We start from the raw sequence: 229,217 nt of genomic DNA on the forward strand, positions 1-229,217 counted from the left end.
CCTTCTCCTGCACCGACAGGCCGGCGCTGATCACCTCCGGCCTCGGCCGGCTCGGCCCGTCACCGACCATGCCCCGGGCAGCATCGCCCAGCCGGTCGAACAGACCCTTTCCGTCGTCCTGGGCGCTCGCGCTGCCCTCTGGTCTCTGGTCGGACAGGACAGTCGTCCCGCCCACGGTGGCGGCCAGGGCCACCACCAGGGCCGCGATCAGCGGCCCTCTCAGGTTCCTTCTCACCCGTCACCCTCCGTCAAGGGCTGATACGTCGGGTAGAAGCTAGGAGAACGACATACACGCGCAGCTATCGTCCGGCTATCGCGGCGCGATAGCGCGGGCGCGGACCGGGCGCCGCAACCGCATGGCGACGAAAACGGGGCCGCCCCGCTCGGGATGAGCGGGACGGCCCCGGGTGAGGATGGCGAGCGTCAGTAGCGGTTGAGGTTCGCGTACGGGCTGATCACGATGCGCGGCGACAGCGCCGGGTTGAGCCAGCGCAGGATTGCCACCAGGTTGGTGTGCGAGACGGCCACGCACCCGGCGGTGGCGTTGCCGCTGCTGGTGCTGAACTCGTGCAGGAAGATCCCGCTGCCCGCGTTCGGCACCGGCGTCGCCACGTTCGGCGCCATGTTGTACGTGATCACGGCGAAGTGCGTGTAAGCAGGCACCTCCTGCCACAGCGCCTCGCTGTATCCGCCGGGATTGGTGGTGCTGTGCTGGAAGGAGTTGTAGAGCGAGGACGTCGGGTTCTCGTTCCACCAGTCGCCGCTGACCAGCCGGTGGTAGGGGTACCGGACTCCGGGGTTGGCGGCGTTGCCGTACATGGTGGGCCCGATCGAGTAGACCCCGGTCGGCGTGGTGGGCACGCCCTCCGTGTGGTTGTCGCTGAATCCCTTCGACCCGATGCGAGCCGGCAACGGCGCAGAGACCGGCCACCAGCGGCCCCGCTCCTTCGCGTACGTCTCGAGGGTCGCGTAGTTGTTGGAGTAGCTGTCCCCGCCGACGATGATGACCTGTTGGGTCTGCGGCGGCAGGGTCTTCAGCTGCGCGGCCCTGTTGCCGGGCGTCACGTCTCCCCGCTTGATCGTCGGGGACGCCACGCCGGTCGCCGTCCACCAGGTGCTCTCCCGGGTCCCCGCGGCGGCTGCGGCTGTCGAACCGACGAGGGCTGGAGCCGCCACGCCAGCGGCGGCGCCGAGCACGAATGTTCTCCGCTTCATGCCGAACATACTGACATATGACGAATATTCGTGATGTCCCCTTGAGCCTGACTTCTGTCCGGCAGAGGCCCAGGACCGCCGCGCGGGTCAGAGCCGGGTCCGCAACTACCCGGCCCTGACCCAACCGTCCGATGTGGTAGCGGACATCGCCGTGGTGTGAAGGCGTGGACGTGGCACGTCGTCCACACCGGGCCACCCCGACGAGCCGGCCCGCATGCACTCAGCTCCATGTGCCCAGCACCGGACTTCGTACGCCCGCGGCTCACCCCGAAGGGCCGCGAACATCGGCTCAGGTTAGGCAGCTGCCGATGGCCGGACAAGGCACGCCGGAGCCATTGGTGGAGTGATTGATCTCAACGTCAAAAAGTGGCATGTCGACGTAACACGGCTGCCGCCGTCAGCGCTGTTCCGGTTCTAGGCGACCCGTCCGCTCCGATGCGGCTCGGTTGGCGGCGAGTGCGCCGAGCAGCGCCGCGAGCGCCACGAGGTGCAGTAGTCGCACACCGGTCGGCGCCGGTTCACGCGCGGCCGGAAACAGTGGCAGCAACGCCACCCCGACCACGGCGACGGTGGCGGCCACCCGTCGGAACACCACCGGTCGGGCGGGCGTCGCGCCGTAGGTGTCACGTCGGCCCGGCCGGTCCACGTTGGCGGGCCGACGCGCGAACCGGCGTGCCAGGATCACCACTGCCACCGCGCCGAGCAGGCTGCTGCTCAGGTCGGAGACCGTCCACCAGTGCAGCCCGGTGACCGCGTACCAGTCCACGCCGAGGGCGTGGAGCCAGCCGTCGGTGTGCGTGAGCCAGTCCCAGCCGAGGTGGCTCACGGCACCGAGCAGCGCCGAGCCGACGGTGATCCACCAGCGATGCCGCCGTACGCGCAGCTCGGCGGCCCAGCGGTATCCGGCCGGGAGGTACGGCGCGACGGTGGCCGCGCAGTGACGAACCAGCCAGGCGTAGCCGAGCGCCACCGGCAGGCACCACCAGAGCAGCGCGGCCACCGTGTGCGTGCCGGTGACCTGCACCCCGGTGCCCGTGGTCAGGTATGCCACGTCCGGCGCGACCGTACCGGTGGCCAGCGCGACACCGTCGAACCAGCGAGGTCGCCACAGCTTGAGCGGCAGCACCGGAGCCAGGTGCGAGGGGAATGACAGCGGCACCCACGGATCATCTCGCATCGATGCGGGAGCTGACACCCCCGGCGCGGGCCGAGCGCTGGGTCAGAAGTGCCGGAGCAGATCGGGGAAGGCGGCCAGGCGCAGGATGCCGCGGTCGGTCGGGTCCAACTCCTCGTCCTCCAGCACCCAGGTGTTCTCGTTCGGAATGAAGACCGCGTTCAGGCCGGCGGCCCGGGCCGGAAGGATGTCCGAGCGCGGCGAGTTGCCGATCATCCACGCGACGGCCGGGTCGAAGCCGTGCTCACCGGCCAGCCACCGGTACGTCTCGACGTCCTTCTCGCGCACGATGTGCGCGGCTCGGAAGTGGTGCAGCAGCCCGGACGCGTCGAGCTTGCGCTGCTGCTCCGCCCGGTCCCCCTTGGTCAGCAGCAGCAGCTCGTGCCGGCCGGCCAGCTCGTCGAGCGCCTCGGCCACCCCGGGCATCAGCTCGACCTTGTGCTCCACCAGCGCCGCGGCCAGCCGGTCGATCTCGCGTCGCTCGAGTTCCGTGGCCGGCCGCTCGCGCAGCCGTTCCAGGCACTCCGCCAGGCTGCGCAGGAAGACCTTGCTGCCGTAGCCGTGTGCCACCGTGTTGGCCCGCTCGATGTCGTCGAGGATGGCCCTGAGCTCGGCCCGGTTGAAGGTGGGGTGGTCGAGCCAGGCGAGGAAGTCGTCGATCACCCGCTCGAAGACGAGGTTGTTCTCCCAGAGCGTGTCGTCCGCGTCGAACACCAGCACCTGTGCCTGCCGGCGTACCGCCTGGTCCCCCGCCATGCCGTCCCCCTCATGATCGCCGTCCTGCCTCGGCGGACCTTAGGGCATGGTGTGCGGTGGGCCCAACGGATTTCCGTCCGCCGCCTGCCACGGCGGCGGCGGTGAACCGGCAGGACCGTGATCGGTGAAACCTATGGTCAGCGGCGCAGGGTCAGGATCAGGTCGGCGACCAGTGCCGTCCAACCCGTCTGATGCCACGCGCCGAGCCCCGCGCCGTTGTCGCCGTGGAAGTACTCCGGAAAGCAGAGCAGGTCCCGCCAGTCCGGATGGGTCTGGAAGAGCTGCGCCGCACCGTAGATCGGCCGGCGACCCCAGCTGTCCCGGGTGAAGAGCGAGATCAGCCGGGCGGAGAGGTCGTCGGCGATCTCGTTCAGCGTCCGCTTCACCCCGGACCGGGTCGGGTACTCGATCTGCAGGTCGTCGCCGTAGAAGGCCGCGTAGTCGCGCAGCGCGCTGACGAGCAGGAAGTTGGTCGGCATCCAGATCGGGCCGCGCCAGTTGGAGTTGCCGCCGAAGAGGCCGCTGGTGGACTCGGCCGGCTCGTAGCCGACCCGGAACTCCTGGCCGCCGAGGGCCACCGAGAAGGGCTCCGCCAGGTGCGCCCGGGAGAGCGTACGCAGGCCGTACTCGGAGAGGAACTCGTCGGTGTCCAGCATCCGGGCCAGCAGCCGGACGAGCTGCTCCGGGCCGACCATGGAGAGCAGTCGCTGCTGCCGCCCGTCCGGGCCCAGCCGGCGGGCACCGATCACACCTGCGTACTCCGGCCGGTGGACGAGCAGCCAGCGCAGCCGCGCGCCGAGCTCCGGCAGGCGGTGCAGCGTACGGGCGGTGAGCCGGGTGACGGCGGCCAGCGGAAGCAGCCCGACGACGGACCGGACCTTCAACGGCACCTTGGTGCCGTCGGCCAGCCTCAGCACGTCGTAGAAGAAGGCGTCCTCGTCGTCCCAGAGCCCCTGCTCGTACGCGGCGGCGGCGATGTAGGCGAAGTGCTCGAAGAACTTCGTGGCGGTGTCCACCCAGGTCCGGTCGTGCTCGGCGAGGATGATCGCGATGTCGAGCAGGTTGAGCGCGTACATCGCCATCCAGCCGGTGCCGTCGGACTGCTCGAGCACGCCGGCCACCGGCAGCGCGGCCGAGCGGTCGAACGGCCCGACGTTGTCCAGCCCGAGGAAACCACCCTCGAAGACGTTGTTGCCGCCCACGTCCTTGCGGTTGACCCACCAGGTGAAGTTCAGCAGCAGCTTGTGCATCACCCGGGCCAGGAACTCGTGGTCCCGGCTGCCGTCGATCTCGAACACCTTCAACGCGGCCCAGGCGTGCACCGGCGGGTTGACGTCGCCGAACGCCCACTCGTACGCCGGGATCTGCCCGTTCGGGTGCAGGTACCACTCCCGCAGCAGGAGCAGCAGCTGAGCCTTGGCGAAGCCCGGGTCGACCCGGGCGAGGCTGACGCAGTGGAAGGCCAGGTCCCACGCCGCGTACCAGGGGTACTCCCACGGATCCGGCATGGAGATCACGTCGAAGCTGGTCATGTGCCACCACTGGCTGTTACGCCCGTGCCGGCGTCCCGGCGGCGGCGCCGACGAGGCCGGGTCGCCCTCCAGCCACCGTTTGACGTCGAAGTGGTAGAACTGCTTGCCCCACAGCAGACCGGCGATGGCCTGCCGCGCCACCAGCGCCTCGTCGGGCGTCGCCGAGGCCGGGATCACCCCGGCGAAGAAGTGGTTCGCCTCGGCCCGCCGGGCCCAGACCACCGCGTCGAAGCCGGCGCCGAGGTCGGCCGCCGGCGGCGGGCCGGTGACCGGCGGCGGGGCGGTACGGGTGAGCCGCAGCCGGATCTGCCGCTGACCGCCGGCCGGCACGTCGAGCACGTAGTGCAGCGCCCCCTTGGTGCCCTCCCGAGCCGGGTTGACGGTGTCCGCCCCGTCGACCACGTGGTCGTTGATGCCGTCCTTCGGGTAGCGGGAGCGGCCCGGCAACCCCCAGAGCCGCTCGGCGTTGGTCTCGTTGTCGCAGAGCAGCGGGGTCGGCGCACCGTCGCCCTCAAGCAGCAGCTGGCCGAGCACCCAGTGCTCGCCGACCAGCCGTGCCCCCTCCCCCGTGAGCCTCGGCATCCGGTCGGCGCCGGGCAAGCCCCAGGCCCACGTGTTACGGAACCAGAGGGTGGGCAGCACGTGCAGGGTGGCGGCCCGGTCGCCCCGGTTGGCCACGGTCACCACGACGCACATGTCCGTCGGCGAGGCCTTGGCGTAGTCGACGGTCACCGCCCAGTACCGGTCGTCGTCGAAGATGCCGGTGTCGACCAGCTCGTACTCGGTGTCGTCCCGGCCGCGCAGCGCGTTGACCGCGACCAGCTCGTCGTACGGGAAGGCGGCCTGCGGGTAGTGGTAGCGCCACCGCATGTAGGAGTGCGTCGGCGTGGAGTCCTCGTACCACCAGTACTCCTTGACGTCCTCGCCGTGGTTGCCGCCGTCGCCGCCGAGGCCGAACATCCGCTCCTTCAGGATTGGATCCGCGCCGTTCCAGAGCGCGAGCGCGAAGCAGAACGTCTGCCGGTCGTCGCAGACGCCGGCCATGCCGTCCTCGTTCCACCGGTACGCTCGGGACCGCGCGTGGTCGTGCGGGAAGTAGTCCCAGGCCGTACCGTGCTCGCTGTAGTCCTCCCGCACCGTTCCCCAGGCCCGTTCGGACAGATAGGGACCCCATGCGCGCCAGTCCTGCTCGCCGGCGTCGGCTCTGGCGAGCCGGGTCCGCTCGGCGTCGGGGGCCGGCGCGTCGGAGGGTGAACGGTCAGAGATCACCTGCACATCTTCGACGCCTCCGGGGTAGTTGACCACAGGAGCCATTCTCGCGGTGGTGTGTGGCACGCCGCCGCCGGTGGAGGAAAGTTGATCGACATTCACTTCGGCCCCCAGGTCTGCACCGATCCGACCAGCGGGGCGACCCGGGAGTGGCTGGTGCCCGACGGCGTCGGCGGGTACGCCATGGGCACCGTCAGCGGTCTGCGTACCCGCCGCTACCACGGGCTGCTGGTGGTGGCCGGCGACCGGCCTGCGGCCCGGCGCGTGGGACTGGTCAGCCTCGACCCGGCGGTGCTGCTTCCCTCCGGCGCGCGGGTGCGTCTCGGTGCGCACGAGTGGGCCTCCGGTGCGGTGGACCCGCCGGGGTTCGAGCTGCTGGAGCACTTCGCGCTCGTCGACGGGGTGCCGCGGTGGCGGTGGCGGATCGGCGACGTGGTGATCGAACGCGAGCTGGCGATGCTGCCCGGCCGCTCGTGCGTGGCCGTGGTGCACCGGCTCGTGTCCGGCGGACCCGTACGACTCGAACTGGCCGCCGCCTGCACGTGGCGGGACGCGCACGGCGAGCGCCGGGCCGACGGTCCCGCCCCGCGGGTCGAGCCGGTGGCCGGCGGCGCGGTGGTGGAGGGCGCGTACCGGCTCGCCGGCCCGAACTGGGTGCCCGAGGGGCAGTGGTGGCTCGGTGTGCACCACCGGGAGGAGGCGGCGCGCGGGCTCTCCTCGACGGAGGACCTCTGGTACGCGGGCCGCTTCTCGGGCGCGCTGGACCGGCCCGGCGACACCGTGTCGGTGCTGGCCTGGGCCGCGCCGCTGGAGTTCGAGCCGATGCCGGCGACCGAGGTGATCGAGGTGGCACGCCGGCGCAACCGGCAGGTGGTGGCGCAGGCGAGGCCCGCCGACGACGTCGAGGCGACGCTCGCGCTGGCCGCCGACGCGTTCGTGGTGCGCACCGGCGAGTCGGCCGCCGACGTGGTGGCCGGTTACCCGTGGTTCGGCACCTGGTCGCGAGACACGATGATCTCGTACGAGGGGCTCTTCCTCCGTACCAACCGGGCGGATCTCGGCCGGGAGCTGCTGCGCTCGTACGCGGCGACGCTCTCGGAGGGGATGCTCGCGAACACCGCCGACACGGGTCGGGTGGAGCACAACACGGTCGACGCGACGCTGTGGTTCCTGCACGCGGTCAACCGGCACGTGACCGTCACCGGCGACACGGATCTCGCCGCCGAGCTGCTGCCCGCGCTGCGCGGGGTGGTCGACGCGCACCGGGCCGGCACCCGGTACGGCATCGCGGTCGACCCGGCCGACGGTCTGCTCACCCAGGGCACTCCGGAGACCGCGCTGACCTGGATGGACGCCCGCGTCTACGGGGTGCCGGTGACGCCCCGCACGGGCAAGCCGGTGGAGGTCAACGCACTCTGGGCCAACGGGCTGGCCGGGCTCGCCGAGTTGACCGAGTCGACCGGCGGGGACGCCGAGGAGCTGCGTCGGCTGCACGCGCAGGCGGTCGCCTCGTTCCGGAAGCGCTATCCCGCACCGGGGGGTTGGCTGCACGACGTGGTGGATGCGCCGGCACCGGCGTACCCGCTGGGTGGGGCGGCGTACCACGACGACGATTCGCTGCGCCCCAATCAACTGCTGGCCTGGTCCCTGCCGTACGCGCCGCTGGAGCCGGACGAGCCGACCCTGCGGCGGATCGCGGCGGCGCTGCTCACCCCGCTCGGTCCGCGCAGTCTGACCGCGGAAGCGCCCGAGTTCACCGGGCGGCACCGGGGCGGGCCGGCGGAACGGGACTGCGCCTACCACCAGGGCACCGTCTGGCCGTGGCTCCTCGGACCGTACGTGTCCGCCTGCCGGCGGGCGGGAATGCCGGTCGACGAGGTTTTCATGGGAATCGAATCCCATCTGAGCGAGTACGGCCTCGGCTCGGTCAGCGAGACGGCCGACGGTCTGCCGCCGCACGCCGCGACGGGCTGCCCGTTCCAGGCGTGGTCGGTGGCCGAGCTGCTGCGGGTGAGGCGACCGGGTCGCTAGCGCTTTACACGAGCGCAACGAGTGTGTCTCCGCTGGTTATCCCATTGCGGGCAGGATGGGAGCCGATCCCAGACGCGACGGCGGGCACCGGCGACGGTGCCGGTTCGCGCGTGCCCGGAGACAACTCAGAGGGGGCCGCATGTCAGCTGACGCCGAAGTGATCGACCTCCAGCAACCCGCCCGGCAGCAGAGAGTGCTCATGCTGTCCTGGGAGTATCCGCCGGTCCTCGTCGGTGGCCTCGGCCGGCACGTGCACGCACTCTCCGTCGCCCTCGCCGCCGCCGGCCACGACGTCACAGTCGTCACCCGCCACACCGACGGCGCCCCACTCGAGGAGTACTCCGACGGCGTCCGCGTCATCCGCGCACCCGAAGACCCCGTCACCTTCCCTCTGGCCACCAACAGCCTCCTGGCCTGGACCATGGCCTTCAACCACACCCTCACCCGCGCCGCCCTACGCGCCACCGAAGCCGGCGACTACGACGTCATCCACGCCCACGACTGGCTCGTCGCCCACACCGCGGTCACCCTCGCCGAACACCTGGACCTGCCCCTGGTCACGACCATCCACGCCACCGAGGCCGGCCGGCACCAGGGCTGGCTGCCCGAGGAGATGAACCGCACCATCCACGGCGTCGAACACTGGCTCAGCAACTCCTCCACGCGGGTGATCGCCTGCTCGGGCTACATGCGGGACCAGGTCACCACCCTCTTCGAGGTGTCCACCGGCCAGATCGACGTGGTGCCCAACGGGGTCGACGACCGCGCCTGGCGGGCCCGGCCGCGGGCGGTCGCCTCGGCCCGGGCCCGGTTCGCCGCGGATGGCCCCCTGGTCGGCTACGCGGGCCGGCTGGTCTACGAGAAGGGGGTGCAGCACCTTGTGCACGCCGTGCCGTACCTGCGGGCGCGGCACCCCGGACTGCGGGTGGTGATCGCCGGCGACGGGCCGTACCGGAACGAACTGGAGGAGGAGGCCCGGCAGCTCGCGCTCGGGTCGACCGTCCGGTTCACCGGTTTCCTGGACACCACCCAGCTACCCGCGATGCTGGGAGCGACCGACGCGACAGTCGTGCCCAGCCTCTACGAGCCGTTCGGCATGGTGGCCCTCGAGGCGGCGGCCGCCGGAGCGCCGCTCGCGGTCGCGGCCACCGGCGGGCTCGCCGAGATCGTCGAGCCGGACGTCACCGGGGTGACCTTCCCGCACAGCGACCCGGACGCCCTCGCCGGCGCGGTCGACCGGCTCCTCGGCGACGAGGTCTTCGCCCGTCGGGTCGCGCGGCAGGCCCGCAGCATGGTCGGCCGTCGCTACAGCTGGGCCGCCATCGCCGCGCGCACCGCGAGCAGCTACACCGTCGCGCGCCGCGAGCACGAGCCGCTCCAGACCCGTCGCTTCGCCACCCGGGTCGGCAGCCCACGGCCGCGCATCACCATCCCCGAGGGAAACCTGCTCACCGCGGGCGGCACGGCCTGCTGACGGCAGCGTACGGTCGCGCGTCCGCCACGCTGACCGCCCTGGCGGGCTCAGGAGAACCGCCGTCGGTGGCTATGGTGTAACCGGGGGTGACCGAGGGAGACGCGAGCGTGCGCCAGCTGCTGATCGCGGGCCGGTACCGGCTGGTCGACCTGGTCGGCACCGGCGGGATGGGCCGGGTCTGGCGGGCCCGCGACGAGATGCTGCACCGCGACGTGGCGGTCAAGGAGATCGTGCCGCCGGCCTGGCTGGCCGAGGCCGAGCGTGAGGACCTGCGCCGACGTACGCTGCGCGAGGCCCGTACCGCCGCTCGGCTCAACCACCCGAACGTGGTCCGGATCTACGACGTCGTACATGACCGGGAGAGCCCCTGGATCGTGATGGAGTACGTCAGCTCGCGTTCGGTGGAGCAGATGATCGCCAGCGACGGTCCACTCAGTCCGGCGAGGACGGCCCGGATCGGGCTCGCCGTGCTGGCCGCGCTGCGCGCCGCACACTCCGCGGGGGTGCTGCACCGCGATGTCAAGCCGCACAACGTGCTGGTCGCCGCGGACGGTCGGGTGGTGCTGACCGACTTCGGCCTGGCCACGTTCACCGGCGGGGACGCGGCCATGACCGGCCCCGGCATGATCCTCGGCTCGCCGCACTTCGTGGCGCCCGAACGCGCTCGTGACGGGGTGTCCGACCCGCGCACCGACCTCTGGTCGCTCGGCGCCACGCTCTACGCGGCGGTGGAGGGCCAGCCGCCGTACGCGCGGGACAGCGCGATGGCGACACTGTCCGCGCTGGCCACCGAGCCGCCGGACCCGATGCGCCGGGCCGGTCCGCTGCGCCCGGTCCTCACCGGCCTGCTCCAGCGTGACCCGTGGCGACGGCTGACCGCTGCCGAGGCTGAGCCGCTGCTGCGCGCCGCCGCGACCGCCCCACCGCCGGCCGTCGACGCGCGGCGACCGCCAGGACCCGGCGGGACGTCGACGGAGACGGACCCGGCGCCACCGGGTTCGGCGGACGTGCACGCGCCGCCCTCGCCGCCACCGGCCCGGCTCGAACCGCTGGTCGGCGCCGGACGCGGACGACGTGTCGCACTCGGCTCTGCGATGGCGGTGCTCGTGCTGCTGTCCACGGTCGGTGTCGGCCTGGCGCTGGCCGACCGGAGGGAGCGGCAGGCCGAGCCGTCGGGCGGCGGAGCGGCTGCCAGCCCCACCGCCCCGGCAGCCCCCTTCGCCTGCGCCGATGCCTCACCGCCGGCGGCCCGCCCCGTACCGTCGGTGCCGCCGCCGTCCGGCGCCCGCTTCCGCCTCGTGCCCGGCTGGACGTGGCACACCGACCCGGCCGGGTTCCGGATCGCCGCACCCGTCGACTGGCTCCTCTGGACCGAGGACACGGTCACCTGCTTCCGAGAGCCCGGCGGCGCGCGGGTGCTCAGCGTCGAGGCGAGCGCGGCTCGGGCCGACCCGACGCTCTGGTGGCAGGCGGAGGAGCGGCGGCTCACCGGCGACGGTTCCCTCCCGGGCTACCACCGGGTCGACATCTCCGCCATGGACATCTTCGATGGCGGGGCGGTCTGGGAATGCGGCTGGCTCAACGCGGCCGGCGAGCGGATGCACACCGCGCGGCTGCTGGCCAACACCTCGGCCGACCGCGCGTACACCGTCTCATGGTTGACAAAAGAGTTCGACTGGCAGGTCAACGCGACATACTTCGCAATGATCCGGCAGAGCTTCACCCCGACCACGTAAGCCCCTCCCTTGTGGACGAACGGGGGGCTGCCGCGCCGCTCGAGCCGTTGACTAAAGTGATCTCGCTCTGGCGCTCAACAACCCTGGGGAGGGTGAGCCGACATGATGGGTCCCTCGCACGCGCTGTCCGGCGCGACGGTGTGGCTGGCCGGATCCTGGGCGCTGGACCAGTTCGCCGACTACCACCAGTCGCCGCTCGCACTCGCCGTCGGCACCGCCGTCTGCGCGGGCGGAGCGCTCTTCCCGGACCTCGACCTCTCCGGCAAGGTGACCACCAACCAGGGTGGCGCCACCGTGGCCCGCACCTTCGGCGTGGTCAGCCTCTTCTTCGCCGAGGTGGTGGAGAAGATCTCGCTCGGCGTCTACTACGCGACGAAACTCAGCAGGGATCCGAAGCGCAGCAACGGCCACCGGACGCTGACCCACACCTTGCCGTTCACGGTGCTGATCGGCTGGGGCACCACGGCGCTCTGCGCGGCGTACGGCAAGTGGGCCGTCATCGGGGTGCTGTTCTTCACCATCGGTCTGGCCCTGCGCGGCCTGTTCGACAAGTGGGCGGAACGGGCCGGCTGGGTGATCGTCACCCTCGTGTCGCTGGCTGCGGCCTGGTTCACCTACGCCAACCTGCCGGGTGGCCGGGGCTACCCGTTGATCGGCACGGCCCTGGGCGTGGGCTGTCTCGTGCACATCCTCGGCGACATGATCACCCGCGCCGGCGTACCCATCCTCTGGCCGATCCCGATCAAGCGTCGGATGTGGACGATGATCGGACTGCCCAACAAGATCGCGCTGCGCACCGGCAGCAAGGGCGAGACAGTGGTGCTGCGGGCGGTGATGACCGTCGTGGCGCTGCTCGCCGCGACCGGACTGGTGGCCCGCCCGGTGCTGCAGCGGTTCGACATCGAGATCTGATCGGCCCCGCACAATCAACCCTCTGACGTCAGGTCCGCGCCCGGCGGCCGGGCCGGCTCCGAATGGCGGAGCCCGGCCCGGCGACCACGTCGCGGCCGCCCCGGCGGAGATCGTCACCGACGACGAGGGCGTTCCCGCGTTCTGGCGTGCGCTGGGCCTGCCCGGCCTCGCCGACGTACACGTGCACTTCCTGCCGCCGCGGCTGCTGCGCCGGGTGTGGGCGTACTTCGACGCGGCCGGACCGCTGGTCGGCACCGAGTGGCCGATCCGCTACCGCTGGAGCGACGCCGAGCGGGTCGCGCACCTGCGCCGGCTCGGGGTGCGGGCGTTCAGCGCGCTGGCGTACGCGCACCGGCCCGGGATGGCTGCCGACCTGAACCGGTGGACCCTCGACTTCGCCCGGACCACCCCCGGCTGCCTGCCCTCGGCCACCTTCTTCCCGGAGCCGGACGCCCTCCGCTACGTCGGGGAGGCGTTGGCAGCCGGCGCGCGGGTGTTCAAGGTGCACGTACAGGTCGGGGGGTTCGCGCCGGCCGATCCGGCGCTCGACAGCGTCTGGGGACTGCTCGCCGAGGCCGGCGTACCCGTGGTGGTGCACGTCGGGCACGCCCCGGTGGGTACCGCACACACCGGCCCGGAGCCGTTCGCCGCCCTGCTCGCGCGACACCCGATGCTGACCGCCGTGGTGGCCCATCTGGGCGCGCCCGACTACCGCGCCTTCCTCGACCTGGCCACCAGGTACGAACGGGTCCGGCTGGACACCACGATGGTGTTCACCTCGTTCTTCGACCGGTTCGTGCCGTTCCCGGCCGAGGAGCTGCCCCGGCTCCGTGAGCTGGGGCTCGGCGGAAAGGTGCTGCTCGGCAGCGACTTCCCGAACATCCCGTACCCGTACGCCGAGCAGCTGGCCGGGCTGGCCCAGCTCGACCTCGGCGACGACTGGCTGCGCGCCGTCTGCTGGGGCAACGCCGCAACTCTCTTCGGCCTGGACTGAGCCGCCGCCCGCCCCGGTGCGCCCCTCAGCGGCTGGTGAGGATGACGAGTTGCCGGGTCGCCCGGGTCATCGCGACGTAACGGTCGACCGCAGCCTCGATGCCCGCTCCGAACGCCTGCGGATCGACGAGTACGACCAGGTCGAACTCGAGCCCCTTCGACAGTTCCGGGGCCAGCGACCGTACGCGGGACGTGCCCTGGAACGTGGCGTCCCCGATGACGCAGGCGATCCCGTCGTCGTTCGCGGCGAGCCAGGCCTCCAGCACCGAATCCAGATCGGCGGTGGACCCGTGTACGACGGGAAGGCCGCTGCCGCGGATCGAGGTCGGCACGTTGGCGTCCGGCAGCACGGCCCGGATGATCGGCTCGGCTTCCGCCATGACCTCGCGCGGCGTCCGGTAGTTGACGCTCAGGGAGGCCAGTTTGACCTGGTCGAACCCGATCCGCTCGAGCCGTTCCTGCCACGATTCGGTGAACCCGTGCCGGGCCTGGGCACGGTCCCCCACGATGGTGAAGCTTCGGGACGGGCAGCGCAGCAGCAGCATCTGCCACTCGGCGTCGGTCAGTTCCTGCGCCTCGTCCACCACGATGTGCGCGAACGGGCCGGCGAGCCGGTCCGGCTCGACGCCGGGCAGCACAGCCTCGTCGACCAGGGCATCCTGGAGGTCCAGTTGGCGCAGGCTCGCCAGCACACCTTCACCGTCGTCATAGGTGTGAGCCTCGATCAGCTCGTCGACGACCGTGGCCATGCGCTCACGTTCGACGGCGACGGAGGCGTCGTTCCGGCGCTTGCGCTCCGACGCCTCACGGTCACCGAGGCGTTGCCGAGCCGCGTCGAGGAACGGCAGGTCGGAGATCGTCCAGGCCTGGGGGTTGTCGCGCTGTAGCTTGCGGACCTGCTCCGGGGTGAGCCAGGGCGCGCACTTGCGCAGGTATGCGGGCACCGACCACAGGTCCCCGACGAGGTCGGCCGGGTCGAGCAACGGCCAGGCCCGGTTGAAGGTCGTCCGCAGCTCCCTGTTCCTCAGCAGCGAGCTGCGGACCAGGTCCTCCGGCTCGTCGCCGTCGTACTTGTCCATCAGGATGGTGAGCAGCTCCGACCAGATCTCGTCGCGTGCCTCGTTGTGCGGGGCGCCGGGCCCCGGCGCCTCGAACGCCTCCGCCCAGTCGTCGGCGCTCAACCAGATGTCGGCCTCGTCCATCGTGACCGTCATCCCCTTGGCCGGCGGATCCTCGTAGAACCGGACGGCCGCCTCGATCGCCTCGACCAGTTCCGCGGACGACTTCAGCAGCGCCACCTCCGGGTCGGTCTCCTCGGCGGCCGCGGCGCCCTCGGGGACGAGATCCCGCAGGGTGCAGATCTGCACGTCCTCCTCGCCGAGGCTGGGCAGGACGTCGGCGACGTAGGCCAGGTAGGGCTGGTGCGGCCCGACGAACAGCACACCGCCGCGGCGGCGACCGAGGCGGGGATCGGCATAGCGGAGGTACGCGGTGCGGTGCAGGGCGACGACCGTCTTCCCCGTACCCGGACCGCCGTCGACGACGAGCGCACCGCTCGACCCCGCGCGGATGATGGCGTCCTGGTCGGCCTGGATCGTGCCGAGCACGTCCCGCATCCGGTCCGACCGGCTGCTGCCCAGGCTGGCGATGAAGGCGGACTGGTCGTCGAGCGCGGCGGCGTGCCCCTCGAAGCCGTCCGGGGTGAACACCTCGTCCCAGTAGTCGGTGATCCGGCCCTGGGTCCAGCGATACCTGCGGCGGCTCGCCAGGCCCATCGGGTTGGCGTGGGTCGCTCCGAAGAAGGGTTCGGCTGCCGGCGAGCGCCAGTCGAGCAGGAGCCGCCGACCCGAGCTGTCCGTGAGGCCACGTCGTCCGATGTACACGGGCTCGGGGTCGTCCGCGCCGACCATGTGCCCGAGGCACAGGTCCAACCCGAAGCGGCGCAGCGCGCGCAGGCGAGCGGTGAGCCGGCGGACCTCCTGGTCCCGGTCCAACGCCTGCCGTCCCTTGCCGCCGGGCGCCTTGCGCGCGGCATCGAGGCGCTCGGACAGGTCGGTGAACAGTTGCTCGAGGGTCTCCCCCAGAGCCGCGAAGTACCGCTCGTCGCCCGCGATCAGCATCGGGTCGGCCTTGGCCGAGAGACGCTCGGGAAGGTCGAACACGCTGTCATTCTGCGAATTCAATTCATCAGTTCCGATCTGAGTCGCTGGCCGCCACCACCCGCGGCAGGGCGTCACCGGTGCGCATTTGCGCAGGTCCCGGCATCGGTCAGCGATTCTGCGGCACCACCCGGGTCTTGCCGCAAGCCCCCCGGTGCGCTATATGTTGAAAGTGGCGGGGAGCAGAGCTCCCCCTTTTTCTTCATCACCTCCCGGCGAAACCTCCTCGCACAATCAGCGATCCGGCGCGTACGACGCCTCAGGAGGATCCGCCACCGCCATTTCGAGGCGGGCGTGACGACCTACTCGACGTCCCTGAAGTCAGGCCGTCCCGGAGCGCGGGGTCGCCCCCGGCTTCAGGACGTGGACCTCATCCACCCCACACCGCTGCGGGCGGCGGGCCGTCTGTTAACTTAGGGGTCCTAAGTTGTTTCTTAGTGGGGGAAGGATCGCATGCCACGGCAGGGTTTGACGAGTGCGCGAGTCGCTGCCGCGGCGGCGGAACTGGCGGACACGGTCGGGTTGTCGCGGTTGACCGTCGCGGCGGTCGCGCGGCAGTTCGGGGTTTCGGATGCCGCGCTGTACGTGCACGTGCGCAATCGTGACGCGCTGATCGAGCAGGTCGCCGTGCGGGCGGCCGCCGCCTTCGCCGACCGGCTCGCGCTGGCCGTGGCGGGCCGCTCGGGTCGGCAGGCCCTGGTCGGATTCGGCGAGACCTGGCGCACCTTCGCGACATCCCACCCAGGGCAGTACGCCGCCACTCAATTGCAGTTGCCGCCCGAGGTCGGTACGAATTCGCCGGGCCATCTCCGCCTCATCGAACTGAGCTACGCGATGCTGCGCGGGTACGGGCTCGACGAGCCGGAGCTGACCGACGCGATCCGTTTCGTTCGCAGCACCTTCCACGGTTTCGCGTGCCTGGAAACCGTCGAGGGATTCGGGCATCCCCGCGACATCGACGTGTCGTGGAGCAACATCCTCGACGCGATGCACACCACCCTGAGCAATTGGCCGACCAGAGCCGAGGAGCGGCAGTGACGACCTTCGAAAGCCATGATCAGCACGTCCGGTCAGCGGACGGCACGAGCCTGATGGTCCGGGTCACCGGCACCGGCGACCCCGTCGTCCTGGTGCACGGGTCGGGCGGCGGGTTGCACTCCTGGACCACGGTCGCCGACCGACTCGCTCAGGACCACGAGCTGTGGATGCCGGCCAGGCGCGGATACGGACCGAGTGCGGTTCCAGCCGGGAGCAAGTCCTTCGCGGACGAGGTCGCCGACCTGGCGGCCGTGATCCAGGCGGCGGGCGCGCCCTCGGGTGAGCGGGTGCACCTCGTCGGAGCCTCCTACGGGGCGACCCTGTCGTTGCACACCGCGTTGTCGATCCCAGGCGAGCTGCGGTCACTCGCTCTCTTCGAGCCGCCGCTCTTCGCCGCCGGCCCGCAGACCGCGCCCCTGCGCGACAGGTACCGAGCCGCCTTCGAACGCGACGACCATCGCGCGATGGCCGCGACGCTGAACGAGGTGACCCGGGTCCCGGCCGAGGTCGTCGCGGCGCTCGCCGCCGCAGCCGGTGACCGGACCCCCGACCCGGTCGAGGCACGGCGGGCCGCGGTCGGCTGGCTGCACGATCTCGAAGCGCTCGCCGAGGACGGCACGGAGGTCGGGCGCTGGTCCGCGATAACCGTACCGACCCTGCTCATGCAGGGCGCCGACACCTGGGAGCCGATGCCCACCACGATGCACGCCCTCGCGGAGGCGATGCCGCTGGCCCGCCGAATCATCTGGCCGGGGCAGTCGCACTTCGTGACCATGACGTCGCCCGACCTGGTGGCGAATGCCCTGCGGGAGTTCTTCGCCGACATTCCGGCGTAGTCGCGAAGGTCATCTCGAGATCCCTGAAGTCGGGCAATCCAGATGCCCGGGACAGCCCGGCATCAAGGAAGACGAGTCGCTCAAGGCAGGGGCCCCGTCGCCGCCGGCGCATCCGGCAGGGCGGCGGGGCCTCTTCCGCTCTCCGCGACCGCCCACCTCCGCGACCGGCCGCCCTCCGCGGCCGGCGGCCCGAGCATCCGGGCAGGCCACGGCTGAAAAACAACTATTGACGGCGCCGTGAACGTGCCCTACGGTTCCGTCGAAACGGTTAGTCGAAACGCTTCGACAGCCGAGTGGGAGCGTGACCAAAGGAGGTGCGCGATGGCAACGATGCATGACGTCGCGCGGCTCGCCCGGGTCTCGGTCAGCACCGTGTCGTACGTGTTGACCGGCGCGCGCCCCATCTCCCAGGCCACCCGCGACAAGGTGCTCGCGGCCATGACCGAGCTCGGCTACCAGCCCAACGCCATGGCGCGCGGCCTGGCCAGCCGGCGCAGCCGGATCATCGGCCTGTTGATGCCCATGGACGAACGCGGGCTGGGCGCCACCGAGACGGCCTTCGTGACCGGTGCCGCCGCCGCGGCCAGCGCCGCCGGCTACCACCTGGTCCTCTCCCCCGTCTGCGACCTCGACGACCTGCGCCGGCTGGCGAGCCAGCGCATGCTCGACGGTGCCGTGCTGATGGAGGTGCAGGTCGAGGACGCCCGGGTGACCGCGCTCCAGGAGGCCGGGGTGCCGCTGGTGCTGATCGGCCGCACCGGTGACACCACCGGACTGTCATACGTGGACATCGACTTCGACCAGACCGTCCGGGAAGCCGTCGACCACCTCGTCGGCCTCGGGCACCGGCGCATCGTCTACGTGAACCACTCGGCGGCCGCCATCGCGACCGGCTACGGACCGGCCGTACGTACCCGGGACGCCTTCGTCACGGCGATGACCGGCCACGGTCTGGAGCCCGTGATGATCCCGGCGCAGGACAGCGCGGCCGGCGGGCGGGCGGCGCTGGCCGCGGCGCTCACGGAGGCGCCCGACCTGAGCGCCGTGCTGGTCATGAACGAAAACGCGATCTTCGGGATCCTCGGCGAACTGACCAACCGTGGCCTCGTCGTCCCGCACGACGTCTCCGTGGTCTCGATGGTGACCTCACCCCAGGTCGCCGAGCTGGCCAATCCCGCGCTCACCGCGATGACCTCGCCGGGCTCGGCGCTGGGGCGGATCGCCGTCGAGGCGCTGCTGCGCCAGGTGGAGGGCGCGGAGAGCGCCGACCACCAACAACTGCTGCCGTGTGCGTTGGAGGTACGGGGCTCGACCTCGCCGGCCGCACGGGAGGCCGTCGTGATCGGCGGCGACCACATCGACCAGACCGGCTCCGGCCCGCCGGGGATGTGACACACGTCGGCCCGCCGCCGCGCTGCCACGCGACGACGGGCCAGGTAAGTACCGGCACGATACTCACCAGGAGGATAGCAATGGGGCGATTCCGTAGGGTGATCGCTGCGGTCGCACTGGCCGCCACGGCGGCGACGACGCTCGCCGCGTGCGGCGGCAGCGACGAGGGCGGCGACGGCAGCGATGCCAAGACCCTCAAGCTCTGGCACTACGAGAGCGAGAACAGCGCGATGGGGATCGCCTGGGACCGCGCGATCCAGATCTTCAAGGACGAGCACCCGGGCGTCGAGGTGCAGTTCGAACGCAAGGCGTTCGAGCAGATCCAGCAGAACGCCGGCATGATCATCAACTCGTCCGAGGGCCCGGACCTGATGGAGTACAACAAGGGCAACGCGACCGCGGGCCTGCTCTCCTCCCAGGGACTGCTCACCGACCTGAGCGCCGAGGCGACCAAGCGCGGCTGGGACAAGGAACTCAGCCCCAGCCTGCAGACCACCGCCCGCTACAGCGACAAGGGCGTGATGGGCTCGGGCAACTGGTACGGCGTGCCGAACTACGGCGAGTACGTCATGGTCTATTACAACAAGGACCTCTTCGACAAGTACGGCGTCAAGGTGCCGACCACGCTCGACGAGATGACCACGGCGATGGACACCTTCGTCGGCAAGGGTGTCACCCCGCTGGCCGAGGCCGGCGCCGAGTACCCGGCCGGTCAGCTCTTCTACCAGCTGGCGCTCTCCAAGGCCGACCGGAAGTTCGTCGACGACTACCAGCTCTACAAGAACCCGGTGGACTTCAAGGCCGACCCGCTGAAGTACGGCGCGGAGGCCTTCGCCGACTGGGTGAACAAGGGCTACGTCGCCAAGGACTCGGCGAGCCTCAAGGCCGAGGACATGGGCACCGCCTTCATCTCCGGCAAGGCGCCGATGATCGTCTCCGGCAGCTGGTGGTACGGCCGGTTCAAGGACGAGATCAAGTTCAACTGGGACTCCTTCCTGTTCCCCGGCAACAAGTTCCACGCGGGCTCGTCGGGCAACCTCTGGGTGGTTCCGACCAACAGCAAGGCCAAGAGCCTGGCGTACGACTTCATCGACATCACCCTGCGCCCGGAGATCCAGGCGCTGATCGGCAACAACGGTGGTGTTCCGGTTGCCGCTGACCCGTCGAAGATCACCGACCCGAAGAACAAGAAGCTGATCGAGAACTTCAACGTGATCAGCCAGCAGGACGGTCTGGCCTTCTACCCGGACTGGCCGGTGCCCGGCTACTACGACGTGCTGGTGTCCGGATTCCAGGGTCTGATCAACGGGTCCAAGAAGCCCGACCAGGTACTCGACGCGATCGCCAAGCCGTACGACGACGGCGTCAAGGAGATCACCGGCAAGTGACACGGCGAGGGGTGGGCGCGCCCGGCACGACCGGGTCGCCCACCCCGCCGGGAAGGATCTCCCATGGCACTCTCGGAGACCGTGGCCGGCCCGGAACGGCCCGCCACCTCCACCGAACCCACCCCGACCGGCCGGAAGCGCCGTAGCGGCAACGCCGGATACTGGCTCTACCTGCTGCCCGGCGCGGTGCTCTTCATCCTGGTCATCGGCGCGCCGCTGGTCGGCACCATCTACCTCTCGCTGACCAAGTGGTCCGGCGTCGGCGATCCCACCTTCATCGGCCTGGCGAACTACCGCAACCTGCTGCACGACGAGGTGTTCTGGACGTCGTTCAAGAACACCCTCGCGATGATCATCGCGATGGTCGTGGTGCCGACCCTGGTCGGGCTGGTGCTCGCCGCCGCGCTCTTCGACGTCATCGGGCGCAAGTTCAAGCCACGGACCGCCGCCGCGCTGCGCGCCGCCTTCTACCTGCCGCAGGTGCTGCCGGTCGTGGTGGCCGGCATCGTCTGGGGCTGGATCCTGCGCCCGGACGGCGCGTTCAACAGCCTGCTCGACGCGGTCGGCCTCGGCGCGCTGCGGCACGACTGGCTCGGCGACCCGAACACCGCCATGCCCAGCGTGATGGCGGTGATGATCTGGGTGCAGATCGGCTACCCGGTGGTCGTCTTCATGGCGGCGCTGCAACGGGTCGACCCCGAACTGTACGAGGCCGCCGAGGTCGACGGCGCCAACTGGTTCCGCCGGTTCCGGGCCATCACCCTGGCGCAGATCCGGCCCGAGACCTTCGTAGTGGCGCTGACGTGCACCATCGCGGCGCTGAAGGTGTTCGGCCCGGTGTTCGCGCTGACCCGTGGCGGGCCGGAGAACACGACAAACGTGCCGTCGTACTTCGCCTACTACACGTTCTTCAAGAAGCTGCAGGTCGGCTACGGCTCCGCGATCTCCACCGTGCTCACCCTGATCATCATCGTGGTGGCCGTGGTGTTCATCTGGTTGCAGTACCGCAGCGAGCGCCAGGACCGGGGGGTCTGACATGACCGTCACGCTCACACCGGCCGAGAACGCGGTGACCCCGCGCCGGCCGCAGCCCGCCCGAGACCGGCACCACCGCGGCGCGAGCCGCTGGATCGTCCTCGTCCTGGTCACCCTCGGCGCGCTCGCCATGCTGGTGCCGTTCGTGTTCATGCTGCTGAACGCGTTCAAGTCGCCCGGCGACTACTCGTCGGGCGGTCCGCTGAGCTGGCCCTCGGAGTTCTACACCAAGGGCCTGCGCAACTACTGGACCCAGGTCAACTTCCCGCTGAAGCTGTGGAACTCGGCGCTCATCGCCGGCTCCGTCGCGGTGCTCGGCGTCGTCGTGTCGCTGCTCAACGCGTACGCCCTGGGCATCGGCCGGGTCCGCGGCCGGCTCTGGATCGTGGGGCTCTTCCTGCTGGCGAACATGCTGCCGCAGGAGGCGCTGATCTACCCGCTCTACTACGTGGCGAAGCAGATCGGCCTCTACAACACCCAACTCTCGGTGATCATCATCTTCACCGTCATCCAGAGCGCGTTCGGCACCTACCTGCTCGCCTCCGTGCTCGGCACCTTCCCCCGCTCGCTGCTCGAGGCGGCGGCCCTGGACGGTGCGGGCAAGTGGAAGATCCTGTGGCGGGTGGTCTTCCCCAACCTGAGGCCGACCCTCGCGGTGCTGCTCATCTTCTTCTTCATTTGGACCTGGAACGAGTTCCTGATCCCGCTGGTGATGCTCATCGACAACTCCACGCAGACCATCCCGGTCGCGCTGGCGTCGTTGCAGGGCGACCGGCTGATGGACGCCCCGACCACCAACGCGGGCGCGCTGATCAGCCTGGTGCCGGCCATCCTCTTCTTCCTCATCTTCCAGCGCACCCTCTCGCGCGGCATCACGGCAGGAGCCGAGAAGTGAAGTTCACCGACGGTTACTGGCAACTGCGACCCGGTGTCACCGTGCTGCGCCCCGGCGCCGTGGAGTCGGTCGAGCCGGAGGAGCGGAGTCTCACCGTCTTCGCCCCCACCGGCCGGATCACCAGTCGCGGCGACACCCTCAACCGCCCGGTCGTCACCGTACGGTTCTCCTCACCCGCCGACGGGGTCATCGGCGTCACCATCGCCCACCACCTCGGCGAGCCGACGAGGCTGCCCCGGTTCGAGGTGGCCGCCGGTGACGAGCATCCGGTCAAGGTCGACGTCGCCGAGCACAGCGCGACGGTGACGAGCGGCGACCTGAGCGCCCGGATCGCGCTGGTCGACGGCTGGCAGGTCGACTTCCTGCACGGCGACCGGCTGCTGACCTCCTCCACGGCGCGCAGCATCGGCGTCGTCACCGACGCCGACGGCCGCGAGTACGTGCACGAGCGGCTCGGGCTCGACGTGGGCGAGACCGTGTACGGGCTGGGCGAGCGGTTCGGCGCGTTCGTCAAGAACGGCCAGGTCGTCGACATCTGGAACGCCGACGGCGGCACCGCCAGCGAGCAGGCGTACAAGAACGTGCCGTTCTACCTCAGCAGCCGTGGCTACGGGGTCTTCGTCGACCACCCCGAGCACGTCTCGTTCGAGGTCGGGTCGGAGGTGGTGACGCAGAACCAGTTCAGCGTCGAGGGTCAGACGCTCACCTACTACCTGATCGACGGCCCCACCCCGAAGGACGTGCTGCGGCGCTACACCGCGTTGACCGGCCGGCCGGCCCGGGTACCGGCCTGGTCGTACGGGTTGTGGTTGTCGACGTCTTTCACCACCTCGTACGACGAGAAGACCGTCACCGAGTTCATCGACGGGATGGCCGAACGGGACCTGCCGTTGTCGGTCTTCCACTTCGACTGCTTCTGGATGCGGCAGTTCCACTGGGTCGACTTCGTCTGGGACCCGGCGACCTTCCCCGACCCGGAGGGCATGCTGCGCCGACTGCACGAGCGTGGCCTGAAGGTGTGCGTCTGGATCAACCCGTACATCGCGCAGCGCTCGTACCTGTTCGAGGAGGGCCGCCGCCACGGCTACCTGGTCCGCCGGGCGGACGGGTCGGTCTGGCAGTGGGACAAGTGGCAGGCCGGCATGGCGCTGGTGGACTTCACCAACCCGGACGCGGTCGCCTGGTTCACCGGCAAGCTCAAGGCGCTGCTCGACATGGGCGTCGACTGCTTCAAGACCGACTTCGGTGAGCGCATCCCGACCGACGTGGTCTGGCACGACGGCTCCGACCCGCAGCGCATGCACAACTACTACACCCACCTCTACAACAAGGCGGTCTTCGAACTGCTGGAGACCGAGCGCGGGGAGGGCGAGGCAGTGCTCTTCGCCCGGTCGGCCACCGCCGGCGGGCAGCAGTTCCCGGTGCACTGGGGCGGCGACTGCGAGTCCACGTTCGTGGCGATGGCCGAGTCCCTGCGCGGCGGGCTGTCGCTGGCCGCGTCCGGGTTCGGCTACTGGAGCCACGACATCGGCGGCTTCGAGGGCACCCCCGACCCGGCGGTGTTCAAGCGGTGGGTCGCGTTCGGACTGCTCTCCTCGCACTCGCGGCTGCACGGCTCCGGCTCGTACCGGGTGCCGTGGGCGTTCGACGACGAGGCCGTCGACGTGCTGCGGCACTTCACCCGGCTCAAGATGAGCCTGATGCCGTACCTCGCGGCGGTAGCCGAGGAGGCGCACCGCGACGGCGTGCCCATGATGCGGCCGATGGTGCTGGAGTTCCCGGACGACCCGACCGCGGCGTACCTCGACCGGCAGTACATGCTCGGTCCCGACGTCCTCGTGGCGCCGGTGATGAGCGCCGACGGGGAGGTGACGTTCTATGTGCCGGCCGGCACCTGGACCCACCTCGTGACCGGCGAGCAGCTCACCGGTCCGGCGTGGTTCACCGAGAGGCACGAGTTCGACAGCCTGCCCGTGCTGGCCCGGCCCGGCGCGGTGATCCCGTTCGGGAACCGCACCGACCGGCCGGACTACGACTGGGCCGACGGCGTACGCCTGCGGCTCTTCGCACCGACCGAGGGCCAGCGGACCCGGGTACGGGTGCCGTCGCCCGGGAACGGGCCGGCCGCCGAGTTCGAGGTGCGCTACGCGGACGGCGCGGCCGTCGCCGAACTGGTGGCGGGAGAGTCGATGGGACACCACTGCGAGATCCAGGGAGTACAGCGATGACGGGGTACGTCTTTCCCGAGAGCTTCGTCTGGGGGTCGGCCACCGCCTCGTACCAGATCGAGGGGGCGGCCACCGAGGACGGCCGGGGCCGGTCCATCTGGGACACCTACAGCCACACCCCCGGCCGGACGTTGAACGGCGACACCGGTGACGTGGCCGCCGACCACTACCACCGCTGGCGGGAGGACCTGGGGCACATCGCCGACCTTGGCCTGGGCGCGTACCGGTTCTCCATCGCGTGGCCCCGCGTGCAGCCGGGCGGCTCCGGCAAGTTCAACCAGGCCGGCATCGACTTCTACTCACGCCTCGTCGACGGGCTCCTGGAGCGCGGGGTGCGCCCGGTGGCGACCATGTACCACTGGGACCTGCCGCAGGAACTGGAGGACGCCGGGGGCTGGGCGTCGCGGGAGACGGCGCTGCGCTTCGAGGAGTACGCGGCCGGCATCGTCGGGGCGCTGGGCGACCGGGTGCACACCTGGACCACGTTGAACGAGCCGTGGTGCTCCGCGTACCTGGGCTACGCCTCCGGCGTGCACGCGCCGGGGCGTACCGAGCCGGCGGCGGCGCTGGCCGCGGTGCACCACCTCAACCTCGCGCACGGCCTGGCCGGGCGCGTGGTGCGGGAGACCGCCCCGGCGGCCGACCTGTCCGTGACGCTGAACCTGCACGTCATCCGCCCGGCGTCCGACTCGGAGGCCGACCGCGACGCGGTACGACGGATCGACGCCCTGGCCAACCGCGCCTTCCTCGGCCCGATGCTGGACGGCGCCTACCCCGCCGACTTGCTGACCGACACGGCCTCCGTCACCGACTGGTCGTTCGTGCACGACGGCGACGAGAAGCTCATCGCGGTGCCGCTGGACGTGCTCGGGGTCAACTACTACTCCAGCACCCTGGTCCGGGCGTGGGACGGGGTGTCGCCCCGCTCCGACGCGGACGGGCACGGCAAGTCGGCGGCGACGCCGTGGGTGGCCGCCGACGACGTGGACTTCCTGCCGCAGCCCGGCCCGTACACGGCGATGGGCTGGAACATCGACCCGGAGGCGTTCACCGAGCTGCTGCTGCGCCTGCACCGTGAGTACCCGGGCCAGCCGCTGATGATCACCGAGAACGGCGCGGCCTTCGACGACGTGGTGTCGGCCGACGGCACGATCGCCGACGACCGGCGTATCGACTACCTGCACCGGCACATCGCCGCGGTGGCCGACGCCCGGGCGCAGGGCGCGGACGTGCGTGGCTACTTCGTCTGGTCGCTCCTGGACAACTTCGAGTGGGGCTACGGCTACGACCGCCGGTTCGGGATCATCCGGGTCGACTACGACACCCAGGTCCGGACCTGGAAGCAGAGCGCGCACTGGTACAAGCGGCTCGCCGCCACCGGCCGCCTGGAGCCGGCCACGTCCTGACCGCGGCCGTGGTCGGCTGACGACCACGAGGGTTCGGACGCGGGATGCCGTGCGAGTGGCACGGCATCCCGCGGGTGGACCTATCCCGCCGGCGGGCGTGACGCGCCGGTCACGCGCCTTGTTCGTCCGCCACCTGAATGATCGTCTTGCCCGGCGTGCGGCGGCGACGGGCGAACGCGGAGGCCGTCTCGGCGAGCGGTCGCACCTCGCCCACGATGGGCTTGAGCCGGCCGGCCCGGAGGCGCTCGGCGAGGTCGGCCAGCCGGACGCGATCGGGTTCGACGACGAAGAAGATGGCGCGTCCGTGCTCGGGCTGCACGGTGGGTGGCACGGCGATGGTGACCAGGGTGCCGCCCGGACGTACCAGTTCGGTGGATCGCTCGAGAATCTCGCCACCGATGACGTCGAACACCACGTCCACCTCGCCGACGTTCCGCAGATCGTCGGCGGCCAGGTCGAGGAAGGTGTGCGCGCCGAGGCCGAGTGCGACATCGCGGTCCTCGGCTCGACCGGTGCCGATCACCCGGGCGCCCACCTCCCGCGCGAGCTGAACGGCGATCGAGCCGACGCCGCCGGCGGCGCCGTGAATGAGCACGGTCTGGCCGGTCGTGAGACGGCCGTGGTCGAAAAGTCCCTGCCATGCGGTCAGCCCCGAGATGGGCAGCGCGGCGGCCACGGTGTGGTCGATGTCGGCCGCGAGGGGGGCGAGGTTGCGAGCCTCCACCGCGGTGTACTCGGCCAGGGATCCGTTGCGGGCCCAATCGGTCAGCCCGAACACCCGCTGGCCCACGGTGAGGCCGGTGGTTCCGTAGCCGAGTTCGACCACGGTTCCGGACAGCTCGTGCCCGGGGACGCTGGGTGTCCGATCGCGGCCGGCGCGATCGGTCCACGTCGCGGGCCAGTCGAGCTCACCGGGGGTGAAGCCGGCGGCGTGCACGCGCACGATGACGTCGTTCTCCGCGGCGTGGGGGTAGGGCAGGTCGGTCAGGGTGAGCCCGCCGATACCCGCGTCGCGGTCGCGTACGGTGATCGCTCGCACGTCGAATCCTCTCGGGAACGTTCGTCGGGTAACGGCGGTGCCCACAGCGCCAACGTGACTCCAGGTGCGTCCGCCCCTCGGGGGCGAACTCGACCCGCCCGGCGGCGTGGCCGGGTGCGGGTCAGCTTTCCCAGGGCGAGTTGAGGATGGCTTCGAGCATGTTCGTGTGCTGGAAGCCCGGGATGAAATGTTCGAGGATGTCGGAGTTCATGGTGCCGTCCGTGGTGTGGGGGCGGTCCTTCAGCCCGTCGACGTGGGCTCGCAGGAACTCGTTCTTGAAGTCCCCGCGTGGGTGGACGGCGAGGATCTCGTTCACCTGATCGGGATCCAGTCCATCCAGGCCGACGCCGATCACGTCGGTCGCGATGCCGAGCTGCGTGAACGCGATCTCCGGGGCCATCCGCTCCGGGATGCCGAGCGTCGTGTGCAGTGCGATCGCCATCCAGACGGTCTCGGCGCCGGCGGTCGAGAAGCCCCGGTCCAGGAGGAACTTGCGCGCGTGGTCGGCGCCGTCGACTTCGAAGCGCTGCACGGCGTCGGAGAAGGGGGTCAGGAGGCCGACGTCGTGGAACACGGCCGACAGGTAGAGCAGCTCCGGATCCGGCCGTACACCGAGCTTTTGCGCGTGCATCAGGCTGAAGAGGAAGGCTCGCCGGGAGTGGTGGTAGATGGGGGGCCTCGTCATCTCCTGTACCAGCCTGGTCGCTTCGGCGACCGCCGCTGTCTCAGGAATCTCCAACCCCGCGATGACCTCTGGCATGACCTCTGACTCTCTGTGAATTGTGTCGGCCGCGGACCGTTTGTCCGACCTCCATGCTGCTCACCGACGGGGGTGCACCGCCGCCTTCGTCAGGCCAGGAATCACTCATATCCGGACGGGGCGCGGCGCATTCGGGTGCGCCACGGTCGCGGGCCGGCTGACCCGGGATTCGACCCCCACCGCCGCTCGCACCGTCGCACCGTCGCTCCCGCGAGGCTGATATGCCCACGAGGCGATACCTCAGAGTCATAAATATGCCTCTGAGGTATCAAGCTCACGCGCGATGCACTCACCCGGCAGCCAGAGGACATCGGCACCAATCGGCGCAGTCGGGTGCGAACGGCACCGTGACTCCTCAGCACTCACGCCAGGTGGTGCCCGCTATCGGCGGGAGATAACGCCGGGTTCATTCACGAGTTCCCGCCGACGAGCACCCTCGTCATCCGCGGTATCGCTGTGTGCTACCACTGGACGGTGTCCACGCCTCCTGCGCCGCCGACCCGGGCGGTGCACCCTTCCGCCCATCGCGTCGCGATCCTCGTTTACGACGGAGTGACGTTGCTGGACGTCGCCGGACCCGCGGAAGTGTTCAAGGAGGCGAACCGGTTCGGCGCCGACTACCAGATCGTGCTGCTGTCGCCGACCGGAGCGGACGTCACGTCGAACCTCGGAGTGCGGCTCTCCGTCGACGACGCCGTCTCCGCAGAGCCGGTTTTCGACACGTTACTGGTCTCCGGGTCCGACCTCTATCCGCGCGCTCATGTCCCGGACGACCTGGCGGACGCCGTGCGGGTACCGGCAGCTGGGGCCGGCCGGGTCGCGTCGATCTGCACCGGGGCGTTCGTACTCGCCGCTGCCGGTCTCCTCGACGGCAAGCGCGCGACCACGCACTGGAAGGTCGCGCACGAACTCGCCACCCGATACCCGACGTGCCGCGTCGAGCCTGATGCGATCTACGTTCGCGATGGCACCACGTACACCTCGGCCGGGGTGACGGCCGGAATCGACCTGGCGCTCGCCCTCGTCGAGGAGGACCACGGGCCCGACCTGGCGCGCGATGTCGCCCGCGCCCTAGTGGTGTACATGCAGCGCGCGGGCGGGCAGTCCCAGTTCTCGGCACCGCTGCAGGGACCGCCGCCCCGCTCGCCGGCTCTCCGCAGGATCACGGACCTGGTGACGGCGAACCCCCGGGGCGACCACTCGCTCGGTGAGCTCGCGAAACATCTCAACGTGAGCACCCGGCAGCTCACCCGGCTCTTCCACGACGAACTGTCCACGACACCGGCCCGGTACGTGGAGAACATCCGGTTCGACCTGGCCCGCGCGCTCCTTGATCAAGGACACACCGCGTCGCAGGCCGCGGCGGTCGCCGGATTCCCCAGCTACGAGAGCATGCGCCGGGTCTTCTCCAGGAAACTGTCGATCAGCCCGGCCGCCTACCAACGCCGCTTCAGCACCGCCCGCCGTACCAGCGCGAGCCAGTAGGCGCAACAGCACGGATATCGCCGCTGGCCGAAGAAGACCTTGCGGCGGTACCGTTCGGCAGCGATGGGAAGAACCGGTGCTATTCGGGAGAAACGTTGAGCGTGCTGGATGGAATTCTTGACGGTGTCCGTGAGGACCTGGCGACCCGGCAGAGCGCGGTCTCGCTGGCGGAGCTGAAGGCACGCGTCGGCGACACCCCACCGGCCCTGGAGGTACTCCCGCGGTTCCGCGCTCCCGGTGTCTCGATCATCGCCGAGGTGAAGCGCAGCAGCCCGAGCAAGGGCGCGCTCGCCGACATCCCGGACCCCGCGGCCCTCGCGAAGGAGTACGCGGCGGGTGGCGCGGCGGCGGTCAGCGTACTTACCGAGCAACGGCGGTTCGCCGGCTCGCTCGTCGACCTGGAGTCCGTCCGCCGGGCCGTGGACATCCCGATCCTCCGGAAGGACTTCATCGTCACGCCGTACCAGGTGTGGGAGACCCGCGCCCACGGGGCGGACCTGATCCTGCTGATGGTGGTCTCGCTCGACGGTGGGCTGCTCGCCGACCTGCTGGGCCTGACCCGTGAACTCGGGCTGACCGCGCTCGTGGAGGCGCACACCGCCGACGAGCTCGCCCGAGCCGTCGAGGCGGGCGCCGACCTGATCGGCGTCAACGCGCGCGATCTGACCACGCTCGAGGTGGACCGTACGGTCTTCAAGCAGCTGGCCCCTGCCATCCCCGCGGGGACGGTCGCGGTGGCCGAGTCCGGCGTCTCCGGGCCCGAGGATGTCGCCGAGTACCGTCAGTGGGGTGCCGACGTCGTACTGGTCGGCGAAGCGCTGGTGCGCTCGGGCGACCCGCGTAGCTCGGTGCGGGAGTTCATGGCGGCGGCCGGCGACTGACCCGGCCGTGAAGAGACCCGTGGGGATTTCGGATGGACCTGGCGTTTGATGAATCACGGGGAGCCGGACCGGTGGTCGTGTGCCTCCCGATGTTCAGCATGACGCGCGCCGCCACGGCCGCAGCCTTCGCGCCCGCATTCGCGGGTGGCGGCGTGCGGGAGGTGTATCTGGACCTGCCCGGCCACGGAGATTCGCCAGCGAACTGCCGAGCCACCTCGCAGGCGGTGCTGGACACCGTGTGCGCGTGGCTCGACCGCAACGTCGACAAGCCGGTCCTGCTGGCCGGCGCATCGTACGGCGCCTATCTCGCCGCCGGAATCGCACGCCAACGGCCCGAGCTCGTCAGTGGCCTGCTACTCGTCTGCGCGGGCGTCAAAATCCTACGAGAAGACCGGGACCTGCCTGAGTTCGAGCCGCCCGAAGCACCCACGGGTTGGCTGGACGACGCCCCCGCCGAACTGCGCCCACACCTCGACGCGGCTCTGGGCCATCGCACCTCGGCTGTCGTCGCGACGGTGCTCAGGGCGCTGGAATCCGGCGGGCCCGGCGATGAGAAGTTCCAAGGAGAGCTGCAAGGGGGCGCTGACTACGCGCTCCCCGATGAGGATGCGGACATCGTCTTCAGCGGTCCGGTCAGCGTGATCACCGGCCGACAGGACGGGATAGCCGGTTATGCCGACCAGTTCCGCTCCATGCGCCACTATCCCCGGGGCACCTTCACGGTGGTCGACGCGGCCGGGCACTACCTCCCGTTCGAACAACCCGCGCTGTTGCGGTCGCTGACCCAGGATTGGCTGGGCCGAACGAGGAGCTGACGAGGGAGTTCCGCAGCGACCGTGGCGGGTTGGCGCTGACGGATCCGCCGGGCCGTGCGGCGTACCGCCTCGGCCGTGGCGGCGTGCGCCGCAACCGGCCCGACGACGGCGAGCGCGGCGACCAGACCGGCCAGGACTGACCCTCCCGCGGACGCGCCGGTGGCCAGCGCCACCGCCGCCGCGCCGAACGCGGCGAGCAGCATGGCCCCTCCCCCGCCGATCAGGGCGCCCGTGAACCGGCCCCGACGCCGCCCCGTCACCTCACCGACCACGACGGCCGGGACCACCAGCAGCGGCACCACGACGAAGCCCACCAGCGCGGCGACCAGTACGAAGACCGGCCCCGCGAGCGGCCCGCCCGGATCCGTGCCCGTGATCAGTGCGTATCCGAGCAGGCCGAGGTAGCCCACCAGCCCCTCGAACGTGACGACGAGCCAGGCGACCACCGCACCGGCGACGTGTCGAGCGATCGTTCCCACAGCGCACCCCCGTGCCCCTGACGCGTCCGGTCACGTCGGTGGAGAGACGTTATCGCAACGGCCCGTGACCGTGGGGGCACGTAACGGGGGATCAGACGCCGACGCGCTGGGGTGGGACGGTCAGGCCGTAGAGGGCCATCAACTCGGGCGTGTCCACCCGGCTGCCGTCGGCCACCGTGTCGCAGGCGATGTCGACGATCTGGTCCTTGTGCGCCAGCAGGTACGGCCGGGCTCCGACGTCGGCACTGGCCAGGGTCGCGATGCCGGCCCAGTGCCGGCGGCCGAAGAGCATCGGGTAGCCGCGCAGCCCGTCGTAGGTGGCGCAGACCAGCACGTCCGGGTACGGCAGCGCGGCCACCCGCCGCACCGCGGCCGGGGTCAGCCCCGGCATGTCGACGGGTACGACCACCACCGCCTCGACCAACTCGTCGTCTATCGCGGCGAGTCCGGCGCGGATGGACGAGCCGACCCCGGTCCCCCACGCCCGGTTGACCACCACCGTGGCCCCGGTCAGGTCGGCCGTCTCGCGTACCTGGTCCGCGGCAGCGCCGAGCACCACCACGATCCGCTCGCAGCCCGCCTGGGTCATCGTGTCGATCATCCGGTTGACCAGGGGTTTCGCTCCCTGGTGCAGCAGGGCCTCCGGGCCACCGATCCGGCGGCCGCCGCCCGCGGCGATGATCATTCCTGCGATCCGGTTCAGCTGCGCCCCCTCGAGCATGGGACCGGCTGGTCCCGTCCTACGGAGACTGCAACGAGCACGGCCGACCGGGGGTGGCGGGGCGAAAAGGAGAAACAGCACAACCGTTATGCATCGGACGGGGCGTCGGCCCGCCACCGCCAGTTCCGCCGGACGTACCGGACCCGCAGCCCGGCGCGCTCCAGGTTGGCCAGGGACTGGTTCTTCGTACCCTCCGCGGGCTGCCCCGTCTCCGCGATCAGCCACCGGCAGCCGGCCGCCCGCGCCGCCTCGGCGCGCGCCGCGATCAGGGCCGACTGCACCCCGAGGTTGCGGTGGCTGGGCAGCGTCGCCCCGGAGTTGAGCGCGCCGACCGGGCCACGTACGAAGAGGTTCGCGCCGCCGACCAGGTCGGCACCGTCCCAGACACCGTACGGATGGAACTGGGGATGTCCGACGCTGGCCGCCACCATCCCGGCGAGCCCCTCGGTCGGCATGCCGAAGCCCCGCAGGAGCACCTGCGCCCACTCCTCGGCGTCGCTCTCGCCCACCGGGCCGACCCGCAGCCGGGTACCGGCCCCGGGCGTGACCTCCGTGATCGGAGCCGCCAGCTTCACCCACGACGTCGTCGGCTCGATCTCGTACGCGGCGCGGATGTCGTCCCACTCGGCCGGCAGGACCGACGGGGCGATCTGGATCACCGCCTCCGGCGTGCCCTGGGCCCGGTAGAAGGCGACGATCCGATCCACCAGCTCACGAGTGACAGGTTCGGCGAAACCGAAGCCTAGGGCCTTGCTCCAGTAGGCGACCGGGTCGTTGCGCATAGACAGGACCACGCCGCCACCGATCCGGCTGGTGGTGATACCGAGCCGTTCCCGGTCGACCGGCGGCGTCGCCGTCTCGTACGCGTACATGAAGTCCGCCTCGGCCGCCTCGGCCATCGCGGTGGTCAACTCTGCGTCGGTCCTGCTCACGCCGCAAGGATGCCGCAGTTCGAGCGGCGCGCTCGGCGGCCGTGGTGGGGCGTTACATCGGTCACGCCATGAGGGCGCCGGGCCGCGCCGCACGCGGTCGGCCACCGACCGCACGACCCTGAAGGCAGGCCGACGAGCGTCACACGGCGTCCGCGTAGCAGTCGACGACGGACAGATCCAGCGGGAACCGCACCGGAGTGTCGCCGAACAACAGCCGGGACGCCCGTTCGCCGGCGCGGGTGACCGCCTCCGCCACCGCGTCGGCCTGCTCGGCCGGGGCGTGCACGATCACCTCGTCGTGCTGGAAGAACACCAGCTCGGCCCCGGTGCCCGCGAGGTCACCGCGCAGCGTCGCCAGCAGCGTGGAAGCCCACTCGGCGGCGGTCGCCTGGATGACGAAGTTGCGGGTGAACCGGCCCCGGGACCGGGCCGCGCGAGCCCGTGAACTCTGCGGGTCGGCGACGTCCGGATCGAACGGGCCGTCCCCCGGATCCGTGAACCCGGCCGAGCCGGGCGGACACGTCCGCCCCAGCCAGGAGCGCACCAGGCCACCGGCCTCGCCGGTACGCGCGGCCGCCTCCACGTAGCCGAACGCGGTCGGGTAGCTGCGCTTGAGCACCGCCAGCGCGGGCACCGCCGCACCGCCGGTCTGGCCGTACATCGCGCCGAGCAGCGCCACCTTGGCCCGGGCCCGATCGCCGCCGAACGCATCCTGGGCCAGGGCGGCGTAGAGGTCGCCCGCGCCGCCCGCCGCGGCGAGGCGGGCATCGCCGGAGACCGCGGCGAGCACCCGGGGTTCGAGCTGGCCCGCGTCGGCGACCACGAACCGCCGGCCCGGGTCGGCCACCACCGCCCGCCGGATCACCTTGGGGATCTGCAACGCCCCGCCGCCGCGGGTGGCCCACCGGCCGGAGACCACCCCGCCCGGTACGTACTCCGGCTGGAACCGGCCGTCGCGCACCCACTGCTCGCGCCACGACCAGCCGTGTGCCGTCCAGATCCGGTAGAGCTCCTTGTATTCCAGGACGAGCGGCACCGCCGGGTGGTCGACCCCGCGCAGCACCCAGGCCCGGGTGTTGGGCAGCTCCACCCCGGCGCGGGCGAAGGCGCGCAGCAGCTCCGCCGGGGAGTCGGCGTGCAACTGTCGTACGCCGAACGCGTCGGCGATCCGGGCGGCCAGCTCGGCCAGCCGGCGGGGCGGCCCGCCGACCGGGGACGGTTCGCCGAGCAGCTCGGTGAGGATCTCGTCGTGCACGTCGGCGCGCCAGGGCAGCCCGGCGGCCCCCATCTCGGCGGCGACCAGCACACCCGCCGACTCGGCGGCGACGAGCAGCCGGAACCGCCCGGGGTGCGCGGTGGCGGCGATGCGGGCGAGCTGGTCGGCGTACACCCGGACGAGCGCTTCGATGCCCGGGCCCGGCGCGCCGGACGGGGTGTCGAAGAGCGCGTCCTGACCGAGGCCGGGCGGCGCGGGCGCCCGCGGTGGCGGGTCGGGTGGCACCGGCGCGCCGGTCAGCCGGGCCCAGGCGGCGGCGAGCGAGCGTGGCTCGCCCCAGCGTCCGGCGTGGCCGAGCAGCAGCGCCTCGGTCAGCTCGACGTCGTGACACCTGTCGACTCGGACCCCGGCACGCAGCAGACCCGGGTAGACGGACGGGCCGGACGCCCACACCCAGCGCGGGCGCTCGGCGTGCTCGCGGGCGGCCACCGCGGCGGGCAGATCGGCCACCCGCTCCGGCGGCCCCGCGGGCCGCCCACCGTCGTCGAGCGCCTGCAGCACGCCACCGCTGCCGCCCTCGTCACCCACCACCGCCACCAGCACGGATGCGATTCTGCCTCGCCCCCCTGACACCCGACCCAGGGCCGCCGGTGGGCGGTGGGGTTGGTGGGCGGTGGGGTTATTTGACGGCGCCGGAGGTCAGGCCGGACTGGATCTGGCGCTGGAAGATCGCGTACACGATGATCATCGGCAGGATCGCGATGGTGAGGGCGGCGAAGAGTCCGGACCAGTCGGCCTCGTAACCGGCGTTGACTGAAATGTCGGCGATGCCCTGGGTGAGCACCCACTTGTCCTTCGCGTTGGAGAGCAGCACCAACGGCAGCTGGTATTGCGCCCACTGGCCGATGACGTTGAAGATCGTGAGGCTGATCAGACCCGGCTTCGCCAGCGGCAGCATCACCTGGAAAAACAGCCGCGTGTGCGAACAACCGTCGATGATCCCCGCCTCGGCCACCGACGACGGCAGCGTCTTGAAGAACGCGGCCAGGAAGAAGATCGTGAACGGCAGCGAGTACGCGATGTAGACCAGCACCAACCCGGTGTGGGTGTTCAGCAGGCCGAGATTCTTCACCACGAAGAAGAGCGGCACCAGGGCCAGGAAGACCGGGAAGGCCAGACCGGAGACGAACAGGTAGTAGATCACCCGGTTGCCCCAGAACTTGTACCTGGCCAGCACGTACGCCGCCATCGAACCGAACAGCATGGTGCCGAACGTGCTGAAGCCGACGACGATCACGCTGTTCAGGAAGTACCTGCCGACGTTCGCCTTGGTCCAGGCCCGAGCGTAGTTCTCCCAGCGCAGTTCCGCGGGCAGGGTCCACGGGCTGCTGAAGATCTCGGTGGTGTTCTTGAACGAGGCCAGGAACGTCCAGAGGATCGGCACGATCACGATCACCGCCCAGACGGCGAGCGCCACGTGACCGAGACCGGCGAGCAGTCGTACCTCGGAAGGTCGGCCCTTCCCGCGCCGCCCGGCGCCGTTCCGGGTCCCGGTCTGGGGCAGCGCCGCCGGTGTCGGCGGCAGCGTCGACTGCGGGTTCATCAGTACTCCACGCTTTCCCGCTTGCTGAGCCGCAGCGTCAGGGCCGCGAACGTGATGGTCAGGAAGAACAACGCCACGCCCATCGCCGAGGCGTAGCCGTACTTCGAGTAGACGAAGGCGTTGCGGTAGATCTCCATCGCCAGGACGGTGGTGGCGCCGTCCGGGCCGCCACTGTCCACCGAGAGCACCGCCACGATGGCGAACGCGTCGAACGCGGCGATCCCGAGGTAGACCCAGGCGACCTGGAGGGTGTCCCAGAGCAGCGGCAGGGTGACCCGGAAGAAGAGCGTGACCCGGGTCGCGCCGTCCATCTCGGCGGCCTCGTAGATCTCGGCCGGGATGGACGCCATCCCGGCGGAGAAGAGCACCACGTAGAAGCCGACCGCCTGCCAGACCAGCACCGCGAGGATCGACCAGAGCGCCAGGTTCGGCTTGATGAGGAACAGCACCGGATCGAAGCCGAGCTTCATCAGCACGCCGTTGATCAGGCCGGACTCGTTGGGCCGGTACACCATCTGGAACAGCACCGCGATGATCGCCACGGCCAGGACCTGGGGGAAGAAGAACACCACGCGGTAGAACTTCGACCCCCAGACCCCCTGGCGTTGGCCGCCGCTGCTCCGCCCGCCCACGTTGAGCAGGAAGGCGAAGAACAGCGCGATGGCAATGGTGATCAGCGGCAGGGCAAGGAGCAGTACGCCGTGGTGCTGGACCGCCTTCCAGAAGTTGCCGTCGTCCAGCAGCCTCCGGTAGTTGTCGAAGCCCACCCACTGTGGAGCCGACAGGCCCCGCCAGTTGGTCATCGAGATCTGGAACGCCTGCGCGTACGGCGCGATGACGAAAACGACGTACAGCGTGACCGGGACGAACAGGAACCCGATCACGAACGGATACTTGCCGTGCCGCATGACCCCTACGCTCCGATCAGCGCTTGAACTTGGTGACGGAGGTGTCCTTCTTGATCGCGTCGGCGCGCTTCTGGATCCGCTCCGCGAACGCGTCCGCCTTGATCCGGCCGAACATCAGCTCGTTGGTGGCGGTCCGCGCCTCCGTGTCGAGCTCCTTGTACCAGTTGTCGAACATCATGTTGAACACGTTCGCGCCGGCCGCCTTGAGCGCGGCCTGAGAGCTGGCCACGCCGGGCGGGAACTCGTACCCCTCGCTGCCGGCCGGCACCACGGTGGCCGCGCCGACGGTCTCGGTGAAGCCCCGCGCGCCCGCCTTCGAGAGCATCTGCCGCATGTACTCCATCCCGCCGCGCGGGTTCTTGCTCTTGGCCGAGACGAAGTATCCCTCGCCACCGGCCGCCCGGATAGCGTTGGCCGGCAGCTTGTCCGACGCGGTGAGGCTGGGTACCGGCATCAGCTGGTAGTTGAAGCCGGGCGGCGTGTCCTTCTTCTGCTCGTTCTCCAGCCAGTCCCCGGACGGGTAGAAGGCGAGCTTGCCCTGGTTCTGCCGGAGCTGCACATCGGTGTGCTTGAGCCCCTCGAAGCTCTTGTCCGAGTACTTGGCGCCGATCTCGGCCCACGCCTCGGCGGCCTGCAGGACGGCCTCCTGCTTCCAGGCGCCGTCCTCCAGGTTGTCGATGTTCTTCAGCACGTCGGGGCCGCCGATCTTCGCGGCCTGGGTGAGGATCACGTTCCACTGGTAGTAGGCCGCGTTCGCTCCGGCGTACCCGTACGGCGTGATGCCCTTGGCCTTGATCTGCTCGCAGAGCGCCTTGAACTGCTCCCAGTTGGTGGGCGCGGTCCAGCCGTTGTCCTTGAAGAGCTTCCCGGAGTACCAGATGCCGTAGACCGTCGAGACGTAGTACAGGACGAAGGGCTTGCGCCCGCCGTCGGCGGTGGTGAACATGCCCTGCTCGACGACGCCCGGGATGACGGTGTCGCGCACCTTCTTGTTCGGGTCGTCGACCGACGGCGCGTCCCAGAGCTCGGTGAGGTCCTGCAACTGGCCGTCGTTGACGAGCGCGCCGAAGTCGAGGAACTTCTCGCCCGAGTTGTTGACGAACTCCGGCGGGTTGCCCCCGGCGAACCGCGGCTGGAGCACGGTGGAGACCGCCTGGGTCGCCTGGTGCTTGATCTCGGACTTGGGGAACGCCTTCTTGTACAGCGGCTCGTGCACGTCGGTGGCGTACTTCTCGCCGTAGCCGCCGTTGAAGATGATCACCTCGATCGGCGCGTCCTCCTTGATGCCGAGCGGGTTGGTGGCGCTCTTGGTGCCGCCGGAGACCTGCTCGGTCTCCCCGTCGCCGCCACTGGTGGCGCAGGCACCGAGCAGGCCGACGGCGGGGACGGCCAGGCCGACGGCGGCGGCGCGACGCAGCACTGTCCGGCGGCTCAGGTCCACCGGGTTCTCGGGGGTAACGGACATCGTCGTCTCTCCTTGTGGGATTCGAGTCAGGCGGTGCGCCGGAGACGCCCGGCGTACCGCGACTCGAGGGCGAGGTTGTGCTCGTCCCCGCCGGGGACGTTGGCGGAGAGGTAGATAGGGGGTACCTCTCCGGCCTGGTGGAACCGTCGTACGACCTCCGCGGTCAGCAGCTGCGCCAGCAGCGCGGTGGTGACCGAGGAGACCGCACAGACCGCGCCACCGCCATCGAGCGGCAGCAGTGCGTCGCCGTACGGTGCGCCGTTGTCCAGCACGACGTCGGCGAGGTCGGCGAGCCGCCGGCCGGACGGATGCCGGGGTACGGCTCGCACGGTGTGCTCTACCGAGGTGACCGCGATCAACGGATGACCGCGGTCGGTGACCAGCGTCGCGAGCTCGACGACCGAGCCGTTGATGCCGGACTGGGACGCCACCACGAACACGTCCCGCGGTTCGGGGGCCGCGAGCGCGTAGATCCGGTGGGCGATGGAGGGGTCGCGCTCCAGCTTCGGGTCGGCGAGCACGTCACGCGGGGCGTCGCCGTGCAGCACCAGGTCGTGCACCGAGAGCCGGTTGCTGGGGACCAGCCCGCCGGCCCGGGCCACGAGTTCGGCGGCGAACGCCTCGGAGTGGCCGGCGCCGAATGCCTGGAGCACTCCCCCGGCGCGCAGGCTGGCGGTGATCAGGTCGGCGGCCCGGCCGAGCCCGTCGGACTGGGTGTCGACGAGCCGGTCGAGCAGCGGGCGGACGGCGTTCGCGTACCCCTGGGCGCTGATCATGACGCGGCTCCCTTCGCGGCCTTGTGGCCGTCGACGGCCTGGGCGGTACGCCGGAAGGCCGCGTGGGCCCGGTCGTGGGTCCGCTGGGCCACCGCGATGTAGAGCAGGTCGAGCACGACCAGTTGCGGGTGCCGCGCGCTGAGCGCGTCCGGCCGGAACGTGGTCGCCTGGCTGGCGGTGACCAGGACGATGTCGGCCAGCTCGGCCAGCGGCGAGCGGGGAAAGCCGGTCAGCGCCACTGTGGTGGCGCCCCGGCTGCCCGCCTCGGCGAGCATCTCGATGGTCTCCCGGGTCTGCCCGGTGTGTGAGATGCCGAGCGCCACGTCGCCGGGGCGCAGCAGCGCGGCGCTGGCCAGGCCCTCGTGCACGTCGTTCCAGGCCCACGCCGCGACTCCGATGCGGTGCAGGCTGAACTGCATCTCCTCGCCGACCAGTGCGCTGCCGCTGGCACCGAAGATGTTCACGCGGGACGCACCGGCGATCGCCACCGCGGCCCGCTCCACCTCGGCGAGGTCGAGCAGCGCGGCGGTGTCGTGCATGGCGCGGGTGTCCGCGGCGATCACCTGGTCGAGCACCCGGGTGAGCGGGTCGCCGGGCTGGATCTCCCGTCCGATGTCGACGGTCCAGCCGGCGGACCGCGCCCGCCCGGTCTCCGCCGCGATGCCCAGCCGCAGGTCGGCATAGCCTTCGAAGCCCATGGCGCGGCAGAACCGGGTGACGGTGGCCGGCGAGGTGCCGCTGCGCTCGGCCAGTTCCACGATCGTGGAACGGGCAGCGCTCTCGGGGTCGCTCAGCACGTGTTCGGCGACCCGGCGCAGCGCCCCGGTCAACTCGTCGAGTCCGGTGCGGACCCGGGCGAGCACGCCATCGCTGGCGGCGGCGCGCGCGCCCCGTCGGTTGAACACGTCGGCGTCGACCACCGCGGTCCCCGCGGAGGTGTCCACCTCGTGATCAACCATGGGACGCCTTTCGAAAAGACTGTTAACTGATAGTGGTAAAAGTTCTTACTGCGGGCCCCTCTGTGTCAAGACCGTGGGCGAAGTTTTCAAACTGTTACCTGGTACGCGCTCCCGGACGATGTCCGGCGCTTGCCCCACATCCCCCGGACGACCAGCATGAATGCGACGTCGATCAAGAGGTGGGATGCGGATGTCCGGAACCGTCGTGGTGGGGCTCGACGTCGGAGGTACCTCCACCCGGGCCACCGCCCTCGGGCTGGACGGGCAACGCCTCGGCACCGGCCGGGCCGGCGGCGGCAACCCCACCAGCCATGGCGCCGAACGGGCCGCGGCCGAACTGCTGGCCGCGCTGCGCGGGGCGCTCGCGAACGTCGACCCGACCCGGGTGCGCGCCGGGGCGATCGGCCTGGCCGGGGCCGGCCGCCTGCTCGCCGATCCCGCCGGTCGGACGGCCTTCGACCGGGCCTGGCGCGACGCCGGGCTGCGCTGCCCGTACGCGGTGTACGGCGACGCGCTGGTCGCCTACGCCTCGGGCACCGCCGAACCGGACGGCACGGTGCTCATAGCCGGCACCGGCGCCATCGCCGCCGAGGTACGCGAACTGCGGCTGGACCGGGTCGCGGACGGACACGGCTGGCTGCTCGGCGACGCCGGCTCCGGGTTCTGGCTGGGCCGGGAGGCGGTCCGCCGGCTGCTGGCCGACCTGGACAGCGGTCACGCACCCGACGCGCTGGGTCGGCGACTGCTCACCGATCTGCTCGGCTCGGCCGAGGTGGCCCCCCGCGCCCGGGACACCGTCGACGCGCTCATCCAGGTGGTGACCCGCCGCCCGCCGGTGGAACTGGCCCGGCTGGCACCGGCCGTCGTCGCCGCCGCGGTGGCGGGCGAACCGGCGGCGACCGGGCTGATCGCCGACGCCGCGAACCACTTGACCAACAGCGTGAGCCGGATCCGGCCGGCCGACGCCGCCAGCCCGCTCGTGCTCGGTGGCGGGCTGCTGACCGGGGACACCCCGCTCGCCGCCGCCGTCCGGGCCGAGGCCGCGCGGCGTTGGCCGCGGGCACCACTGTGCACGGCCGGCGACGGGGCCGCCGCCGCGGCCTGGCTCGCCGCCCGGGACCTGCCCGAGGTGGCCGACCCGGCCGCGCTGCACGCCCTCCTGGTCGCCCCGACGCCCTGATCGCAAGCCCGGCGCAGGCCGGAGAGCGGATCGGATTCGGTCAACGTCGACCGGCTCCTGGCTGCGGCGTCACCGGCCGAGCCCGACGAGCGGGCCCGACGTCACTTGAGCTGACCGGCGGTGAGGCCGGACTGCACCTGACGCTGGAACAGCACGTAGACGACCAGCACCGGCAGGGTGGCGATGGTGAGACCAGCGAAGAGACCACTGTAATCACCCTGGTAACCCTGGCTGACCGCCAACGCGGTGAGCCCCTGCGCCAGCACCCACTTCGAGTCGTCGCCCTGCATGAGCACCTGGGGCAGAATGAACTGGTTCCACTGACTCAGGAAGTTGAAGATCGCGACGCTGATCATTCCCGGTCGCGCCATTGGCAGCATCACCCGGAAGAAGAGCCGGAAGTGACCGCACCCGTCGATCAGCGCCGCCTCCGCGACCGCGGTCGGCAGGGTCCGGAAGAACGCGGTCAGGAAGAAGACGGTGAACGGCAGCGAGTAGGCCGCGTACACCAGCACGAGACCCGTCCACGTGCCGAAGAGGCCGGCGTTGCGCACCACGAAGAAGAGGGGCACGAGAGCCAGGAAGACCGGGAACATCATCCCGCCGACGAACAGGTAGTAGGCGACCTGCCGGCCGCGGAACTCGTACCGGGCGAAGACGTACGCGGCTGCGGCGCCCATCAGCATGGTCAGGGTGAGCGAGCCGGCCACCACGATGGCGCTGTTCAGGAAGTAGCGGCCGATGTGCGCCTCGGTCCACGCCCGGGCCCAGTTGTCGAACCGCAACGCCCCGGGCAGCCCCCACGGGTCGGACAGGATCTCCCCGTCGCTCTTGAACGAGCTGACGAACATCCACAGCAGCGGCAGTACGGTCAGCAGGCCCCAGAGCAGCAGGAAGCCGTGTGAGAAGACATTGGCGGCGCCCGTCTCACGGCGCAGCCCACGCTTCCGCGGCACCCGCCGGTCGTCCGCGGCGGTGCCCTCGGACGCGGTCCTGTCGAGAATGGTCACGAGTACTCGATCCGATCACGCCGGGCGGCCCGCAGGGCCAGTACCGCCACCGACAGGGTCAGGAAGAACAGCACCACGCCGATCGCCGAGGCGTACCCGAACTTGCTCTCACTGCCGAACGCCGTCTCGTACATCCGCAGGCCGATGACGTCGGACGAGAAGTTCGGCCCGCCGTTGGTCATCTGCTGGATCAGGATGAACCCGTCCAGCGCCGCGATGGCCAGGTAGATCCAGGCGACCTGCACGGTGTCCCAGAGCAGCGGGATGGTGACCCGGCGCAGGGTGGTCCAGCGGGACGCGCCGTCGAGCAGCACCGCCTCGTAGATGTCGCGCGGGATGGCCGACATGGCCGCGCCGAAGAGCACCACGTAGAAGCCCACGTTGGCCCAGACCATCACCGCCAGTACGCACCAGAAGGCCGTCCGGGGATCACCGAGCCAGGTCGGCGCGGGCAGGCCGACGGCGCGGAGAGTGCCGTTGAGCAGGCCGCTGTTGGGGTGGTAGACCTCCTTCCACAGCAGGGCGATGATGACCACCGAGAGCACCTGCGGGAAGAAATAGACCATCCGGTAGACCGCCGTGCCCCGGACCCCGGCCACCCCGGCCCGGCCCTTGCGGCCGCCCATGTTGAGCATGGTGGCGAAGAAGAGGCCCAGCCCGATCGTCAGCACCGGCACCACGGCGAGCAGCAGCGCGTTGTTCTTGAGCGCGTTCCACACCCGCCCGTCGTGCAGCAGCGTCTCGAAGTTGGCCAGCCCGACCGGGTCGGCCTCGGCCGAGTAGCCGAGCCAGTCGGTCGTCGAGATCTGGAAGGCCTGCAGGTACGGCGAGACGACGAAGACGAGGTACAGCAGCAGCGGCGGCACCAGGAACGTCAGGATCAGCGGGTACTTGCCATGTCTCACGAGTTGGACCTACTCCCGGAAGCGGTGACCGGTGGGGACCGGGCGTCCCCACCGGCCGGACGTCACGCGGTCCGCTTGTACTTCTTGATCGAGCTGTCCTGGGCGATCGAGTCGGCGCCCCGCTGGCACTGGTCGAGGAACTCCGCCGGACCGATCCGGCCGCTGAAGAACTCGCCGCACGCCGCGTCGACGAGTTCCCGCTCCAGCTTCCGGTAGTAGTTGTTGTAGACCCAGTTGAATCCGTTGCTGCCGGAGGCGTCGAGCGCCTTGACCACCGTGCTGAGGCCGAACGGCAGCTCGACGCCGTCGGTGGACCCGGCAACGATGGTGAGGCTGGAGACCTTACGCGTGAAGTCCTGCGCCCCCTTGAGCGAGAGCATGGTGCGGAAGTACTCCAGGCCGCCGGCCAGGTTCTTGGCCTTGGCCGGCACCATGAACGGCTCGCCGGCGGTGCCGCGGATCGCCTCGTACGGCAGCTTGTCGCCACTGCCCAGGCTCGGCGTCGGCTGGATGATCATGTTGAAGCCCTCGGGAGTGACCTTCTTCTGCTCGCTCTCCAGCCACGAGCCGCAGGAGATGAAGGCGGCCTTGCCCTGACACCACGCGGTCTGCGACTGCACGTGGTCCAGGCCCGGCGAGCCGTCCAGGATGAACTTGTCCTTGACGATCTGGTGCCAGGCGTCGGCCGCCGTCTTCATGGCGTCGGACTTCCAGGCGTTCGGCTCCAGGTTGTCGATCGCCATGGCGACGGACGGGCCGCCGAGCTTCACCGCGGTGGCGATCAGCGGCCAGCTCATGTAGCGGGGGTGCTTACCGGCGTACGTCCAGGGCGCGATGCCCGCGGCCTTGATCTGCCGGCAGAGCGCGATGTGCTCATCCCAGGTCTTCGCGTACTGCCAGCCTCGGTCGCCGAAGAGCTTGGCGGAGTGCCAGATGCCGTACGCGGTGTAGGTGTAGTTCAACACCAGGAACTTGCCGTCGTACGACCCGACCTCGACCGCGCCGGGCAGCAGGGTTTCCTTGACCGTCTTGCCGGGGATGTCGAGGCTCGGCGCGTTGAGCAACTCCCCCAGGTCGGCGATGGCGTTCTGGGAGACCAGGCCGTTGAAGTCGATCTGACCGGCGCCGGAGTTGTTCACCACGTCCGGCGGGGTGCCGTCGACGAAACGCGGCTGGAGGGTCTTGTTGATCTCCTGCGTCGACGAGTGGTTGATCTCCGCCTTCGGGTACTTCTCCTTGTACATGGCCTCGTGGGCCTTGGCGTACTCCTCACCGAACCCACCGTTGAAGATCACGACCTCGAGCGGGGCGTCTTCCTTGACGCCGAGCGGGTTCTGCTCACTCTTCGTGCCCTTGTACGTCTCCGCGTCGCGGTCGCCGCCACCGCCACCGGTGGCGCAGCCGGCGAGCAGACCGGCGGCGGGAGTGGCCAGCAGGCCGGCGGCGGCGGTCCGCCGCAGGATGTCACGCCTGTTCATGCTCTCTCCTCGGTTCGGGCCGGGCAGCCGTCGATCAGTGGGGGTGGGCGGCCGCCGTACGAGGCGCGGGGGGAACTGTTGATTGTCTTCATTCCACAAATTGCTGCTGAAGAATTTCTACGACAGCCGGGGTGCGGACCGCAATACCTGCGCATCGAACCGTTATCCAGGCGCACGTCGGCGAGCGTCGTCACCACCGGGCACCAGAGCACCCGGGGCGACGACGCCCGCCGGATCCCCCACCCGCGCTCACTCCCGGGACCGGCCCGCCCTCCTGCGCCGCAGCAGCACCACGGCGATGACGACGGCCGCGACCACACCGGGACCGCAGTGGACCAGCAGCACTCCGGCCCTGCTCCCGGCCGCAGGCCCGCACATCGGACCGCGGGTTGACTCGCAGCGTCGTACGACAGAGCTAGGCCTCCGGCCGGAACACCTGACCGGCACGGTCCGCGCCCTCTGACCCCGGCGGCGGTGTGCCCGCCGGTACGATCCGACCGTGCCCGAGCCGCCCGATCCGCCGCAGCCCGGGCCCGCCGGCCCCGCCGGGCCCATCCCGGTCACCGGTGGGACGGTGCCGCTACCGCTGACGGGCGGAACGGTGTCGGGGGACCCCGGCGTACTCGTCGGCGGTATCGCCGCGTGGATCGACTCCGCACCGCTGCGTGGGCTCGTCGAACGGTTCCGGGGCCGCTGGCCGACCGGCGACCTCGCCGCTCTCCTCGCCGGGCTGGACGACTTCTCCGCGGCGCACTGGGACTTCCGGGGTGGCCGGGAGCGGCCCGACGCACGCGAGCCGGCCCTCGACCCGTCGACCACACGGCTCGTGTCGGACGCGGCGACCGCACTCGGCCTGGTCCGAGCCGCCCCGCCCGCCCTGCCCCGGTACGCCCACCTGCTCGTACTCGGCGGTCTGGCGCACGCCTGCCTCCGGCGAGTGGCGTACGCGGCGCACCTGCTGCGACACGGTGTCCGGGTGGCCGGCGAGGTGGCGGTGCTGGGCAGCTTCCGGCCACTGTCCGCAGCGGAGCGAAGCGTCCTCGCCGATGCCGGGGTGACCGGTGCCGACACCGAGGTCGACGCGCTCGACGCAGCGGTGCAACTCGCGTTCGGCGTGACCCGGCCCGCCCAAGAGGACGGCGTGGACGCGGGGCATCCGCACCGATCCTGGTCGTCGCGAACGTACCGCCCGACCGGTTCCCCACCGGTGCGGGTGCTGGCCGCCCCGTCCAGCGAACCGCAGCACCGCCGCGCCCACACCGCCGACACCCAACGCTTCTGGGCCGGGCACGCCCGACTCTCCCCCGGCGACCAGGTGCTGCTGGTGACCCATCCGATCTACGTGCCGTTCCAGCACTGCGACGCGCTGCGCACCCTCGCGGTGCCGTACGGCAGCGGGATCGACACGATCGGCGTCGACCCCACGATGCCCGACCCGGTCCGGCTGCCCGAGCCCACGCTCACGCCCGGGCGCTACCTCCAGGAGATCCGCTCGGCCATCCGCTCGATGCGTTCCCTGCACACCGCCCTCTAGCGGCCCGAGGATCCGCACTCCGCCCGCGAGCCGGGGCAGACACCCAGGTCGGTGGCCGGATTGCGCGTCCGGCCTACGGTGGACGGCCCTCGGAGCTGGCCAGGTGGCGCGGATGCAGATCATCGAGCACAGCATCATCGGTACTCGCTCGGCGGTGGTGCGCCTCCGGCGCCCCGGCAGCGAGTTGCAGTTCGTACTCTTTCCCATGCTGCACGTGGCGAGCCCGCAGTTCTACGCGGCGGTGACCGAGCGGCTGCGGCGGTGTGACGTGCTCGTCGTCGAGGGCGTCAGCGGACGCTCGGTCCTCGGCTGGGCGGTCACGCTGACATACCGGGTCATGCCCGCCAACAAGCGCTCCGGGCTGGTGGTCGACAACATCCCGTACCGGTCGCTCGGCGTCGAGCTGATCAACCCGGACGTGACGGCCGCGGAGTTCGCCCAGGACTGGCGGGCCATGCCGCTGCGCTACCGGATCCTGCTGTGGTGTGCCGTTCCGTTCGTGGCAGCCGCCCAGTTCCTCGGCGGACGCAAGACGCTGCTCTCACCGGAAGTAGAGGTGAACGACCTGCCGAGCGCCCGGGACGAGCTGTACGCCGACGACGAGTTCACCGAGCACATGGAGCGCACGCTCGGCGGCACCCGGGACGAGCGGCTGCTCGCCGCCCTCTCCGAACTTATCCGTACGCGCGCCGCGGAGCCGATCGACGTGGCCATCGTCTACGGTGCCGGACACGCGCCGGCGATCCTCCGTGGACTCCTCGACCGGCACGGCTACCGCCCGCGGACGGGCGAGTGGCTCACCGTGCTGGAGGCGTGACCGAGCGGCTCGGCGGTCACCGTACGGTGCCGCGCACCGTCACTGCGCGCTGTCGCGTACCGCCTCGGCGAAGACCTCGGAGCGGTGCTCGAAGTTGCGGAACCGGCCGTAGCTCGGCGCGGCGGGCGAGAGCAGCACCACACCGCCGACGGGGGTCAGCTCCCGGGCGAGCCGGACCGCGTCCACCAGATCGTCGACCGTCTCGGTCCGGACCTTCGGCAGTCCGGCGAGCGCCTCGACGATCCGAGGGCCGCTGTCCGGGATTCCGATGACGGTGATCTCGCGCTCGGCCAGGTGCTCCCGCAGCGGGCCGTAGTCCAGCCCCCGGTCGGTGCCTCCGACGATCACGGTGAGCGGCCGTCCCTCGTACGCGTCGATGGCGTGCATGGCGGCGTACGGGCTGGTGGCGAGGGTGTCGTCGACGAAGGTGAGCCCGGACGGGTCGACGATCTCGGTGAGCCGGTGGGCCAGCCCCTGGAACCCGGCGACCGCCACGGCGAGCGTGTCCTTGCGGGCGACGACGTCCACTCCCAGCGCGTCGAGCACGGCGAGCGCGACGCAGAGGTTGCCCTCGTTGTGTCGTCCTACCAGTGGCAGCACGGCTCGGGCGAAGAGCGGCTGGTCGCGGAGGTGGAACCAGGGCGCGCCATCGGGGCCGGTGGCCACGTGCACGGTGTCGGGCAGGCCGGCCCGCACGGCCGCCCGGTCGCCCAGTTCGAGCGCGAGCCGCGGGTCGTTGCCGTTGACCACCACGGTCCGCGGCCCGTACGCGAGCAGGTTGAGCTTGTCCCGGTAGTACTCGGCCTCGCCGCCGTGGGCGTCGAGGTGCTCGGGGAAGAGCGCGGTGACCACCGCGACCCGAGGCGAGTCCGTCAGGTCGCTGCACTGGTAGCTCGAGAGTTCCAGCACGTACAGGTCGGCCTCGGGCAGGTCCAACGTGGGCACGCCGATGTTGCCACCGAAGACGTTCGGCCGGTCCACCGCGTTCAGCAGGTGGCTGATCAGGCTCGACGTGGTGCTCTTGCCCTTGCTGCCGGTGACCCCGACGGTCCGGTCGGCGTGGTCGGCCATCCAGAGCGCGGTGCCCTGGGTGATGGTGACGCCCTGGCGGCGCAACTCGACCAGCCACGGGTGGGTCTGCGGCACGCCCGGCGAGCGGACCACCACATCGGCGGCGGCGAGCCGGGCGAAAGCCTCCTCGCCGGTGACGAGCGGGGCGGCCTCGGCCAGTGGCCCGTCCCACGGCAACGAGAGGAAGTTCGCGCTGTCGTCGACGGCGACCAGCTCGGCTGGGCCGTGTGCGGCGATCGCGGTCACCGCCGCCCGGCCCTCCCGGCCGGTCCCCCAGACGGCGACGGAACGTCCGCGCAGGTCAGACAGGCGCACAGGTGATCTCCTCCGGGTTTCGGCGGTACCGGACGGGCCGGGTGTCGCGGTGCGGGTCCGGCACAGCCGGGCACGGCCGGACGAACCAGGGCCTAGTATGGCGTGTGCGCTACGAGCAACTGCGGCGGATGGACGCCTTCGGATTCCCGTCCTACTCGATCGACCTCTCCACCGGTGAGGCGTTGTTCGACTACGCTCTGACAGGTCCCGCCGGTGAGCAGCGGTTCACCGAGGTGATCACGCTTCCGCTCCCGGAGACGCCGCCATCCGACGAGGCGGTCGCTGCCCTCGGTCGGGTGCTCGAGCTGCTGCACGTCGTCGCCGGAGTCAGCTACTACAAGACCGCCGCGCCCGGCCGGCTGGTGCTACCGGCTCCGCTCGGGCCGGCCGCCGCCGAGCTGGTCACGGCCATCTACACCAAGGGCCTCGGGGAGTACGCGTACCGCAACCAGCTGCCGCATGTGCTCCAGCTCACGCCGGAGATCCCGGACGGCTCCGTCAAGCCCCTGGCGCCACTGGACAACTCCGACCGGCGGCCGCTGTCGGCGGTCGGCGGCGGCAAGGACTCGATCGTCAGCCTGGAGGCGCTGCGCCGGGCCGGCTTCGACCCGGTGCCGTTCTCGGTCAACCCGAACCACGTGATCGTCTCGGTGAACGAGGCGTCGGGGCTCAAGCCGCTGGCCGCCCGCCGCCGGATCGACCCGGTGCTCTTCGACCTGAACGCCGCCGGTGCCCGCAACGGACACATCCCGGTCACCGCGATCAACTCGTTGATCGCGGTCGCGACGTCGGTGCTGCACGGGCTGGGGCCGGTGGTGATGTCCAACGAGCGCTCCGCGTCCGACCCGAACCTGATCTGGAACGGCCACGAGATCAACCACCAGTGGTCCAAGGGGGTCGAGGCCGAGGGGCTGCTGCGGGCCGCGCTCACCGAGCACGCCGGGCTCGCCGAGCCCTACTTCTCCCTGCTACGGCCCCTGTCTGAGCTGCACATCGCCCGGCTCTTCGCTGGGATCGACCGCTACGACGACGTGGTGACCAGCTGCAACGCGGCGTTCAAGCTGCGTGACCCGAGCGACCGTTGGTGCCGGGACTGCCCGAAGTGCCGGTTCGTCTTCCTGGCGCTCGCCCCGTTCATGCCCCGGCAGCGGATCACCCACATCTTCGGCGGTGACCTGCTCGCCGACGAGGCGCAGATCCCCGGCTACCGGGAGCTGCTCGGGGTGGACGGGCACAAGCCGTTCGAGTGCGTCGGCGAGGTGGAGGAGTCGGTGGTGGCGCTGGGCCTGCTCGCCGAGCAGGAGCAGTGGCGCGAAGCCCCGGTCGTACGCGCCCTGGTGGACGCCGTACCCGACACGGCCTGGTCGGTGGTCGCCACCTCGGACGTCTTCACCCCCGGCGGCGGCCCCAACCACGTCCCCCCCGCCTACGCAAAAGCCCTAACCACCCTCTCCTGACCCTCACCCCACCCGCCCGACCCACCCGGCGTCACCCAGCTGCAGCCGGTGATCAAGAGGTTTGCGTCACGAGAGCGGCCGGTCGTGACGCAAACCTCTTGATCACCGCAGCGAACGGGGAGCGGGAGCGGGGCTGGGGGTGGGGGTGGGGGTGGATCAGGGAGTGCGGATGGCGTCCAGGGCGAGCAGGGCCACATGGAGGCTGAGGCAGGCTTCGACCGAGTCCAGGTCGACGTCGAGGATGCGCCCTATGCGGGCCAGCCGCTCGTAGAAGGCCGGCCTGGACAGGTGCGCCGCCGCGGCCGCCGCCGACTTGTTCCGGCCCTGTTCGAGGTACGCGCGCAGCGTGTCGAGCAACTGCTCCCGCGGGTGCTGCGCGTCGTAGCCGAGCAGCGGGCCGAGTTCCCGCTCGACGAAGGTCTGCACCCGCGGCTCGTCGCGGAGCAGATGCAACAGCCCGGCGAGCCCGACGTGCGGCAGCCGAAAGATGGGCAGGTCACGACGGTCCCGCCGGGCCGCGTCGGCGATCTGCCGCGCCTCGATGAGTGAACGTCGAGCCTCGCGGAGCCCGCCCACCCCCGAGCCGGCCGCGATGATCACCGGAGACGGCAAACCCGGGACCGACGCGCGAACGCCCTGCCGGGGCAGGTCGCCCCGGGACGGCGCGTCGATCCGGGACGCCACCTCCGACCGGGTGGCATCGCTGCGGCCCGGCGCGTCGGCACGGGCCGTACCGTCCGGGCGGGTCGCGGTCGATCCGTCGAGCCGGGCCCGGCGCAGCGCGGCGGCGAACGCGCCCAGCGCCCGCTCCTCGGCGGCGGCGTCCGGCAGGGCGACCAGCGCGCCGACCGCGTGGTCGTCGACCGCGCTGGACAGGGCGGCGAGCCGTGCCTCACGCAGCGCGTGCTCCACCGCCTCGGCGAGGTCGCGCAACCGCGCCGGCGGTGTCGCCAGGCCCGGTTCACCGCCCGGGGCACTGTCCCCCGCCGGGCCGTCGGCCCGGAACCGGATCATGATCCCGACCAGGTGTCTGCGGTCCAGCGTCACACCGAGCGCCTTGGCCCGTAGCGCCACCTCGTCCACCGGCCAGGAGTGGTCGAGGAGCGCCGTGAGCAGCGTGCGATGCATCTGCCGTTCCAGCCCTTCGGCGTCCCGGCGGATCAACCGGCCCAACGCCAGCGTGGAGGCAGCCCGCTCGACCAGGATCGTGAGCCGGGTCGGCGGGACGATCTGCGGCGACTGACGTCCGAGGCGGGCGTCCGGGCCCGCGGCGGGCCTACGCGGGCGTACGGCGGCGGGGTCACCCCCGGCCGGCCAACGCAACAGCAGACGGCCCCAGTCCTGCCCGCGGGCCCCGACCTCGGTGACCAGCCAGCCGCTGTCCGCGTCGTACGCGGTCCGCCCGGCCGGCCGGATCCGCCGCGAGTGCTGCTCCCAGCCGTCGAGCAGCAACTCGGCGCTCTCCCCCGCCGGGTCGTACGCGAGCACCTGCCGGGACAGGTTCTCCAGCACCACCGGGCAACCGGAGAGCTCCGCCGCCTGCCGGATCACCTCGCCCGGCCCCGCTCCCTCGACCGACAGCTCGGTGAACCGCTGGTGGATCTCCTCGGTCGCCCGCAGCTCGGTGAGCTGGGCGTCCACGATCAGCGCGTGCACCGCCTCCGTGATCCGGACGAACGGGGTGGCCCGCCGCAGCTCCGCCAGGGGCAGTCCGCGGCGTTCGGCGGCGGCCGCCATCACCCGGGGCACCCCGCTGAGGTACCGGCGGCCCAGCTCGACCACCAGGCCGGACACGCCCACGTCGGCCAGGTCGCCGATGAACGCGCGCAGCCCCGCGTCGTCGGCGGGCAGGCCGATCCCGGTGGTGAGCACCAGTTCGCCACCGCCGAGCAGTGAGGCGATGTCCGGCACCTCGGCCACGTGCACCCAACGGACCAGCCGGTCGAGCCCGGCCTCCCCCGCCACCAGGCGCGGGGCGCCGTGGCGAACCGGGTCGAGGCCGAGAACCTCACGGACGGTAGGGAACACGGGCGTCACGCTACCGTCCGTGACGCCCGTGGCGGAAACCGGCGCGGTCGCCTCTGCCCGATTCGGGAACGACCGGCCGAAGACCGGGCAGCTTACGGGTGCCCGCGCCGGTACGCTCGGCTCGTTTCCGACCGATCCCGGGTCGGGTCGGAGGCCGCACGGCAGCGACAGCGCGTAGCCCAACCAAGCGCCGACTGAGACACCAGGGGGCGGACGACCCGTCCGGGCGGGCACGCCGGCTGTGGTCTACCGCTGCAGTCCCAGGTAGAGCGCATCGGCGGCTTCGGCGTAACCAGCGGTACTGACGAGGTCACCAAGATCAAGCACGCGCGGACACTACATCCACCGCTACAGCGGGTCGTCGCGGCCCAGCTCCCAGAACGCCACCGCCGCGGCGGCGGCAACGTTCAACGAGTCCACCCCACGGCGCATCGGAAGTACCACCCGTACGTCGCTGGCGTTCTGCGCCGCCGCAGTCAGGCCAGGACCTTCGGCACCCAGGAGAAGTGCCGCCCGCTGACGCTGCGCCGGCGTCAGCCGCTGGATCGGTACGGCGTCCGATGCCGGCGTCATGGCGAGCACGCTGAAGCCCGCCTCCCGGATCTGCTCCAGGCCGGCGGGCCACTGCTCGAACTTGGCGTACGGCACCGCGAACACCTCACCCATGCTGACCCGGACGCTGCGCCGGTAGAGCGGGTCGGCGCAGGTCGGCGAGAGCAGCACCGCGTCGACACCCAGGGCGGCGGCACCCCTGAAGATCGCCCCAAGGTTGGTGTGGTTGTTCACGTCTTCGAGGATCACCACCCGGTGGGCCTCGGCGAGGACCTCGGCCACCGTGGGCAGCGGCCGGCGTCGGAAGGACGCGAGCACGCCCCGGTGGACGTGGAAGCCGGTGGCCTTCTCCAGCACGTCCTGGCTCGCCGCGTAGACCGGCGCCTCCCCGGTGTCCAGGTCGGCGAGCTGATCGACCCGCTTCGCGTCGACCAGGTACGACCGCGCCGGATAGCCGGCCCGCAGCGCCCGGCGCAGCACCAGCTCGCCCTCGGCGATGAACAGCCCGTGCGGGGGCTCCCAGCGGGTACGCAGCTCGACGTCGGTCAGCGCACGATAGTCGGCGATCCGCTCGTCGTCCGGGTCGGTGATCTCGTGAACGGGCACCCGACGATTCTGCCGGACGGGCGACCGACGATGCTCGTCAGGAATGCGCGCTGAGCCCGGCCGACAGGTGGGCGCGACGTTGTGCGGTGGCGAGCAGGGCGCGGGCGGGAGCGCCGAGTTGGCGGTCGGCCGACGCCGCGAGCGAAACCTGGAAGATCGGAGCGTGCTGCCGGATCGGGATGAGCCGAACGTTCGCCCCCGGCTCCAGCACCAGCGGCGGCGTGATCGCCACGGCCAGCCGGTACCGCACGAGATCGACGAGACTGCCGACGTCGGCGACCTCGTACCGCACGACGCGCTCGAGCCCGAGCGCCGCGAACGCCCGGTCCGTCGCGATGCGGCTCCCCCAGCTCTCCGGGCCGTCGGCGAAGGTCTCGTCGGTCAACTCGCACAGCTCGACCTCGGAACGCCCGGCGAACCGGTGGTCGGGGGCGCAGCAGAGCTGCATCACCTGGGTGTCGATCGGAGTCAGGTGCAGGCCGCCGGCGTCCCGGCGGGGCAACGCGAGGTAGGCCAGGTCCAGCCGGCCGCTGCGGAGGTCGGCGGCGTGCTGCTGGCTCGGCCCGACCTGCAGTTCGACCTTGACGTCGGGGTATTCGTCCCGGAAGTCGGCGAGCAGCTGCGCCACGTTGACCGCGGGAGCGCGCTGCGCCAGCATCACGCCGAGTCGCACGGTCCCGCGCAGGCCGCCCCGGAGCTGGTCGACGACCTCGCGCAGTCCGTCCGCGGCGGCGAGCGTACGTCGCGCCTCCGGCAGCAGCACCCGCCCGGCGCAGGTCAGCTCGACCCGGTGCGTCGTCCGCTCGAAGAGGGTGACACCGAGTTCACGTTCAAGGTTGCGGACGGTGGCCGAGACCGCGGACTGCACCACCCGCAACCGGTCGGCGGCCTTGGTGAAGCTGCCCTCCTCGGCCACGGTCGTGAAGGTGACCAGGTGCCGGAGTTCCATGTCGCCTGTTTATCACTCGAGAAGATGATCGATAGCAGCAATCGTCGTCGCGGATGGCGACCACCACAGGACACGATCGGTGGGAGACGTACCACTGACCAACCGATCAGGTGATCTACCAGAATGACCTCAGCAACGTTGGATGCGCGGCCAGCAGCCTCCGCGAAGCGCCACGGCCTCGGCTTCTGGGCCATCGCGTTCGCCTACCTCGCGGTGATGGCGCTGGGCACCATACCCTCGCCGCTGTACCCGATCTACCAGCAGCGGGACGGCTTCTCGACGTTCACCATCACCATCGTCTTCGCCGCGTACGCCGCCGGTGTGGTGGTCAGCCTCTTCCTCGCTGGGCACGTATCGGACTGGCACGGACGGCGGCGGATCCTCGTCCCCGCGCTGGTGCTCAGCCTGGCCGGCGCGGCGGTCTTCCTGCTCTGGCCGGAGCTGCCCGGCCTGCTCGTGGCCCGGGTGCTCAACGGGCTCTCCGTCGGTGTGGCGACCGCCACCGCGACCGCCTGGCTGGCCGAACTGCACGCCGCCCACCGCCCACACGCCGGGCCGCGCCGGGCCCAGGTGGTGGCCATCGCCGTGAACCTGGGTGGACTCGGCGTCGGCACGCTGCTCGCCGGTCTGCTCGCCGAGTGGGCGCCGAACCCGCTGCGGCTGCCGTACGTGGTCATCCTGGTGGCGCTCGCGCTGGCGCTGGTCGGCGTGCTGCTCTCACCGGACGCGCGGTCGCTGCCGGACCCGAAGCCCCGGTACCGTCCGCAACGGGTGGCCGTTCCCGCCGCCGCCCGTCCGCGCTACTACGCCGCGGCGGCCGGCGCGTTCCTCGCCTTCGGCGGTCTGGGCCTGTTCACCGGCCTGACCAGCACCTTCCTGGCCGTCATCATGCACCACCCGTCCCGCGCGCTGGCCGGGGTGAGCATCTTCCTGATCTGCGCGGCGGGTGCGGTGATGCAGATCGCCACGCCGGGCTGGTCGCTGCGCCGGTGCGTCGCGGTCGGGATGGTGCTCCTGGTGGGCGGCATGCTCCTGGCGGTCGTGGCCGCCTGGCTCGACACACCCAACCTGGCGTTGTTCGTCGTCGGTGCGGTGGTCAGCGGGGCCGGCGCTGGTTCCATCTTCAAGGGGGTGCTCGGCACCACCGCCGCCATCTCCACCCCGGAGGGGCGGGCCGAGGCGCTCGCCGGCATCTTCCTCTCCGGCTACCTGGGCTTGTCGATTCCGGTGATCGGCCTCGGGATCGCCCTGCGTCAGGTCAGCCCGCGTGCCGGTCTGCTCGGCTTCGCCGTCTTCATCACGCTCGGCATCGTCGGCGCCGCCCGCTGGCTGCTCGGGGACCCCGACCGGTCCGGCTCGGCGCGGCCGGTGGCCGCCGCGCATCGCGGATGACGACGTCCCGCCACAACGGGACGGCACGATCGAGAGGATGGACGTGAGCGAATCGAGCGCCGCCGAGAAGGGCTACATCCACGGCTACGCGACGACGGAGCAGCAGCGCCTGATCCGGCAGGCCGAACTCTGGAAGGACCGGCTCATCCTGGACGGCACGGTTCTGGCCGGCGGGACCCGCCTGCTCGAGGTGGGCTGCGGTGCGGGCGCGGTGCTGCGCATCCTCGGTGAGTCGTTCCCGGACGTACACCTCGGCGGCGTCGACATCTCGCCCGCCCAGATCGAGTTCGCTCGCGACCATCTCGCGGCCCATGGTGTACGCGCGGACCTCGATGTGGCCGATGCCCGCAGCCTGCCGTACGAGACCGCCTCGTTCGACCACGTCTGGATGATGTGGGTGCTGGAACACATGAGTGAGGACGACGCGAAGGCAGCCCTCCGCGAGGCGCGAAGGGTCCTCGCGCCCGGCGGGAGGATCACCGTGATCGAGACCGACTACGCGACCATCAAGGTGGGGCCGTCGAGCCCCGCGGTGACGTCGGTGCTCTCGGCCGTGGTGGGGGCGATGCGGGCGTTCGGGCAGAGCGACGCGGGTACGCAACTGTGGGGTTGGCTGGATGAGGTCGGTTTCTCGGACATCGATCCCGGCGAGCGCCTGCTGACGTTCCGAGGTGCCGAGATGACCGCGATGGCCCACTATTTCGCCGATGCGGTGGAGGCCACGATCGACAATCCGGCGCTGTCCAGCGCCGAAGAAGCGATCCTTCGCCAGGGCGTGCGGGAGCTACGGGAACCCGGGCCCGGATCGTGGCTGCGTGGCGTGGTCCACAAGGCGCAGGCCTCGGCAGGTTCCCGGGACTGACGCCCGTCCCGTTCCGACGGGAACAGCACGGCACGACTTCACCGCGCGCTGGTCACGGCCGCGCCGGTGTGCGCGGTTCGCTCCGCCCGCACCGGCGGGCTCGCCGTACTCACGCAGCGCGCTGGTAGCGCAGCAGCACCGAGCGGGAGTCGAAGGTACGGGTCTCCGTCAGCCGCAACCCGAGCCGCTCGGCGTCGAGGAAGACCGGCTGGCCGCCGCCCAGCACCACCGGGTGTACGACGATCTGGTAATCGTCGATCAGGCCGAGCGCGGTCAGCGCCGACGCGAGCTTCGAGCCGCCGGTGAGCAGCAGGTCCCCACCCGGCTCCTCCTTGAGCGCCGTGATCTCGGCCGCCAGGTCACCCCGGCCGACCACGCGTGCGCCCTCGGCCGCCTCGGTGAGCGTCCGGGAGACCACGATTTTCGGCGTCTTCCGCCAGACCGGCGCGAACGCGAGGTCGTGCGGGTCCTCGGACATCGACTCGGCCCGTGGCCAGTAGAAGGACATCAGCTCCCAGACCTTGCGGCCGTAGAGGAAGGCGCCGGCAGGCGTGCAGAGCTGCATGGAGTACGCCGAGAGCTCCGGCCCCATCTCCGGCCAGTCGAACTCGCCGTTCGGGCCCTGGATGTAGCCGTCGACGGACTGGTGCACCCAGTAGACGATCTTGCGCATGGCGACTGCTCCTCCGGTGCGGTACGCCCCCGCTGGGCGTCCCTCACCCGATTGTCGGAGCCACCGATCCGGATCCGACACGACGGCCCGGACAATCCCCAGGATTTTTGGGGACTGTGTGAGGACACGGCGCGCCGGTCAGCCGCGGCGGCCGAACAGGCGACCCAGCAACGACCGGTCGTCGGCGGGGCGACGCTGGTCGTTCGGGCGTGGCTGCACCTGCGGCCGTTCCACCGGCCGACGTGGGTCACCGACCAGGGCACGGCTGGGAGCCGCGAAGCCCTTCTCCGGCTCTCCCTTGACGGCGGTCGCGATCACTCGGGCCACCGCGTCGATCACCCTGGTCTGCACCGCCGACCCCACCGAGTCGGTCGGGTCGTCCGGGTTGGCGGCGATGCCCGCGACCGCGACCTGCGGGGTGAAGCCCACGAAGGTCTCGGTCGCGTTCTCCTCCGAGCTGCCCGTCTTGCCGGCGACCGGACGGCCGGCGAGGATGTCGTTCACGGCGGTGGCCGTACCGCCGTTGCACTGCCCGAACGCGGACTGCTGCCCGACCGGGCAGCGCGCGGCGTCCGTGGCGGCCCGGGCCACGTCGGCGTCCAGCACCCGCTTGCAGGACGGGTCGGCGACCGCGACCTTGGTGCCGTTCGCCGCGGTCACCGACACCACTGGCAACGGCTTGCAGTACATGCCCTCCGACGCCACGGTGGCGTACGCGTTGGCCAGGTCGAGCGGGGTGGTGGCGGCGACCCCGAGGGTGAACGAGCCCCAGTTGGCGGCGTTGTTCTTCGCGAAGTCGGCGTCCGCGTCGGCCCGGAAGGTGATGCCGAGCCGCTGCGCCATCTCGACCACCTTGTCCTGGCCCACCTGCTCGGCCAGCCACACGAAGTACGTGTTGACCGAGCGGCCGAAGCCGTCCCACATCATCCGGAAGCCGTCCATGAAGGCCGGGTTGGCGTTGGCCGGGCACCAGTGGCCATCACAGTTGCCCGGCCCGTTGTCCGGGTAGCGGGTGGGCAGCTTCGCGGGCGCGTCGAAGCCGGTGGAGAGCGTCTTGCCCGACTCCAGCGCGGCGAGCATCGTGAAGAGCTTGAAGGTCGACCCGGCCTGGTAGCCGTCCACACCGCCCCCGCCGGAGATCAGCGGGTTGACGGTGTTCGGGTGGTTCTCCTGCCCCTCCGGGTTCGCGGCGAGGCTGTAGTGCCGGTTCACCGCCATCGCCAGCACCCGGCCGGTTCCCGGCTCGACCGCGGCGATCGGCAGCGCGTTCTTGTTGTCGTACCCGTACACCTCGGTGGCCTGCTTCTGGGCCGTCGCCTGGATCTTCGGGTCGAGCGAGGTCACGACCGTGTAGCCGCCCCGGCGCAGCGCCTGCTCGCGCTCCTCGGTGGTCGCGCCGAACGCCGGCTGGGTCAGCCACCAGCGGCGCAGGTAGTCACAGAAGAAGCCCCAGTCGTCGTGGCCCTGGGCGGTCGCCGTGCAACCGTTGGCCTGGGCGCTCGGGTGCAGGACGAGCTTCTCGGCCTTGGCCTGCGCCGCCTGCGCGGCCGTGATCGCCCCGGTCTGCACCATCGAGTCGAGCACGTACGACCGGCGTGCCAGCGCCTGGTCCCGGTCACCGTCGATCGGGCTGTACGCGTCCGGCGACTGCACGAGCCCGGCGAGCAGAGCCGACTCGGCGAGGGTCAGCTGCGCCGGCTCCTTGCCGAAGTACCGCTGGCTGGCGGCCGCGACGCCGTACGCCCCGGAGCCGAAGTACGCGATGTTCAGGTACCGGTTGAGGATCTCGTCCTTACTGAGGGTCTTCTCCAACGCCGAGGCGTACCGGATTTCCTGGATCTTGCGGCCCACGGTCGGGTCGGTGGCCGCCTGCCGCTCCTCCGCCGTGCGGGTCGGGTCCGTCTTCAGCACGTTGCGGACGTACTGCATGGTGAGCGTGGAGCCGCCCTGTTCGGTGCCGCCACCCTTCACGTTCGCCACCACGGCACGGAACAGGCCGCGCAGATCGGCGCCGCCGTGCTCGTAGAACCGCCGGTCCTCGGCCGCCACGATCGCCTGCCGCATCACCGGCGCGATCTCCGACAGCGGGACGTCGGTGCGGTTCACGTCGTAGAACGTGGTGATCAACGTCTTGCCGTCGTTCGCGTAGATGTAGGAACGCTGCGGGGTGGCAGGCGTACGCAGGGCGTCCGGTAGCGCGGCGTACGCCCCGAGCGCCGACCGGGTGACGAGCCCGAACAGCAGGTTGCCGGGGAGTACGGCCACCGCGAGGACGAGGCCGGCCAGTACTCCGGCGAGGAGCACGGTGAACAGCCTCGAGAGCGGTGAACGGAGAGGGGCCATGGTCCCCAGGATTGCCACGAAAGCCATCAACCGACCAGCCCGCGGGCCGGTTTGTCAGGAACTTCACCGCCTCGCCCCAGCAACCTCCCACCCGCCACCCCCACGCCGACACGGGTGACACGGCGACACGCCCCCATGGGTGATCATGAAGTTATTGCCCACTCACGCGGCGTGTCCCGGCAATAACCTCATGATCACCAGTCCGGGGCCGGCCGTTGGGGGTGGGTTGGGTGGGGTGGGTCAGGCGGGTGAGAGGGGGCCGCCGGGGGTGGCCGGTGGCGGGGTCGCGGTGGCGACGCTCGCCGAGGCGGCGTCACGGACGATCTCGCGCGGCACGAGCCGGCCCGAGCGGTAGCCGATGCCGATTCCGGCGATCAGCACGAAGATCGCGCCGAAGGTCTGCAGTGAGCCGACCAACGCACCGCCGAGGCCGAGCAGCGGCGCGGCGATCATCAGCATCACCCCGTCGCCCATGCTGAACGCGCCGGAGCGGGCCACCGCCCAGCCGGTGAGGAACCAGCCGACGCTGTAGCAGGTCGCCCCGACCAGCACCAGCATCCGGGCAGTGGTACCGAAGACGGGCGTCTGCTCCTCCAGTCCGGCGAACGGGAGCATCAACACCGTGCCGGCGATGCTCACGAGCAGTCCCGCCGCGGCGCCCTTGCGGCTGCGGGTCGCGGCGAGGAGCCCGGTGAGGGCCAGCAGGGCGAGCAGACCCAGCCAGACCGCGGCGACCCAGCCGACCAGGTAGAGCGGCCGGCCGTCGGCCGGGTACGGGTCGTTGCCCACCCCACCGTCGCTGGCCATCGCGACCACGCCGTACAAGACGGCGTACGCAGGTAGCAGCCACACCGCGGCGCGGGCGAACCGGCGTATCGACCAGGCCCAGCTCGCGTTGGTCGCCGGCCCCGCCGAGGTCGGCTCACCGACGAAGGGCAGTACCCCGAACCCACCGCCCGTACGCCGGGTGCCGAGAGGTCCGGTCGGATCGTGTGCTCCGCTCACCGGGGCCGAGGACCATATCCGCTTCGCCGGATCCTTCATGCGTCACCTCGCTCCTCACGAGCGGTGCGGAACGCCGGGGCGCCCCGATGCCTGGTCACCACCCGTCCTCCGACCGATCGTGGCAGCGATCCGAGCAGGAATGAGGAGCTTTCGCGTTATTTCCAGGCCGCCGCCCCGACGTCACAACAATCGGCACACGCGCCGGCCGGGTCCAGGCGCGGGCTCGGTCTCGGAACGCGAACGCCCACGCCAGAGAAGGGCCCGCGCCAAACACAGAAGATCACGCGGAAGCAGAGACCCGCGCAGCGGCGGCCGATCGCGGATCGCGGATCGCGGATCGCGGATCGCGGATCGCGGATCGCGGATCGCGGATCGCGGATCGCGGATCGCGGATCGCGGATCGCGGATCGAACGCCACGATCAACTCGAGGTCATTGATGTCGCGGTGTCCCAGTCCCGTTGATACCGCGACTTCAAGGAGGGCGAGTCGATCATGCGGAGGACCCGGGTCAGGCAATCCGCAGAATCCGGTTTACCCCTGTTTGCCGTCGGGTCACAGGCGGGGCAGCCGGCGATCAGTGGCCGTCGGATGTCGGTTGGCGGTCGGCCCGGCCGGCCGGCAGGTCGGCCTGTCGGTCCGCCCGGGTGGCGGGTTGGCCGGCAGGTCGGGACGGTTCGCGGGTTGGCCGGTCAGCTCGGTTGACCGAGGGCCAGCTCGCCGGTCGGCGGTTTGTCCGGTCAGCCCGCACGGCCGGGTCAGCCCGCACGGCCGGGTCAACCCGCACGGCCGGGTCAACCCGCACGGCCGGGTCAACCCGCACGGCCGGGTCAGCCGCACGGCCGGGTCAGCCCGCACGGCCGGGTCAACCCGCACGGCCGGGTCAACCCGCACGGCCGGGTCAGCCGCACGGCCGGGTCAGCCCGCACGGCCGGGTCAGCCGCACGGCCGGGTCGGCCCGCGTAACCGGGTCGGCGGGTCGGCGGGTCGGCGGGTCGGCGGGGAAGAACGACGCGGGTCGCCTGGCGTGATTCCCGAGGGGAACCAGCCGGGCGACCCGCGTCGCAGGTGTTCGCTCAGCCGCGCTCGCGCTGATCGGCCGGATCGTTCACCAGGTTCGCCGGGGAGACCGGCTCCGGCGCGGGCAGCCCCTGCTGCGTACCACCGGTGGCCTGCGCCTCGGCGACGCGTACCTCGTCGTGGATCTCCTGGGCAGCCGCCGCGGCGGCCTGCGCGGCCTCGGCCGCCTCGCGCTCGACGGCGCTCGCGTGGTCGGCCGCCTCCGGCGCGGGCTCGTCGCCTACCATCCGGCTCAACCCGCCGAGTGCGCCGCCCATCCCCTCGAGGGCCTTGGTCAGCTCGGCCGGCACGATCCAGACCTTGTTGGCGGTGCCGTTGGCGATCTGCGGCAGGGCCTGGAGGTACTGGTAGGCGAGCACCTTCTGGCTAGGGTTCGCCTGGTGGATGGCGTCGAAGACGGTGCGGATCGCCTTGGCCTGACCCTCGGCCTGGAGGATCCGGGCCTGCCGGTCACCGTCGGCGCGCAGCACCGCGGCCTGCTTCTCACCCTCGGCGGTGAGGATCTGCGCCTGCTTGTGACCCTCGGCGTTGAGGATGGCGGCCCGACGGTCCCGCTCGGCGCGCATCTGCTTCTCCATCGAGTCGCGGATGCTCGGCGGCGGCTCGATCGCCTTGATCTCGACCCGGGTCACCTTGATGCCCCAGCGGCCGGTGGTCTCGTCCAGTACACCGGACAGGTGCCGGTTGATCTCCTCGCGGCTGGTCAGCGCCCGCTCGAGATCCAGCGAGCCGATGACGTTACGCAGCGTGGTGACCGTCAGCTGCTCGATGGCCTGGATGAAGTTGGAGATCTCGTAGGTCGCACGGACCGAGTCGATGACCTTGTAGTAGAGCACCGTGTCGATCGAGACGACCAGGTTGTCGGAGGTGATCACCGGCTGCGGCGGGAAGCTGACCACCTGCTCACGCATGTCGACCTTGGTGCGCACCGCGTCGATGAACGGCACCAGCAGGTTGAGGCCCGGGTTGAGGGTCCGCTTGTACTTGCCCAGCCGCTCGACCACGTCCTGGCGCTGCTGCGGCACGATCCGCACCGCCTTGGCCAGTGTCACCACAGCGATCAACGCCACGGCGATCACCAGCACGGTTATCGCTGGCATTCCCTCACCCTCCCGCTTCCGGCAATTCGCCGGACGTAACATCGTCGTCCTGCCACACCAGGGCCGTCGCGCCCCGGACCTTTATCACCCGCACCCGCCGACCGGGGTCGAACGACTGCGTCGCGTCGTACGACCGCGCGGTCCACAGCTCACCGTCGATCTTGACCAGGCCGTGCTCGGCGTCCACCCGCTCCAGCACCAGCGCCGTCGCCCCCTCGATCGCCTCGACACCGAACGGCTGCTCGCCGCTCTCCAGCGCCGAGCGTCGGTGCCGCTTGATCACCGGCCGCACGACCGTCACGGTGAGCGCGGAGACCGCCGCGAACACCAGCGCCTGCACGAGCGTCGGTGCACCGAGCGCCGCCGCGCCGGCCGCGGCGAACGCACCGGCCGCGAACATGATCAGGAAAAGCGTCGTCGTGAAAACCTCGGCGACCGCCAGCAACACGCCCAACACGATCCACAGCACGGCGTCCACCCCTCGATCGTGACACGCAAATGCACGCGCGGCCGCCCCGCGATGATCAGTAAGCTCGGCGGCGTCCGCGGCTGGCCACCGGCCGCGCGCCCAACGCACCCCAGCGAGCGAGGAGAACCCCTGTGTCCCTGCTGCCCGGAACCGCCCGTCAGGTCGACCTCCTGGTCGCTCAGGCGCAGTCGGCGGGACGCGCGCCGTCGGTGGTGATGGGCGTGGTCCGCGACGGGTCGCTGGTGCACGTCGCCACCGCCGGCGAGCACCCCGCCGCCCATCCGGACCTGCAGTACCGGATCGGTTCGATCAGCAAGACGATGACCGCCGCCCTGGTCATGCAGGAACGCGACGCCGGCCGGCTGAGCCTCGACGACCCGCTGGAGAAGCACCTGCCCGGCACCGGCGTGAGCGGGCTCACCCTGCGCCAGCTCCTCGGGCACGCGAGCGGCCTGCAACGCGAGCCGGTCGGCGAGTGGTGGGAGCGGGCTGAGGGCGCGGACCTGGCCACCCTGCTGGCCGGGGTGAACGCAGACAAGATCGCTTACCCGGCGCACCGCGCGTACCACTACTCGAACCTGGCGTACGGGCTGCTCGGCGGGGTGCTGGAGCGGATCACGGGTACGCCGTGGGCCGACCTGGTCCGCCTGCGGATCCTCGACCCGTTGGGCCTGCGGCGCACCACCTACGCGGCGACCGAGCCCTTCGCCCGCGGGTACGTGGTCCATCCGTGGCACGGCACGCTGCGGGAGGAGCCCCGCACCGACACGGGAGCGATGGCCCCGGCCGGCCAGCTCTGGTCCACGGTGGAGGACCTTGCCCGTTGGGCGGCGTTCCTGGCCGACCCGGCACCCGAGGTGCTCGCACCGGGCACGCTGACCGAGATGTGCGCCCCCGTGGTGATCAGTGACCTCGACTCGTGGTCCGGCGGGCACGGCCTCGGGCTGGAGCTCTACCGCGACGGCGACCGCGTGTACGTCGGCCACGGCGGCTCGATGCCGGGCTACGTCTCCGCGCTGGCGGTGCACCGCCCGAGCCGTACCGCCGTGGTGGGCTTCGCCAACGCGTACGGCTTCGGCATCGGCGGCCTGGGGCGGCGGATCCTCACCACCGTGCTCGACACCGAGCCCCCGCTGCCCCGCCCCTGGCGGCCGACCAGCGCGGCCCCGTCGACCGGGGTCACCGAGGTGACCGGCCGCTGGTGGTGGATGGGCGTACCCCTCGACATCAGCTGGGATGCGGCTGCCGGCGAACTGGACGTCCTGATGCGCGGCGAGCGGATGAACCGGTTCGTCGCCGAGGGGCCGGACCGCTGGCGCGGCTGCTCCGGCCCGGAGCACGGGGAGATCCTCTCGGTGCTGCGCGACGACTCGGGCGCCGTCGTGGCGCTCGACATCGCCACCTTCGTCTTCACCCGCAGCCCCGACCAGGAACCCTGACAGCGACTCGGCCCGGGCTCTGGCGACTGCCGCAGCCCAGGCCGCGGATCAGTCGGTGGCGGGTTCCGTGACGAAGTCGATCAAGCGTTCCATCGCGTTGATGAGCGGCGTCTCCACGTCGGCGAAGCTGTCGACCCGGGACAGGATGTGCCGCCACATGTCGGCCGGTTCGGCGACACCCAGCGCGGCGCAGACCCCCTCCTTCCAGGGACGTCCCGGCGGCACCACCGGCCACGCCGCGATACCGAGCGCCTTCGGCTTCACCGCCTGCCACACGTCGACGTACGGGTGGCCGGTCACCAGCACGTGCGGTGAGGTCACCTTCGCCACGATCCGGCTCTCCTTGGAGCCCGGCACCAGGTGGTCGACGAGTACGCCGAGCCGGCGGCCCGGCCCGGGGCCGAAGGCGCGCACTTCCGCGTCGAGGGCGTCGATGCCGTCCAGCGGCTCGACCACCACTCCCTCGATGCGCAGGTCGTCGCCCCAGATCCGCTCGACCAGCGCGGCATCGTGCACGCCCTCGACCCAGATCCGGCTCGCCTTGGCCACCTGCGCCTTCACGTTGTCGACAGCGACCGAGCCGGACGCGGTCCGGCGACGCGGTGCGGGGGCCGGAGTCCGCACCGGGCGGCGCAGGGTCACCGGTTTTCCGTCCAGCAGGAACGCGGCCGGCAGCAGCGGGAAGTTGCGCCGACGACCGTGCCGGTCCTCCAGCACCACCGCACCCGACTCGAAGCCCACCACCGCGCCGCAGAACCCGGAGTCGGCGTCCTCGACCACGAGGTCGGGTTCCGCGTCCACCTCCGGTACGACCTTGCGCCGCCGCCAGTTCCCCGCCAACACGTCGCTCTCGTACCGCCGCGCCATGTGGATCACGCTAACTGCCACCTCCCCATCCGCCCCGCCGACACACCGGACCCAGGTTGTCTCGCCGCTCACCCTCCGTCGACCGGCGAGCCGCCCATCCGTCGCCGGCGAGTCCCGGAATGCAATGCGCTGGGCGATCCAGCACCCCACCGGCGATACCCCGTACCACCGCGCGCACCCAGAGCGACGGCCGGCACGCCGGCCGGCCCACGACCACGTCCAACCGTCAAGATCGCGCTATAACACGGACGTAGTGGCCTCCCTGCGATGAGGAGACCACTACTTCGTAGATGCAGCGCGATCTTGCAGCGGTCGCGACGCACACGGCCCGGCATGATGTGCCGGGTCAGGGCGGCACGCCGAGCCGCGACACCGGATGACCGGTACGAAATGCTCCCGATGGCGTGCCACCAGCGCATGATCGACGGGACCTGACGGGGCGGTACGGAGACGGCGAAGCGGGCAGTTCGGCGCAGGCCACGCCGCAGCGCCGGCAGCCGAGACACAGCCGGTCGTGACCACGTACCCTTTCGGCATGTCCACCCCCGCAACGGGCGCGGCGACGCTGACGCCCCGCCGGTCGAGCCGGTTCGTTGCCTGGGTACGCGCGTGGCGCGCCGGGCTGGTGCCCTTCGACGAGGTCGCGAACGCGATCGCCGGTCACGAGGAGCACCTGGTCGCGGACGCCCCCGGCACCTGGACCGACGTCCCGCTGGGCGAGGCGCTGCCCATCCTGGCCAAGCTGTCGCCCGACGAGATCCGCCTGGTGCTGCCCGCCCCCGGCGACCCACGCGGGCTGCCCGGGCCGGGCGACTTCACCGGCACGGCACTGGACGTGGGCGAGGCGGTGGTGGCCGGCGGGCTCGGACTGATCCCGCAGGTACGCACGCACACCTCGGGCTCCGGCGACACCTTCGAGACGGTGCTCTGGCAGGTCTACCCGCTGCCGGCCAACGCACCGGCGGCCTCGCTGACCCTCCCCGGCGCCGCCGAGGCGGAGGCGGAACTCGCCGCCGCGCTCGCCGAGACCACCGCCGCGCTGAACCGCCTCGACGTGGCCCAGTGGCGGCCCGAGCTGGCCGGGGCGCTGGAGGCGCTACGTCGTCCCGACGGCACCACCGACCTGCCGCCCGGCTTCGACCCGCGGGCCCGGCGGTTGTTCGCCCGGGCCGCGGTCCTGGACCGGGTGCTCGCCCTGGCCGGCCACACGGCGCCGGGCGGCGCGATCAACAACTACGAGGCCCAGCAGCGCGACGCCGCCCTGCGCCCGCTGACCACGGCGTGCCGACAGGCTCTGGTGGCCGCCTGCAACGCCCCGCTGCGTCCCTGAGAGGTGGTGGCGGCGACGTGTCGCGCCGCCGCCGCACCGCTGACCCGTCCGGTCAGATCTCGTCGATCAGGTCCGCCACCGACTCGACCATCCGTGACGGCCGGTACGGGTAGCGTTCCGCCTCGGCCCGGGTGCTGATCCCGCTCAGCACCAGGATCGTCTCCAGACCGGCTTCCAGGCCGCACAGGATGTCGGTGTCCATCCGGTCCCCGATCATCGCGGTGCTCTCCGAGTGCGCGTTGATCGTGTTCAGCGCCGAACGCATCATCATCGGGTTCGGCTTGCCGACGAAGTAAGGCTCGATGCCGGTCGCCTTGGAGATCATCGCCGCTACCGAGCCGGCGGCGGGCAGCGCGCCCTCCATCGACGGCCCGGTCACGTCCGGGTTCGTGCAGATGAACCGCGCCCCGTCGTTGATCAGGCGGATCGCCTTGGTGATCGCCTCGAAGCTGTAGGTGCGGGTCTCCCCCAGCACCACGTAGTCGGGCGCGAAATCGGTAAGCACGTAGCCGACCGCGTGCAGCGCCGTGGTGAGCCCGGCCTCCCCGATGACGTACGCCGTGCCGCCCGGCCGCTGCTCGCCGAGGAACTGGGCCGTGGCCAGCGCCGACGACCAGATCGCCTCCTCCGGCACGTCCAGCCCCATCCGGCTGAGCCGGGCCTGCAGGTCGCGCGGTGTGTAGATCGAGTTGTTGGTGAGCACCAGGAAAGGCTTGCCGGAGGCGCGCATCCGCTTGATGAACTCGGGCGCTCCCGGGACGGGCTGGCCCTCGTGCACCAGCACACCGTCCATGTCGGTGAGCCAGCTCTGCACGGGCTTGCGGTCATGCATCGGGTGCTCCCAGGTCTGTCGGATGGGCGGGTCGGTGTCAGGAGCGGCGCGGCGGGACGCAGCAGACCGCCGGGCAGGTGTCCCAGATCGGCAGTTCGCCGAGGCGTCGACGCAGCTTCGCCCCGTCCGGGTCGGTTCGCTCGGCGACCAGCTCCCGGATCATCGCGACGAAGCGCGGGTCGACGCCGGGAGTGCCCGCGCGGGCGAAGTCCAGGCCGAGTTCCTTCGCCGTCTGCCGCGCCTCCGTGTCCAGGTCCCAGACCACCTCCAGGTGGTCCGAGACGAACCCGATCGGGCTGATCACCACGCTCGTGGTGCCCGTCTCGGCGAGCGCTGCCAGGTGGTCGTTGACGTCCGGCTCCAGCCACGGCACCTGCGGCGGACCCGACCGGCTCTGCCAGACCAGGTCGTACGGCAGGTCGGGCGCGGCGGCCGCGGCCACCAGCCGGGCGGTCTCGCGCAGCTGCGCCTCGTACCGGCCGCCGTGCGGGCCGGCACTCTTCGCCATCGAGATGGGCACCGAGTGGGCGGTGAAGACCAGCCGGGTGCTGTCCCGCTTCGCCGGGTCGAGCTCGCCGAGGGCGGCGCGTACCGCGTCGACGTGCGGCTCGACGAAGCCCGGGTGGTCCCAGAACTGACGCAGCTTCTCGATCATGGGGGCGTCGGGGCCCACTGCGGCACGGGCCGCGGCGATGTCCTCCTGGTACTGCCGGCACGAGGAGTAGCCGCCGTACGCGCTGGTGACGAACGCGAGGGCGTTGGTCACCCCGTCGTCGCGCATCTGCGTCACGGTGTCGGCGAGCATCGGGTGCCAGTTGCGGTTGCCCCAGTAGACCGGAAGATCAACACCGTTCGCGGCGAAATCGGCGCGGATCGCCGCGAGGAGTTCCCGGTTCTGCTGGTTGATCGGGGACACCCCGCCGAAGTGCTGGTAGTGCTCGGCGACCTCGGCCAGCCGCTCCGGTGGCACGCCACGACCGCGGGTGACGTTCTGCAGGAACGGCAGCACGTCCTCGGGCCGCTCCGGCCCCCCGAAACCGACAAGTACCACCGCGTCGTACGCCATGGCTCCCATTCTTCCCCGCGGCCCGGCCGCTCCGACGACGCCCTCGCCGACTGGTGCCCCCGATCGCGGCGGGGGCACCAGGGCCGGATCAGGCGCCGAGGGCGTGGTAGCCGCCGTCGACGTGCACGATCTCACCGGTGGTGGCCGGGAACCAGTCCGACAGCAACGCCAGGCACGCCCGGGCGGCCGGCTCCTGGTCGGTGAGGCTCCAGCCCAGCGGGGCGCGTTCGGTCCAGGCCTGCTCGAACTGGTCGAAGCCGGGGATCGACTTCGCGGCCATGGTGCGCAGCGGACCGGCCGACACCAGGTTGCTGCGGATGCCCTGCTTGCCGAGGTGCAGCGCCAGGTAGCGGGAGGCGGACTCCAGCCCGGCCTTGGCCACACCCATCCAGTCGTAGACCGGCCAGGCCTTCGTCGCGTCGAAGGTGAGGCCGACCACGGCGCTGCCCGGGGACATCAGCGGCAGCGCCGCCACCGCCAGCGACTTGTAGGAGTACGTCGAGACATGGACCGCGGTGGCCACGTCCTCCCACGGCGCGTCGAGGAAACCGCCACCGAGGCAGCTCTGCGGGGCGAAGCCGATCGAGTGGACCACGCCGTCCAGGCCGTCGACATGCTCGCGCACCTTGTCGGCGAGCCCGGCCAGGTGCTCGGTGTTCGTCACGTCGAGCTCGATCACCGGGGCCGGCTCGGGCAGCCGCTTGGCGATCCGCTCCACCAGGGAGAGCCGTCCGAAGCCGGTCAGTACGACCTGCGCCCCGTTCTCCTGCGCGAGCTTCGCCACCGAGAAGGCGATCGAGGCGTCGGTGATGACGCCGGTGATCAGCAGCCGCTTACCGGCCAGCAGTCCGGACATGCCGGGTTCCTCCGTCCTGTGTGGTGATCGGGGTCAGTGGCCCATGCCCAGGCCGCCGTCCACCGGGATCACGGCGCCGGACACGTAGCCGGCACCGTCCCCGGCCAGCCAGGTGACCACGGTCGCGACCTCGTCCGGGTGGGCCATCCGGCCGGCCGGGATCGACTTGCGAATCTCCGCCTTGCGCTCGTCGGACAGCACGGCGGTCATGTCCGTGTCGATGAAGCCCGGCGCCACCACGTTCGCGGTGATGTTGCGGCTGCCCAGCTCACGGGTGATCGAGCGAGCCACGCCGACCAGCCCGGCCTTGCTGGCCGCGTAGTTGACCTGGCCGGCGCCCCCGGCGAGGGCGACCACCGAGGAGATGAAGATCATGCGGCCCCACCGGGCGCGGAGCATCTTGGTCGAGGCGCGCTTGGCGCAGCGGTACGCGCCGGTGAGGTTCGTGTCCAGCACCCGGGTGAACTGCTCCTCGGACATCCGCATGAGCAGCGTGTCGTCGGTCATGCCGGCGTTGGACACCAGCACCTCGACCGGGCCCAGCTCCGCCTCGATCGCGGTGAAGGCGGCGTCCACCGACTCGCCGTCGGTGACGTCGCAGCGCACACCGAAGAAGCCCGCCGGGGCCTCCCCGCTACGGTAGGTCACCGCCACCCGGTCGCCCTGCTTGGCGAAGGCCTGCGCGATCGCCAGGCCGATCCCCCGGTTGCCCCCGGTCACCAGCACGGTACGGGCCACGATTCCCCCTTGCGACGTCACGAGCGCGGACGGGACGGAGCCTAGGCGTTACCGGTAGGTAAGCGCTAACCGGAGTGCCGTGTCACACCTGGGTACGACCCGCGGGATGGCTCCGTGGGGGCACGACCGGGACGTCGTGTCGAACTACTGTGCGTGGGATGGATCGCAGTCCAGTCAGCGCCGCCGTGTCAGCCCTTCGCCGTGTCGTGGCCGGGCCGGACTACCCCGCGATCCGGCCGCTGCGCCGCTCGCCCCGGACGGCCGCCGTCGCGTCGGCGATCGGGTCGCTGGCGCTGGTCGCGCTGACCCTGGTCACCGTGGTGTTCCTGCTCGACGCGCGGAGACTGCCCATCGCCAGCGCCTGGCTGATCGCGGTGCTCACCGTCGCGCCACTGCCGCTGCTGCCGGCCCGACCGCTGTGGGCCTGGCGGGTCATGTTCGTCGGGCAGTTGCTCGGCACGTTCAACCGGCAGGCGACGGAGACCTGGCCGTGGAGCCCCAGCCAGGTAATCGTCATCATCGTCGTGCTGTTCGTGGTGGCCGCCCGGGTCGACCGCGCCGTGCTGGCCTGGATCGGCCTGTTCAGTCTCATCCCGGTCTGGATGTACGTCGCACCGGCCGACCAGGTCGGCATCAGCCTGCTCTTCGTCGTACTGCTCATCGTCGGCGATCTGGTGCGGCGCAACGTGCACACCCGGCGGGCGCTGGCCGAGCAGGCCGAGCTGAGCGAGCTGGAGAAGGCCCGGCGGGCGGTGCTGGAGGAGCGCACCCGGATCGCCCGGGAGATGCACGACGTGGTCGCCCACCACATGTCGATGATCGCCGTGCAGGCGGAGACCGCACCGTACCGGCTCGACTCCGTGCCCGGGCCGGTACGCGACGAGTTCGCCGCCATCGCCGACTCCGCCCGTGCCGCGCTGACCGACATGCGGCGGCTGCTCGGCGTGCTGCGCAGCGAGTCGGAGGACCTCAGGACCACGCCGCAACCCGACCTCGCCGACCTGCCCGACCTGGTGGCCTCCGCCCGCCGCGCGGGCATGGCGGTGGTCTCGACCACGGACGTGCCCACCACGCCGCCCGCCCCGGTCGGGCTGGCCGCGTACCGCATCGTGCAGGAGGGGCTGGCCAACGCCGCCCGGCACGCGGCGGGCGCGGCCGTGCGCGTGAACCTGCGCGCCCACGGCGGACAGCTGGCGGTGCGGGTGTCGAACACCGCCGACGGCGTCGCGGCCGGACCGGACCGGGCCGGCGGGCACGGGCTGACCGGCATGCGCGAGCGGGCGGTCGCCCTCGGCGGTACGTTCACCGCCGGCGCCACCGACGACGGCGGCTACGCGGTCGAGGCGACGCTGCCGTACGCCGACGATGAGGAGAAGTGATGATCCGGGTGCTGATCGCCGACGACCAGGCGATGGTGCGGCAGGGCTTCGGCGCGCTGCTCGCCGCCCAGCCGGACCTGCTGGTGGTCGGCGACGCGGCGGACGGCGCGCAGGCGGTCGCCGCCGCCCGCCGGTTCGACCCGGACGTGGTCCTGATGGACGTGCGGATGCCGGTGCTGGACGGCCTGGCCGCCACGCGCAAGTTGCTCGGCGACGGGGCCGTGCATCGACCCCGGGTGCTGATCCTCACCACCTTCGATCTGGACGACTACGTCTACGAGGCGCTGCGCGCCGGGGCGAGCGGGTTCCTGCTCAAGGACGCACCGGCCGCCGACCTGGTGCACGCGGTGCGGGTGGTGGCGGCCGGAGACGCCCTGCTCGCCCCGGCGGTGACCCGTCGGCTGATCGCCGAGTTCGCGGCCCGCCCGGAGCGGCACCGGCCCCGGCCCACCGAACTGGCCGCGCTGACGCCACGCGAGACCGAGGTGCTGCGGCTGATCGCCCGAGGTCGGTCCAACCAGGAGATCGCCGCCGACCTGGTGGTCGCCGAGCAGACCGTGAAGACCCATGTGGGCCGCATCCTGACCAAGCTGCACCTGCGGGACCGGGCGCAGGCGGTGGTGCTGGCGTACGAGACGGGACTGGTCGCCGCCGGCGAATAGCCCCGGAGTATCGGGACAGAGATCCCTCCGCGGGGTGACGCTCGCCCCCGTGCTCCGCACGCACTCTCCCAACCGAGATCCGGAAGGGAGAACGAGATGCGTTGGACAGTCCCCACCCGAGCCGCGCTGGCCGTCCTGTTGGGCACCGGTGTGGTGGTCAGTCGGCCGGAGCCCGGCACGGCGGCCGGGTTCGTCGAGGCGTACCCGGTCACCGCGGCGGCGATGCGCGCCGCGGGCCCGCCGTACGCCGACTGGGCGGCCCAGGGGCGGCGGTTCCTGCTGTTCGACAGGCGCGGCGACGGTCGCGCCGTGGAGGTCCTCGGCGACCTGGCCACGGCGGACCGCATCGTGGTGCTGGTGCCCGGGGTGGGCACCACGCTCCGCGACTTCGATCGGGGGCTGGGCGGGGTGGCCCGGCGCGCACCGGCCGTACAGGCCGCCGCGCTCCACTCGGCGATGCGGGGGACGGACCCGGGCGCGCGGGTCGCGGTGCTGGCCTGGCTCGGCTACGACGCGCCGGACGGCGTGGTCGCCGCCGCCGGCCCGGCCCCCGCCCACCGCGGCGCCGCCGCACTGCGCGCGACGCTGCGCGAACTGGCCGCGCACCGCCCGTCGGCCACGGTGACCGTGGTCGGGCACAGCTACGGCGCGCTGGTCGCCGGGCTGGCCGCCCACCACGCGCCGCCGCAGGTCACCGACGTGGTGACCCTCGGCGGGATCGGGACCGGCGCGGACCGGGCCGCCGCGCTCGGACCGGCGCGGCGGATCTGGGCGGCGGAGGCACCGGACGACTGGATCCGCCGGGTGCCGCCGGTGCGGCTGCCCGGCCTCGGGCACGGCCGGCGGCCGGCCGATCCGGACTTCGGGGCCCGTGCCCTGCCGGCCGCCGACGTGCACGGGCACGACGGCTACCTCGTGCCGGGCACCAGCACCCTGGCCGCCGTGGCGTCGATCGTGCTCACCGGCGCCGCCGACGCCGAGGCGCCGACCGGCGTCACCGGCACCGCGACGGGGGCGGCCCGGTGACGCGGGACTGGCCGGTCGACGCGTTGCGCGGGTACGCCGTGGCCACGGTGGTGCTCGGGCACTGGCTGGTGACCGGCCTGGTGCTCACCGAGGACGGCTCGCTCGGACAGGCCAGCCCGCTCACCGCGATGCCGGCCCTGGCACCGGTCACCTGGCTGCTGCAGACCCTCGGGTTGTTCTACTTCACCGCCGGGTACGCCTCGGCCCGCTCGGCCGCGCGGTACGGGGGCGGCCAGGGTCGATGGCTCGCCCGCCGCCTGCGCCGGCTGGTGCTACCCGCGGTCGCGCTGCTCGGCAGTGGCGCGGCGGTGCTGCTGGCGGCGACCGTGGCCGGCGCCCCGGACGGCACGCTCTCCGTCGCGCTGACCCTCGCGGTGAGTCCGCTGTGGTTCCTGCTGCCGCTCTGCGCGCTGGTGGCGCTGACCGGCCCGCTGCGGGCGGCCGTACGCCGGTGGGGGCCGTGGTGGTGCGCCGCACCGGCGATCGCCGCGGTGGCCGGGGCCGATCTGGCCGACCGGCTGCTGCCGGCGGTCGACGGTGTACTGCCGATCCGCCTGCTGGCCGCCTGGGCAGTGCCCTACCTGCTCGGCCTGGCGTACGCCGACGGACGGCTCACGGGGCGCAGACCGGCAGCCGCGCTGGCGGTCTGCGGCGCGGCGACACTCGCCGCTCTGATCCCGGCCGGCTACCCGGCCAGCGCCGTCGGGGTGCCCGGGGCGGCGATGTCGAACCTGAACCCACCGTCGCTCTTCGCGGTCGCCCTGGCAGTCACCCAAATCGGCCTGGGGCTGCTCGCCCGCCCGGCACTGCTGCGACTCGCCCGCCGGCCGGTACCCGCCCGGACGGTGGACGCGGTGAACCGGTACGCGCTGCGGATCTACCTCTGCCACCAGCCCGTCCTGGTCGGCGTCACCGCGCTCACCGCGCTCGCTGCGCACGCCGGCGGGCCGCTGCCCGGACTGCACACGACGCCCGACGGCCCGCGCTGGTTGCTGGCCCGGGCGTGCTGGCTGCCGCTGCTCGCGCTGGTGCTGGCGGCGCTCGTGCGTCGGCGTCCGGAGCGACCCGCCGCGGCGCCCCGTCCGGACGAACCGGCCGAATGCGAACGTCCCTCCGGTCGGGTATACGATGTTCATCGTTCCGAGCCCCGCCGAACGCAGGAGGTGATCGCTGTGCGAGATAGCGATCCTCCTAGTCGTGGCCGGGCCGATCGTCAGCGCCGCTGAGCCACGGCTGCAGCAGGTGAGCTGACCCAGCTCCGCTCCCGCACGTCGAGCCTCCGACTCCCGTCGGGGCGACGCGGCGTGCCGCCCGCCCGGCGGGCGCAGCGGGAGCATCCCGGTCACGAGTTCGTGTGTGCGTCCTGATCCACTCGACGGCCCCGGTGCGCCCGAGGCTGTCCAGTCGCCACTCGGAGCCGTCCATGAGCCGCTACGTCGCCCCGCTGGGGTTCACCCTCGCCGCCGTCTGGGTGGCGGTCCTCTTCGTCCTCGCCGGGCGCTGACGCCGTCGCACCGACCCTGACGAGGCGTCACGGGCCGCGACGCCAACCTGAAACGGCTGTGCCGACGCGCGCAGTACGCGTGTCGGCTAGCGGACAGGAGGCGCCACCCTCGTCTGGGAGGATCGGGACTCGATCCGGGTACATCTCCGTCGTCAGCCGCTCGCGTGATGACTACCTCCGTCGAGGCGAAGAGCAGGCCGACCCCCGGATCACGCCGTTCCTGCGACTTCCCCGCCCCAGAGGAGCGACATGGAAACCGGTCAGGTCTTCGTCTCCTACTGCCGCGACGACGAGGATCTGGCGAGGGCCCTGCGCGACCGCCTCCATGACGCCTCGATCGACTGCTTCATCGACTCCTCTCGGATACGCGCCGGCGACCACTGGCGCAGCGCGATCGTCTCAGCTCTGCACGAATCGGCCGCGGTGGTCGTCGTCTGCACCAACCGATCGGTCCAATCCCACGAAGTGACCTTCGAATGGTCGTACGCCTCAGGGCTCCGGCTACCGGTCATTCCGGTGATCTACGAACCGTCGCTGGCTCTACCGGCCGGGCTCGACGGCCTGGACCGGTTGGACTTCGTCGATCCACGTGGCCGCCAGTGGGACCGCCTCGTCTCCAGGATCATGGAAGCTCGAGCGGAGAACAGCGCGACTGTCGCACACCTCGTTCGCCTCGGCATCAGCAACGTCTTCAGCGACCGGCAGGAGCTGTTCCGCCGGTTCACGGTGTCGCAGGTGCTGGATCGGATCGCCACCTCGTCTGACCTGCTCGTGGTGGGGCGAAGCCTCGAGGCGTGGGCTCGTGAGTTCCGCGGGGTCTGGACGGCGTGCGAGACGCGATCGATCCGCGCACGCTTCGCGCTGGTCGATCCGGCCCTGCCCAAGGACTCCTGGATGACGCCATCGGCGTACGCGACCCTCGACGTTCAGCCCAGCGTCGAGAAGTTCCGCCTGATGCCCCACCTCTCCCCTCAGGCGGAAGGATCGTTCGAGCTGTACTTCCTGCCCAACGCGCCGCTCTTCTCATTCACCTATTACCAGGATCTGATCGGCCCGTGCGGGATCTTGGAGATCGGCGCGGGACTTCCTTTCGAGAAGCGGCATTCATTCATTCTCAGAGCCACGGACAGCTCCCAGGCGAGTCTTCTCGAATCCATCCTGGCCACGTGTGAAAGCATGCTGACTGAACGCGTTCCGGCATTCACTCTGGAGAGCCGAGAACCCTAGCCCTCCCTGCCCGCGTGCACCGTTGTCGTCCGGAGACAGGATCACCTGGACATGAGACTGCTCGACCATCCACGAGTTTCGACCGGAAACGCCGGTGACGGACAGTTCGACGCACACCGCGGCTGGTTCATCGGGCCGTACTGGGCCCAGGATGCGGGCCTTCGCAGCACCAAGGACATCGAGGTGAAGTGGAGTTCCCACGTCGCCGGCGCGGAGCGAGCACCCGCTGCGGCGTACCAGAACTTCGTGAGCCTGGCGGTCCTCGTCACCGGCACATTCCGTTTCACCTTTCCCGGCGAGGCGTTGGACGAGGTACTGCTCCGTGAGCGAGGGGACTACGTCATCTACGGCCCCGAGGTGCCCCACTCCTGGAAGGCGGTGGAGGATTCGATAGTCATCACCGTGCGTTGGCCGGGTTGAATCGGCGGCCGTTTCGGCGGCCGGGACGGACGAGGGCGGTCGGAGGATGTCGCGTGAGATAGCGTCCGACGTGGTGGTCGTGGGTGCTGGCGTCTCCGGGCTGCTGACCGGCTTGAAGCTGGCGCAGGTCGGCCTACGGGTGACTCTCGTCGAGCGCTCGGCGACGATCGCCCCCGCCGCGTCGTCCCGCAACGAGGGATGGCTTCACGCCGGGACGTACCACGCTTCGGCGATCGCGGACCCGCACGAGGCGGTTCAAGTCGCCCGCAAGTGCCTGTACGGCTACCACCAGATCCGGAACCTGGCACCGGAGTCTCTCGAGTGGTCCAACGGGCTCGCGATCGCGCTGGTCGCCGAACCGGTGCGGGCACAGCAGGCCGAGGAGCGGTGGGAGGAGGCACAGGTCCGCTTTCGGAGGGTCCGCCCGCGGGACGTCGAACCCGCTCTCCCGAACGTCGACCTCGGCCGTGCGGTATGCGCGTACCTCGTCCAGGACGTGGGGATAGACATTCGACTCCTGTATCGCCGACTGCTCACGGAGGCGCTGAGAAGTGGCGTGAGCATCGAACTCGACTCGGAGTTCCACTTCGTCTCGGACACCGCCGGGGAATGCGTGCGTCGGCCCGACGGCGCCGTTTCAAGGCTCCGCTACCGTCGGGCCGTGCTCGCGGCAGGCCACGAGATCAATCGGCTGAGCACGCAACTCGGTTGCCCGGTTCCGCTGCGGCTGTGGAAAAGTCACATTCTCTACGGGCCGCAACTGGTGGACCGGCCGGTCTTCTGGCTGGATCCTCTGGAGGTCGCAATCGTCAACCACGCCCCGTCGGTCAGCGTCGTCGGCATGACCACCGACGCGATCGAGGTGGAGAAGGCCGACTTCGAGGTCGAGCCGAGCCGGGTCGCTCTCGTCGAGGAGGCGATGAGACGAACCATCGTGGGTGAGTATGGCGACCGTTTCACCGCGTACGCATGCATCAAGGTCGACATGCGGTCGGGGCGAGCGCCCCTCTCGGTGAACTCCGAGATCCGGCGCCTCTCATCCGCCGTCTACTGCGTGTCGCCCGGAAAGCTCACCGAGGCCCCGTTCGTCGCCGATCGGGTCGTCCATCACATCTGCGACGAGCTGCTCGACAGCCGGATACCAGTGCGCCCGTGGGACCGGGCGTTCTGACCGCGACACTCCCGCAGATCACAGCATCCGGGACGACCAGAGCAGGCTCAGCGCGCCGGCGCAGAGCGCGAGCAGCAGCGCGATCCCCGCGTACCACTGGGTGATCTCCCGTGGCTCCGTCCGGAAGCCGATCGAGCTGCCCATGTCCTGGTAGACCTGCTTGAGCTCGGTCACCGAGGCCGCCTCGTAGAAGTAGCCCTCGGTCGTCTCGGCCAGTTCCGCCAGGGCCATCCGGTCCACCGGCACCCGTTGCAACTGCCCGCCGATGTCCACCTGCCCGCCGTCCGTGCCGAACGCGATGGTGGAGACCGGCACGTTGGCCGCCTGGGCGGCCGCGGCCGCCTCCTCCACGGCGCGGCCCGCGGTGCGGTAGCCGTCGGAGAGCAGCACGATCCTGGCCGGCGGAATCCCGGCGGCCCCGTCGGCGGGCACCGACCGGATCGCCTCCAGGCAGGTGAAGACGGCCTCCCCGGTCGCCGTCGCCTCGGCCAACACCAGCCCGTCGATCGCGCTGGTCACCGCACCCCGGTCCTTGGTGGGCGGCACCAGCACGTTCGCCGACTTCGCGAAGGAGACCAGACCCAGGTTGTAGCTCTCCGGCAGCTCGTCCACGAACTGCTTGGCGGCCTCCTGGGCAGCCTCCAGCCGGTTCGGCGCCACGTCGTCGGCCTGCATCGACAGCGACACGTCGATGGCGAGCATGACGGTGGCCCGCTCCAGCGGTTCCTTGGTGTCCACCGCCGGCCGGGCCAGCGCGGTGGCGAGCACGAGCAGGCAGAGCAGGAAGGCGGTGGCCGGCGCGTGCCGCCGCCACCCGAGCCCCTTCGGCGCCAGGGTGCGCAGCAGCTCCACGTTGGTGAAGCGCATCGCGTACGCCCGGCGGTTCAACTGCCGCCACACGTACAAGGCGGCGAGGGCGAGCACCGGCAGCACGGCCAGCAGCCACCACGGTTGCATGAAACGGATCATCGTGTCGTCCCTCGGGTGCGGGTGTGCCGCTGCGCGGCCACGAAGCGCACCATGTCCAGCAGCCAGTCTCGATCGGTACGCAGGCGCAGGTGCCCGGCCCCGGCGGACCGCAGCGCGGCGGAGATCTCCGCGCGCTGGGCGGCAGCCGCCTCGGCGTAACGGTGGCGCAGGCGCGGGTCGGCGGTCTGCACCTCGTGCAGCTCACCGGTCTCCGGGTCGACCACGGGCAGCACGCCCACGTCGGGCAGTTCCAGCTCACGCGGGTCGACCACCTCGACGGCCAGCAGGTCGTGGCGTACCCGGAGCTTCCGCAGCGGCCGGGCCCACTGCGCGGGCGGCGCGAGGAAGTCGGACACGACAACGACCAGACCACGCCGGCGGGGCGGCCGGTTCAGCATGTCGATCAGGGCACCCAGATCGCTGCGGCCGGGCCGCAGCTCGGTGCCGGCGACGGCGCGGAGCAGACCCTGGGCCTCCCGGCGACCGGAGCGGGCGGGCAACCGGGTCAGCACCCCGGGCGCGGCGGCCGGTGCGACGAGGCGACGGCGACCGGCGGGCGGTGCGCCGGCCCCGGTGCCGATCACCGCGCCGACCCGGTTGCCGCCGCGCACGGTCAGGTGGGTGATCGCGGCCACCGCTGCTACCACCACCTCCCGTTTGAGCCACCGCCCGGTGCCGAAGTCGAGGCTCGCGGAAAGGTCCACCGCCAGCCACGTCTCCAACTCCCGGTCGGCGACCGTCCGCCGGACGTGCGGTGTGGTGGTGCGCGCGGTCACCGGCCAGTCCATCCGGCGTACGTCGTCGCCGGGGCGGTACTCGCGGGACTCCCCCGCCTCGCTGCCGGGGCCGGGCAGCAGTCCGACGTAATCGCCCTGGAGCAACCCGTCCAGCTTGCGGGTGACCAGCAGTTGGAGGCGGGAGAGGACGGCCTCCGACCGATCTGCGGGGGCGGGACGAGGGGTGGCTGAGGTCACGGGCGCTGCCCGGGCCATCCGGCGCCCGGCGGCGGCGCGATGGGCGCCGGTGTCGCCTGCTGTCTCGGCGCGACCTCGGGCAGCGGGATCGTGGACATCACCCGGTGGACGATGTGGTCGGCCGGTACGTCGTCGGCCAGCGCGTCGTAGCTGAGCACCAGCCGGTGGCGCAGGATGTCCGGCGCGATGTCCTGCACGTCCTGGGGAAGCGCGTAGTCCCGACCGCGGAGCAGCGCCAGCGCGCGGGTGGCCCGGACCAGCCCGAGCGAGGCGCGCGGGCTGGCCCCGTACTGGATGAGCTGCGCGACGTCCGGCATGCCGTGCTCGGCCGGGGCACGGGTGGCGAGCACCAGCCGGACCGCGTAGTCGACCAGCGCGTTGTGCACGAAGACCTGGTCGGCCTTGCGTTGCAGCGCCACGAGGTCGGTGGCGGTGAACACGGGCGCCGGTTCGGGGGCGGCCACCCCCATCCGGTAGACGATCTCCCGTTCCTCGGCGTCGGTGGGGTAACCAACGACGATCTTCATGAGGAAGCGGTCCCGCTGCGCCTCCGGCAGCGGGTAGACACCCTCCTGCTCGATCGGGTTCTGGGTGGCCATCACCAGGAACGGGTCCGGCACCCGGTGGCTCTCCCCGCCGATCGAGACCTGCCGTTCGCTCATCACCTCGAGCAGCGCCGACTGCACCTTGGCCGGCGCTCGGTTGATCTCGTCGGCGAGCAGGAAGTTGACGAAGACCGGGCCGAGTTCGATGTCGAACTTCTCGCTCGACTGCCGGTAGATGCGGGTGCCCATGATGTCGGCCGGCACCAGGTCGGGGGTGAACTGCACCCGCGCGAACGAGCCACCGACGACCTTGGCGAGGGTTTCGACGGCCAGGGTCTTGGCCACCCCGGGCACCCCTTCGAGCAGGCAGTGACCGCGGGCGAGGAGCGCGACGACCATCCGCTCCACCATCCGGTCCTGCCCGACGATCACCCTCTTGATCTCGAACAGCGCCCGTTCCAGCAGGGTCGCGTCCTCGGCGGGGGTGGTCACCGGCGGGGACGTCTGGGGTGCTGTCCCGTTCGGCGTCGGGGCGTCGGGCGTGGTCGGCTGGGCCACCGGTCCTCCACAGCATGATCGGTTGTCGCGGCGTGGTGCGTATCAAGACTCGCATGCCTGGCTGAGTACCGAGGTGGGGAGAAGGCGATTTCCGCCGCGCCGTCCCGAGCAGCCGGATCGCCACGTTCGGGGTGGACAGGAACGGCACCGGCGCGTGTACGATTCACCCGTCGCCGGGCGGCTCCCCCCGTGGCCGCCCGGCGCTCATCTTCTCCGCTCCCGCTGGCCTAGACTGGCCGGGATGAGCATTCCCTCCCCCGCCGACGAGCCGCTGATCTGCTCGGCAAAGGGGTGCCAGGCGCCCGCGACCTGGGCGCTGCGGTGGAACAACCCTCGGCTGCACGACCCCGACCGGCGCAAGACCTGGCTCGCCTGTCCGGCCCACCGCAAGACACTCGGCGACTTCCTCGACGCACGCGGCTTCCTGCGTGCGGTCGCACCACTGGCCGGATCGCCTACGCTCGAAGCGTGAGCGCGCAGAACGGAACGCCCCGGTGAGCGCCGCGGAGTCCCACCAGCCACCGGCCGCGGCCGGTCCGCCGGCCGTGCCCGGCCCCTTCCCGCCCCCGTCCGTGCCGGGCCCGCCGCCGGCCGGGCCGCTGGAGCCCTGGCCGGAGACCGTCCGCTGGCAGCCGATCTCCCGGGACCTGATCTGGGTCGAGTTGCTCAGGCTCGCCGCCGTCCTGGTGGTCGTCCTGCTGGGAGTGGTGATCGGCTGGGTTCTCAACGGTCACTGGCTGTTCGGGCTGGGCTTCGCCGTCGTGCTGCTGCTGGGCGCGGGACGTGCCGTCTCGATCGTCCGCGCGGTCCACGCCTGGGGCTACGCGGAGCGTTCCGACGATCTGCTGGTCCGGCACGGGCTGCTGGTCCGACGGCTGTCCATCGTGCCGTACGCCCGGATGCAGTTCGTCGACGTCAGCGCCGGCCCGCTGGAGCGCGCCTTCGACCTCGCCACCGTCCAGTTGCACACAGCCGCGGCGGCGAGCGACGCCCGGGTGCCGGGGCTGCGGCCGGCCGAGGCGTCCCGGCTGCGCGACCGGCTCACCGCGCTGGGCGAGGACCGGGCGGAGGGGCTGTGATCGTCCGTTGCGGCTCGTCGCCGGTGCTCACGGAGCCGGCCCGATGAGCGACGGCCCGGCCGAGCCGGCCGCCCGCCCGCCCGCGCCGTCGCCCGAGCCGCCCTCCGCCGGCACACCGGCGCCGCCTGAGCCGCCCCCCACTCCCGGAGCACCCGCCGCCGCGCCGGTACCACCGCCGCACCCCGGCACCCCGCCGTTCCCCGTCAACCCGGCGTACCCCGGCGCGCCGATGCCGTACCCGGGTCCACCGGCGTACCCGGGCGGACCGCCGCAGGCCGCGCCCTACCCGGGCGGACCGCCACACGCCACGCCCTACCCCGGACCGCCGCACGCCGCGCCGTACCCCGGTGGGCCGTACACCGCGCCCTACCCGGGTGGGCCGCCGCACCCCGGGCGGTACCCCGGTGCGGCCTGGCCCGCGACACCGTACGGCGGCTCGCCGCCGGTCGGGCCGGGCATGTACGTCCGGCCCGGCCCGCCGGCCTGGCCGGATCCGGTGGAACCGCGAAAGCGGCTGCATCCGCTGAGCCCGGCCCTGCACGGCGCCAAGTCGCTGGTCGTGGTGATCGCCGGACTCTCCTGGTCGACCCTGTCCCGGGTGGGCTTCGGCTGGTTCGCCGCGATGGTGGTGGCGCTGGCCCTCGGGGCGACTGTGATCTCGATCATCAGCTGGTACAACACCGGCTACCACGTGGTCGGCCGGGAACTGCGGGTGTACGAGGGGCTGCTCTGGCGGCGTACCCGCGCCATCCCGCTCGAACGGTTGCAGGCCGTGGAGGTGGTCCGGCCGCTGCTCGCCCAGCTCACCGGTCTGGCCGAGCTGCGCCTCGAGGTGGTCGGCGGCGGCAAGACCGAGGCGCCCCTCGCGTACCTGACGGTGGCCGACGCGGCCGCGCTGCGCGGGCGGCTGCTGGCCCTCGCCGACCGGGCCGGGCAGCCGGCGGCCGCACCGGCAACCGGCGCGGCGGTGCCGGCAGCGCCGGGCCGGCCGGCCGCCCCGGCGGCGGTACCGCCCGGCCGGGCACTGCATACGGTGGGCAACCAGGACCTCCTGGTCAGCCAGTTGCTCACGCCGCAGGCGTTCCTGCTGCCGCTCGGTCTGGCGTTCGTGGTGGCGCAGTTCCTCTCCGAGGACTCGTGGTCGTTCATCGCGGTGGCGAGCACGCTCACGGCGATGGCCGGCGTGGTGCTGCAACCCGTCCGGCGGGTCCTCGACGACTGGAACTTCCGGCTCGCGCGCGACGACGGGACGCTGCGGGTACGCAACGGTCTGCTGGAGACCCGGGCGCAGACCGTTCCACTGCGCCGCGTGCAGACCGTGCGGGCCACGTGGCCGCTGCTGTGGCGGATGAAGGGCTGGCTGCGGCTGCGGCTGGAGGTGGCCGGCTACTCGGTCGGCGAGGGCGACGAACGCAACCGTCCGGACCGGCTGCTGCCGGTCGGCGACCTGCCCACCGCCGAGCTGATCGTGGCCGAGGTGCTGCCGGGGGTACGCCTGACCGGGCTGCCGCTCACCCCGCCGCCACCCCGGGCGCGTTGGCTGCACCCGCTCGGGCGCAACGCCCTCGGCGCCGGGCTGCACGAGCAGGTCGTGGTGGTCCGCTCCGGGCTGCTCACCCGGCAGTTGACCGTCGTGCCGTACGCCCGGATCCAGAGCGTCCGGGTGGTGCAGGGGCCGCTGCAGCGCCGGTTGCGGCTCGCCACCGTGCACGCGGACACCGCGGGTGGCTCGGGCGCGGCGGCCGAGTCCCGCGACGTCGACGAGGCGTGGGCGCTGGCCGCGGAGTTGACCGCACGGACGCACACCGCGCGCCGGGCCGGCTGACCTCGGCCGGCTCAGCCGGTGACTCGTACCCCCGCCGGATCGACGGCCGGTGCGGCGTCCTCGACTCCGGCCGGCGGCGCGTCTGCCGCCGGGCCGTCGCCGGTCGGTACCGGGTCGCTGCTCGCCGCCGCGGTGCCGGCCGGGCCTCGGCGGGCACGGCGGGCGGCCCACCACCGCTCGGCCAGGCCGACGACGAGGAACGTCACCCCGACGTACGTCCAGCCGACCAGGACGTCGATCACGTAGTGCTCGCCGGAGTACACCAGGGTGAAGGTCATCGCCAGCGGGTAGGCCAGCAGCAGCGGCCACCAGCGCTTGCGGGTGCCGGTCAGGAAGAACAGCACCACGAAGAGCGCCCAGGCGGTGTGCAGCGACGGCATCGCGGCCACCGGGTTCGAGGCGATCTGGCCGGCGTTGAGCAGGTTGCCGGCGCCGTGCATGCCGAACTCCTTCCACCCCCGGGTGGAGATGCGGGCCACCTCCTCGATCAGGCCGTTCTGCGCGGCCCACCAGGGCGGGGCCGCCGGGTAGAGGAAGTAGGTGGCCAGGCCGGCGGCGCAGAGGAAACCCCACCGCCGCATGTACGCCCCCCAGCGCGACCGGTTACGCAGCCACAACACCGCGGCGGCGCTGAGCGCCACCACGAAGTGCGAGAAGTAGACCCAGCTGGCCGCCACGTCCCACCACTGCACCTCGGGCCGGTACAGGTGCTGCTGAAGCCAGACGGTGGGCACCTGCCCGCCCGTCGCCCAGCCGAACATGAAGCGGTCGGCGGCGACTAGCTCGTACGCGTGCGGCACCGCGCCGTTGTCCGCGAAGCCGCGGGAGAGGTTGTACACCGCGAAGAGCACCACCACCGGCACCCAGTCGCGCGCGAAGCGCAGGTGGCTGCGCCAGGGCCGGGACGAGTGCCAGGCGATGGTCGCCGCCCAGATCCAGACGAACGCGTACGCCGGGTCGGTGGGCAGCCCGATGAGGAACCAGGCGGCGACGAAGGCCACCCCCCAGATCGTCATGGCGACCAGACGGCGGCGCCCGCGGTCCGGCGGCGCGGGCGGGTCGGTCCGGGCGGGGGGCTGGGGGTCAGTCACGACGGCCATCGCGGTCAAGGTTAACGGCGGGCGAGGCATCGACCGAAGCCAGCCACCAGCGCGTCGCCGGTCGCCGGCCGGGCTGCCACGTCACGGGCCGGTGCAGAGCTCCTGTCCACCGCCGTCGCGGGCATGGCCCCCGGGCCACCCGGCACCTAGGCTGTTGGCCATGCAGGAACAGCCCGAGCCCGGACTCACGCCGGGGCTGACCGCCCGGATGGAGTTGACCGTCACCGACGCCGACACAGCGCAGGCGGTCGGCTCGGGAGACGTGCCGGTCCTGGGCACGCCCCGCGTCCTGGCACTGGCCGAGGCGGCGTCGGTGGCCGCGACCGCCGCGAGCCTGCCGCCCGGCATGACCACGGTGGGGATCCGAATCGAGCTCGACCACCGGGCCGCCACCGCGGTCGGGAGAACGGTGCACGCTCAGGCCCGGCTCGCCGAGGTCGACGGGCGACGGCTGCTGTTCGAGGTGCGCGTGACCGACGGTACGGAGACGGTGGCCGACGGGCGCGTGGAGCGGATGCTCGTGGACCGCCGGCGCTTCGTGGAGCGGGCCACCCGTACCGCATGACCGGCCGTTTCGTCGAGGTCGCCGACGGCGTGCACGTGTTCAACGAGCCGGTGCTCGACGTCAACGTCACGCTTGTCGTCGGGGACGGCGCCGCCCTGCTGGTCGACACGCTCTCCACCGCCGGGCAGGCCGCCGAGCTGGCCGCCGCCGCCCGAGCGGTCACCACCGCCCCGCTGACGGTGGTGAACACCCACCACCACTTCGACCACTGCTTCGGCAACGCCGTCCTCGCCGGGCAGCCGCCACGCCCGATCTACGCGCACGAGCGCGTCACCGCGGCGCTGCGAAAGCACCCGGACCGGCTGCGCCGGGAGGCGTACGACGAGGTGTCGGCCGGTTGGCCGGAACTCGCCCCCGCGCTCGCCGCCACCGTGCTGCTGGCACCGAGCCGGTCGGTACGCACGGAGACGCTGCTGGACGTGGGCGGCCGGCCGGTGCTGCTGCGCCATCCCGGACCGGGGCACACCGACGGCGACCTGGTGGTGCAGGTACCGGACGCGGACGTGCTGGTCGCCGGGGACCTGATCGAGGAGAGCGGGCCGCCCGCGTTCGAGGACGCGTACCCGCTGCGCTGGCCCGACGCCGTGGTCGACCTGTTGCGGCTCTGCACCGCCACGACGGTCGTGGTCCCCGGGCACGGCCGCCCGGTGGACGTGGACTTCGTCCGGGCCCAGCAGCGGCAGCTGACGGAGCTGGCCGGGCTGATCCGGGCCGGGCACCGGGCCGGCGTCGCGCCGGAGCGGCTCACCGCCGACGCCCCGTTCGGCCCCGACGCCGCGCTGACGGCGATCCGCCGCGGCTACACCGAACTCGACGCCACCGCCCCCTGATCGGCGGACCTGTTCAGCCCGGTTCGCGGAGCAGTTCGGCGAGACGCTCCAGGTGCGGTACGGCGGCGGTCAGCGCGTCCCGCGCCTCGGGGTCGAGGCGGTTCAGCGCGTCGGTGAGCAGGGCCGCCCGGTGCCGGTGGTGGTCGGCGATCCGCTCTCGGGCCGCCTCGGTGACCCGCAGCCGCGCCACCCGGCCGTCCACCGGATCGCGCTCCCGTCGCACCAACCCCGCCGCGACCAGGTCGCGTACCAGGGTGCTGACTGTGTTGGGCGCGGTACGCATCCGGCCGGCCGCCTCCTTGACGCTCACGCCCGGGTTCGCCCGGACCAGCAACATCAGCTCCGCCTGCGCGTCGGGTAGCTCGGGGCGGTTCGCCCGCTGGGTCGCCGAGCGACGCAGCCGCCGGTGCAGATCGCCCACGAGCGCGCCCAGCCTCGTCATGCTGTCGCTCGACATGACCTCCCCCACGAGATGACCCTACCCAGGAGAAATACCTCTGACTACAGAGCTAAGGTTACCGGCCGAGATCGTCTCGATGGGGGAAGAACCATGGTCCAGGCCGCACAGACACCCGTACGGACGCCGTCAGGCGGCCGCGACGCGAACGCCGGACCGGCGCGCGGCGGCCCCGGTCTGGTGGCGCTGCTCGGCCTGCTGACCGCGTTCGGGCCGCTGTCGCTGGACATGTACCTGCCGGCGTTCCCCGCCATGGCTCGCGACCTCGGGGCGGACCAGGCGCACATCCAGCTCTCGCTCACCACCTGCCTGGTCGGAATGGCTGTCGGGCAGTTCGTGACCGGCCCGCTCAGCGACCGGTTGGGGCGGCGCCGGCTGGTGCTCGTCGGCGTGCTCGCGTACGCCGTACTCTCCCTGGTCTGCGCGGTCGCACCGAACGCCTCCGCGCTGGCGGTGGCACGCTTCGCCCAGGGCTTCGCCGGCGGGATGGGCGTCGTGGTGGCGCGGGCGGTGGTCCGCGACCTGCACTCCGGTCGGGCCGCGGCGAAGTACTTCTCCCAGCTCACACTGATCTTCGGCGTCGCCCCGGTCGCCGCGCCCGGCATCGGCAGCCTGGTGCTGCGGTTCGGCTCGTGGCGTGCGGTCTTCGTCGCCCTCGCGGCGATCGGCCTGCTGCTCGCCGTGGCGGTCGCCTGGCGGCTGCCCGAGACCCTCCCGGTCGAGCGTCGCAACGGCGCCGGCCTGGTCAGCACCGTACGGACGATGCGGATGCTCGCCACCGACCGGGTCTATCTCGGCTACGCGCTGACCCAGGCCCTCGCCTTCGCCGGGCTGTACGCCTACATCTCCGGTTCGTCCTTCGTCTTCCAGGACGTCTTCGGTGTCTCCGACGCCACCTTCAGCCTGATCTTCGGCCTCAACGCGCTGGGCCTGGTCGCCGTCGGGCAGGCCAACGCGCGACTGCTCGACCGTTCGGACCCGCGGACACTGCTGACCCGCACCCTGATGGTCAGCACGGCGGCCGCGGCTGGACTGCTCGCGGGTGCGGCGGTCGGCAGCGCGTGGGCCGTGGCGGTCTGCCTGTTCGTGTTCGTCGGCTCGCTGGGCATGGTGACGCCGAACAGCACCGCGCTCGGACTGGACCGCCATCCGCGCCACGCCGGCAGCGCCGCGGCCCTGCTCGGAACGGTCCAGTCGGTGGCCGGGGCGCTCGCCGCCCCGCTGGTCGGTCTCGGTGGCGAGGGCAGCGGGGTGCCGATGGCCGCGGTCGTCGCGGGCGCCGTCGTGCTCTCCCTCACCGCGGTACTGGCCCTGACCCGCCACAGCCCGGCCGCCTGAACCGGTCGCCCACCGGGTCGCGCTCGCGTCCCGCCGGCCGGCGCGCGACCTGGTCGCGTACCGGCTGGCGGCAGGACGCGACTCAGTCCGCGAAGCGGGCCAGGACGGCGGCGCGGGTGGGCATCGACGTGGCGCCGCCGGGCGACTCGCAGACCAGGCCGGCGACGCGCAGCGCGAACGCGACCCGCTCGATCCAGCCGGCCGGCTCCCCCGGCTCGCCGGCGACCAGCAGGTCGGCGATGATCGCGGCCATCACCGAGTCGCCCGCGCCTGTCGTGTCCACCGGATTGACCTTGGGCGCCGGTACCCGGACCGGGTCCGCGTCGGCGGCGGCGAGTACGGCGCCGTCCGCCCCAAGGGTCACCACCACCGTGGCGGCGCCGAGTTCCCGCAGGTAGGCGGCGACCCCCTCGGCCGGCTCGCCGGGATAGAGCAGCGCGGCGTCGGCATCGCTCAGCTTGACCACGTGCGCTCCGGCGGCGAACTCGGCCACCACCTCGCGCAGCCCGGCGAGCGCGGCCTCACCGTCGAGCAGCCGGGGGCGGACGTTCGGGTCGAAGACCCGCAGGCCGGTGGCGAGCGACCAGGCGCGCCGCGCCGCGGCCAGCACCGTCGGACGGAGCAGCACGACCGACCCGCAGTAGAGCACGTCCGCGCCTTCCACCACTGCGACGTCGAGGTCGTCGGCGGCGAGCAGACCGTACGAGGGCGGCTCGCCGTAGAACCGGAAGTCCGGTTCCGCACCGGCGTGCGTGATCACTGCGAGCGCGGTGGCTGCCGGCACGGTGACCGCCCCGTCGAGCCCGACGCCGGCGGAGGCGAGGAAGTCACGGATGCGGCCGGCCAGGGCGTCGTCGCCGAGCGACCCGACGAACTGCGCCGCGCCGCCGAGCCGGGCCACCCCGACCGCGACGTTCAGCGGTCCGCCGCCGATCGCCTGCCGGTAGACCGGCGCCCCGTCGTACTCGGTCTCGATCAGGTCGACGAGCGCCTCGCCGAGCACCATCGCGTATCCCATTCCGGTCCCTCCCGTCCTCGCAGGCTGCCGCACCGCCCGACGCGACGGTCACCCGCGCCCGACGTCACGCCTGGGAAGATCTTGTCGTACCAGGCTGGCACAGTGCGCACCATGGCGGACGTCGAAGACACGGTAATGGTGTACTGGCATGCTTGCGAGGCGAGGGATTGGGAGCGGATGGGCACACTGCTCGCCGACGACATGGTCTACCACCTGCCGCAGACCCGGGAGCGGATCCGGGGCCGCGAGGCGTTCCTCCAGTTCAACCGGGAGTACCCGGGCGGCTGGCACCTGTCGGTGACCCGGGTGACCGGGGCCGGCGCGCGGGCCGCCAGCTGGATCACCGTTGACATCGACGGCGAGGAGCAGCCGGCGGTCAGCTTCTTCGACCTGGACGAGGCGGGCCGGATCAGCGTCATCACCGAGTTCTGGCCGGAGCCCTACGAGCCGCCGGCGGGCCGCGAGCACCTCGTCGAGCGCTACGCGGTCGCTGAGGTGCAGCCCGCCTGACTAGGCCGTGTCCTGTCGATCATGTCGAGCCGAGGCGGGATCCAGGTGGCGGCCCGGCTGGACCCGACGCAGGCTGGCAATGACCGGCAGGACAGGGCCTAGCCGGGGTGGTGGATCGGTCCGGCCAGTTCGGCCAGCGGCCGACCGCTGCCACGCCAACGATCGGCGACGATCTGCGCGGCCACGCTCACCGCGGTCTCCTCGGGGGTACGCCCGCCCAGGTCGAGCCCGATCGGGGAGGCGAGCCGGGCGAGCTGCTCCGGCGTCACGCCCGCCTCGCGCAGGCGCTTGCGCCGCTCGTCGTGGGTACGGCGGGAGCCCATCGCCCCGACGTACGCCATCGGATGGCGCAGCGCCAACGCGAGCACCGGCACGTCGAATTTCGGGTCGTGGGTCAGCACGCAGACGACCGTCCGCCCATCGACCCGGCCCGCGTCCAACTGGCCCTGCAGGTAGCGGTGCGGCCAGTCGACGACCACCTCGTCCGCGCCGGGGAAACGCCGAGCGGTGGCGAACACCGGTCGGGCGTCGCAGACGGTCACCCGGTAGCCGAGGAACGAGCCGATGTGGGCGACCGCCGCGGCGAAGTCGATCGCGCCGAAGACGATCATGCGTGGTGGTGTGGTGTATGACGCGACGAAGAGGCTGACGCCGCTGCCGCGGCGCTGTCCGTCGTAGCCGTAGCGGAGCGTCCCGCTGCGGCCCGCGACGAGCAGCCCGAGCGCGTCGGCGGCGGCCGCGGCGTCCAACCGTTCGCTGCCGAGCGAGCCGAGGACCCGATCGCCCGTGAGCACCAGCCTTCGGCCCAACCGGCCGCCCGGGTCGACGGGGACCGCGCCGGGCTGGTCGCCGGCGTCGGCCGCGACGCAGGTGACGACCGCCGACGGCGTCCCGGCCCGACGGGCCGCGGCGACCGTGTCGAGCTGCGGAAAGCCGGCCGGGCCGATCCGCTCGACGAACACCTCCAGCACTCCGCCGCAGGTCAGGCCGACGTTGACCGCGTCGTCGTCGCTGACGCCGTACCGGACCAGCTCGGGCACGCCGCTGCCGAGCACGGCACGCGCCCGTTCGTAGAGGTCCGCCTCGACGCAGCCGCCGGAGACGCTGCCGGTGACCGTGCCGTCGGCGGTGACGAGCATCGTGGCACCGGGCGGTTGGGGCGCCGACCGCCAGGTGGCCACGACCGTGGCCAGGGCCACCGCTTCCCCCGCCCGCCAGCGGCGGTGCAGTTCGTCGAATGCGTCCCGCACCCGCACCGTCCCACCTCCCGGCGCGCCGCCGGGCTCCGGCCGCCAGACGGGTTAAGTCCGACCATGCCTACCAAATCACAACGATTCGGAATATATGGTCGGCCGGACGACTAGGGGGTGCGAGTTGGTGAAGTCTCACCAGGCGATCCGGACCGCGCCGGCCCCGGACAGCGCGGTGGTCCGAGGTCCGGACGAGGTGGAGGTCCGCCTGCGGGTGAACGGGACCACCCGGAGGATGTTCATCGAGCCCCGGGTCAGCCTGCTCGATGCGCTTCGGGACCGGCTCGACCTGCATGGCACCAAGAAGGGCTGCAACCAGGGCGCGTGCGGAGCCTGCACGGTCTGGGTGGACCGGCGGCGCGTGCTGGCCTGCCTGACGCTTGCGATCAGCTGCGAGAACCGCGAGATCACCACGATCGAGGGCCTGGCCGAGGGCGACACGCTGCACCCGATGCAGCAGGCGTTCCTGGACGCGGACGCGTTCCAGTGCGGCTACTGCACCCCCGGCCAGATCATGTCCGCCGTCGCGCTGCTCACCGAGGGGCATGCCCGTGACGACGACGAGATCAAGGAGTGGATGAGCGGAAACCTCTGCCGCTGCGCCGCGTACCCACACATCCGCAGGGCGATCCGGCGGGTCCGGGACGAGCAGGGAGGCGAACGTGCGTCCCATTAGCTATTCGCGGGTCTCGGACGTCGGGACCGCGATCGGCACCGTCGCCGCCGACCCCCACAGCGCCTTCCTGGCCGGTGGCACCAACCAGGTCGACCTGCTGCGCATCTACGTCGAACAGCCCCGCCGCCTGGTGGACATCAACGACCTGCCGTTGAAGCAAGTCGAGGAGCTGCCCGGCGGCGGGCTGCGGCTCGGCGGGCTGGCCCGCATGAGCGACGTGGCCGAACACCCGACGGTACGCCGGCGCTATCCGATGGTGACCGAGTCGCTGCTGCTGGGCGCCTCGCCGCAACTGCGGCACATGGCGAGCGTCGCCGGCAATCTCATGCAACGGGTCCGGTGCACGTACTTCCGCGACACCGAGGCGCCCTGCAACAAACGCGCACCCGGCACGGGGTGCAGCGCCATGGAGGGGGTCAACCGGGGGCACGCGGTGCTCGGCACGAGCGAGTGCTGCATCGCCACCCACCCGTCCGACCTCGGGGTCGCGCTGATGGCGCTGGACGCGGTGGTGCAGACCGAGGGCCCGGCCGGGCAGCGCAGCATCCCGATCGACGATTTCTACCTGCTGCCGGGGCGGACCCCGGAACGGGAGCACCCACTGACGCACGGCGAACTGGTGACCGGCATCGACCTGCCACCGCTCCCCGTCGCGGCCCGCTCCCGCTACATCAAGATCCGCGACCGGGAGTCGTACGAGTTCGCGCTCGTCGCGGTCGCGGTGGCCATGTCGGTGGCGGGCGGGCGGATCGCCGAAATCCGTCTTGCCCTCGGCGGGGTGGCCACCAAGCCGTGGCGGGCCCGCGCGGCCGAGCGTGAACTCGACGGTGCCCCGGCGACCCCCGAGTCCTTCACCCGCGCCGCCGAGGCGGAGATGGCGGGGGCGACACCGCACGGGATGAACGCCTTCAAGATCGAGCTTGGCAAGCGGACGATCGTCCGCGCCCTCACCGAGATGGCGGAGCGGGAGGGATCGGCATGAGCCCGGCGATCGGCGCCACCCTGAACCGGGTGGACGGCCGCTACAAGGTACGCGGCGAGTCCCGGTACTCGGCCGAGGTGCCGGTGCCCAATCTGGCCCACGCGGTAGTGGTGAACGCGAAGGTGGCCAGCGGGCGGATCACCTCGATCGACACCAGTGAGGCGGAACGCGCCACCGGGGTGCTGGCCGTGCTCACCCACCGCAACCTGGGCCGGGTCGCCAACGTGCCGCGGCTGCTGCCGTCGCTGGCCGGGCTCGCCGCGCCCGGCCAGACGTTCTTCCCGATGCAGGACGAAACCGTCCACTACGGCGGCCAACCGGTCGCCATCGTGGTCGCCGACACCATCGAGCGCGCCGACCACGCCGGCACCCTGATCCGCTTCGAGTACGAGACCACGCCGGCGACCACCCTGCTCGATCAGGCCCGCGACCGGGCATACGTGCCGGAGCGGATCTTCGGCGGCCTGCTGCCGGGGCAGGGTTCCCGCGGTGACGTGGCCAAGGCCCTGGCCGAGGCGGAGGTGTGCGTCGACGCCACCTACCGGTTCGCACCCAACCACCACAACCCGATCGAGATGTCGGCCAGCACCGCGATCTGGGACGACGTCGACCGGCTGACCATCTACGACTCGACGCAGGGACCGAACGCCGTCCAGCTCACCGTCGCCGAACTGCTCGGCCTGCCGCCGATCTCGATCCGGGTCGTCAGTCACGCCGTGGGCGGCAGTTTCGGTTCCAAGGCGATGGTCTGGCACCATCCGACGCTGGCCGCGCTGGCCGCCCGGCACGTGGGCCGGCCGGTCCGGCTGGTGCTCACCCGGGAGCAGATGTTCACCTCCTGCGGGCACCGTGAGGAGCAGGAGCAGCGGATCACCGTCGGCGCGCGCGCCGACGGGCGGATCACCGCGCTACGCCATCACAAGATCTCCCTGACCTCACCGTTCGACGACTGGGCCGAGCCGTCGTTGCAGAGCGCGGCGGTGGCCTACCTCAACCCCAACTACGAGGGCGTCTACCACCTGGTCCGGGGCAACACCATCACCCCCACCTTCATGCGCGCGCCGGGCGAGGCGACCGGCATGTTCGCGCTCGAGTGCGCGATGGACGAGCTGGCCGAGCGGGTGGGGATCGACCCGCTGGAGTTGCGGATGCGCAACTACTCGGACACCGACCCGGAGAGCGGGAAACCCTGGTCCAGCAGCGGGCTCCGGGAGTGCCTCCAGCGGGCGGCGGAGCTGTTCGGCTGGCACGACCGGGACCCGCGGCCCGGGTCCCGCCGCGAGGGGCAGTGGCTGATCGGGACCGGCCTGGCCAGCGCGCTCTACCCGGTGACCCAGCCGGTCAACCCGCAGCGGGCGAAGGCCCGGATCTACAACGACGGCACGGCGGTCGTCGAGGCCGGGGTCTCGGAGTTCGGCACCGGCGTCTTCACGGCGATGACCCAGGTCGCCGCCGACGCGCTGGGCCTCCCGGTCGAGCGGGTGCGGTTCGTGGGTGGCAGCAGCAACCTGCCGAACATCACCGCCGCGGTGGGGTCGGCCGGCACCAGCGCGGTGGGCTCCGCCGTGCATGTGACGGCGTGCGAGCTGCGCGACCAGTTGATCCGGCGCGCCGTCGGCGACGACCACTCACCGCTGCACGGTGCCGATCCGGCCAGGGTGGAGGTCCGTGACGGCAAGATGGTGCTGGCGGACCACCCGGACGTCGGCGAGACGTACTCCGACCTGCTGCACCGCACGATGACGCCGGACGTGGAGGTGCTCGGTACCTGGAACCCGCCGCCGCAGGACGCCGGGTACGGCATCCACACCTTCGGGGCGCAGATGGCCGAGGTGGCGGTGGACGCGGAACTCGGTGTCGTACGGGTACGCCGGATGGTCGGCGTGTTCGCACCGGGACGGGTGCTCAACCGCAAGCTGGCGCACAGCCAGCTCATGGGCGGAATGCTCTGGGGGCTGGGCCAGGCGCTGATGGAGGCCACCCGGATGGACCCGCGGCTGGGACGCTGGGCCAACGCCAGCCTCGCCGACTACCTGGTGCCGGTCAACGCGGACGCGCCGGACGTGGTGGTGGACACCGTCGAGATGCGGGACGACGTGGTGAACCCCATCGGGATCAAGGGGGTGGGCGAGATCGGCGTGGTGGGCGCGGCCGCCGCCATCGCCAACGCCGTCCACCACGCCACCGGCCGCCGGTGTTACGAGCTCCCCATCACCCTGGAAAAGCTCCTCTGACCCCCACCCCACCGGGAGATGATCAAGAGGTTTGCGTCACCGGACGACGGCCGGATGACGCAAACCTCTTGATCGTGGTGGAGTTGGCGGAGGTCAGCGGACCATGGAGCCGACCACTGGCTTCGTGAGCAGGGCCGACTGGTTGCGCTGGATGCCCGGGTCGAGGGTCTTGGCCACGAAGATGGCGTGCCAGATGCAGAAGATCAACACGGTCCACACCTTGCGGGAGTGGTCCGCCTCCTCCCGCTTGTGCTCGTCGAGCAGGCGCATCGCGTACGACAGGTCGAGCAGGTCACCGGCGCCCGAGGTGGCCAGCACGTGCCGCGCCCACTCGTACATCTCGCCCCGCAGCCAGACCCGCGTCGGGGTCGGGAAGCCGAGCTTCTTCCGGTTGACGATCGCCGGCGGCACCACGCCCTGCAACGCCTGGCGCATCGCGTACTTCGTGGCGTCGGAACGCGGCGGCAGCTTCAGATCCACCGGGATCTTCGCCGCCACGTCGAAGACCTCGCGGTCGAGGAAGGGCACCCGCACCTCGAGCGAGTGCGCCATCGAGATCCGGTCGGCCTTCACGAGGATGTCGCCGCGCAACCAGGTGTAGAGGTCGACGTACTGCATCCGGGTGACGTCGTCCAACTCGGTGCTCTCGGCGTAGATCGGCGCGGTGACGTCGGTGTAACGCACCGAGGGGTCGTACCGGCGCAGCAGGTGCTGCTTCTCCTCCTCGGTGAACATCCGGGCGTTGCCGTAGTAACGCTCCTCCAGCGGGGTGGTGCCACGTTCGAGGAAGCTCTTACCCTTCACCCCCTGCGGGATGGCCTTGGAGACCGCCCGCAGCCCCTTCTGCACACCACCCGGCAGGTTGTTCACCGAACTCAGCGAGAGCGGCTCCCGGTAGATGGTGTAGCCGCCGAAGAACTCGTCCGCGCCCTCGCCGGAGAGCACCACCGTGACGTGCTCGGCGGCCTTCTTCGCCACGAAGTAGAGCGGCACCAGAGCCGGGTCGGCGACCGGGTCGTCGAGGTGCCAGACGATCTTCGGCAGCGCCTCCATCATGTCCTGCGGCCCGATCTTGGTCGGGATGGTGGTGACGTCGAGGTGCCGCGCCGAATCCTGGGCGACGTCGATCTCCGAGTAGCCGGGGACGTCGTAGCCGACGGTGAAGGTGAGGATGTTCGGGTTGAACTCCCGGGCCAGCGCCACCACGGCGGTCGAGTCGATGCCGCTGGACAGGAACGAGCCGACCGGCACGTCCGAGCGCATGTGCATCCGGACGCTCTCCCGGAGCGTCTCCCGGATCTCGTGGTACAGCTTCTGCTCGTCGGGCACCGGAGCGGGCCGGAACACCGGCCGGTACCAGCGGCGCACCTCGATCCGGCCACCCGGAGTCCAGGTCAGGTACTCCCCCGACCCGATCCGGTGGACCCCCTTGTGCAGGGTGCCCGGCTCGGGGACGTACTGGAGGGTCAGGTAGTGGCTGAGGTTGGCGGTGTCGATACCGGCGTCGCCCTCGTAGTTCGAGTGCGCGAAGGGCAGCAGCGCCTTCTTCTCCGAGGCGAGGTAGAGCCCGTCCGCGGTCTCCAGGTAGTGCAGCGGCTTGATGCCGAAGTAGTCGCGGCCACCGAAGGCCCGCCGCTCCTGCCGGTCCCAGATGACGAACGCGAACATACCGCGCAGCCGGGTGAGCACCTGCTCGCCCCAGTAGTGGTAGCCGGCCACGATCACCTCACCGTCGCCGGCCGTGGCGAACTGCGCACCGAAGTCGCGGATCAGCTCGTCCCGGAGCTCGATGTAGTTGTAGATCTCACCGTTGAAGGTCAGCAGGTAACGGCCGTTCGCGTACGGCAGCGGCTCGTGACTGGAAGCCACATCGATGATCGCCAGACGCTTGTGCGCGAAGACCGCGTCCGCGTACCGGCCGGACGCGTCGCCCACCAGCTCGACCCCTGTCTCGTCGGGGCCACGGTGGTGCAGGCACTCCAACGCGCCGGCAATGTGGTCGCGGTGCGCGCCGGCGTCACCGCGCGCGCTGAAGAAGGCCAGGAGTCCGCACATGGTCGTCATCTTTTCACGGGCGGAGAAGAGCCGTCGCGGCCGTCCGGCGATCCGGACCGCCACTCGCGCCGCTGCGGGTGGCGCCGCTCGCCGCCTCCCGCGGGTTCACGAGCGCACGGGAACGCAGGTACCGTCGGCACCAGGATCCACGCGAGAGGAAACACAGCATGACCGAGGAGCGCGCCGCCGACAAGCCGACGGATGGTACGGAATCGCACGATCCGGCCTTCCCGGAGGCGTTTCTGTCCTTCATGCGGCAGGGCTGGCGGGACAGCGAGCTGGCGGTCACCCCCGCCCCCCAGGCACCCAACCACGCCAAGCGCCGCGCCGCTCTCTCGGCGGCCTTCCCCGGCGAGACGCTGGTGATCCCCACCGGGAACGAGAAGGTACGCGCGAACGACACCGCCTACCCGTTCCGGGCCGGCAGCGACTTCGCCTATCTGACAGGTGATCTCGAGCCGGACAGCGTGCTGGTGATGCGGCCGAACGGCTCCGGGCACGACGCGACGCTGTACATGCGCCCCCGCTCGTCCCGGCAGACCGACGAGTTCTTCCGCAGCCGGCACGGCGAGCTGTGGGTGGGCCGACGGCCGACGCTGACGGAGAAGTCGACCGAGCTCGGCCTGCCTACCGCTGACCTGGCCGAGCTGGAAGTGGCCCTCGCCGACCTGGCGCCACGGCGTACCCGGGTGCTGCGCGGTTTCGACTCACGGGTCGATGCGGCAGTGCGCCCGTACGACGGCCCGCGCGCCGAGGGCCAGCCGGCCCGGGACCACGAACTGGCTGTCGTGATCTCCGAGCTGAAGCTGGTCAAGGACGAGTGGGAGATCGCGCAGCTCCAGGAGGCGATCGACGCCACCGTACGAGGCTTCGAGGACGTGGCGCGTGTTCTCCCCGCCGACCGGGGCGTCTCCGAGCGGCTTCTGGAGGGTGTCTTCGCGCTGCGGGCCCGGCACGACGGCAACGACGTCGGTTACGGCTCGATCGTCGGGGCCGGGGAGCACGCCACCACCCTGCACTGGGTGCACAACCACGGCACCACCCGTCCGGGTGAGCTGCTGCTGATGGACATGGGCGTGGAGAACCGCAACCTCTACACCGCCGACGTCACCCGGGTGGTGCCGGTGGACGGCCGGTTCACGCCGCTGCAACGCCAGGTCTACGACATCGTGTACGCGTCGCAGCAGGCCGGCATCGACTTCATCAAGCCGGGAGTCGAGTTCCGTGAGGTCCACCGGACCTGCATGCGAGTCCTCGCCGCAGGCTTGGCCGACCTGGGCCTGCTTCCGGTGAGCGTGGACGAGGCGATGGACGAGAAGTCGACGGTCTACCGGCGCTGGACGCTGCACGGCTTCGGGCACATGCTCGGCATCGACGTACACGACTGCGCCAACGCCTCGAAGGAGAAGTACCGCGAGGGCACGCTCGGTGAGGGCTACGTGCTGACGGTCGAGCCCGGGCTCTACTTCCAGCCGGAGGACGAACTGGTCCCCGAGGAGCTGCGCGGCATCGGCATCCGCATCGAGGACGACGTGCTGGTCACCGCGTCCGGCGCGGTGAACCTCTCGGCCGGCCTGCCGCGAGCGGCCGACGAGGTGGAGACCTGGCTGGCCGCGCAGCGGGAGGCCGGTCCGCGCCTGCCGAACTGACCCCGCACCCACGACCACGGCGGGCCCCGCCGCCGACGTCCGCGACGCACCTCGTCGTCAGGGCGCCGGCGGCGGGGCCCGCCGGCGTCGTGGCCTGATCTCATCTCTCCCCGCCCGACCTGCCCGGCCTGCGGTCGCTCGACCCGCATCTGCCATCTGCGGGGCGCTACGGGCTGTGCATGCCCGATCATCACCCTCGCCCCACTGGGGTATCCGGGCATGCTTCTCGCCGCCAACCATGCCCTGATGGCACCCGTGGGCTCTCCGTCACCGGGCGCGCTCCGAGCACCAGTCGTGTCAGGCAGGACTCGGGCGTCCGGACTACCGCCATGCGCGCCGTGCACACCTAATGTGGGGTTATCTCAGGTATGGCCGCATAGTGAAGAACTCTCCCATACGGTGTTGTTCAGCAGCTACAACCGATTTGTAGCGAAGGCCGCCTCGCCATGGCGAAGCGACCTTGTCTGGGTACAAGGAGAGGGCAGAGAGCTCCGATGTCCAACCACCTTCGCAAGAACGATGACGCGACTGGCGAGAAGAACTCCCCGTTCCGCCGCCGCCGGCTCTGGCTCGTCACAGGCGTTGCGGGCCTCGCGGGAGCGGTCGGCCTCACCGGCGTCGCGTACGCCACCACCGGCGTGACCGGCGCGCACCGACTGGTTGACGTCAAGTGGTCGACCTCCCAGTTGGTCAGCGACGACGGCAAGGACCAGGCCAAGGACGACAAGGACAAGGACGACAAGGGCAGGGACAAGGACGACCGCGACGAGGTGCGGGAGGTGGAGTGCGACGACGATGCCCTCGTCGAAGCCCTCGAACTCGCCAACCGTGACGACGGCGGAACGCTGAAGCTGGCCAAGGACTGCACCTACGAGCTCGACCAGCACGACAAGAAGTCCGAAGCGGGCCTGCCGACGATCAAGCAGGAAGTCACCATCGAGGGCAACGGCGCGACGATCAAACGGGAAGCCGAAGAGGGCTTCCGGATCTTCCGGGTCGCCGACGGCGGCAACCTGACCCTGAAGGACGTCACGGTCCGCAACGGCGCCGCCGGCGAAGACCGCAAGGACGACAAGGACAAGCACGACAAGGACAAGGAGCCGCCGAAGAAGTGGGTTCCCGGCAACCAGCCCGGGAGCTGGGGTGGGGCTCCGGCCGCACCCGCCGCTCCCGCTGCGGCTCCGGCCCAGGCCGCCGCTCCCGCTGCGGCACCGGCCAAGGCCGCCGTACCGGCCAGGGCCGCCGCTCCCGCTGCGGCACCGGCCAAGGCCGCGGCACCCCCCCAGGCCGCAGCACCGGCCCAGGCCGCCGTCGAGGCTGCGGTCGAGGCCGCAGCACCGGCCCAGGCTGCCGTTCCGGCTGCGGTCGAGGCTGCGGCACCGGCTGCGGCCGTCAAGGCACCCGCCGCACCCGCCGCTCCCGCTGCGGCTGCGGCTCCGGCCGCCGCTGCGGCTCCGGCCCCCACGTCCACGAAGCCGGCCGAGGACAAGAAGGAGTGGGACGGCAAGGACAAGCACGACAAGGACAAGCACGACGAGGACCGCAAGGACGACAAGGAGCACGAGGGCGACGGCGGTGGCCTGCTGGTCGAACGCGGCGGCGAGGCCCACCTGGTGAACGCCAAGTTCGTCCTCAACAGCGCCGAGAACAACGGCGGCGCCATCGCCAACTTCGGCCGGGTCAAGGCCGAGGGCAGCACCTTCGACAACAACCACGCCGGAGAGGACGGCGGCGCCATCTTCAACGCCGGAGTCCTCGACGTCAAGGGCTCCGACGGCAAGGGCCCCGAGTCCCGCATCAGCAACAACACCGCGGGCAAGGACGGCGGCGGCATCGCCAACGGCCACAGCGACAAGAAGAAGGACGAGCACGACAAGAAGAAGGACGAGCACGGCAACACGAGCCCCGCCAGCAGCGGCTGGTACGGCGAGGAGTCCGGCAAGGACAAGGACAAGGGCAAGGACAAGCACGACGAGGACCGCAAGGACGACAGGGCCGGCACCGTCACGATCGAGAAGACGCTCATCGAGGGCAACAGCGCCAAGAAGAACGGCGGCGGTCTGTCCAGCAGCGATGGCTTCGTCGAGGTCCGGTGGACGTTCATCAAGAACAACACCGCCGGCGAGAACGGTGGCGGCATCGCCGCCGTCGACACTGTACTGACGGTCAAGGACAGCTCCGTCGAGAAGAACAAGGCTCACAAGGACGGCGGCGGTATCTACAACGTCAGCAGCGACGACGACAAGAAGCACGACTCCTGGAGCGGCAAGGACAAGAACAAGGACGAGGAGGACCGCGCCTCCGCCACCGTCACCGACAGTGAGATCTTCGAGAACAGCGCGGGCCGCTTCGGTGGCGGCATCTTCAACGGCAAGCCGTTTGAGGACAAGGACAAGGGCAAGGACTGGCACAACGGCGCCAACCTGGCCGGCCCAACCGCCTGGGACACCTCGTGGTGGAAGGACAAGGACGGCGAGGACCGCAAGGACCTCGGCGCCAGCCTGGCCCTGCGCGACACCAAGATCAAGGAGAACTTCGCCGGCAAGAACGGCGGCGGCATCTACAACAACGAAGGCAAGGTGACCCTGACCAACACCAAGGTCACCAAGAACAAGGCCGACAACGGCAACGAGCACGACAAGGGCAAGGACAAGGGCAAGGACGGCGACAAGGACCACAAGGGGATCGCCGGCGGCATCTTCAACAAGGATGGGAAGGTCAAGCTCGACGACGACTCGACCATCACCGACAACGACCCCACCAACTGCGCCAACACTGTCGAGGACTGCTTCAACTGAGCAACGCGACAGCGAAGCAACGACGCAGAAGTTCGGCCCCCTGCCACCTCCGGTGGCAGGGGGCCGACACGTGCGATCCAGCGCTGCGAAAACCACACGCCGCGGGCCGAGCCTCGCCGTGGAGCAGGATCGACTTGCCGTCCACGCCGTCGCGGGCCGGGGTCAGGCGGTCCAGTGCCTCCCGTACGGCCAGGATGTTCGCCTGGGGCGCAAGGAACGCGACGCCGAGGGCCTGCCACCCGTACCGCAAGCCCCGCGGGAAGAGGAGTCAGAGACCGCTGCAGGTGACGCCGTTGACGGAGCACGCCACCGGGCGGGTCTCCGCCCGCTCCACATGGAACATGAGTCGCACCGACGCGCCCGGTGCGAGGTCGGCTCCACCTGTGTAGGTGTAGATGTCGTCGTTCTCGCGCAGCTTCCCCTGCTGGGCGTTCATCACCCAGGCGGTGGTCACGCGACCACCGGAGAACTCCAGCCGGACCTGCCAGTCCTGGTCGTTCCCGGAGACGTTACTGACCTGCACCTCCCCGATGAAGCCGCCGCTGAAGGTGCTGCTCACCCGGTACCGGCCGGTCAACGTGGGTGGTGCCGGCGGCGCCGCTGACACCTGCGGCGCGTCGGAGACCCGCGGACTCGGAGTGACCGAGGGCGATCCGGGCGGAGCCGCCGTCGCACTCGACGCCGACGCCGACGACGTCGGCACGGCCGAGGTCGACGAGGGAGTCGGCGTGACCGACACCGACGGTGGACGCGTCCCACCTGTCGAGTCGGCGGACGCGGAGCCGGTCGGCGACGCGGACAGCCAGGGCGGCGTCGGCATCGGCGCTCCGACTTCGAGCCCGCGCGGCACCTCCGAATCATCGGAGCGGCCCCGGTAGGTGCTGAGCACGATGATCAGCAGCACCACCATGACCACCACCCCGGCGAAGACCACGATCCAAGGCGAGGACGCCACGGCCCTGCCATGTCTGCGTCGGGCGCCCTGATCCGTGCCGGACATGTCCCTCCCTCTCCTGGTCGCCCGGGGAGCGTAACGGGTCAGGCGAGGACGCACTCGTTGCCGTTCACCGCGCACCCGCTGAGCTGGTCGCCGCGGCTGAACCGCAGATGCAATTCGACGCTTCGCCCCTGCGGGAGCGAGCCGTGGCCGCGCAGCACGTACCGGCCGTCACCTCCGGGCACCACAGAGACCGGTGCGCCGGAGACCCGCAGGTGCCGGACCCGGCCGGTGAAGATGAGGTCGACCGTCCACTCCTCGGGGCGGCCGGTCTCGTTGCGCAGCACCAGCTCCGCGACGACGTCGTTCCGGTCGGTCTCCCGCACCCGGTAGGTGGCCGTCAACGCTCCGCCGTCGACGGGCGCCGGCTGGTTGGACTGAGGCGCGGACGGGGACCGAGGCGACGTCGCGGTCGGCGACCGGCGTACGGCTCGGGACGGACTTACCGCAGCGCGGGAAGGGCTCGTCCTCGGGGTGGGCGATGCGGCGGTGGAACCGTTCGTCGCCGCCGGCGAGACCGGTGACACCGGCGGTGGTCCCGGAGCGGCAGCCGGCTCCGGCTCACGGACCCGGAAGGACAGCGACGCGACGAGCAGGAGGATCGCCAGGGTGAGGACGCCAAGCAGCACGACGACCCACGGCGCGGACGCCACCACCTTGGACGCGGTCCCCGGTTCCGGTGCCCCGGCAGGCCGCACAGGCATCTGTCCCCTCTCCTCGAAGCCGATCCGCAGCGTAGCCAGGCTCGGCCACGAGGGAAACGGCATCTCGACCGAAGGGATCGGCCGTCCGGACGGAAGGCTCGCTCCGGTCAGCCGGTGCGCACGACGGTACAGATGGCCGGGCCCGTTTCGGTGCCGCGCAGCAGGTACCGGTAGCGCTCGCCCGGCACCCGCGCGCCGCCGCTGTCCAGGAACTCCCACTCCACGGCAACCATGGCGAGCAGCGCGGAGATTGGTTGCACGTCCTCGATGAGCGCGTGCGCGGCGATCAGCTCCCGTTCCCGGTAGTCCGGCGCCGCACCCACGAAGGAGAGCGCCACCGCCGCCAGCGAGCTGAAGGAGAAACTGTAGGTGTCGGCGACCACCAGCCCGGGCAGGGCATAGCAGCCGGCGAGGGCAGGCACGTCGCCGGCCGTCAGCGCCACGCCGTACCGGTCGAAGAAGTCGGTCAGCGTATCGAGATCGGTGGAGGCTCTCACAGCGCAAGCTGTTGCCGGTGGGCGGAGTGGCCAAACCTCAGCGCGCCGGAACGCGTACCTCGATCTCGGCGCCGAGCCGGGCATTCCCGGCCAGACCGAGGTCGTCGCCGCTCCAGAACCGGCCCGGGTCGTACCAGTTCGGACGCCGGCCGGGCGGCAGCAGATCCATCGCCTCGTAGGTCACCGCCACCACCTCGGCGCAGTACGCCGTCTCCAGCGCCCGGTCGGGGACCGTCGCCGGTCGGGGTGATCTGCTCCCACCAGCGCGCGCCAGCATGTCACGACCGGGCCGGGGCAGCTGCGGCAGTCGGCCACGCAGCCAGCGCCAGGCGAGCTGCGCGGTCGACGGGAACGGCGTGCCGTCGAGCCGGGCGATCGTACGGAGCACCGCCTGCTCCGTCTCCGCCCCCGCCGGCGGGTCGAGCTGGCGCAGCCAGGCACGCTGCCCGTAGCGGTTGGCCCAGACGCGGACCGCGTCCGCCAGGTCGTGCAACTGCACGCCGCGCTGGTGACCGCCGGACCACAGGTCCGGGAGCGACCTGCCCAGCTCCGCGTGCCACATCAGGGGCGGCATGTCGTCCAGCACCACGGCCATGCCGACGTGGTTCACCGGGCTGTTGGTGGTGAGCTGGATGGCTCGGTCCGGCACGCTGCGGCCACGGAAGACCCACAGGTCGCCGGTGCGGGTCAGCTCCACCGCCTCGTCGAGACTGACGCTCATAGGCGCTGAGCCTATGCCGATGTCGCTGCCGCGGCGACGGACTCGTCCCGGCGGGTGTCGCACCTGCTCGCGACGGCCGGGGCGTCTACGCTGGACCGGTGCGGCGACGGATGCGGTGGTGGAAGGTGCTCGGGCTGGCCGGTCTCGCCGGTGTGGCGGCCACCGGAGTGGTGATCGCCCGCGCCGAGCGGCGTCGCCGCGCGTACACCCCGGAGGAGATCCGGGCACGACTGCTCGCCCGGCACGCGGAGGCCACGGCGCAGGGCGACGACGTCCGCTGAAACGCGCCGGGTCAGTCCTCGTCGTGGTGGTTGCCGTCCCAACGCCCACCGACCGGCGGGGTGTCCAGCCGTAGCGGGCCTTCGGCGTTGCCTGCGAAGTCGTTGTCCTGGACCCGGCAGCTGACGCAGCTTCCCCGCGAGGTGACCCAGATTCCGTACGTCTGGCCCTGCTCGTCGCGGCGGTCCCAGATCCGGTTGCCCCGCACGGTGGCCGAGTCGAAGGCCGCGTTCACGGTGATACCGGCCCGCACCGGCTCCGGATCCGGCAGCTCGTACCTGGTGCCCGGGGCGGGAACGGCCTCGTTCCAACCGGTGGTGGCGTCCGGACGCACCTCGGCGAGGCTGAGTTCCGTGTCGGTGTTCCTCGCAACCAAGGCCACCCGGGAACCGACCCGCACCACCTTGCCCCGATGGCCGTCGGCGGGCCAGCGCGCCGTCCGGTCCGTCACGGACCGGGGGCCGTACCGCACGGCTTCGCCGCCGCCGGTCGCGGCGGGAGCGCGTCGGCGGCCGTTGTTGCGGATCCGGTTGTTGACGATGACGGCGTCCGCCATCGGACGGTCGATCCGGATCCCGTCGAGGCCGTTGTCCCAGATCTCGTTGCTGTCGATCACGACGTGCTCGGCCGGGCCCGGGTAGGCCGGCCCGAGGTCGTGCTCGTGGTGGCCGTGCGCCCCGTTGCCACTGATCCGGTTGCCCCGCACGGTGTACGGACCCGGCGTGTTGCCGATGCTCACGCCGTCGCCGACGTTGCGGTCGATGACGCAGTCGGTCAGCAGCCCGCCGCGGCCGGCGACGCCGGCGGTGCCGTTACCCGAGACGTCGAAGCCGGCCTCCAGGTTGCCGGTCAGCGTGCAGGCCGACACGATGAGGCCGTCCGCACCCCAGTCGGAGATGCCGAAGCGGTTGGCCTGGCTGTGGCAGCCGATGATGCGGAACCCTCGCGGTGGCGTCCAGTAGTCCTTCTGCAGCTCGAGGAAGATGCCGTTGGTGCCGTTGCCGATCGTGGTGCAGTTGGCGATGGTGAGCCGCTCCACCGCCCCCCAGCCGCCGATGCCGACGCCGATCCCGGCACCACCTATCTCCTCGCCGCTGTCCAGCCGGCCACAGCCGACCACCACGCACCCCTCGATGAGGCTGTCCTGCAGGAAGTCGCAGCCGAGACCGGTCGCCGCGGTGTGGTGGATGTAGAGGTTGCGGAACACGCCCCGTACGACGTACTGGAGCCCGAGCCCCTTGGCGAGGTAGCTGTACTCGGCCATCGCCACGCCGGATCCGTCGATCTCGAAGTCGGCGAACGAGCAGTCGGCGATGTGCCGGTCCCGGTCGGCGCCGTGCTGCACAGTTGTCCAGTACGCGAGTGGCGTCGGATCGGCCCGGTTCCCCTCGTTGCTGAGCACGAAGCGGGTGGCCGCCGGGCCCGCCCCGATCAGTGACACTCCGCTGCGCCAGACCGTGCCGGCGTCACGAATCGAGTAGATGCCCGGCGGGCAGTAGATGACCCGGGGACGGCCGTCGGAGGCGTACCCCGCGCCGAGGCGGTCGACGAGAGCGGAGAGCGCGGGCTGGTCGTTGGTCACCCCGTCGCCCTGCAAACCGCACTCGCGTGCGTCGCAGTACAAGGGGGCACCGGCGACCGGCGTGGGTCGCTGCGCGACGGTCGGCAAGCCGTGCTGCGACACCCGGCGCTCCTTCCGCGGTCGGTCCCGTCAAGCGCCGCACGTATTCCCGCTCGCCTCGGCCGAAAACGCCCGCCCCCGCACACCACGCTCGAAGAGCCAGCCGGCCTCCGCGCAGCGCGAGGTCCGGCCCCAAAAGCACGGCTCGGCGGTACGGTCAGCCGTCGGACGACCGGTCGACAGCCAGCCGCAACACCTCCGGGGTACGGCCGACCAGCGCGCCCCCGTCGTCCAGGAGCAGGATCGGCCGCTGGATCAGTTCCGGGTGAGCCACCATCGCTTCGATCCACCGAGGCTCGCTCGCCTCGTCCTGGGGCCAGTCGGCCATGCCCAGCTCACGCGCTGCCGGTTCCTGGATCCGGCACACCTCCCAGGGCCGCGCCCCGAGCCGCTGCAACACCGTCGTGAGCTCTGCGGCGCTGGGCGGCTGTTCCAGGTACGCCCGCAGCCGGTAGGGCACCTGGGCCTCGTCAAGCGTCGCCCGGGCCGTCGCGCACTTCGAGCACGCAGGGTTGTTCCAGATCTCCACGCCCGCCATCGTGCCAGGGAGCACGATCCGGCGATGTCCGGCCGTGTGCCGACGCGATCAGCCTCATTCGGAAGAAATGTCCGGGTCGGCGAGCCGGAGGCGCGTCGAATGTCCGGTATCGGGGTGTGCATCCGTGTCCAGGGCCACCCTCGCCGCGGAATCATGCCGGGAGCCGGGTCGTTGAACGTGGGGCCGAGCGGGGCCTCGGAAACCAGCCCCGGCCAGCCCGCCGGCGGAACATCAATCGCACGCCGGCACGGCGAGCGATGGATCGCCGCACGTCGCGGGAGCCCGCCGGAATCACCAGCCCGCCCGCACCGTTACATCTCGCAGTCCCGCGACCACCATCCCGGGAATCGGGCCCCTGGCGGAATGCCGAACCGGGCCCCACCGTTACACCCCGGACCGACCGCGCAGGTCACGCCGCCGGGCACTCCTTTTCGATTTCACTCGTGTGGCCCCATGCCGCACGTGCGCCCCCGAACAGAGAGGCACACATCATGCGTACCGATCTGATCCGCAAGACCGTCCTGACCGCAGCTGGTATCGCCGCCGCAGGCGGCGGCATCGCCGGCCCGGCCATCGCGGCCAACGCCGCCCCGGCCGAGAAGCCGAACACCACGGCCTCGCAGCAGAGCGACCGCAAGGGCCACAGCGAGCACGAGCTCACCATGCGTTACCAGGCGCAGCCGAACTTCTTCTACTGCGGCCCGGCCGCCGCCCGCAACGCCCTCTCCGTCCAGGGCAAGGACATCAGCATCGACGCCATGGCCCAGGAGATGGGCACCAACGTGCACGGCACCAACTCCATCTTCGACATCACGCCGGTGCTGAACAAGGAGACCGGCAAGAACGCGTACCACAGCGTCGAGATGTCCAGCCCCACCGCCGACGACAAGCAGACCAACCAGCTCCAGGCTGACATCGTCCGCACCGTCGACGACGGCCGCGCCGTGGTCGCCAACATCTTCGGCACGGCCACCGACACCGATGGCAACGTCCACTCCTACGAGGGCGGCCACTACATCAGCGTCATCGGCTACCGCGACGGTGGCAAGACCGTCACCATCGCCGACAGCGCCGACCCGAACATGGCCTCCTACCGGATGAGCGTCGACCACCTCGCCGACTGGATCGCCACCCGCGGTTACGCCACCAGCTGACCGGAGTAATCGGCACTACCGACCGAGGGCCGGCCCCCACAGGGGGGGGCCGGCCCTCGTGCGTGTCACGGAGTTCCGCTGGAGACCTTCTCGTCGTGCTCCGGCGTGCGGTGGGCCCGTCGCCGTAGCCACCAGGTGCTGCCGACCCCGGCCAGCAGTGCCAGGGCGAGCCCGGCCCAGGAGAAGTTCTTCAGCCAGTGCTCGGCGACCCGGCCGAGGTGGAAGAGCAGGTACGTGGTGGCGAAGGCCCAGACCAGGCCGCCTGTCGCGTTCGCGAGCAGGAACCGGCGGTACGGCACGTGCAGCGCGCCGGCCAACGGTCCGGCGAGGATGCGCAGCAGCGCGATGAACCGGCCGAAGAACACCGCCCACACGCCGTGCCGGGCGAAGGTCTGCTCGGCACGGGCGAGGTGGTCCGGGCCCAGGTGTCGGGGAAAGCGCCGGCCGAGCCGGACGAGCAGTGGTCTGCCACCCCGGCGGCCCACCGTGTAGCCGAGCGAGTCACCGATGATCGCGCCGAGCGCCGCGGCCACCGCCACCCATTCCGGCTCGACGACCCCGGTCGCGGCGAGCAGCGCCGCGCTGAGCAGGGTGATCTCGCCGGGCAGCGGTATGCCCATGCTCTCCACCCCGATGATCCCGGCCACGGTCAGGTAGATCACCAGCGGCGGCAGCGCCCCGAGCCACTGTTGTACGTCCAGCACGCCACCCTCCCCGCTTCGGCGCTCGAACGCTACCTGCGCCCGGTGACGACCGGCGAGGCGCATCGGGGCGTTTCCCGTCACGCCGCGGGCCGCTCACCCGCCCGTCACGCCGGGGCCGCTTACCGGACACCGTCGGCCCCGGCCACCTCCGCCGAGGCGCCGAGGCCTGCCGGTCAGGCCACCGGCGCGACGAACTCCAGCCGGTTGCCGTGCACGTCCTCGGTATGGAACCGGCGCATCCCGGGGAGCTCGTCGTCACCCCAGATGACCGGGGCACCGGCCGCGGCGAGCCGGGCGGCCAGGGTGTCCAGGTCCGGGCGGAGCAGGGCGGGGTGGGCCTTGCGGGCGGGCCGGAAGTCATCCTCGACGCCGAGGTGCAGTTCGGCCCCGTACCCGGTGAACCAGCAGCCACCGCGTGCCGCGAGCACCGGTGGCTTGGCCTTCTCCGTCATGCCGAGCAGGCCGACGTAGTACGCGCGGGAGGCCTCCTCAGAGCCGCGCGGGCAGGCGAGTTGGACGTGGTGGATCATGAAGGCACCTCCTCGTATCGGACCATGGCACGAGGTTGCGTTAATAGCAAGACGGACGTACGGTTTTGTTTGCATGCGGTAAGCGGGTAAGTGTCGCCTAACCTCGGCGGCCCCCCTACCGGTGCGACAGACTGCTCAGGACACGGTCGCTGGTGTGAAGGAGTACGACGTGGCGAGCCTCGACACCTTCGGTGCGAAGACCCAGCTACGCGTCGGTGACGCGAGCTACGAGATTTTCAAGATCGACAAGGTGGACGGCCACGACCGGCTGCCGTACAGCTTGAAGATCCTGCTGGAGAACCTGCTGCGGACCGAGGACGGCGCGAACATCACCGCCGACCACATCCAGCAGCTCGGCGCGTGGGACCCCACCGCCGACCCGAGCGTGGAGATCCAGTTCACCCCGGCGCGGGTGCTCATGCAGGACTTCACCGGCGTGCCCTGCGTGGTCGACCTGGCCACCATGCGCGAGGCCGTCCGCGAGCTCGGCGGCGACGCCACCAAGGTGAACCCGCTCGCCCCGGCCGAGCTGGTCATCGACCACTCGGTGATCGCCGACCTGTTCGGCCGCGAGGACGCGTTCGCCCGCAACGTCGAGCTGGAGTACGAGCGCAACAAGGAGCGCTACCAGTTCCTGCGCTGGGGGCAGACCGCCTTCAACGAGTTCAAGGTCGTCCCGCCCGGCACCGGCATCGTGCACCAGGTCAACATCGAGTACCTGGCCCGCACGATCATGGAGCGCAACGGCCAGGCGTACCCGGACACGGTCGTCGGCACGGACTCCCACACCACGATGGTCAACGGCCTCGGCGTGCTCGGCTGGGGCGTCGGCGGCATCGAGGCCGAGGCCGCCATGCTCGGCCAGCCGGTCAGCATGCTGATCCCGCGGGTCGTCGGCTTCAAGCTCTCCGGTGAGATGCCGGCCGGCACCACCGCCACCGACCTGGTGCTCACCATCACCGAGATGCTGCGCAAGCACGGCGTGGTGGGCAAGTTCGTGGAGTTCTACGGTCCCGGCGTGAGCGCCGTGCCGCTGGCCAACCGGGCCACCATCGGCAACATGTCGCCGGAGTACGGCTCCACCGTGGCGATCTTCCCGATCGACGGTGAGACCATCCGCTACCTCCAGCTGACCGGGCGCAGCGAGGAGCAGGTCGCGCTCGTCGAGGCGTACGCCAAGGAGCAGGGCCTCTGGCACGACCCGGCCGCCGAGCCGAACTACTCCGAGCACCTCGAGCTCGACCTGAGCACCATCGAGCCGTCGCTGGCCGGCCCGAAGCGCCCGCAGGACCGGGTGCCGCTGGGCAGCGCCAAGACGCTGTTCCGCTCGGCGCTCAAGGACTACGTGGCCGACGACCAGACCGGTGGCGACACCGACGCCCGCGGCGGCGTCCGCACCAACCCGCCCTACGGGGTCGTGGGCCACGCCGACGAGGCCAGCGCCGAGTCCTTCCCGGCCAGCGACTCGCCGGCCAACGACGTCAACGACCCGGCCGACGCCCCGCGCGACCTGGAGACCGCGGCGGTCGGCGCCGGCGGGCGGGCCACCAACCCGATCCGGGTGACCGGCGAGGACGGCACCGAGTTCGAGCTCGACCACGGCGCGGTGGTGATCGCCGCGATCACCTCCTGCACCAACACCTCGAACCCGCAGGTCATGATCGGCGCGGCTCTGCTGGCCCGCAACGCGGTGGAGCGTGGCCTGACCCGCAAGCCGTGGGTCAAGACCACCCTGGCCCCCGGGTCCAAGGTCGTCATGGACTACTACGAGCGCGCCGGCCTCACGCCGTACCTGGAGAAGCTCGGCTTCCACCTGGTCGGCTACGGGTGCACCACCTGCATCGGCAACTCCGGCCCGCTGCCGGAGGCGATCTCCGCTGCGGTGAACGAGGCCGACCTGTCGGTCGTCTCGGTGCTCTCCGGCAACCGGAACTTCGAGGGCCGGATCAACCCGGACGTCAAGATGAACTACCTGGCGTCCCCGCCGCTGGTGGTCGCGTACGCGCTGGCCGGCACGATGGACATCGACCTGGCCAACGAGCCGATCGGCGAGGACAGCTCCGGGGAGCCGGTCTACCTGCGCGAGATCTGGCCGAACAGCGCCGAGATCCAGGACGTCATCGCCTCGGCGATCGGCGCCACCGGGTTCAGCTCGGCGTACTCGGACGTCTTCGCCGGGGACGAGCGCTGGCAGTCGCTGCCCACCCCGACCGGTGACACGTTCTCCTGGAGCGGTGACTCCACCTACGTGCGCAAGCCCCCGTACTTCGAGGGCATGGAGCGGGAGCCGAAGGCCGTCGTCGACATCACCGGCGCTCGGGTGCTGGCCAAGCTCGGCGACTCGGTGACCACCGACCACATCTCGCCGGCCGGATCGATCAAGGCCGACTCCCCCGCCGGCAAGTACCTGGCGGAGCACGGCGTGGCCCGCCACGAGTTCAACTCGTACGGCTCGCGTCGAGGCAACCACGAGGTGATGATCCGGGGCACCTTCGCCAACATCCGGCTGCGCAACCAGCTGGTCCCCGGCGTCGAGGGTGGCTTCACCGTCAACCACCTCACCGGCGAGCAGACCAGCATCTACGACGCCTCCCAGGCGTACCAGGACGCGGGCGTGCCGCTGGTGGTGCTGGCCGGCAAGGAGTACGGCTCCGGCTCGTCGCGCGACTGGGCGGCGAAGGGCACCATGCTGCTCGGCGTCAAGGCGGTCATCGCCGAGTCGTACGAGCGGATCCACCGCTCGAACCTGATCGGCATGGGCGTGCTGCCGCTGCAGTTCCCGACCGACGAGAACGCCGAGTCGCTGGGCCTGACCGGCACGGAGACGTTCTCCATCACCGGGGTGACCGCACTGAACGACGGCGAGACGCCGCGTACGGTCAAGGTCACCACCGACACCGGCATCGAGTTCGACGCCGTCGTCCGCATCGACACCCCCGGTGAGGCGGACTACTACCGGCACGGCGGCATCCTGCAGTACGTGCTGCGCCGGATGATCAGCAACTGACGCACCACGCACGAGGGCCCCTTCCCGCAGCTCGCGGGAGGGGGCCCTCGCCGTTGTGGGGCACGCGGGACGGGACCGTGGGCACCGGCGGGTGGACGCGCCGGCGTCCGGTGCCGGGCGGCCACCGGCCGCAGGCGCGCCCCCGTCCGGTCAGTCGGACGTGCGGCGCGCGTCGCGGGTCTTCATGGCGTGCTCCAGCAGGGTGATGAGCACCTCCTTGCTGGATTCCCGCCTGCGCGCGTCGCAGAGGAGCACCGGCACATCCGGGTCCAGGTTCAGCGCCGCCTGCACCTCGTCCAGCCGGTACTGCTTGGCCCCCTCGAAGCAGTTGACCGCCACCACGAACGGCGTCCCCCGCCCCTCGAAGTAGTCGATCGAGGGGAAGCAGTCGGCCAGCCGGCGAGTGTCGGCGAGCACCACCGCACCGATCGCGCCGAGCGCCAGTTCGTCCCAGACGAACCAGAACCGGTCCTGCCCCGGCGTACCGAAGAGGTAGAGCACGAGGTCGTCGCTGATCGTGATCCGGCCGAAGTCCATCGCGACGGTGGTGGTGCTCTTGCTTTCCACACCGGACAGATCGTCGATGCCGACCCCGGACTCGGTCAGCACCTCCTCGGTACGCAACGGGCGTGTCTCGCTGACCGCGCCGACCATGGTGGTCTTACCCACCCCGAAACCGCCCGCGACCAGAATCTTGATCGCGGTGGGCAGTGGGGTAGCTCCCGCCGGCCGCTCAGAGGGCCCGTAGTCCATTGATAACCGCCTCGAAAACACTGTTGTCGGGAAGCCCGGCCGAGGTGCGCGGCTCGCGAACCTGGACCAGGTTGCGGGCCACCAGATCACCCAGCAGGACCCGGATGGTGCCCACCGGGAGGTCCAGGTGGGCGGCGATCTCGGCGACGGACTGCATGCGCTGGCAGAGCCCAACGATCGCCACGTGCTCCGGCCCCAGGCCGATTTCCGCGCTCACGTCGGCGCGGGTCGCCGTGACCAACGAGATCAGGTCGAACGTGCCGGTGACCGGGCGGGCCCGGCCGCGCGTGACCGCGTACGGACGCACGACCGGCCCGGCATGGTCGTCCACCCACTGATGCTCTGCGGACTCCCCCTGCACCGTCATCGCGGCTACTTCTCGCCGGTCGGCGGTTCGGCGGGCCGGGTCGGCGAGGCCACGTGCTTGCCGACCCGGGTGACGAGCATCGCCATCTCGTAGGCGATCAGCCCGACGTCGGCGTCCTCACTGGCCAGAACCGCGAGACAGGCGTTTCGCCCGGCGGCTGTGACGAAGAGGAACGAGGACTGCATCTCGATGATGGTCTGCTGCACCTGGCCACCACCGAACCGCTTCCCCGCACCCCGGGCGAGGCTCTGGATCCCGGCCGCCATCGCGGCCAGGTGCTCACCGTCGTCCCGGCTGAGACCCTGCGAGGAGGCCATCAACAGGCCGTCCGTCGAGAGCGCGACCGCGTGCTCGGCCTGCTTCACCCGGCCGACCAGGTCATCCAGCAACCACGTCAGGTCGGCACCCGATGCCGTCTTCTGGGCCACTCGTCGTCCTCTTCTCCCACGGCTGATGTAGCCGTCTTCGTCTGGTGCTGACCGCTCCGTCGCGGGCGGACTTCCGCGCCGCCGGCACTGGTCAGGTCGCTTGCTGCTCGTCGGCCTCCGGGCCCGGCCCGGCTTCCGGCGCGTCATCGTCGCCCAGCAGGCGCGCCGCCTCCGTCCGGCCCCGGCGGGTCCCCTTCTGGTACGAGCTCATCATCCGGCGCACCTGCTCGGGCTGCCGCACCATCTCCTCGTCCTCGTCAGCGCCGGTCGCCGCGGGATCGTCACGCAGTTCGGGCCGATGCGCCCCGGTCTCCTGCGTGATCTGACGGTCGTCCAGACCGCCGAGCGCGTCGAACACGTCGAAGATCGAGTCGATCACCCCGACGTACGCGTTCATCGTGCGGGTCTGCTCGACTTCGATGTCGACGGTCCGGCCGTCCCGTGACGGCTTGTCGAGTTCGTCGACCGACTCCCGGATGGCCTCGGCCATCCCGTCCAGCAGCGCCTCGATCCGTTTGGCGGTGAACATCGGCTGGAGCATCTTCCGGCTGGCCGACCCGATCTGTCCCTCGCCGAATAGCCGTTCCACGGGCCGCCAGGACAAGCCGTCGTCGGCCCGCTCGTAGCTCTCCGACCGCTCGCACGGCACGTGCCGCACGTGCCGGGGATGCGTCACCAGGTACGGCCGGAAAGAGCCCAGGTTGATGCGGACCAGTTCCCCGCCGGTCCGGTCACCGACGGCTATCAGCGCACGGGCCGGGTCTCGGAGCAGGCTCGGCACCATCTGGTGCGGCAGGACGGTGTGCGCTGGTCGGACGCGGGACTGCCCGCTATCTGCCGATTGCACCTGGCCCGCCCCCCCTCTTTGCAACTGTCCGTCGTGGAACGACTCTGTGGTCAGAACCCAGCGAGCATGCCATTGCACCGTCAAACTTCGCTAAGCTTGACCTTCAACCTCCGAGGTTACTGTCGCGACCCCGGGCGGACAGAAACAGCCCTTGATCGATGATCTTCTCATCTAGGGAAGAACACCAATAACCGGAGGGCTGTTCTGGTGATCAATGTGCATAACCGTGGTCCGGCTGATGCCGTCGGGAGTTGGCAGGGTTCCGGTTGGAGTTCCAGCCATCGTCAGCGGGCGTCCGGACATCAATTGGGTGCGCACCTGCCTCGCGGCGATGCCGTTGCCGCGGCGGCTGATGGACGCGTGGTATTGGCGGTGGGCATCACCTGCTGGTTGCGGCTGGGATGCGCATACCTCGCCGCAGTGGATCATGTGTCACACCTGCGGTCGCGGCAAGGATCAGACCATCATGATCCCGGGCTGGCCGTTTCGATGGTCGTGGCCTGAGAACCGGGGCCGAAGTTCATGACCACGCCCTTGGACACGGTGCGGCTGGCGCCTGGTGATGACGCGGTCGGGGTAACCGCTGAGCAGTTGCGGGACATCGTGGGGCGCCTGATCGCGGCCGGGCCGTGGCGCGACGGTGACCTGGGAATCCTGATCGTGGCCGACGCCCGCCTCGACGCGTCCCGGATGGCGTTCCTCCTGCGCACTCAATCGGCCATCGCTTCGGAAGCCTTTTCCAACTCCGCGAGGCCTGCCTTCAAGGCGATTCCGGTCGCACGGAGGCTCGCGAACTCGTCAGGCTGCCGGAGCAGAACGTCGCCTGGGAGCGTCTGCCCAATCGCACGCAGCCGTCGAGCCATCACGAACGGGTCAGCGGGCAGCATGAAACCAATCGTGGCCAAAGTCGGCCAGACTGGCTCTCTGGGGGCGGGACACATCTCGGACGCCTGACCTTGTCGGCCCGCTTGCTGCTCAGCACGCCCCGAACGTCATGACCCGACCGATGCCGGTTCTCGGCCCGCAGCGCGGCCTTTCATCACGTGCTCAAGCAGAGTAATCAGAACGTCCTTGCTCGAGTCCCGCTCCCTGGCGTCACACAGCATCACGGGCACCTCTGGGTCTAGGTTGAGCGCCAGCTTCACTTCGTCGATGCTGTACCTGCGCGCACCGTCGAAGCAGTTGACCGCCACCACGAACGGCAATCCGTGCTGCTCAAAGTAGTCGACAGAGGGAAAGCAGTCGGCCAAGCGGCGTGTGTCGGCGAGAACAACAGCGCCGAGGGCACCGAGGGCCAGCTCGTCCCAGACAAACCAGAACCGGTCTTGTCCAGGTGTACCGAAGAGATACAACACGAGGTCGTCGCCGAAGCTGATTCGACCGAAGTCCATAGCGACCGTGGTCGTTGACTTTGACTCCACCCCGGAGATGTCGTCGACCCCCACTCCCTGCTCGGACAGGAGCTCCTCCGTCCGCAGCGGCTTGGTCTCGCTAACGGCACCGACGAGGGTGGTTTTGCCGACGCCGAAGCCGCCGGCGACGAGGATTTTGACGGCAGTGGGTAGGACGGCGGCCCGGGCCTCGTCCCCGTCAGAGCGCTCGTAGTCCATTGATCAGTGCCTCAAATACGCGGTTGTCGGGAAGGTTGGTGTGTTGCGCGGGCTCGGTGACTCGCACGAGCTGCCGAGCGAGCAGGTCGTCAAGCAGGACACGAACCGTGCCTAGAGGCAGGCCGAGGTGCGCGGCTACCTCGGCCATCGCCAGAGGGCGTTCCTGACAGAGTCCGACGATCCTGATGTGCTCTGGTCCGATGCCGACCTCGGCCGGTGGCGCCACCCGGGTGGCGGCCACCAGCGAGATCACGTTGAAGCGGTTCTTCGCGATGGCGCGGCCCCGGGTCATCGCGTACGGCCGCACCACGGGTCCCGCGTCGTCGTCCACCCACCGCGGCTCTGCATCCGACGTTGTCATCGCGGCTCCTAGCTGCGTGCCGACGTCTGAGGAGTTCGAGACGGCGACGCGAGATACTTGCCCGCGCGGTCGACAAGCGTGGTCATCTCGTAGGCGACAAGCCCGAGGTCGGCGTCCACCGCCGCCAGAACCGCGAGGCAGGCCCCGTAACCGGCGGCGGTGACCAGCAGGAAGGACTTCTCCAGCTCGATGATGGTCTGCTGGACAGCGCCACCGCCGAATCGTGTTCCGGCGCCCTTGGCAAGGCTGTGGATGCCTGACGCGATGGCAGCCAGGTGTTCACCGTCGTCGCGGTTCAAATCAGCTGACGCGGCGATGAGCAGCCCGTCGACGGAGAGAACGATGGCGTGCTCGGCCTGCTTCACCCGACCCACCAGGTCGTCCAGCAAGAAGGCAAGATCGCTGCTGGATCTGTGCTGTTGCTGTACCACTTCGAGTTCCTCTTTCTACCGTTCGGTCTCGGTCGCTGCCGAGCCATCGGTGTCCCGTGGGTCCGTGTCCTTGTCGTCGCCGAGTCGGCGCTCCGTCTCCGCACGACCGCGCTGGGTGCCCTTTTGGTAGGAGCTCATCATCATGCGGACGCGGTCGGGGTTTCGCGCCGGCTCATCCTCATCCGTGCTTTCCGCCGCTGGGCGTTTGTTGTCGCGCAACTGCGGTGCCAGGCTGGTCTGTCGCACGCGGACCGGTAGCCCACTCGGCGTCTGGGATTCCTGCGCTGAAGGCGCCGCCGGTGGTGCCGACCGCGCGGGAAGCACGGAGGGGCTGCCGGTCGTCGCATCCGGCGTTCGCTGGCTCGGCACCTTATGCACGACGGGGGAACCGAGCTTGGGTGTCGGAGATGTCAGCGCAGAGATCGGGGCGTCGACGAGCCCCTCCGGGCGGCTGGGCGCGGTGAGCGCAGGTTGCCGCTCGGCCGGTTTGCCACTAGCCGTCTCGCCCTCGATGCCTCCCGCGCCTACGCCGGGGGCTGTGGCGTTGGTGACCAGCCCCATCGGGATGAGTACCACAGCGGTCGTGCCGCCATACGGGGAGGTCTTGAGGTGCACAACGCACTTGTGCCTATCCGCCAGCCGACTGACCACGAACAGGCCAAGTTTGTTGGCGTTGGACAGCGAGAACTCCTGGTGCTGCGCGATCTGCTCGTTGGCCGCTTTGAGCTCTGCGGCGTCCATGCCCAGCCCGCGGTCTTCGATCTCAACGGCGAAGCCCCGCGCGACGAGCTGGCCGCGGACCTGCACCTCGGTGTGAGGAGGCGAGAACGACAAAGCGTTCTCGATCAGCTCAGCGAGCAGGTGGATGATGTCACCGACCGCACGGCCGGCGAGGCCGACCGATTCGATCGGCATGACGCTGACCCGCTGGTAGTCCTCGACCTCCTGCACAGCGCCACGGACGACGTCGACCATCGGCACGTCGCGACGCCAGGCACGGGCGGGAGCCGCGCCCGACAGCACTACCAGGTTTTCGGCGTTGCGGCGCATACGAACGGCGAGGTGGTCCACGCGGAACAGGTCCTCAAGCTCTTCGGAGTCTTGCTCGCGGCGCTCCATCTCGTCGAGGAGCGAAACCTGCCGGTGAACGAGGCTCTGGGTACGCCGGGCAAGGCTTAGGAAGACATCGCGGACCCCTTGGCGCAACTGCGCCTGCATCACTGCGGTGGCGATCGCCGTCTCCTGGACCCGGTTGAACGCCTCGCCCACCTTGCCGATTTCATCGTCACCGAAGTCGAGTGGCGGCGCTTCGGCCGCGACGTCGACCTTCTCGCCGCGCCCGAGGCGCTCAACCACGCCCGGCAGTCGCTCGTCGGCTAGCTTGTGGGCTGCGGCGCTCAGACGCTGCAGCTGCGCGACCAGCGCGCGGGCGGTGGTAACGGAGACCACGATCGACGCGATGACAGCAAGCAGACCAAGACCGGCTGCGAGCAGCAGCCGAACGATGACCCACACCGCGACCGGGGCAGCCCGGTCAACGACCGCGTCGCCGGCGGACAGCACCATGTCTTGCAGCTCGGACAGAGCGGACTGAGAGGCATCGTTCCACTCCTGTGCCGAGACGGCTGGCTTGGACCTGGTGCGCTCGCTCTGAAGAATACGGTCTTCGATTTCGCGGAGTTTGGTGAACGACGGACCCGCGATCACCTGATCGAACTGGGTGCGCTCGGAGGGACGGAGCTGGTCCGAAGCCCGACCGGCCAGGAACCGCTGCGCGGCGACGAGCTGAGTGAATTCGACGTTTTCGGCGGGGGTGGTGCGCCCCGCGGCGAGAGCACCGGTGAGCAGTGCGTCCTCCTGGGACATTAGCTCGCGAATCCGGTAGAGCTCGATGAGGTTGCGGGTGTCCGCCTCGATGTCCGGGTCGTCGAGGCCGCCCACGACGTCGTAGAGCTGGAACATGGAGTCGACGACTTGGGTGTAAGCCTTCGCGGCTGCCGCGCGATCGAGGTCACGGCTGTCAATTGACTCGCGGGTGGCAGGCAGGGTGTTCAGCGCCGCAATCGCCGCGTCGACGGTGCGTTCGGCTTCGGCCCCAGCCATCAGGTCGGCTAGCCAGCTCTGGGCAGACTCTCTGAACTCTGCCGCGGCAGCGTCGACCCTCTGCCGGCTCGCGGCCAACTCATCCTTGCCGGCTGAGCTGGACGAACCCAGCTGCGCCGTAGACAGCCGCCGTTCGACTTGCAACTCGAGCAGCAGGGGTTCGCTTGGCGCGACGATTTTGCTGTCGACTGTTTGGACTCCCAGCAGGTTGACCCCGTCCCGGAGCGTCACCCATGCCGCGAACGACCAGAGAGCGACCAGTGACACCAGGAGAGCGACAACCTTGGTGCGCAGATTGGTACCGCGAGACCGCATTAGACCGTCCCATGCCGGACATCATTCGCTTGTCGGCGATGTTTGCCGTACAAGCCTTCGAGTGTGCAGACCGGGGCACGCTAGCAGGAATCTGACTCATCACTCAAGGTCGCCTTGAACATCGACGGTACGTATCGAGAATCCGCAGTTGAGCGATGTGCGGGCATCGGCAATGCTCGTTACATCCTGCTGCCCGACAGATACTCCTGCCCATGAGCCGTAGAGACACGCTCGGCTACGTGCCGTGCTGCGAGGACAGCTGCGCGAACGATCATGGTGGGGCGGTAGAGGTCCTTGTCGTGCCATAGCGCTGGCCCATCTTCCTCGCTGTGCTCCTCGAGGTACGCGCGGCCGCGCAGGAGAGCGGTGCCCGCGCCGGGCAGGTTCCGGCCGGCGGCCACAAGCACCTGTATCGCGTACGCGGTTTCCTCCACGGTGCCGCCCCACCGGCCCCAGGAGCCGTCTACCCGTTGCGACGCGGCGACCCAACGCGCCGCCCGGACGAGAGCGCTGGCAGCCGATGGCTCGGCGGCATCAGCTACCGCGAGGGTGCAACACATAGTGGCGTAGTACGGAGAGGCGTGCCATCGGTCCTGCCAGCTACCGTCCGCCTGCTGACGGGCTTGCAGCGCGTCGACCAGGCGGCGGACGGCGACCGGGTAGCGCGTGGACGTGTTGGGCCGGGCAGCCACGTGCTGGGTGAGGGCATCCAGGACGTGCGCGTTGGTGGTCAGTGAAAACCCATCCTCCCCCGGCCATGTGCAGAAGCCTTGCGGCGTCTCGTACCGCCACAGGCACTCGGTGTCGCCCGGAGCGCCGAGGGCAGTGAGGGCATACAAGGTCACAGAGGTTGTGTCTGCGTCCGCCGGCAGCCCGGGCCCGGTCGGAATGCCGTCCACCGTGAGATCCGCTGTGAGGCTGCGGATGAGATCCGGCGATGCCGGAACCCTTAGTCCGGCCCGCTTCAGGCTGCTGACGACCCAGGAGCGCTCGAACGCCGTGATCGGTGTGGCACACGGCGCTAGGCTGCCGTGTCGCTTGACGACGGACTCCAGGTACGCGCGGGACGCGGGATGGTTCGCCGCGCCGCTAGGCCCTCCGAGCCACGCCGCGGTCGCCGCCGCCGATGCGCCAACGATGCCGTGCGGCGGCGGTTCGACGCCGCGGGCCTGCCGGGCGAGGTCACCGACGACCTCCAGAGCGTGCAGTAGCTTTTGCGGCACGCTGCCGCCACTGGCTATCAGCCTGCGGACCGCCGCGAGTCTCCGTCCGTCCATTCCGATCGGCAGGTTGAGAAGCGCGCCGGCGTGCCAGTGTTTCAGCTCGGTGATCGCCTCTGGCCGGGAGAGATGCGCGTTGATTGACTCGACCAGCGCCGGCACGATGAGTTCAATCGCGGGCGTGTCGGGGATGGCGCGTACGGCAGGAAGCCACTTAGCGAGCGCCTGCAAGCCGCGATCCGCTGCGGCGAGCAAATCCTCCTGTGGTGACGTCCGCGCGACGGCGAGCAGAGCCTCGGTAGCGCTCAAGGTGGGAACGAGGGCGTATTCCCCGCGAGGGCCCCATCCGCCGTCTGGACGCTGACTGCTCAGCAGGAAGTTCACCCGATCGACATGCCCAGTCAGCCAGGGCGCCAGGCTGACAAGTCGAGCGGTCTCGTACACAGACGGGGACACCTGACCGGCGGGCTCGCTTGCCATCGCGGCGAGCAGACGCTCGATGGCGCCGGCACGCTGAGTCGGCAGAACGGCTGATGTGGTCGTTCCCGCTGCTTGGTTAGCGCTCAAAGCTGCCCCAGAAGTCGGTGCCGTGGTAGAAGCCCGTGGTGAAGCCGATCTCGCGGGCCAGGTAGTGGGCCTGTTGGGGGCAGAGTGCCTCCACGCTGCTGTCCAGGAGGTCCCGGCACTGGCTGATGCGGTCGGCCACCCGCCGCTGGATGTCGTCCCGGTCGACGCCGAGCATGAGCCCGTTGAGGTCGCCGGACTTCAGGTCCCGCTCGTAGCTGGCCAGGTCGTTGACCAGCCGAAGCACCTGCTGCACCTCCCTGCTCGCCGCTATCAGCTCGGGGAGGTGGTCCAGCGTGTCCTCGTCACCCGTCGCGATCCAGTGAGACACGTTGACAAAGGTCGCGCCGTAGTTGTCGGCGTTGGCGAGGTACTCCGCGAAGGTGGGCAACTGCGTCTCGTCGGTCGCCCGGGCGGCCCGCCACCGCCACTCGCGCGCGTCGGCGGTGAGAACCCTGCGGACTTCCTCACGCCAGAGCGGCTGCACCGCGCCGAACGACGCGGTGGTGGCCAGCTCGTCGCGGATCTCGGCGAGGAACTGGCCAAGCTCGTCTTCTTCTGCGGGAGCATCACCGTCGGCGACGCTGAGGCAAGCGGAGACGGTCGCCTCAACCTCGTCGACAGTGGCTGCGACGTTGTCGATCCGCCAGTCCTCGGCGGTGATCCACAGCGAGGCGCGGTTGGCGACCCGGAGTTGCTCGGCCGTGCACCACGGAGCGATGAACGCCGTGCTCAGCGCCAGGGCACTGAGCATGGCATCGTCGACCGGCGGGTTGGGGAACAACTTCGGGTATGCCGCTACCCGCTTCTGCAGGTCGCGTTGACCGCGGGCGGCGAGTGAGCAGATGCGTCCCTGCTCGGTGGCGACCGTGAGCCCGTCGCGGACGGCGTACGGAGGCACGATGGTGTGCTCCTATCGGGTGACGGATCGTTTGAGAGGAATCAAGGTCATCTCTACCCTGCGCGCTGGGCGCAGCGAGGCGGCGACCCGGGCCCCGGGCATGGTGGAGTCGGTGAGCCTGAACCGGTACCGGCTGAGCAGCGTGCTGACGATCAGCACGGCCTCCAGGTTGAACAGGTGCTCGCCGAGGCAACGGTGCATCCCAGCCCCGAATGGGTAGTGGGCATAGCGGTGCTGGCCGTCGGCAGCGGCGCGGCCGGGCGCGAACCGTTCGGGGTCGAACTCCGTTGCCGTCGGCCCCCACCAGGCGGACATGCGCTGGGTCGCGTACGGCGAAAGGATAATCGTCGCGCCCTTGTCGATGCGCACTCCGCCGAGCACATCGTCGGCGGCCGCGCGGCGAGGCACGATCCAGCCCGCCGGGTACAGCCGGAGGAGTTCCTCCAGGACCATCTTGGTGTAGGTCAGCTCGGACAGATGGTCGGCGTTGACCGGCCCGGGTCCGACCACGCGCTCGATCTCGTCGACCAGCCTGTCGGCGATGTGGGGGTGGTTGGCGAGCACTGGCCACAGCCAGGTCAGCACCACGTAGCTGGTCTCGGTGGTCACGGCGACCATCGACACCAGGTCGTCACGCATCTGCTTCTCGCTCAGTGGCTGGCCGTCGGGGGTCCGGGCTTGTGCGAGCGTGGACAGCACGTCGTCGCCGTCATTCGGTTCGCGTACGGCCTCGCGGAGCACCGGTAACAGGATGTTGTCGATGCCCTGCACTGCGGCGCGGAAGCGCCGGTCTCCGGGCATCGGAACCCACCACGGCATGAACGGTGCCAGCAGTCGCGGAGCCATCGCGGTGACGATGGTCTCCTGGGCGGCTATGATCCGTAGCCCGTCCTGAACCGAGATGCGGTCGGCGAAGAAGACTCTCATGATGGCGCTGCAGACGATTCGCGACAGCTCACGTCCGACGTCGACCGGCTGCCCGGCGGCCGCGGGGGCGTCGAGTTCGTCGACCGCCGTGGCGATCGCATCGGCCATGGTCTCGACCAGGCGGTTGATGCGGGCGGGCCGGAACAGCGGCGCGAGGATGCGGCGGCTCGCCGCCCACGTCTCGCCCTCGGCGAGGATGCCATCGCCGACGAGCTGCCGGACGGAGCGCCAGAGCGCGGTGTCGTCGCCTCGCGGGTAGATAGCCGCCTTCTCTTGCAGGACCTCCTGCACGTGGGCAGGGTTGGTGACCAGGTAGGGGCGTGAGACGCCGAGCGAGACACGCACGACGTCCCCGCCGGACTGGTTGCCGACGTCGACGAGAGCGCCGTGAGCGTCACGGACGACCGACGGTAGGGCCCGCCAAGCGGGGATCACCTTGGCGCGGGCTCCTGGCAGTGATCTAGACATGCGAATTCTCCACAATGCCCCTTCCCCACCGGCGGCGGAGCCTAATTGATCCGCGGCTCAGGATCTAAGCGGCGTTAAGTGTCCTCTCTGCACCTACCGTCATGCAATGTGTGATCGGCTTCGCTTTCAGTGTGGGCGGTTTCCACCCCTTCCTGTCGCTCGCGGGGCGAGGCGTCCTTGCTGGTCGGCGCCGGATCAGCAGGCCTCCGGCTGTTCCTCGCATGCAAGGGACACGTGGACGATGGACCGTCGAACGTGGTGCGTGACGTGAGTGGCAGTCCTGTCCGGGTGGCTCACGGCACCGTGGCAGCATGCGTGGCGTGCGGCCCTCCAATGACGACCGAGCGGTTGCCGCAGCGTGCGCCGTTAGAGGTGGCCGGCAACGTGTGCCGTGTGTTTCGCGGTGCCAGGCGAGGCGTGCCGCATGGTGTTGTCGGAGCCGGGCCAGAAAGCTGGGGCTCGGTGGCCGAACGCCGAAGGTGCACCGGCGGCGACGGGCAGCAGCCAGTGACGCGGCACGTCGCCAGTCGCATGCGCCGGGCGGAGCGCCCGAGGATGGCACGCAACCGGCGGACGATCCCCTGCCTGCGGGGGGAGCAGCCGGCTGGCCGGGTAGGTCAACGGGCCGGGGCTGGGGCGGGCTGACGGGCAGCGGTCAGCGACGTCGCGAGGCGGCGGCCACCCCGCGAGCGGCAACCGCGACGGGTCATGATCAGGCCCTACAGGCAGGTCGGACGACCGGATCGGCGGGGTAACCTGCGCGGCCCCAGGCGCCCTGTGCCAGGCTCATGGACATGGACGACAAGAACATCCTGAACCGGATCTCCGAGCTGGTCGACGAGGAGCACCAGCTGCGCGCGGCCGCGCAGGCCCACGAGAAGGGCACCGACGAGGAGGCGCAGAACCGGCTGCGCGAGCTGGAGGAGTCGCTCGACCAGTGCTGGGACCTGCTGCGCCGGCGTCGCGCCGCCCGGGCCACCCACGGCGACCCGGACGCCGAGGGCGTACGACCCAAGCCCGAGGTCGAGCGCTACCTCCAGTGACCCTGAGGGGTGGGCCGGGCGGCTTCGCCGCCACGGTGCCGGACCCGGGAGATGCCCGGTCGCGCCGGACCCGTGGCGCGGCCGCCCGGCCCACCCGCTTCAGCGGATACCCGCCTCCCGCAGCAGTTCCCCCGTCAGCACGCTCGGGTCGGCCAGCTCGGCCGGCAGTCCCCGCGCCGCGAACCAATTGCCCACCACCCGGACGTCCCGGGCCAGAAACTCGGGCCCCTGCGGGTTGCCCACCAGGTCGACCACCTGCGGTAGGTCGATCATGACCAGCCGGTCGCGGTGCACCAGGAGGTTGTACGGCGACAGGTCGCCGTGCGCGTACCCGGCGCGGGCCAGCACCACCAGCGCGTCGACCAGTTGGTTCCAGAGGTCGCGCAGACCGGCCCGGTCCGGCCGGAGCTGGGCCAACCGGGGTGCGGCCTGCCCGCCTTCCGGGTCACCGAGAAACTCGAGCATCAGCTCGGTGCCACGCAACTGCACCGGGTAGGGCACGGCGATCGTGCCGTGCTCGGCACCGATCTCCCAGAGCCGGGCGAGCGCGGCGAACTCGGCCGCCGCCCATTGCCCGGCGATCAACTGCCGCCCGAAGGCGGTCCGCCCGGCCATCGCCCGGTTCTCCCGGGATCGGCGCACCCGCCGCCCCTCCAGGTAGCCGGCGTCCCGGTGGAACAGCCGGTGCTCGGCGTCCCGGTAGCGCTTGGCGGCCAGCAGGCAGGCCCGGTCGGTGCCGGGCACCGCCCGGCGGACGAGGTGGACGTCCGCCTCCTTGCCGGTCTTGAGCACACCGAGGTCGGTGTCCTTCGCGGCCAGCTCGGTGACGAGCCAGGCGGGATGCGGCTCCGGGCCGTGCACGGCGTCGTCCCAGGACGACCAGCGTTGGCCGGTCTCCGGGTCGGACTCGTCGTCCGGGTCACCGTCGGCCGGCTCGGTTCGCCGGCCGTGCTTCAGGAACTGTGGTTCGTCATCGTCGAAGCGGCGTCGGCCGCGGGCCCGGCGCTCCGGCGCCGGGAAGTCGTACTCGCGCACTGCGGTGCTTGTCCCTTGTTCGAGGTTGATGGAGGCCGGTGGGAACGACCTGCGAAGACGGCCATGACCGACCTCCCCTCCTCGACCGGGCGCACGCCCGGGTGCACGATGCGTGGACCATGCTCATCCCCGGTCCGGCACCGGTCAACCGAAATACGGCCGTCCGCCCGGCGAGCGGAGTCGGCCGGTCGATCGCGGTGCGGGCTCCGAACGGCCGCGTGCCGAGCGGGCACGCCAGGTGGCTGGCAGCGACCTTCAGCCGGCCAGCACGGCGGCGACCGCCGCGATCAACCCGTCCGCCGTACGGGTCGGCCGGAACCTGCCGTCCGACCAGGTACGTCCCCGGTGCAGCCAGACGCTGGGCAGGCCGGCCGACGTCGCCCCGCCGATGTCCGCCTCCGGGCTGTCGCCGACCATCCACGCACCCCGCAGCGGCATCCGTACGCGCTGGGCGGCGAGCGCGAAGATCCGGGGATTGGGCTTGCTGACGCCCGCCTCCTCGGAGATCACCCAGTCCGCGACGTACCGGTCCAGCCCGGTCCTACGAATCTTGCCCTCCTGCTGCCGGACGGCGCCGTTGGTGACCACCACGGGCACCCAACCGGCGTCGTCCGCGATCCGCAGCGCGCAGGCGATCAGTGGATCCAGTCGGGTGTGCGCGACCAACCCGTCGTGCAACTCCTCGACGAGGTCGATCGAGGGGACGCGCAGGTCGTACCGGTCCCGGATCGCGTCGGCCACGTCCCAGCGGTCGGTCAGCCCGTCGGCGTCGATGGAGAGCAACCATTCGATGTCGGTCTCAGGCGCCCCGATGCCGTCCAGGAAGCGTTGCCCCCAGGCGCGGAACGGCCCGGCCCGGTCGAGCAGGGTGTTGTCCAGATCCAGGAGGAGCAATGGCACTCGGGCACCCTACGGGAATGAGCGCATCCAGCGACAGATCCGTTACGTTAACTCCTCATCCCAGCAACGAGAGCCGGGTGGGGCCCTGATCGGGCAGCCGGTCGAGGAGCATCGAGTGCGCGGCCCGGGTGGCCGCCAGCTGAGCCGGATCCAGCGTCACGACCAGCACCTCCTCGCCGGTGTCCGCGCCTCGGGCCAACGTGCGTCCCTCGGGGTCGTGGACGGCGGCCCCGCCGTTGAACCGCCACGGGTCCGTGCCCCCGACCGAGTTGGCGAAGACCACGTACATGGTGTTGTCCAACGCGCGGGCCGCGTAGTAGAGGTCGCGGCGGTGCTCGGAGCCGACCACATAGCCGCTGGGGCAGAGGTAGCCGTGCGCGCCGTCGGCAGCGGCGGCCCGGCCGTGCTCCGGGAAGCAGCCGTCGTAGCAGATGCCCAGCCCGAGCCGCCAGCCGTCGACGAGCAGGGTGGCCCCTCGCGTGCCGGGCACGAACAGCTCCCGTTCGTCACCCCAGAGCTGCTGCTTGTCGTAACCGGCCCGAACGTTTCCGCGACGGTCGACGACCAGTGAGGAAATGGTCCGCCGGCCGTCGGGGTGGCGCACCGCGGCGCCGATCACCACGCTGATGCCGCCGGCCACCGCCGCGGCGCTCAACGGCGCCAGTCGCGGGTCGTCGACGGTGCGGTCGCCGGCGGCCACCACGTCGGTCCCGGCCGGATCGGCGGCGAGGGTCGGTGGGTGGTAGGCGGTGAGGAAGAGTTCCGGCAGGACGGCGATCCGGGCGCCCGCGTCGGCGGCCCGGGCGACGAGGCGGGCGGCGGCGGCCGCGTTGCCGGCGACGTCTCCAGGGACCGGCTCGGCCTGGACGGCGGCGACGGTCAGTGGGGCTGAGGGCAGGGTGGCGGGGGGCGGCGTCACGGAGGTGATGCTAGACCCGCGGCCCGACGGCCATGATCCCGCAATCCCAAGCCGTACGTACGGTTTGCATGACGCCCGGCCACCTGCGACCATCGACGCGTGCCCAGAGTAAGCCAGGACCAGCTCGACGCGCGCCGCCAGGAGATCCTCGCCGCTTCTCGGGCGTGTTTCGCGCGGCACGGCTACGAGGGCGCCACGGTGCGCCGCCTCGAGGAGGCGACCGGGCTCTCCCGGGGAGCCATCTTCCACCATTTCCGCGACAAGGATTCGCTCTTCCTCGCCGTCGCCGAGGACGACGCGGCGGCCATGGTCGAGACGGTGGCCCGCAACGGTCTGGTCCAGGTGATGCGGGACCTGTTGGCGGGAGCCATGTCGCCGGACACCACCGGCTGGTTGGGCACCCAGCTCGAGGTGTCCCGCCGGCTGCGTACCGACCCGGCGTTCGCCCGCCGCTGGGCCGAACGGTCCGCCGCCATCGCCGAGGCGACCCGCGAGCGACTCGCCCGCCAGCGGGACGCCGGCGTGCTGCGCGAGGACGTCCCGATCGACGTGCTGGCCCAGTTCCTCGAGCTCGCCTACGACGGTCTCGTGCTGCACCTGGCGATGGGACGCCCCGCCGGCGACCTCGGCCCGGTGCTCGACCTGGTCGAGGAGGCGGTCCGCCGGCGTTGAAACCGGTGGCCGCGCCCGCCCGTACGGGGTCGTGGCGTTGGCGAAGTTGCTCCACAATGGGTCCGCCGACCCTTCGGTGACAGGAGCAACCGATGGCCGATCTCGACTTCGCCGCTTCGGGCGACACGTGGGGCATCTCCGGTCCGGCCTTCCTCCGGTTCTACCTCGCCGCGGCTGCCCTGCTGGTGGCCGTCGCAGTGGTCCACCGGATCCGGCTCGTCAGCGGCGGACGGGACGGTGGCCGCGATCCGCTGGACCCCCAACAGGCCGCGTACCTCAACGGCGGCGACACGCTCGCCGTGCACGCCGCGCTCGGCGGACTGCGCGCCCACGGCGCGATCGACGTCGGCCGCAACCATCAGCTGAAGGCCACCGGCCCGCTGCCCGCCGGGTCGACGCCACTGGCGCAGGCGATCCACCACGCGGCCGGGCAGCGTGCCCGGGTCCGTGAGCTGCGCCGGGACCAGTGGGTGGACCGGGCGCTCACCGACCTGCGCGAGGGTCTCGAGCGGCGCGAGCTGCTCCTGTCGCCGGCACACCGCCTCGCGGCCCGGCGCGCCTCGCTGGCCCTGCTAACCCTGATCGCGATCGGCGGGGTGCGGACGTTCCTCGGGCTCGCCAACAGCAAGCCCGTCGGCTACCTGACGCTCAGCCTGGTGGCACTCGTCGTGGTCTCGCTGTTCCTGAGCCGGGTTCCTCGGGTGACCCGGGCGGGCCGGCAGGCCCTGCACGACATGCGCCGTCAGCACGCCCACCTCGCACCATCCGCCGCCCCGTCGTACCCGACGTACGGTGCGGTCGGCGTGTCCACGGGCGTGGCGCTCTTCGGCGCCGCCTCGCTCTGGGCGCTCGACCCGGGCTTCGCCGAACAGGCCGAGATCCCGCGCCAGGCCATCTCCAGCGGAGGGGTCGGTTCGTCGGGTGGTGACGGCAGCTCCGGCGGCGACGGCGGCTCGTGCGGCGGCGGCTCCTGCGGCGGCGGTGGCTGTGGCGGGGGCTGCGGTGGAGGCTGTGGCGGGTGAGCAGGCCGATCGGCCTCGGCATCGGCTGGCGGCCCGAGATCGCCGGTTTCGTCGCCGAACTACCCGGGCTGCGCTTCGTCGAGGTGGTGGCGGAGTCGCTGGCACCCTCCGATCCGCTGCCCTCGGGGCTCACCGCGCTACGTGAGCGGGGCGTGACAGTCGTACCGCACGGGGTGCGGCTCTCCCTCGGCGGCGCGGAGCCGGTCGACCCCACCCGGGTCGAACACCTCGCCGCGGTCGCCGAACTGGTGAACGCGCCGCTGGTAAGTGAGCACATCGCCTTCGTCCGGGCCGGCGGGTTGGAGGCCGGACACCTCCTGCCCCTGCCGCGCACCCGGGCGGCCGTCGACGCGGTCTGCACGAACGTCGCCCGCGCCCGGGAGCGGTTGCCGGTGCCGATCGCGCTGGAACCGATCGCTGCGCTCTTCGACTGGCCCGACGACGAGCTGGACGAGGCCGCCTTCCTCAGCGAGATCCTCGAACGCTCCGACGCGCTGCTGCTGCTCGACATCGCCAACGTGTACGCGAACGCGCGCAACCGTGGCACCGACCCGCTCGACCTGCTCGACCGGCTGCCGCTGGACCGGGTCGCGTACGTGCACGTGGCAGGCGGCGCCGAGCACGGTGGCTTCTACCACGACACGCACACCGATCCGGTGCCCCGGCAGGTGCTGGAGCTGGTCGGCGAGCTCTGTGCCCGGCGGCGGCCGCCGGCTCTGCTGCTGGAGCGGGACGGCGGCTACCCACCCGCGCCGGCGCTCCGCGCCGAGCTCGACGCCCTCGCGGCCGCATCGGGCTTCCCGGTGGTGACGTGACCGGCGACGCCGGGACGGACCGGGCGAACAACCTGGCCGCACGGCAGGCCGAGCTGGTCGCCGCCCTGGTCGCCGGCGCGCCGGTGCCACCCGGATTCGCGCCCGCGCCGCTGGCCGCGGCCAGGGCCGCGTTACTGCGCAAGCGCGCCGGTGGGGTGGCCCGGCACTGGCCACTGCTCGCCGCCGCCCTCGGCGCGGACTGGCCGACGACATTCGCAGCCTGGGCGGCCGACCGGCCGACCAACGGCGCGCTCCGCGACGGTTGGGACCTGGCCCGCGCCCTGCGCGACGACGGCACACTGCCCCCGCTCGGCGCGGAGGAGCTGGCCGTCCGGGAGGCCGGTGCCCGCTACGACGGGCAACGTCCGCCCCGCCCACGCCGCCTGCCGGCCATCGGCCGGGTGCGCGGCGCCGTGGCGGTCCAGCTCGCCGGCCGGGTGCGCCTCGTCCGTCCCGCGCCCCGCGTGAGCTTCGACCCCGCGGGTCGCGACCGCTGACGCCGGTACGGCAGGATCGGCAGCATGGATCTCGGACTCAGCGAACGGGTGTACGTGCTGACCGGCGCCTCCCGGGGCCTCGGCTACGCGACCGCCGAATGCCTCGTCGCCGACGGGGCGCGCGTGGTGCTCTCCGCCCGGGACGCCGACATGGTCGCCGCCGCCGCGGACCGCCTCGGCGGCCCGGAGCACGCGATCGGGGTGCCGGGCGACCTGGGTGACCCGACGTTGCCGGAACGCCTGGTCGCGGCGGCCAAGGAGCACTTCGGGCGGCTCGACGGCGCACTGATCTCGGTCGGCGGGCCGCCGCCCGGCAGCGCCACCTCGGTCACCGACGAGCAGTGGCGCGCCTCCTTCGAGACGATCTTCCTCGGCACGGTCCGCGCCGTACGGACGATCACCGCCGACCTCGCCGACGGCGGTGCGATAGGGCTGGTCCTGTCCAGTTCGGCCCGCAGTCCCCTACCCGGGCTCGGCATCTCCAACGGGCTCCGGCCCGGCCTGGTCGGCGCGGCCAAGGACATCGCCGACGAGTGCGGCCCGCGCGGCGTACGTGTCGTCGGTCTGCTTCCCGGCCGCATCCTCACCGACCGCAGCCGGGAGTTGCTGGCCGCAACCGGCGACCCGGACCGGGCGCTCACCGAGATCGAGGCGGCCATCCCGCTGCGCCGCATCGGCGATCCCGCCGAGTTCGGCCGCGTCGCCGCATTCGTCCTCTCCCCCGCCGCCAGCTACGTCACCGGGGTCACCATCCCCGTCGACGGCGGCTCGCTGCGCGGGCTGTGAACCCGGACCCGCCCGGCGGTCGCCGGCCCGGCCGGTCGCGTCCCGGCGCGCCCGCCCCCGGCGACCGCCGCCCCGGCTCCGGACCGCCGCTCGGCGATCGCCGTCCCGGTCCCGCCGGCCGGTACCCGCGACCGACCCGCGAGGAGCTCGCGGCGGCGGCCGACCGTACCCTCCCCGATCTCATCGCGCCCGGCCTCGACGTGCTCTTCGTCGGCATCAATCCGGGACTCTGGTCGGCCGCCGCCGGATGGCACTTCGCCCGGCCGGGCAACCGGTTCTGGCCGGCGCTCTATCGGGGCGGCTTCACCCCACGGCTGCTGCATCCGAGCGAACAGGACGAACTGCTCCGGTACGGCATCGGCATCACCAACATGGTCGACCGCGCCAGCGCCCGCGCCGATGAACTGACCGCCGCCGAGCTGGTCGCCGGCGCGGAGACGCTGCGGGAGAAGGCGGCACGGTACCGGCCACGCTGGGTGGCGGTGGTCGGCGTGACCGCCTATCGGATCGGGTTCGCCCGGCCCAAGGCGACGTTCGGCGCGCAGCCGGAGCTGCTGGCAGCCGCCCGGGTCTGGGTGCTGCCCAATCCGAGCGGGCTCAACGCACACTTCACACCCGAGAGTCTGGGCGCCGCGTTCGCCGAGCTACGCCAGGCATCGAAGAGACTCTGATCCACCCCCGTGCCCGTCCGATGCGGGCCGTCCGGGTCGCCGGACTGCGTCCAGGGCGTGTGTCATAGTCTTCGGTCGAGCCGAGGCGGAGTCCAGGCGGCGGTCCGGCAAGGCGGGTATTCGTCCGGATACCGGTGTTGTATCCGGACGAAGCGCCGACGCCGCCGGGCGTCGTCTGGGCGCGCCGCAGGCCGGCCAGGGACTGTGACACACGCCCTAGCCCCGCCGCGCGTGCCGAGCTCCGGCCCGTGGCGGTGCGTCGGCCGGGGCCGCGTTCAGTTCGCGGCGGCCGGCGGCATCGTCTCCTCGGCCACGTACGTGCCCATCGGCATGACCATCGGCTCGGGGCCGGTCGCGTCCACGTAGGGGGTGGGCGAGTCGGCGACCGCGAACTGCGTCCGGTAGAGCTCGGCGTAGAGGCCACCGACAGCGACCAGTTCGTCGTGCCGCCCCCGCTCGACGATGCGCCCGCCGTCGAGGACCAGGATCTGGTCGGCGTCCCGGACCGTGGAGAGCCGGTGCGCGATCACCAGCGCCGTACGCCCGGCCAGCGCCACCGACAACGCCCGCTGGACGGCCGCCTCGCTCTCCGAGTCGAGGTGGGCCGTCGCCTCGTCGAGGATGACGATCGACGGGGCCTTGAGCAGGAGCCGCGCGATCGCGATCCGCTGCTTCTCGCCCCCGGAGAACCGGTAGCCGCGTTCGCCGACGGTGGTCTCCAGCCCGTCGGGCAGGGACCGGACCAGGTCGGCGATCTGCGCGCCGGCCAGCGCCGCCCACAGCTCGTCGTCGGTGGCGTCCGGCTTGGCGTAGCGCAGGTTCTCCCGGATCGACTCGTGGAACAGGTGTGAGTCCTGGGTGACCACGCCGATCTCGTCGCGCAAAGACGCGAGCGTGGCGTCCCGCACGTCGACGCCGCCGACGAGCACCTGGCCGTCGGTGACGTCGTAGACCCGCGGGATGAGCATGGACAGCGTCGACTTGCCGGCGCCGGAGGGCCCGACCAGGGCGACCATCTGCCCCGGCTCGGCGGTGAACGAGACGCCACGCAGCACCGGCTCGCTGATCGTACGGTCGAGGGCGGCGACCTCCTCCAGCGAGGCGAGCGAGATGTCGGCGGCGCTCGGGTAGCGGAACCGCACGTCACGGAACTCGACCCGGCCGTTGTCCCGGGGCACCGGCAACGCCTCCGGCTTCTCCTCGATCGCCGGGCGCAGGTCGAGCACCTCGAAGACCCGGTCGAAGGAGACGAGGGCGCTCATCACGTCGACGCGGACGTTGGAGAGCGCGGTCAGCGGGCCGTACAGGCGGGTGAGCAGCAGCGCGAGCGTGACGACGGTTCCGGCGCTGACGTTGCCGTTGACGGCGAGCCACCCGCCGAGGCCGTAGGTGAGCGCCTGGGCGAGCGAGGCGACCAGCAGCATGGCCACGAAGAAGGTCCGCGAGTACATGGCGGACTGGATCCCGATGTCGCGTACGCGCTCCGCCCGGCCGGCGAACCTGCGTGCCTCGCCGTCCGGCTGGCCGAAGAGCTTCACCAGCAGCGCTCCCGCCACGTTGAACCGCTCGGTCATCGTGGCGTTCATCCTGGCGTCGAGGTTGTACGCCTCGCGGGTGATGTCGGCGAGGCGCCGGCCGACCCGGCGGGCCGGGATGATGAAGACCGGCAGCAGCACCAACGACAGCGCGGTGATCTGCCAGGAGAGCGTGAACATGACGCCGGCGGTGAGCACCAGCTGGATGACGTTGCTGACGACGCCGGAGAGCGTCGAGGTGAACGCCCGCTGCGCACCGAGCACGTCGTTGTTGAGCCGGCTGACCAGCGCACCGGTCTGGGTCCGGGTGAAGAACTGCAACGGCATGCGCTGCACGTGGTCGTAGACCCTGGTGCGCAGGTCGAGGATGATGCCCTCGCCGATGCGGGCGGAGTACCAGCGTTGGGCCAGGGAGAGCAGCGCGTCGGCGATCGCGAGGCCCCCGATGATCAGGGCGAGGCGTATCACCAGCGATCCGGCCTCGTTACCGCCCCGGTTGATCGCGTCGATGACGTCACCCGCGAGCAGCGGAGTCGCCACGCCGATCACCGCGGCGATCACCACGGTGATCAGGAAGACCACGATGTCGCGCCGGTACGGCTGGGCGAAGGCGAGGATCCGCTTCGCGGTGCCGCGCTTCAGCTGGTGCGCCGAGACCTCGTCCTGGTTGCGCATCGACCGGAGCATGCTCCAGCCGCCGCCCATGCCACCGCCGCCCATCGGGTTGGACACACTCACCTCCAGGGTCGTCGGGCCGACCACACCGCCAGGTCAATTCTCCCGACGACTCTGACAACCTCGACCGCAACCCGGATCTTCCCGAATGGTCCTTACCGGTTATTCCCCTCGGCCGGCGAGGTCCCGTAGCCGGCGCGTCTGCGCCTCGCGTTCCGCCCGCTGCTGCTCCGCGTGTGAGCGACCCGCGGCGCCGGCGAGCAACGCCTTGATCTCGATCACGGCGTCCCGGTTGCCGGCCAGCAGCCCGATGGTCAGATCCCGCACCGCGCCGTCCAGCTCGGCCGGCGGTACGACGAGAGTGGCCAGGCCGATCCGGTCCGCCTCGGCGGCGTCCATGCGGCGGCCCGTTGCACATATCTCCAGCGCACGGGAGTAGCCGACGAGCTCGACGAGGCGCTTCGTGCCGGCGAGGTCCGGCACGAGGCCGAGCGTAACCTCGGCCATCGAGAACTTCGCGTCCTGGGCGAGCACCCGCAGGTCACAGGCGAGGGCCAACTGAAAACCAGCTCCGATGGCGTGCCCCTGTACGGCCGCCACGGAGATGATGTCGGGGCGGTGCAGCCAGGTGAACGCGGCTTGGAACTCGGCGATTCGATCCGCGCACTCCTGCTCGGGCAGCGTGGCGAGCTCGGCGAAGGACCCCGGCCCGGAGGCACCGGCCACCGACAGGTCGAGGCCGGCGGAGAACGCACGCCCCTCTCCCCGTACGACCACCACCCGCACGTCGCCGGGCAGCTCGTGGGAGAAGGCGCTCATCGCGCGCCACATCGCCGGTGTCTGCGCGTTGAGCACGTCGGGCCGGCACAACGTCACCGTCGCTACCGGCCCGTCGCTTTCCAGCCGCACTCCGATCGCGTCGGCGGTCACCGGGCGACCCGAGGGACGGCGCTGATGGACGACGTAACGGGCCTGATCACGCCTTCTTGCGGCGCCGGGCACCGCCGCGCTGGCGCAGCTGAACCCCGGACTCGGTGAGCACCCGGTGAATGAACCCGTAGGAACGGCCGGTCGAGGCCGCGAGCGCCCGGATGCTCTCCCCCGAGGTGTACCGCTTTACCAGGTCCTTGGCGAGCGTCTGGCGCTCGGCCCCGACGATCCGGCGACCCTTCTCAGTGCTGGTGGCTGTGCCGGTGGCTGCCATGCTGTGTCCTCACGTCCCAGACTGTGCGGTTCGGATACGGTCCCACCTATTAGACCGCCTCGAACGATCATGCGCCAGATATCAACTATTCGCCAACCGACACGCTATGCGATGTCGGCTTCCCGATAGGTGGCGCCAGAACGGGCCCCACCTGCGCGGATCAGGAAGTGAGTGAGGCCCGCCGGCAATCTCTTGATCGACGGGCGTCCCCGCCGGAGGATGAACTTTCCGCCGGAGGACGGAGGTCCGGCCGGGAGACGAGCCGATCCGCCGGAGGTCAGGCCAGCTCGACGAGTTCGAGCAGGTCGTCGCTCCAGGCGTCCTCGTCGCCGTCGGGGAGCAGGATGGCGCGGTCCGGCTTCAACGCCAGCACCGCGCCCGGGTCGTGGGTGACCAGCACGATCGCCCCGGGATAGCGGGCGATCGCGTCGAGCACCTGCTCGCGGCTGACCGGGTCGAGGTTGTTGGTCGGCTCGTCGAGCAGTAGCACGTTGGCGCCCGAGCAGACCAGGGTGGCCAGAGCCAGCCGGGTCTTCTCGCCGCCGGAGAGCACCCCGGCCGGCTTGTCCACGTCCTCGCCGGAGAAGAGGAAAGCGCCGAGGATCTTGCGCAGGTCGGTGTCGGTCTGCTCGATCGCGGCGGCCCGCATGTTCTCCAGCACCGTCCGGGTCACGTCCAGCGTCTCGTGCTCCTGCGCGTAGTAGCCCAGCCGCAGACCGTGCCCGGCGTGCACCTCGCCGGTGTCCGGGTCGAGCAGGCCGCCGAGCATCCGCAGCAGGGTCGTCTTACCGGCACCGTTGAGCCCGAGGATCGCCACTCGCGAGCCCCGGTCCACCGCGACGTTGACGTCGGTGAAGATCTCCAGCGACCCGTACGACTTGGAGAGCCCGCTCGCCGTCAGCGGCGTCTTGCCGCATGGCGCGGGAGTGGGGAAGCGCACCTTGGCCACCTTGTCGGCGACCCGTACCTCCTCCAGCCCGGCGATCAGCTTCTCCGCCCGGCGGGCCATGTTCTGCGCGGCGACCGTCTTGGTGGCCTTGGCCCGCATCTTGTCCGCCTGCGCCATCAGGGCGCCGGCCTTCTTCTCGGCGTTGGCCCGCTCCCGGCGGCGTCGCCGCTCGTCGGTCTCCCGCGCCTCCAGGTACGCCTTCCAGCCCAGGTTGTAGACGTCGACCACGGAGCGGGTGGCGTCCAGGAACCAGACCTTGTTGACCACCGCCTCCAGCAGCGAGGCGTCGTGGCTGATCACGATGAGCCCGCCCTTGTGGTTGGCGAGGAAGCCGCGCAGCCAGGTGATCGAATCCGCGTCGAGGTGGTTGGTCGGCTCGTCGAGCAGCAGGATGCCGCCACCGTTCTCGCCCGCGTCGCGGAACAGGATCCGGGCCAGCTCGATCCGGCGGCGCTGACCGCCGGAGAGGGTGCCGATGGTCTGGGCGAGCGCCCGCTCGGGTAGGCCGAGGTTGGCGCAGATCCGGGCAGCCTCCGCCTCGGCCGCGTACCCGCCCAGCGAGGCGAACTGGTCCTCCAGGGCGCCGTAACGCCGCACCAGCTTCTCGTCGGCGTTCTCGGCGAGCTTGGCCTCCACCTCGGCCATCTGCGCCATCAGCACGTCCAGGCCACGCGCGGAGAGCACCCGGTCGCGTCCGGTCACCTCCAGGTCACCGGTACGCGGATCCTGAGGCAGGTAGCCGATGGCGCTGCGGCGGTCGATCTGGCCGGCGTACGGCTGCCCCTCCCCCGCCAGCACCTTCAGGGTGGTGGTCTTGCCCGCGCCGTTGCGTCCGACCAGACCGATCCGGTCACCGGGCTGCACGCGCAGCGTGGTGTCGGACAGCAGGATCCGGGCGCCGGCGCGCAACTCCAGGCCGGTGGCAGTGATCATGTCGTGAGGCTCGCTCTCGGGGTCCGGAAGGCTGACTCAGGGCACGCGAAAACGCCGGCGGGCGACGGGCCCGTCGGCGCGGGGCGGTTCAGCCTTCGCAGCGCAGCACCCGACAAGTGTACCGGCCGCTTCCCGACCTTCCCGCCGGATTACCTTTCAAGATCATCGGGTACCGAACCAGACGTCCGGACCCGGTCCGGTACCGCAACCACCCACACGGACAAATCGGCGATCGGGGACAGATGGAGCTGAACGAGAACGCGCAGATAGACACCAGCCAGGTGGACGACCGAAGGGGGTCCGGCGGGGGCGGCCTCGGCGGGATACCCATCCCGATCGGTGGCGGACGGGGCGGGATCGTGGGCCTCGTCATCGCCGTCCTGGTCGCCCTGGTCGGCGGCGGCTTCGGCCTCAACGCCGCCATGGACGGTGGTGACCCGGCGGGCGACAACACCTCCCTGGAGCAGAAGTGCTCAGCGGACGACGCGCTGCGGCAGCTCGACTGCCGCAACACCCTCTACGTCAACTCGATCCAGGCGTACTGGCGTACCGCGCTCCCCAAGGAGTTCGGCGAGCAGTACCAGCCGTCGAGGACCGTCTTCTTCAGCCAGGCCGTCGACACCGCCTGCGGCGCGGCCGACTCCGGCGTCGGCCCCTTCTACTGCCCGGCCGACGACCTCGTCTACATCGACCTCGGCTTCTATCGCGTGCTCGCCGACCAACTGGGTGCCCAGGGCGAGTTCGCCCAACCGTACGTGCTGGCCCACGAGTACGGCCACCACGTGCAGGACCTGATCGGCACCGAGGCGCAGATGCGCCGCCAGCAGCAGCGCGATCCCGGCAACGCCAACGCGCTCTCGGTGAAGCTGGAACTACAGGCCGACTGCTACGCCGGCGCCTGGGCGCGTAACGCCACCGGCACCGCCGACGCCAGCGGCCAGAAGATCTTCGCCGGCATCACCGAGCAGGACATCCAGCAGGCGATCGACACGGCGGAGAAGATCGGCGACGACGCCATCTCCGAGCGGGCGAACCGGCCGGTGAACCCGGAGGAGTTCACCCACGGCTCGTCCGCCCAGCGCAAGGAGTGGTTCAGCCGGGGCTACTCCGCCGGCGACCCGAAGTCCTGCGACACCTTCGGCAACGGCTGACCCCCGCTCGGGGCGGGAGCCAGCCGAAGATCGTGCTCGCACCGCGGTGTGGTGGCCTCACCGGCGGGCGGATGCCACCACATCCTGGATCCAGCACGATCCCGCTGCCCGGCCGGAGCGGTGGGACGCGCCTCAGCGGGGTGCGTCGCGGTCGGGTTCGCGGACGAGCACGTGCACCGCGCGGGCGCCGGTGATCGCGTCGACGAGTACGGCGTGCCGCGGCTCGGGCACGTCCAGCAGCCGGTCGGCGCGCAGCTCCGCCAGCGGAGCGAGCCGCCGATCGGCGAGCACGGTGTCGACCGCCCGCCGGTCACCGCCGCAGACCAACGCGGCAAGCGACGAGACCTGCGGCAACAGCAGTCGCACCGCCAGCTCGGTCGCGTCGCCCAGCGCCGCCTTCGTCTGGTTGTCGCGCCGCCGGGCGAAGCGCTGCTGGGACCAGCCGCCCGCCGCCGTCCGCCCCTGCACGTAGCGGGTGTCCACCTTCGACACGACGAGGTCCGCGCCCTCGGCGATCCCGACCGCGACCCCGCCCTTGCGGGCGAGCAGCAGACCGAGCCGGCGTGGGGCGGTGGCGGCGGCCACGAAACCCGGCACGTCGGCGGCCGGGGAGGCACCGGGTGGGGTATGCAGTTCGGCGGTGGCGCCGTCCGGAGCCGCGAGCAGCAACCCGTACGGCTCGCTGTTGACGCCGGGCCGGCCGTGCCGGCTGGCGAAGCCCTCCACCCAGCGGGCCGTCCGGGCCGGGTCGATCTCGACCCACCGGCCACCCCCGGCAGCGGGTCGACTCGACATGGCTCCGACCGTACGGCACGCAACGACCACTCGCCGCCGCGCCCCACCGCCCGTGTCGATCATGAGGTTGACGACGCCGGACCCGCCCCGGGGCGCAAGGTGGTAGCGGTCAGGTGTGGAGCAGGGTGGCCAGGGCCAGGGCGGCGATGATGGTGCTCGACGCGAGCGCGGTCAGCAGCCGGCCGCGCGGACCCACGAGCGCTCGGCCGACCAGGGTGCCGCCGCCGGCGATCAGCAGCTGCCAACTCGCCGACGCGACGAACGCGCCGAGAACGAAGAGGGCGGCAACCCAGGGATCCGGATCCGCGGCATCGCCGCGACCCAGCACCAGCGCGGCGAAGTAGACCACCGTCGCCGGATTCAGCAGGGTCAACGCGAGCACACCGGCGAACGCCCGCCCCGGGCTGTCCAGACCTCGAACGCCGGCACGCGGACCGTCGTCCGGCCGGGGGCGCAACGCCCGCCACGCCGTGAGGACGGCGATCGCGAGCAGGACGACCGCGGCCACGGCTCGCAGCGGACCGGCGACGGGCGCGACCACCGCTGCCAGGGCGGCGCCGCCGAGCGCCGCGACCGCGGCGTAGAGGCCATCCGCCGTGGCCACGCCGAGGGCCGCGGCGGCGCCGACGCGGAACGAGGTGCGGGCGCTCAGCCCCAGGATCAGCACCGCGATCGCGCCGACCGGAATGGCGACGCCGTATCCGGCGACCAGGCCGGCGAGGAACGCCCCGGTCACGACGAGCCGCGGCGGGTCGAGACGCGACCACACGGCCGCTGCTGTCGGCGGGCGCTGCGGGCCGCGGCGGCAGGAACGGGCGTCATCCGGTACGTCTCGAACACGCCGTCATCCTGGCCCGTCGCTACCCGTTCCCGCGACCGATTTCACCCGGCCCCGATCCGCCAGCCGGCCGAGCCCCAACAGCGCCATCTGCCGACCCTTGGGCGCCGTAACCCTCCGAGCGTGATACCTGAGAGGCATAAATATGCCTCTCAGGTATCACGGTGCGCACAACATGTGTCCTGGCCGCCGCCATCCCCCGGGCAGCACCGTTGGCGGAGACGGCAGCCCAGGCGGAGAGGGGCGCTGGAGACAGGTCGGACGCTGGAGACACGTCGGGCGCGGCACCCGGTGGGTGCCGCGCCCGTCGAGCAGGACCGGTCAGACGTTGAAGCCGAGGGAGCGGAGCTGGTCGCGTCCCTCGTCGGTGATCTTGTCGGGGCCCCACGGCGGCAGCCACACCCAGTTGATCCGGATGTCGTTGACCAACCCGCCGCCCGGGCCGGTGGTCAGCGCCTGCCGCGCCTGGTCCTCGATGACGTCGGTCAGCGGGCAGGCCGCCGACGTGAGCGTCATGTCGAGGGTGACCACGTTCTCGTCGTCGACGTGCATCCCGTACACCAGGCCGAGGTCGACCACGTTGATGCCCAGCTCCGGGTCGACGACGTCCTTCATCGCCTCCTCGATGTCGGCGAGGGCGGCCTTGCCGCCGCCGGTCGCCGGCGTCGCGGCGGTGGTGGTTTCGTCGCTCATGCCTTCACCTCCGGGCTCACGCCCACCCCGGCGCGTGCCGCGGCGTCCTTGAACGCCATCCACGGCAGCAGCGCGCACTTCACCCGAGCGGGGTAGCGGGCCACACCCGCGAACGCCACCCCGTCACCGAGCACATCCTCGTCCGGCGTGACCTGACCACGTCCGGACATCAACTCGACGAACGCCTCGTGCACCTCGAAGGCTTCCCCGGCGCGCCGGCCCCTCAGCAGCTCGTGCAGCACGCTCGCCGACGCCTGGCTGATCGAGCAGCCCATGCCCTCGTACGAGATGTCGGTGAGCACGCTGCCGTCCGTCGCCACCCGCACGGTGACCTCGTCCCCGCAGGTCGGGTTCACGTGGTGCGCTTCCGCGAGGTGCGCTCCGCCGTCGGCGTCGCGCAGCCCGCGGCCGTGCGGGTGCTTGTAGTGATCCAGGATGATCTCCTGGTAGAGCTGGTCGAGCTGCATCAGTCGAACACCTTCCGAACCTGCTCAAGACCCGCCACCAGAGCGTCGATCTCCTCGGTGGTGGTGTAGAGGTAGAACGAGGCCCGCGTCGTGGCCGGCACCCCGAAGCGGGTGCAGACCGGGCGGGCGCAGTGGTGCCCCACCCGCACCTGCACACCCAGCGAGTCGAGCACCTGACCCACGTCGTGGGGGTGCACGTCGCCGAGCGCGAAGGAGATGGTGCCGCCCCGGCCGACCGGCACGGTCGGCCCGAAGATCCGCAGGCCGGGCACCGTGGCGAGGGCGTCGAGCGCGTATGCCGTCAGCTCCTTCTCGTGCCACTGGATGGCCTTCATCCCGATCCCGGAGAGGTAGTCCACCGCGGCGCCGAGCGCCACGGCCTCCGCGATCGGCGGGGTGCCCGCCTCGAACCGGGCCGGCGGCGCGGCGAACGTGGAGCCGGACATCGCCACCGTCTCGATCATCGAGCCGCCACCGAACACCGGCGGCATCGCCGCCAGCAGCTCGGCCCGGCCCCAGAGCACCCCGATGCCGGTCGGACCGCACATCTTGTGACCGGTGAAGACGATGAAGTCGGCGTCGTAGTCGACCACGTCCATCGGCAGGTGCGGCACGGACTGCGAGCAGTCCAGCAGCAGCAGCGCCCCCACCTGACGCACCCGCTCGGTGATCCGCGCGGTGGCGTTCACGGTGCCGAGGATGTTCGACATGTGCACCAGCGAGACGATCTTCGTCCGCTCGGTGATCAGGTCGTCCAGGCCCGACTCGTCGAGCCGCCCCTGGTCGGTGACCGGGAACCAACGCAGGGTCGCGCCGGTGCGCTCACAGAGCAGCTGCCACGGGACGATGTTCGAGTGGTGCTCCATCTCGGAGATGACCACCTCGTCACCGGGCCCGAGGCGGAACCGGGGGTCGGCGTCCGGACGCAGCGAAGCGTTGGAGAACGCGTACGCCACGATGTTGATCGCCTCGGTGGAGTTCTTGGTGAACACCACCTCGTCCGGGCTCGGCGCGTTGATGAACGCGGCGATCTTCGCCCGGGCGCCCTCGTACGCCTCGGTGGCCTCGGTGCCCAGGGTGTGCACCGACCGGGACACGTTCGCATTGTGTCGCGCGTAGTGCTCGGCGAGCACGTCGAGCACCTGACGCGGCTTGTGCGAGGTGTTGGCGCTGTCGAGATAGACCAGCCGGTGCCCGTTGATCTCCCGGTCGAGGATCGGGAAGTCGGCGCGTACCTTCGCTACGTCGTAGCGCGGCACGTCGTCGTACTGCGGCATCCCCGGCGGGATCGCGATCGTGGTCATCTCCGCGTTCCTAACGCTCAGGCCCGGGCCGAACCGGCCCCGGCGACGTACCGCTCGTAGCCCTCGTCCTCGAGCTTGTCGGCCAGCTCCGGGCCACCCTGCTCGACGATCCGGCCGGCCACGAACACGTGCACGAAGTCCGGCTTGATGTAGCGCAGGATCCGCGTGTAGTGGGTGATCAGCAGCAAACCGGTGTCGCCGGTGTCGCGGACCCGGTTGACGCCCTCGCTGACCACGCGCAGCGCGTCCACGTCGAGGCCGGAGTCGGTCTCGTCGAGGATCGCCATCTTCGGCTTGAGCAGCTCCAGCTGCACGATCTCATGCCGCTTCTTCTCACCGCCGGAGAAGCCCTCGTTGACGTTGCGCTGGGCGAACGCCGGGTCCATCTGCAGCCGCTCCATCGCGCCGCGCAGCTCGCCGGCCCAGGTACGCAGCTTCGGCGCCTCGCCGTCGATGGCGGTCTTGGCGGTACGCAGGAAGTTGGCCACCGACACGCCGGGCACCTCGACCGGGTACTGCATGGCGAGGAAGAGGCCTGCGCGGGCCCGCTCGTCGACGGACATGGCCAGCACGTCCTCGCCGTCGAGGGTCACCGAACCGCCGGTGATCTCGTACTTGGGGTGGCCGGCGATCGAGTACGCGAGAGTGGACTTGCCGGAGCCGTTGGGGCCCATGATGGCGTGGGTCTCACCGGAGCGGACGGTCAGATCGACACCGGCCAGGATCGGCTTGAGCTCACCCTCGGGCAGCTTGACCGACACCTTCAGGTCGCGGATCTCCAGGGTGCTCATTATCGGGTCACTCCATTGCTCGGCGTCAGGCTGACGTAGATGTCGCCGTCGCGGACTTCGACGGGGTAGACGGGAACGGGTTCGGTGGCGGGCAGCCCGGTGGGCTCGCCGGTACGCAGGTCGAAGCGGGAGCCGTGCAGCCAGCACTCCAGCGTGCAGCCCTCGACCTCACCCTCGGAGAGAGCCACCGCGGCGTGCGAGCACTCGTCGTGGACGGCGTAGAAATTGTCGTCCTCGCCGTGCACCAGCGCGATCTGCGTGCCGTCGACGTCCGCGCTGATCGCGGCGCCCTTGGGCACGTCCTCGGTGGAGCAGATCCGGATCATCAGGCGCCCGCCTTGGCGAGCCGCTCCTCGATCGCCGCACCGAGCCGCTCGCGCAGCTCCTCGACCGGGATCTTGTTGATCAGCTCGGCGAAGAAGCCGCGCACCACCAGCCGGCGGGCTTCCTCCTCCGGGATACCCCGGGCCATGAGGTAGAACAGCTGCTCGTCGTCGAAACGGCCGGTCGCGCTCGCGTGACCGGCGCCGGCGATCTCGCCGGTCTCGATCTCCAGGTTCGGTACGGAGTCCGCCCGCGCGCCGTCGCTGAGCAGCAGGTTCCGGTTGATCTCGTACGTGTCGGTGCCGGTCGCCTCGGCCTGGATCAGCACGTCACCCACCCAGACGGTGTGCGCGCTCTCCCCCTGCAGGGCGCCCCGGTAGCCGACGTAGCTACGGCAGTCCGGCACCGAGTGGTCGACCAGCTGGCGGTGCTCCAGGTGCTGGCCCGAGTCGGCGAAGTAGACGCCGTACAGCTCGGCCTCGCCGCCCCGGTCGGTGTACTCCACCGAGGTGTACTGCCGGACCAGATCACCGCCGAGCGAGACCTGGACGTGCACCACCTTCGCGTCGCGGCCCAGCTTCACCTTGAGGTGCTGCGCCTGCACCGCGTCGTCGGCCCAGTCGGCGACAGTGACGAGGGTCAGCTTCGCCCCGTCGGCCACCGCCACCTCGACGTTGTCGGCCAGCGTGGCCGAGCCGACGTGCTCCAGCACCAGGGTCACCTCGGCAAACCGGCCCACCTCGACGAAGGTGTGCCCGAAGGCCAGGCCGTCCGCACCGTCCCCGACCACCCGCACGGTCACCGGCGCCGCGACCACGGCCTCCCGCGCGACCTGGATCAGCAGCGCCTCACCGGCACCGCTGTACGCCAGCGCGCTGATCCGGTCGAACGGGGTGAGCACGCTGCCCACCCGCGGGTCGTCCTTCGCGATGCGGCCGAGCGTCACGCCCGCGGGCAGATCGCCGTGCTCGTGCCGGACCGCGCCGGTGGCGGCCTGCGCCTGGCCCACCAAGCCGCGCAGGCGCTTGAGCGGGGTGAACCGCCACTCCTCCTCCATGCCCGTCAGGGCGGGGAAGTCGGCAACGTCGTACGAGCGCAGCGCCTGCGACTTGGTGGTCGGTGGCGCGGAAGCCTGGGTAGTCATCTCTTCCTTGGTCTGTCATGAATCGGAGGGTCGAAGCGGGCTGGACCGGACCCGGCGTACCGGGTCCGGGTCCGGCCATGGCCGGGCGGAGGCGGCGTCAGCCGACCGCGCCCTCCATCTGGAGTTCGATCAGGCGGTTGAGCTCCAGGGCGTACTCCATCGGGAGCTCCTTGGCGATCGGCTCGATGAAGCCGCGCACGATCATCGCCATCGCCTCGTCCTCGGACATTCCCCGGCTCATCAGGTAGAAGAGCTGGTCCTCGCTGACCTTGGAGACGGTCGCCTCGTGCCCCATCGCCACGTCGTCCTCACGGATGTCGACGTACGGGTAGGTGTCCGAGCGGGAGATGGTGTCGACGAGCAGCGCGTCGCACTTGACAGTGCTCTTGCTGTGGTGCGAGCCCTCCATCACCTGGACCAGGCCACGGTAGGAGGTGCGGCCACCACCGCGAGCGATCGACTTGGAGACGATCGTGCTGCTGGTGTGCGGCGCGGCGTGCACCATCTTGGCGCCGGCGTCCTGGTGCTGCCCCTCGCCGGCCATGGCCACCGAGAGCACCTCGCCCTTGGCGTGCTCGCCGAGCATGTAGACCGCCGGGTACTTCATGGTGACCTTGGAACCGATGTTGCCGTCGACCCACTCCATGGTCGCGCCCTCGGCGCAGGTGGCGCGCTTGGTGACCAGGTTGTAGACGTTGTTCGACCAGTTCTGGATGGTCGTGTAGCGGCAGCGGGCGTTCTTCTTGACGACGATCTCGACCACGGCGCTGTGCAGCGAGTCCGAGGAGTAGAGCGGCGCGGTGCAGCCCTCGACGTAGTGCACGTACGCGCCCTCGTCGACGATGATCAGCGTCCGCTCGAACTGGCCCATGTTCTCCGTGTTGATCCGGAAGTAGGCCTGCAGCGGGATCTCCACGTGCACACCCTTCGGCACGTAGATGAACGAGCCACCGGACCAGACCGAGGTGTTCAGCGCGGCGAACTTGTTGTCACCCACCGGGATGACGGTGCCGAAGTACTCCTTGAACAGGTCCTCGTGCTCCCGGAGCGCCGTGTCGGTGTCGAGGAAGATGACGCCCTGCTCCTCGAGGTCCTCACGGATCTTGTGGTAGACGACCTCGGACTCGTACTGCGCCGCGACACCGGCGACCAACCGCTGCTTCTCCGCCTCGGGGATGCCCAGCCGGTCGTAGGTGTTCTTGATGTCCTCGGGCAGGTCCTCCCAGCTGGTGGCCTGCTTCTCCGTCGACCGGACGAAGTACTTGATGTTGTCGAAGTCGATCCCGCTGAGATCGGCGCCCCAGGACGGCATCGGCTTGCGCTCGAACAGCCGCAGGCCCTTCAGGCGCAGGTCGAGCATCCAGGCCGGCTCATTCTTCTTGGCCGAGATGTCCCGCACCACCGCCTCGTTGAGGCCCCGCTGGGCGGCGGCCCCGGCGACGTCCGGGTCGGCCCAGCCGTACTCGTAGCGGCCCAGGGCGGCGAGCTGCTCCTCCTGGGTGAGTGGCTGGACGATCTGCTCGGTCATCTATCTGTCCTCACAGTGGTGACGGGTCTTTCCGGACTGGACACGCCCCGGCTGGGCGGGGATGTGCGTGGTGCACACCCCGTCGCCGTGCGCGATGGTGGCCAGGCGCTGCACGTGGGTGCCGACCAGGCGGGAGATCACCTCGGTCTCGGCCTCGCACAGCTGGGGAAACTCGGCGGCCACGTGTGCCACCGGGCAGTGGTGCTGGCAGAGCTGGCCGCCGGAGGCGATCGTGGATGCGTTCGCAGCGTAACCCTCGGCGGTCAATGCGCCGGCGAGTGCCTCCGCCCGGGCGAGCGGATCGTCGCCGGCGTCCTCCATGGCCGCCCGGCAGCGGGCCTCCAGGGCGGAGACCTGCTCGGCGGCGAACGTCTCCACCGCCTCCGAACCGCCGTTGCGGGCGATCCAGCGCAGCGCGGCGGTGGCCATGTTGTCGTAGTGGTGGGTGCCGCAGCGGACCCGGGCGGCCTCGGTGAGCACGAAGACCTTCGCCGGGCGCCCCCTGCCCCGGTGGCCGTGGATCGTCTGGTCGCGGGCGATGACGTCACCGTCCGCGAGCATCGCGTCAAGGTGCCGGCGGATCGCGGCCGGGCTGAGCCCGAGGGCCGAACCGAGCTGCGCCGCGGTGGCCGCGCCCTGCTCCAGCAGCAGCTGGGTCACCCGGTCACGGGTGGACAGGTCGGCCCCGACGGTGGCGGACGCGCGCTGACCGGCGACCGGGTCGGTCGCCGACCGGTGCCGGGAGACTCCCGCCGCCTTTTTCACAACGCCCACGTTACGTATTTCGTCCGAGGCCCGCAAACCGATCTCCCGGTGATTCCAACCACCGTGTTACCGGACTCGAAGGAAGATCGATCACTACGTTGCGTAGGATTTGCGCCGTGAAGCGATCCGTCCGGTTCCCGGTCCCCGCCGCGCTGCACCGCCTGCTCGATCGGTTCCCGGTCCCGGCGGCACTGCTGCGCCGGCTCGCGCTCGCCTCGATCATCGCGAATGTCGGGATCGTGGTCACCGGTGGGGCGGTGCGGTTGACCGCCTCCGGGCTCGGCTGCCCGACCTGGCCACGATGCACCGACGGGTCGTACGTCCCCACGAACGAGATGGGCGTGCACGGGGTGATCGAGTTCGGCAACCGCACGCTCACGTTCGCAGTGGGCATCATCGCGTTCGCCACCGTGCTGGCGGCGCTGGCGCACCGGCCACGCCGGCGCGGGGTGCTGGCGCTGTCCATCGCGGTCTTCTGCGGCATCCCGGCGCAGGCGGTGGTCGGCGGGATCACCGTGCTGACCAACCTGAACCCGTGGGTGGTCGGCCTGCACTTCCTCGCCTCGATGGCGGTGATCGCCGCCGCGTACGCCCTCTGGCGCCGCACCGCGGACCCGGACGGGCCGGCGGTCGCCGTGGTGCCCGCACCGCTGCGGACGCTGGCCCGGCTCACCACGCTGGTCGGCGTCGCGGTGCTGCTGATCGGCACCTGGGTGACCGGCAGCGGCCCGCACGCCGGCGACCGGGACGCGGTGCGCAACGGACTGGACCCGGAGTCGATCTCCCAGGTGCACGCCGACAGCGTGTTCCTGCTGCTCGGGCTCTCGGTGGCGCTGGTCTTCGCGTTCCGCGCGGTGGGCGCGGCGCGGGCCGAACGCGCCGCGCTGCTGCTGGTCGGGGTCGAACTGGGTCAGGGCCTGATCGGCTTCGTGCAGTACTTCACCCACCTGCCCGGCGTCCTCGTCGGCGCGCACATGTTCGGCTCGTGCCTGGTCCTGTTGGCCGCGCTGCACGTGCAGTGGTCGACCCGGGAACGCCGATCCGTGCCCGCGGTCCCGGCGCCCACCCCGGCCGCCGAACCCGTCACCGCCGCCGTCTGACCCGCCACCGCGCAGCCATCGACCCGGGCCCGTCCCCGCGTCGGAGCCGGGGCCGGGGCCGACGTGGAGGCGCCCTTGGGCGGTATGCCCGCGATCGCGCCTCTTGTGCCATGCCACCACTGCATGATCGCCGAAATGGTGGGCGGGCGGATCAGGTTTCGCTCTCCAGCCGAGTGAGGATCGCGTCGGCGAGCCGATCGGCGGCGCCGGCGCTGTGGCCGAGGAAGAGCGAGGGTTCGGTGAGTTCCAGCTCGACCAGGATCGGCCGGCCGTCCGGGCCGGGAATCAGGTCCACCCGGGCGTAGAGCAGCCGGTCCGACCCGCCCGGCACCGCCGCCAGGGTCTTCGCGGCCACCGCCAGCTGCTCCTCGGTCGCCGTCCGAGCGGTGATCTCCTCCGGCCGGTAGAGCCCGTCGACCCCGAAGTCGGGGCCGGTCAGCATCGGGCCCTTGCGGATGGCGTGGCTGAACGCCAGCCCCTGCCGCCCGGCCAGGAAGAGCAGCGCGGTCTCGCCTGCGGTGTCGACCGCGGTGAGGTACGGCTGGACCATGGTCACCCGTCCGGCGGCCGACAGCCGACGCACGTGCGCCACCGCGAGTTCGCGGTGTTCCGGGTCGGCCAGGTCGTACCGGCCGGTGTCCTGACTGCCCGCACTGACCGCCGGCTTGATCACGTATTCGCCCGAGTCGGCGGGCGGCGTCCAGGACCCGCCCGGGCCGACCCACGCCGTCGGGACCGTCGGGACGCCCGCCGCCGACAGTTCATCGAGGTAGCGCTTGTCGGTGTTCCAGCGCACCACGTCGGCGGGGTTCGCCAGCCGCGGCACGCGCTGCGCCCAGGCCACGAACTCGTCCCGGCGGGGCATGTAGTCCCAGGGTGAGCGGAGCACCGCAAGGTCGTACGCCGCCCAGTCGGCGGCCGGATCGTCCCAGACGACGGGTTCGGCGCGGACGCCCCGGGCGGCCAACGGAGCGAGCACGAGCCGGTCGTCCGGGTCCAGGTCGGCGAGTTCGCCACAGGTTATGAGAGCGACCCGGGGTTTCCCCCGGGCCGGCTGGTGGTGGTTGTTCAACTCGTCCTCAACGGGCCATCGTGCGCCGGGCCATCGACCGCCAGAGGTCGTTGCTCGGCCGCATCTGGTCCATCAGTTCCCGCTCCCAGGCGTTCTCGACGGTGACTCCCGCCTTGGCGCACGCCTCGCGCGCGGTGACCGTGTCGGTCGCCATCTGGTCGCCCCACTCGCCGTCCTCACCGACGAGGACGATGCGTGCACCGCGCTTGCCGACGTACTCGATGACGGCCTTCGCACCGCCGTGTCCGGCGGCGAACGACTTGATCCCCGCGACCAGGCCGTTCGGGGCCTGATCGCTGTGCTCAGCCGTCAGCGTCGTATCGGAACCATCTGCCATGACGCGAAGCCTATGCAGGTTGCCACTGATACGGACGAGATCAGTGAACCTTTTGTGATGCCTGTTACCTGGACGTTTAAGGAAGACCACAGGAGTTTTGCCCGGGTTTTTCAGCACTTTTCCCGGCATAGCGCTTCGACAAACCGCACGCGATCCGGCGCAGGTTGAGCCGATCCGACTCATGCCGACAGAGGGCACGATGTGCTGCTAAACCCGGACAACTAATCCATGATGATGATTTTTGTGGGAGCTTCCCCACGGTTCGCCGCGCAGCCGGCCTCGCGGGTTGTCAGAGCAGCGCGTCCAGCGCGACCGCGGCGAAGACGATGGTCAGGTACGTCGTCGACCAGTGGAACAGCCGCATCGGCTTGACCGCCTGGCCGCTCGCCGCCCGACGGGCCAGCTTGTGCGCCTCGACCACGAGCACGCCGCCGACCACCAGCGTCGGCACGCCGTAGACGAAGCTCATACCCAGCGGCCAGACCGCCAGCGACGTCAGCACGGTCAACCAGGTGAAGATCAGGATCTCGGCGTTCACCCGGCGGGTGGAGGCCACCACCGGCAACATCGGGATCCCCGCGCGGGCGTAGTCGTCCTTGTACTTCATCGCCAGCGGGTAGAAGTGCGGCATCTGCCAGAAGAAGACCACCGCGAACAGACCCCAGGCGGCCGGCGAGAGCGAGCCGGTGACCGCGGCCCAGCCGATCAGCACCGGGGCCGCGCCGCAGGCACCACCCCAGAAGGTGTTCGCCGCCGTCGTGCGCTTCAGCCAGAGCGTGTAGATCAAGTCGTAGTAGACGATCGCGGCCAGGGTGAGCCCCGCGGCCAGCAGGTTGGTGAACACGGCCATCAGCGCAACCGAGATCACCGCGAGCGTGAGGCCGAAGATGAGGGCGCTACGCGGCGAGACGGTGTGCGCGGGCAGCGGGCGGCGCTTCGTCCGCCGCATCAACTGGTCGATGTCCCGGTCGATGTAGCAGTTGATCACGCTGGCCGCGCCGGCCGCGAGCGAGCCACCGACCAGCACCACGGCGACGAGCCAGAGCGACGGCAGCCCGTCGGCGGCGAGCATCATCGCCGGCACCGTGGTCACCAGGAGCAGTTCCACGATCCGCGGCTTGGTCAGCGTCACGTACGCCCGAAAGACCGCCCGGACGTCCCGCCGTGGCGCGACCGAGCCCTCCGCCACCGTCCGCACGGGCGGCTGCCCGGCGGAGTTGCTGACGGGGCGCTCGGTGATCATGCTCACGGATTGCCACCTTCCGGCGTCGGCACGGGAGATTCGGGTCGGCCGGACCCAGATCGGGCCCCACACCGCCCACACACTACGCGCTGTCGTTTTGGCTGCCCGGCCGACCCGGCAACGGTGCGGGCCGTCACACGTTCCGGCCTACCGCCGAATCCTCCGGAAGGAGTACCAAGGACCATGCAGTGATCCCCGGGCGGACGTTTAGGACGACTCGATAGGGTCACCAATGAGGGTTCCGCCCATCTGCCGAGGAGCACAACCAACGTGGCTGCCAACCAATCCGAGACCGAACTCAACTGGTCTGACCTCGACCGCCGGGCCGTCGACACCGTACGCGTGCTCGCCATGGACGCCGTGGAGAAATCCGGTAACGGCCACCCCGGCACCGCGATGAGCCTCGCGCCCGCGGCGTACCTTCTCTTCAACCGCGTGATGCGGCACAACCCCGCCAACCCCGCCTGGCCCGGCCGGGACCGGTTCGTGCTCTCCGCGGGCCACTCGAGCCTGACGCTCTACATCCAGCTCTTCCTCTCGGGCTACCCGCTGAACCTCGAGGACCTGAAGTCGTTGCGCCAGTGGGGCTCGCTCACCCCGGGTCACCCGGAGCACGGGCACACCCCCGGTGTCGAGACCACCACCGGGCCGCTCGGCCAGGGCCTGGGCAACGCGGTCGGCATGGCGATGGCCGCCCGCCGCGAGCGTGGCCTGTTCGACCCCGACACCGCGGCGGGCACCTCCGCCTTCGACCACCACATCTGGTGCATCGCCTCCGACGGTGACATCGAGGAGGGCATCAGCCACGAGGTCAGCGCCCTCGCCGGCCACCAGCAGCTGGGCAACCTCGTCGTCATCTACGACGACAACGAGATCTCCATCGAGGACGACACCCGGATCGCCAAGAGCGAGGACGTGGCGGCCCGCTACGAGGCGTACGGCTGGCACGTGCAGACCGTCGACTGGCGCCGCGGCGACGCCGACCAGGGCGACTACCACGAGGACGTGGAGGCGCTCTACCGGGCGCTGCTGGCCGCCAAGGCGGAGACCGGCCGCCCCTCGATCATCGCGCTGCGAACCATCATCGGCTGGCCCGCGCCGAACAAGCAGAACACCGGCAAGATCCACGGCTCGGCGCTCGGCGCGGACGAGGTGGCCGCCACCAAGAAGATCCTCGGGTTCGACCCGGCGCAGACCTTCGCCGTCGACGAGCAGGTGCTCGCGCACGCCCGCGAGGTGCTGACCCGCGGCGAGCAGGCCCAGCAGCAGTGGGACACCACGTTCGGGAGCTGGGCGAAGGCCAACCCGGAGCGCAAGGCGCTCTACGACCGGCTGGCCGGACGGGTCCTGCCGGCGGGCTGGACGGACGCGCTGCCGGAGTTCCCGGCCGACGCCAAGGGCATCGCCACCCGGGCCGCCTCGTCCAAGGTGCTCGACGCGCTCGCCCCGGTCCTGCCCGAGCTCTGGGGCGGCTCGGCCGACCTGGCCGAGAGCAACAACACCACCATGAAGGGCGAGCCGTCGTTCATCCCGGCCTCGCACGCCACCAAGGCGTTCCCCGGCAACGAGTACGGTCGCACGCTGCACTTCGGCATCCGTGAGCACGCCATGGGCGCCATCCTCAACGGCATCACCCTGCACGGCGGCACCCGGCCCTACGGCGGCACGTTCCTGGTGTTCAGCGACTACATGCGGCCCTCGGTGCGGCTCGCCGCGCTGATGAAGCTCCCGGTGATCTACGTCTGGACGCACGACTCGATCGGCCTGGGCGAGGACGGCCCGACCCACCAGCCGGTGGAGCACCTGTCCGCGCTGCGGGCCATCCCCGGCCTGGACGTCGTCCGCCCCGCGGACGCCAACGAGACCGCGTGGGCGTGGCGGACGGCCCTTGAGCACACCGACCGGCCGACCGCGCTCGCGCTGAGCCGGCAGGCGCTGCCGACGCTGGACCGCAGCACGCTGGGCGGCGCCGAGGGCGTGGCCCGGGGGGGGTACGTGCTGGCCGAGGCGTCCAACGCCCAGCCGCAGGTGATCATCGTCGGCACCGGCTCCGAGGTGCAGCTCTGCCTCGCCGCCCGGGAGCGGCTGGAGGCCGACGGGACCCCCACCCGCGTCGTCTCGATGCCCTGCCAGGAGTGGTTCGCCGAGCAGGACGAGGCCTACCGGGAGTCGGTCCTGCCCCGCGGGGTAAAGGCACGGGTGAGCGTGGAGGCAGGCATCGCGATGTCCTGGCGGCACATCGTCGGCGACTGCGGCGAGAGCGTGAGCATTGAGCACTACGGTGCCAGCGCGCCGCACACGGTGCTCTTCGAGCAGTTCGGGTTCACTCCCGACCGGATCGTGGCCGCCGCGCGGGCGGCGCTGACTCGGGTGGGCGACATCACCGGTTACACGACCGGTAACTGAAGGGGAGCGTGGACGAAATGACTGACAGACTGGGCGAGCTCAGCTCCGCCGGCGTGGCGATCTGGCTCGACGATCTCTCCCGGACTCGGCTTACCTCCGGCGGGCTGGAGAAGCTGCGCCAGGAGAAGCACGTGGCCGGGGTGACCACGAACCCGACGATCTTCGCGAAGGCGTTGAGTGACGCCAACGAGTACAACTGGCAGCTGCGGGACCTCGCCGTACGGGGTGTGGAGGTCGAAGAGGCCGTCCGCATGCTCACCACGTACGACGTACGGTGGGCCTGCGACGTGATGCGCCCCTCGTACGACAAGAGCGGCGGCATCGACGGCCGGGTCTCCATCGAGGTCGACCCCCGGCTGGCGCACGAGACCGAGAAGACCGTCGCCGAGGCGAAGGCCCTCTGGTGGCTGGTCGACCGGCCGAACCTCTTCATCAAGATCCCGGCCACCGAGGCGGGCCTGCCGGCGATCACCGCGACGCTGGCCGAGGGGATCAGCGTCAACGTCACGCTGATCTTCGGCCTGGACCGCTACTCGCAGGTCATGGAGGCGTTCCTCGCCGGCCTCGAGCAGGCGAAGGCGAACGGGCACGACCTGTCCAACATCGGTTCGGTCGCCTCGTTCTTCGTCTCCCGGGTCGACACCGAGGTGGACAAGCGGCTGGAGAAGATCGGCTCGGACGAGGCGAAGGCGCTGCGAGGCAAGGCGGCCATCGCCAACGCCCAGCTGGCGTACGAGCGCTACAGCGAGGTCTTCTCCTCCAAGCGGTGGCAGGCGCTCGCCGACGCCGGGGCGCAGCCGCAGCGGCCGCTGTGGGCCTCCACCTCGACCAAGAACCCCGACTTCCGGGACGTCATCTACGTCGAGCAGCTGATCGCGCCCGGCACGGTCAACACGATGCCGGAGTCGGTCATCAAGGCGTACGCCGACCACGGCGAGACCCAGGCCGACACCATCACCGGCGGGTACGACGCGGCCCGCAAGGCCTTCTCCGATCTGGAGGCGGCCGGCGTGGACATGACCGACGTGATCGCGGTGCTGGAGCGCGAGGGCGTGGAGAAGTTCGAGGCGAGCTGGCTGGAGCTGCTCGACGGCGTACGCAAGTCGCTGGAGTCGGCGGCCCAGGGTGTGGGCACCCCGGGCCGGGTCGCGCAGGGCAACGCCAAGGCGGCCGCGCAGGCGGGAGGCAACGCGTGAGCGACCTGTTCGCAACCCCGGCCGAGTCGGCCGCGGGACTCACCGTGCACGGGGCGGAGGCGGTCGACAAGGCCGCCCCGGCCTCGGCCCGCGACGCGCTGGTCAACGCCGGTGTCCCGGCAAAGCTGGCCGCCAAGGACCCGACCCTGTGGGGCCCGGACGCCGAGGCCGAGGCGAAGATCCGCCTCGGTTGGGTGGACACCCACCGGCGCAGCCGGGAGCTGCTCCCCCAGCTCGCCGAGCTGAAGGCGGAGCTGGCCGACCTCGACCACGTGGTGCTCGCCGGCATGGGCGGCTCGTCACTGGCCCCCGAGGTGATCACCCGTACGCTCGGCCGGCCGTTGACCGTGCTGGACACCACCGACCCGGGCCAGGTACGCGCGGCCCTCGGTGACCGGCTCGAGCGCACCGTCGTCGTGGTGGCCAGCAAGTCCGGCTCGACCGTGGAGACCGACAGCCACCGCCGGGCGTACCTGCAGGCGTTCCTGGACGCCGGGATGACCGAGGCGGAGGCCGGACGGCACTTCGTCATCGTCACCGACCCGGGTTCGCCGCTCGAGGAGACCGCCGCCGCGATGGGCGCGTTCACCGTGCTCGCCGACCCGAACGTGGGTGGCCGCTACTCGGCGCTCACCGCGTTCGGGCTGGTCCCGTCGGCGCTGGCCGGCGTGGAGGTGTCCGAGCTGCTCGACCAGGCCGACGCCCTGGCCGCCACGCTCGCCGCCGACAAGGACAACCCGGCCCTGGCGCTGGGCGCCGCGCTCGGCGCCGCCGCCACCGACGGCCGCGACAAGGTCGCCCTGGTCTCCGACGGCACCGGCATCGACGGGCTCGGCGACTGGGCCGAGCAGCTGATCGCCGAGTCCACCGGCAAGGCCGGAGTCGGCATCCTCCCGGTGGTGGTCGAGTCGCCGCAGAGCGCCGGCGCCAAGGGCGCGGACGTGCTGTCCGTGAGCTACGGCGGGGCGCTGGCCGCGGGCGAGGTGCCCGGCGGCGGGGGCGACCCGGACGTGGCGATCAACGGCCCGCTCGGCGCGCAGTTCCTGGCCTGGGAGTACGCCACCGCGGTGGCCGGCGTGGTGCTCGGGATCGACCCGTTCAACCAGCCGAACGTCACCGAGTCCAAGGAGAACACCAACAAGATCCTGGCCTCGGGGCTGCCGGCGGAGACGCCGTCGTTCACCGAGGGCGCGATCGAGGTGTACGCCCCGGCCGGCGCTCCGGGCGACCTGGCCGGCGTGCTGCGCTGGTTCCTCGACGGACTCGGCGACGAGGGGTACCTCGCGGTGATGGCGTACCTCGACCGGTTCGCCGACGCCGACGCGGCGCGACTGCGCCCGCTGCTGGCCGAGGCGGCCGGGCGACCCGTCACGTTCGGCTGGGGTCCCCGCTTCCTGCACTCGACCGGCCAGTACCACAAGGGCGGCCCGCAGGTCGGCAGCTACCTCCAGCTGACCGGCGCGGTGACCGAGGACCTGCCGGTGCCCGGTAAGCCGTACACCTTCGGTGAGCTGCAGGCGGCCCAGGCCGGCGGCGACCGGCAGGCGCTCGCCGGACGGAACCGGCCGGTGCTCCGGCTGCACCTGACCGACCGGTCCGCCGGCGTGGCCCAGCTGCTCGATGCGGCCAGTGGGCTGCGGGCGTGAGGATGGACGACGTGGAACAGTCGGAGCGGAGAAGCGGCGTCAACCCGCTGCGCGACCCGCAGGACCGCCGGCTGCCGCGGATTCCCGAGCCGTGCGCGCTGGTGATCTTCGGGGTCACCGGCGACCTGGCTCGGAAGAAGCTGCTGCCGGCGGTCTACGACCTCGCCAACCGGGGGCTGCTGCCCCCGGGTTTCGTGGTGCTCGGGTTCGCCCGCCGCGACTGGGGTGACGGCGACTTCGAGACCCTCGCCTGCGAGGCGGCCCGCAAGCACGCGCGGACGCCCTGGCGGGACGAGGTCTGGGCGCGGCTCGCCGGCAACATCAAGTTCGTGGGCGGGTCGTTCGACGACGACGAGGCCTTCGACCAGCTGGCCGCCACTCTCGACGAGCTTCGGGAGACCCACGGCATCCCGGGCAACGCGGCCTTCTACTTCAGCATCCCCCCGGCGGCCTTCCCGGTGGTCCTCAAGCAGCTCGCCCGCACCGGCATGGCGGACAACGCCAAGTCGGGCGGGTGGCGCCGGGTCGTGGTCGAGAAGCCGTTCGGGCACGACCTGCCCTCGGCGAAGGCGCTCAACGACCTGGTGGACGACGTCTTCACCAGCAAGGACGTCTTCCGGATCGACCACTACCTGGGCAAGGAGACCGTCCAGAACATCCTCGCCCTGCGGTTCGCCAACAACCTGTTCGAGCCGCTGTGGAACTCCAAGTACGTCGACTCGGTGCAGATCACGATGGCTGAGGACGTCGGCATCGGCACCCGCGCCGGCTTCTACGACTCGGCCGGCGCGGCCCGCGACGTGTTCCAGAACCACCTCCTCCAGCTGCTCGCGCTGGTGGCGATGGAGGAGCCGACGAGCTTCGACCCGGACGAGATCCGCACCGAGAAGCTGAAGGTGCTCAAGGCGATCACCCTGCCGAAGGACGTCAGCCAGGGCACCGTCCGCGGCCAGTACCTGCCCGGCTGGGTCGGCGGCGAGCGGGCCGTCGGCTACCTCGACGAGGAGGGCGTCCCCGAGGACTCCACCACCGAGACGTACGTGGCGGTCCGGCTGGGCATCCAGAACCGGCGCTGGGCGGAGGTGCCGTTCTACATCAGGGCCGGCAAGCGCCTGCCCCGGCGGGTCACCGAGGTCGCCATCATGTTCAAGAAGGCGCCGCACCTACCGTTCAACCGGACCGACGTGGAGTCGCTCGGCAACAACCAGCTCGTCATCCGGGTCCAGCCGGACGAGGGCGTGGTGCTGAAGTTCGGTTCCAAGGTGCCCGGCACCGCCATGGAGGTCCGCGACATCGCGATGGACTTCCAGTACGGCGAAGCGTTCACCGAGTCCAGCCCGGAGGCGTACGAGCGGCTCGTGCTGGACGTCCTCATCGGCGACCGGACGCTCTTCCCGGACGCGGCCGAGGTCGAGCAGAGCTGGCAGGTCGTCGACCCGCTGGAGCGGGCCTGGCAGGGCACCAAGCCGGAGCCGTACCGGGCCGGCGAGTGGGGCCCCCGGGCCGCCGACGAGATGCTGGCCGACGAGGGCCGCGCCTGGCGGCGGGCGTGATCGGCGTGAGCGAACGAACGATTCGGCACAGCGGAGGCGCGCTCGCGCCGCTGCGGAGCGGCGCGAGCGCGCGAAGCGGGAGGCTTCAGTGATCGGCCTGTGGGACACCACCGGCAACGAGGTGGTCAAGGCGCTCGCCGCAGAACGGCGCAGCGCGGGCGGCGTGGCCAGCGGGATGGCGCTCACGCTCATCGTCGTGGTGGACGAGAAGCGGGTGCGCGAGGCGGAGGCGGCGGCCACCATCGCCGCCGCCGCCCACCCCTGCCGCCTGCTGGTGGTGGTCCGCTCCGAGATCGAGCGCGACCGCAACCGGCTGGACGCGGAGATCGTCGTGGGCGGCCGGCTCGGCCCCTGCGAGGCCGTGGTCATGCGGACGTACGGCCGGCTGGCGCTGCACGCCGAGTCGGTGGTCATGCCGCTGCTCGTGCCGGACGTGCCGGTGGTCACCTGGTGGCACGGCGAGCCGCCGGAGGAGATCGCCACCGACTTCCTCGGCGTGGTGGCCGACCGCCGGATCACCGACACGGCACAGGCCAGGGACCCGATCGCGGCGCTGCGCCAGCGGGCCCACGACTACGCGCCGGGCGACACCGACCTGGCCTGGACCCGGATCACCCCGTGGCGCACGCTGGTCGCGGGCGCCTTCGACACCACCGAGGCGAGGGTCAGCGAGGCCCGGCTGGTGGCGCCGCGGCAGGACCCGACCGCGGCGCTGATGTGCGGCTGGCTGAGCAGCCGGCTCGGCATCAGCCCGCGCTGGGAGCACACCGACGAGTTTCCCCGGATGCGGGAGGTGCAGCTGAGCTGCACCAACGGCGACCAGCTCATCCTCACCCGGGAGGACAGCGTCGCCACGTTCCGGCGTACCGGTCAGGACGACCGGCAGCTTCCGCTGGTCCGCCGCCCGCTCGGCGACGAACTGGCCGAGGAGCTGCGCCGGCTCGACGCCGACCAGGTCTACGCGGAGGCGCTGGGCGCCATCTCGGGCGTCACCGGGCTGGAGCAGCGCCCGGCCACGCGGGTCCACGTGTGGAAGGACCCCGCCACGGCCGAGCGGGCGGAGGCGGGAGTCACCGCGCACACCGCCACCAGCCAGCGATGACGGTGGCCGTACCCGCCCGAGCAACGACGTACCGACCGCCGGACGGTCGATTCGAACAGGAAAAGGCACAAGATGAGTGAGGCGAGTGTCGCCGTCCACGCCGACGCCGGATTGCTGGCGCAGGCGGTGGCGGCACGCTTCGTGGTGAAGCTGCTCGACGCGCAGGCCGAACGGGGTCAGGCATCCGTGGTGCTGACCGGCGGCCGGATCGCGGCGGCCGTCTACCGGGCCGTGGCGACCCTGCCGGCGCGGGACGCGGTCGACTGGTCGCGGGTCGACGTCTGGTGGGGTGACGAGCGGTTCCTGCCTGCGGGCGACCCGGAGCGCAACGAGACCCAGGCCCGGGCGGCGCTGCTCGACGCGGTGCCGCTGGACCCGGCCCGGGTGCACCCGATGCCGGCGTCGGACGGTCCGGCCGGGCCGGATCCGGAGGAGGCCGCCGCCCGGTACGCCGCCGAGCTGGCCGCGGCTGCGCGGCCCGGTACCGCCGAGCTGCCCCACTTCGACGTGCTGATGCTCGGCGTCGGCGAGGACGGGCACGTCGCCTCGGTCTTCCCCGAACACCCGGTGCACTACGAGAGCCGGCCGGTCAGCGCGGTCCGGGGCAGCCCGAAGCCACCGCCGGTGCGCACCACGCTCACCCTCCCGACGATCAACACCGCCGAGGAGGTCTGGCTGGTGGCCAGTGGCGCCGACAAGGCGCGGGCCGTGGGCATGGCCCTGGCGGGCGCCGGGCCGGTGCAGCTGCCCGCGGCCGGCGTACACGGCGTCAGCCGTACCCTCTGGCTGCTGGACCGGCCCGCGGCGGCCGACGTTCCCGCGCGCCTACGCAGCCTGCGCTGACCCACCCCCCCCGCAGCGCCTCGTTCACGGAAAGAGTGGCCATTCCGCCGAGAATGGCCACTCTTTCCGTGTTTAAAAGTTTGCGCGCGGCCCGTCGAGTGACGGACCGCGCGCAGATTGTACGACTCGAACCGGCCGATCAGGCCCCGCTGCTCATCTGCAGACGGAGCCAGAGGCCGAGCCCGACGATGCAGGCGAACCAGACGATGCCCACCAGGACGGTGTAGCGGTCGAGGTTCTTCTCCGCGACGGAGGAACCGGCGAGGCTGGAGCTGACACCCCCGCCGAACATGCTGGACAGCCCACCACCCTTACCTCGGTGCAGCAGAATCAGCATGGTGAGCAGGATGCTCGTGATGATCAGCAACACGATCAACGTGTATGCGAACCAGGTCGGCAGCATGGCTGGGGTCAGTCCTCTCGTAGCGATCCTCGCCCGGACAGGTCGGGCACGGCGGCACCGACCGGCGGACGGGCGGAGTCAAGGATAGCGAGCGATCAGCGAGCGATGTGTTCCGGGAACCGGCAGATCTGCGCGAATTCCTCGGCGTCCAGGCTCGCACCGCCCACCAGCCCCCCGTCCACGTCCGGCTGGGCCATGGTCGCGGCGACGTTCGACGCCTTGACCGAGCCGCCGTAGAGTATCCGGACCTGCTCCGCGGTGCCCCGGTCGTAGAGGTTGGCCAGTCGATCACGGACCGCCCCGCACACCTCCTGAGCGTCCTCCGGTGTCGCCGTCTTGCCGGTGCCGATCGCCCAGACCGGCTCGTACGCCACGACGACCTTGGTGACCTGCTCGGCGCTGACGCCCGCGAGGGCACCCTCGAGCTGCTCCGAGCAGTGCGACACGTGCCGCCCTTGCTCACGCACGTCCAGCCCCTCCCCCACGCAGAGGATCGGGGTCAGCCCGTGGGTCAGCGCCGCCTGCACCTTGGCGTTGCACAGGGCGTCGCTCTCGTAGTGGTGGATCCGCCGCTCGGAGTGCCCGACCACCACGTAGGTGCAGCCGAGCTTGGCCAGCATCGGCCCGGAGATGTCGCCGGTGTACGCGCCCGAGGCGTGCGGCGACAGGTCCTGCGCGCCGTAGCCGATCATCAGCTTGTCGCCCTCCACCGCGGTCTGCACGGTGCGCAGATCGGTGTACGGCGGCAGGATCACCACCTCGACGTCGGTGAGCTGCTTCTCGTTGAGGCTCGCCGCCAACTTCTGCACGAGCAGGTTCGCCTCGAAGTGGTTGAGGTTCATCTTCCAGTTGCCGGCCATCAGCGGCCGGCGAGCGGGGCCCGCCATCAGTTCTCCAGAGCAGCGATGCCGGGGAGGGTCTTGCCCTCCAGGTACTCCAGGGATGCCCCACCACCGGTGGAGATGTGCCCGAACGAGGACTCGTCCAGGCCGAGCGCCCGCACCGCCGCGGCGGAGTCGCCACCGCCGACGACCGTGAACGCCCCGGAACCGGCGATCGCCTCGGCCACGCCCCGCGTGCCGTGGGCGAACGGCGCCATCTCGAACACGCCCATCGGGCCGTTCCAGAAGATCGTCCGTGCGCCCTTGAGGGCGGCGGCGAACCCGGCCACGGTCTCCGGGCCGATGTCCAGACCCAGCCGGTGGCTCGGGATGCCGTCGGCGCGGACCGTGTCGTGCGTGGCGTCCGGCGAGAACGCGTCGGCCGCCACCACGTCGACCGGGAGCAGGATCTTGCCCGGCGCACGCTCAAGGAGGTTGCGGCAGGTCTCGACCATCTCGTCCTCGAGCAGCGAGGTGCCCACCTCGTGGCCCTGGGCCTTGAGGAAGGTGAAGCACATACCGCCGCCGATGAGCAGCCGATCGACCTTCGGCAACAGGGCCTCGATCACCGCCAGCTTGTCGGAGACCTTCGAGCCGCCGAGCACCACCACGTACGGCCGCTCGGGCTCGCCGGTGAGCGTGGAGAGGACCTCCACCTCGCGCAGTACCAGCCGGCCGGCGAAGTGCGGAAGGCGGGCCGGCACGTCGTAGACGCTGGCGTGCTTACGGTGCACCGCGCCGAACGCGTCGTCGACGTACGCCTCGCCGAACCCGGCGAGCTGGTCGGCGAAGGACGCCCGCTCGGCCTCGTCCTTGCTGGTCTCGCCGGCGTTGAAGCGCAGGTTCTCCAGCAGGGCGACCTCACCGTCGCCGAGCGCCTCGACAGTGGAGCGGGCCGAGTCGCCGACGGTGTCGGTGGCGAAGTGCACCGGGACGCCGAGCAGCTCGCCGAGCCGGCCGGCGACCGACCGCAGGCTGAACTGCGGGTCCGGCGCGCCCTTCGGACGGCCCAGGTGCGAGCAGACTGTCACCTTCGCACCGGCCCCGATCAGCGCGCTCAGGGTCGGCAGGACGGCGCGGATACGGCCGTCGTCGGTGATCGCACCGGTCTGCTTGTCGAGCGGGACGTTCAGGTCGGCGCGCACGAGCACGCGCCGACCCGAGACCCCCTCGGCGAGCAGGTCGTCGAGGGTCCGGATGCTCACAGCGAGCTACCGACCAGCTTGACCAGGTCCACCAGGCGGTTCGAGTAGCCCCACTCGTTGTCGTACCAGCCGACGACCTTGACCTGGTTGCCGATCACCTTGGTGAGCGGCGCGTCGAAGATGCAGGACGCCGGGTCGGTGACGATGTCGGTGGAGACGATCGGGTCCTCGTTGTACATGAGGATGCCCTTGAGCGGGCCGTCCGCGGCCGCCTTGAGCGCGGCGTTGACCTCGTCGACCGTGGTCTCGCGACCGACCGTGACGGTCAGGTCGGTGACCGAACCGGTGGGGATCGGCACCCGCAGCGCGTAGCCGTCCAGCTTGCCCTTGAGGTCCGGCAGCACCAGGCCGATCGCCTTCGCGGCACCGGTCGAGGTCGGCACGATGTTCAGGGCGGCGGCCCGGGCCCGGCGCAAGTCCTTGTGCGGCGCGTCCTGCAGGTTCTGGTCCTGCGTGTACGCGTGGATGGTCGTCATCAGACCCTGCTGGATGCCGAACGTGTCGTGCAGCACCTTCGCCATGGGGGCGAGGCAGTTGGTGGTGCAGGAGGCGTTCGAGATGATCGTGTGCTTGGCCGGGTCGTACGTCTCCTGGTTGACGCCCATGACGACCGTGACGTCCTCGTTCTTCGCCGGCGCGGAGATGATGACCTTCTTGGCTCCGCCGTCGATGTGCGCCTTGGCCTTGGTGGCGTCGGTGAAGAAGCCGGTGGACTCGATGACCACGTCGGCGCCGACCTCGCCCCACGGCAGCTTCGCCGGGTCCTTCTCGGCGTACGCCTTGATGGTCTTGCCGCCCACGGTGATCTCGTCGGCGGTCGCCTTGACCTCCTGCGGGAGGCGGCCCAGGATGCTGTCGTACTTGACAAGGTGGGCAAGCGTCGCGTTGTCGGTCAGGTCGTTCACCGCCACGACCTCGACGTCAGCGCCGGACGCCAGCACTGCCCGGAAGAAGTTGCGGCCGATCCGACCGAAGCCGTTGATGCCAACCCGGATGGTCACAGGTCCCATCTCCTCGCGTTCTGGTCCGCCGGCCGCAGACCGTGTCGCCGGCGGAGTGATGTGCGCCGACCGTTGGAGCCGGCCGTTGACAATTCATCTCGGCCACCCCGCCGCGGTCTTTGAGGACCTGACCGCCCGAGGCGGTACGCGCGGCGTGGAGTACCGGTGCCGGCCCCCTTGCCGTACGCTGCGACCCTATCCGAGCGCGTGACAGGGCGCTGCGCGGGGTGGTGACCGGCTCGCGTTCCGGACCCGTCGCACACCACGGCGGAGGGCAGGGCGCGCCCGCCGGCCCGCCCGTCTCCGCTGACCGCCACCGTCCTATCAGACCACGAGCATGTCGGGCGTGACGGCCGCTTCGGTATCCGGGATGCCCAGGTCGCGGGCCCGCTTGTCGGCCAGCGCCAGCAGCCGGCGGATCCGCCCGGCGATGGCGTCCTTCGTCAGCGGCGGGTCGGCGAGCGCGCCGAGCTCCTCCAGCGACGCCTGACGGTGCTCCAGCCGCAGCCGACCGGCCGAGGTGAGGTGGTTCGGGGCGTCGTCGGCGAGGATCTCCAACGCCCGGGTCACCCGCGCCGCGGCGGCCACCGCGGCCCGCGCCGAACGGCGCAGGTTGGCGTCGTCGAAGTTCGCGAGCCGGTTGGCGGTCGCCCGCACCTCGCGGCGGACCCGGCGCTCCTCCCAGGCCAGCACGCTGGAGTGCGCGCCGATCCGGGTGAGCAACGCGGCGATCGCGTCACCGTCCTTGACCACCACCCGGTCCACCCCGCGCACCTCGCGGTTCTTGGCGGTGATGCCGATCCGCCGGGCGGCCCCGACCAGGGCGAGCGCCGACTCGGGACCGGGGCAGGTGATCTCCAGAGCGCTGGAGCGGCCCGGCTCGGTCAGCGAACCGTGCGCCATGAACGCGCCCCGCCAGGCGGAGACGGCGCAGCAGACGTTCGCGGCGACCACGTGCGGTGGCAGGCCACGCACCGGACGGCCCCGGACGTCGAGCAGGCCGGTCTGCCGGGCCAGCGCCTCGCCGTCCTTCACCACCCGGACGATGAAGTGGCTGCCCTTGCGCAGCCCGCCGGAGGCGAGCACGTGGATCTCGCTGGGGTACCCGTAGACCTCGGCGATCTCCCGCCGCAGCCGGCGGGCCACCGCGCCGGTGTCCAGCTCCGCCTCCACCACCACCCGACCGGAGACGATGTGCAGCCCGCCGGCGAAGCGAAGCAGCGCCGCCATCTCCGCCCGCCGACAGCAGGGCTTGGGCACGTCGACCCGACTCAGCTCGTCCTTGACCGCAGCCGTCATCGCCATTGTGCGTCCCCTCACGGACCGGTTCCGGCGTGTCGCCGGAGATTACGTACGTGTCTAACGATCGGCACCCAGGACAGGCACCAGGGCGGCGCCCAGGGCGGCTGGATCATGGCGAGGAGTGCCGTCGGTGACGGCGACGGGGGCGAGGACCAGCCGGGCACCCAGCGATTCTGCCGCACGTTCGACCGGATCGGGGTCACCGACCGCCTTGGCATCGGCCAGGACGTGATCCACCTTCAGTTTGGGCAGGTACCAGCGCAGCGCGGCCAGGTGATCGGCGACCGACAGACCGAGCGTCTCCTTCTCCGCGGCGAGGTTGAGGGTGACCAGCCGGCGGGCCGGGCTGGATACGATCGCCTCGGCCAGCTGCGGTACCAGCAGGTGCGGCAGCACGCTGGTGTACCAGCTGCCCGGGCCGAAGATCAGCCAGTCGGCCGCGCCGATCGCCTCGACGGCCTCGGGGCACGCCTCCGGCTCGGCCGGCGTCAACCGCAGCGACTCCACCCGCCCGGTCGTGATGGCGACCTGGTGCTGGCCGGTGACCGTCCGTACCTCGTCGGGGCGGTCCGGGTCGGCGCCACGGACCCGCGCCTCGATCCCCACCGGCTGGCAGGACATCGGCAGCACCCGGCCCACCGTGCCGAGCATCGCCCCGGCATGCTCCAGCGCGGCGACCGGATCGCCGAGCAGCTCCATCAGCCCGCACAGCACCAGGTTGCCGACCGCGTGTCCGGCCAGCCCGTCAGCCGTGTCCCCTCGGGACACCTCGGTGAAACGGTGTTGGAAGAGCCCCGCGCTGCGCCGGGTGGCCGGGTGGTCGCCGGCCAGCGCGACCAGCGCCTGCCGCAGATCCCCCGGCGGGAGCCCGCCCCGCTCGGCGCGCAGCCGGCCACTGGAGCCGCCGTCGTCGCCCACCGTCACCACGGCCGTGATGTCCAGGTCCAGCTCCGGGGCGCACCGACGCAGCGCCCGCAGCGAGGCGGAGAGGCCGTGGCCACCGCCGAACGCCACCACCCTCGTCGTCATTCCCGCCCCAGGTCACGATGCTGGGCGTTGGCGGCGAGCCCGGACTGGCGCAGCCGCTCGGCCAGCTCCTCGGCGATGGCCACACTGCGGTGCTTGCCGCCCGTGCAGCCGACCGCCACCGTCAGATACCGCTTGCCCTCCCGTTCGAAGCCCGGTGTGGTGGCGTTGACCAGGTCGGCGTACGTGGCCACGAACATGTCCGCCCCCTCCTGACCCAGCACGTACTCGCTGACCGCCTCCTCGCGGCCGGTGTGCTCGCGCAACTCCGGCACCCAGTACGGGTTGGGCAGGAACCGGGCGTCCAGCACGAAATCGGCGTCCGGGGGAAGACCGTACTTGAAGCCGAAGGAGAGCACCGTGACACGCAGCCGGCGCGCGTCCTCGCCACCGAAGAGCTCCTCGATGCGCCGGCGCAGCTGGTTGACGTTGAGGTGGCTGGTGTCGATGATCACGTCAGCCTGGTCGCGGGCCTCCTCCAGAAGGCCACGCTCGACGGCGATTCCGTCGGCGAGCCGCCCGTCGCCCTGCAGCGGGTGCGAACGGCGGACGCTCTCGAACCGGCGGATCAACACCTCGTCGTCCGCGTCGACGAAGACCACCCGGGGCGAGAAGCCCCGATCGCGCAGCTCGCGGATCGCGCCCGCCAGATCGGTCGAGAACGCGCGCGAGCGTACGTCCAGCACCATCGCGGTTCGCCGGGCCGCCCCGCCCGCCTTGAACGCGAGCTCGGCCATGTCGAGCATGAGCGCCTGCGGGAGGTTGTCGACCACGTAGTAGCCGACGTTCTCCAGCGCCCGGGCAACCGTGCTGCGCCCGCCGCCGGACAGCCCGGTGACCACCACGAGGGTGGTGTCCGACTCCGCCGGCGTCGACTGCCCGACGGTTGTCTCCGCCGACGTGTCGTGCCGCCCCTCAGCCGTACGCGCCTCGCTCACCCACTACCCCCAGCCGTGGCGCCGCGACCGGTCGGCCGCGCATGGTTAATCGCCGACTCTAACCGCTGCGACGTCGTCCGGGATTCCGCAGGGTGATGACCGGAACAGCCTGTTGTCCGATTCGCGGCCCCGGCGAACCGGTCGGCCGAGCGGGCCCGACCGTTCCGCCCCGGTCCCGGCGGCACCGGCCCCGACGGCCCGCTCGCCGGAGCCGGATGTCGTCGGGGGCGGCTCGTACACTTCGCGGATGGCCTCCCCCGCCGACCTACGCACCTCGGACGCGTTGCAGGTGCTGCGCCGCGTCTTCGGCTACGACACCTTCCGCGGCTTCCAGCAGGACGTGATCGACCACGTGGTGGCCGGTGGCGACGCGCTGGTGCTGATGCCCACCGGGGGCGGCAAGTCACTCTGCTACCAGATCCCCGCGCTGGTGCGTCCCGGCGTCGGGGTCGTCGTCTCCCCGCTGATCGCGTTGATGCAGGACCAGGTCGACGCGCTGACCGCGCTGGGCGTACGGGCCGGGTTCCTCAACTCGACGCTCGATCTCGACGCCCGCCGCCGGGTCGAGGCGGCCTTCCTCGCCGGCGATCTGGACCTGCTCTACCTGGCGCCGGAGGCCCTCGGCTCCCGGGCGACCGTCCAGCTGCTCGAACGCGGCAAGATCGCGCTGTTCGCGATCGACGAGGCGCACTGCGTCTCCCAGTGGGGGCACGACTTCCGGCCCGACTACCTCGCCCTGTCGATGCTGCACGAGCGGTGGCCGGACGTGCCGCGGATCGCGCTGACCGCCACCGCGACCAGCGCCACCCGCACCGAGATCGCCACCCGCCTGGACCTGACCGGCGCCCGGCACTTCGTGGCGAGCTTCGACCGGCCCAACATCCAGTACCGGATCGTGCCGAAACGGGAACCCCGCAAGCAGCTGCTGAGCCTGCTGCGCGACGAGCACCCGGGCGACGCCGGCATCGTGTACTGCCTCTCCCGCGCCTCGGTGGAGAAGACGGCCGACTTCCTCACCGCCAACGGGATCGCCGCGCTGCCGTACCACGCCGGTCTGGACGCGGCCACCCGCGCCACCCACCAGCAGCGTTTCCTCCGCGAGGAGGGGCTGGTCATGGTCGCCACCATCGCCTTCGGCATGGGCATCGACAAGCCGGACGTCCGCTTCGTCGCGCACCTCGACCTGCCGAAGTCGGTCGAGGGCTACTACCAGGAGACCGGCCGCGCCGGGCGGGACGGACTCCCGTCGACGGCGTGGCTGGCGTACGGGCTGCAGGACGTCGTCCAGCAGCGGAAGCTGATCGAGACTTCGGAGGGCGACCTGGCGCACCGGCGGGGGCTCGCCCGGCACCTCGACGCGATGCTGGCGCTCTGCGAGACCGTCCGCTGCCGCCGCTCGCAGCTGCTGGAGTACTTCGGTGAGCCGGGCACGCCCGACTGCGGCAACTGCGACACCTGCCTGACACCGCCGGAGTCGTGGGACGGCACGATCGCCGCGCAGAAGCTGCTTTCCGCCGTGTTCCGGCTCGACCGGGAACGCAACCAGCGGTTCGGGGCCGGACACTGCATCGACATCCTGCTCGGACGACGCTCCGACAAGGTGACCCAGTTCGGGCACGACTCGCTCACCGTCTTCGGCATCGGTGGCGAGCTGCGGGAGGCCGAGTGGCGCGGGGTGGTCCGGCAGTTGCTCGCCGAGGGCCTGCTCGCGGTCGAGGGCGACTACGGCACGCTGGTGCTCACCGAGACGAGCGCCGAGGTGCTGGGCCGTCGACGGTCGGTGCTGCTGCGACGTGAGCCGGAGCGCCCCGCCCCCACCCGATCAGGGCGGTCCCGTGCGGCCGTCGCCGTCGAGCTGCCGCCGGCCGCCGCGCCGGTCTTCGAACGGCTGCGCGCCTGGCGCGCGGCCGCCGCCAAGGAGCAGGGCGTCCCGGCGTATGTGATCTTCCACGACGCCACGCTGCGGCAGATCGCCACCGACGCCCCCACCTCGTTGGCCGAACTGTCCCAGGTCAGCGGGGTCGGGGAGAACAAGCTCGCGAAGTACGGCGAGCAGATCCTCACGGTCCTCGCCGGCTCGCCGGCCTGACCGGCACGGTCAGTCGGTCGACGACGCCTTCGCGGACTCACCGCCGAGCGCGGTGAGGATCGCCTCGGCCGTACGCCGCCCCACCCCCGGCACCTCGGTGATCTCCTCGACGGTGGCCGCCGAAAGCCGCTTCAGCGAGCCGAAGTGCCGCAACAACGCCTTGCGCCGCACCTCTCCCAGCCCGGGCACCGAGTCCAGCGCCGACTGCGTCATGCGCTTGGAGCGGCGCTGCCGGTGGAAGGTGATGGCGAACCGGTGCGCCTCGTCGCGTACCCGCTGCAGCAGATAGAGAGCTTCGGAGCTGCGTGGCAGGACGACCGGGAACTCGTCGTCGGGCAGCCACACCTCCTCCAGCCGCTTGGCCAACCCGCAGAGCGCGACGTCGTCGATGCCCAGCTCGGCGAGGGCCTGCGCGGCGGCCGCCACCTGCGGCGGGCCGCCGTCGACCACCACCAGCTGCGGCGGGTACGCGAACTTGCGGGGTCGCCCGGTGGTCGGGTCGACCAGTGCGCCGACCCGCGGCTCGTCGACGCCGGCCGAATCGCCCGGCACCTCCAGGTCGTCGGCCGATTCGACGCCCGCCTCGCCGGTCTCGGCGCGGGAGTCGAGGTAGCGGGCGAAGCGACGGCGCAGCACCTCGGACATCGCGGAGAGGTCGTCGGTGGCGCCGCGGATGATGAACCGGCGGTACTCGCTCTTGCGCGGCAGCCCGTCCTCGAAGACGACCATGCTCGCCACCACGTCGGTGCCCTGGATCTGCGAGATGTCGAAGCACTCGATGCGCAACGGTGACGTGCGCATCCCGAGGGCCTCGCTGATCTCGTCGAGCGCCTTGCTCCGGGTGGTCAGGTCGCCGGCGCGGCGCAGCTTGTGCCGGGCCAGCGCGTCCTTGGCGTTGCGCTCCACCGTCTCCATGAGGGCGCGCTTGTCGCCGCGCTGGGGGACCCGCAGCACGACCCGGCTGCCGCGGTGACTGGAGAGCCAGTCGGCCAGCGCGTCGGCGTCGCCGGGCAGCTCGGGAACGAGCAACTCCCGGGGCACGTCGGCCTCGCCGTGCTCGCCGCCGTACACCTGGGTGCAGAAGTGGTGCACCAGGTCGCCGGTGGTGAGTTCCTCGGTCTTCTCCACCACCCAGCCGCGCTGACCCCGGACGCGGCCGTCGCGCACGTGGAAGACCTGGACGGCCGCCTCCAGCGGGTCGTCGGCGAACGCCACCACGTCGGCGTCGGTGCCGTCGCCGAGCACGACAGTCTGCTTCTCCATCGCCCGTCGCAGCGCGGCGATGTCGTCCCGCACCCGCGCGGCCCGCTCGAACTCCAACTGCTCGCTGGCGTCGGCCATCTCGCGTTCGAGCTTGCGCACCATCGTGTCGGTGCGGCCGGCCATGAAGTCGCAGAAGCCGTCGACGATCGCCCGGTGCTGTTCGGCCGAGACGGTGCCCACGCAGGGCGCCGAGCACTTGCCGATGTAGCCGAGCAGACAGGGCCGGCCGACCTGACCGGCACGCTTGAACACGCCGGCGGAGCAGGTGCGGGCCGGGAAGACCCGCAGCAGCAGGTCGAGCGTCTCGCGGATCGCCCAGGCGTGCGAGTATGGCCCGAAGTAGCGCACGCCCTTGCGCTTGGCGCCCCGCATCACCTGCAGCCGCGGGTACTCCTCGTCGAGCGTGACGGCGAGATAGGGGTACGACTTGTCGTCGCGGTAGCGGACGTTGAACCTCGGGTCGTACTGCTTGATCCAGGTGAACTCCTGCTGGAGCGCCTCGACCTCGGTGCCGACCGTGATCCAGTCCACCGACTCCGCGGTGGTCACCATCTGCCGGGTGCGGTCGTGCAGGTTCCAGAGGTCGCCGAAGTAGGAGTTGAGCCGGCTGCGCAGGTTCTTCGCCTTGCCGACGTAGATCACCCGGCCGGTGCCGTCGCGGAAGCGGTAGACCCCCGGCGACTCCGGGATGGTGCCGGGTGCTGGGCGGTAGGTCGAGGGGTCAGCCACGCCAGCAAGCGTAGTCCGCGGCACCGACAGCCCCTCGCCACGCCGCGTCGCGGCCGTCGGCCGCCGGACGCCCGCGGCGCGGCCTGACCCGATGTGTCGGGAGGTCGCGCCGGCAGGCGACCGGCCACCGCCCGCCGGACGGGCGGGCGGCGGGCCGGATCAGGCGAACGAGATCTGGTCGCCGACGACCTTCACCGGCTTGGCCGGAAGCGGCCTGGTCGCCGGACCCGCCTTGACCGAGCCGTCCTCGATCGAGAACTTGCTGCCGTGGCAGGTGCAGTTGATCGTGCCGCCGTCGACGTTCGACACCGGGCAGCCCTGGTGGGTGCAGATCGGGTCGAAGCCCTTGAACTGCCCGGCGGTGGGCTGGGTGATGACGACGCCCTGGGCGGCGAGTACCCGGCCACCGCCGAGCGGGATGTCGGTGGTGGTCGCCAGGGACTGCGAGCCCTGCCGGTTGCCGCCGCCGGCGTCTCCGGTGCTGGGCACGACCGGCCCGCCACTGGTCGGCTGCTGCCCGGTCGCACCGTCACCCGCGTCGTTCCCGCCGCAGGCCGCCAGGACGACGGCCGCTCCGGCCGCACCGGCGCCGGCGAGCAGCGCCCGCCGCGTCTGCGTGCCCGAACGGGTCAGCTCCTGATGGTCACTCATGCCTTGCCCTTCTCTCGGCTGCTGCGGCTCGTCCCGACCCCCGGCGCCACACCTTCTCCACACGTCCGACTGTGCCTGACGGTTCACTCACAGCGTGCCGGAACGCCTGATCGGTCGATCACCCAGCCCACCCCCGGTTCGCAAGCCCCGCTCAGCCGCGCCGTTCCGGCGTTGCGGCGGGATGCGCACGCCTATTGACCGGATCGACCCGTACCGGCGCGGCCGGTAGGTGCCCGGCGTGCTCGACTCGGCTGCCTGGGAGACGCGGCAGCCGGGAGGCGGAGAAGACTCCGACACCACGCCGGGCCGGGCGGGCCCGACACGCCGGCGTGGGACGAGCACGCCGGCGTCGGAGTCGGGAGATGCGCTCGTCACCGAGCCCCGGCGGGCACCTTCCGGCTGCCACGGGCCTTCGCCCCGTTGGCCTTGGCCGCCCGCGAGATCGCCGCCGCGGCACCCTTCGCCTCGCCGTCGAGCTTGAGCACGTGCCGCAGGAACTGCCCGGTGTGGCTCTCGGGGACCTCGGCGACCTCCTCCGGAGTGCCGGTGGCCAGCACCGTGCCGCCCCTGTGCCCGCCCTCCGGGCCCATGTCGATGAGCCAGTCCGCCGTCTTGATCACGTCGAGGTTGTGCTCGATGGTGATCACCGTGTTGCCCTTGTCGACCAGACCCTCGAGCACCATCAGCAGCTTGCGGATGTCCTCGAAGTGCAGGCCGGTGGTGGGCTCGTCGAGCACGTAGACCGTCCGCCCGGTCGAGCGCTTCTGCAGTTCGGAGGCGAGCTTGACGCGCTGCGCCTCACCGCCGGAAAGCGTCGGCGCGGGCTGGCCGAGACGTACGTAGCCGAGTCCGACGTCGACCAGGGTCTTGAGGTGCCGGTGGATGGCCGGGATGGCGGAGAAGAACTCGGCCGCCTCCTCGATCGGCATGTCCAGCACCTCGGCGACGGTCTTGCCCTTGTAGTGCACCTCCAGGGTCTCCCGGTTGTAGCGGGCGCCCTTGCAGACCTCGCAGGGGACGTACACGTCGGGCAGGAAGTTCATCTCGATCTTGATCGTGCCGTCACCCGAGCACGCCTCGCAGCGCCCGCCCTTGACGTTGAACGAGAACCGTCCCGGCCCGTAGCCGCGTACCTTCGCCTCGGGCGTCTCGGCGAAGAGCTTGCGGACGTGGTCCCAGACACCGGTGTAGGTGGCCGGGTTCGACCGGGGCGTGCGACCGATCGGCGACTGGTCGACGCCGACCACCTTGTCGACGTGCTCCAGGCCGGTGACCCGGGTGTGCCGGCCCGGCACCAGCCGGGCCCCGTTGATCTGGTTGGCCAGCACGGCGTGCAGGATGTCGTTGACCAGGGTCGACTTGCCCGAGCCGCTGACCCCGGTGACCGCGATGAGCTGGCCGAGCGGGAAGTTCACGGTGAGGTTGCGCAGGTTGTGCTCGCGGGCGCCGTGCACCACCAACTCCCGGCCGGGGGTCTGCGGCCGGCGTCGCTGCGGCGTCGGGATCGACTTGCGACCGGAGAGGTACGCCCCGGTCACCGACTCCGGGTTCTCCAGCAGCGCGGGGACGGAGCCGCTGTGCACGATCCGCCCGCCGTGCTCACCGGCGCCCGGCCCGATGTCGACGATCCAGTCCGCGGTACGGATCGTGTCCTCGTCGTGCTCGACCACGATCAGCGTGTTGCCCAGCCCACGCAGCCGCACCAGGGTCTCGATCAGCCGGTGGTTGTCGCGCTGGTGCAGCCCGATCGACGGTTCGTCGAGCACGTAGAGGACGCCGACCAGGCCCGACCCGATCTGGGTGGCCAGCCGGATGCGCTGGGCCTCGCCGCCGGAGAGGGTGCCGGCCGGGCGGTCCAGGGAGAGGTAGTCCAGGCCGACGTCGAGCAGGAACCGCAGCCGAGCGTTGATCTCCTTGAGGACCCGCTCGGCGATCATCTTCTGCCGGTCGGTGAGCTCGATGCCGGCGAGCAGGTCGGCGCACTCCCCCACCGACAGGTTGCAGACCTCGGCGATGCTCTTGCCGGCGATGGTGACCGCCAGAACCTCGGGCTTGAGCCGCGCGCCGCCGCAGGCCGCGCAGGGCACGTCGCGCATGTAGCCCTCGTACTTGTCGCGCGACCACTCCGACTCGGTGTCGTTGTGCCGGCGCTCGATCCACTGCACCACACCCTCGAAGCCGGTGTAGTAGGAGCGCTCGCGCCCGTACTTGTTGCGGTAGCGGACGTGCACCTGGTCGTCGGAGCCGTGCAGGATCGTCTTCTGCGCCCGCGACGGCAGCGCCCGCCACGGCGTGTCGACGTCGAAGTGCTCGGCCTGACCGAGCGCCTCCAGCAGGCGCAGGAAGTATTCCAGGTTGTGCCCGGTGGACCAGGGCTGGATCGCGCCCTCGCGCAGGGTGCGCTCCGGGTCGGGGACGACCAGCTCGGGGTCGACCTCCTTCTTGGTGCCGAGACCGGTGCACTCGGGGCAGGCGCCGTAGGGCGCGTTGAAGGAGAAGACCCGCGGCTCCAGGTCCTCGATGGCGAGCGGGTGATCGTTGGGGCAGGCCAGGTGCTCGGAGTAGCGCCGCTCCCGGTCGGGATCGTCCTCCGGCAGGTCGACGAAGTCGAGCAGCACCAGACCGCCGGAGAGGCCGAGCGCGGCCTCGACCGAGTCGGTCAGCCGCTGCTTGGCGCTCGCCTTGACGGTGAGCCGGTCGATCACGACCTCGATGGTGTGCTTCTCCTGCTTCTTGAGCTTCGGCGGCTCGGTGAGCGGGTGCACCACACCGTCGACCCGGGCCCGGGCGTAGCCCTTGGCCTGGAGCTCGGTGAAGAGGTCGACGTACTCGCCCTTGCGTCCCCGCACCACCGGGGCGAGCACCATGAACCGGGTGCCCTCGGGCATGGCCAGCACCCGGTCGACGATCTGCTGGGGGCTCTGCTTCGAGATCCGCTCGCCGCAGACCGGGCAGTGCGGCTCGCCGACGCGGGCGAAGAGCAGCCGGAGGTAGTCGTAGACCTCGGTGATCGTGCCGACGGTGGAGCGCGGGTTGCGCGAGGTCGACTTCTGGTCGATCGAGACGGCCGGGCTCAGCCCCTCGATGAAGTCGACGTCGGGCTTGTCCATCTGGCCGAGGAACTGCCGGGCGTACGACGAGAGCGACTCGACGTAGCGGCGCTGCCCCTCGGCGAAGATCGTGTCGAAGGCCAGGCTCGACTTGCCCGATCCGGAGAGCCCGGTGAACACGATCAGGGCGTCCCGGGGCAGGTCGAGACTGACGTCACGCAGGTTGTGCTCGCGCGCGCCACGGATGATCAGTCGGTCGGCCACGGTACGTGTACTCCCGGGTGAAGAAGATGAGGCGGATCTGTCCGCTCGGAGGCGGTTCTGAGCGGTTGTCTGGGCGCAGAAGAACGCCTCGGCAACTCTAGCCCCGAGGTACGACAATTCTCCGCGCCCGCACATTCCCCCAGGTCAGACCGGTCCGCCGCACGGCGGGGCGGAGCGTGCCAGGTGATGCGACGGCCGGGCCGGCAGGAGGCGCCTGGCACGGACTGCCAGGCCCGCCCGTCGAGGAGGTCAGTAGCCGCCCGGCGCGGGTGGCCGGGCCGGGCGGCTCGCCCGCCGGCGGGCGCCCCGCCAGCCGCCGCGACGCTCCGCGGCGACCCGCGCCTCGCGCCGCCGCGTCTCGAAGGCCACCTCCCGCTGCAGCCGGCGCCAACTCTCCCAACGTCGGGCGGTCAGCTCACCGTTCTCCAGCGCGTCCCGCACCGCGCAGGCCGGCTCACCGTCGTGCGCGCAGTCGGCGTACCGGCAGTCGAGGGCGAGCTCCGCGATGTCGGCGAAGGCCCGGTCCAGGCCCGCCGAGCCGTCCAGCAGGCCGACCGCCCGTACGCCCGGGGTGTCGATCACCGCACCCCCGCCCGGCACCGCCACCAGCGCGCGCCACGTGGTGGTGTGCCGGCCCTTCCCGTCGACCCGGCGGATCGCCTGCGTGGGCATGACCACGGTGCCGGCCAGCGCGTTGACCAGGCTCGACTTGCCCGCGCCGGACGGGCCGAGCAGGCCCAGCGTCCGGCCGGGGGCGACCTGCGCCCGCAGTGGGTCGAGGCCCGTACCGTGCTCGGCGCTGATGGGCAGCACCGGCACGCCGGGCGCCACCGCGGCGAGTTGACGGGCGATCGCGTCCGGGTCGGCGGCCAGGTCGGCCTTGGTGAGCACGACGAGTGGCCGGGCGCCGGACTCGTGGACGAGCGAGAGCAGCCGCTCGATGCGTCCGGTGTCCGGTTCGGGGTGCACCGGCTCGACCACCGCCGCGGCGTCGAGGTTGGCGGCGAGCACCTGCCCGCTGGCGTCCTTGCCGGCGGTGCGACGCACCAGGGCGGTACGTCGGGGAAGCACTGTCTCGACGGTGCGGCGCCCGTCCGGCCAGGTGCCGACCAGCACCCAGTCACCCGCGCAGGGCAAGTTGGTCAGGTCACGGGCGGCGGCGGCGAGCAGGGTGCCGCCCACGCTGGCGCGGACCGGCCCGTCCGCGCAGAGCACGGTGCACACGCCCCGGTCGACCCGGGCCACCCGGCCCGGCTGGTGACCGCTGCGCCGGCGCGCCTGGGCCGCCCAGTCGGCGTCCCAGCCGAGGGCGGTCAATTCGATCTTCATGGCATCCTCATCGGTTTCGTAGGTGATGGCGGGACACGCGTGCCAGGACCGGCATGAGCCGTCACCTCCTCCCGATCGATCCGGTGCCGCGTCGTCGCCAAAGACGGTAGGGGGCGCGGCGACGCGCCGAAAGCCATTTCCCCGCCGATGCGGTACCGCGATACCGCTAGGGTCGGAGCGTGACCACGGACCCGCTGCTGCTGACCGGCGAGGTGCAGGCCGCGACCGCACGGCTGCTGGGTACCGCCGCCGTCCTCGACGAGGTCGGCCTGGCCTCGGCGTCGCTGCTGCCCGGCTGGAGCCGTGGGCACGTCCTGGCGCATCTGGCCCGCAACGCCGACGGGTTCGTGAACCTGCTCACCGCCGCCCGCACCGGCGAACCCCGACCGATGTACGCCTCGCCCGCCACCCGGGCCGGGGACATCGAGGCCGGCGCCGCGCGAACGGCCGACGCCCACCTGGACGACCTGCGCCGTTCGGCTGACCGGTTCGGCGATGCCGTGGCCGCGATGCCCGCCGAGGCGTGGACCGCCACCGTCACCACCCCGGGCGGGCCGAGAGTCGCCGCGGAGCTGGTCTGGTGCCGGCTGCGCGAGCTGGAGGTGCACCACCTGGACCTGGCCGCCGGGCACCGCCCCGCCGACTGGCCCGAAGGCTTCGCCCACCGGCTGCTGCACGAGGTCGCCACCGACCTGGCCGGCCGGCCGGACGTGCCGGCCATGGTGCTGCGCTTCGACGGGACCCGGCATGAACTGGTGATCGGCGCGCGCGACGGCGCCCCGGTCGTCACCGGCCCCGCCCCCGACCTCGCCGCCTGGCTGATCGGCCGGGGCGGCGCGGATCTGCTCACCATCGCCCCCGAAGGCCCCGTGCCGAACCCACCGGAATGGATGTAGACACCACATGACCTACAGCGGAGAGGTGCTCCCCGGCGGCGAGCCGGCGGTACGCGAACTCGACCGGCTCACCATCAGCAAGCTGTCGGTTGGGCCGATGGACAACAACGCGTACCTGCTGACCTGCCGCGCCACCGGCGAGCAGGTGCTGATCGACGCGGCGAACGAGGCGCCCCGGTTGCTGGAGCTGATCGGTGACCGCGATCTCACCGCCGTGGTCACCACCCACCAGCACATGGACCACTGGGTGGCGCTGGAGGAGGTCGTGGCCAAGACCGGCGCCCGGGCTCTGGTGCACGCCGACGACGCGGCCGGCCTGCCGATCGAGGCGGAGACGCTCACCGACGGGGACACCGTACGCGTCGGCGACTGCGCCCTGGAGGTCATCCACCTGCGCGGGCACACACCGGGTTCCGTCGCGCTGCTCTACCGCGACCCGGCCGGTGTGCCGCACCTGTTCACCGGGGACAGCCTCTTCCCAGGCGGAGTGGGAAACACCGACAAGGACCCGGAGCGGTTCGCCGCTCTGATCGGCGACGTCGAACACAAGCTCTTCGACCGGCTGCCGGACGAGACCTGGTTCTATCCGGGGCACGGCAAGGACAGCACGCTCGGTGCGGAGCGGCCGGCGCTGCCCCAGTGGCGTGCCCGCGGCTGGTGACCGACGTCAGGCGGCGTGCTCCTCGGCGGTGACGGCACGCAGCCGGCGCCGGGTGCCGAGCAGCACCACCCCGGCGAGCGCCAGCCCGATCGCCATCGTCACCAGCATCGGGCTGGACTCGCCGGGCAGCAGGCCGGCCAGGGACCGGGACGCGGTGCCGAGCACCAGGTAGAGCCCGGCCCAGGAGGCGGCACCGATGGTGGCGCAGCCGATGAACCGCGGGTACGACATCCGCAGCCCACCGGCGGCCAGCGGCAGCAACGCGTTGAACACCGGCAGGAACGGCGCGACCAGCACCATCCGGCCACCGCCGCGGCGCAGTACCCCCTCGGCCGCCGACCACCGCGACTCACCGATCCAGCCACCGACCCGGCTGTTGCGCAACCGGTCGCCGTAGCGCCGGCCAGCCAGGAAGCTCAGCGACCAGCCGGCCACGCAGCCGCCGACCACGGCGGCGAAGGTGGCCAGCCCGGTGGCGGGCCGACCCACCCCCACCGCGGCGAGAATGGCCACGTCACCAGGAACCAGCACCCCGAGCAGCGGTACGGCGTCGAAGAGCATGACCACTCCGAGGACTCCCACCAGCAGCACGGTGGGTAACTCTCCGACCTGCGCCAACCACTCCGCCATGACCCGTACGCTATGGCCGGCCGGCAACCCGCCACATCCGGCTGGATCCCCCAACCGACCCTGACTCCGGCTCGGGGTGGCCCCTGATCTGGCACGGGTCGGCGGCCTGCTGTCTCAGGCGGGCCGCAGCACCTGCACGCGGCGCACCGGGGAGTCGACCGCGGGTTCGGTGGTCGGCACCGGATAGCTGGCGACCACGGCCAACCGGCCGGGTGGCAGGTGTCCCCGGTCCGGGTCGCCCACCAGCACCTCGGTGCCGTTCGCGGCGGCCCGGGCGAGGAAGGGCAGTACCCGGTCGGCCAGTGCCCGGTCGTAGAGCACGTCGCCGGCCAGCAGCAGGTCGGCGCCGGTCGCGAGCGTGTCGAGCAGGTCACCACCGGTGGCGGCGACGCGTACCCGGTTCGCCCTGGCGTTGACGGTCACGGCGGCGACGGCGTACGGGTCGATGTCGTTGGCCGTTACCTGCTCGGCGCCGGCGAGGGCGGCGGCGATCGCCACCAGCCCGGACCCGGCGGCCAGGTCCAGCACCCGGCGTCCGGCGGCCAGGTCGGGATGGTCGAGCAGGTGACGGGCGAGGGCCTGTCCGCCGGCCCAGACCGAGGCCCAGTACGGCGGTGGCAGACGGTGGCCGGCATACGCCTCCATCCGCGCCCACCACAGGATCGGGTCCTCCGCGACGTGCACCCGCACCTCGGGCACGAACGGGGTGCGGGCCAGTCGCAGCCGGTCGAGTCCGCCCCCTGGCGCGCCGATCTCGCGCTCCAACTCGGACAGGGCGGCTACCGCGGCATCCCTCACCGGCGCAAGCATGCCCCAGCCGGGCTACTGCGGGGCCGGGTTTCCCCGGCTCGCCGGAGAGTTTCACCCGGTCGCCTACGGCACTTCGCCCGGCAGATAGGCGTTTGGCCCGTTACTGTCATGGGTGATACAGGGCGATCACCGGTCGGCGGCCGGTGCTCAGCCGTTTTGGAACAGGGAGAGACGCATGGCAACCGGCACGGTTAAGTGGTTCAACTCGGAAAAGGGCTTCGGCTTCATCGAGCAGGACGGCGGAGGCCCGGACGTGTTCGTCCACTACTCGGCCATTCAGAGCAGTGGCTACCGGGAGCTGAGCGAGGGCCAGAAGGTCGAGTTCGAGGTGACCCAGGGCCAGAAGGGCCCGCAGGCGGACAACGTCCGCCCGATGTAGATATCCGCGCGCTACGGCGGCGGTCGGCGATCCGGCCGCCGCCGCGACGCGTCACGGCGCGCTCCCCCCGAGCACCGGCGCGTCCACGACGGAGCCCGCTCCGGCGCCCGCCGGCGTTCCGGCTCCGGGCCGCCGTCCGTCCTCGGCGAGGGTGGCGGGCAGGTCCCGCCGGTGCCGTAGCGGCCCGATCAGCAGGATCAGTGGGGTCACCGCGAGCCAGCCGGTCATCGCCAGCACCGCGACCCGGGTCCCGAGCGCGGTACCGAGCGCGCCGGCCAGCAGCGCGGCCAGCGGGATGGTCCCGTAGTTCAGCAGTTGCATGCTCACCGTGACCCGGCCGAGCAGTTCGCGGGGCGGGTAGGTCTGCCGGAAGCTGCCCTTCAGCACGTTGCCCACGGCCACACCGAGGCTGACCAGCACCCCGCCGAGGGCCGGCCAGAGCAGCGCCGGGCCCGGTCCGGCCAGGGGAATGAGTAACGCCGGCGGTCCGGTGAACACCGCCGCGAGCAGCATCGCCCGGGCGGTGCCGAACCGGCGGCCGACGGCGGTCGCCAGCAGCGCGCCCGCGATACCGCCCAGGCTCATCGCGGCGACCAGCAGGCCGACCGTCCCCGGCACCAGCCGTACGTCGCGGATCAGGAAGACCACCAGCACCGCCTGGTAGCCGACCAGCCCGATGTTGCTCGCCGCGCCGAAGAGCGTCATCACCCGCAGGTACGGGTCGCGGGCGACGAACCTCACGCCGTCGACGGTCTCGCGGCGCAGCGACCGGACGGGACCCGGCCGCGTCGGCGCCGGCTCCTTCCGCCGGATCCGGGCCAGGCACACCGCGGAGATCAGGAAGGTCAGCGCGTCGAGCAGCAGGGCGGCGACCGCGCCGACGGCTTGCGCGATCAGGCCGGCGAGGCTCGGCCCGACCACGTAGCTCGCGGTCTGGGTGGTCTGCAGCTTCGCGTTGCCTTCCGGGACCTCTGCCGGACAGAGCAGGAAGGGCAGGTAGACCTGGTCGGCGGTCTCGAAGAAGACCCGGGCCAGCCCGGCGCCGAGCGCCACGACCAGCAGTTGCCCGACGCTGAGCGTGCCGGTCACGGCGGCGGCCGGGACGCTGAGGAAGAGCAGTGCCGACACCACGTCGCAAATGATCATGACGGGCCGCCGCGGCAGTCGGTCCACCCAGGCGCCCGCCGGCAGGCCGACCAGCAGCCAGGGTAGCCACGCGGCGGCGGTGAGCACGGCGACCTGGAAGGTGTTCGCGTCGAGCACGGCCACTGCCACCAGCGGCAGGGCCACCGCGGTCACGTTGCTGCCGACGCTGCTGACCGTCTGGGCGGCCCAGAGCAGTCGGAAGTCCCGGTGCCGGGCCAACCCGCCCCGCTGCGGCTTCGCCGGGGTCACCGGCGCGGTCGCGGTCACGGCTGCGCCGGCACGCCGTAGGCGAAGACGAAGACCGGCTGCCGCTCCCGCCCGTCGTCGGGAACCTCCCGGTCGGCCCAACGGGCCAGCAGATCGATCAACTCGCGGCTGAGTTCGGCCAGTTCCTCAGGACTGAGGTGTAGCCAGCGGTCGGTGGAGAAGGGCCCGTCGCCCCAGGCCGCCTGCGCCGCCTCGTCCGCGCCGTGCCAGGCCCGGACCAGCGAGACGTGCCGGTCCAGGTTGAGCGAGGTGGCGGCGTCGGCCACCGCCCGGGCTGCCGGGTCCGTGTCGAAATCCGCGCTCGACCAGCGCACGCCGCGGCTGACCAGCCGCCACCACCGCTCGCGTCGGTCCCGGGCCAGCTCCGGCGCCTCGGCGACCAGCTCCGCCGCCGCGAGGACCTTGAGGTGGTGGCTGACGTTCGCGGGCGCCTGACCGGTGCGCTCGGCAAGCAGGCCGACCGTCGCGGAGCCGTACACCTTGAGCACGTCCATCAGCCGGCGGCGCAGCGGGTGGGACAGTGCGGCCAGTACCCGCGAGTCGGTGACCTGGCGTACGTCGTGGTTCTCCATACCGGGCAGCATCACATGGACAACAGGTATTGCACAATGATTATTGCGCAATACCTGTTGTCGACCGGGTGGGTGGGCCGCTCCCGGGCCGGAGCGGCCCACCCACGACTCACTCGGCCAGCCGGCGGGCGAGTTCCTCGGCGACCTGCTGGGCCATCGTCGGCGGGATCGCGGCGGCGATCTTCTCCGGTGTGAGCGCGGCCAGCACGCCCTGGACGATCGCCGGCTCGTCGGTGAAGTCCCGCCCGGCGAGGGCGGTCAGCTGGCTGACCAGCGTGTCGAGTCGCAGCATCGTGTAGTCGAGTTTGGCCACCAGGCTGTTGCTCGCCGTCTGGCTGCCGGCGCCGTCCGGGTCGACCCGGCGCCCCATCGAACTGCCACCGAAGAACATCCCGGTGTAGACGGAGTGGATCTCCTGCTCTGCCTTTTCGCTCATGTCGTCCTCCAGAAGGCCGATGCTGGTGAGGTAGCGGCGGAACAGTGGGGTCTGGTCCCGGCCCGCCTTGATCGAGTCACGGAAGAAGCTGAAGTGCGTGTGCCACAGGTGCGAGTTGTCGCCACTGCTTCGCTTACCGAGCCGGTCCCACCGCCGGACGACCCGGCCGTCGGGGCTGTAGATGATCTCCCGGAGGTCGCGGGTGTCCGCGGCGCCCGCGGCGCACTGCGCCACACACCAGGTGGAGAAGGTGCGCAGGTCGTGGGTACTCCCGCCGGACGCCACCCGGAACTGGCCCACGTCGAGCGCTGCCGCGTCGAGGGTCAGTCCGTTGCGGTCGCGGGACGACTCGACGACGGAGTAGTCGTTCTTCACCACCCGGTCCGAGCCGCAGTGGTAGCCGCCCCGGTGGCTCGGGTCGCCGACGATGCCGACCTCCGCGGGCTCGAGGTCCGCGTCGCGGGTCGCGTTCTTGTCGATGTTGAGATGAGTGAGCAGCAGGCTGCGTACGGCCATGAGGTTCGCCGGAGCCCGGGTCATGGCGCCCCCTTTCCGATGGATGAGGGCCAGACACGGCGTTACATGGCGTGATCGCGGTGGAGGTAACGCGCAAGCCCGGCCGATTGGTGCACGGCGCCGGGCATTGACTCGACCATAGCTCGGTCCTCGGACAAATGCCCAGGTCAGAGCGCTTCGCGTTCACATTCGACGGTCAGTCCGCACCATTTCGGACGCCGACGAACGCGATCGACTCGACGTGCAAGCTTTCACGCAGCGTGACACGCAGGTTCAGCCGCGCTCGACCGCCCGCGGCGCCCCCGAGGTCCGATCAGGACGGATCCCGCGACGGATCGAGGCGCGCTGTGCGCATCTCGTCGCGGTGCTCCCGCGTCGACTCGACCATGGCACGCAGGAACCGGTGCACCACTTGCAGTTCGTCGTCACTGAAGCCGGCCGTCACCGCGTCGGTACGCCGGCCCAGCGGCTCGAAGAACGCCACGGCGAGCGCGACGCCCCGGTCGGCGTAGCGCAGAAGGATCTTGCGCCGGTCGGTTGCGCCCCGGTCCCGGCGGATGTGGCCGGCGCGCTCCAACCGGTCGACCAACGCGGTGACCGCGCCCGAGGAGAGATTCAACTGCTCGCCGAGGCGGCCGGCGGTGAGCGGATCGTCGGCCAGCTCGGCGTCCATGACCGCGATCAACGCCTGCAGGTCGGTGGCGTTGAGCCCGTGCAGGTTGGCGAAGGCGTGCCCGATGTGCTGCGCGTCCACCGAGTAGCGCCGCAGATCGGTGGCGATCTCCGCCACCAGCCGCTCACGCGGGGTGTCCCGCCGCCGGAACATGCCGTTCACCGCCGCCACCTGCGTGTCACCCCCGTCGCGGTCGCCCGGCTTGCAGCATAGTTCACCGGAGAATAATCTCGGCTATCAAGATTCTTCATGGGCGGGAGTATGTGATGGGATTGCTGGGCACCGCCGGTCGTAGGGTCACCGGGGCGATCAGCGGCCGGTGGAGCGCTTGGATCGTCCTACTGGTCGCCGTGGCCGTCTCGGGCGCCCTCGTCGCGCTCGGCGGCGAGGCACGCACCAGCAACGATCCGACCGGCGCCCTGCCGGCCGGCACCGAATCGGTCGAGGCCGCCGCGCTCGCGCGGCAGTTGCCCGGTGGGCAGCTCAACCCGGCTCTGGTCGTCTACTCCCGTGGCGACGCTCCGCTCACCGCTGCGGACGAGGCCGCCCTCGCCGCCCAGGCCACCGCGTTCGCCCCGCTCGCCACCGGCCCGGTCTCCCCGCCGGTCCTCTCCCCCGACCGCCGCGCCGCGATCCTCGCCGTGCCGATGCCCGCGCAGGCCGCGCCCGACGAGGTCACCGACGCCGTCGACCGGCTGCGCGGCGCCGCCCGCCAGGGGCTGCCGCCCGGGCTGACCGCCCAGGTCAGCGGTGGTGCCGGATTCCGCGCCGACGTCGCCTCCTCGTTCGACGGCGCCAACGTCACGCTGCTGCTGGTCACCGTCGCGGTCGTGGCGGTCCTGCTGATCGTCACCTATCGCAGCCCGTGGCTCTGGCTCGTACCGCTGGCCGTCGTGGGGACCGCCGACGTGGTGGCCAACGCCCTGATCGCCGTGCTCAGCCGTGCCGTCGACCTGCCCATCGACCCCTCCACCACCGGCATCGTCGACGTGCTGGTCTTCGGCGCCGGCACCAACTACGCCCTCCTGCTGATCGCGCGCTACCGCGAGGAGCTGCGCCGCCGCCCGGACCGACGCGACGCGCTGCGCCACGCCCTGACCTCCGCCGGCCCGGCGGTCGCCGCCAGCGCCACCACTGTGGTGCTGAGTCTGCTGACGCTGACCGCCGCCGTGCTCCGCAACGACCGGGCGATCGGTGTCGCCGGAGCGGTCGGCATCGGTACCGCGGCGCTGTACGGCCTCGTCGTCCTGCCCTGCGCGCTCGCGGTCTGCGGGCGAGGGCTCTTCTGGCCGTTCGTGCCCCGGCCGGGGCAGCCCGAACCGACCCGCAGCGGCGGCTGGGCGAAGGTCGGTGCCATGGTCGCCCGGCGCCCCCGGGGGGTGCTCGCCGGCGCCCTGGTCCTGCTGGTCGTACTCACCACGGGACTCTCCGGGGCACGCCTCGGGCTCAGCAAGACCGAACAGTTCCGGGTGCAGGCGGAATCGATCGACGGTCTGCGCACACTCAGCCGCCACTTCCCCGCCGGCACCGCCGACCCGACGATCGTCGTCGGGCGAGCCGGCGCCGAGGAGGCGCTGCTGGCGGCGATCACCGGCACTCCGGGCGTCGCGAGCGCCCGACCCACCGGGCGCACCACTGACCTGGTCGGCGTCAACGTGGTGCTGACCGCCGAACCGGACAGCAGCGCGAGCTACGACACCGTCCGTGAGCTGCGGGACCGGGTGCACTCGGTGCCCACCGCCGACGCCCGGGTCGGCGGCACCGTGGCCACCAACCTGGACACCCGGGACGCGGCCGTACGTGACCTGAAGGTGGTCGTACCGCTGATCCTCGCGGTGGTGCTCCTCGTCCTGCTGCTGTTGCTGCGTTCGCTGGTGGCGCCGCTTGTACTGGTCGCCACGGTGGTGGCCACCTTCTTCGCCTCGCTCGGCGCGAGCGCCTTCTTCTTCACCCACGTGCTGGGCTACGCGGCCCTCGACATCAGCGTGCCGCTGCTGTCGTTCCTGTTCCTGGTGGCGCTCGGAGTGGACTACAACATCTTCCTCACCACCCGCGCCCGGGAGGAGAGCGCCATCGAGGGCACCCGGCAGGGCATCCTCACGTCCCTCGCGGTCACCGGCGGGGTGATCACCAGCGCCGGCGTCCTGTTGGCCGCGGTGTTCGCGGTGCTCGGGGTGCTGCCGCTGGTCCTGCTCACCGAGATCGGCGTCATCGTCGGGCTGGGTGTCCTGCTCGACACGTTGCTGGTCCGCACCCTGCTGGTGCCCGCGATCGTGCTGCTGCTCGGGCGGCGTTTCTGGTGGCCCAGCGTGCTCGCCCGGCAGGCCGACCCGGCGCCGGACGGCCTCGCGCGGCCGGCCCCGGCCCCCGGACGTGCGGTCACCCGCGGTTGACCCCGCCGCCCCACCCAACCGTCGGACCCCACCACCCGACCGCCGGCCGACCGCGCCGCCGGACCGCTGACCGACCTCGGCCATCCCGGTCAACTGGCGTGTTCCGTCCTGGGAACGGGCCCTAACCGGGCTCGACCGGGTGCCGTCCCCCGGGCCGCTCCGGGGCCGGCGGCTGCCCGTCCGGGGGCTCGGGAGCCCGGCTCTCCGGCGGTGCCGCCGAAGCCTGCGGTGCCGCCGGCGCTGCCGGCGCCGATGGTGCTGCCGGCGCCGATGGTGCCGATGGTGCTGCTGGTGCAGGCGTGGGCGCGGAACGGCCGACCGCCCGGTTCCGGGTGGCCCAGGCGACCATGAACACGGCAGTCCAGAGCACCCCGAGCAGGACGGCGGCCACCGTCCCGCTGGCCGTGCTGAGCCCCAGGTAGAGGCGAGCCCCGGCGAGGTAGACGACACCGGCGGCCGCGCCCGTCCAGGTGGCCACGGCCACCGGCCAGCGCGTGTTCCGGGACAGCAACCAGGCGAGCGTGCAGAGGCTCGCCGTCACCACCGCGTTCTGGGTCGGGAAGAGCCGGTCGTCCGGGTCGGATCCGGCCGAGCCCGCCAGGTGCGCGGCGAGGGCCAGCACCAGCAGCGGAACGAACGCCCCCACCGTGCCCACCAGGCTGAGCAGGTCCGCCCGCCAGGACCGCTGCCGCCACGCCAACACCGCGGCCACCACCGCCACCAGCGTGATCAACACCGGCCCGCGCAGCGCCGACACGGTCGTCAGCCCGACCTCGATCGCCCCCGGGGTACGCCGATCGGCGAACCAGCGGGCGATGGCCTCGTCCACCAGGGCGAGGCCGCTGTTGCGCACCACGAACTCCAGCAACCCGGCGAAGGCGAGACCGGCGGCGAAGAGCAGCAGCAGCCCGGCCGTCAGGTTGAGCAGCAGGGTCCAGCCCGGCCCGATGCGCATGCTGAGCAGGAAGAACAGGACCCCGTACCGGCCGGCGAGCCAGCGCACCGGGGGCAGTGCGGCGGCTCGGAGCAGGAGCGCCTGGGCGGGGTCGGGGTTGCGCCCGAGCCAGCGGCCGGTCAGCACCACCGCGACCAGCGCGGCGAGCAGCAGGAGCACCGCGCCGGTGGCCCGGCCCAGCAGCCGGGACACCGTCTCGTACGACTCCCCGGCCACATACCCGACCAGGACCGAGCCGCCGACCCAGCCGACGATCCCGGCCAGGTTCCACACGGCGAAACGCCGGTACGGCATCCCGCCGGCACCCGCGAGACGGGGCACCAGGGTGCGGGCGAAGGCGATCCAGCGGGCCGTGAAGACGCCCCGGCCGCCGAGCCGGCTGAGCAGGGCGTCCGCCCGCTGCCAGCGCTCCGGACCGACCCGCCTACCGAGCCCACTCGCGCGCAGTTTCCGCCCGTACCGGCGACCTGCCCGGAACGCGAGTGTGTCGCCGATCACCGCTGCGCCGATCATCACGAGCAGCGCCGGAGCGAGCCGTAGCGTCCCCGCGTACGCTAGGAAGCCGACCAGCAGCAGGGTCGCCTCTCCCGGCACCAGCAGCCCGAAGATCACGGCGGTCTCACCCGCGACGATCAGCGCGGCGACCAGGTAGATCAGCAGGGGCGGCAGACCCTGCACGAAGGTCAGCAGGTCGTGCACTCGGCCCCCATGAACACGAGGGTCAGCATGCCAGCCGTGCCCGCGGCTGGGACAGGAGTTTCACCACAGATCCGGGCCAATCGGGGGATGACCCCGAGGCGGAACCGGCAACCTCGGACAGGAGAGTATGGAGGGTATGCAGCTACGCACCGACCTCCGCAACGTCGCCATCATCGCCCACGTCGACCACGGCAAGACGACTCTGGTCGACGCCATGTTGCGGCAGGCCGGCGCGTTCAGTGCCCGGGCCGAGGTGGCCGATCGGGTCATGGACTCGATGGACCTGGAGCGGGAAAAGGGCATCACCATCCTGGCCAAGAACACCGGCGTGCGCTACATGCCGGCCGACGGCTCGGACCCGGTGACCATCAACATCATCGACACTCCCGGCCACGCCGACTTCGGCGGCGAGGTCGAGCGCGGCCTGACCATGGTCGACGGCGTCGTCCTGCTGGTCGACGCCAGCGAGGGTCCGCTGCCGCAGACCCGCTTCGTGCTCCGCAAGGCGCTTCGGGCCCGCCTGCCGATCATCCTCGTGATCAACAAGGTGGACCGGCCGGACGCCCGGATCAAGGAGGTCGTGGACGACACCTACGAGCTCTTCCTCGACCTGGACGCCGACGAGGAGCAGATCGACTTCCCGATCGTCTACGCCTGCGCCCGCGACGGCATCGCCTCGCTGACGCAGCCCGCAGACGGGGCCGTGCCGGACGACAGCCACAACCTCGAGCCGCTCTTCCGCACCTTGCTGGACACCATTCCGGCACCCGCGTACGAGCAGGACGCCCCGCTTCAGGCGCACGTCACCAACCTGGACGCGTCGCCGTTCCTCGGCCGGCTGGCGCTGTGCCGGGTCCGGCAGGGCACCATCAGCAAGGGCCAGACCGTGGCCTGGTGCCGCACCGACGGCAGCACCCAGCGGGTCCGCATCTCCGAGCTGCTGATGACCGAGGGCCTGGAGCGCAAGCCGGCCGAGTCGGCCGGCCCGGGCGACATCATCGCGGTCGCCGGCATCCCGGAGATCATGATCGGTGAGACGCTCGCGGACGCGGAGAACCCGATCCCGCTGCCCCTGATCACGGTCGACGAGCCGGCCATCTCGATGACCATCGGCACCAACACCTCGCCGCTCGTCGGCCGGGTCAAGGGTGCCAAGGTCACCGCCCGGATGGTGAAGGATCGGCTCGACAAGGAGCTGATCGGCAACGTGTCGCTGCGGGTGCTGCCCACCGAGCGCCCCGACGCCTGGGAGGTGCAGGGCCGCGGCGAGCTGGCCCTCGCGATCCTGGTCGAGCAGATGCGCCGCGAGTCGTACGAGCTGACCGTCGGCAAGCCGCAGGTCGTCACCCGGGAGATCGACGGGAAGACCTGCGAGCCGGTGGAGCGGCTGACCATCGACGCCCCCGAGGAGTACCTGGGGGCGATCACCCAGCTCCTCGCGACCCGCAAGGGCCGGATGGAGCAGCTGGTCAACCACGGCACCGGCTGGATCCGGATGGAGTGGCTGGTCCCGGCCCGCGGCCTGATCGGCTTCCGCACCGAGTTCCTCACCGAGACTCGGGGCACCGGCATCCTGCACCACGTCTTCGAGTCGTACGAGCCGTGGTTCGGCGAGCTGCGGACCCGCAACAACGGATCGCTGGTCGCCGACCGCGCCGGCACGGTCACCGCCTTCGCGATGACCAACCTCCAGGAACGCGGGCAGCTCTTCGTCGAGCCCACCACCGAGGTGTACGAGGGCATGATCGTCGGGGAGAACTCCCGCTCCGACGACATGGACGTCAACATCACCAAGGAGAAGAAGCTCACCAACATGCGTTCGTCGACCGCGGACGAGACCGAGAAGCTGATCCCGCCGCGCAAGCTGTCGCTGGAGCAGGCGCTCGAGTTCTGCCGCGAGGACGAGTGCGTCGAGGTGACCCCCACCGCGGTGCGTATCCGCAAGGTGGTGCTCGACCAGCAGCAGCGTGGTCGGGCGGCGGCCCGCCGCAAGCACGCCGGCTGACCCGTCCAACCCCCGGAGCCCGGCCCGCCACCTCGGCAGGCCGGGCTTCCGCCTTCCCATCCCTCCCCTCCCACCCACCGCGCGCCGGCGCTGGGCCCGCCTCCGCGATCACCGCCGGGCCGAGGTGTCGGACGCGAACTGTTCGTACCAGTCGGCGATGGCGTCGTACGCGGCGCTCGTCATTCCCGCACGCTAGACCAGCCGGGCCGCAGCCCCACGGACAGCCATGATCCGCTACGGTCACCGGCATGGCCTGGGAGAAACTCGACGCGCACCTCGACACGGTGCCCGGCACCGTGTCCGCATACGTGGGACGGCTCGACGCCGAGCCGGTCTGGACTCGCCGGGCGGACGTCACCCACTACGCGGCCAGCACCATGAAGCTCGCAGTGCTCGTCGCCCTGCACCGGGCCGCCGAGGCGGGCGCCCTCGACCTGGACGCCCCGGTGCCGGTGGCCAACGCGTTCGACTCGGCGCAGCCCGGCGCACCCCGGTTCACCTGCGCCGAGCACTACGACAACGACGGCGCGGTGTGGGCGAGGGTGGGCGGCACCGCGTCGCTGCGCTGGCTCGCGCAGCGCATGATCGTCCGCTCCAGCAACCTCGCCACCAACCTGGTGATCGGCCACGTCGGCCTGCCCGCCGTGGCCGAGGTCTGGACGCTCGCCGGCGCCCGGCACAGCGTCACCGGCCGCGGAATCGAGGACTTCGCCGCCCGCGACAACGGCATCACGAACCTGGTCACCGCCGCCGACCTGGCCGCGCTGCTCGGCCTGCTGGCCACCGGGGCCACCCACCCCGGCCCGCTCGCCTCGCCGGCCGCCTGCGCGCAGATGCTGGAGGTGCTCGTCGCCCAGGAGCACCGCGAGGACCTCGCCGCCGGCCTACCGCCGGGCACTCGGATCGCGCACAAGAGCGGCTGGGTGAACGGCGTCCGGCACGGTGCCGGAGTCGTCTTCCCCGACGACGCCGCCCCCTACGCCGTGGTCGTCTGCACCACCAGAGACGCCGAAGCCGACAACGACGACGGGGACGACGCCGACGCCTGTGCGCTCATCGCCGACGTCTCGGCCCGGGTCTGGTCCGCCCGCCACGACCTGTAGGCACCCCACCCGGCCTCGACGATCATCAGTCCGCCGACGGATCTGGAGATCGAACAGCCGTCAAGCCATCATCGACGGTCATTCGGCCGGGCGGCTCACTCCAGCAGCTGCACCCGCAGCTCCCGGACGACCTCGCCGGTCAGCCCGAGGCCGTCGTGCAGATACGCCTCGAACGAACCGTGCACCCGGCGCACCTCGTCGTAACCCGCGTCCAGGTACTCCGGACGGACCTCCAGCACCGGCAGCACCGCCTCCACGTCCAGCTCCGGTTGCCGACGGCGCATCGACTCCACGATCACCGCACGCAGGCTCTCGGTCAGCGGGTTGTTCCGCAGGTACTCGGCCCGGATCGCGTCCTCGTCCACCCCGAGCGCGGTCAACAGGATCACCGTGAGCCAGCCCGTCCGGTCCTTCCCCGCCGAGCAGTGGTACAACAGCGGCAGGTTCTCCGCCCGCGCCGCCAACCGCACCGCCTCGGCGAAGCCCGCCCGGGCCGGCACACCGGTGACGAACCACCGGTAGATCGCCGCCATCGCCGCCGGCGTCCCCTGCCGCGCCAGCTCCGCGTACGCGGACAGGTCATGGCCCAGCAGCACCGCCGACACGTACGTGAACACCGGATGCTCCGGGTCGTACACCGGAAGGTGCACCAGCCGCGGCGCACCGACCAGCCGGTCCGCCGGCGCGACCGTGACCTCCGAACGGTCCCGCAGATCGACCACACAGGCCGGGGCGAGCTTGCCGAGGATCGGCAGGTCGTCATCGGTCAACCGACCCAATGCCGGAGTACGGACCAGCCGGCCGGCCCGCACCCGCCGACCCCCCGCCCCGATCAGACCGCCCAGGTCACGCGCGTTCGGCGCGCCCACCAGTTCCCAGTCCCGCCCGCTCATCCCGACGCCTCCGCACACCTGATGGCCCGCCCGCCACGTTCGCCCGACCCGATGCCTCCCCCGCCCGCACCGGCACCGGACCGCGCGACGCCCGGCGGCAGGACTACCGTCGTCCGGCCACTGACGCGACAGTGGTCTGCGTATAGGGTGCCGCACATGACGATCGCCGCGGTACGCACCCACCGGCTCACCGCCCCCTTGCACACCCCGTTCGTCACCGCGCTGCGCCGGACCACCACCGTGGACACCCTGGTCGTCGAGGTGGTCGACACCGACGGCCGCTCCGGGTTCGGCGAGGCGCCGCAGGTGTGGCAGGTGACCGGCGCGTCGATCGACGGCTCCGAGGCGTGCGTCCGGCAACTGCTCGGACCACTGCTCACCGGCCGCGACCCGGACGAGCTGGTGGCCCGCTGCACCGAGGTGCAACGCGCGGTGGTCGGCAACGAGGCCGCCAAGATGGCCGTCGACGTGGCGCTGCACGACCTGGCCGCGCGGCGGCTCGGCGTACCCCTGGTGCGGCTGCTCGGCGGCACCGCGCTGGCCGTCCCGACCGACGTCACGCTCGCCGCCGGCGAGGCCGCCGACCTGGCCGAGACCGCCGGCAAGCGGCACGCCGAGGGCTTCGACGTGCTCAAGCTCAAGGTCGGCACCGACGCCGCCGGCGACCTCGAGCGCGTCCGGGCGGTACGCGCCGCGGTCGGCCCGCACGCGCGGATCCGGCTCGACGCCAACCAGGGCTGGACCCCCCGCGAGGCGGTCCGGGTGATCCGCGGCATCGAGGACGCCGGGCTCGACGTGGAGCTGGTCGAGCAGCCGGTGGCCCGCTGGGACCTGGACGGGCTGGCCTGGGTGAGCGACCGGGTGGACGTGCCGATCCTCGCCGACGAGGCGGTGTTCGGCGTCCGCGACCTGGTCGAGGTGATCCGGCGTCGGGCGGCCGACCTGGTCAACGTCAAGCTGGCCAAGTGTGGCGGCCTGCACCCCGCGCGCACCATGCTCGAACTGGCCGTCGCGCACGGCCTCGGCACCGTCGTCGGCTCCATGATGGAGAGCGAGATCGGCATCGGTGCGGCGGCCAGCCTGGTCGCCGCGTACGGCACCACAGCCGTGCCCGACCTCGACGCCGCCTGGTGGCTGGCCCGGTCGCCGGTGCGCGGCGGAATCCGTTACGAGGGCGCGTCGGTCGTGTTGCCGGACGCACCCGGCCTCGGCATCACCTCGGTGACTGAAGCAAAAGTGCAGACGCCAGGTTGAGTCATGGCGGTTTCTTTCACTAAGGTCGCGAGGACAGCAAGCACCAACTGGGGGTTGACGTGGAGCTGCAACCGGGCCGCGAGGCCGTCGTCCGGGTCGCGGTCGCGACACTCTGGACCTCTCCCGAGGCGGTACGCCCCGTCGACCGTCCCGCCCTCGCGGCACGCACCGACATCCCCGCCTGGATCTCGGGGATGGACAGCGACCAGCAGGTCGGCGACTGCGTCCTGAGCCAGCTGCTGCTCGGCGAGCGGGTCCTCGTCACCGAACTGCGTCCGGACGGCTGGGCGCACGTCATCGCCGTCGAGCAACCCGCCGCCAAGCTGGACCCGCGCGGCTACCCCGGCTGGCTGCCCGCCGATCAGCTCGTCCCCGTCGACGCGGCCACCTCGGCCGTCGGCGCCTCGCCGCTGGTGCTGGACGCCAGCGTCAGCGCCCTGCGGGCCACGCCCGACGGCCCGGTGGTGCTGCCCGGGGTGATCCTCGGCACCCGGCTCGCCGCGGCCGGGCCGGCGCGGGACGGCTGGCGGCCGGTACACGCCCCCGGCCACACCGATCCGCTCTGGCTTCCCGACGCGCACCTCGCGGAGCTACCGGCGGCCCCGCCGACGGCCGCCGAGGTGCTCGCGGTCGCGCAGCGGCTGCTGGACGTGGTCTACGTCTGGGGCGGGGTGTCCGCGTACGGGATCGACTGCTCGGGCCTGGTGCACCTGGCCTGGCGGCGGTTCGGGGTGCAGTTGCCCCGCGACGCCGACGACCAGGCAGCCGCCACCGTCCCCCTGGCGCTCGGCGACGAGCGCCCCGGCGACCTCTACTTCTTCGCCCGCCCCGGCCGCAAGATCCACCACATCGGCATCGTCACCGCAGGGCAGGGCTCTGACGGCGACCGGCGCATGCTGCACGCCTGTTACCGGCAGCGCCGGGTGGTGGAGGAGGCGTTGCCGGCCGATCGGGTCGCCACCCTGGTCGGCGTCCACCGGGTCTGACGTCCGCGTACACGCGAGGGGCGGCTCCCGATCTCGGGAGCCGCCCCTCGCGTACTCGTCAACCTCGCCGGCCCCGACGGCGGGGGCGACGTCCCGCCGCCCGCCCGGGCCGGACGCTCAGCTGCGCGCCTCGGCCAGCGCCCGACGCCGGTCCCGGGCCGACTTGGCCAGGCTGGCGACCGTGGCCACCAGCAACGTGCCGATGATCACCAGCAGCGAGAGCCAGATCGGGATGTGCGGCGCCCAGGCGACGTGCTCGCCGCCGTTGATGAACGGCAGGTTGTTGTCGGCGAGCGCCTCCAGCACCAGCTTCACGCCGATGAAACCGAGCACCACTGCCAGGCCGTAGCTGAGGTAGATCAGCCGGTCCAGCAGGCCGCCCAGCAGGAAGTAGAGCTGGCGCAACCCCATGAGAGCGAAGACGTTGGCGGTGAAGACCAGGTACGCCTGCTGCGTGATCCCGAAGATCGCCGGGATCGAGTCCAGCGCGAAGATCAGGTCGGTGGTACCGATGGCGATCATCACGATCAGCAGCGGGGTGAAGAGCCGTTTGCCGTTCTCGTGCGTGACGAGCCGGGCGCCGTCGTACGTCCGGGAGATCGGCAGGGCCCGGCGGCTCCACCGGATAAGCACGTTCTCGGAGAACTCGTCCTCGTCCGGCTCACCCTGCCGAGCCAGGTTGATCGCGGTGTAGATGAGGAACGCGCCGAAGATGTAGAAGACCCAGGAGAACTGGGAGATCAAGGCCGCGCCGGCGGCGATGAAACCGCCTCGCATGATCAGCGCCAGCACTATTCCGACGAGCAGCACCTTCTGCTGGTACTGCCGGGGCACCCCGAACCGGGCCATGATGATCACGAAGACGAAGAGGTTGTCCACTGACAGGCTGTACTCGGTCAGCCAGCCGGTGTAGAACTGGCCGGCGGCGCTCGGCCCGGAGAACAACCACAGGCCCGCGCCGAAGAGCAGCGCCAGACCCACGTAGAAGCCGACCCAGAGGCTCGACTCGCGCACGCTCGGCTCGTGCGGGCGACGGCCGATGATCAGCAGGTCGACCGCTAGGACGGCGACCAGTGCGACAAGCGTGACCGCCCAGACCAGCCCGGACACATCCAACGTTCATTCCTCCGGCAGACACGCGGCATCGGGCACACCGTACGCCCGGTGGAGGCACGGCGCGCCGCTGATGCTCGCTGTGGTGACTGTCGGAGGTCTCTTCCGTCACCGCAGGAGCGCGGTGACCGACGGGGCCGGGTCGTGCCACCCTCGGGTGGTCGACCGTGCTGACGACTCCGTCACGGGGGAATACTCCCCTCCTCGATCACCATTGTGGCGCACCGACTCGCGTGATCGCGAATCGGGCGGGGGTGGCTGACGCCACCGCCGCCCGCCCTGGCCTGACATTTCGGCCCGTTCCGGCGCTCCCCCTGACCAGGCTGGCTGCGGTAGTCGCGCTGAGGACCGCCGTCACCACCACTACGGCATCCTAGGAGGCTGGGTCATGTGGGCGGCCGGAGCGGGTCGGCCGAACTTCGAGGCGGCGTCGTCCAGTGGAGAGACCCCGATCCGGCCGCCGCAAGCGGCGTGGCAGGCTGTCCGCATGGTGCTCGAGGTTGCGCTGATCGACGTACTGCCCGGACACGAGGACGCGTTCGCCGCCGCGTACGCCCAAGGGCACCCGGTGCTGGCCGGCACGCCCGGCTGCCGGTCGGTGCGGATGACCCGGGGCGTCGAATCCCCGTCCCGCTTCGTGCTGCTCGTCGAGTGGGACTCGGTCGAGGCGCACGACGAGAACTTCCGCGCCACGGAGCGGTTCACGCAGTGGCGGACGCTCATCGGCCCGCACTTCGCCAACCCACCAGTGGTCGAGCACTTCACCGACGTACCGGCCTGACGGCCAGCAGCCCCGACCGGCGCCGGCCGCTGTCGTACCCCTGCCCTAGGGTGCGGTCGCACGCGTGGGCCACCGGTCCCGACGGGCTCGGGGGCGCCGGGCCCGGTGCCCGCGCGCCGGCACCCCGTCCGCCTCGTGCGGACCCGCCGATCAGTCGCCGACGCTGCGGGCCAAAACGGTCACCGTCTCCTCCGCCGGGAGCGCCGCGTTCAGCAGCGCCTCGGTGATCCGCTCGTACCGATCGACGTCGGCCGCCGTGGCGAGCCGCACGTCGGTGGTCAACGTCTCCAGCATCACGGTGCGCGGATCCGCCGGGTCGGGGAAGGCATAGCAGGAGTACGGCGTGAGCGGGTGCAGGCCGCCCAGCGCAGCCGCGCCCCGGGGCAGCAGCCGCAGGGTGACGTTCGGCAGAGCGGTCAACGCGACCAGGTGACGCGCCTGCTCCCGCCAGACCTCGACCGGTATCTCCTCCGGGTCGCAGGCGGCCTCGGCCAGCAACGCCGTGTACCGGGGCGGGTCCGCCCGGCGCAACACCTCCTGCCGCACCGCCCGGGCACGCACCTCGGCGTCCACATCGTGCTCCGGATCGAGCGCGACGGCTGGGGCGAGCCTCAGCCGGGCGTACGCCGGGGTCTGCAGCAGCCCCGGCACGACGGCCGGCTGGTACTCGACTATGCGCGCCGCCCCCGCCTCCAGTTCGGCGTACGTGCGCTGACGCTCCCCCATCTCGCCCAAGGCCTTCCACCAGCCCCGGCTGGTGGCCGCGTCGCGGGCGATGACGATGAGCTGGTCCCGCAGCGGCACCGGCACCTGGTAGACGTCCAGCAGGTCGAGCACGTCGGCCAGGTCGGGACGGCTCTGGCCCAGCTCGATGCGGGACAGTTTCGACGTCGAGGCCCACCCCAGCCGGTCACAGACCTGCTCCAGGGTCAGCGCCTCGCGCCGGCGCAGTTGGCGCAGCTCGGCACCGAGCCGCACACGGCGAATGACAGGACTCGTTGGCAGCGGCATTCCCGGCCTCCCCACCGAGGGAGAGTACGCAGCACAGTCACGCAGCGCAATACCTTGCTCGCACAACGCAACCGCCGTCGGCTTGATCACCGGGAGGGGCCGCGGGTGGCCGGCGAGCCAAGCCCCACCGCGTGTGACGGGCCGGCGCCGCGCGACGGCGGCACCCACCAGGTCGACCTGCCGCCTTCAGGGCCGGTAGGTGCCGAAGCTCCACACGTTGCCGGCGAGATCACGGGCCGCGTAGTCCCGTGAGCCGTATTCGGTGTCGAACGGCGCACGGATGATCTCGGCGCCGGCGGTCCGGGCCCGCGTGTAGTGGGCGTCGACATCGTCGATCGCGACGTACACCGCCGCGTCGTCCTCGGCCGGCCGCGGCCGGGGCTCAGCGCGTCCGCCGAGCATGATCATGCCGGTGTCCAGGATGAGTTCGGCATGGGCCACGCTGCCGTCCGGGGCCTCATGCACGGCGTGCACCGCGAAGCCGAAGGCGGCGCAGAGCCAGTCGATGGCGGCGCGGGGGTCCGGGTAACGAAAGACGGGATAGACGGTACGCATGGCTCCGAGTCTGCCGCCGGATCGGCCACGGCGATTGGACGAATGTGACCTCGGCCGGTCACCTCGGACGACTGCCCGCCGACAGCGCCGCAGGCGTGTCACCCGCGAACTCCCGGAAGTCGCGAATCAGATGTGACTGGTCGTAGTAGCCGAACCGGGCGGCCACGTCGGCCCCACCGCCGACCGGCCCGAGGTCGGGCGCTGGCGACACCGGCAGCAGCGGGCCGGTCAACGCCGCGTACGCCCGCTGGAAGCGCAGCAACCGTGCCGTGGTCTTCGGCGACAGCCCGACCTCGTGCCGGAACCGGGCGGCCAGGTGCCGCCGGCTCCACCCCACGTCGTCGGCGAGCAGTCCGATCCCGACCCGGCCGCCGCTCGCGTCCAGCCGCCGCCAGGCCCAAGCGACTCGTGGATCCGCCGGCGCCGAGGCGGCCAGTCGGGCGGTGAACACCTCGTCCAGCAGCGCGAACCGTTGCGACCAGGCCGGCGTCTCCGCGAGCCGCTGCCGGAGCCGGTCGAGCCAGCCGCCGGGCAGCACGGCCACGTCCGCCGCCCGGTTCGCCAGCTCCACCAGGGGCAGGCCGAGGAGCCGGCGGGCGGTCAACGGGGCCAGCAGCACCTGCACCCCCTCCCCCACACCGACCGTCTCGGTCCGGCACCACCGGTCGAACGTGCCGGCCACGAAGGAGTTCACCCCGTACGCGCTGCGCTGCCTGCTACGCGGATCGATCACGTCGAGCGGGGCGCCCCAGCCGAGGATGAGCACCACGAACGCGCCGGCCGCCTCGCGGCGCACCAGCGGCAGGTCCGCGCGCTCCCGATAGCCGACGTACCGCTCGACGTACGGGCGCAGCGCGACCGAGGGCAGCCCGAGGACTATCCCGCCGGCCGGCCCGCCCGTCGTCATCGGCGGGGAGCCGCGCTCACTTCACGCCCGCGGCGTCCATGCCCCGCAGCTCCTTCTTCAGGTCGGCGATCTCGTCGCGGATCCGGGCGGCCAACTCGAACTGCAGCTCCCGGGCGGCGCCGAGCATCTGGTCGTTGAGCTCCTGGATGAGCTGCGCCAGGTCGGCCCGGGCCATCCCCTCCCGAGACGGGGTGGAGGTGGCCGCCCGGCCACGGCTGCGGGTCTCCTTGACCGGCGCCTTGCCTCGGGACAGCTGCCGCACCGCACCGCCCACGGTGTTCTGCGCGGTGTCCTCGGCCTCGCGGTAGATGTCGTCGAGGATGTCGTGGATCTTCTTACGCAGCGGCTCGGGGCTGATGCCGTGCGCCTCGTTGTGTGCGATCTGCTTGGCCCGCCGCCGGTTGGTCTCCTCGATCGCGTCCGCCATCGACGGGGTGATCTTGTCGGCGTACATGTGGACCTGGCCGGACACGTTTCGGGCCGCCCGGCCGATGGTCTGGATCAGCGATCGGCCGCTGCGCAGGAAGCCCTCCTTGTCGGCGTCGAGGATCGCCACCAGCGACACCTCGGGCAGGTCGAGGCCCTCCCGCAGCAGGTTGATGCCGACCAGCACGTCGTAGTCGCCCTTACGCAGCTCGCGCAGCAGCTCCACCCGGCGCAGCGTGTCGACCTCGGAGTGCAGGTAGCGCACCCGGATGCCGTTCTCCAGCAGATAGTCGGACAGGTCCTCGGCCATCTTCTTGGTGAGTGTGGTGACCAGCACCCGCTCGTCCCGCTCGGTGCGCAGCTTGATCTCGTGCATGAGGTCGTCGATCTGCCCCTTCGTGGGCTTCACGATGACCTCCGGATCGATCAGGCCGGTCGGGCGGATCACCTGCTCGACGAACTCGCCCTGTGCCTGCTCCAGCTCCCACGGGCCGGGGGTGGCGGAGAGGAAGACCATCTGGCCGACCCGCTCCAGGAACTCGTCGAAACGCAGCGGCCGGTTGTCGGCGGCGCTGGGCAGCCGGAAGCCGTGGTCGATGAGCATCCGCTTGCGGGAGGCGTCGCCCTCGTACATGCCGCCGATCTGCGGGATCGTCACGTGCGACTCGTCGATGACCGTCAGGAAGTCGTCGGGGAAGTAGTCGAGGAGGCAGTGCGGCGGGCTGCCCGGGAGCCGGCCGTCGATGTGCATCGAGTAGTTCTCGATGCCTGAGCAGAAGCCCACCTGGCGCATCATCTCGATGTCGTACGTGGTGCGCATCCGCAGCCGCTGGGCCTCCAGCAGCTTGCCCTGCCGCTCCAGCTCTGCCAGCCGCTCGGCCAACTCGGTCTCGATGTCACGGATCGCCCGCTCCATCCGCTCCGGACCGGCCGCGTAGTGGGTGGCCGGGAAGATCATCAGATGGTCGACCTCGCGGACCACGTCGCCGGTGAGCGGGTTGAGGTAGTAGAGCTTCTCCACCTCGTCACCGAAGAGCTCGATCCGGACGGCCAGCTCCTCGTACGCCGGAATGATCTCCAGCGTGTCGCCCCGGACCCGGAAGGTGCCCCGGTTGAAGGCCATGTCGTTGCGGGTGTACTGGATGTCGACCAGGCGGCGCAGCAGCTGGTCGCGGTCGAGTTCCTGGCCGACGGCCATCCGGACCGCGCGGTCGAGGTACTCCTCCGGGGTGCCCAGGCCGTAGATCGCCGAGACGGTGGCCACCACGACCACGTCGCGGCGGGTGAGCAGCGACATGGTCGCCGAGTGCCGCAGCCGCTCGACCTCCTCGTTGATCGAGGAGTCCTTCTCGATGTAGGTGTCGGTCTGCGGGATGTAGGCCTCGGGCTGGTAGTAGTCGTAGTAGGAGACGAAGTATTCGACGGCGTTGTTCGGCAGCAGCTCGCTGAACTCCTTTGCCAGCTGCGCGCAGAGCGTCTTGTTGGGCGCGAGCACCAGCGTCGGCCGCTGCAACCGCTCGATGAGCCACGCGGTGGTGGCGCTCTTGCCGGTGCCGGTCGCGCCGAGCAGCACCGTGTTGCGGTCGCCACGGCGGACCCGCCGCTCCAGGTCGTCGATGGCCGCCGGCTGGTCACCGGCGGGCTGAAATTCACTGACGACCTGGAAACGGCCGTCAAGCCGGGGAATGTCGAGCGCCATGACCTCAACGGTACGCCGCCGGTCCGACAGGTTCGGCCGACCAGGAGGCGGGTGACCAGCTTCGATATTCCCATTGTGTGCCACATGCCACCGGACTACCCTCTGCGTGTAGGCCGCTCGCGGCGGCCGACCGGGCCGGCGGCCCGGCCGACATCACGGCCGGCGGTCGCCCCCGGCACGGTGGTCGCAGCACCCGGTTGCCCGGCGTGCGCACCCGACGTGGTCGCGCCAGAGGCGCACCGGCCGCCGCGAGCGCCCTGCTCGTCACTCCATGCACCTCCGGCCGTTCAACAACGCGTGGAAACATCCCGAGCCCGGGCCTCCCGTCCGGATCCCGCGGACATGCCCCCGACCGCCCGCAGCGGCCCGAGTCGCGCCCTGCCCGCTGTCGCGGTGCCGCCCCCCGGCCCCGCGAACGCCGGCCCCGACGACACCGGGCTCTTGCCGAAGGTCACCGCCCGGCGGCGGCGTCACCTGCTGGCGGTGCTCGGCCTGGTCGCGGTCCTGTCCGCCGCGGGACTGGTGCTCGGGCTGCTCAGCTGGGCGCCCGAACCGTCGGCGCCGCCCCGGGCGCTGGCCCCCGTCGAGGCCGAGCGGCTGGCGGCGGTGCGGGTGACCAACTACCGCGACCTGCGCGCCGGGGTGCACGTGACCATCGGCGCCGAGAACTCCCGCACCGAACTGGTGGGCTGGGTGGACTGGTCCCGCCCGCTGCTCTATCTGGACGTCGGCGGTCCCGGCGCCGGCGCCGAACGCGGTCTGCTCCAGGCCACGCCCACGGTGCTGATGATCCGGCCCGACCCGTCGGCCGTGCCCACCGCCGCGCCGCCTCCGCTGGTGCCTCCCGCGGACCGTTGGCGACTGCACGAGCTGCCCGCCGGGCACGCCCTGGCGCCCGTACTCAAGCTGCTCTTCGACCTCGCCGCCGATCGCCCGGACCCGGCCCCGCCGGCCGGTGCCCGCTGGGTGGCCCGCGAGACCCTCGCCGCCGGGCCGGTCGACGTCCTGCAGGCTCCCCTGCCGGGGTCGGCGACCATCGAGCCCGACCCGGACGACCGGCCACGGTACTGGGTCGACGACGACGCCCGGCTGCACCGGTTGGCCGTCCGGCTTCCCGGATCGGGAGCGGTGAACGTGGACCTCAAGCGGACGGACCGACCGACCCTGCGGCCCGTCGACGCCCTGGGCGGCCGGCCGGGATTGCCCCGGGCGTTGACCGCCGCCGAGCAAACCCGGTTGGAGCGTCTCCCCGAGCGGCTGCGCGCCCGTCAGGGGGCGACGGTGACCCTCACCGCTCCCGTGGGGCGTGCGACGAACCTGCGTGGTGCGGGCTGGCTCAGCTGGACCCGCCGTACCGGCTACCTGGCGGTGACCGACCTCGGCGTACCGGAACGCCGGACGCTGCGGTGGCGGGACGCGGCCGGCGTGTCCCGCGCGCAGGTCCCGGCAGCGGGCGATCCGGAGAAACCCGAGAAGCCACCGCTGCCGCCGCCGGCCGACGTCACGTGGAAGTCCGAACGGGCCGGCGCGGACGACGTCGGCGTGCTGGTGGACGCGGCGCTCACCGCCGGTCGCACAGCACCCCGTGGCACGGCCGTCCGGCTGCGGGAGGACACCCTGGCCGACCATCCGGTCGATGTCGTGGAGCTGCGCGACGGCCGGAACCTGCTGCGCTACTGGATCGACCGTGACGGTCTGCTCCGCCGGGTGGAGGTACGCACCGGTACGGCCACCTGGGCGCAGCTCGACCTTCAGCCCGGCCGGGTGCCCACGCTGCCCGCCCCGAAGCGGCCGGCCGCCCGCTCGTCGCGTTGAGGCTCGGCGGCCGGTACGGTCAGGGCCGCCAGCCGGTCTGGGCGGCCCACTCCTCGGCGCGCAGGTACTCCTCGTCGAACCACGGGTCCCTGATGGTCGGGAAGTCGGCACCGTCCGGGGCCGAGGCCGCCAACTCCTGCTTGAACAGCAGATACGCGGCCCGCTGCCCCGGATCGGCGCGCAGGTGGTCACGCATCAGCAGCGCGTACCGCCAGCCGGGTGAATCGGCCACGCGAACGTGCAGGTTCACCGCACGGCCCGGGTCCGCGCTGCCGTGCAACCGTTTCTCCCACCGGCCGCTGCCGGCCGGGCGGGGGTCGTCCCACCACTCGCCCGGCATCCGGGGGAACCCGGCATCAGCCAGCCGATGCGCGATCGTGCCGTCCGCCTCGGCCAGGGACGGCACGGTGAGCTGGACGTCGATGACGTCCCTCCCCGCGAGACCGGGAACCGCCGTGGGTCCGATGTGATCGATCCGCAGGTCGGTCGGACCGAGCGCGTGGCGGATCCGGGCGGCCAGGCGCGCGTACTGCTGCGGCCACGTCGGGTCGTACTCGGCCAGCTGCACCTGCCGCGGCCGGGCCACCCGCCGCTCCCGCACGTTGCGTTCATAGGGCAGCAACCGGTCGTGCCAGAGCGCGTCGACCGCCGTGTACAGCTCGGCCAGGCTGCCGTCGTTGCTGAGCAACGCGTCGGCCGCCGCGCGCCGGCGGGCGTCGTCGGCCTGCGCGGCAACCCGCCGCTCGGCCTCCGCGCGATCCATCCCCCGGTCACGGGCCAGCCGTTCCAACCGGATGGGCACGGCCGTCTCCACCACGATCACCAGGTGGTACGTGGGCACGAGCCCCACCTCGACCAGGAGCGGCACGTCGTTGACCACTACCGCGTCGGGTGCCGCCGCGGCGGCGAGCTCGGCGGTCCGGGCGCGTACCCGGGGATGCGTGATCGCCTCCAACCGGCGGCGGGCGGCTTCGTCGGCGAAGACGACGGCGCCCAGCGCGGCCCGGTCGAGGCTGCCGTCAGCGGCCAGTACCCGCGGTGAGAAGGCCTCGACGATCTCCGCGAGCCCCGGGGTGCCCGGGGCGACCACCTCCCGCGCGATACGGTCGGCGTCGATCAACACCGCGCCCCGCTCCGCGAGACGCGCCGACACGGCGCTCTTACCCGATCCGATTCCCCCGGTCAGCCCTGCCATCAGCACGGTCCCCAGTCAACCCGATCACGTCCGCCGTACCAAACGGGCCCCGCCACCGGGCAGGCGATCGGGCGCATGGTGGGGATGATCCACTCGCGGTCATGGAGGCCGGGGTGTCCGGCTGTGACGGATACCCCGACTTCAGGGATGTCGAGTCGATCAAACCGGCGAGTCCCGGTCGTTCCGCGCTCGCCAGCGGACCGCGGGCAGGGCGAGTGACCGGGAGTACGGGCGCGCGGCACAAGCGCGGACACGGCGCGGACGCGGAGACGGCGAAGGCCCCGCCTCCGACGATCCGGAGATCGTCGAGGGCGGGGCCCGTGGTCGTCGGCGTCAGCGGCGCCGAGTCGAACCTGCCGTGCGGGTCACTTGCCGCCGGCGAGCTTCTCCCGCAGGGCAGCGAGAGCCTCGTCGGTGGCCAGGGTGCCGGCCGGCTCCTCCTGGCGGCTCGGGGCCGCGCTGGTGGAGGTGGCGCCGGTGACCGCCGGAGCCGGGTTGGCAGCGGCCTCGGCCTCGGCGGCGCGGGAGTTCTGCACCTGCTTCTGGTGCGCCTCCCAGCGCTGGCGAGCCTCGGCGTACTGGTTCTCCCAGGTCTCGCGCTGCTTGTCGTACCCCTCGAGCCACTCGCCCGTCTCCGGGTCGAAGCCCTCCGGGTAGATGTAGTTGCCCTCGGCGTCGTAGGTCGCGGCCATGCCGTAGAGGGTCGGGTCGAAGTGCTCCTCGCCCTCGACGAAGCCCTCGTTGGCCTGCTTGAGCGACAGCGAGATCCGGCGGCGCTCCAGGTCGATGTCGATGACCTTGACCATGACCTCGGAGCCGACCTGGACGACCTGCTCCGGGATCTCCACGTGGCGCTCGGCCAGCTCGGAGATGTGGACCAGGCCCTCGATGCCGTCGTCGACGCGGACGAACGCACCGAACGGCACCAGCTTGGTGACCTTACCCGGCACGATCTGCTGGATCGCGTGGGTACGGGCGAACTGACGCCACGGGTCCTCCTGGGTCGCCTTCAGCGACAGCGAGACCCGCTCGCGGTCCAGGTCGACGTCCAGGACCTCGACCTCGACCTCCTGGCCCACCTCGACGACCTCGGACGGGTGGTCGATGTGCTTCCAGGAGAGCTCGGAGACGTGCACCAGACCGTCCACGCCGCCGAGGTCGACGAACGCGCCGAAGTTGACGATCGAGGACACGAGGCCCTTGCGGACCTGGCCCTTCTGAAGCTTGTTGAGGAACTCGGTGCGCACCTCGGACTGGGTCTGCTCGAGCCAGGCCCGGCGGGACAGAACCACGTTGTTGCGGTTCTTGTCCAGCTCGATGATCTTGGCCTCGAGCTCGCGGCCGACGTAAGGCTGCAGGTCACGCACCCGCCGCATCTCGACCAGGGAGGCGGGGAGGAAGCCGCGCAGGCCGATGTCGAGGATGAGGCCACCCTTGACCACCTCGATGACCGAACCGCGAACGACGCCGTCCTCGTCCTTGATCTTCTCGATCGTGCCCCAGGCCCGCTCGTACTGCGCCCGCTTCTTCGAGAGGATCAGGCGACCCTCCTTGTCCTCCTTCTGAAGGACGAGGGCCTCGATGTGGTCACCGACCGACACGACCTCGGCCGGGTCCACGTCGTGCTTGATCGACAGCTCCCGAGAGGGGATGACACCCTCGGTCTTGTAGCCGATGTCGAGCAGGACCTCGTCCCGATCGACCTTGACGACGGTGCCTTCGACAATGTCGCCGTCGTTGAAGTACTTGATGGTCTCGTCGATCGCGGCGAGGAAAGCCTCCTCAGAGCCGAGGTCGTCGACGGTGACCTTGGTGGCGCTCGAGGGAGCCTCGATGCTGCTCGTCATGTGGGCGGTTGCTCCGGTCGGATGGGATGTCACAGCAGGCTGGTGTCGCGGTGACCCGGTCGCGCCAGCGGACCCGTCGCTTGGCACACCGATCGGTTGCCAGATGCGATGATGTGGCGCCGTCGGTGGCCTCGTCGACCGCGCACCTGCTCCCTGCCGAGGTGCACGATCCGCGAGCGCATCGTCAAGCCTACCCTGCGCATTACCACAGCGTGCAAGCCCTCCCGCCCGGCTCATCGCCTCGTGAGCTGCGAAAGCCGAGAAATCGGCCCGAATCCGTCGCGGTTGTCTCCTGCGTCACAGCCGTCACGGCGGTACCGCAGCCCGGGCCGGCACCCGTGTCCGCCGGTCGTCCACCGCCACCCCGGCTCGGGTCGGCCCGGCACGGGGCCGGGCACCCACCCGGCCGCCCGGCGAGGCGAGGCCCTAGCGTGAGCGGATGGACGACGACAGCCGGGTGACCCGGCGCCGGGTCGGCGACGCCGAGGCCCGGGTGGCGAGCCGCCGCTGGTGGGACGAGGACGCCGACGACTACCAGGCCGAGCACGGGGCGTTCCTCGGGGACGTGGACTTCGTCTGGTGCCCCGAGGGAGTGCGCGAGGCGGACGTACACCTTCTCGGCGACCTCGCCGGGCGCCGGATCCTGGAGGTCGGTTGCGGCGCGGCGGCGGCCTCCCGGTGGCTGGCCACCCAGGGCGCCCGCCCGGTCGCCATGGACCTCTCCGCGGGCATGCTGCGCCACGCCGCGCAGGCCGCCGACCGCACCGGCGTACGCGTGCCGCTGGTGCAGGCCGACGCGCTCGCCCTGCCCTTCGCCGACGCGACGTTCGACACCGCGTGCACGGCGTTCGGGGCGGTCCCGTTCGTGGCCGACTCGGCGGCCCTGATGCGGGAGGTGTACCGGGTGCTGCGCCCCGGCGCCCGCTGGGTCTTCTCGGTCACCCACCCGATGCGGTGGATCTTCCTCGACGACCCGGGCGAGGGCGGCCTGCGGGCCGTGCACTCCTACTTCGACCGCCGCCCGTACGTGGAGCAGGACGACTCGGGCACGGCCACCTACGTCGAGCAGCACCGCACCCTCGGCGACCGGATCCGGGAACTGGTCGGTGCGGGATTCCGCCTGGTCGACCTCGTGGAGCCGGAGTGGCCCGAGGGGCACGAGGGGATCTGGGGGCAGTGGAGCCCACTGCGTGGCCGACTCTTCCCCGGCACCGCGATCTTCGTGACCGAGAAACCCGCGTGACCAGGTCGTCGCACCCGGAGTCCGGCGCTCGGAACATCGACGGGGTTACGCTGTGTCGGTGAGCGCCGAGCCGATCGCGACACCACCTGGCCCCTGGTGTCCGGACCCGATCCGGCAGCAGCGTGCCGACTACACGCTGGAGGACCTGCTCCACCTGCCGGACGACGCCCCCCGCGTCGAACTCGTCGACGGAGTGATCCAGGTGGCGCCCTCCCCCACCCTCGGCCATCAGGACATCTCCAGTCTGCTCTGGCTCTGGCTTCGATCCCACGCACCGGCGCGCCTACACGCCGCACAGGCCGTCGGCGTCGCTCTCAATGCGAACACCAGCCGACAGCCGGATGTACTACTCTGCCGCGCTCAGGTGAGTCCTGACCGTTCCCTCCTCACTCCCGCCGACGTGGTGCTGGCCGTCGAGGTGGTCTCCCCCGGTACCCGGCGGATCGACCGGTTCGCCAAACCCGGCGAGTACGCCGCCGCCGGCATCCCCTTCTACTGGCGCATCGAACAGGATCCGGTACACCTGTACGCATACCGCCGAGGTGACCGGATCGGCCCGGGCGGAGAACGGCAGTACGAGCTGATCGCCGAGAGCGCCGAGCTGATCGAGCTTTCCGAGCCCTTCGAGATCAAGCTGTCGATCGGCGAGATCACCCCCTGACCGGCGTCGTTTCCGCCGGCCGGCCCCGGGTAACCGGACGGCATGGCCGAGAAGAGGGATTTCCGCGAGGGCGACCACGTCTCCTGGGCCAGTCACAGCGGCCGGGCGTACGGCGTGGTCAAGGAGAAGCTGGTCGACCGGACACACGTACGCGGGCACACCGTGAACGCCTCCGAGGAGGAGCCGCAGTACCGGATCCGCAACGACGACTCGGGCCGGGACGTCGCCCACCGTCCGGAGGTGCTGCGCCATGAGCCGCGCTGACGAGGGCCGCGACACCTACCGGGAGTTCACCGAAGCGGTGAACATGAAGCCCGGCGAGCTGTCGAAGTGGCTGGAGACCGACGAGTCCAAGCATGTCGGCTGGCGGAAGAAGGGCCCGAAGGCCGGCGAGTCGGTGGGGCACGAGTCCGGCCGCCGGATCCTCGACCTGCTGCGTCGCAAGCGCGCCGAGCTCTCCGAGGCCGACTTCCGGCACATGCGCAAGGTCGTCGGCTACGTGCGCCGGCACATGGCCCAACGCCCATCTGGCGACGTCCGCAACACCAAGTGGCGCTTCTCCCTCATGAACTGGGGACACGACCCGCTGAAGGGGCCGCTGCCGCCGCCCGGCGGGCCGTCCCGCCGCGCGCTCGAACGCCGTGGCGCCCCACCGAAGAACCGGCGGGGTGCGGGACGGCAACCCGCGGAGCGCCGGCCGACCCGCCGGACGAGCTGACCGGCGGTCCCACCGCCTCGGCCTCGGGTCGCGGGTGGGGCGGGAGCGGCCAGCCGCGCGGCACGGCTCTGCCGGCGCTGCGACACGGTCGAGGCACCCCCTTCACGGAGAGTGCTTTCGGCCACGGAGAGTGCGGAGACGCTGGGTAATCGGAGGCCTTCACCAGCGACGCCTGAACTGATGACGACGCTGCGTTTCGTGGTCGTTCATCGCGGTGGCGGGCACCCGCACGGGAGCCGCGACCAGCGCGAGCCCGCCCGCGCGAGCGCGGGCCGTCAGTGGTCGGCGCTGTTCCAGTCGCGGCCCTCGCCGACGGAGACCTCCAGCGGCACCGCCAGCGGGTACGCCGCACCCATCTCGCGGCGGACCAGTTCCTCCAGCGCCGGCCGCTCGCCCGGGGCCACCTCGAAGACCAGTTCGTCGTGCACCTGGAGCAGCATCCGGGAGCCCAGCCCGGCCTCGCGCAACGCGGTGTCGACGCGCAGCATCGCGACCTTGATGATGTCGGCCGCGGAGCCCTGGATCGGGGCGTTGAGCGCCATCCGCTCGGCGATCTCCCGGCGCTGCCGGTTGTCGCTGACCAGGTCGGGCAGGTAGCGGCGGCGGCCGAGGATCGTCGAGGTGTAGCCGTCGTGGCGGGCGCGGGCGACCACCTCCTGGAGGTAGTCGCGGACCCCGCCGAAGCCGGCGAAGTAGTCCTCCATGAGGCCGCGCGCCTCCTCGGTGCTGATCCCGAGTTGCTGGGAGAGGCCGAAGGCGCTCAGCCCGTACGCCAGGCCGTAGTTCATCGCCTTGATCTTGCGGCGTTGGTCGGGCGTGACCTCGGCGAGCGGCACCTCGAAGACCGACGACGCCGTCGCCGCGTGGAAGTCGGCGCCGGAGTTGAACGCGTCGATCAACGCGTCGTCCGAGGACAGGTGCGCCATGATCCGCATCTCGATCTGGCTGTAGTCGGCGGTGAGGAGGCACTCGTAGCCCTCCCCGACCACGAACGCGCGGCGGATCCGCCGACCTTCCTCGGTACGGATCGGGATGTTCTGCAGGTTCGGCTCGGTCGACGAGAGCCGGCCGGTGGCCGCCACCGTCTGGTTGAAGGTCGTGTGGATCCGGCCGTCGTCGGAGACCGACTTGAGCAGGCCGTCCACTGTCGACTTCAGCTTGGCCACGTCCCGGTGGCGCAGCAGGTGCGCCAGCACCGGGTGCGGGTTCTGCGCGTAGAGCCACTGCAACGCGTCGGCGTCGGTCGTGTAACCGGTCTTGATCTTCTTGGTCTTCGGCAGGCCCAGCTCGCCGAAGAGGATCTCCTGCAGCTGCTTGGGCGAGCCGAGGTTGAACTCCCGCCCGACCGCCTCGTACGCGCCCTGGGCGGCGGCCTTCACCTCGGCGGCGAAGTGCGCCTCCAGCTCGGAGAGGTAGTCCGTGTCGGCGGCGATGCCGGTGCGTTCCATGGTGGCGAGCACCCGCATGAGCGGCAGCTCCACCCCGGCCATCAGCCGGGCGGACTGCTCGCCGTCGCGGGACAGCTCCGCGTCGATCGCGTCGGCCAGGTCAAGGGTGGCCCGCGCCTGGAGCATGAGGTTCTGCTCGGCCTCGCCGTCGTTGCCCAGCCCCTCCAGGGTCAGCTGGCCGGTCTGCGGGGCGTCGACCCGCAGTTCCCGGTGCAGGTAGCGCAGCGCCAGGTCGGTCAGGTCGTACGAGCGCTGGTCGGGACGGGCCAGGTAGGCGGCGATCTGGGTGTCGCGGGCGATGCCCTCCAGCGGCCAGCCGTGCGCGGCGAGGGCGAGCACAACGGGCTTGCTGTCGTGCAGCACCTTCGGTCGTTGCGCATCGGCGAGCCAGCCGGCCAGCGCCGTCTCGTCCGTGGGGTCGAGGCGGGCCGGGTCGAACCAGACGCCCGCGCCGGCCGCGGTGGCCAGCGCCATGCCCAGCACGGACGCGGTGTGCCGGCGGTTCGGGCCGGTGTCGAGCTTCGCCGCCATGCCCACCGGGGTGCCCACCGAGGCGTGCGTGCCGAGCCACCCGCTGAGCGCGCCGGGCTCGGTGAGTACCTCGCCGGCCAACTCGAAGCCGGCCTCCGCCTCCGGCTCCACCGCCTCGAGGTACTGGTAGAGCCGATCGCGCAGGATGCGGAACTCCAGGGTGTCGAAGACCTGGTGCACGGCCTCCCGGTCCCAGCCGGGCCAGCGGGCGTCCTCCGGACGCAGCGGCAGCGCCAGGTCGGAGACCAGGCAGTTGATCTCATAGTTGCGGATCACGTCGGCGAGCCGCTCACGCAGGCTCTCGCCGGCCTTGCCCTTGATCTCGTCGGCGCGGGCGACAACCCCCTCGACCCCGCCGTAGGCGGTGATCCACTTGGCGGCGGTCTTCGGGCCGACACCGGGCACGCCCGGCAGGTTGTCGCTGGTCTCGCCGACCAGGGCGGCCAGGTCGCGGTAGCGCTCCGGGGGCACGCCGTACTTCGCCTCGATCGCAGCCGGGTCCATCCGGGCCAGGTCGGAGACGCCCTTGCGGGGGTAGAGCACCGTGACGTTCTCGCCGACCAACTGGAAGGCGTCCCGGTCACCACTGGTGATCAACACGGACATGCCCTGGTCGCGGGCCTGGCAGGCGAGGGTGGCGATGACGTCGTCGGCCTCGTAGCCCTCCATCTCCACCACCGGGATGCGCAGCGCCGCGAGGACCTCCTTGACCAGGCTCACCTGACCCTTGAAGTCGGTCGGGGTCTCGCTGCGGCCGGCCTTGTACTCCGCGTACTTCTCGGTGCGGAAGGAGCGGCGCGACACGTCGAAGGCCACGACGATGTGGGTCGGCTGCTCGTCGCGCAGCACGTTGATCAGCATGGAGGTGAAGCCGTAGACCGCGTTCGTCGGCTGCCCGGTCGTTGTGGAGAAGTTTTCCACCGGCAAGGCGAAGAAAGCCCGGTATGCCAGGGAGTGTCCGTCGACGAGGAGCAGGCGCGGCGCGGTAGCTGTCACGGCAGCGACTCTAGCCGGGACCTACGACCAAACGGCAGCGACGTGGCGGGCGGCGGCGGGTGGGGACGCCCTCGGCGGGCGTCCCCAGCCGTCAGAGCACCTTGGCCAGGAACGCCTTCGTGCGGTCGTGCTGCGGGTTCGCGATGACCTCGCGCGGGTTGCCCTGCTCGACCACGACACCGCCGTCCATGAAGACGAGCGAGTCGCCGACCTCGCGGGCGAAACCGATCTCGTGGGTGACCACGATCATCGTCATGCCGTCGCGGGCCAGGTCCTTCATGACGTCCAGCACCTCACCGACCAGCTCCGGGTCGAGCGCGCTGGTCGGCTCGTCGAAGAGCATCAGCTTCGGCTGCATCGCCAGGGCCCGGGCGATCGCCACCCGCTGCTGCTGGCCGCCGGAGAGCTGCCCCGGGTAGTTGCCCATCTTGTCGCCGAGGCCGACCCGGGCCAGCAGCGCCTCGGCCCGCTCCCGGGCCGCGGCCTTGGGCTCCCGCTTGACCCGCACCGGCGCCTCGATCACATTCTCCAGGGCCGTCATGTGCGGGAAGAGGTTGAACCGCTGGAACACCATGCCGATCGAGCGGCGCTGCGCGGCGACCTCCTTCTGGCGCAGCTCGTGCAGCTTGCCACCGTGCTCCCGGTAACCGATCAACTCGCCGTCAACCCGGATCCGGCCGGCGTTGATCTTCTCCAGGTGGTTGATGCAGCGCAGGAAGGTCGACTTGCCGGAGCCGGAAGGCCCGAGCAGGCAGCAGACCTCACCGCTGCGCACCTCGAGGTCGATGCCCTTGAGCACCTCGAGGTGGCCGAACGACTTGTGCACCTGCTCGGCCTGGACCATCAGGCCCGACTCGGCGGCCGGCGCGGTCGCCTGGCTGGGTACGGTCAACTCGCTCATCCCGCCGCTCCCTGACCGCCGCCGCCGCCCTGCTCGGCCGTGATGGTGCGCAGCCGGTCACGCGCCCGCTGGGTCTGGTCGTAACCCTTGCCGAAGTGCCGCTCCAGGAAGTACTGCCCGGCCAGCAGGATGCTGGTCAGGAACAGGTACCAGAGGCAGGCGGCCACGTACATCGGGAAGATCTGGAAGGTCCGCTTGCCGACCGCGTCCAGCTGGAAGAACAGCTCGACGCTGACCGGCACGTACAGCAGCAACGACGTGTCCTTGAGCATGGCGATGGTCTCGTTGCCGGTCGGCGGGATGATCACCCGCATCGCCTGCGGCAGCACCACCCGGCGCAGCAACTGCCCGCGGCTCATGCCCAGCGCCTGGGCGGCCTCCGTCTGCCCGCCGTCCACCGACTGGATGCCCGCCCGGACGATCTCCGCCATGTACGCGGCCTCGGAGAGCGCGAGCCCCAGCAGGCCGGCCATGAAGCCGGTGAGGATGTCGCGCGAGGAGAACCCGAACAGCCGCAGCTGCAGGTTGTCGATGCCGAACAACTGCCCCAGCTGGGTGTCGAAGGGAACCCCGAACTCGATCCGGCTCCACAGGATGCCGATGTTGCCGAACACCGCAAGCAGGACGAGCCGGGGCACCGCCCGGAAGAACCAGGTGTAGAGCCAGCCCACCCCGCGCAGGATCGGGTTGTCGGAGAGCCGCATGATCGCGATCAGCACACCCAGCGTGACGCCGATCAGCATGGCCAGCACCGTCATCAGCACGGTGCCGCGCAGCAGGCCCTCGATGATCGGCGGCCGGAACATCTTGTCGACCATGAACGACCAGTTGAAGGCCTTGTTCGTGACCAGCACATGGACGAACATCGCGGCCAGCACGGCCAGCACGGCCACCGTGATCCAGCGGCCAGGGTGCCGCACGGGCACGGCCTTGATCGGTTCCGGCCGCGCCCGTACGGTTGTCGCTTCCTCGGATTTCATGTCGCGTTACGGGTTGATCGCGGGATCCGTGATCGCGCCGTCGGCCACCTTCCACTTGTCGAGCACCGTCTTGTACGACCCGTCGGTGATCAGTGCCTTGGTGGCTTCGCGGACCGCCTCGGCGAACTCCGCCTGGTCCTTGGCCACGACGTAGCCGTACGGTGCCGCCTCGTACTGCTTGTCGAGCAGCTCGAGGGCCCCGTTGGACTGGGTCACCGCGAACACACCGACCGGGTAGTCGGCGAGCATCGCGTCGTCCTTGCCCGAGACCACGGCCGCCGTCGCGGCGTCCTGGCCCGGGAACTGCTCGACGGTGATGGCCGGCTTACCGGCATCGGTGCACGCCTTCGAGCGCTTCTGGATGTCCTCGACCTGGACGGTGTCCTTCTGCACGGCGATCTTCTTGCCGCAGGCGTTGTCCAGCGCGACGCCGGCCGGGTTCCCCGTCTTGGTCACCCACTGCGTGCCGACCTGGAAGTAGCTGACCATGTTGGCCTGCGTCTTCCGCTCGTCGTTGATCGTGAACGACGAGACGCCGACCTCGTACTTGCCCGAGTTGACACCCGTGATGATGTCGCCGAAGGGCGCCGAGACGAACTCCGCCTCGAGGCCGAGCTTCTGGGCGACCGCGCGGAACAACTCCACGTCGAAGCCGATCACGGTCTTGCCGTCGTTGTCGAGGTACTCCGCCGGGGCGTACGTCGAGTCGGTACCCACGACGATCTTGCCGTCCGCCTTGATCGCGGCCGGCACCTTGTCCGCCAGGGAAGTGTCGGCCGAGGCGCTGACCGACGGGCCGGCGCCGGCCGAGTCGGAGGGCTCCTCCTCCCCACAGGCAGCGAGGGAGAGTAGCAGCGCGGCCGCCCCGGCGGCGCCGAGCACGGCCCGGCGTCCACCAGTGATGTTGAACATGACGTGCACTCCTTGGATGAGGGGTGGCAGCCGATCAGGCTACGCCGAGGTAGGCGTCCTTGACCGACGGGTCGTGCAGCAGTTCCTCGCCGGTGCCGCTCTTGACGATCCGGCCGGTCTCCAGCACATACGCCCGGTGGGCCCGGGCCAGCGCCTGCTGGGCGTTCTGCTCCACCAGCAGGACGGTGGTGCCCTGCTCGTTGATCTCGGTAATGATGGTGAAGATCTGCTGGATGAGCATCGGAGCCAGCCCCATCGATGGCTCATCGAGCAGGAGCAGCTTCGGCCGGCTCATCAGCGCCCTCCCGACGGCCAACATCTGCTGCTCACCGCCGGAGAGCGTACCGCCCGGCTGCTTACGCCGTTCCGCCAGGCGTGGGAACAGGTTCAACACCCGGTCGAGGTCCTGGGCGATACCCGCCCGGTCCCGTCGGGTGTAGGCCCCCATGTCCAGGTTCTCCAGCACCGTCATGCCCGGGAAGATGCCCCGGCCCTCCGGGGCCTGGCACAACCCCCGGCGTACCCGCAGGTCCGCCCGGAGCTTGGTGATGTCCTCACCGTTGAACAGGATCCGGCCACCGGCGACCGGCCGGATCCCGGAGATCGCGCGCATGGTGGTCGACTTGCCGGCGCCGTTGGCGCCGATCAGGGCGACGATCTCGCCCTCGTCCACCTGCAGGCTGATGCCGTGCAGCGCCTGGATCCGCCCGTACAACAGGCTCACATCATCGATCTCAAGCAGCATCGTCCGGCACCCCCAGGTAGGCGGCGATCACCTTCGGGTTCTCCCGAATCTCCGCCGGCAGCCCTTCCGCGATCTTCTTTCCGAATTCCAGGACCGCGATCCGGTCGGTGACACCCATGACCAGCTTCATGTCGTGCTCGATCAGCAGCACGGTGGTGCCCCGGTCACGGATCCTCCGGATGAGCTGCAGCAGCTCCTCCTTCTCCGCCGGGTTGAAGCCGGCCGCCGGCTCGTCCAGGCACAGCAGCACCGGATCGGTGGCCAGCGCCCGGGCGATCTCCAGCCGGCGCTGCTCGCCGTACGAGAGATTGCGGGCCGTCTCGTGCATCCGCCCGGCGATCCCGACGAAGTCGAGCAGCTCGCGGGCCTTCTCCAGCCCGTCCCGCTCCTCCCGCCAGTGCCGGGGCAGCCGGAACAACGCGGAGATGACGCTCGTCTTGTGGTGCGCGTCCGCGCCCACCTGCACGTTCTCCAGCGCGCTCATCTCGGGGAACAGCCGGATGTTCTGGAAGGTGCGGGCCATGCCCATCCGGGTGATCTGGTGCCGCTTCTTGCCGTTGATCCGCTCACCGCGGAACCGGATCTCCCCCTCGCTCGGGCGGTAGATGCCGGTCATCGCGTTGAAGCAGGTCGTCTTGCCGGCACCGTTGGGCCCGATCAGCCCGAAGATCTCACCCTTGTAAAGGGTGAAGTCCACGTCGTTGAGCGCGACGACGCCACCGAAGCGGAGCGTGACGTGGTCGACCTCGAGCAGCGGCTCACGGTTCTCCTCGACCGGCGCGGTCCGCTGCGCGGGAACGCTCTGCACCGTCTCAGCCACCGACGATCACCTCCTTGCGGCGGTCCTTGAACTCTGCCGCTCTACGCCGGTTGGCGATCAGGCCCTGCGGCCGGTAGATCATCATGACGATCAGGCACAGGCCGAAGAACATGAACCGGTACTCGTACAGCTCGATGCCGAACAGCTCCACACCCCGGAACCGTTCGATCAGGTAGTAGGCCAGGCCGCCACCGACGATGGCGCCCAGGATGTTGCCGGAACCGCCGAGGATCACCGCCGCCAGGATGATGATCGAGTTCAGCAGCTCGAAGCTCTGGTTGTTGACGAAGTTCTGCTTACCGGCGAACAACACCCCGGCCAGGCCACCGATGGCGGCACCGGAGGCGAACGCCCACAGCTTGAACTTGAACGTCGGCACACCCATCAGCTGCGCCGCGTCCTCATCCTCGCGGATGGAGATCCAGGCCCGCCCGACCCGGCTGCGGGTCAGGTTCCGCACGCCGAGCACCACCAGGATGATCAAGGTGAGGACCAGCCAGTAGTACGGCCGCGCATCCAGCACGCCGAAGATCGGCGTCCCGTCGGCGTGCTCGCCCGGCGGGTGCGGAATCTGGTTGAAGCCGCGCTGGCCCCGCAGGAACCCCGCGCTGGTCGCCGTCAGCCGGATCATCTCGGCGAAGCCCAGCGTCACGATCGCCAGGTAGTCGCCGCGCAACCGCAGCGTCGGCAGACCCAGCAGCACCCCCGACACCAGCGCCAGGGCGACCCCGATCGGCAGCACGGTCAGCCACGGCCACACCGTCTTGAGGTCGCTGCTGGGTGAGGTCAGCACCGCCACCGTGTAGGCGCCGACGGCGAAGAAGCCGAAGTAGCCCAGGTCGAGCAGGCCGGCGAAGCCGACCACGATGTTGAGGCCCACGGCCAGCAACACGTAGATCGACATCATGAACAGCACCTGGCCGAAGTTGGACCCGGTGGTCGGGATCGGCCCGAGCCACTGGTAGAACTCCTTGTTCGGCAGCGCGTAGAAGAACGCGATCACCGCGGCCAGCAGCACCCAGCGCACCCATCGTGGCGCGCCCCGCCACCGCTCACCGGCCGCCTCGCGGCCGGCGCGCACCTTCTCCAGGACGGTCGTCATGCCCGCGCCCTCCCCAGCGATTCACCCAGCAGGCCGGTCGGCCGGAACATCAGCAGCACGACCAGCACCACGAAGGCGGTCAGGTCCTTCCACTGCGCACCGAACAGGCCCGAGGCGTAGTTCTCGGTCAGGCCGAGCAGCAGGCCGCCGAGCAACGCGCCGCGCAGGTTGCCGATGCCGCCGAGCACCGCGGCGGTGAACGCCTTGAGCCCCAGGAGGAACCCGACGCTGTAGGCCAGGGCGCCGATCCGCACGTTGTACAGCACGCCCGCCACGCCGGCCATCAGGCCACCGGCGATGAAGACCATCATGATGATCCGGTCCTTGTTCACACCCATCAGCGCCGCGGTGTTCGGGTCCTGGGACACCGCCCGGATCCCGCGACCGACCCGGCTACGGTTGATGAACTGGTCGAGCCCGACCATCATCACCAACGCCGAACCGACGATCAGCAACTCCACCCAGCTGATCCCCACGTTGCCGATCCGGAACAGAGGCTCGGACGGCACCACCGCCGGCGCGCCCCGCGACAACCGCCGGGTGTAGACGCCGAACGCCTCCGAGATGACGATCGACGCGCCGATCGCCGTGATCAGGAAGGCCAGGGGTGGGGCGTTGCGCTTGCGGAGCGGTCGGTAGGCCACCCGTTCGATCACGGTCGCCACCGTCGCCGACGCCAGCGCCGCCACCAGCATCGCGACCAGCAGGTAGAACACAATCGAACCGACGCCGGAGACCCGGGAGTTGCCGGTCAGGCCGAACGCGGCCCAGGTGAAGAGCGCGGCGTACGCGCCAGTGATGAAGACCTCGGAGTGGGCGAAGTTGATGAGCCTCAAGACACCGTAGACCAGTGTGTAACCGAGCGCGACCAAGGCGTAGATCGCTCCCACGGTCAGCCCGGTCGTCGTGAGCTCTCCAAAGTTGGAGATCAAGCCGTCGACGTTCAAGAAGGGTGCTCCAGGGAACTTGAAGAGAAACCGGGGTGCGGCCGGGATGGTGCTCCCGACCGCACCCGCAGCGATTACCTGGCGATCAAAACCGCGTTGGCACTACGCCAGCGGTACCCGCTTCACCGGCACGATCTGGCCCTTCTCGACCTTGTAGGCCCAGATCTGGACCGCCGACGGGTCCAGCTCGCCCTTGTCGGTGAACTTGTACGACCCGACGACACCCTCACCGGTGTAGCCCTTCACGAACGCCAGCATGTCGGCACGGGTGTTCTTGCCCGCCTTGATGCCGGCCAGCAGGATGTTCGCCGCGTCGTAGGCGTTGTCGCTGTAAGTGCCCGGGTCCGTGCCGTACATCGCCTTGTAGTCCGCGGCGAAGGTGCCCTTCACCTCGGCGGGCGGCAGGCACGGGCAGGTGAAGATGGTGCCCTCGGCGGCCGCATCGCTCGCACCGTCGATGAACGCCGGGTCCTTCATGCCGTCGGCCCCGATCAGCGTGGCCTTGACACCGGCGTTGGTCAGCGCCTTACGGATCAGGCCACCCTCGGTGTAGTAGCCACCGAAGAAGACCGCCGTGGCGCCGGAGGACTTCACCTTGGTGACGGTGCCGGAGAACTCGGTCTGCTTGCCGCCACCCTGCACCTTGTCCGTGCCGATGACCGCGCTGCCGAGCGCCTTCTTGACCTCGTCGGCCAGGCCCGCACCGTACGCCGACTGGTCGTCGATCACGAAGACCTTGTCGGCCTTCAGCTCGTCCTTGATGTACTTGGCCGCCGCCGGGCCCTGCGCGTTGTCGTTACCGACCGAGCGGAAGAACGTCTTCCAGCCCTGCTCGCTCAGGCTCGGCCGGGTCGCGGACGCGGTGATGTGCACCAGACCCGCCTCCGAGAAGAGCGGGTTGGCCGCCTCCGACTCGCCGGAGAAGGCCGGCCCGACAACCCCGAGCACCTTCTCGTCGTCGATGGCCTGCTGGGCAAGCTGCGGCGCCTGGTCCGGGCTGCCCTGCGAGTCCAGCGGAAGCAGCGTGACCTCGCAGTCCTTGTTCTCCTTGTTGTACTTGTCAAGGGCGAGTTTCACGCCGTTGTTCTCGTTGATGCCCAGCGCCGCGTCCGAGCCGGTCAACGCCCCGAAGAACACAATCTTGAAACCACACGCGTCACCGGACGCCTCGCTGCCGCTGTCGCTCTTGCACGCCGCGGCACCACCCACGGCGAGCGCCAATGCGGCGACACCGCCGAGCACTCGTACGAGCTTCTGCCTCAAGGCCCGAACCCTCCTCCGTCCCATGGTTCGAACCACCCGCCGGCCATTGGCACTTGCGGAGCGTACGAACCCGACCGTCGTCTCGTCTGCGGTCTGGGGCCGGACGTTATCCCACCGTGAAGCGGTGGCGTAAGTCTTGAGCGACCGGGTTGACCGAACCGTTACACGGTGTGGCGGATCGGAAACGATCGTTGTAAGAACATCCTCATCAGACGCCCCAGAGGTTCAATTCCATGTGTTGGGAAGGGATCTACTCCCGTCGCCACCGCCCAGCGCCGGACCCGACGTCCACCAGACGTGCGGCCCCCGCCCGTCATCGGCCATCAACAGCAGTCGCTCCCCCTGGGCAGCCGCCGCGACAGCCGTCTCACCAGAGTCCGCCACCGCCACCGGCATCGTCACCGGCCGCCACGAACCACCCAGGTCATCCGAGTACCACAGCCGGTGACCCGCACCGGTCCGCGTCACCGCCAACAGCCCCGAACCCACTGCCGTCAACCCGGCCACCACGGCCACGCCCGGCCCGGCCGCCGCGAACGCCCCGGCCCGCCGCCACCGCGCCGCCGCCCCGTCCGCCACCGGTTCGGCGGCCGCACGCCAGGCCACGAACCCGTCCCCCACCGGACCCACCGCCACCACCGCGCCGCCCACCGACACCACCCGCTGCGCCTGCCCCCGACCACCCGGTGCCGGCAGCTCCGCCCGCCGCCACGCCACCCCGTCCGACGAGGTCCAGGCGAGCGGCGACAACGCCGTCCCGCCGGCCGGCAGCACCGCACCCACCACGAGCCAACCCGTTCCCACGGCCGACCCGTCGTATGCCGCCGTGCGGCCACGCCGGTCACCGGCCAGCTCGGGCAACCCCTCACGCAGGGTGAACTCCGCGCCGTCCGTGGAGGCCCAGACCGCCGCCCCGTCGACCCGCGATCCGACGATCAGCCATCCGTGCGGTCCGGCCACCAACCGGGACGCGCTCACCGCCCGCGGCCCGCCGAACCGCTCGAACGGCGCAGGCACCTCCCGGACCACCCGGTCAGCGCCCTCGATCCAGCTGCCGACACGCGGATTGCCGTGCGCGCCACCGCTCACCGTCCCGAGCGCCGCCAACCGGGCGGCGCGGCACGCGGCGGCGTAGAGCACCTGCTGCCGGCCGTAGAAGCTCAACGGCACCAGCCGCGGCAGCGACCAGGTCACCCCGTCGACGCTCGACCAGACGGCCGGCCGGGTGGCGCCAGCCGCGTCAGCCACCCCGCCCACCACGTACCACCGGCCGGCGCAGGCCGTCGCGTCACGCAGCAGCGGCCGGCCCGGTGCGCCCGGTGGCATCGGGAGCGTCAGCGACCGCCAACCCGGGTCGACCGGTCGCGGTGGGGCGCCGTCGGGCCGCCCCGCCCGCTCGCAGCCGGTGAGGAGCACGGCGAGCAGACCGAGCACCATGATGACGTGCCGGACGGACACGGATCCGATGTTATCGATCGGAAGGCGTCAGCGCGGCCCGGCCGGCACGGCGACGGGACTTACCCCGATCAGGACGCCGGGCGCGGCGCCTCACCGCCGGCGGTCTCGACGAGGATCCGCTCGGCGACCTCCTTCATGGTCATCCGGTGGTCCATCGCGGTCCGCTGGATCCACTTGAACGCCTGCGGCTCGGTCATCCCGTAGGTGGTCATCAAGGCGCCCTTGGCCCGTTCCACCGCCTTGCGCACCTCGAGGCGGTCGGTCAGCCCGGCCACCTCCGCCTCCAGGGCGGCGATCTCCGAGTAGCGGGAGAGCGCGATCTCCACCGCCGGCACCAGGTCGCTCTTCTGGAAGGGCTTCACGAGGTACGCCATGGCGCCGGCCGCCCGGGCTCGCTCCACCAGATCCCGCTGGCTGAACGCGGTCAGGATGATCACCGGGGCGATCCGGGCGCCGGCGATCCGCTCGGCCGCCGCCAGCCCGTCCATGATCGGCATCTTGATGTCGAGAATCACCAGGTCCGGCTTGAGCTCCTCGGCGAGCCGGACGGCGGTCTCGCCGTCCCCGGCCTCGCCCACCACCTCGTAGCCCTCTTCGACCAGCATCTCGGCGAGGTCCAGCCGGATGAGCGCCTCGTCCTCGGCGATCAGTACGCGCCTGCGCTCGGCATCCGTCTGCGTCTCGGCCACGAGCCCTACCCCCACCAGTCAGAACCCGACACCCGCCCAGCCGGGTGTCGCCGTCCTTAGCGTAGTGGGTACCCTATGAGGGGCCGCCAGAGCGTTCCGTGCGGATGTCCCCGTATTCCAACCGGTAGAGAAACGGAGCTCAAACCTCCGACAGTGTGGGTTCGAATCCCACCGGGGACACCAAAGTGTCGTACGGCCGTTCGACGATGGCCCAGTGCATCCCCCTGATATCCGCGCTCGCGCGCGGCGGCTCTACCTGTCCGGGGCCAACGTGGCGGACGTCGCGCGCAGCGTCGGCGTCTCCTACCGCACCGTGTGGGACTGGTGCCGCGCGAGACCGGAGCCAGCGATCCAGGGAACGGCTCTTCGCTGCTTCCGCTGCCGGCCTGACCATAATCCGACAGATCAACGGGCGTACGCGTACCTGCTCGGCCTCTACCTGGGCGATGGTCACCTCGTCACCACCGCCCGCGTACCGGTCCTGCGGGTCAGCTGCAGCAACAACTGGCCCGGGCTAATCGAAGCGTGTGACATGGCTATGCGAGCCGTGCTCGCCACGCGGGTCCAACGAGTCCAGCAGCAGGGCTGCGTCAGCGTGCAGAGCTACGGCAAGCACTGGCCCTGCCTGCTCCCCCAACATGGGCCGGGGAAGAAACACGAGCGCCCGATCGTCCTCGCCGACTGGCAGCAGCCGATCCTGACCGCTCACCCGGGCGACTTCCTACGGGGACTGTTCCACTCCGACGGCTGCCGAATCAGCAACCGGGTGACGGTGCGGGGCAAGCAATACGTCTATCCGCGCTACCTGTTCACCAACGAGTCCGTCGACATCATGGGGCTCTGCCAGTGGGCGCTGGACCTGCTGGGCGTCGACTGGCGGATGAACCGGTGCAACTCGCTGTCAGTGGCCCGCAGGGACGCGATCGCGGCGCTCGACCGGCACGTCGGCCCCAAGTCCTGAGCTGATCGGCGTTCCGCGAGCCGTCAGCTGATCAGGGCCAGTGCCTGCTCCAGGTCGGCCCGCAGGTCCTCCGGGTCCTCGAGGCCGACCGAGATCCGCAGCAGCCCGTCGGCGGGCTTGGCGTCGCCGGTCACCGGGCGGTGGGTGAGGGAGGCGGGGTGCTGGATCAGGGTGTCCACCCCGCCGAGCGAGACCGCGTGGGTGATCAGTCGGCATGCCGCGGCGACGGTGGCTGCGGCGGGCGCGCCGCCGCGTACCTCGATGGCGAGCAGGCTGCCGGTGCCGCTCAGCTGCCGGCCGACGAGCCCGGCCGGGTCGTGCAGGGACGGGTGGTGCACCCGCTCGACGGCGGGGTGGTTGGCGAGCCAGCCGGCCAGTTTCTCGGCGCCTGCCTGTTGGGCGCGGACCCGGATGGGCAGGGTCTGGAGGCCGCGGTGCAGCAGGTACGCGCCGAGCGGGTGGAGGATCGCGCCGGTGACCGCGCGGACCTGCCGGAGCCGGGCGGCCCAGTCGGCGTCGCAGGCGACGACTCCGGCGAGGACGTCGCCGTGTCCGCCGATGCTCTTGGTGGCGCTGTGCAGGACGAGGGTGGCGCCGTGCTGGGCGGGCCGCTGGAGCACGGGGGTGGCGACGGTGTTGTCCACGAGGAGGGGGACGTTGCCGGCGGCGTGGGCGAGTCGGGCGATGTCGACGAGGTCGCAGGTGGGGTTGGCGGGGGTCTCGACGACGACGAGCGCGGTGTCGGGGCGTACTGCGGCGGCGACCTCGTCGGGGCGGGCCCAGCTGACGGTGGTGCCGAGGAGCCCGGTGGCGAGCACGTGGTCGGTGCCGCCGTACAGGGGGCGGACGGCGACGATGTGCCGGTGGCCGTCGCGCGTGGCGGCGAGCAGGGTGGCGCTGAGTGCGGCCATCCCGCTGGCGAAGGCGACGGCTGCGGCGGTGCCTTCGAGGTCGGCGAGCGCGGTCTCGAAGCGGGCCACGGTGGGGTTCCAGAGCCGCTGGTAGACGGGGCTGTCGCCGGCTTCGAGCGGGCCGCCGGTGGCGAGCTTCTCGTAGGCGTCACCGCCTGCCGAGATGGACGGCAGCGGGTTGGTGGTGGAGAGATCGATGGGCGGCACGTGGACGCCGAGCGCGTTCAGGTCGTCGCGGCCGGCGTGCACGGCTCGGGTGTCCACGGTCGTCATGGCGACAGCGTCGAACATCAGGCTGATGCCGTGCAACAGTTCCGAACATGATTCTGTGAAGGCCGTTTGAATGCGGTTCCGGTTCGGTGGAGGATGTCGGCATGACGCCTGCTCCGAATGATGTGCGGCCGTTTTCGGCCCTGGACGACGTGGACCGCGCGATTCTCGGCGAGTTGGCGGCCGACGGGCGGCTGCCGAACAACGCGCTCGCCGAGCGGGTCGGTGTTGCGCCGTCGACGTGTCTCGCCCGGACTCGGGCATTGCGGGAGAGTGGCGCGATCCGCGGGTTCCACGCCGAGATCGACCCGGCGGCGCTGGGGCTGCCGTTGCAGGCGCTGGTCTCGGTGCGGCTCACGGCGCACGAGCGGCCGGCGGTGGACGCGTTCCGGGGCCGGTCGGTACTGCTGCCGGGGGTGGTGTCGGTGTTCCACGTGGCGGGCGCGGACGACTACGTGCTGCACGTGCGGGCCGCCTCGGCGGACGCGCTGCGGGACTTCGTGCTCGACCATCTCGCGGTGGACCCCGCGGTGCAGCACACCCAGACGAGCTTGATCTTCGAGCAGGCGCGGGGCGTGGGGTGAGTCGCTTCGGGGAACAAATCCGACGCGTCCCGGGTTGGCCAGGCCTGTGATCGACGTACCGCTCTCCGTCCTCGAAGTTGCCCCCGTAGCCGCCGGCGCCAACGCCGGTGAGGCGCTGCGACACACCACCGAGCTGGCTCGGCGTACCGAGGAGCTGGGTTACCACCGGTTCTGGGTGGCCGAGCACCACAACATGCCGGCGATCGCGAGTTCCGCGCCCGCGGTGCTGATCGCGCATCTGGCCGCCTCGACCTCGTCCATCCGGGTCGGTTCCGGCGGTGTGATGCTGCCGAACCATCCGGCGTTGGTGGTGGCCGAGCAGTTCGGCACGCTCGAAGCGCTGCATCCGGGTCGGATCGACCTGGGTATCGGCCGCGCCCCGGGCACCGACCAGGTCACCGCGCTGGCGTTGCGCCGGACCATGGAGGGGCTGTCGGCCGAGGGGTTCCCCCGTGAGCTGACCGATCTGATGAACTACTTCAGCGGGGAGCAGCCCGGCCCGATCACCGCCTCGCCGGGTCTGGGGCAGCAGCCGGCGGTCTGGTTGCTCGGTTCGAGCGGTTTCAGCGCCCAGCTGGCCGGTCTGCTCGGGCTGCCGTTCTCCTTCGCGCACCACTTCAGCGCGCAGAACACTCTGCCCGCCTTGGCGCTGTACCGGCAGCACTTCCGTCCGTCGCGTTTCCTCGACAAGCCGTACGCCATGGTGGCGGTCAACGTGTTCTGCGCGGAGACCGACGAGCGGGCGCACTGGCTGGCGGGGCCGGCGGGGCTCTCGTTCCTCCGGCTGCGCTCCGGCCGTCCGCAGCCGTTGGCCACTCCGGAGGAGGCGGCGGCGTACCCGTACACCGAGGTCGAGCAGGAGTTCGTGGCGCAGCGTCTGGAGGGTCAGGCGGTCGGTTCGCCGGAGACCGTACGCCGGCAGCTGACCCACCTGCTGGAGCGCACCGGCGCGGACGAGCTGATGCTCACCACGATGGTGTACGACATCGAGGACCGGGTCCGCTCGTTCGAGCTGGTCGCCGAGCAGGTCGCCGGCGGCCTGCGGAGGGATGCCTGAAACACGATCTTCACGCTTGCGTCACCCCCGCGACCCGGACGACGCCTAGTTTTGTCTCCGGTGGTGGTACGGCATTCCCGGTCGGGACGGGTCGGGAATGCCGCGGTGTGGCGCACCGGGCCGTAGCTGTGCGGATTCCGCGGCTGCGGCCCGGTGCCTTCCGGGCCCTGACCGCCGCCGGCCGTGATCGTGACGTGACGTTCGTGCTTGACAGCCAGCGGCCTCATCGCAGCCTTTGCTCTGCACCCGGATACGCACCAGTCACTCAACGTCACCCACGTCGGCCGCGCGGGGTGAGCCCTCCCGCCGCCCAGCCGCAGGTCGGCTGGGTGGTGCGTCGGTGGGTGCAGAGCAAAGCGCCGGGAGCGCGGTGGGCCGGGCCGGCCACGCGAGTACGCTGCGTCACCGATATGTGGCGTGACGCCGCCGACGAGACCGGCAACGCAACCCTTCAGCGGCCCGGGCGATCAGGTCCAGGCGCGGGGATCGGCGGCCAACTCGGTGACCCGCGACGGCAAGGTGCCGGCGGCCACGTCGGCAACGGTCACCAGCTCCAGGATCTCCCGCTCGCTGGCCCGCAACGCGATCCAGACCTCCTGCAGGGCGCGGGCCGCGCCGTGGTAGCCGAGCTCTTCCGGGCGTTGCCCACGCACGTGCGCGAGTGGACCGTCGATCACCCGGATCACCTCGGCCAGCGAGATCTCGTCCGCCGGCCGGGCCAGCCAGTAGCCGCCCTCGGGGCCGCGCTGGGCCTGGACGACGCCGCCCCGACGCAGTTGCAGCAGGATGCTCTCCAGAAACTTCGGCGGTATCTCCTGGGCCCGGGCGATCTGGTCGGCGGTGACGGGCCGCCCCCGCCCCGGCCCGTTGGCCGTCGCCGCGAGCTCGGCGGTCGCACGGAGGGCGTAGTCGACCCGAGCGGAGAGACGCATGCCGCAAAGGTTATCGGGCTGGTCAGCCGCCCGGCCCGCCGCCCCTCGGCCGATCGGGCACGTCACAGCGGCCCCGCCCGGGCGGCCGCCCCCGGTCAGGCGCCGACGCGGCGCAGCAGACCCTCCTGCACGGCGCTGGCGATCTGGCGGCCGTCCGTGGTGAACATCCGTCCGGTCGCCAGCCCCCGGGCACCGGACGCCGACGGGCTCCAGCAGTCGTAGAGGAACCACTCGTCGGCCCGGAACGGCCGGTGGAACCAGAGTGCGTGATCGAGGCTGGCGCCTACCACACCGCCCGGCCCCCACACCTCGCCGTGCACCGAGAGCACCGAGTCGAGCAGGGTCAGGTCGGAGGCGTACGTGAGCGCGCAGGCGTGCAGCAGCGGGTCGTCCGGCAGCTTGCCGTCGATGCGCATCCACACCCGCTGGTGCGGGTTGGCCGGCCGGTCGCCGGGGCGTACCCAGCCGGGCTCACCGACGTAGCGGACGTCGATCGGGCGCGGGATCTGGGACCAGATGCCGAGCCGCTCGGGGTAGCGGGCGAGCCGGTCGGTCATGGTCGGCACCTCGTCCGGCGCCGGCACGTCGAGCGGCGCCGGCGCCTGGTGGTCCAACCCCTCCTCCGTCCGCTGGAACGAGGCCGACATGAAGAAGATCGGCTTCGCGTGCTGGACGGCCACCGAGCGGCGGACCGAGAAGGAGCGCCCGTCGCGGACGTTCTCCACCTGGTACTCGATCGGCTCGGCCGGGTCTCCGGGACGGACGAAGTAGCCGTGCAGCGAGTGCACGGACCGCTCCGGATCCACGGTGCGGCCGGCGGCCACCAGCGCCTGGCCGGCGACCTGCCCGCCGTACACCCGCTGCGGCCCGACGGGCGGGCTCATCCCCCTGAAGGTCATGGCGGCGGTCTGCTCGAGGTCGAGGACCTCGAGCAGTTGGTCGACCGCGGCCTGGCCGACCACGACCTTCGGGTCGGTCACTGCAAGGCCCGCGCCGAGGCCGCGTCGACCAGGGAACCGAGCTGGTGCACGCGCAGCGTGTTGGTCGAGCCGGGGGTGCCGGGCGGGCTGCCCGCCACGATCACCACGTAGTCGCCGGGGTTGGCCCGGTTGAGGCCGAGCAGCGCCTCGTCGACCTGCCGGAACATGTCGTCGGTGTGCTGCACGAACGGCATGAGGAACGTCTCGACGCCCCAGGCGAGCGCCAGCTGGTTGCGTACCTCCGGCACGGGGGTGAAGGCCAGCAGCGGCAGGTCGCAGTGCAACCGGCTGAGCCGCCGCACCGTGTCGCCGGTCTGGGAGAAGGCGACCAGCGCCTTGGCGCCGATGGCCCGGGCGATGGAGGAGGCGGCGATGGTGAGCGCGCCACCGTGGGTACGCGGGTCGTGCTGGAGCCGCGGCACGGCGAACGAGCCGCACTCCGTCGTCGTCACGATCTTGGCCATGGTGCTGACGGTGAGCACCGGATACTTTCCGACGCTGGTCTCACCGGAGAGCATCACCGCGTCCGCGCCGTCGAGCACCGCGTTGGCCACGTCTGAGGCCTCGGCCCGGGTCGGGCGGGAATTCTCGATCATCGAGTCGAGCATCTGGGTCGCCACGATGACCGGCTTGGCGTTCTCCCGGCAGAGCTGAACCGCGCGCTTCTGCACCAGCGGGACCTGGTCCAGCGGCATCTCGACGCCGAGGTCGCCGCGGGCGACCATGACCCCGTCGAAGGCCAGCACGATGGCCTCCAGGTGGTCCACCGCCTCCGGCTTCTCGACCTTGGCCAGCACCGGCCGCTGCACCCCGACCTCGTTCATGATGGTGTGCACGCGCTTGATGTCGTCGGGCGAGCGGACGAACGACAGGGCGATCATGTCGACCCCGAGGCCGAGAGCGAACCGGAGGTCCTCCTCGTCCTTCTCCGACAGCGCCGGAACGCTTACCGCGACGTTGGGCAGCGACACGCCCTTGTTGTTGGAGACCGGGCCGCCCTCGGTGACCAGGCAGCGGATGTCGTTGCCCTGCACGTCGGTGACCTCTACGGCGACGCGGCCGTCGTCGATCAGCAGCCGGTCGCCGGGCTTCACCTCCTGCGGCAGCTTCTTGTAGGTGCAGGAGACCCGGTCCTTGGTGCCGAGGATGTCATCGCTGGTGATCACCACGGAGTCACCGGTGCGCCACTCGTACGGGCCGTCCGCGAACCGTCCCAGGCGGATCTTGGGCCCTTGGAGGTCGGCCAGGATGGCCACCGGGTGACCGGCCGAGTCGGCCGCCTCCCGGACCAGCCGGTAGACCGCCTCGTGATCGGCGTGGCTGCCGTGGCTGAAGTTGAGTCTCGCCACGTTCATCCCGGCCTCTACGAGACCCCGGATGCGTTCCGGGGAAGAGGTGGCGGGGCCGAGAGTGCAGACGATCTTCGCGCGGCGTGTCACGCCCATCAGGCTAGTCTCTCCTCCGGGTCGGGCTGGTGGCCGACCCCCTCGCGGGCTGCGGATCGATCCGCCGATGTCGCGCGGTGCGCGTGAGACGGCGGGGTAACCGCATCAGGGACGTTATGGCTGGCGGGCAACGGCGACCGCGCGCCGGAATCGTACGCCCCCTGTCCGGACCGGCCACCACGTCCTCCCGCACCCGGCCGCGTTCGCCTCCGCGGCAGGCGTCCGGCGCGGCCGGTGTCAGCTCTCCGTCTTGGCCAGCGGGAACTCCAGCGAGCCGGCCGGGCAGAGGAAGGTCATCACGTCCACCCGGTAGAGCCCCGCCTGCACCGCGGGGTCGGCCTCCATGACGCTGCGTACGTCCTCCACCGAGCCGGTGCGGGCCAGCCCGAACCCGATCGGCGGGTCCGGGTTGTGTGCCCGGCCGTCGACCGAACCGGAGACCAGGACGATGCCGCGCCGCTGCAGCGCCTGCATGTGCTCGGCGTGCTCGGCCTGCAGCCGCTGGATCGTCTGGGTCGACAACGCCCGCCCAGCGCGGCCCGGGTAGAGCACGATGCACTCGTAGGTGTCGAGCGCGAAGTCGACCTGCGGCACACCCGCCATTGCTGCCCCTCCCGCCGTGGGGTCGCCGGCCGACCCGACGGGGCCGACACGACCGGCACGGGCTCAGCGTCGCACGGGCGGTGGCGGCGTGGCCGACGCTCGGCCAATCCGGCCGGGCCGCCCCGTACCCCCCGAGCCGTCAGGTCCGTTTGTGACCGCATCGCGCCTGCCCAGGGGCGCATCGCGTCGGGGACGCGGACGGACGTTCGCCGCCAGGGCTCCCACGGCGGCGGCTAGATTGGCGTACGAAGCGTGACGCGACAAGGGGAACACATGGCAGACAACGCCCATAAGCGACCCGCGAAGGCCGCCGGCACCTACCGGATCGGTGGCGACCTCGAGGTCGATCGCCTTGGCTACGGGGCGATGCAACTCACCGGCCCGGGCGTCTGGGGCGATCCGAAGGACCCGGCCGAGGCGGTCCGCGTGCTCCGCCGGGCCGTCGAGCTCGGCGTGACGTTCATCGACACGGCCGACTCGTACGGGCCGTTCGTCTCGGAACTGCTGATCCGCGAGGCGCTGCACCCGTACGCCGATGACCTGGTCATCGCGACCAAGGCCGGCTTCACCCGGGCCGGGCCCGGCGACTGGCGTCCTCTCGCGCGCCCTGAGTACCTGCGCCAGCAGTGTGAGCTGAGCCTGCGCCACCTCGGCCTGGACTGCATCCCGCTCTACCAGTTGCACCGGATCGACCCGACGGTGCCGCTGGCCGATCAGCTCGGCGAGCTGGCGCTGCTCAAGCAGGAGGGGAAGATCCGGCACATCGGTCTCTCCGAGGTGACCGTCGAGCAGATCGAGGCGGCCCGCGAGATCACCACGATCGTGTCGGTGCAGAACCTCTACAACCTGGCCGACCGCCACTTCGAGGACGTGCTGGAGTACTGCGAGCGCAACGACCTCGCGTTCATCCCCTGGTTCCCGATCGCGACGGGTAACCTCGCCCGCCCCGGCGGGCCGCTGGACGCCATCGCCGCCGAGCACAGCGCGACGCCGGCGCAGCTCGCACTCGCCTGGCTGTTGCGCCGGTCGCCGGTGATGCTTCCGATCCCGGGTACGTCCTCCGTCGCGCACCTGGAGGAGAACGTCGCGGGGGCCGAGGTGAAGCTCACCGACGCCGAGTTCGAGGCGTTGGCCAAGGCCACCTGACCGGGCGGTCACGAGGACCGGCCGGCCGTCCGGAGTCCGCCCCGGCGGCGCACGGTACGACCGGCCGGCACTCGGGCCGGGACGATCTCCGACCCGTCGGACGCTCCGGCCGGGCGACCGACACGAGCAGTCGGCCGGTCGCGTCAGGCGAGCGCGGGCGGGTAACGCAGCCCGTCCAGGGCGATCGCCAGCACCCGGTCCCGCTGGCCCGGCTCCGGGAACTGGAACGCGACGATTCCGCTGATCAGCCGGAGCACGTCGTCGAAGGTGGCGTCCGGGCGGACCACGCCGGCCTCCTGGACGCGCCGCATCATGGGCTGGCCCGCGGCGTAGATCTCGGCGCGGCACCGGCGGAAGACCTCGGAGTCGTGCGCCAGCTCCTCGGCGAGCGCCCGCTTCGTGGCCGCGTACGCGACGAACCGGTTCAACCAGGCGACGAGCGCGTCCCAAGGGGGCAGGTGCGCCAGGTCCGCCGCGGAGCGGCTGAGCGCCTGGACCTCGTCGACGTAGACCGCCTCGAACAGTTCGCGGCGGCTCGGGAAGTTCCGGTAGAGGGTGCCGATGCCGACTCCGGCCCGCCGGGCGATCTCCTCCAGCGACGCGTTCACGCCGGCCTCGGCGAAGGCCTCCCGGGCTGCGGTGACCAACGCGTCGTAGTTGCGCTGGGCGTCGGCCCGCTTGGGACGCCGCGCTAGGTATTCCCCCAGCTCACCAGTGCCGGCCATGGCGCGCGTCACCTTCCCTCGGTTGCAACCGGAGGCACCCCTCCGCTAAGTTGGTGGAGGCACCCCTCCGGAACTGACCGGAGCCTCACCTCCGGAAAGCGTACTCCGGACGATCTGGCCGGTCCCGTCCAAGACCGGTGACCCAGACCCGCACCACCACCAGATCGGCCCGCCCTCGCCCGCGCCCACCGCCGTCCGACCCCACCCGACTGGTCGCGGCGCCCCATCCGACAAGGGAGCGGCCGGGCGGCGCGACCGCAGCACCGACCTTCGTACCCACATGGGAGTTCCCCTCGTGACCGAGACCATCCGACGCGGCTCGCGTCGGCTGACCTTCCTAGTCCTCGCGGCCGGCGCCGGCTTCTTCGCGATGCTCCAATCGCTGATCACCCCGGTGCTGCCCATCATCCAGCACGACCTGCACACCTCCCAGAACACCGTGACCTGGGTGCTGACCGCCTACCTGCTCTCCGCATCGATCTTCACACCGATCCTCGGCCGGGTCGGCGACATGCTCGGCAAGGGGCGGATGCTCGTCGTCGCCCTCGCCGCGCTCGCATTGGGCTGCCTCCTGGCGGCCATCGCGCCGAGCATCGGCGTGCTGATCATCGCCCGCGTCGTGCAGGGCATCGGCGGCGCGGTCTTCCCGCTCTCGTTCGGCATCATCCGCGACGAGTTCCCCGCCGCACGGGTGAGCTCGGCCGTCGCGACGATCTCGGCGATCATCGCCGCCGGCGGTGGCCTCGGCGTCGTCCTGGCCGGCCCGATCGTCTCCGTCCTCGGCTACCGCTGGCTGTTCTGGATCCCGATGGTCGTCGTGGCCCTCACCGCGCTCGCGGCGCACCTGTTCGTGCCGGAGTCGCCGGTCCGCTCGCCCGGCCGGATCAACTGGGCGGGCACCCTGCTGCTCTCCGGCTGGCTGGTGGCGCTGCTGCTGCCGGTCAGCAAGGGCGCGACCTGGGGCTGGACGTCCCTTCCCGTACTCGGCCTGCTGGCGCTCGCCGTCGTACTGCTGATCGGTTGGCTGGTGGCCGAGGCACGCTCCGCGAACCCGCTGATCGACATGCGGATGATGCGCCTGCCCGGCGTGTGGACGACCAACCTGGTGGCGCT

The 229,217-nt window shown here is 71.3% G+C and carries 207 protein-coding genes, 1 tRNA gene and 1 pseudogene (1 of these 209 running past the window's edge); 85 read left to right on the forward strand and 124 right to left on the reverse strand.

Annotated elements, in window-relative coordinates; genetic code table 11:
• The 5 genes from BXA10_RS03320 to BXA10_RS03340 form a co-directional block, all read right to left on the reverse strand.
• On the reverse strand, nt 1-235 hold a 235-nt coding region (locus BXA10_RS03320), incomplete at its 3' end, for a hypothetical protein (protein WP_139337875.1).
• Between the two features lie 188 nt (nt 236-423).
• Entirely contained in the window at nt 424-1,215 is a 792-nt protein-coding gene (locus tag BXA10_RS03325; protein WP_175649096.1) for a L,D-transpeptidase family protein, read from the reverse strand.
• A gap of 397 nt (nt 1,216-1,612) precedes the next feature.
• Nucleotides 1,613-2,374, reverse strand: a complete 762-nt coding sequence (locus tag BXA10_RS03330) for a DUF4184 family protein (RefSeq protein WP_076467434.1) — start codon at nt 2,372-2,374, stop codon at nt 1,613-1,615.
• A gap of 60 nt (nt 2,375-2,434) precedes the next feature.
• Entirely contained in the window at nt 2,435-3,145 is a 711-nt protein-coding gene (locus BXA10_RS03335; RefSeq protein WP_076467436.1) for an HAD family hydrolase, read from the reverse strand.
• Nucleotides 3,146-3,282: 137 nt separating this feature from the next.
• Nucleotides 3,283-5,991: an MGH1-like glycoside hydrolase domain-containing protein gene (locus BXA10_RS03340; RefSeq protein WP_076468205.1), complete on the reverse strand. Its 2,709-nt coding sequence runs from the start codon at nt 5,989-5,991 to the stop codon at nt 3,283-3,285.
• Between the two features lie 42 nt (nt 5,992-6,033).
• On the opposite strand from BXA10_RS03340, the gene BXA10_RS03345 reads away from it, so the two are divergent.
• The 5 genes from BXA10_RS03345 (at nt 6,034) to BXA10_RS03365 (ending at nt 13,093) form a co-directional block, all read left to right on the forward strand.
• Entirely contained in the window at nt 6,034-7,977 is a 1,944-nt protein-coding gene (locus tag BXA10_RS03345; RefSeq protein WP_076468207.1) for an amylo-alpha-1,6-glucosidase, read from the forward strand.
• A gap of 139 nt (nt 7,978-8,116) precedes the next feature.
• A complete protein-coding gene (locus tag BXA10_RS03350; RefSeq protein ID WP_076467438.1) occupies nt 8,117-9,451 on the forward strand; it encodes a glycosyltransferase family 4 protein in 1,335 nt (444 codons plus the stop codon).
• 167 nt (nt 9,452-9,618) lie between these two features.
• Complete coding sequence (locus BXA10_RS03355) at nt 9,619-11,187, forward strand: serine/threonine-protein kinase (RefSeq protein WP_245828138.1); 1,569 nt, start codon at nt 9,619-9,621, stop codon at nt 11,185-11,187.
• Between the two features lie 102 nt (nt 11,188-11,289).
• Nucleotides 11,290-12,099, forward strand: coding sequence for a metal-dependent hydrolase (locus tag BXA10_RS03360; RefSeq protein WP_076467440.1), 810 nt, complete (start codon nt 11,290-11,292; stop codon nt 12,097-12,099).
• A 109-nt stretch (nt 12,100-12,208) separates the two neighbouring features.
• Entirely contained in the window at nt 12,209-13,093 is an 885-nt protein-coding gene (locus BXA10_RS03365; protein ID WP_076467442.1) for an amidohydrolase family protein, read from the forward strand.
• A 25-nt stretch (nt 13,094-13,118) separates the two neighbouring features.
• Here BXA10_RS03365 and helR read toward each other — a convergent pair whose 3' ends face one another.
• Entirely contained in the window at nt 13,119-15,254 is a 2,136-nt protein-coding gene (helR, locus tag BXA10_RS03370) for an RNA polymerase recycling motor ATPase HelR (RefSeq protein ID WP_281251410.1), read from the reverse strand.
• A 450-nt stretch (nt 15,255-15,704) separates the two neighbouring features.
• Between helR and BXA10_RS03375 the strand changes: the two genes are divergently transcribed.
• The 8 genes from BXA10_RS03375 to BXA10_RS03410 all read left to right on the forward strand — a co-directional run bounded on the left by BXA10_RS03375 (nt 15,705) and on the right by BXA10_RS03410 (nt 25,469).
• Entirely contained in the window at nt 15,705-16,289 is a 585-nt protein-coding gene (locus tag BXA10_RS03375) for a TetR/AcrR family transcriptional regulator (protein ID WP_076467446.1), read from the forward strand.
• Nucleotides 16,286-17,125 carry an alpha/beta fold hydrolase gene (locus BXA10_RS03380; protein ID WP_084752177.1) on the forward strand — a complete coding sequence of 280 codons (840 nt, stop codon included), beginning with the start codon at nt 16,286-16,288 and terminating at the stop codon, nt 17,123-17,125. Before BXA10_RS03375 ends, BXA10_RS03380 begins: the two co-directional genes overlap by 4 nt.
• 321 nt (nt 17,126-17,446) lie before the next feature.
• Complete coding sequence (locus BXA10_RS03385) at nt 17,447-18,517, forward strand: LacI family DNA-binding transcriptional regulator (RefSeq protein ID WP_076467449.1); 1,071 nt, start codon at nt 17,447-17,449, stop codon at nt 18,515-18,517.
• An 80-nt stretch (nt 18,518-18,597) separates the two neighbouring features.
• Complete coding sequence (locus tag BXA10_RS03390) at nt 18,598-19,905, forward strand: ABC transporter substrate-binding protein (protein WP_076467452.1); 1,308 nt, start codon at nt 18,598-18,600, stop codon at nt 19,903-19,905.
• Nucleotides 19,906-19,968: 63 nt separating this feature from the next.
• Entirely contained in the window at nt 19,969-20,940 is a 972-nt protein-coding gene (locus tag BXA10_RS03395) for a carbohydrate ABC transporter permease (protein ID WP_076467455.1), read from the forward strand.
• Nucleotide 20,941: 1 nt separating this feature from the next.
• Nucleotides 20,942-21,835, forward strand: a complete 894-nt coding sequence (locus BXA10_RS03400; protein WP_084752180.1) for a carbohydrate ABC transporter permease — start codon at nt 20,942-20,944, stop codon at nt 21,833-21,835.
• A complete protein-coding gene (yicI, locus tag BXA10_RS03405; RefSeq protein WP_076467458.1) occupies nt 21,832-24,063 on the forward strand; it encodes an alpha-xylosidase in 2,232 nt (743 codons plus the stop codon). The genes BXA10_RS03400 and yicI overlap by 4 nt, the downstream gene beginning before the upstream one ends.
• Entirely contained in the window at nt 24,060-25,469 is a 1,410-nt protein-coding gene (locus BXA10_RS03410) for a GH1 family beta-glucosidase (RefSeq protein ID WP_076467460.1), read from the forward strand. The genes yicI and BXA10_RS03410 overlap by 4 nt, the downstream gene beginning before the upstream one ends.
• 109 nt (nt 25,470-25,578) lie before the next feature.
• On the opposite strand, the gene BXA10_RS03415 is transcribed toward BXA10_RS03410, so the two are convergent.
• Both BXA10_RS03415 and BXA10_RS03420 read right to left on the reverse strand, forming a co-directional pair.
• Nucleotides 25,579-26,508 (reverse strand): NADP-dependent oxidoreductase, encoded by a 930-nt coding sequence (locus BXA10_RS03415; protein WP_076467463.1) that lies wholly within the window; start codon nt 26,506-26,508, stop codon nt 25,579-25,581.
• Between the two features lie 121 nt (nt 26,509-26,629).
• Nucleotides 26,630-27,193, reverse strand: coding sequence for an HD domain-containing protein (locus tag BXA10_RS03420; RefSeq protein ID WP_245828116.1), 564 nt, complete (start codon nt 27,191-27,193; stop codon nt 26,630-26,632).
• 549 nt (nt 27,194-27,742) lie between these two features.
• Between BXA10_RS03420 and BXA10_RS03425 the strand changes: the two genes are divergently transcribed.
• The 3 genes from BXA10_RS03425 to BXA10_RS03435 all read left to right on the forward strand — a co-directional run bounded on the left by BXA10_RS03425 (nt 27,743) and on the right by BXA10_RS03435 (nt 30,449).
• Nucleotides 27,743-28,753, forward strand: coding sequence for a GlxA family transcriptional regulator (locus BXA10_RS03425; protein WP_076468215.1), 1,011 nt, complete (start codon nt 27,743-27,745; stop codon nt 28,751-28,753).
• 101 nt (nt 28,754-28,854) lie between these two features.
• Nucleotides 28,855-29,634 carry an indole-3-glycerol phosphate synthase TrpC gene (gene trpC / locus BXA10_RS03430; protein WP_245828140.1) on the forward strand — a complete coding sequence of 260 codons (780 nt, stop codon included), beginning with the start codon at nt 28,855-28,857 and terminating at the stop codon, nt 29,632-29,634.
• A gap of 32 nt (nt 29,635-29,666) precedes the next feature.
• On the forward strand, nt 29,667-30,449 hold the full coding sequence (locus BXA10_RS03435) for an alpha/beta fold hydrolase (RefSeq protein ID WP_245828117.1): 783 nt from the start codon (nt 29,667-29,669) through the stop codon (nt 30,447-30,449).
• Here BXA10_RS03435 and BXA10_RS03440 read toward each other — a convergent pair.
• The 9 genes from BXA10_RS03440 to BXA10_RS03480 form a co-directional block, all read right to left on the reverse strand.
• Entirely contained in the window at nt 30,377-30,928 is a 552-nt protein-coding gene (locus BXA10_RS03440) for a hypothetical protein (protein WP_175649097.1), read from the reverse strand. The two genes, BXA10_RS03435 and BXA10_RS03440, sit on opposite strands and share 73 nt — an antisense overlap.
• Before the next feature lie 91 nt (nt 30,929-31,019).
• A complete protein-coding gene (locus BXA10_RS03445) occupies nt 31,020-31,613 on the reverse strand; it encodes a nucleotidyltransferase family protein (protein ID WP_076468219.1) in 594 nt (197 codons plus the stop codon).
• Nucleotides 31,614-31,735: 122 nt separating this feature from the next.
• Complete coding sequence (locus BXA10_RS03450; protein ID WP_217696723.1) at nt 31,736-32,581, reverse strand: GNAT family N-acetyltransferase; 846 nt, start codon at nt 32,579-32,581, stop codon at nt 31,736-31,738.
• A 139-nt stretch (nt 32,582-32,720) separates the two neighbouring features.
• Nucleotides 32,721-34,400, reverse strand: coding sequence for a bifunctional 3'-5' exonuclease/DNA polymerase (locus tag BXA10_RS03455; RefSeq protein ID WP_175649099.1), 1,680 nt, complete (start codon nt 34,398-34,400; stop codon nt 32,721-32,723).
• A gap of 76 nt (nt 34,401-34,476) precedes the next feature.
• The gene (locus tag BXA10_RS03460; protein ID WP_076467472.1) at nt 34,477-35,400 is read right to left on the reverse strand and encodes a carbohydrate ABC transporter permease; all 924 of its coding nucleotides are present in this window, start codon (nt 35,398-35,400) and stop codon (nt 34,477-34,479) included.
• Nucleotides 35,400-36,308: a carbohydrate ABC transporter permease gene (locus BXA10_RS03465; RefSeq protein WP_076467473.1), complete on the reverse strand. Its 909-nt coding sequence runs from the start codon at nt 36,306-36,308 to the stop codon at nt 35,400-35,402. The genes BXA10_RS03460 and BXA10_RS03465 overlap by 1 nt, the downstream gene beginning before the upstream one ends.
• 16 nt (nt 36,309-36,324) lie before the next feature.
• Entirely contained in the window at nt 36,325-37,773 is a 1,449-nt protein-coding gene (ngcE, locus tag BXA10_RS03470; protein ID WP_076467474.1) for an N-acetylglucosamine/diacetylchitobiose ABC transporter substrate-binding protein, read from the reverse strand.
• Nucleotides 37,774-37,799: 26 nt separating this feature from the next.
• Entirely contained in the window at nt 37,800-38,549 is a 750-nt protein-coding gene (locus BXA10_RS03475) for a sugar isomerase domain-containing protein (protein ID WP_076467476.1), read from the reverse strand.
• Nucleotides 38,546-39,508, reverse strand: a complete 963-nt coding sequence (locus BXA10_RS03480) for a MurR/RpiR family transcriptional regulator (protein ID WP_076467478.1) — start codon at nt 39,506-39,508, stop codon at nt 38,546-38,548. Before BXA10_RS03480 ends, BXA10_RS03475 begins: the two co-directional genes overlap by 4 nt.
• Before the next feature lie 190 nt (nt 39,509-39,698).
• Between BXA10_RS03480 and BXA10_RS03485 the strand changes: the two genes are divergently transcribed.
• A complete protein-coding gene (locus tag BXA10_RS03485) occupies nt 39,699-40,688 on the forward strand; it encodes an N-acetylglucosamine kinase (protein WP_076468223.1) in 990 nt (329 codons plus the stop codon).
• A gap of 101 nt (nt 40,689-40,789) precedes the next feature.
• Here BXA10_RS03485 and BXA10_RS03490 read toward each other — a convergent pair whose 3' ends face one another.
• The 3 genes from BXA10_RS03490 to ngcE (BXA10_RS03500) all read right to left on the reverse strand — a co-directional run bounded on the left by BXA10_RS03490 (nt 40,790) and on the right by ngcE (BXA10_RS03500) (nt 44,081).
• Complete coding sequence (locus BXA10_RS03490; protein WP_084752185.1) at nt 40,790-41,698, reverse strand: carbohydrate ABC transporter permease; 909 nt, start codon at nt 41,696-41,698, stop codon at nt 40,790-40,792.
• A complete protein-coding gene (locus tag BXA10_RS03495) occupies nt 41,695-42,603 on the reverse strand; it encodes a carbohydrate ABC transporter permease (protein WP_076467480.1) in 909 nt (302 codons plus the stop codon). The genes BXA10_RS03490 and BXA10_RS03495 overlap by 4 nt, the downstream gene beginning before the upstream one ends.
• Nucleotides 42,604-42,665: 62 nt before the next feature.
• Nucleotides 42,666-44,081 (reverse strand): N-acetylglucosamine/diacetylchitobiose ABC transporter substrate-binding protein, encoded by a 1,416-nt coding sequence (gene ngcE, locus BXA10_RS03500; protein WP_076467482.1) that lies wholly within the window; start codon nt 44,079-44,081, stop codon nt 42,666-42,668.
• Nucleotides 44,082-44,580: 499 nt separating this feature from the next.
• Between ngcE (BXA10_RS03500) and BXA10_RS03505 the strand changes: the two genes are divergently transcribed.
• Nucleotides 44,581-45,615, forward strand: a complete 1,035-nt coding sequence (locus BXA10_RS03505; protein ID WP_245828118.1) for a hypothetical protein — start codon at nt 44,581-44,583, stop codon at nt 45,613-45,615.
• A gap of 112 nt (nt 45,616-45,727) precedes the next feature.
• Complete coding sequence (locus BXA10_RS03510; RefSeq protein ID WP_076467483.1) at nt 45,728-46,432, forward strand: hypothetical protein; 705 nt, start codon at nt 45,728-45,730, stop codon at nt 46,430-46,432.
• Nucleotides 46,433-46,471: 39 nt separating this feature from the next.
• On the opposite strand, the gene murD is transcribed toward BXA10_RS03510, so the two are convergent.
• Nucleotides 46,472-47,818, reverse strand: a complete 1,347-nt coding sequence (gene murD, locus BXA10_RS03515; RefSeq protein ID WP_076467485.1) for a UDP-N-acetylmuramoyl-L-alanine--D-glutamate ligase — start codon at nt 47,816-47,818, stop codon at nt 46,472-46,474.
• A gap of 104 nt (nt 47,819-47,922) precedes the next feature.
• Between murD and BXA10_RS03520 the strand changes: the two genes are divergently transcribed.
• On the forward strand, nt 47,923-49,275 hold the full coding sequence (locus BXA10_RS03520) for a MurL-like N-terminal domain-containing (protein WP_139337877.1): 1,353 nt from the start codon (nt 47,923-47,925) through the stop codon (nt 49,273-49,275).
• 156 nt (nt 49,276-49,431) lie between these two features.
• Here BXA10_RS03520 and BXA10_RS03525 read toward each other — a convergent pair whose 3' ends face one another.
• The 3 genes from BXA10_RS03525 to BXA10_RS03535 all read right to left on the reverse strand — a co-directional run bounded on the left by BXA10_RS03525 (nt 49,432) and on the right by BXA10_RS03535 (nt 53,410).
• A complete protein-coding gene (locus BXA10_RS03525; RefSeq protein ID WP_483869391.1) occupies nt 49,432-51,303 on the reverse strand; it encodes a PucR family transcriptional regulator in 1,872 nt (623 codons plus the stop codon).
• Between the two features lie 348 nt (nt 51,304-51,651).
• A complete protein-coding gene (locus BXA10_RS03530; RefSeq protein WP_076467489.1) occupies nt 51,652-52,461 on the reverse strand; it encodes a TrmH family RNA methyltransferase in 810 nt (269 codons plus the stop codon).
• 37 nt (nt 52,462-52,498) lie between these two features.
• Nucleotides 52,499-53,410: a LysR family transcriptional regulator gene (locus tag BXA10_RS03535; protein WP_076467491.1), complete on the reverse strand. Its 912-nt coding sequence runs from the start codon at nt 53,408-53,410 to the stop codon at nt 52,499-52,501.
• 123 nt (nt 53,411-53,533) lie between these two features.
• Between BXA10_RS03535 and BXA10_RS03540 the strand changes: the two genes are divergently transcribed.
• Nucleotides 53,534-54,802 (forward strand): MFS transporter, encoded by a 1,269-nt coding sequence (locus BXA10_RS03540; RefSeq protein WP_076467493.1) that lies wholly within the window; start codon nt 53,534-53,536, stop codon nt 54,800-54,802.
• Between the two features lie 43 nt (nt 54,803-54,845).
• The gene (locus BXA10_RS03545; protein WP_175649100.1) at nt 54,846-55,664 is read left to right on the forward strand and encodes a class I SAM-dependent methyltransferase; all 819 of its coding nucleotides are present in this window, start codon (nt 54,846-54,848) and stop codon (nt 55,662-55,664) included.
• Between the two features lie 109 nt (nt 55,665-55,773).
• Here BXA10_RS03545 and BXA10_RS03550 read toward each other — a convergent pair whose 3' ends face one another.
• From BXA10_RS03550 to BXA10_RS03575, 5 genes are all read right to left on the reverse strand, one after another.
• A complete protein-coding gene (locus BXA10_RS03550; RefSeq protein WP_076467497.1) occupies nt 55,774-56,337 on the reverse strand; it encodes a dihydrofolate reductase family protein in 564 nt (187 codons plus the stop codon).
• Between the two features lie 138 nt (nt 56,338-56,475).
• On the reverse strand, nt 56,476-58,680 hold the full coding sequence (locus BXA10_RS03555) for a transglycosylase domain-containing protein (RefSeq protein WP_084752189.1): 2,205 nt from the start codon (nt 58,678-58,680) through the stop codon (nt 56,476-56,478).
• A gap of 240 nt (nt 58,681-58,920) precedes the next feature.
• Nucleotides 58,921-59,724, reverse strand: coding sequence for a hypothetical protein (locus tag BXA10_RS03560; protein WP_076467501.1), 804 nt, complete (start codon nt 59,722-59,724; stop codon nt 58,921-58,923).
• 1,035 nt (nt 59,725-60,759) lie between these two features.
• Nucleotides 60,760-61,863 carry an SPFH domain-containing protein gene (locus BXA10_RS03570; RefSeq protein WP_076467503.1) on the reverse strand — a complete coding sequence of 368 codons (1,104 nt, stop codon included), beginning with the start codon at nt 61,861-61,863 and terminating at the stop codon, nt 60,760-60,762.
• A gap of 4 nt (nt 61,864-61,867) precedes the next feature.
• The gene (locus tag BXA10_RS03575) at nt 61,868-62,341 is read right to left on the reverse strand and encodes an NfeD family protein (protein ID WP_076467505.1); all 474 of its coding nucleotides are present in this window, start codon (nt 62,339-62,341) and stop codon (nt 61,868-61,870) included.
• Between the two features lie 122 nt (nt 62,342-62,463).
• On the opposite strand from BXA10_RS03575, the gene BXA10_RS03580 reads away from it, so the two are divergent.
• Nucleotides 62,464-63,771, forward strand: coding sequence for a serine hydrolase domain-containing protein (locus tag BXA10_RS03580; protein ID WP_076467508.1), 1,308 nt, complete (start codon nt 62,464-62,466; stop codon nt 63,769-63,771).
• 48 nt (nt 63,772-63,819) lie between these two features.
• Here the strand turns inward: BXA10_RS03580 and BXA10_RS03585 are convergent, their stop codons facing one another.
• Nucleotides 63,820-64,638, reverse strand: coding sequence for a DUF3097 domain-containing protein (locus BXA10_RS03585; protein WP_076467510.1), 819 nt, complete (start codon nt 64,636-64,638; stop codon nt 63,820-63,822).
• Between the two features lie 535 nt (nt 64,639-65,173).
• Here BXA10_RS03585 and BXA10_RS03590 point away from each other — a divergent pair.
• Nucleotides 65,174-65,968: a hypothetical protein gene (locus BXA10_RS03590; protein WP_076467512.1), complete on the forward strand. Its 795-nt coding sequence runs from the start codon at nt 65,174-65,176 to the stop codon at nt 65,966-65,968.
• Nucleotides 65,969-66,020: 52 nt separating this feature from the next.
• On the opposite strand, the gene BXA10_RS03595 is transcribed toward BXA10_RS03590, so the two are convergent.
• From BXA10_RS03595 to fabG, 4 genes are all read right to left on the reverse strand, one after another.
• The gene (locus BXA10_RS03595; RefSeq protein WP_076467514.1) at nt 66,021-66,800 is read right to left on the reverse strand and encodes an HAD-IIA family hydrolase; all 780 of its coding nucleotides are present in this window, start codon (nt 66,798-66,800) and stop codon (nt 66,021-66,023) included.
• A gap of 37 nt (nt 66,801-66,837) precedes the next feature.
• Entirely contained in the window at nt 66,838-67,866 is a 1,029-nt protein-coding gene (locus tag BXA10_RS03600) for a ferrochelatase (protein ID WP_076467516.1), read from the reverse strand.
• Between the two features lie 88 nt (nt 67,867-67,954).
• Nucleotides 67,955-68,722, reverse strand: a complete 768-nt coding sequence (fabI, locus tag BXA10_RS03605; protein WP_076467518.1) for an enoyl-ACP reductase FabI — start codon at nt 68,720-68,722, stop codon at nt 67,955-67,957.
• A gap of 33 nt (nt 68,723-68,755) precedes the next feature.
• Complete coding sequence (gene fabG, locus BXA10_RS03610) at nt 68,756-69,460, reverse strand: 3-oxoacyl-ACP reductase FabG (protein WP_076467521.1); 705 nt, start codon at nt 69,458-69,460, stop codon at nt 68,756-68,758.
• 158 nt (nt 69,461-69,618) lie between these two features.
• On the opposite strand from fabG, the gene BXA10_RS03615 reads away from it, so the two are divergent.
• The 8 genes from BXA10_RS03615 to BXA10_RS03645 all read left to right on the forward strand — a co-directional run bounded on the left by BXA10_RS03615 (nt 69,619) and on the right by BXA10_RS03645 (nt 76,849).
• Complete coding sequence (locus tag BXA10_RS03615) at nt 69,619-70,839, forward strand: sensor histidine kinase (protein WP_076467523.1); 1,221 nt, start codon at nt 69,619-69,621, stop codon at nt 70,837-70,839.
• Entirely contained in the window at nt 70,839-71,501 is a 663-nt protein-coding gene (locus BXA10_RS03620) for a response regulator (RefSeq protein ID WP_076467525.1), read from the forward strand. The genes BXA10_RS03615 and BXA10_RS03620 overlap by 1 nt, the downstream gene beginning before the upstream one ends.
• Before the next feature lie 96 nt (nt 71,502-71,597).
• A complete protein-coding gene (locus BXA10_RS03625; protein WP_076467527.1) occupies nt 71,598-72,527 on the forward strand; it encodes an alpha/beta hydrolase in 930 nt (309 codons plus the stop codon).
• Nucleotides 72,524-73,753: an acyltransferase family protein gene (locus BXA10_RS03630; RefSeq protein WP_076467529.1), complete on the forward strand. Its 1,230-nt coding sequence runs from the start codon at nt 72,524-72,526 to the stop codon at nt 73,751-73,753. Before BXA10_RS03625 ends, BXA10_RS03630 begins: the two co-directional genes overlap by 4 nt.
• Before the next feature lie 128 nt (nt 73,754-73,881).
• The gene (locus tag BXA10_RS31320; protein ID WP_175649094.1) at nt 73,882-74,031 is read left to right on the forward strand and encodes a hypothetical protein; all 150 of its coding nucleotides are present in this window, start codon (nt 73,882-73,884) and stop codon (nt 74,029-74,031) included.
• A 249-nt stretch (nt 74,032-74,280) separates the two neighbouring features.
• Complete coding sequence (locus tag BXA10_RS03635; RefSeq protein ID WP_076467531.1) at nt 74,281-75,258, forward strand: toll/interleukin-1 receptor domain-containing protein; 978 nt, start codon at nt 74,281-74,283, stop codon at nt 75,256-75,258.
• 51 nt (nt 75,259-75,309) lie between these two features.
• Nucleotides 75,310-75,678, forward strand: coding sequence for a cupin domain-containing protein (locus BXA10_RS03640; RefSeq protein WP_076467533.1), 369 nt, complete (start codon nt 75,310-75,312; stop codon nt 75,676-75,678).
• 46 nt (nt 75,679-75,724) lie between these two features.
• On the forward strand, nt 75,725-76,849 hold the full coding sequence (locus BXA10_RS03645) for an FAD-dependent oxidoreductase (protein ID WP_076467535.1): 1,125 nt from the start codon (nt 75,725-75,727) through the stop codon (nt 76,847-76,849).
• Nucleotides 76,850-76,867: 18 nt separating this feature from the next.
• Here BXA10_RS03645 and BXA10_RS03650 read toward each other — a convergent pair whose 3' ends face one another.
• From BXA10_RS03650 to BXA10_RS03660, 3 genes are read right to left on the reverse strand one after another with little or no spacing between them, the layout of a single operon-like run.
• On the reverse strand, nt 76,868-77,818 hold the full coding sequence (locus BXA10_RS03650) for a VWA domain-containing protein (protein WP_076467537.1): 951 nt from the start codon (nt 77,816-77,818) through the stop codon (nt 76,868-76,870).
• The gene (locus BXA10_RS03655) at nt 77,815-78,810 is read right to left on the reverse strand and encodes a DUF58 domain-containing protein (RefSeq protein ID WP_076467539.1); all 996 of its coding nucleotides are present in this window, start codon (nt 78,808-78,810) and stop codon (nt 77,815-77,817) included. The genes BXA10_RS03650 and BXA10_RS03655 overlap by 4 nt, the downstream gene beginning before the upstream one ends.
• Entirely contained in the window at nt 78,789-79,895 is a 1,107-nt protein-coding gene (locus tag BXA10_RS03660; RefSeq protein WP_076467541.1) for an AAA family ATPase, read from the reverse strand. Before BXA10_RS03660 ends, BXA10_RS03655 begins: the two co-directional genes overlap by 22 nt.
• A 241-nt stretch (nt 79,896-80,136) precedes the next feature.
• Here BXA10_RS03660 and BXA10_RS03670 point away from each other — a divergent pair, with 241 nt between their 5' ends.
• From BXA10_RS03670 to BXA10_RS03680, 3 genes are all read left to right on the forward strand, one after another.
• Entirely contained in the window at nt 80,137-80,367 is a 231-nt protein-coding gene (locus tag BXA10_RS03670; protein WP_076467543.1) for a hypothetical protein, read from the forward strand.
• A 73-nt stretch (nt 80,368-80,440) separates the two neighbouring features.
• Entirely contained in the window at nt 80,441-80,974 is a 534-nt protein-coding gene (locus BXA10_RS03675) for a PH domain-containing protein (protein WP_076468230.1), read from the forward strand.
• 229 nt (nt 80,975-81,203) lie between these two features.
• A complete protein-coding gene (locus BXA10_RS03680) occupies nt 81,204-82,799 on the forward strand; it encodes a PH domain-containing protein (RefSeq protein ID WP_425436032.1) in 1,596 nt (531 codons plus the stop codon).
• Nucleotides 82,800-82,810: 11 nt separating this feature from the next.
• Here BXA10_RS03680 and BXA10_RS03685 read toward each other — a convergent pair whose 3' ends face one another.
• Nucleotides 82,811-83,899: a phosphatase PAP2 family protein gene (locus BXA10_RS03685; protein ID WP_076467545.1), complete on the reverse strand. Its 1,089-nt coding sequence runs from the start codon at nt 83,897-83,899 to the stop codon at nt 82,811-82,813.
• A 160-nt stretch (nt 83,900-84,059) separates the two neighbouring features.
• On the opposite strand from BXA10_RS03685, the gene BXA10_RS03690 reads away from it, so the two are divergent.
• On the forward strand, nt 84,060-84,464 hold the full coding sequence (locus BXA10_RS03690) for a thioesterase family protein (protein ID WP_076467547.1): 405 nt from the start codon (nt 84,060-84,062) through the stop codon (nt 84,462-84,464).
• On the forward strand, nt 84,461-85,294 hold the full coding sequence (locus tag BXA10_RS03695; RefSeq protein ID WP_076467549.1) for an MBL fold metallo-hydrolase: 834 nt from the start codon (nt 84,461-84,463) through the stop codon (nt 85,292-85,294). The genes BXA10_RS03690 and BXA10_RS03695 overlap by 4 nt, the downstream gene beginning before the upstream one ends.
• Nucleotides 85,295-85,307: 13 nt before the next feature.
• On the opposite strand, the gene BXA10_RS03700 is transcribed toward BXA10_RS03695, so the two are convergent.
• A complete protein-coding gene (locus tag BXA10_RS03700) occupies nt 85,308-85,751 on the reverse strand; it encodes a MarR family winged helix-turn-helix transcriptional regulator (protein WP_076468233.1) in 444 nt (147 codons plus the stop codon).
• A 93-nt stretch (nt 85,752-85,844) separates the two neighbouring features.
• On the opposite strand from BXA10_RS03700, the gene BXA10_RS03705 reads away from it, so the two are divergent.
• Nucleotides 85,845-87,089, forward strand: a complete 1,245-nt coding sequence (locus BXA10_RS03705; protein WP_076467551.1) for a multidrug effflux MFS transporter — start codon at nt 85,845-85,847, stop codon at nt 87,087-87,089.
• Between the two features lie 82 nt (nt 87,090-87,171).
• On the opposite strand, the gene BXA10_RS03710 is transcribed toward BXA10_RS03705, so the two are convergent.
• Nucleotides 87,172-88,107 (reverse strand): carbohydrate kinase family protein, encoded by a 936-nt coding sequence (locus tag BXA10_RS03710; protein WP_076467553.1) that lies wholly within the window; start codon nt 88,105-88,107, stop codon nt 87,172-87,174.
• A 135-nt stretch (nt 88,108-88,242) separates the two neighbouring features.
• Between BXA10_RS03710 and BXA10_RS03715 the strand changes: the two genes are divergently transcribed.
• On the forward strand, nt 88,243-88,617 hold the full coding sequence (locus BXA10_RS03715; protein WP_281251413.1) for a nuclear transport factor 2 family protein: 375 nt from the start codon (nt 88,243-88,245) through the stop codon (nt 88,615-88,617).
• 98 nt (nt 88,618-88,715) lie between these two features.
• Here BXA10_RS03715 and BXA10_RS03720 read toward each other — a convergent pair whose 3' ends face one another.
• Nucleotides 88,716-89,867, reverse strand: coding sequence for an XdhC family protein (locus tag BXA10_RS03720; RefSeq protein ID WP_076468236.1), 1,152 nt, complete (start codon nt 89,865-89,867; stop codon nt 88,716-88,718).
• A 175-nt stretch (nt 89,868-90,042) separates the two neighbouring features.
• Between BXA10_RS03720 and BXA10_RS03725 the strand changes: the two genes are divergently transcribed.
• The 3 genes from BXA10_RS03725 to BXA10_RS03735 are packed head-to-tail and all read left to right on the forward strand — an operon-like array spanning nt 90,043 to nt 93,759.
• Nucleotides 90,043-90,543 (forward strand): (2Fe-2S)-binding protein, encoded by a 501-nt coding sequence (locus tag BXA10_RS03725; RefSeq protein ID WP_425436033.1) that lies wholly within the window; start codon nt 90,043-90,045, stop codon nt 90,541-90,543.
• Entirely contained in the window at nt 90,530-91,525 is a 996-nt protein-coding gene (locus BXA10_RS03730) for an FAD binding domain-containing protein (RefSeq protein ID WP_076467555.1), read from the forward strand. The genes BXA10_RS03725 and BXA10_RS03730 overlap by 14 nt, the downstream gene beginning before the upstream one ends.
• Complete coding sequence (locus BXA10_RS03735; RefSeq protein ID WP_076467557.1) at nt 91,522-93,759, forward strand: xanthine dehydrogenase family protein molybdopterin-binding subunit; 2,238 nt, start codon at nt 91,522-91,524, stop codon at nt 93,757-93,759. Before BXA10_RS03730 ends, BXA10_RS03735 begins: the two co-directional genes overlap by 4 nt.
• A 93-nt stretch (nt 93,760-93,852) precedes the next feature.
• On the opposite strand, the gene asnB is transcribed toward BXA10_RS03735, so the two are convergent.
• The gene (gene asnB, locus BXA10_RS03740; RefSeq protein ID WP_076468240.1) at nt 93,853-95,814 is read right to left on the reverse strand and encodes an asparagine synthase (glutamine-hydrolyzing); all 1,962 of its coding nucleotides are present in this window, start codon (nt 95,812-95,814) and stop codon (nt 93,853-93,855) included.
• 167 nt (nt 95,815-95,981) lie between these two features.
• Between asnB and BXA10_RS03745 the strand changes: the two genes are divergently transcribed.
• On the forward strand, nt 95,982-97,463 hold the full coding sequence (locus BXA10_RS03745; protein WP_076467559.1) for an aminopeptidase P family protein: 1,482 nt from the start codon (nt 95,982-95,984) through the stop codon (nt 97,461-97,463).
• 494 nt (nt 97,464-97,957) lie between these two features.
• A complete protein-coding gene (locus tag BXA10_RS03750; protein ID WP_076467561.1) occupies nt 97,958-100,261 on the forward strand; it encodes a hypothetical protein in 2,304 nt (767 codons plus the stop codon).
• Nucleotides 100,262-100,529: 268 nt separating this feature from the next.
• Here BXA10_RS03750 and BXA10_RS31325 read toward each other — a convergent pair whose 3' ends face one another.
• Nucleotides 100,530-100,784 carry a hypothetical protein gene (locus BXA10_RS31325; protein ID WP_245828120.1) on the reverse strand — a complete coding sequence of 85 codons (255 nt, stop codon included), beginning with the start codon at nt 100,782-100,784 and terminating at the stop codon, nt 100,530-100,532.
• Nucleotides 100,785-100,791: 7 nt separating this feature from the next.
• Between BXA10_RS31325 and BXA10_RS31330 the strand changes: the two genes are divergently transcribed.
• A complete protein-coding gene (locus BXA10_RS31330) occupies nt 100,792-101,139 on the forward strand; it encodes a hypothetical protein (protein WP_175649102.1) in 348 nt (115 codons plus the stop codon).
• 160 nt (nt 101,140-101,299) lie between these two features.
• On the opposite strand, the gene BXA10_RS03760 is transcribed toward BXA10_RS31330, so the two are convergent.
• The 3 genes from BXA10_RS03760 to BXA10_RS03770 all read right to left on the reverse strand — a co-directional run bounded on the left by BXA10_RS03760 (nt 101,300) and on the right by BXA10_RS03770 (nt 103,180).
• Entirely contained in the window at nt 101,300-101,962 is a 663-nt protein-coding gene (locus BXA10_RS03760; RefSeq protein WP_139337879.1) for a hypothetical protein, read from the reverse strand.
• 107 nt (nt 101,963-102,069) lie between these two features.
• Entirely contained in the window at nt 102,070-102,459 is a 390-nt protein-coding gene (locus tag BXA10_RS03765) for a hypothetical protein (RefSeq protein ID WP_076467566.1), read from the reverse strand.
• A gap of 37 nt (nt 102,460-102,496) precedes the next feature.
• The gene (locus tag BXA10_RS03770; protein WP_076467567.1) at nt 102,497-103,180 is read right to left on the reverse strand and encodes a hypothetical protein; all 684 of its coding nucleotides are present in this window, start codon (nt 103,178-103,180) and stop codon (nt 102,497-102,499) included.
• Nucleotides 103,181-103,278: 98 nt separating this feature from the next.
• Here BXA10_RS03770 and BXA10_RS30700 point away from each other — a divergent pair, with 98 nt between their 5' ends.
• Nucleotides 103,279-103,461 (forward strand): hypothetical protein, encoded by a 183-nt coding sequence (locus BXA10_RS30700; RefSeq protein ID WP_139337880.1) that lies wholly within the window; start codon nt 103,279-103,281, stop codon nt 103,459-103,461.
• Nucleotides 103,462-103,472: 11 nt separating this feature from the next.
• Here BXA10_RS30700 and BXA10_RS03775 read toward each other — a convergent pair whose 3' ends face one another.
• Entirely contained in the window at nt 103,473-105,143 is a 1,671-nt protein-coding gene (locus BXA10_RS03775; protein WP_076467569.1) for a right-handed parallel beta-helix repeat-containing protein, read from the reverse strand.
• A gap of 154 nt (nt 105,144-105,297) precedes the next feature.
• Nucleotides 105,298-105,678 (reverse strand): ArsC/Spx/MgsR family protein, encoded by a 381-nt coding sequence (locus BXA10_RS03780; protein WP_076467571.1) that lies wholly within the window; start codon nt 105,676-105,678, stop codon nt 105,298-105,300.
• A gap of 491 nt (nt 105,679-106,169) precedes the next feature.
• Here BXA10_RS03780 and BXA10_RS03785 point away from each other — a divergent pair, with 491 nt between their 5' ends.
• Nucleotides 106,170-106,832, forward strand: coding sequence for a C39 family peptidase (locus tag BXA10_RS03785; protein ID WP_076467573.1), 663 nt, complete (start codon nt 106,170-106,172; stop codon nt 106,830-106,832).
• A 65-nt stretch (nt 106,833-106,897) separates the two neighbouring features.
• On the opposite strand, the gene BXA10_RS03790 is transcribed toward BXA10_RS03785, so the two are convergent.
• Together BXA10_RS03790 and BXA10_RS03795 are read right to left on the reverse strand one after the other, a co-directional pair.
• Nucleotides 106,898-107,536: a DedA family protein gene (locus BXA10_RS03790; protein WP_076467575.1), complete on the reverse strand. Its 639-nt coding sequence runs from the start codon at nt 107,534-107,536 to the stop codon at nt 106,898-106,900.
• A 173-nt stretch (nt 107,537-107,709) separates the two neighbouring features.
• Nucleotides 107,710-108,066 (reverse strand): VOC family protein, encoded by a 357-nt coding sequence (locus BXA10_RS03795; RefSeq protein WP_076467577.1) that lies wholly within the window; start codon nt 108,064-108,066, stop codon nt 107,710-107,712.
• A gap of 154 nt (nt 108,067-108,220) precedes the next feature.
• On the opposite strand from BXA10_RS03795, the gene BXA10_RS03800 reads away from it, so the two are divergent.
• Nucleotides 108,221-111,073, forward strand: a complete 2,853-nt coding sequence (locus tag BXA10_RS03800) for an aconitate hydratase (RefSeq protein ID WP_076467579.1) — start codon at nt 108,221-108,223, stop codon at nt 111,071-111,073.
• 150 nt (nt 111,074-111,223) lie between these two features.
• Here the strand turns inward: BXA10_RS03800 and BXA10_RS03805 are convergent, their stop codons facing one another.
• From BXA10_RS03805 to BXA10_RS31985, 4 genes are all read right to left on the reverse strand, one after another.
• On the reverse strand, nt 111,224-111,826 hold the full coding sequence (locus tag BXA10_RS03805) for a GTP-binding protein (protein WP_076467581.1): 603 nt from the start codon (nt 111,824-111,826) through the stop codon (nt 111,224-111,226).
• Nucleotides 111,807-112,193: a DUF742 domain-containing protein gene (locus tag BXA10_RS03810; RefSeq protein WP_076467583.1), complete on the reverse strand. Its 387-nt coding sequence runs from the start codon at nt 112,191-112,193 to the stop codon at nt 111,807-111,809. The genes BXA10_RS03805 and BXA10_RS03810 overlap by 20 nt, the downstream gene beginning before the upstream one ends.
• 5 nt (nt 112,194-112,198) lie before the next feature.
• Nucleotides 112,199-112,621, reverse strand: coding sequence for a roadblock/LC7 domain-containing protein (locus BXA10_RS03815; RefSeq protein WP_076467585.1), 423 nt, complete (start codon nt 112,619-112,621; stop codon nt 112,199-112,201).
• 91 nt (nt 112,622-112,712) lie between these two features.
• Nucleotides 112,713-113,468, reverse strand: a complete 756-nt coding sequence (locus BXA10_RS31985; protein ID WP_245828121.1) for a cytochrome P450 — start codon at nt 113,466-113,468, stop codon at nt 112,713-112,715.
• Between the two features lie 522 nt (nt 113,469-113,990).
• Here BXA10_RS31985 and BXA10_RS32675 point away from each other — a divergent pair.
• Nucleotides 113,991-114,422: a hypothetical protein gene (locus BXA10_RS32675; protein WP_175649104.1), complete on the forward strand. Its 432-nt coding sequence runs from the start codon at nt 113,991-113,993 to the stop codon at nt 114,420-114,422.
• Nucleotides 114,423-114,460: 38 nt separating this feature from the next.
• Here the strand turns inward: BXA10_RS32675 and BXA10_RS03825 are convergent, their stop codons facing one another.
• The 7 genes from BXA10_RS03825 to BXA10_RS03855 all read right to left on the reverse strand — a co-directional run bounded on the left by BXA10_RS03825 (nt 114,461) and on the right by BXA10_RS03855 (nt 122,332).
• Nucleotides 114,461-115,078, reverse strand: coding sequence for a GTP-binding protein (locus BXA10_RS03825; RefSeq protein WP_076467592.1), 618 nt, complete (start codon nt 115,076-115,078; stop codon nt 114,461-114,463).
• Nucleotides 115,059-115,439, reverse strand: coding sequence for a DUF742 domain-containing protein (locus BXA10_RS03830; protein ID WP_076467594.1), 381 nt, complete (start codon nt 115,437-115,439; stop codon nt 115,059-115,061). Before BXA10_RS03830 ends, BXA10_RS03825 begins: the two co-directional genes overlap by 20 nt.
• A gap of 8 nt (nt 115,440-115,447) precedes the next feature.
• Nucleotides 115,448-115,870 carry a roadblock/LC7 domain-containing protein gene (locus tag BXA10_RS03835; protein WP_076467596.1) on the reverse strand — a complete coding sequence of 141 codons (423 nt, stop codon included), beginning with the start codon at nt 115,868-115,870 and terminating at the stop codon, nt 115,448-115,450.
• Between the two features lie 15 nt (nt 115,871-115,885).
• Nucleotides 115,886-118,288 (reverse strand): sensor histidine kinase, encoded by a 2,403-nt coding sequence (locus BXA10_RS03840; RefSeq protein ID WP_076467598.1) that lies wholly within the window; start codon nt 118,286-118,288, stop codon nt 115,886-115,888.
• Nucleotides 118,289-118,467: 179 nt separating this feature from the next.
• The gene (locus BXA10_RS03845) at nt 118,468-119,988 is read right to left on the reverse strand and encodes a prenyltransferase/squalene oxidase repeat-containing protein (protein WP_139337881.1); all 1,521 of its coding nucleotides are present in this window, start codon (nt 119,986-119,988) and stop codon (nt 118,468-118,470) included.
• 76 nt (nt 119,989-120,064) lie between these two features.
• A complete protein-coding gene (locus tag BXA10_RS03850; RefSeq protein WP_076467602.1) occupies nt 120,065-120,976 on the reverse strand; it encodes a terpene synthase family protein in 912 nt (303 codons plus the stop codon).
• Nucleotides 120,977-120,985: 9 nt separating this feature from the next.
• A complete protein-coding gene (locus BXA10_RS03855; RefSeq protein WP_076468242.1) occupies nt 120,986-122,332 on the reverse strand; it encodes a cytochrome P450 in 1,347 nt (448 codons plus the stop codon).
• A gap of 824 nt (nt 122,333-123,156) precedes the next feature.
• Between BXA10_RS03855 and BXA10_RS03860 the strand changes: the two genes are divergently transcribed.
• A complete protein-coding gene (locus BXA10_RS03860) occupies nt 123,157-123,411 on the forward strand; it encodes a DUF2630 family protein (RefSeq protein WP_175649105.1) in 255 nt (84 codons plus the stop codon).
• A 99-nt stretch (nt 123,412-123,510) separates the two neighbouring features.
• Here BXA10_RS03860 and BXA10_RS03865 read toward each other — a convergent pair whose 3' ends face one another.
• From BXA10_RS03865 to BXA10_RS03875, 3 genes are all read right to left on the reverse strand, one after another.
• Nucleotides 123,511-124,446, reverse strand: a complete 936-nt coding sequence (locus BXA10_RS03865; protein WP_076467606.1) for an RIO1 family regulatory kinase/ATPase domain-containing protein — start codon at nt 124,444-124,446, stop codon at nt 123,511-123,513.
• A gap of 255 nt (nt 124,447-124,701) precedes the next feature.
• Nucleotides 124,702-125,346, reverse strand: a complete 645-nt coding sequence (locus BXA10_RS03870) for an HAD family hydrolase (RefSeq protein ID WP_076467608.1) — start codon at nt 125,344-125,346, stop codon at nt 124,702-124,704.
• Between the two features lie 55 nt (nt 125,347-125,401).
• Nucleotides 125,402-126,265 carry a carbon-nitrogen hydrolase family protein gene (locus BXA10_RS03875; RefSeq protein WP_076467610.1) on the reverse strand — a complete coding sequence of 288 codons (864 nt, stop codon included), beginning with the start codon at nt 126,263-126,265 and terminating at the stop codon, nt 125,402-125,404.
• Between the two features lie 99 nt (nt 126,266-126,364).
• On the opposite strand from BXA10_RS03875, the gene BXA10_RS03880 reads away from it, so the two are divergent.
• The 6 genes from BXA10_RS03880 to mug all read left to right on the forward strand — a co-directional run bounded on the left by BXA10_RS03880 (nt 126,365) and on the right by mug (nt 130,728).
• A complete protein-coding gene (locus tag BXA10_RS03880) occupies nt 126,365-126,937 on the forward strand; it encodes a TetR/AcrR family transcriptional regulator (RefSeq protein WP_076467611.1) in 573 nt (190 codons plus the stop codon).
• A gap of 92 nt (nt 126,938-127,029) precedes the next feature.
• Complete coding sequence (locus BXA10_RS03885; RefSeq protein WP_076467613.1) at nt 127,030-127,959, forward strand: TIGR04222 domain-containing membrane protein; 930 nt, start codon at nt 127,030-127,032, stop codon at nt 127,957-127,959.
• The gene (locus tag BXA10_RS03890) at nt 127,956-128,774 is read left to right on the forward strand and encodes an MbnB/TglH/ChrH family RiPP precursor modification enzyme (protein ID WP_076468244.1); all 819 of its coding nucleotides are present in this window, start codon (nt 127,956-127,958) and stop codon (nt 128,772-128,774) included. The genes BXA10_RS03885 and BXA10_RS03890 overlap by 4 nt, the downstream gene beginning before the upstream one ends.
• Complete coding sequence (locus BXA10_RS03895) at nt 128,771-129,271, forward strand: SCO6045 C-terminal-like domain-containing protein (RefSeq protein WP_076467616.1); 501 nt, start codon at nt 128,771-128,773, stop codon at nt 129,269-129,271. The genes BXA10_RS03890 and BXA10_RS03895 overlap by 4 nt, the downstream gene beginning before the upstream one ends.
• A 24-nt stretch (nt 129,272-129,295) precedes the next feature.
• Nucleotides 129,296-130,057, forward strand: coding sequence for an SDR family oxidoreductase (locus BXA10_RS03900; protein ID WP_076467618.1), 762 nt, complete (start codon nt 129,296-129,298; stop codon nt 130,055-130,057).
• Entirely contained in the window at nt 130,054-130,728 is a 675-nt protein-coding gene (gene mug / locus BXA10_RS03905; RefSeq protein ID WP_076467620.1) for a G/U mismatch-specific DNA glycosylase, read from the forward strand. The genes BXA10_RS03900 and mug overlap by 4 nt, the downstream gene beginning before the upstream one ends.
• 275 nt (nt 130,729-131,003) lie before the next feature.
• Here the strand turns inward: mug and BXA10_RS03910 are convergent, their stop codons facing one another.
• The 4 genes from BXA10_RS03910 to BXA10_RS03925 all read right to left on the reverse strand — a co-directional run bounded on the left by BXA10_RS03910 (nt 131,004) and on the right by BXA10_RS03925 (nt 136,024).
• Nucleotides 131,004-132,983, reverse strand: coding sequence for an ABC transporter ATP-binding protein (locus tag BXA10_RS03910; protein ID WP_076468246.1), 1,980 nt, complete (start codon nt 132,981-132,983; stop codon nt 131,004-131,006).
• 117 nt (nt 132,984-133,100) lie between these two features.
• Nucleotides 133,101-133,868 (reverse strand): enoyl-CoA hydratase/isomerase family protein, encoded by a 768-nt coding sequence (locus BXA10_RS03915; RefSeq protein ID WP_076467621.1) that lies wholly within the window; start codon nt 133,866-133,868, stop codon nt 133,101-133,103.
• A 46-nt stretch (nt 133,869-133,914) separates the two neighbouring features.
• Nucleotides 133,915-134,142, reverse strand: a complete 228-nt coding sequence (locus tag BXA10_RS03920; protein ID WP_007462679.1) for a helix-turn-helix domain-containing protein — start codon at nt 134,140-134,142, stop codon at nt 133,915-133,917.
• A 277-nt stretch (nt 134,143-134,419) separates the two neighbouring features.
• The gene (locus BXA10_RS03925) at nt 134,420-136,024 is read right to left on the reverse strand and encodes an ABC-F family ATP-binding cassette domain-containing protein (RefSeq protein ID WP_076467623.1); all 1,605 of its coding nucleotides are present in this window, start codon (nt 136,022-136,024) and stop codon (nt 134,420-134,422) included.
• A gap of 242 nt (nt 136,025-136,266) precedes the next feature.
• Here BXA10_RS03925 and ypfJ point away from each other — a divergent pair, with 242 nt between their 5' ends.
• On the forward strand, nt 136,267-137,175 hold the full coding sequence (gene ypfJ, locus BXA10_RS03930; protein WP_076467625.1) for a KPN_02809 family neutral zinc metallopeptidase: 909 nt from the start codon (nt 136,267-136,269) through the stop codon (nt 137,173-137,175).
• A 132-nt stretch (nt 137,176-137,307) separates the two neighbouring features.
• Here ypfJ and BXA10_RS03935 read toward each other — a convergent pair whose 3' ends face one another.
• The 10 genes and pseudogenes from BXA10_RS03935 to BXA10_RS03980 all read right to left on the reverse strand — a co-directional run bounded on the left by BXA10_RS03935 (nt 137,308) and on the right by BXA10_RS03980 (nt 145,824).
• Nucleotides 137,308-137,970, reverse strand: coding sequence for an acVLRF1 family peptidyl-tRNA hydrolase (locus BXA10_RS03935; RefSeq protein WP_076467626.1), 663 nt, complete (start codon nt 137,968-137,970; stop codon nt 137,308-137,310).
• A 109-nt stretch (nt 137,971-138,079) separates the two neighbouring features.
• Nucleotides 138,080-138,706, reverse strand: a complete 627-nt coding sequence (locus BXA10_RS03940) for a LysE family transporter (protein WP_076468248.1) — start codon at nt 138,704-138,706, stop codon at nt 138,080-138,082.
• Between the two features lie 423 nt (nt 138,707-139,129).
• The gene (locus BXA10_RS03945; protein ID WP_076467628.1) at nt 139,130-139,501 is read right to left on the reverse strand and encodes a metal-sulfur cluster assembly factor; all 372 of its coding nucleotides are present in this window, start codon (nt 139,499-139,501) and stop codon (nt 139,130-139,132) included.
• Nucleotides 139,498-139,968, reverse strand: a complete 471-nt coding sequence (sufU, locus tag BXA10_RS03950) for a Fe-S cluster assembly sulfur transfer protein SufU (RefSeq protein ID WP_076467630.1) — start codon at nt 139,966-139,968, stop codon at nt 139,498-139,500. The genes BXA10_RS03945 and sufU overlap by 4 nt, the downstream gene beginning before the upstream one ends.
• Nucleotides 139,968-141,272 carry a cysteine desulfurase gene (locus BXA10_RS03955; protein WP_076467632.1) on the reverse strand — a complete coding sequence of 435 codons (1,305 nt, stop codon included), beginning with the start codon at nt 141,270-141,272 and terminating at the stop codon, nt 139,968-139,970. The genes sufU and BXA10_RS03955 overlap by 1 nt, the downstream gene beginning before the upstream one ends.
• Nucleotides 141,273-141,289: 17 nt before the next feature.
• Nucleotides 141,290-142,063: a Fe-S cluster assembly ATPase SufC gene (sufC, locus tag BXA10_RS03960; protein WP_076467634.1), complete on the reverse strand. Its 774-nt coding sequence runs from the start codon at nt 142,061-142,063 to the stop codon at nt 141,290-141,292.
• Nucleotides 142,063-142,389 (reverse strand): non-heme iron oxygenase ferredoxin subunit, encoded by a 327-nt coding sequence (locus BXA10_RS03965; RefSeq protein ID WP_076467636.1) that lies wholly within the window; start codon nt 142,387-142,389, stop codon nt 142,063-142,065. Before BXA10_RS03965 ends, sufC begins: the two co-directional genes overlap by 1 nt.
• Nucleotides 142,389-143,531 carry a Fe-S cluster assembly protein SufD gene (sufD, locus tag BXA10_RS03970; protein ID WP_076467638.1) on the reverse strand — a complete coding sequence of 381 codons (1,143 nt, stop codon included), beginning with the start codon at nt 143,529-143,531 and terminating at the stop codon, nt 142,389-142,391. Before sufD ends, BXA10_RS03965 begins: the two co-directional genes overlap by 1 nt.
• 97 nt (nt 143,532-143,628) lie before the next feature.
• The gene (gene sufB / locus BXA10_RS03975; protein WP_076467640.1) at nt 143,629-145,059 is read right to left on the reverse strand and encodes a Fe-S cluster assembly protein SufB; all 1,431 of its coding nucleotides are present in this window, start codon (nt 145,057-145,059) and stop codon (nt 143,629-143,631) included.
• Nucleotides 145,056-145,824, reverse strand: a pseudogene (locus tag BXA10_RS03980) (helix-turn-helix transcriptional regulator). Before BXA10_RS03980 ends, sufB begins: the two are co-directional and overlap by 4 nt.
• A gap of 152 nt (nt 145,825-145,976) precedes the next feature.
• On the opposite strand from BXA10_RS03980, the gene BXA10_RS03985 reads away from it, so the two are divergent.
• Nucleotides 145,977-146,924: a COX15/CtaA family protein gene (locus BXA10_RS03985; RefSeq protein ID WP_076468250.1), complete on the forward strand. Its 948-nt coding sequence runs from the start codon at nt 145,977-145,979 to the stop codon at nt 146,922-146,924.
• Between the two features lie 151 nt (nt 146,925-147,075).
• On the opposite strand, the gene BXA10_RS03990 is transcribed toward BXA10_RS03985, so the two are convergent.
• From BXA10_RS03990 to BXA10_RS04000, 3 genes are all read right to left on the reverse strand, one after another.
• On the reverse strand, nt 147,076-147,996 hold the full coding sequence (locus tag BXA10_RS03990; protein WP_076467642.1) for an ATP-grasp domain-containing protein: 921 nt from the start codon (nt 147,994-147,996) through the stop codon (nt 147,076-147,078).
• A gap of 7 nt (nt 147,997-148,003) precedes the next feature.
• Nucleotides 148,004-148,333 (reverse strand): hypothetical protein, encoded by a 330-nt coding sequence (locus BXA10_RS03995; protein WP_076467644.1) that lies wholly within the window; start codon nt 148,331-148,333, stop codon nt 148,004-148,006.
• Between the two features lie 289 nt (nt 148,334-148,622).
• Nucleotides 148,623-149,582: a heme o synthase gene (locus tag BXA10_RS04000; protein WP_076468252.1), complete on the reverse strand. Its 960-nt coding sequence runs from the start codon at nt 149,580-149,582 to the stop codon at nt 148,623-148,625.
• Nucleotides 149,583-149,825: 243 nt separating this feature from the next.
• On the opposite strand from BXA10_RS04000, the gene tkt reads away from it, so the two are divergent.
• The 6 genes from tkt to pgl all read left to right on the forward strand — a co-directional run bounded on the left by tkt (nt 149,826) and on the right by pgl (nt 158,322).
• Entirely contained in the window at nt 149,826-151,982 is a 2,157-nt protein-coding gene (tkt, locus tag BXA10_RS04005; protein WP_425436034.1) for a transketolase, read from the forward strand.
• Between the two features lie 17 nt (nt 151,983-151,999).
• Nucleotides 152,000-153,178 (forward strand): transaldolase, encoded by a 1,179-nt coding sequence (tal, locus tag BXA10_RS04010; RefSeq protein WP_076467648.1) that lies wholly within the window; start codon nt 152,000-152,002, stop codon nt 153,176-153,178.
• Nucleotides 153,175-154,824, forward strand: a complete 1,650-nt coding sequence (locus BXA10_RS04015; protein WP_076467650.1) for a glucose-6-phosphate isomerase — start codon at nt 153,175-153,177, stop codon at nt 154,822-154,824. The genes tal and BXA10_RS04015 overlap by 4 nt, the downstream gene beginning before the upstream one ends.
• Before the next feature lie 2 nt (nt 154,825-154,826).
• The gene (zwf, locus tag BXA10_RS04020; RefSeq protein WP_076467652.1) at nt 154,827-156,377 is read left to right on the forward strand and encodes a glucose-6-phosphate dehydrogenase; all 1,551 of its coding nucleotides are present in this window, start codon (nt 154,827-154,829) and stop codon (nt 156,375-156,377) included.
• 88 nt (nt 156,378-156,465) lie between these two features.
• Complete coding sequence (locus BXA10_RS04025) at nt 156,466-157,479, forward strand: glucose-6-phosphate dehydrogenase assembly protein OpcA (protein WP_076467653.1); 1,014 nt, start codon at nt 156,466-156,468, stop codon at nt 157,477-157,479.
• A gap of 72 nt (nt 157,480-157,551) precedes the next feature.
• A complete protein-coding gene (gene pgl, locus BXA10_RS04030) occupies nt 157,552-158,322 on the forward strand; it encodes a 6-phosphogluconolactonase (protein WP_076467655.1) in 771 nt (256 codons plus the stop codon).
• 139 nt (nt 158,323-158,461) lie between these two features.
• Here the strand turns inward: pgl and secG are convergent, their stop codons facing one another.
• The 7 genes from secG to rapZ form a co-directional block, all read right to left on the reverse strand.
• Complete coding sequence (gene secG, locus BXA10_RS04035) at nt 158,462-158,722, reverse strand: preprotein translocase subunit SecG (protein WP_076468253.1); 261 nt, start codon at nt 158,720-158,722, stop codon at nt 158,462-158,464.
• A gap of 98 nt (nt 158,723-158,820) precedes the next feature.
• Nucleotides 158,821-159,612 carry a triose-phosphate isomerase gene (tpiA, locus tag BXA10_RS04040; protein WP_076467657.1) on the reverse strand — a complete coding sequence of 264 codons (792 nt, stop codon included), beginning with the start codon at nt 159,610-159,612 and terminating at the stop codon, nt 158,821-158,823.
• Nucleotides 159,612-160,811 carry a phosphoglycerate kinase gene (locus BXA10_RS04045; protein ID WP_076467659.1) on the reverse strand — a complete coding sequence of 400 codons (1,200 nt, stop codon included), beginning with the start codon at nt 160,809-160,811 and terminating at the stop codon, nt 159,612-159,614. Before BXA10_RS04045 ends, tpiA begins: the two co-directional genes overlap by 1 nt.
• Nucleotides 160,808-161,812, reverse strand: coding sequence for a type I glyceraldehyde-3-phosphate dehydrogenase (gap, locus tag BXA10_RS04050; protein ID WP_076467660.1), 1,005 nt, complete (start codon nt 161,810-161,812; stop codon nt 160,808-160,810). The genes BXA10_RS04045 and gap overlap by 4 nt, the downstream gene beginning before the upstream one ends.
• 324 nt (nt 161,813-162,136) lie before the next feature.
• Nucleotides 162,137-163,117 (reverse strand): DNA-binding protein WhiA, encoded by a 981-nt coding sequence (gene whiA / locus BXA10_RS04055; protein ID WP_076467662.1) that lies wholly within the window; start codon nt 163,115-163,117, stop codon nt 162,137-162,139.
• A 54-nt stretch (nt 163,118-163,171) separates the two neighbouring features.
• Nucleotides 163,172-164,143, reverse strand: a complete 972-nt coding sequence (locus BXA10_RS04060) for a gluconeogenesis factor YvcK family protein (RefSeq protein WP_076467664.1) — start codon at nt 164,141-164,143, stop codon at nt 163,172-163,174.
• On the reverse strand, nt 164,140-164,985 hold the full coding sequence (gene rapZ, locus BXA10_RS04065; RefSeq protein ID WP_076468255.1) for an RNase adapter RapZ: 846 nt from the start codon (nt 164,983-164,985) through the stop codon (nt 164,140-164,142). The genes BXA10_RS04060 and rapZ overlap by 4 nt, the downstream gene beginning before the upstream one ends.
• Before the next feature lie 340 nt (nt 164,986-165,325).
• On the opposite strand from rapZ, the gene recQ reads away from it, so the two are divergent.
• On the forward strand, nt 165,326-167,167 hold the full coding sequence (gene recQ, locus BXA10_RS04070; RefSeq protein ID WP_076467666.1) for a DNA helicase RecQ: 1,842 nt from the start codon (nt 165,326-165,328) through the stop codon (nt 167,165-167,167).
• A 9-nt stretch (nt 167,168-167,176) separates the two neighbouring features.
• Here the strand turns inward: recQ and uvrC are convergent, their stop codons facing one another.
• From uvrC to rsgA, 4 genes are all read right to left on the reverse strand, one after another.
• Nucleotides 167,177-169,159: an excinuclease ABC subunit UvrC gene (uvrC, locus tag BXA10_RS04075; protein WP_076467668.1), complete on the reverse strand. Its 1,983-nt coding sequence runs from the start codon at nt 169,157-169,159 to the stop codon at nt 167,177-167,179.
• 159 nt (nt 169,160-169,318) lie between these two features.
• Nucleotides 169,319-169,810 (reverse strand): Rieske (2Fe-2S) protein, encoded by a 492-nt coding sequence (locus BXA10_RS04080; protein ID WP_076467670.1) that lies wholly within the window; start codon nt 169,808-169,810, stop codon nt 169,319-169,321.
• Nucleotides 169,811-170,181: 371 nt separating this feature from the next.
• Nucleotides 170,182-173,124: an excinuclease ABC subunit UvrA gene (uvrA, locus tag BXA10_RS04085; RefSeq protein ID WP_076467672.1), complete on the reverse strand. Its 2,943-nt coding sequence runs from the start codon at nt 173,122-173,124 to the stop codon at nt 170,182-170,184.
• A 249-nt stretch (nt 173,125-173,373) separates the two neighbouring features.
• On the reverse strand, nt 173,374-174,453 hold the full coding sequence (rsgA, locus tag BXA10_RS04090; protein WP_076467674.1) for a ribosome small subunit-dependent GTPase A: 1,080 nt from the start codon (nt 174,451-174,453) through the stop codon (nt 173,374-173,376).
• Nucleotides 174,454-174,632: 179 nt separating this feature from the next.
• Between rsgA and BXA10_RS04095 the strand changes: the two genes are divergently transcribed.
• The gene (locus BXA10_RS04095; RefSeq protein WP_076467676.1) at nt 174,633-175,349 is read left to right on the forward strand and encodes a maleylpyruvate isomerase family mycothiol-dependent enzyme; all 717 of its coding nucleotides are present in this window, start codon (nt 174,633-174,635) and stop codon (nt 175,347-175,349) included.
• Between the two features lie 7 nt (nt 175,350-175,356).
• A complete protein-coding gene (locus BXA10_RS04100; RefSeq protein ID WP_076467677.1) occupies nt 175,357-176,010 on the forward strand; it encodes an MBL fold metallo-hydrolase in 654 nt (217 codons plus the stop codon).
• Between the two features lie 6 nt (nt 176,011-176,016).
• Here the strand turns inward: BXA10_RS04100 and BXA10_RS04105 are convergent, their stop codons facing one another.
• Together BXA10_RS04105 and BXA10_RS04110 are read right to left on the reverse strand one after the other, a co-directional pair.
• Nucleotides 176,017-176,640 (reverse strand): DedA family protein, encoded by a 624-nt coding sequence (locus tag BXA10_RS04105; RefSeq protein ID WP_076467679.1) that lies wholly within the window; start codon nt 176,638-176,640, stop codon nt 176,017-176,019.
• Between the two features lie 114 nt (nt 176,641-176,754).
• Nucleotides 176,755-177,450 carry a class I SAM-dependent methyltransferase gene (locus BXA10_RS04110; RefSeq protein WP_076467681.1) on the reverse strand — a complete coding sequence of 232 codons (696 nt, stop codon included), beginning with the start codon at nt 177,448-177,450 and terminating at the stop codon, nt 176,755-176,757.
• A gap of 175 nt (nt 177,451-177,625) precedes the next feature.
• Here BXA10_RS04110 and BXA10_RS04115 point away from each other — a divergent pair, with 175 nt between their 5' ends.
• Nucleotides 177,626-177,829 carry a cold-shock protein gene (locus BXA10_RS04115; RefSeq protein WP_076467683.1) on the forward strand — a complete coding sequence of 68 codons (204 nt, stop codon included), beginning with the start codon at nt 177,626-177,628 and terminating at the stop codon, nt 177,827-177,829.
• Nucleotides 177,830-177,880: 51 nt separating this feature from the next.
• Here the strand turns inward: BXA10_RS04115 and BXA10_RS04120 are convergent, their stop codons facing one another.
• From BXA10_RS04120 to BXA10_RS04135, 4 genes are all read right to left on the reverse strand, one after another.
• Entirely contained in the window at nt 177,881-179,242 is a 1,362-nt protein-coding gene (locus BXA10_RS04120) for an MFS transporter (RefSeq protein WP_084752207.1), read from the reverse strand.
• Nucleotides 179,239-179,814 (reverse strand): ArsR/SmtB family transcription factor, encoded by a 576-nt coding sequence (locus tag BXA10_RS04125; protein ID WP_076468257.1) that lies wholly within the window; start codon nt 179,812-179,814, stop codon nt 179,239-179,241. The genes BXA10_RS04120 and BXA10_RS04125 overlap by 4 nt, the downstream gene beginning before the upstream one ends.
• 109 nt (nt 179,815-179,923) lie before the next feature.
• On the reverse strand, nt 179,924-180,790 hold the full coding sequence (locus BXA10_RS04130) for a hypothetical protein (RefSeq protein WP_076467685.1): 867 nt from the start codon (nt 180,788-180,790) through the stop codon (nt 179,924-179,926).
• 289 nt (nt 180,791-181,079) lie between these two features.
• Nucleotides 181,080-181,592 (reverse strand): MarR family winged helix-turn-helix transcriptional regulator, encoded by a 513-nt coding sequence (locus BXA10_RS04135; protein ID WP_076468259.1) that lies wholly within the window; start codon nt 181,590-181,592, stop codon nt 181,080-181,082.
• Nucleotides 181,593-181,705: 113 nt separating this feature from the next.
• Between BXA10_RS04135 and BXA10_RS04140 the strand changes: the two genes are divergently transcribed.
• Entirely contained in the window at nt 181,706-183,832 is a 2,127-nt protein-coding gene (locus BXA10_RS04140; RefSeq protein WP_076467687.1) for an MMPL family transporter, read from the forward strand.
• 121 nt (nt 183,833-183,953) lie between these two features.
• Here BXA10_RS04140 and BXA10_RS04145 read toward each other — a convergent pair whose 3' ends face one another.
• Entirely contained in the window at nt 183,954-185,486 is a 1,533-nt protein-coding gene (locus tag BXA10_RS04145; RefSeq protein ID WP_084752209.1) for a DedA family protein, read from the reverse strand.
• A gap of 136 nt (nt 185,487-185,622) precedes the next feature.
• Here BXA10_RS04145 and typA point away from each other — a divergent pair, with 136 nt between their 5' ends.
• Nucleotides 185,623-187,491 (forward strand): translational GTPase TypA, encoded by a 1,869-nt coding sequence (gene typA / locus BXA10_RS04150; RefSeq protein WP_076467689.1) that lies wholly within the window; start codon nt 185,623-185,625, stop codon nt 187,489-187,491.
• A gap of 248 nt (nt 187,492-187,739) precedes the next feature.
• Nucleotides 187,740-188,594 carry a serine hydrolase gene (locus BXA10_RS04155; protein WP_076467692.1) on the forward strand — a complete coding sequence of 285 codons (855 nt, stop codon included), beginning with the start codon at nt 187,740-187,742 and terminating at the stop codon, nt 188,592-188,594.
• Between the two features lie 95 nt (nt 188,595-188,689).
• Here the strand turns inward: BXA10_RS04155 and BXA10_RS04160 are convergent, their stop codons facing one another.
• Nucleotides 188,690-189,487 carry a tyrosine-protein phosphatase gene (locus BXA10_RS04160; protein ID WP_076467693.1) on the reverse strand — a complete coding sequence of 266 codons (798 nt, stop codon included), beginning with the start codon at nt 189,485-189,487 and terminating at the stop codon, nt 188,690-188,692.
• Between the two features lie 156 nt (nt 189,488-189,643).
• Between BXA10_RS04160 and BXA10_RS04165 the strand changes: the two genes are divergently transcribed.
• Together BXA10_RS04165 and BXA10_RS04170 are read left to right on the forward strand one after the other, a co-directional pair.
• Complete coding sequence (locus BXA10_RS04165; protein ID WP_076467695.1) at nt 189,644-190,741, forward strand: mandelate racemase/muconate lactonizing enzyme family protein; 1,098 nt, start codon at nt 189,644-189,646, stop codon at nt 190,739-190,741.
• A gap of 59 nt (nt 190,742-190,800) precedes the next feature.
• The gene (locus tag BXA10_RS04170; RefSeq protein ID WP_076467697.1) at nt 190,801-191,727 is read left to right on the forward strand and encodes a C40 family peptidase; all 927 of its coding nucleotides are present in this window, start codon (nt 190,801-190,803) and stop codon (nt 191,725-191,727) included.
• Nucleotides 191,728-191,844: 117 nt separating this feature from the next.
• Here the strand turns inward: BXA10_RS04170 and BXA10_RS04175 are convergent, their stop codons facing one another.
• On the reverse strand, nt 191,845-192,843 hold the full coding sequence (locus BXA10_RS04175) for a TerC family protein (RefSeq protein WP_076467699.1): 999 nt from the start codon (nt 192,841-192,843) through the stop codon (nt 191,845-191,847).
• A 484-nt stretch (nt 192,844-193,327) separates the two neighbouring features.
• Between BXA10_RS04175 and BXA10_RS04180 the strand changes: the two genes are divergently transcribed.
• Nucleotides 193,328-193,621, forward strand: a complete 294-nt coding sequence (locus tag BXA10_RS04180) for an antibiotic biosynthesis monooxygenase family protein (RefSeq protein ID WP_076468261.1) — start codon at nt 193,328-193,330, stop codon at nt 193,619-193,621.
• Between the two features lie 150 nt (nt 193,622-193,771).
• Here BXA10_RS04180 and BXA10_RS04185 read toward each other — a convergent pair whose 3' ends face one another.
• The 4 genes from BXA10_RS04185 to uvrB all read right to left on the reverse strand — a co-directional run bounded on the left by BXA10_RS04185 (nt 193,772) and on the right by uvrB (nt 198,219).
• A complete protein-coding gene (locus BXA10_RS04185; protein WP_076467701.1) occupies nt 193,772-194,632 on the reverse strand; it encodes a helix-turn-helix domain-containing protein in 861 nt (286 codons plus the stop codon).
• A 186-nt stretch (nt 194,633-194,818) separates the two neighbouring features.
• Nucleotides 194,819-195,187 carry a VOC family protein gene (locus BXA10_RS04190; protein ID WP_076467703.1) on the reverse strand — a complete coding sequence of 123 codons (369 nt, stop codon included), beginning with the start codon at nt 195,185-195,187 and terminating at the stop codon, nt 194,819-194,821.
• A 58-nt stretch (nt 195,188-195,245) separates the two neighbouring features.
• A complete protein-coding gene (locus tag BXA10_RS04195) occupies nt 195,246-196,094 on the reverse strand; it encodes a helix-turn-helix domain-containing protein (protein ID WP_076467705.1) in 849 nt (282 codons plus the stop codon).
• A 16-nt stretch (nt 196,095-196,110) separates the two neighbouring features.
• Nucleotides 196,111-198,219: an excinuclease ABC subunit UvrB gene (gene uvrB / locus BXA10_RS04200; RefSeq protein ID WP_076467707.1), complete on the reverse strand. Its 2,109-nt coding sequence runs from the start codon at nt 198,217-198,219 to the stop codon at nt 196,111-196,113.
• A gap of 342 nt (nt 198,220-198,561) precedes the next feature.
• On the opposite strand from uvrB, the gene BXA10_RS04205 reads away from it, so the two are divergent.
• A complete protein-coding gene (locus BXA10_RS04205) occupies nt 198,562-200,034 on the forward strand; it encodes a hypothetical protein (protein WP_076467709.1) in 1,473 nt (490 codons plus the stop codon).
• Between the two features lie 19 nt (nt 200,035-200,053).
• Here the strand turns inward: BXA10_RS04205 and coaE are convergent, their stop codons facing one another.
• The gene (coaE, locus tag BXA10_RS04210) at nt 200,054-201,235 is read right to left on the reverse strand and encodes a dephospho-CoA kinase (protein ID WP_076467711.1); all 1,182 of its coding nucleotides are present in this window, start codon (nt 201,233-201,235) and stop codon (nt 200,054-200,056) included.
• Between the two features lie 359 nt (nt 201,236-201,594).
• The gene (gene rpsA, locus BXA10_RS04215) at nt 201,595-203,076 is read right to left on the reverse strand and encodes a 30S ribosomal protein S1 (RefSeq protein WP_076467714.1); all 1,482 of its coding nucleotides are present in this window, start codon (nt 203,074-203,076) and stop codon (nt 201,595-201,597) included.
• 439 nt (nt 203,077-203,515) lie between these two features.
• Between rpsA and BXA10_RS04220 the strand changes: the two genes are divergently transcribed.
• Genes BXA10_RS04220 through BXA10_RS04235 form a run of 4 tightly spaced genes read left to right on the forward strand, consistent with a single transcriptional unit; the run spans nt 203,516 to nt 205,698 of the window.
• Nucleotides 203,516-204,319, forward strand: a complete 804-nt coding sequence (locus tag BXA10_RS04220) for a class I SAM-dependent methyltransferase (protein ID WP_076467717.1) — start codon at nt 203,516-203,518, stop codon at nt 204,317-204,319.
• 58 nt (nt 204,320-204,377) lie between these two features.
• On the forward strand, nt 204,378-204,980 hold the full coding sequence (locus BXA10_RS04225; RefSeq protein ID WP_245828124.1) for a Uma2 family endonuclease: 603 nt from the start codon (nt 204,378-204,380) through the stop codon (nt 204,978-204,980).
• Nucleotides 204,981-205,022: 42 nt separating this feature from the next.
• Nucleotides 205,023-205,244, forward strand: coding sequence for a hypervirulence associated TUDOR domain-containing protein (locus BXA10_RS04230; protein WP_076467720.1), 222 nt, complete (start codon nt 205,023-205,025; stop codon nt 205,242-205,244).
• Nucleotides 205,231-205,698 (forward strand): DUF3140 domain-containing protein, encoded by a 468-nt coding sequence (locus BXA10_RS04235; RefSeq protein ID WP_076467722.1) that lies wholly within the window; start codon nt 205,231-205,233, stop codon nt 205,696-205,698. Before BXA10_RS04230 ends, BXA10_RS04235 begins: the two co-directional genes overlap by 14 nt.
• A 275-nt stretch (nt 205,699-205,973) precedes the next feature.
• On the opposite strand, the gene polA is transcribed toward BXA10_RS04235, so the two are convergent.
• From polA to BXA10_RS04290, 11 genes are all read right to left on the reverse strand, one after another.
• Nucleotides 205,974-208,673, reverse strand: a complete 2,700-nt coding sequence (polA, locus tag BXA10_RS04240; RefSeq protein WP_076467725.1) for a DNA polymerase I — start codon at nt 208,671-208,673, stop codon at nt 205,974-205,976.
• Nucleotides 208,674-208,764: 91 nt separating this feature from the next.
• Nucleotides 208,765-209,574: an amino acid ABC transporter ATP-binding protein gene (locus tag BXA10_RS04245; protein WP_076467727.1), complete on the reverse strand. Its 810-nt coding sequence runs from the start codon at nt 209,572-209,574 to the stop codon at nt 208,765-208,767.
• Entirely contained in the window at nt 209,571-210,554 is a 984-nt protein-coding gene (locus BXA10_RS04250) for an amino acid ABC transporter permease (protein ID WP_076467729.1), read from the reverse strand. Before BXA10_RS04250 ends, BXA10_RS04245 begins: the two co-directional genes overlap by 4 nt.
• A gap of 6 nt (nt 210,555-210,560) precedes the next feature.
• Entirely contained in the window at nt 210,561-211,466 is a 906-nt protein-coding gene (locus BXA10_RS04255) for an ABC transporter substrate-binding protein (protein WP_076467731.1), read from the reverse strand.
• A 34-nt stretch (nt 211,467-211,500) separates the two neighbouring features.
• Nucleotides 211,501-212,211, reverse strand: coding sequence for an ABC transporter ATP-binding protein (locus tag BXA10_RS04260; RefSeq protein WP_076467733.1), 711 nt, complete (start codon nt 212,209-212,211; stop codon nt 211,501-211,503).
• Complete coding sequence (locus tag BXA10_RS04265; RefSeq protein ID WP_076467735.1) at nt 212,201-213,031, reverse strand: ABC transporter ATP-binding protein; 831 nt, start codon at nt 213,029-213,031, stop codon at nt 212,201-212,203. The genes BXA10_RS04260 and BXA10_RS04265 overlap by 11 nt, the downstream gene beginning before the upstream one ends.
• Nucleotides 213,024-214,133, reverse strand: a complete 1,110-nt coding sequence (locus BXA10_RS04270; protein WP_076467738.1) for a branched-chain amino acid ABC transporter permease — start codon at nt 214,131-214,133, stop codon at nt 213,024-213,026. Before BXA10_RS04270 ends, BXA10_RS04265 begins: the two co-directional genes overlap by 8 nt.
• On the reverse strand, nt 214,130-215,080 hold the full coding sequence (locus tag BXA10_RS04275) for a branched-chain amino acid ABC transporter permease (protein ID WP_076467741.1): 951 nt from the start codon (nt 215,078-215,080) through the stop codon (nt 214,130-214,132). The genes BXA10_RS04270 and BXA10_RS04275 overlap by 4 nt, the downstream gene beginning before the upstream one ends.
• 102 nt (nt 215,081-215,182) lie before the next feature.
• Nucleotides 215,183-216,343, reverse strand: a complete 1,161-nt coding sequence (locus tag BXA10_RS04280; RefSeq protein ID WP_076467743.1) for a branched-chain amino acid ABC transporter substrate-binding protein — start codon at nt 216,341-216,343, stop codon at nt 215,183-215,185.
• Nucleotides 216,344-216,568: 225 nt separating this feature from the next.
• The gene (locus BXA10_RS04285) at nt 216,569-217,801 is read right to left on the reverse strand and encodes a hypothetical protein (protein WP_076467749.1); all 1,233 of its coding nucleotides are present in this window, start codon (nt 217,799-217,801) and stop codon (nt 216,569-216,571) included.
• 68 nt (nt 217,802-217,869) lie between these two features.
• Nucleotides 217,870-218,490: an ANTAR domain-containing response regulator gene (locus BXA10_RS04290; RefSeq protein ID WP_076467752.1), complete on the reverse strand. Its 621-nt coding sequence runs from the start codon at nt 218,488-218,490 to the stop codon at nt 217,870-217,872.
• A gap of 106 nt (nt 218,491-218,596) precedes the next feature.
• On the opposite strand from BXA10_RS04290, the gene BXA10_RS04295 reads away from it, so the two are divergent.
• Together BXA10_RS04295 and BXA10_RS04300 are read left to right on the forward strand one after the other, a co-directional pair.
• Nucleotides 218,597-218,673 (forward strand) — tRNA-Leu (locus BXA10_RS04295).
• A 31-nt stretch (nt 218,674-218,704) separates the two neighbouring features.
• Entirely contained in the window at nt 218,705-219,451 is a 747-nt protein-coding gene (locus tag BXA10_RS04300) for a helix-turn-helix domain-containing protein (protein ID WP_076467755.1), read from the forward strand.
• 23 nt (nt 219,452-219,474) lie between these two features.
• Here BXA10_RS04300 and BXA10_RS04305 read toward each other — a convergent pair whose 3' ends face one another.
• Complete coding sequence (locus tag BXA10_RS04305) at nt 219,475-220,653, reverse strand: trans-sulfuration enzyme family protein (protein WP_076468265.1); 1,179 nt, start codon at nt 220,651-220,653, stop codon at nt 219,475-219,477.
• An 83-nt stretch (nt 220,654-220,736) separates the two neighbouring features.
• On the opposite strand from BXA10_RS04305, the gene BXA10_RS04310 reads away from it, so the two are divergent.
• Together BXA10_RS04310 and BXA10_RS04315 are read left to right on the forward strand one after the other, a co-directional pair.
• Nucleotides 220,737-221,216 (forward strand): Lrp/AsnC family transcriptional regulator, encoded by a 480-nt coding sequence (locus BXA10_RS04310; protein ID WP_076467757.1) that lies wholly within the window; start codon nt 220,737-220,739, stop codon nt 221,214-221,216.
• A 46-nt stretch (nt 221,217-221,262) separates the two neighbouring features.
• On the forward strand, nt 221,263-222,273 hold the full coding sequence (locus BXA10_RS04315; protein ID WP_175649106.1) for an LLM class flavin-dependent oxidoreductase: 1,011 nt from the start codon (nt 221,263-221,265) through the stop codon (nt 222,271-222,273).
• A 467-nt stretch (nt 222,274-222,740) separates the two neighbouring features.
• Here the strand turns inward: BXA10_RS04315 and BXA10_RS04320 are convergent, their stop codons facing one another.
• The 4 genes from BXA10_RS04320 to BXA10_RS04335 form a co-directional block, all read right to left on the reverse strand.
• Entirely contained in the window at nt 222,741-223,205 is a 465-nt protein-coding gene (locus BXA10_RS04320; protein ID WP_076467761.1) for an RrF2 family transcriptional regulator, read from the reverse strand.
• A 95-nt stretch (nt 223,206-223,300) separates the two neighbouring features.
• The gene (locus tag BXA10_RS04325) at nt 223,301-224,185 is read right to left on the reverse strand and encodes an acyl-CoA thioesterase (RefSeq protein WP_076467763.1); all 885 of its coding nucleotides are present in this window, start codon (nt 224,183-224,185) and stop codon (nt 223,301-223,303) included.
• Nucleotides 224,182-225,630: a pyruvate kinase gene (gene pyk / locus BXA10_RS04330; RefSeq protein WP_076467765.1), complete on the reverse strand. Its 1,449-nt coding sequence runs from the start codon at nt 225,628-225,630 to the stop codon at nt 224,182-224,184. The genes BXA10_RS04325 and pyk overlap by 4 nt, the downstream gene beginning before the upstream one ends.
• Before the next feature lie 237 nt (nt 225,631-225,867).
• The gene (locus BXA10_RS04335) at nt 225,868-226,233 is read right to left on the reverse strand and encodes a YciI family protein (protein ID WP_076467766.1); all 366 of its coding nucleotides are present in this window, start codon (nt 226,231-226,233) and stop codon (nt 225,868-225,870) included.
• A 273-nt stretch (nt 226,234-226,506) separates the two neighbouring features.
• Between BXA10_RS04335 and BXA10_RS04340 the strand changes: the two genes are divergently transcribed.
• Nucleotides 226,507-227,379: an aldo/keto reductase gene (locus tag BXA10_RS04340; protein ID WP_076467768.1), complete on the forward strand. Its 873-nt coding sequence runs from the start codon at nt 226,507-226,509 to the stop codon at nt 227,377-227,379.
• Between the two features lie 143 nt (nt 227,380-227,522).
• Here BXA10_RS04340 and BXA10_RS04345 read toward each other — a convergent pair whose 3' ends face one another.
• The gene (locus BXA10_RS04345) at nt 227,523-228,104 is read right to left on the reverse strand and encodes a TetR/AcrR family transcriptional regulator (protein ID WP_076467769.1); all 582 of its coding nucleotides are present in this window, start codon (nt 228,102-228,104) and stop codon (nt 227,523-227,525) included.
• A 295-nt stretch (nt 228,105-228,399) separates the two neighbouring features.
• Here BXA10_RS04345 and BXA10_RS04350 point away from each other — a divergent pair, with 295 nt between their 5' ends.
• A protein-coding gene (locus tag BXA10_RS04350; RefSeq protein WP_245828125.1) for an MFS transporter crosses the window boundary here: on the forward strand, nt 228,400-229,217 show its 5' portion. Its footprint extends 637 nt past the window's final position; only the first 818 of its 1,455 coding nucleotides appear in the window; its start codon is at nt 228,400-228,402; its stop codon lies beyond the right edge, outside the window.

The sequence above is a fragment of the Micromonospora avicenniae genome, assembly GCF_900156065.1.
Lineage (GTDB): Bacteria > Actinomycetota > Actinomycetes > Mycobacteriales > Micromonosporaceae > Micromonospora > Micromonospora avicenniae.

What these genes read in the sequence shown, in the direction of transcription:
- BXA10_RS03585 (WP_076467510.1), bottom strand. Translation starts at nt 64,638, where the DNA reads ATGGCGCGGCGGTACGAGAGCGACGTGTTGGCGGGGAACTGGCGGCGG.
- BXA10_RS04180 (WP_076468261.1), top strand. Translation starts at nt 193,328, where the DNA reads ATGGTGCTCGAGGTTGCGCTGATCGACGTACTGCCCGGACACGAGGAC.
- BXA10_RS04185 (WP_076467701.1), bottom strand. Translation starts at nt 194,632, where the DNA reads ATGCCGCTGCCAACGAGTCCTGTCATTCGCCGTGTGCGGCTCGGTGCC.
- zwf (WP_076467652.1), top strand. Translation starts at nt 154,827, where the DNA reads ATGGACGACGTGGAACAGTCGGAGCGGAGAAGCGGCGTCAACCCGCTG.
- BXA10_RS04235 (WP_076467722.1), top strand. Translation starts at nt 205,231, where the DNA reads ATGAGCCGCGCTGACGAGGGCCGCGACACCTACCGGGAGTTCACCGAA.
- typA (WP_076467689.1), top strand. Translation starts at nt 185,623, where the DNA reads ATGCAGCTACGCACCGACCTCCGCAACGTCGCCATCATCGCCCACGTC.
- BXA10_RS03595 (WP_076467514.1), bottom strand. Translation starts at nt 66,800, where the DNA reads ATGCATGACCGCAAGCCCGTGCAGAGCTGGCTCACCGACATGGACGGT.
- BXA10_RS04255 (WP_076467731.1), bottom strand. Translation starts at nt 211,466, where the DNA reads ATGTTCAACATCACTGGTGGACGCCGGGCCGTGCTCGGCGCCGCCGGG.
- pyk (WP_076467765.1), bottom strand. Translation starts at nt 225,630, where the DNA reads ATGGGCGTGACACGCCGCGCGAAGATCGTCTGCACTCTCGGCCCCGCC.
- BXA10_RS03745 (WP_076467559.1), top strand. Translation starts at nt 95,982, where the DNA reads ATGACCGAGGAGCGCGCCGCCGACAAGCCGACGGATGGTACGGAATCG.
- BXA10_RS03550 (WP_076467497.1), bottom strand. Translation starts at nt 56,337, where the DNA reads ATGCGCAAGATCGTCTACTGGGTGCACCAGTCCGTCGACGGCTACATC.
- BXA10_RS04125 (WP_076468257.1), bottom strand. Translation starts at nt 179,814, where the DNA reads ATGGAGAACCACGACGTACGCCAGGTCACCGACTCGCGGGTACTGGCC.
- BXA10_RS03590 (WP_076467512.1), top strand. Translation starts at nt 65,174, where the DNA reads ATGTCCACCCCCGCAACGGGCGCGGCGACGCTGACGCCCCGCCGGTCG.
- sufD (WP_076467638.1), bottom strand. Translation starts at nt 143,531, where the DNA reads ATGACTACCCAGGCTTCCGCGCCACCGACCACCAAGTCGCAGGCGCTG.
- BXA10_RS03410 (WP_076467460.1), top strand. Translation starts at nt 24,060, where the DNA reads ATGACGGGGTACGTCTTTCCCGAGAGCTTCGTCTGGGGGTCGGCCACC.
- BXA10_RS03910 (WP_076468246.1), bottom strand. Translation starts at nt 132,983, where the DNA reads ATGGGCGGCGGTGGCATGGGCGGCGGCTGGAGCATGCTCCGGTCGATG.
- BXA10_RS03480 (WP_076467478.1), bottom strand. Translation starts at nt 39,508, where the DNA reads ATGGTTGATCACGAGGTGGACACCTCCGCGGGGACCGCGGTGGTCGAC.
- BXA10_RS03620 (WP_076467525.1), top strand. Translation starts at nt 70,839, where the DNA reads ATGATCCGGGTGCTGATCGCCGACGACCAGGCGATGGTGCGGCAGGGC.
- BXA10_RS03680 (WP_425436032.1), top strand. Translation starts at nt 81,204, where the DNA reads ATGCCGTACCCGGGTCCACCGGCGTACCCGGGCGGACCGCCGCAGGCC.
- BXA10_RS03385 (WP_076467449.1), top strand. Translation starts at nt 17,447, where the DNA reads ATGGCAACGATGCATGACGTCGCGCGGCTCGCCCGGGTCTCGGTCAGC.
- BXA10_RS04310 (WP_076467757.1), top strand. Translation starts at nt 220,737, where the DNA reads ATGACGCCTGCTCCGAATGATGTGCGGCCGTTTTCGGCCCTGGACGAC.
- BXA10_RS03685 (WP_076467545.1), bottom strand. Translation starts at nt 83,899, where the DNA reads ATGGCCGTCGTGACTGACCCCCAGCCCCCCGCCCGGACCGACCCGCCC.
- BXA10_RS03750 (WP_076467561.1), top strand. Translation starts at nt 97,958, where the DNA reads ATGTCCAACCACCTTCGCAAGAACGATGACGCGACTGGCGAGAAGAAC.
- BXA10_RS03485 (WP_076468223.1), top strand. Translation starts at nt 39,699, where the DNA reads ATGTCCGGAACCGTCGTGGTGGGGCTCGACGTCGGAGGTACCTCCACC.
- sufC (WP_076467634.1), bottom strand. Translation starts at nt 142,063, where the DNA reads ATGAGCACCCTGGAGATCCGCGACCTGAAGGTGTCGGTCAAGCTGCCC.
- fabI (WP_076467518.1), bottom strand. Translation starts at nt 68,722, where the DNA reads ATGTCCGGACTGCTGGCCGGTAAGCGGCTGCTGATCACCGGCGTCATC.
- BXA10_RS03695 (WP_076467549.1), top strand. Translation starts at nt 84,461, where the DNA reads ATGACCGGCCGTTTCGTCGAGGTCGCCGACGGCGTGCACGTGTTCAAC.
- BXA10_RS03540 (WP_076467493.1), top strand. Translation starts at nt 53,534, where the DNA reads ATGACCTCAGCAACGTTGGATGCGCGGCCAGCAGCCTCCGCGAAGCGC.
- BXA10_RS03935 (WP_076467626.1), bottom strand. Translation starts at nt 137,970, where the DNA reads ATGTCGAGTCGACCCGCTGCCGGGGGTGGCCGGTGGGTCGAGATCGAC.
- BXA10_RS04245 (WP_076467727.1), bottom strand. Translation starts at nt 209,574, where the DNA reads ATGAGCGAGTTGACCGTACCCAGCCAGGCGACCGCGCCGGCCGCCGAG.
- BXA10_RS03350 (WP_076467438.1), top strand. Translation starts at nt 8,117, where the DNA reads ATGTCAGCTGACGCCGAAGTGATCGACCTCCAGCAACCCGCCCGGCAG.
- BXA10_RS03845 (WP_139337881.1), bottom strand. Translation starts at nt 119,988, where the DNA reads ATGGCAAGCGAGCCCGCCGGTCAGGTGTCCCCGTCTGTGTACGAGACC.
- BXA10_RS03920 (WP_007462679.1), bottom strand. Translation starts at nt 134,142, where the DNA reads ATGGCAGCCACCGGCACAGCCACCAGCACTGAGAAGGGTCGCCGGATC.
- BXA10_RS03995 (WP_076467644.1), bottom strand. Translation starts at nt 148,333, where the DNA reads ATGGCAGATGGTTCCGATACGACGCTGACGGCTGAGCACAGCGATCAG.
- BXA10_RS04165 (WP_076467695.1), top strand. Translation starts at nt 189,644, where the DNA reads ATGACGATCGCCGCGGTACGCACCCACCGGCTCACCGCCCCCTTGCAC.
- BXA10_RS03460 (WP_076467472.1), bottom strand. Translation starts at nt 35,400, where the DNA reads ATGAACCCGCAGTCGACGCTGCCGCCGACACCGGCGGCGCTGCCCCAG.
- BXA10_RS04195 (WP_076467705.1), bottom strand. Translation starts at nt 196,094, where the DNA reads ATGACGACGGGCGGGCCGGCCGGCGGGATAGTCCTCGGGCTGCCCTCG.
- BXA10_RS03645 (WP_076467535.1), top strand. Translation starts at nt 75,725, where the DNA reads ATGTCGCGTGAGATAGCGTCCGACGTGGTGGTCGTGGGTGCTGGCGTC.
- BXA10_RS03335 (WP_076467436.1), bottom strand. Translation starts at nt 3,145, where the DNA reads ATGGCGGGGGACCAGGCGGTACGCCGGCAGGCACAGGTGCTGGTGTTC.
- tal (WP_076467648.1), top strand. Translation starts at nt 152,000, where the DNA reads ATGACTGACAGACTGGGCGAGCTCAGCTCCGCCGGCGTGGCGATCTGG.
- BXA10_RS04205 (WP_076467709.1), top strand. Translation starts at nt 198,562, where the DNA reads ATGCCCCCGACCGCCCGCAGCGGCCCGAGTCGCGCCCTGCCCGCTGTC.
- BXA10_RS03780 (WP_076467571.1), bottom strand. Translation starts at nt 105,678, where the DNA reads ATGGCGGGCGTGGAGATCTGGAACAACCCTGCGTGCTCGAAGTGCGCG.
- BXA10_RS03375 (WP_076467446.1), top strand. Translation starts at nt 15,705, where the DNA reads ATGCCACGGCAGGGTTTGACGAGTGCGCGAGTCGCTGCCGCGGCGGCG.
- BXA10_RS04190 (WP_076467703.1), bottom strand. Translation starts at nt 195,187, where the DNA reads ATGCGTACCGTCTATCCCGTCTTTCGTTACCCGGACCCCCGCGCCGCC.
- BXA10_RS03830 (WP_076467594.1), bottom strand. Translation starts at nt 115,439, where the DNA reads ATGACAACGTCGGATGCAGAGCCGCGGTGGGTGGACGACGACGCGGGA.
- whiA (WP_076467662.1), bottom strand. Translation starts at nt 163,117, where the DNA reads ATGGCGATGACGGCTGCGGTCAAGGACGAGCTGAGTCGGGTCGACGTG.
- BXA10_RS03355 (WP_245828138.1), top strand. Translation starts at nt 9,619, where the DNA reads ATGGGCCGGGTCTGGCGGGCCCGCGACGAGATGCTGCACCGCGACGTG.
- BXA10_RS03840 (WP_076467598.1), bottom strand. Translation starts at nt 118,288, where the DNA reads ATGCGGTCTCGCGGTACCAATCTGCGCACCAAGGTTGTCGCTCTCCTG.
- BXA10_RS04100 (WP_076467677.1), top strand. Translation starts at nt 175,357, where the DNA reads ATGACCTACAGCGGAGAGGTGCTCCCCGGCGGCGAGCCGGCGGTACGC.
- BXA10_RS03400 (WP_084752180.1), top strand. Translation starts at nt 20,942, where the DNA reads ATGACCGTCACGCTCACACCGGCCGAGAACGCGGTGACCCCGCGCCGG.
- BXA10_RS03640 (WP_076467533.1), top strand. Translation starts at nt 75,310, where the DNA reads ATGAGACTGCTCGACCATCCACGAGTTTCGACCGGAAACGCCGGTGAC.
- rsgA (WP_076467674.1), bottom strand. Translation starts at nt 174,453, where the DNA reads ATGAAGATCGAATTGACCGCCCTCGGCTGGGACGCCGACTGGGCGGCC.
- BXA10_RS03570 (WP_076467503.1), bottom strand. Translation starts at nt 61,863, where the DNA reads ATGCCAGCGATAACCGTGCTGGTGATCGCCGTGGCGTTGATCGCTGTG.
- BXA10_RS03465 (WP_076467473.1), bottom strand. Translation starts at nt 36,308, where the DNA reads ATGCGGCACGGCAAGTATCCGTTCGTGATCGGGTTCCTGTTCGTCCCG.
- ypfJ (WP_076467625.1), top strand. Translation starts at nt 136,267, where the DNA reads ATGGAGCTGAACGAGAACGCGCAGATAGACACCAGCCAGGTGGACGAC.
- BXA10_RS32675 (WP_175649104.1), top strand. Translation starts at nt 113,991, where the DNA reads ATGACCACGCCCTTGGACACGGTGCGGCTGGCGCCTGGTGATGACGCG.
- BXA10_RS03735 (WP_076467557.1), top strand. Translation starts at nt 91,522, where the DNA reads ATGAGCCCGGCGATCGGCGCCACCCTGAACCGGGTGGACGGCCGCTAC.
- BXA10_RS03805 (WP_076467581.1), bottom strand. Translation starts at nt 111,826, where the DNA reads ATGGACTACGGGCCCTCTGAGCGGCCGGCGGGAGCTACCCCACTGCCC.
- BXA10_RS04270 (WP_076467738.1), bottom strand. Translation starts at nt 214,133, where the DNA reads ATGACGACCGTCCTGGAGAAGGTGCGCGCCGGCCGCGAGGCGGCCGGT.
- BXA10_RS04105 (WP_076467679.1), bottom strand. Translation starts at nt 176,640, where the DNA reads ATGGCGGAGTGGTTGGCGCAGGTCGGAGAGTTACCCACCGTGCTGCTG.
- BXA10_RS03555 (WP_084752189.1), bottom strand. Translation starts at nt 58,680, where the DNA reads ATGGCCCCTCTCCGTTCACCGCTCTCGAGGCTGTTCACCGTGCTCCTC.
- BXA10_RS04130 (WP_076467685.1), bottom strand. Translation starts at nt 180,790, where the DNA reads ATGACCCGGGCTCCGGCGAACCTCATGGCCGTACGCAGCCTGCTGCTC.
- sufB (WP_076467640.1), bottom strand. Translation starts at nt 145,059, where the DNA reads ATGACCGAGCAGATCGTCCAGCCACTCACCCAGGAGGAGCAGCTCGCC.
- BXA10_RS04115 (WP_076467683.1), top strand. Translation starts at nt 177,626, where the DNA reads ATGGCAACCGGCACGGTTAAGTGGTTCAACTCGGAAAAGGGCTTCGGC.
- BXA10_RS03810 (WP_076467583.1), bottom strand. Translation starts at nt 112,193, where the DNA reads ATGACGGTGCAGGGGGAGTCCGCAGAGCATCAGTGGGTGGACGACCAT.
- BXA10_RS04260 (WP_076467733.1), bottom strand. Translation starts at nt 212,211, where the DNA reads ATGCTGCTTGAGATCGATGATGTGAGCCTGTTGTACGGGCGGATCCAG.
- BXA10_RS03435 (WP_245828117.1), top strand. Translation starts at nt 29,667, where the DNA reads ATGGACCTGGCGTTTGATGAATCACGGGGAGCCGGACCGGTGGTCGTG.
- BXA10_RS04080 (WP_076467670.1), bottom strand. Translation starts at nt 169,810, where the DNA reads ATGAGTGACCATCAGGAGCTGACCCGTTCGGGCACGCAGACGCGGCGG.
- BXA10_RS03760 (WP_139337879.1), bottom strand. Translation starts at nt 101,962, where the DNA reads ATGCCTGTGCGGCCTGCCGGGGCACCGGAACCGGGGACCGCGTCCAAG.
- BXA10_RS03325 (WP_175649096.1), bottom strand. Translation starts at nt 1,215, where the DNA reads ATGAAGCGGAGAACATTCGTGCTCGGCGCCGCCGCTGGCGTGGCGGCT.
- BXA10_RS03535 (WP_076467491.1), bottom strand. Translation starts at nt 53,410, where the DNA reads ATGGAACTCCGGCACCTGGTCACCTTCACGACCGTGGCCGAGGAGGGC.
- BXA10_RS03600 (WP_076467516.1), bottom strand. Translation starts at nt 67,866, where the DNA reads ATGGCGTACGACGCGGTGGTACTTGTCGGTTTCGGGGGGCCGGAGCGG.
- BXA10_RS04155 (WP_076467692.1), top strand. Translation starts at nt 187,740, where the DNA reads ATGGCCTGGGAGAAACTCGACGCGCACCTCGACACGGTGCCCGGCACC.
- BXA10_RS03785 (WP_076467573.1), top strand. Translation starts at nt 106,170, where the DNA reads ATGCGTACCGATCTGATCCGCAAGACCGTCCTGACCGCAGCTGGTATC.
- uvrB (WP_076467707.1), bottom strand. Translation starts at nt 198,219, where the DNA reads ATGGCGCTCGACATTCCCCGGCTTGACGGCCGTTTCCAGGTCGTCAGT.
- BXA10_RS03825 (WP_076467592.1), bottom strand. Translation starts at nt 115,078, where the DNA reads ATGGACTACGAGCGCTCTGACGGGGACGAGGCCCGGGCCGCCGTCCTA.
- recQ (WP_076467666.1), top strand. Translation starts at nt 165,326, where the DNA reads ATGGCCTCCCCCGCCGACCTACGCACCTCGGACGCGTTGCAGGTGCTG.
- BXA10_RS03340 (WP_076468205.1), bottom strand. Translation starts at nt 5,991, where the DNA reads ATGGCTCCTGTGGTCAACTACCCCGGAGGCGTCGAAGATGTGCAGGTG.
- BXA10_RS03965 (WP_076467636.1), bottom strand. Translation starts at nt 142,389, where the DNA reads ATGATCCGGATCTGCTCCACCGAGGACGTGCCCAAGGGCGCCGCGATC.
- BXA10_RS03700 (WP_076468233.1), bottom strand. Translation starts at nt 85,751, where the DNA reads ATGTCGAGCGACAGCATGACGAGGCTGGGCGCGCTCGTGGGCGATCTG.
- asnB (WP_076468240.1), bottom strand. Translation starts at nt 95,814, where the DNA reads ATGTGCGGACTCCTGGCCTTCTTCAGCGCGCGCGGTGACGCCGGCGCG.
- BXA10_RS04345 (WP_076467769.1), bottom strand. Translation starts at nt 228,104, where the DNA reads ATGGCCGGCACTGGTGAGCTGGGGGAATACCTAGCGCGGCGTCCCAAG.
- BXA10_RS03395 (WP_076467455.1), top strand. Translation starts at nt 19,969, where the DNA reads ATGGCACTCTCGGAGACCGTGGCCGGCCCGGAACGGCCCGCCACCTCC.
- BXA10_RS04335 (WP_076467766.1), bottom strand. Translation starts at nt 226,233, where the DNA reads ATGGCGGGTGTGCCGCAGGTCGACTTCGCGCTCGACACCTACGAGTGC.
- BXA10_RS03770 (WP_076467567.1), bottom strand. Translation starts at nt 103,180, where the DNA reads ATGAGCGTCAGTCTCGACGAGGCGGTGGAGCTGACCCGCACCGGCGAC.
- rpsA (WP_076467714.1), bottom strand. Translation starts at nt 203,076, where the DNA reads ATGACGAGCAGCATCGAGGCTCCCTCGAGCGCCACCAAGGTCACCGTC.
- BXA10_RS04250 (WP_076467729.1), bottom strand. Translation starts at nt 210,554, where the DNA reads ATGAAATCCGAGGAAGCGACAACCGTACGGGCGCGGCCGGAACCGATC.
- BXA10_RS03420 (WP_245828116.1), bottom strand. Translation starts at nt 27,193, where the DNA reads ATGACGAGGCCCCCCATCTACCACCACTCCCGGCGAGCCTTCCTCTTC.
- BXA10_RS04220 (WP_076467717.1), top strand. Translation starts at nt 203,516, where the DNA reads ATGGACGACGACAGCCGGGTGACCCGGCGCCGGGTCGGCGACGCCGAG.
- BXA10_RS03705 (WP_076467551.1), top strand. Translation starts at nt 85,845, where the DNA reads ATGGTCCAGGCCGCACAGACACCCGTACGGACGCCGTCAGGCGGCCGC.
- BXA10_RS04230 (WP_076467720.1), top strand. Translation starts at nt 205,023, where the DNA reads ATGGCCGAGAAGAGGGATTTCCGCGAGGGCGACCACGTCTCCTGGGCC.
- BXA10_RS31330 (WP_175649102.1), top strand. Translation starts at nt 100,792, where the DNA reads ATGAAGCCGCCGCTGAAGGTGCTGCTCACCCGGTACCGGCCGGTCAAC.
- BXA10_RS04140 (WP_076467687.1), top strand. Translation starts at nt 181,706, where the DNA reads ATGGGATTGCTGGGCACCGCCGGTCGTAGGGTCACCGGGGCGATCAGC.
- BXA10_RS03635 (WP_076467531.1), top strand. Translation starts at nt 74,281, where the DNA reads ATGGAAACCGGTCAGGTCTTCGTCTCCTACTGCCGCGACGACGAGGAT.
- BXA10_RS03955 (WP_076467632.1), bottom strand. Translation starts at nt 141,272, where the DNA reads ATGACCACGATCGCGATCCCGCCGGGGATGCCGCAGTACGACGACGTG.
- BXA10_RS03360 (WP_076467440.1), top strand. Translation starts at nt 11,290, where the DNA reads ATGATGGGTCCCTCGCACGCGCTGTCCGGCGCGACGGTGTGGCTGGCC.
- tpiA (WP_076467657.1), bottom strand. Translation starts at nt 159,612, where the DNA reads ATGGCGGGCCCCGCTCGCCGGCCGCTGATGGCCGGCAACTGGAAGATG.
- BXA10_RS04160 (WP_076467693.1), bottom strand. Translation starts at nt 189,487, where the DNA reads ATGAGCGGGCGGGACTGGGAACTGGTGGGCGCGCCGAACGCGCGTGAC.
- BXA10_RS04135 (WP_076468259.1), bottom strand. Translation starts at nt 181,592, where the DNA reads ATGTTCCGGCGGCGGGACACCCCGCGTGAGCGGCTGGTGGCGGAGATC.
- BXA10_RS04320 (WP_076467761.1), bottom strand. Translation starts at nt 223,205, where the DNA reads ATGCGTCTCTCCGCTCGGGTCGACTACGCCCTCCGTGCGACCGCCGAG.
- BXA10_RS03560 (WP_076467501.1), bottom strand. Translation starts at nt 59,724, where the DNA reads ATGAAGGATCCGGCGAAGCGGATATGGTCCTCGGCCCCGGTGAGCGGA.
- BXA10_RS03795 (WP_076467577.1), bottom strand. Translation starts at nt 108,066, where the DNA reads ATGATCCACCACGTCCAACTCGCCTGCCCGCGCGGCTCTGAGGAGGCC.
- BXA10_RS03860 (WP_175649105.1), top strand. Translation starts at nt 123,157, where the DNA reads ATGGACATGGACGACAAGAACATCCTGAACCGGATCTCCGAGCTGGTC.
- BXA10_RS03625 (WP_076467527.1), top strand. Translation starts at nt 71,598, where the DNA reads ATGCGTTGGACAGTCCCCACCCGAGCCGCGCTGGCCGTCCTGTTGGGC.
- sufU (WP_076467630.1), bottom strand. Translation starts at nt 139,968, where the DNA reads ATGCAGCTCGACCAGCTCTACCAGGAGATCATCCTGGATCACTACAAG.
- BXA10_RS03615 (WP_076467523.1), top strand. Translation starts at nt 69,619, where the DNA reads ATGGATCGCAGTCCAGTCAGCGCCGCCGTGTCAGCCCTTCGCCGTGTC.
- BXA10_RS04305 (WP_076468265.1), bottom strand. Translation starts at nt 220,653, where the DNA reads ATGTTCGACGCTGTCGCCATGACGACCGTGGACACCCGAGCCGTGCAC.
- BXA10_RS03900 (WP_076467618.1), top strand. Translation starts at nt 129,296, where the DNA reads ATGGATCTCGGACTCAGCGAACGGGTGTACGTGCTGACCGGCGCCTCC.
- BXA10_RS03655 (WP_076467539.1), bottom strand. Translation starts at nt 78,810, where the DNA reads ATGGCCCGGGCAGCGCCCGTGACCTCAGCCACCCCTCGTCCCGCCCCC.
- BXA10_RS03670 (WP_076467543.1), top strand. Translation starts at nt 80,137, where the DNA reads ATGAGCATTCCCTCCCCCGCCGACGAGCCGCTGATCTGCTCGGCAAAG.
- ngcE (WP_076467474.1), bottom strand. Translation starts at nt 37,773, where the DNA reads ATGTCCGTTACCCCCGAGAACCCGGTGGACCTGAGCCGCCGGACAGTG.
- ngcE (WP_076467482.1), bottom strand. Translation starts at nt 44,081, where the DNA reads ATGAACAGGCGTGACATCCTGCGGCGGACCGCCGCCGCCGGCCTGCTG.
- BXA10_RS03885 (WP_076467613.1), top strand. Translation starts at nt 127,030, where the DNA reads ATGGCCGATCTCGACTTCGCCGCTTCGGGCGACACGTGGGGCATCTCC.
- BXA10_RS03925 (WP_076467623.1), bottom strand. Translation starts at nt 136,024, where the DNA reads ATGATCACTGCCACCGGCCTGGAGTTGCGCGCCGGCGCCCGGATCCTG.
- BXA10_RS03690 (WP_076467547.1), top strand. Translation starts at nt 84,060, where the DNA reads ATGCAGGAACAGCCCGAGCCCGGACTCACGCCGGGGCTGACCGCCCGG.
- BXA10_RS03510 (WP_076467483.1), top strand. Translation starts at nt 45,728, where the DNA reads ATGCAGATCATCGAGCACAGCATCATCGGTACTCGCTCGGCGGTGGTG.
- BXA10_RS03475 (WP_076467476.1), bottom strand. Translation starts at nt 38,549, where the DNA reads ATGATCAGCGCCCAGGGGTACGCGAACGCCGTCCGCCCGCTGCTCGAC.
- BXA10_RS03390 (WP_076467452.1), top strand. Translation starts at nt 18,598, where the DNA reads ATGGGGCGATTCCGTAGGGTGATCGCTGCGGTCGCACTGGCCGCCACG.
- pgl (WP_076467655.1), top strand. Translation starts at nt 157,552, where the DNA reads ATGAGTGAGGCGAGTGTCGCCGTCCACGCCGACGCCGGATTGCTGGCG.
- BXA10_RS04340 (WP_076467768.1), top strand. Translation starts at nt 226,507, where the DNA reads ATGGCAGACAACGCCCATAAGCGACCCGCGAAGGCCGCCGGCACCTAC.
- BXA10_RS03650 (WP_076467537.1), bottom strand. Translation starts at nt 77,818, where the DNA reads ATGATCCGTTTCATGCAACCGTGGTGGCTGCTGGCCGTGCTGCCGGTG.
- BXA10_RS03715 (WP_281251413.1), top strand. Translation starts at nt 88,243, where the DNA reads ATGGTGTACTGGCATGCTTGCGAGGCGAGGGATTGGGAGCGGATGGGC.
- BXA10_RS03945 (WP_076467628.1), bottom strand. Translation starts at nt 139,501, where the DNA reads ATGAGCGACGAAACCACCACCGCCGCGACGCCGGCGACCGGCGGCGGC.
- BXA10_RS03445 (WP_076468219.1), bottom strand. Translation starts at nt 31,613, where the DNA reads ATGATCATCGCCGCGGGCGGCGGCCGCCGGATCGGTGGCCCGGAGGCC.
- BXA10_RS03710 (WP_076467553.1), bottom strand. Translation starts at nt 88,107, where the DNA reads ATGGGATACGCGATGGTGCTCGGCGAGGCGCTCGTCGACCTGATCGAG.
- BXA10_RS04110 (WP_076467681.1), bottom strand. Translation starts at nt 177,450, where the DNA reads ATGCTTGCGCCGGTGAGGGATGCCGCGGTAGCCGCCCTGTCCGAGTTG.
- BXA10_RS04060 (WP_076467664.1), bottom strand. Translation starts at nt 164,143, where the DNA reads ATGACGACGAGGGTGGTGGCGTTCGGCGGTGGCCACGGCCTCTCCGCC.